Source organism: Enterococcus rivorum (assembly GCF_001742285.1).
Classification (GTDB): domain Bacteria; phylum Bacillota; class Bacilli; order Lactobacillales; family Enterococcaceae; genus Enterococcus_L; species Enterococcus_L rivorum.
This window is the reverse complement of record NZ_MIEK01000023.1, coordinates 1-175,590: the sequence shown is the minus strand read 5'-3', so window position 1 is coordinate 175,590 and position 175,590 is coordinate 1. Positions and strand designations below refer to the sequence as shown.

Sequence of the window (175,590 nt, the reverse complement as noted above, 5' to 3'; positions counted from 1 at the left end):
TTGCAGTCCTGTTCAATATCGTGAACGGACAACGACATAAAACTACCGACCAGATTTTTCCAGTCGGTATTTGGTCTAACTTTTGGGTCTCACTACAAAGAACACTACAGGCTCTTCTCTTCAAAATAGCTTCTATTTATTTTTCTAAATACAAGTGCTGCAGTAACTGAACATCTTGGCTGTTCACTTTCAACACTTCTTTAGTATAGTTTTGCACACCACCAAAATGTTGATTGATTAAATCATAGGAATAATCTAAATACTCTTTTTTTACTTCTAATGCTACTTTAGCGCCTGCTAATTGTACATCACTGAACCCACGAGAAGCTGCCTCTGCTAAAAACAGCTCATTTGGTTTTTTCCTTTGCCTATTGGTCGCTAAATAATCTTCATAAATTGTCATTTTTGGAACATCTAGCAGCTCTAGTGTCAACACTGCAGCAATTCCTGTACGGTCTTTCCCTGCAAAACAGTGGAATAACACCCCACCAGTTTCTGTAGAAAGTAATTCTTTAAAATATTTTTGATAGCCCTCTTGAGCACCTTCATTTAAAATGAGATTTTCATAAATCCCCATCATATGTCTATCAACTGCTTTAATGTCCGCCATATCCATCAAGTCTTCCATGCTGCCATTATCATGAACTTCCTTCATAATATCAATCCAATGGTAACTAACATCATTTATTTTATCATCAGGACGGCTAGAAATTTCTTTTTCACCACGCAAATCAATAATTTTCGTCAACTCATGATCATTCAAAGCTTCCACACTAGCTTCATTTAATTGATAAACTTCACCTGAACGCAGCAGACGCTTATTTTTTACTTTTTTTCCATTACTTGACTGATATCCACCAAGTTCTCTAAAATTTGCTAAATTCATAGTTCCTCCTTAAAATCCAAAATATTTTTTTGCTACTACTAAAAAATACTCTTTTTTTCCATTATATCATTAAAAAGAACTAGTCAACATTTTACTTTAAAATCCTTACTAAAAAAGCCAGTAGTAAAGTAATTGACTTACTCTACCACTGACTTCTATTTTATATTCTATAACTTACTAGCTGCCGCCTCATCAATAATCACTACAACATCATTATGATTTTGAAGTGCACTTGCAGGCAAGTCAATTGATACTGGTCCGTCAATCATCCCTTTAACAGCATCTGCTTTTGCTTCACCATACGCCATTAAAATCATTTTCTTCCCTTTCATAATAGAACCAATTCCCATTGAAACAGCCTCTGTTGGTACATCTTCAACTTTGTCAAAATTGCGCTTATTCGCATTAATTGTTGATTCAGTTAATTCCACAACATGGGTTAAACTATCTAAAGGTGTACCTGGCTCGTTAAATCCAATATGACCATTTTGGCCAATTCCTAAAACTTGAATATCAATTGGATGCCCATCAATAATTTCTTCATAGTGTTTACATTCTGCAGCTAAATCTTCTGCTTTCCCATTTGGAACAAAAGTTTCTTTAAATGGCTTTTGATTAAATAATTGGTCGTTCATAAAGTAACGATAACTTTGTTCATCTGTTCCACCTAAACCTACATATTCATCTAAGTTAACAGAAGTCATTTCAGTAAAATCTACTTCACTAGTAACCATTTCTTTATAAAGAGTTTCCGGTGTACTTCCTGTCGCAAGACCTAATACTTTTGCACCATTTTTCATACCTTCTTTAATCAATTCAAAAGCTTTTTTGCCGCCTTCTTCTGCATTTGCTACTTTAATAATTTCCAATTCAATCACTCCCGTTTTTTGGTATAGTCCAATTGTAACATCTATTATTCATTTTTTCTACAAAAAAAATGGCTGAAACAAAACTTTTTTGTTTTGCTCCAGTCTATTCAGTAAAGAAACTCTTAAGTAAATAACTAATAACCATTTGTCGTACTTGGATCAGAGTAACCGTTACTCGCATTCGGATCGACATAATACCCATTTTGATCGTAGTAACCCGATCCTGTTCCAGTATTATTGTTAGCTGTCCCATACCCGTTATTATTGTTTCCATAATTACTATAGTTACTGATATCTTGTGCTTGCATTTGCTCATTAGGCTCTAATCCTAATTGTCCACGTAACTTGGTTTGAACTTCATATAAGTTGGTTGGGTCTAGAATTTGATAATAAATACCATTGATTTCTTGCCCTTCTCCTTCTAATTGTAAAGAATCAACTTTCTTCAAAGAATTCATGTATTTCGACTGAATATCAATCATGTCATCCCAGCTTAAATCAGTTTTCACATTGTCCTTTACAGCATTTAAAATCTTTTGGTATTGACTAATACCACTAAAACTCATTACTTTTTGAAGAATTTTTTCAACAACTTCTCTCTGACGGCGTTGGCGGCCAATATCCCCTTCAGGATCTTCATGACGCATTCTCGCATAAGCTAGACCAACTTCACCATCTAGATGAATTTTTCCAGGAGGCACAATTGTTCCATCTAATTCAAACTCACCTATTGTGTTATTAACTTCAATCCCACCAACCGCATCTATCAAATCTTTAAGACCTTTCATATTAATAGAGACATAACTATCAATTGGAATATCTAATAGATTCTCAACAGTGTCTATAGCCATTGTAGCTCCACCATATGCATAGGCATGATTTAATTTATCTTCGCTGTCATTTCCCACAAGTTTGGTTAAAATATCTCTATCTAAACTAATCATAGTAGATTTTTTTTCTTTAGGATTGATTGTTACAACCATTGTTGTATCGGAACGTCCCTGCTCTGTTCTCCCTAAATCTCCTGTATCAATTCCCATTAACAGTACTGAAAAAGGCTCCTGGGCATCAATATTCACCGCGGTTTCTCTTTTCGAAGACTTACGATCAAGTCCAGCATACACGTCATTTAATGTTGTATTGGCATCAGAATAAATTTTAATTCCATAAGCACAGACACCTGCAACCATTATTAATATCAAACTTAGAACAGTAAGAACTAATTTTTTCCATAAATTCATAAGACACTTCCTCATTATGCAAGAATAAGATTCATTTTCTCCCATTCTCTCATAAAATTCGGCACGTATCAATAATTTCGAGAAAATGGCACGATATCTTAATGTAAATGTAAAATAATGAATACTTGTATTTTACGTAAAATCTAGTCTCTCCCAAACAAATCTCTCGTATAAACTTTTTCTTCTATGTCCTGCAATTCATTTTCAAATCGATTCGAAATAATGACATCGGAAATTTTTTTAAAGGTTTCCATGTCTTTTAATACTTTAGAATGATAAAACTCTTCTGCATCTAGAGTAGGTTCATATACAACTACTTCAATACCTTTCGCTTTCAATCGCTTCATTACACCTTGAATAGAAGAATACCTGAAATTATCGGAGTTCGATTTCATTGTTAACCGATACACTCCAACTACTTTTGGCTTTTTAGCTAAAATTTGCTCAGCAATAAAATCTTTTCTTGTGGTATTAGCATCAACAATTGCACTAATAATATTATTAGGCACTTGATCGAAGTTAGCTCTCAATTGCTTAGTATCTTTTGGCAAACAATATCCTCCATAACCAAAAGATGGATTATTATAGTGTGTTCCAATTCTTGGGTCTAGTCCCACACCCTCAATAATCTGCTTCGAATTTAAGCCACGTGATTCCGCATATGTATCCAATTCGTTAAAATAAGCTACTCGCAAAGCTAAATAAGTATTAGAAAAAAGTTTGATGGCTTCCGCCTCAGTAGAATATGCTAACAATGTAGCCGCATCTTTTTTCACAGTGCTTTCTAAAAACATATCAGCTAACTCTTGTCCCCTATCAGAACACTCTCCAACAATAATTCTTGAAGGATATAAGTTATCATGTAATGCACGCCCTTCACGTAAAAACTCTGGAGAAAAAATAATATTTTCAGTTTTATATTTTTCCTTCAATGATTCTGTATAACCTACTGGGACAGTTGACTTAATAACAAAGGTCGCATCTTTACGGATTTCCAATGCACGTTCAATAACATTTTCAACCGTTGATGTATTGAAATAATTCTTTTTTTCATCATAATCTGTTGGTGTTGCAATAATTAAGTAATCTCCAAATAGAACTGAGTCTTCAAAATCTTTCGTAAAAGTCACATTCAAATCAGTTCTTGACAGAAATTTATGAACTTCTTCGTCTTCTAAAGGAGAAAAACCTTTGTTTAGCATATCGATTTTTTTCTCTATTATATCATATGCTTTCACTTGTTCTTTTTGCGATAATAATAACGCATTAGCTAAGCCTACATAACCGAGGCCGAAGATTGAAATTTTCATATTTCCTCATCTTTCTTCAAGTTCTTATTACTAAAAAACTGATAGAAACTATTTTCATTAATTTTATTTTCTGAGAACTCATACAGAGAATCTAAATTTTCTAGAACATCCTTTTCATTGATAGTACTCCAGTCTATACATTCCAACTTCTTACACACATCATCACTAAACCTTTTTTTTATGACCTTATTTCCTACAAATATAGAATAAGGTGGAACGGATTCTCTTACAACACTTCCAGCTCCTATAATAGCTCCTTGCCTGACAGTAACGCCAGATAAAATTAAAACGTCCCTGCCAATCCAAACATCATCTTCTATTACTATAGGCCCCCTTGAAAAAGACTCAATCCCAACAAATTCCTCAGATAAAAAGCGTTTAAATGGATATGTTGATATCTTCTTGTAATCATGTTCACCGCCCATCAAAAATTTTACTCCTTTAGCAATTGAACAAAAATTTCCAATCTCCACTTTAGCATTCATTTCCTTAAAGTCAATAATTTCTAATGCACCATAGGTAAAATTACCCACTGAAACTAAACTGACATCAAAGACATTACTGGCAGTTGTATAATTATGTTCATTCATCTTTCGCCATATTCTTTTAAAAAAAAATAATTTTAATTTAACTATAAAATATTTTACAAGCATGGTGCCCCTCCAAACATATCTTATTTCCTCTTTATAGAAGGTAACAAAGAAAGGAAATATTTATTTTTACTTACTAATAATATTCCAGAGTAACCAATTAATGACAATATAACAGAAAATACTAGTTGAACTAGTACACTATCAAATTTTCTAGCAATGCCTACACAAATAATTCCAATTAAGATCGACCCGAAAAAGGAAATAATCATACTGGACTTAATATCAATTTTTGAAATATATTTTTTTGAGTAGGCATACGTAAGAACGAGAACGAGAAATTCTGCAATAAGAGTTGATAGTGCTGCTCCAACCTCCTCAATATAGGGAATTGTAATGAAATTCAAGATTATATTAACGATAGCACTTACTATTGTTGCAACAAGTACTTTTTTCTCTTGCTTATACGGTAATAAGACACCATATACAAAAAAAGCAGATAATAAACTAAATATACTTGTTATACTGAGTACAGCTAATGAATGCACACTCTGCTCATAACCAACTCCAGCAACTAAATTAACAATCTCTACACGTAAAAAAATAATCCCCAAAGACATAGGCAGAATAGCTAGTATAATCATATTTAATATTTTATTCAGTAAGATAGAATATTTTTTTATTTCTTTATGCATTACATAAAAAGATAATCTTGGAACTGCAACTAATAAAACTGAATTGGCCAGTTGTTTGAAAATAGTATAAATTTTTGTAGCTGTACTATATATTCCTACAAAATAATTCCCTTTAAGAATGCCTAAAATTGTAATATCCGAATTTAAATAAATCATACTTGCTAAAGAATTAAAGAAAAAAATAGTAAGCCTAGGTAAATGTTTTTTCCAATTTATTCTAAATGTAAACTTCAAATTCACATATTTTTTTGCATGATAATAATTAAATACACTTGAACCGCTGAACGAAAAAACGGTTATAAGAGCATATTTTAAGTAATCACTTGTTTCCTTTACAAATAAAAACATACAAAACAATGAAATAATTTGCACAGCTAAGCTTCGCAACGTAATGTATTGAAAATCTTCTTCTAATGTATATAACCATTCAACTGACAAAGTAGTCCCTAAAATATTAAGACTAAAAATCATTATTAGCAACTGATAATCTTCAAACAAGTTACCCACAAATATTAAAAAAAATATAAAGACATATGCTACAATGGTTGTCACAATATTTAGACTGAAAATTTCAGAACAAAAATGATCAAGTTCCTTTTTATTATCTCGTATACCACTACCTTCTCTTACTCCATATTGAGCAATGCCAAATCCAGCGATAAGAATAAAATAAGAGACGATTGACTTACTAAAATCATATTTCCCTATATTCTCTACATGTAGAACCCTAGCAATATAGGGATATGTTATTAAAGGAAATATTACATTTAGTAATGTTCTCAGTGTATTTAAAACAGCATTTTTTTTTATAGATATAGTTTTCATATTTTAGAGACGCCTCTTCTAAACAATTTTATCCGATAAATAATATATTTTTCAATCATTCCTAAAAAAGAGCAAAAATGATACACTATCCGTTGAATTAAACTTATTTCTAGATACTTATTTAAATAAACTTGTTCAGAATCTCTAACTATCTTTTGCTTTAGAAAAAAATTTTTTATCGTTTTATTTGTAGAACTACCTTGAAAATGAGTAATATAATGCTCACAAAGCACAATTTGTTTATAACCTAGATGTTTCAACTTGTAAAACAATATATTTTCTTCATTGTAAAGAAATGTATCCTCCTCAAAATAACCTGCTTGTTTAAAAGCATTTGCTTTTATAATAAAAAAACATCCCGATAAAACATCTACTACCTGTTTTTTTTTCAGATTATCTGTACTATAAAAACGTGATTTACCCATCTTTTTTAGTACTTTGGTTGTTATTATGGAAGTATTCTGTAGCATCATCACATAGTCTGGTAATCTCCAAGCAAAGTTAAATGCTATATTTCCATTTGTATCACAGATTACTCCTGTTGCTGCTGAAACTTTCTTATCCGCATCTAATTCCTCTAGAATACTTTTAATTGTGTTTTCCTTTACTTCTATATCAGGATTACTAATAATAATGTTTTTTACAGAAAAGTTATTTACTGCATATTTTATTCCAATATTATTTCCATGAGCATATCCCCTATTAACTTTAGCTTCTAAAAAAATTACTTTATCTGTATTTGGTAATTCCAAAAATTTCTGATATGAATTATCCGTTGAATGATTATCAACAACAATATATTTATCCACAGAAGAGAATGTTTCAATTTTACTAAGATAACTGATAGTATTGAAAGCATCGTTATAATTCAGAATTATCATGATATTCATTCCTAAACACCCCTTCAATAATCAAAATAGTTACCATCGTCCAAATTATAGATGGTGTTGTATAAAAAAAGATTTCAATCAACCCATGAGTAACCAATCCAAAATAAGATAAAAGTAATGCTAACTTTACCGGATTATATTCACTACGAAAAAGATTAAAAAAATGTCTTAAAGGATATAAAAAGATGAGAGTGGAAATCATTCCAAATAAGATCCCATAACTACGTAACCCTTCAACAATAAAATTATGTGGATTATCAATATTAGTATATCCAATTCCAAAAACATTGTTTTCAATAGTATTGAGAGCGCTCGAATATAGTATATCTCGTCCTGCTGAAAACCCACTATTTAAAGAATAATTTATCATTTGAATAGTTTGCTTCCCTAGTGAAGATGAAGTGAAAGCAATTATAAAAAGTAACCCTAATATAGTTATTGAAAAAAAATTCTTATATTTATTTTTATTTTTCTTACTTATCAACTCTACAAATATATATATAGCAATTACTGATACCAAAGCTAAGATAGCACCTTTAGACATTGTCAAAATAATTGATAATCCTGAAATAATCGTGAACGGGAACCAATACTTTACTTTAGCAATAATTTCAAATGTAAATATAAATGTCAAAAACATTGAAACATAGTTAGAGTCTCCTAATAAAGTTGAAGAGAATATTTTTATATTATAGTATGAGCCTATTGTGTTTGAAAATTGACCACTATTATAAAAATTAATTGTCAGCTGAATAGTTAAGCTCATTAAAAGAATACGATTAGCAATAATGTATTCTCTTAATTTAAAGTCATAAAAAAAGCTAAGTAACACAACAATAAATCCATAAATAAAAAATGTAACTCCGACTAGTGAAGTAATCCCAGATATCGACCAAAAATAACTAATCAAAGAATAAATTATCATTAAAAACAACAGAAAAAGGTAAATAGAATCATTTTTCTTCACTTTCGCTTGCCGATTTCTAATTAAAAATACTCTGAAAAATTGTATTACAAATATCAACAGCAAACCTATCTCTATGTAACTTAGCTGATAAGCACTATTACCCAACGGTACTAATACCATTACCCCAAAACTCATTAACAAAAAAAGAAGTTGTAACACGCCTGTCCACCTACTTCAACTTATAATTATTTAAACAATTAATAGCTCAAACTTTTTTTCCAAAAATCATACAAGAAAGAGCCTTAAACGCAGACATGTCCTCTTCATAAAGATTTCTATACTTAAATGTAAAACGTAAAATCGGAAAAAAATATAACTTAGGAAATAAAGCTTTAAAAAGAGTTCCTTTATCTTCAAAATATTTCTCATTATAACCATTAAACCAAGTAGAGCCATCATTATAAACATCGGCAATTACGTCTTGTACACTATAAACTTTCAGTCCACTTCTTAATACATCCGTAATAAACAATGTATCCTCTCCAGATCCATTTCCAGTTCCACCACCAAATAATAAAGAAAATGAAACTCTTTGCTCCAAAACGTTTTTTCTTCTGAATGAGAAGCACACTGTTCCGTACTTTAATGCATTCCATAAATGAACTCGGCCATTTTTTTTAACTTTCTCAATCGTTTTTCCATTTTGATGAATTCTGACATTAAAGACAATCATATCTGCATCAGGATAATTACTATATGCTCTTTTCACAATTGACTCATAGGAATCCACATAAACCATATCATCGTCTGCCATTAGACAGATATCACCATTAGCTCTCATTAAAGCCATATTTCTACTTAAACCTACACCTTTTTCACAAAAGGTCATTCCTTTTAAAACAGACTCTTTAATTTTCTCTTTTATTGTACCTAAATCATTATCCGACTGGTTTACAATAAATGCGTCAGTAGTTAAATTCATTTTTTTATAAAGTTCCTTATAAGAAGTGCATTTCATAGTTGACACTAATACTTCTAAAATCACTTACACCACAACTTTCATTACAAATTATTCATCCATTTAAAAGCTTTCCTTTTATTGTTTTAAATATCCAAAATCCCGTTAAATATAAAGAATACCAAAAACCTAGTTTTTCTAATCTATAATATATATACCAATGATACTTGACTAATTTTGATTTTTCAGTAGACAACGAATCTTGTCGCAAGCGATGACTAGATAAATTACTATCTAATCCATATAATACTTTTGATTTTTTAATAATCCCTAACCACATAAAGTAGTCATTTCTCTTTTTCAAGTTTATAATATAAAATTTTCCTAACTGATCAGCATTATAAATAATTGTTGAATTTCCTGGACAATATTTCAATAAACTTTTATAGTCTTGAATGGTTTTTGCTTTAATAATTTTATTTAAAGAATTACCATATTCATCAATTTTTGAATAACTAGTCGCAGTAAAATGATAGTTATTTTCTTTCATGAAACAAATTTGGGTTTGCAATTTTTCTTTTCCCCAAACATCATCACTATCTAAGAAAGCAATATACTTTCCTTGCGCCTTCTTAATCCCTTTATTTCTAGCAAGGGCCCCCCCTTGATTATTAGACAATTCAATAATACTAATTCTAGGTTCATTATCTGCAATACTCCTTGCTATTGCTAAAGTTTGGTCAGTTGAGTGATCATCTACAACAATCAATTCCCAAACAAGATATGTTTGATTAATAACACTTTGAATAGCTGTTTGAATATATTTTTCACAATTATAGGCCGGCATAATAATTGATACCAGCTCTTTTTTCTGATTAAGCATGATTCTTAGTTACCTCTTCTCATTGATTAAAAACAGCATTTATTCCTCATATCTATTTTAAATTTTTTTTCTCATACACCAAATTCCCAAAAGCCTTATTTGTCAACTTCCCAATCTTACCAGGAAGATACCCTAACAGTTTCACAGCCCAGTTCATCCAAGAAAATAGATATATCTTTTTTCCATGAGCCTCAGCTATCTCTCTAACCATATGGCTTGTTCTAACATACTCATCATTTTGCGGAAAAAACATTCCACCCTTCTCTGAATCTATCAACATATGCAAGAATTCTGTCAAATTATCAATAAACAACATCGATCGTTCATTTTTTATATTCGGAAAAATCGGAAGTTTAAGTGCCAGTTTTGTTAATTGTTGATAATTCCCTTTACTCCCCGGTCCGTAAATCATCGGCGGACGAATAATAGCTACTTTGAATACCTCATCTTCAAGTGGTTGAATACCTAACTCAGCCTTCAATTTACTATCACCATAAAAATTAGACGGGTTTGGGACAGTTTTTTTTGTGATCACTCTTTTCTTGTTTACACTTGTTTCTTCACCATAAACAATAATAGAGCTCATGAAAATAAACTGTTTTGCAGTTCCACTTGGACTTCTTTGGCTATCCAATTTAAACTTTTTAGCTGCTTCAATAGTCAAGTCCGTATTAACTTTATAGTAAAGTTTCTTTCCTTCTTCTGTTACTTTCCCAACATCTGCATGAGCTATTCCTGCAACATGAAAGACAACATCATAAACAGAGAAGTCTTGATTTCTCCAAGTCGGATTTTTCAAATCAAGTGTATCAATTTCATAACTCTCTCCATATTGTTCCATCGACTTCTCAAATGAAGTACCTATGTAACTATTCTTCCCTGTAATCAAAATTTTCTTCATTGCTATCCCTCAAACTCACTCTTCCTTTTTTTTAGAAATAACACCTGTTCCACCTTCAACAACACCTTCTGTTTTAAAAACAGAGACAATAGTTCCGACAAAGCATTCCAAATCCATTAAAAAGGATATATTTGCAATGTATTCACCATCAAGCTTCGCTTTAACTAAGATTTCTAGCTCATCTCGACCATTAATTTGGGCCCAACCAGTTAGTCCCGGTCGAACATCATTCACACCAAGTTTATCCCTTGCCTCTATCAAGTCATATTGATTCCACAAAGAAGGTCTGGGTCCTATAACCGCCATATCCCCTTTTAATATATTTATCAACTGAGGTAACTCATCTAAACTAGTTTTCCTTAAAAATTTTCCTATTTTCGTAATATATTGTTCTGGATTATCCAATAAATGCGTTGGCATCTCTTTTGGTGTGTCAATCCTCATCGTACGAAATTTATAGATAGTGAAATTTTTTTTGTTAATGCCAACACGTTTTTGCTTAAATAATATAGGACCTTTTGAATCTAATTTTATCGCAATAATAATCAGTAGAAAAAAGGGAGATAAAACAACTAACCCAATGAAAGATAAGAAAAAGTCAATCATTCTCTTCAAATAATTCTTATACATCGTATTTCTCCCTTGCATCATTTACTCGACTCATTCGCAAATCGAATCAATTCTCTACTCATTTTTTCTTGTTCTACGGGCAATGACGAAACAAATTCTGTCACTTCCTCTAAACAAAACCCTTTTATATTACCAATAAATATCTTTTCGAAAACTTGTCTGGAATTTTTCTCTTTACTTACTAGTAGCTCTTCATATAGTTTTTCGCCTGGCCGGATACCTGTTTCAACAATTTCAATTTGCTTTTCTTGGTAACCACTTAGTTTTATCATGTTTTTTGCCAAGTCAACAATTCTTACAGGTTCGCCCATATCTAGAATAAATATTTCTCCACCCGCTGCTAAAGAACCGGCTTGAATGACTAATCGACTCGCTTCTGGAATCGTCATAAAATAACGTGTCATTCTAAAATCTGTTATGGTAATCGGTCCACCTTTGCTAATCTGTTCTTTAAAAACAGGAATAACGCTCCCACGACTCCCTAAAACATTGCCAAAACGAACCGCACAAAACTTAGTTTTTCCTTTTTCATTCAAGCCAGTAACTATCATCTCTGCAATCCGTTTGGTGGCTCCCATTACATTAGGAGGATTAACTGCTTTATCTGTCGAAACCATTACAAAACTTTCAACTTTAAATGCTTTCGAAGCTTCAGCAACATTCTTAGTGCCAAACACATTATTTTTTAATGCCTCGCTAGGATTTAATTCCATCAAGGGCACATGCTTATGAGCTGCCGCATGATAAACAATATTAGGAGTGTGTTCTTCCATCACTTCAAAAATTCTTTTTCTATCTTGAATATCTGCAATCACAGGAATAATTTCAATTTTCTGACCATTTTGCTTCAATTCTTTCTCAATCAAATAGATCGAATTTTCTCCATGGCCAAGTAACACAATTTTCTTAGGACCGAAGTTCATTATCTGGCGACAAACTTCCGAACCTATCGATCCTCCTGCACCTGTTACTAAAACTGTTTTGTTCGCTAACTGTCCTCTAATTTGCAGCATATCTAGCTTTACTTCATCTCTTCCAAGAAGGTCAACCACATCAATCTCTCTAAGTCTAGAAATAGTGATATTCCCAGAAGCAACCTCTTCTAAAGCAGGCATTGAATTTATTGGTAAGCCTAAGGGGGTTATAATCGTAAGTATTTGCTGTAAATCTTCTGGGGATAACGAAGGAATTGCAATTGTAAGCATCTCAACATCAAACTCTTTAACTAATTGTGGAATTTTATTAGTCGAACCTAAAATTTTTACTCCAGCTAAGTATGTATGGAGCTTATCAGGTGAATCATCGATAAAACCAACCACTTGAATATCCCCATTTGTGGTTGAGCTACTCAAACTGTTCAATAAGATCCGACCAGCTTCACCGGCTCCAATAATCAACGTTTTCTTGGCATTAGGATTTACTATCTTGGTCTTGTTTAAAGATTCAATAATCAAGCGCCAAACTACTCGACTTAAAATAATGAAAAATGTTGAAAGTAAATAGGTTAAAATAACATAACGTCGACTATAAGATTCACCTGTAAGAAATAAAATCAGAAACTCTATTCCAGAACTGAGACTGGTTGCAGCAAAAACTGCTCCCATCTCTTTTATGTTTGTAAAACGATTAATTCTAGTAAAAACTTTTAATACAAATCCCCACACTATGTAAAGCCCCAATTGAATTAAAAAAACAGCTACAAAAAAAGTAGTCGTCACTTCTACATAGGGAAACATATATACATATGAAAAAAGATTTGCAATCAGAATGATTAGTGAATCTACTAGTAGTAGCACTAATATTTTTGCTCTTCTTGTCATACCAACAACCTGCACTTTCTAAAACAACTTAAATTTCATCCTTTTTATTTCGGTGTACTCTGGGACGACTACCTCATCGCCATTCAGTATATCCTTAACTGTTTGTTGCATAGCTATAACCTTCTCTGAACCTAAATCTTTTGCTATCTGTTCATAGGCCTCCTTCATAAAGAAACCACGTTTACCAGTATTATGAGCATCCGATGCTATGATATGGGCCATATTATTTTCAACCATTTGCTTAGCTATTTTTCCAATTTTCTTTCCAAATCCTCCCAAATAACTGGCAGCTGTTACTTGTGTCAAAACACCCATTTCTAGAAACGGAATCAAATCATTGGGCGTTTCCATTAGCTGGTAGTTTCTTTCTGGATGAACAATAATTGGTGTGTGTCCTTTTGTCAACAATTCAAAAAGCAGTTTATCTGCATACGACGGAATCTCTCTCGTCGGCAATTCAATCAAAATATATTTATTAGACAAATCAGCAAATAATATTTCTTTTTTTATAATTTCATCTACTAAAGAACCGCCAATCCGAACTTCCTGTCCTTCAAATAAAGTCAAAGGAATATCTCTCAAGTCCAACTCTTGCTGTAATTCCGAAACTTTAGAAATGACTTTCTTTGCTGGATTGCTATACCTTCCATTATTATGATGCGGTGTACATAAAATATGAGATATCCCTTGCTGTACAGCGCTCTCTGCCATCAAAATAGAATCTGCTAATGATTGTGCCCCATCATCTATTTTAGGTAAAATATGACAATGTAAATCAATCATCTTTAATCTCCTTTAACTATAACTACTTTCTAATTTCCATAATAATATCCTTGGTCTGAAGCATTTTTTGCCCCATTATAAATGACGCCTATAACATTCGCGTTAACCATTTGTAATAAAGTTTTGGCTTTTAACATAGAGTCTTTTTTTGACACATTTTCGCGAACAACTAGCATCGTTCCGTCTGCCTTTGATGCCACAATTTGTGCATCCGTTACAGTAACAACTGGTGGCATATCAAAAATCACTAAATCATACTCTCTTTTTAAGTCCTTAATTAATTGATTCATCTTGACTGATCCAAGTAACTCTGAAGGATTTGGTGGTTTCGGTCCACTCGTAATCACAGAGAGGTTATCAATTCCAACTGGCTGAACAACTTGTTCTAAACTTGTATTCCTATTACTTAGTAAGGAACTTAATCCTCTAGTATTGGATACTGCGAACGTTTTAGCAATGGTAGGTTTTCTCATATCAGCATCTACCAACAATACTTTTTGCCCGGCATTGGCAAAAACAATTGCTATATTTGCTGAAGAAGTGGATTTCCCTTCACCTGGTCCTGATGATGTCACCACCAACGTTTTCAACTCTCTATCAACCATAGCATATTGAATATTGGTACGAATTGTTCGATATTGTTCTGATACAGGAGAAGATTTATCGGCCATTGTAATTAAACTTACTGCTTTTGTTTCTTGTCTTTTAGGTTGTCTCAATTTTGACATCATTTATTCTCCTTTTTACAATCTTGAACGACTTCTGCGTGAAAATGTTTGATCGTCTTCATTCGTATCTGATTCTCTATCTTCTTTAAAGTCTTTTTTATCTAGGGGAATTTGCATTCCACTTTCATCAGAATTAGAACGAATGATTTTTGTGTTTAGTTCTTTGACAGTCATGTTAGGTACGACTCCTAGTATGGTTAAACCAAGCTCCTCTTCAACAAAACGAGCATCTTTAATTGTTTTATCAAACAACTCTAAAACAAACGAGATACCAATACCAATCATCGCTCCAAGTAACACACCAATCATTAAATTTAATTTATTATTTGGAGAAACTGGCGTTCCACTGGCAACTGCATCAGAAATAATCGTAATTTTGTCTACATTTAACATATCTTTAGCTTTTTCTTGGAAAACTAAAGCCGTTTGATTCGCGATATTCTGTGACACAATTCCATTCGTTCCTGTCGAAACAATCGAAAACATTTGTGAATTTTGAGATTGCTCTACCTCTATGCTTTCTCTTAAAGATGAAACTGTCATTTCCGTTTGAAATTCATTTTTCATTTTTTGTTGTACTTCACCCATTACAGAGTCACTTTTAATCAGATCCTTATATGTGGTAATCATTTGTAAATTCGCATTAATATCATTGACATTGGCTGTTTCTGTTTGAGGCAAACGAACGATCAGCTGCGCTTGTGAACTATATTTGGGCGTAATAACAAAAAAGGTAATTAAACCAGTCAAACCCAATCCTAAAAACATACTGATTAAAATTAGTCCTATACGTTTTTTTAATATTCCGAATATTTCTTGTAAACTAATCGTCTCTTCCATCTTTTCCTCCAATTATTTACTACTGAATGTTTCCTTTTAATCTTTCCAGATAAATTACCACTTAAAGGTGAACTCAAGTCTGGAAATACTTCATTCTATTTTTTGTTCAGTTGGATTTTCAACTCTGAACGAACTCTTGCTAATTCTGCATCACTTATTCCTTGATAAGAAATTCCATCCTGCATAAATCCTTCTCCTTGTAACTGATCCGATTGAATATTTCCAAAAGCAGAACTGTAATCTAGTGCAAGAGTTTTCATATCAGTCCAAGTTAAATCTGTTTTGATATTCGATTGAATAGCTTGTAAAATCGATTGATATTTTGTGACATTAGAAAAAGAGAGCGATTTATTAGCAATTGCCATCACTACTTTTCTTTGTCGTTCTTGTCTACCATAGTCCCCGTTAGGATCTTCATATCTCATTCTAGAATACGCTAATGCTTGCTCCCCGTTCAAATGAATGTTCCCTACAGAAAAATGCTGATTGTTCTGTGAAAAATCAAGAGTATTGTTTACCTCAATTCCATCTACTGCATCCACCAATTCCTTCAATCCCATCATATTAATTGAAACATAATAATCAATTGGAATATCCATTAATTGTTCGATTGAAGCTAATGTCATAGACGTTCCACCGAATGCGTAGGCGTGGTTAATTTTATCTTGCGTTCCTCGACCAACAATTTCAGTGTATGTATCCCTCGCAACACTCACGAGAGTTGTTTTGTTTTCATCAGGATTAATTGTCGCTACCATAATAGTATCTGATCGTCCTTGTTCTGTTCGGCCTAAATCACCACTATCTATTCCTAGTAAAAGAATTGAAAAAGGCTCTTTTTTAGACAAATTTACTTTCTCTTGTCTCTTTTGTCCAATATTTTTTGGCCTTTCTACTGATTCAAATGTACCTTCAGCCGTTTTGGAAATATCGTAATATAATTTTGCTCCTACTCCTAAAACAATTAAAACCAATGATAAAACAATTCCTAAAACAGCTAGAAAAATCTTTTTCTTTGTAGACATTTTTTCCCCATCCTAATTCTAAAATGTATTCTTCTCTTCTCTTTTCTCTCAAGTTGTAGTTACGTAAAACAAATCACTATTGCACAATAGGATTTCCAAACTCGTCTACAAAGTTTTGCTCTAGCCCCTGTTGCTGAACTGGAATGACAGGGTTTTCTTCAAGTTGCGGCTTCTGAGCAGACACTCCTAGTAATAGGGCAATTTTACTTAATTTCTCAGACAACTCTTGTCTCATTTTTTCATTTTTCAATAAAGTCAATTTGTTCGACTCTACTAAATACGTATCATAATTTGCTTTTTCAGTCAGAGTTTCCCCATCAAGCATTTCATTAATCGCTTTTTTCATTTGCTCATACTGTTCAATTTGTTCTTGTGCACTATTCAGATAGAGCATCATCGTTTTACGCCACTCATCATTATAAAGCCCTACTTCTTCTCTAACTTTATTGATTTCTCCGATAGTGGTTGTCTCTTCAATTGAGTGAGTCAAATTTTCTGAATTCCAACTATTGATTGATTCAGTAAATAAGCCATTAATTCGTACTTGTAGTCGATACTTACGCTGAGCATCAGTGACTTTTTGCGTTAATTCTTCTTTTTTCTTGATTAATGTCTCATCTACATCTATATCGGCTTCTTCTAACCCAAAATCTTCTGCAGTAGTTTTTAACGTTAAAAGAGTACTAGCAACTTGCGACACGGTCTCTTCTTTCAAGTCGTCTGCTAAAAATACTTGTTGCTTATCTTTAAATAGTCCATCAACAGCTGTAGTTAATTTATCTTTTTTTTGCTTTTCGCTTTTTAATGTTATTTCTGCATACTCTATTTTTTGTCTTTTTTGCTTATCCGCGCTTACTTTATATCCCAAAATACAAATCCCAATTGAAATTACTATTATCATGCTTGCAATTCCAATTTTAAAAAAATTCCTATTAAGCACGCTCCCACTCCTTAAAAACAGCCAATTGCACTTCATTTTTCATTTTATAAAGTAGAGATTCATATTCTTATATAAATCCTCTACTTTATAAAGGCTATCAGAACTAGCATCACTTTTCAATCGTTTTTTAATCATTTTGAAAATTATTTTTCTAAATTTAAAACAAAAAATAAAAGAAAATACTAGTTTTATTTCACTTTGATCCTATAAAGTCATTTTAAAAGCTTCAAGAATGCAGTGTAAGCTTCTTGTTCTCTCGTTTGAATTATATCGATTTTATCATAATTTTTATTTAAAAATTCTGAAAAAGTTCCTTCTATTTTATGAGTAACTGTTGCATTGCCTATTAATTCCATCCAATAACCACCATCATCATCTTCATGAACAACCGTTTTAACTATCCCTCCCATGTTTTTTACCGTTATCATTTCATAGAAGTGACCGTCTTTCAGTAATGTATACATTAAGCTACTAGCACACATCGCCGTTCCACAGGCACTAGTAAAACCAACTCCACGTTCATACGTTCGAACAAATAGTTCATTCTTTCCAAGCACTTCTACAAAACTAACATTAATACCATCAGGAAAAATAGGATTTTCTCTATTAACATAAGATGCAATCCGCTCAAATTCATCACTCACTAAAGTTTCATGATCCACAAAAGTTATTAGGTGGGGATTGGGAACAGCTACTACAGAAAATCTTAAGGTTTGTGACAACTCAGGTATGATTTTATTAATGAGGGTATTGTCGTTTATATTCATATGAATGGTTTCCGCTTCAAAGCTAACCGGAGAAATTTCAACCTGATAAGTTTCTACATTTTCTCCTAAAGGTTGAGCTTTCCGCACTTTCAAATCTGCAAACATAGTTTCAACAGTAAAATGTGGCATATTATATTTCTCGGCTAAATACCGCGCAACAGTCCTCAAACCATTTCCGCACATGCTTGCTTCGCTACCGTCACTATTGATAACTCGCATCTTCGCAACGGCTGTTCCATGTTCTGCTTTCTCTACCAATAAGATACCATCAGCACCGCCTAGTAGTCCGTTACTTCGATCGCATAAACTCACCCGTAATTCATCAATTTCAGTTTCTGTAAACATTCGTGGCAAAGTAGTCTCATCAATTAGGAAAAAATCATTCTCAGAGCCGTGGACCTTTTGAACTATCATCTTCATTGTACTAATTCCTCTTTTCTTATCTTTTTTATATCAAGTATGGCATAAATAGCGAGTTAAAACAATCAATCTTAGCCAACAAATATCGTCTCGTTAAGTAACACATTACACTTTGCTATGTTATTCCTTAATTGCTTTCCGCTGCTTTTTAAAAGCTAAAAATATTTAAATCTAAAACAGCAACAACACTAGAAGAATAAAAAACAGCAAATAAGAAATGTTCGTATAAAAATCACCAAAATTATTATTATTTTCATTCCAAAACATAATTTTTTTTATTTTCCCTTTAAATCATTTCAATTTGCTTCTTAAAATGAAGTAACGTACTTGATAAATGGATACTTTTCGCTTTCCATCTTTTATTTATAAGCAAAAAAAAGATGGAAAGCGATATTCTCTCCATCTTTTGTATTTCTATTTAGCTGCTGCAAAATGCTCGTTTACTTTATTCCAGTTAACAACATTCCAAAATGCTTCAATATAATCTGGACGAACATTTTTGTATTTCAAGTAATACGCATGTTCCCATACATCTAGTCCTAAAACAGGTGTTTTCCCTTCCATTAAAGGAGAATCTTGGTTGGCAGTTGATACTACTTCTAATTTGCCATCATTTACTACTAACCAAGCCCAGCCTGAACCAAAACGACCAGTAGCTGCGACTTTAAAAGCCTCTTTTAATTGTTCAAAACTTCCAAATGTAGCATCAATTGCTGCTTTGATATCGCCAGTAGGCGCACCACCAGCATTGGGTGCCATAATATTCCAGAAAAATGTATGGTTTGCATGTCCACCACCATTATTACGTACCGCTGTACGAATATCTTCTGGAATAGCATCCATATCAGAAATCAACTCTTCGACAGTTTTTGTTCCTAGTTCAGGGTGTTTCTCAATTGCCCCATTTAAATTTGTCACATACGTGTTATGATGCTTATCATGGTGTAAATGCATTGTTTCAACATCAATGTAAGGTTCTAACGCGTCATAAGCATAAGGTAAATCCGGTAAAATGTAAGTCATTTTAAAATCCTCCCAAAAATTAGTTAAAAGCTTTCATACAACTATAAGGATACCAGACTTGTCAAAAATCTCCAAAAAAACTGCTTACATTAATAGCTAGCAACTTGTTTTTCTCTCTTAACTCCTATAAAATGACCAGTGTATTCAATTTCAAGTTAGGAGACTATACAATGAATAATTTCACTCTATTTAAATCTTCAATCATTAATATCCCAGAGCTTAATCAGGGGAAAAAAATGTCTTTTTGGAAAGTCATTATATATATCTTTTTTTTAAGTGCCATTCTTGCAGTTCCAGTAACAAAGCAGGTGTTCACCATTGCTGAAGATATAAAACAAGATGGGCAAGAAATCGCAAAAAAATTACCTGAATTTGAAATCAAAGATGGAAAGTTAGTCACTTCAAAAAATGCAGAAGGGTTCATCTATCAAACCAATTCAATAATCTTCACATTTGATCCTCAAGGAAAACGTTCTGTTAACGATGTCCGCGGTGATTTAATCGGAAATGCTTTTGGCGTTGCTTTTTTGAAAGATGAATTCTTAATCGTCCTTAACAGTTCTAGTGCTGCTGATGCTGTTTTAGGCTCTGATCAATTTGAAATTCCATACTCAAATGAGATTTTAGATGGAATCAATCAACAATCCTTGAAAGATTTTCTAGATGAAACAGGGATCCCTTGGTGGAGTAAGCTGATTGTCTTTGCCATTTCTCTATATCCAGTTTTCTTAAGCTTAATTATAAACTTGCTTCTAATTGCTATAGGAGCTAGTTTTTACAGTAAAATGAAGTTTTATTCGCTACGTTTTCTAGATTGTCTCAAAATTGTCACGTATTGCACAACTTTACCTATCATCCTAAGTAGTACGATCCGTTGGTTTACCCCTTCTTTTGATGACAGTTTTTTAATTATTATGGTCAGCCTATTATTCTTTTTCTTAGCTACTCGAAATGAAGTACGACATCTACCAACTTTACCAAAGTAAATCTTAAGGTTTTTTTACTGATTTAAATCTGATTTATGTGCTAATATATAGGGAGTAACAGCGAATAAATAGAGTATCCTTTTACTTACACATCCTGTTGCGATTAGTAACTAACTATTTATTACTGTTGGCGAGAGCGGAATAAAATTTTAGTTTTTTTCCACTCCCAATGATAAATTAAAGGAGAGATCTAAATGGGAGAAATAACTCATCGTAAAAATACACAGCCTGTAAAAGTAGGTAACTTAGTTATCGGCGGCAAAAATGAGCTCTTTATCCAAAGTATGTGTACAACCAAAACCCATGATGTCGAAAGCACTGTTGCACAAATTAAACGCTTAGAAGATGCTGGTTGTCAAATTGTGCGTGTTGCGGTTCCAGATGAAGCTGCTGCTAATGCTCTTGGTGATATTAAACGCCAGATTTCTATTCCCTTAGTTGCTGATATTCATTTTGATTATCGTCTAGCTCTTAAAGCGATTGAACAAGGTGTTGACAAAATACGAATCAACCCAGGAAACATTGGTAGAAAAGACCGGGTTGAAAAAGTGGTTACAGCTTGTAAAGAGAAAAATATTCCTATTCGTATCGGTGTTAATGCTGGTTCTTTGGAAAAAAAACATTTACAAAAATACGGTTATCCAACTGCAGAAGCAATGGTTGCGAGTGCCGTCGATCATATTAAAATTTTAGAAGATTTAGATTTCCGCGATATTATTGTTTCTCTAAAAGCAAGTGATGTTTCATTAGCGATTGAGGCTTACACATTGGCAGCCCAAACATTCGATTATCCTTTACACTTAGGTATTACCGAAGCAGGAACTAAATTCTCTGGTGGGATTAAATCAGCAGCCGGGTTGGGAGCCTTGCTTTCAAGAGGTATTGGAAATACTTGCCGAGTTTCTTTATCAGCCGATCCTGTTGAGGAAATTAAAGTCGCAAAAGAAGTCTTAAAATCTTTCGGATTAGCTAGTAATGCAGCAACTCTTATTTCATGCCCAACATGTGGCAGAATTGAAATCGATCTAATTCCTATTGCAAACGAAATTGAAGAATATATAGACAAAATTAAAGCACCTATCAAAGTTGCGGTTCTCGGTTGTGCCGTAAATGGTCCCGGTGAAGCTCGCGAAGCAGATATTGGTATTGCAGGCGGAAACGGAAAAGGGATGCTCTTTAAAAAAGGTAAAATCATCCGGACTGTTCCTGAGGAAATAATGGTTGCAGAATTAAAAAAAGAAGTTGATTTATTAGCAGCAGCTTATGCTCGCGGTGAAGAAATCTAATTCACGAAGATTGAATCCTCAAGCAGTGATTCAATCTTTTTTTGTTAGCGTTCGTTTCTTTGCTACAATAATTATTAAGGAGGAATCATCATGACTAAACCAATCATTTATCTTCAAGAGCATCTAAATGCAGATCACATGAAAGAAATCCAGCGACTCGCCCCTGATTATCAAATTATCGATGGCAGAAACAATGAAACAACATTTGATGCAAACGCTATTCATATTATATTAGGATATGACAAATCCTTGATAGATGATTTACTTGCATCTTCAGCCAGTCAGTTACAATGGATTCAAGCCACTTCAGCTGGAATCGATTATTTTGACCTTAAGAAAATAAATAAAAAGCAGATTCTGCTTTCAAATGCTAGCGGCATTCATAGCACCTCCATAACCGAACACATATTAGGTGTCCTCTTAGCTGAATTTCGTGGTATCCGTTCCAGTATTCTTAATCAGGAGAAAAAAGAATGGCATCAAGTTGATACACCTTATTCCCAATTATCTGGCAAAAAAATGCTAATTGTCGGAACCGGAAAAATTGGACAACATCTAGGAAAAGCTTCCTCTGGGCTTGGTATTAAAGCATACGGCATCAATACCTCTGGACATGCTACCGAAGGATTTATAGAGTGTTACTCACAAAAAAATATGGTTAAAATCATTCCAGACATGGATATTATTGTCAATATTTTACCTTTAACAGATCAAACGTATCATTTGTTTAACCAGCAAATATTTTTAGCGTTTAAGCCACAATCTGTATTTATTAATGTTGGAAGAGGAGCTACTGTAAAGACTAATGATTTAATAGTCGCTCTAAAAAATGGTCATATTTCTTTCGCTGCTTTAGACGTATTTGAAGAAGAGCCTCTAGCAAAGAAGAGTCCTTTGTGGGAAATGCCTAATGTTTTAGTTACACCTCACCTTTCAGGATTAACGCCTCAATTCCGATCAAAATTAGCAACTATTTTTCTACCAAATTTAAAAAATTTTATTAGCGAGGGTACTTTAATAAAAAATCAAGTGTCATTAACTAAAGGATATTAATAATAAAGAGCACCTGAAAAAACTATTTTCAGGTACTCTTTATTTCTTATTTTTGATCGGCGTCTGTTTCTTTCACGATGTAGATTGGGCGTCTCTTGGTTTCCATAAATATTTTACCAATATATTTACCGATGATTCCTAAACATAATAACTGTAGCCCGCCTACAAAAAGAAAAATACAAACTAAAGAGGGCCAACCACTTGTTGGATCTCCTTTAACTAACGTTCTAAAAATGATCACTAGCATCGCAATAACTGAGCCTATACAAGAAAAAGCCCCTACGTAAGACGCAAAATTTAAAGGTGTTTCCGAAAAATTAACAATTCCATCTATTGAGTAGCTCAGCAAGCTCCAAAAGGACCATGACGTTTCTCCAGCAATTCGTTCCCTGTTCTCATAAGGTAAATACTCCGTTTTAAACCCTACCCAACTAAATATCCCTTTAGAGAAACGATTGTATTCTGACAATTCTAAGATAGCATCCACCATTTGTCGAGTCATCAGCCGAAAATCTCTTGCTCCATCAACCATTTCAGTTTCACCTATCCGGTTCACTAATTTGTAAAAGAGTCTTGCGAAGAAGCTTCGAATTGCTGGTTCTCCTTCTCGATCAACTCGCCTAGTTCCAACACAATCTAGATCACTCGTTTCTACCATTTCAATCATCTCAGGTAAAAGCTCTGGTGGGTCTTGCAAATCAACGTCCATAACCGTGATAAAATCGCCTTTGGCTTCTTTTAAACCTGCATATAGTCCCGCTTCTTTCCCAAAGTTTCGAGAAAAAGAAATATAGCGAACCTTTTCAGGATTTTCTTTATGTAACGCTCTTAATACATCTAACGTCTGATCTTTTGATCCATCATTAATAAATATGTACTCTACTCGTTGCTTTATTTGACCACTAATTTTTTCGACTTCCTTGAAAAATAACGGAATCGATTCCTCTTCATTATAACAAGGGACGACAATTGACAACATATATATATTCCTCCAAATTATTTCTTCTTTTAAGATTATATCATATTCTGATACTAGAGTATCAATATAAGATAAAAATCCCCTATTTCAATCTTCAAAAAAATAGACTAAGTCTATCAAACACTACCTGACAGGCCCAGTCTATCTTTATACAGTATTACTATTCTACCAAATCTTCTTGATTTCTTTCAAAAATATATTTAGGTTCCGAAGTTTTTTCATCATAATCTACAGTCAAATCATATCCTTTAAAAAACCAATCATCGGTCTCTTCAATAAAATAAGGAATCCCGTCTAGGACTTCTTTGATTAACGGATTGCTTGGCGACTCCACAGACATTCCGATTGAGAATCCATCGTGTACATCTGTTTTCCCATAGATTTTCCCATAAAAACGAATCCCATTCTCAGGTAATACGCCTACTTCTTCTTTAAACCATTGTTGTGCTTTAGATGTAATAATTAATTTCATTTGTATTCCTCCTACTCCATTTTTATTGTAGCATAGAGTAGAAATTTTATTGCATCTGGTGCTTACTCATTCATTTTCTCATCTAGTAAATCAACATCATCTGTTTCGCCAATTACTAACAGATTATCATTTTCTCTCACAATTTCTTCTGCTGCTGGAGAAGCAATAACTTCTGTTTTTGAACGTCGAATAGCAACGACTGTCAAACCATATTTTTGTCTGAAATTTAATTCTCCTAACGTTTTCCCATAAAACTTTGGATTTGACACGTGAACTTCAGCTAAAGAGAACTTATTGGATAATTCAATGTAATCTAAAATATTTCGTGAAACTAATTTATGGGCAATTCTAACGCCCATATCTCGTTCAGGATGAACGACTAAATCCGCACCAATTTTTTCTAACACTCTTGCATGGTATTCATTAACTGCTTTAGCTACAACATTTGGCACACCCATTTCTTTAACCATGAGAGTCACTAAAATACTCGCTTGGATATCCTCTCCAATTGCAATGACAACATGATCAAAATTTCGAATACCTAACGAACGTAGTGTCATTTCATCTTGAGCATTTGCTACAACCGCATGTGTTGCAATATTCATGTATTCATTTACTCGGTCTTCGCTGCTGTCAATTGCTAAAACCTCTTGTCCTGATTCCATTAATGTTTGACAAATACTTCCACCAAATCGTCCCAAACCAATAATTACAAAATTTTGCTTCATTTTCTTTTATAGTCTCCTGTCTTCATTTAGTAAAAGTATACCAAATATAGTTATGTATGCCTAGAAGCAGCTGATTTTCTTCAAGCTTTCTAAGGACTTCGTTTCCTATAAAAAAAGCAATCTCTGTTAAGTGATTGCTAAATAGCTTATTTGGCTAGTCCATGTTGAAAGGCGTAGATGGTTGCTTGTGTTCGATCTTCTACATCTAGCTTAGCAAGAATGTTAGAAACATGTGTTTTTACAGTTTTCAATGTGATAAATAATTCATCCGCAATTTCTTGATTACTTCTTCCTTGAGCAATCAGCATTAAAATTTCATGTTCACGATTTGTTAAGTCCTCATGTAATACAGGTTCTTGTTTCTTAGTTAAGCGCTCCATCATTTTAGTCGTTACTTCTGGTTCTAGCACTCGTTCGCCTTTATAAGTAGCTCGGATTGCATTAGCGATTTCATGAGCAGTAGATGTCTTTAATAAATACCCCGCTGCGCCAGCTTCAATTGCTGGATAAACTTTCTCATCATCGATAAAGCTTGTTACGATAATAATCCTTGCTTCTGGCCATTCTTTTAGAATTAATTTAGTTGATTCAATCCCATCCATCTCGTCCATGACTAAATCCATCAAAATAACATCTGGTCTTATTTCCAATGCTTTTTCGTACCCAATCCGACCATTTTCAGCTTCCCCTACTACCTCAATGTCATCTTGAATAGATAAATAAGATGAAACCCCTAACCGAACCATTTCATGATCATCCACTAAGATTACTTTGATCATCCACTAACTCCTCCTTTATCACAGGCACTTTAATTTCTACGCTCGTTCCTTGACCTTTAAAACTAATAATTTTGATCGTTCCACCCATTCCAGCAACACGTTCACGAATATTATTCAAGCCATAACTTCCAGCTTTATTTTCACTTTCCTTCATATCAAAACCAACACCATCATCGACTAAACGCATTAAAACGTTGTTATCTACCTGATGTAAATAGACCTCTAACTCCTTTGCTTTCGCATGTCTTAATGTGTTTGAAAGGAGCTCTTGAACAATTCTGAACAAATGATCTTCAATACTACTATTCAAATGAACATCTTCAACATCCCAAGTCAGCTCTATTTTGATTTTTGTTTGTAATTCTTTTAATAATTGTTCAATCCCCTTACGCAAGCTTTTTCCTTCCAGGCTTACAGGTCTTAAGTGTAACAATAATGCCCGCATTTCAGATTGTGATGCATTGATTATATCTGCAACCATTGCAAGCTGCTTCCGAAAAATTTCTGGTGTTTCCCCTTTTTGCGCTTGTTCATTCAAAGCAGAGAGCATCATCATTGCTGCAAAGAGCTGCTGACTAACGGAATCATGTAATTCTCTAGCCAAACGATGTCTTTCGCCCTCTAAAATCTCTTCTTTTGTTTCACCGTCCATTATTTGTGGGCGACTATTCAATAATTGAAGTTCTTTAGACATTTCTAATAATTTACGACTAATTGATACGATATCTTGGTCTACTTCACCGATGTATTGATCACTATTATTATAAAAAACAGCTTTTCTGATCGCTTGACTTTCATAATTCCCGGTAGCAAGTAAACGAAGTTTTTCTTCAATTTTACCATATTGTGATTTTTGTACAATAGAAAGCAAGATAAAGGTAAATATCCCAACAAAAAAAGAAATCACTAAAATATGGAAGATCAAAGGAATGTAAAATACTTTCCTTTGAATCAATTCCATAAGCCAGTTTTTTTGTTTAATTGAATAAAAGTAAGAAAATAAAGTAACAACCATTACAATAAAAGTAATTAATGATGCGTAAAGGGCAAGCATTTGACGAGATATTTTTCCAATCATACGCGAATCACCTCTACATCTCCAAGTAAAGAATTCGTGATAATTTTCAAACGACGATTGTTTGTATCAAAATCATTACTATAAAGTTTTAAAGATTCATTTTTCAAGTGATATTTTTCATCTTCAAAACGAACATTTCCATAAAAAGTGGAATGCTCTAAGACAACTGCAACGCCCATAGGAACTAAAACTCTCGTGCGACCGAAGCCTTTGCGAATGATAATGATACTATCATTTTTAGGAAGCAGGGTGTTTCCAAGGTCAATGATCGTATCCCCTGAAAGGATATCAATATTTATATCATCCCATTCATAAATATTACTTCCTATTCTTTCATTTGCAAACCAAGGACGTTTAAATCGACGGCCATTTTTTGGTTCTTTGTTACATGTTTCTACCATAATCATTTGCTTTTTACGCCACGGTGCTCGCTGTGTAATATCTACGCCAGATATCTCTACACCTTTGATACCAATAAACAATACCGCAAAAATCAACATAATCCATATAGCTGAGCTATTTATCACACTTACAACAATAAATATAACACCTAAAACCAATTGAAAATTGTTAAAGTTACTACGATGTACTTTTTTGCTTACGTATAGAGTACTAAGAATACCCACTACCAATAAAACTGCCAGGCCTGGGTTATGTAAAATCTGCCATAGTGCAAAAATAAATAGAATGGCTTCTACTACAATGAAAAACCTCCATGGATTATTCATCTCCATCCCCCTCTCTCTATCAACAAGTATACCTATGTTATATTCTTAATGTTAGTCTCTAAAGGCTCATTTTTCCATAGGACTTTAGCCCTAACTTTGAGTTTTACTAGCAAAACGAGGACGGGACAATCGTCCTATCCTCGCAAACACTCACAACAGTTTCAATATCATTCTAGATAATTTCTTAGCTAACTTTTGTAATCTTAACTTTCATATCTCCACCAGGAGTATTAATTGTTACTTCTTCTCCTAATTGTTTCCCAATAATCGCTTGGGCAATTGGTGAGTCATTAGATATTTTCCCTGAAAAGGGATCAGCTTCTGCACTCCCGACAATTGTGTACTCTTCTTCTTCACCATCTGGTAATTCTATAAAAGTTACTGTTTTACCAATTGAAACCTCATCTTTATCAACACCATCATTATCAATAATTTGGGCAAAACGAATCATATTTTCTAATGTTGTAATTCTACCTTCAACAAAAGCTTGTTCGTCCTTCGCAGATTCGTACTCTGAGTTTTCTGATAAATCGCCAAAACTCCTCGCAATTTTTATGCGTTCAACGATTTCTTTACGTTTCACTGTTTTTAATTCTTCTAGTTCTTGTTCTAATTTGTCTTTACCTTCGAGGGTCATCGGAAATACTTTTTCTACCATGTTAATTTCTCCTTTTAAATACTACAATTAATTTTTTTTATTTTCAAAATACGCTTTCAATCCAGAAAAGAGTACCACTCTTTAAGTGAATTGTAAATAAATTTCCCTTATTTTTTTTCTTTTTATAAAAATATGTAATACTTATCAGTTGGGGCAAAGCGTTTAACTCTGAAAAGTATGAAAAGCGAAACGAGCCTTGCCTAATTTAAGTAGGTTGGCTCGTGAACATATCGCTTAAAAAACTATTCAGATTTTTCTTTATTTACATATTTCTCTACCAATTCGTTATGCTCTTCATACGTTTCAGCAAAATAAACTTTTCCTGTTGAGATATCTGCAACAAAGTATTTGTAATTATTTGGCTCTGGATTTAAAACAGCATTGATAGATTGCTCACTCGGACTACAGAACGGTCCTGGACCATAGCCAGTATTTTTGTATAAATTATAAGGTGAATCTACTTCTAAATCTTTATACGTTACTAATTCTTTGTGCTCGCCTATTGCATATAAGATAGAAATATCTGATTGAAGAGGCATATTTTCTGCTATCCGATTAAAGAATACTTGAGCAATTTTTTTACGATCTTCTTCTTTAACTCCTTCTTTTTCAACTAAAGAAGCTAATGATAAAACTTGTTGATTCGTCATTCCTTTCGCGTGAATGATTGGAATGTATTGCTGCATCACATTATTCGTCTTTGCAATCATTTGTTCCACAAAATCTTCCAGTTTAATGCCTTTATAATAGTCATAAGTAGCTGGGAATAAGTAGCCTTCTAAACGGTAGCGGACTCCTTCAGCACTTGCTGCACTTCCTAATAAATCAGGGTATTTCTGGTTCATTGTATTAAAGAAAGCTTCATTTTTCATTAACTCTATAAACTGTTCTTTTTTTAACTCGGTATTTTTTTGGATAGCATCCCCGATTTTTTCAATATCAAAGCCTTCTGGGATTGTCAATTTAGCATCTGCCATTTGAGTTGGTTCAGCCGTTCCGCCTTCTCTCAATGTTGCGCCAATTTCATCTAGCGTCATACTTGGGGAGATTTGATAATAGCCAGCTTGAAAATCTGTCAGATTATTAAACTTTGCATAGTAATTGAAAACCATCCCACTCTTGATGACCTTACTTTCTTCTAAAATATTCGCAATTTTTTTGTTAGAAGAGCCTTCTGGAATGTGAACTTGAATATAGCCTTTCTCTTTTACATCCAAAGGTTTTAAACCTGCATTCACGTATCTGTAAAAAGTAAAACCAAAGATAAGCATAACTAAAACTAACACTGAAATAACTAAGATAACAATTCTGCTAACCATTCGATCTTCACGTTTTCTTTTTTGCTTTCGTTTACTTGCATCATCTTTAGCCGGTTCCTCAGTTACAGAAGGAACAGTCTGTTTCTTTGCAGTAGAACTATCAGTTACTCTACGTGAACCTACACTTTCTGATTCGGCATAGGAATTGGGCGTTACTGTTTTTTTCGTATATAATTGCTCATTATCAGGAGTGTCTGATAACCCACTCTGTTCTTTAGTATTCTCTGCCTCTAAATCATGGGATAAATTCTGATTTCTATTTTCTGAGGAAGCTGAATGACCCTCACCTATATCTTCTCCACGTAAAGAACGCAATACTTGTTCTTTAAAAGAAGATGAAGAGTGATCTTGATTATTTTGGTTTTCGTCTGCCAAAACAAATCCTCCTTACTTTCTTCAAGTATCATATATATAACTTTAACCATTATACATGAAAGCTTTTCAAATTTAAACTTTTTTAGAAAAAAGAAGATAACTTAAAGGATTCTTTTACATTTCATGCTCTATTTTGGCCTGAATCAGCTCTTTTAGTGTCATTCGAAACAACATCCTGTTTATAATTATTTTACAGAGCAAAAATAAGAAAGAGAGATTTCTCCTAATAAGTATAGAAGAAACCTCTAAATTATATTAAAATTTATTCTGCACTTAAAGCAGCCATTGTAATATAGTTATATGGTTGGTTAAAGTGTGGCAAGAAGAAAATATCCAATAATTTTAGTTTATCAATCGTTACTTTTTCTCCAATCGCTAATGAAAACATGTGAATCCCCATCGAAATGTCTTCATAGGATGCCATTTGCGCACCCACTACCCGACGAGAACCTTCTTCATAAACGATTCTGATTTTAACATTGTTATTTTCTTTCATAAAGCCAGGTCTTTGTAAATCTTCAAATTCTGTATGTTTTACTTTTAAACCAGCTTTCGTAGCTTCTTTAACTGTTAGTCCAGTTGAAACCATATGATAACCAAAAATAGAAATACCATTAGAGCCTTGAACACCAATTGATTCTAGTGGCGTTCCCCCTACGTTATGTGCTGCGACAATTCCTGAACGAACAGCATTCGTTGCTAAAGCAATATAGGTTGTTGCTTGTAATGCATTTGAATAAATCGTTGCACAATCACCAATCGCATAAACGTCAGGATCACTTGTTTGTTGATGACTATCAACTAGATACGCACCATTTCCAAACAATTTTAGATGGTCTTTCCCTAACTCATTATTAGGTCTGAAGCCAATTGCGTTTAAGACTAAATCAACTGGATACTCGCCTTTATTTGTTACTAAGGCTTCAACTTTGTCTGTTCCTTTATAGGCGGTAGCAGTTTCACCATAATGTAATTCCACCCCATTATCAGAAAGAACTCTGTCCATATCATCTGTGAACCATTTATCATAGTAATTTGGCAATGAATTTTCTGCCGCATCAAACAATAGGACATTTTTACCACGACGTTTAGCTGCTTCTGCAATTTCTACACCAATGTAACCCGCACCAATAACGGCAACATTTTGAACATCCTCTTGTGCCATTGAAGCATCAACAGATTGTCCATCTTGGAAAAGTTTCAAGAATTCAACATTTTTCAAATCTTTTCCAGGAATATTTGGAGCAATTGGCGCTGAACCTGTCGCCAAAATTAATTTATCATAGTTTTCAGTAAATTCTTCTCCGTTATTTTTCTTACAATAAATAACTTTTGCATTAAAGTCTATACGAACAACACTTGTTTCCATATAAATTTTTGCCCCTTTTGCTTCAAAGGCTTCCTTATTCGTATAGAAGAGATTCTCGTATGAATCAATTTGGCGCCCAATCCATAACGCTGTTCCACAACCTAAATAACTTAAATTTGTATTCCGATCAATCATTACCACTTCTTGGTTTGGATAAGTATCCAATAACGTATTTGCTGCTGCAATTCCCGCATGATTAGTTCCTACAATAACTGTTTTACTCATGTTAACGCTCCTTTGTGATTTATTTAACTATCATTATAACCTAAAGTAAGGGGTTTCTTTTCTCAATTTATCAATATAAACGGGAAAAAATTGAGAATTTATGATTATTCTTCTTTGGAATATTAAAATCATCAAAATTTTACTATTTTTTTCTAAAAATTGATTGCATTTCATTTTAAATAACGGGTAAAATAGATTAGTAACATTTAGGAGGAGAGAAGAAAATGAAATTTAAGAAGTTAGTTTTAGGAATCACTTTAAGTTTATTGGTATTTTCACTAGTAGCTTGTGGCTCTGACCCACGTAAAGAATTTGTTGAAGCGATGTATTCAACAGATATGTCAGATTATAATGCTGCTAAATTTGATATGAAAATTAAAGATTTAACTTATAATGGTGATCAAGGAAACGCTACAGTAAGAATGGTTGCGAATCAACTAAAAGATATGAAGATTAACGGAACCTATGCTTTTGATGAGAAGGCTGAAGCAGCAGAAATGGAAGTAAATCTTAATTTATTAGGTGAAAAAATTCCTTTACAGCTAGTTGGTAAAAAAGATACGTTTTATATGTCAACTAGCTTTGTATCAGGCCTGGCAGACCTGGCAACAGCCTTTGGCACACCGATTGAGCTTAATAAAAATGATTTAGCAAAGCTTAAGGATAAATACATTGATATTGCTGAAACGGGAAGCACTCTTTCATCTGAAAAATCTGATGCAGAAAAAAATTCTTTTAAAGAGGCTTTCTCAGTTGATACTATAAAGAACAAAAAATACAATGATGACCTGAAAAAGCTAGTTGAAAGTTTTGATAAAAATTCTTTCAAAAAGGATAAAGACACGTTAAGTCACACATTTACTAAAGAGGAATTTATTAAAATCATAGATTTCATGAACAAAAATCTAAAAGAGGATAAAAAAGCTAAAAAAGCGGGCTTGGATAAACAATTGACTGAAACTACCCAAGCACTCAAAAAAGATATTGATAAATTGGAAATGAACGTAAGCATTAACGAAAAAACGAAAAAAACAGACTTGGAAGTTACTTTCGGCATGAAAAACCCTGAGAACAAAAACAATAATATGTCGATCGTTTTGGCGCTATCAATGACCCCTCAAAAGAACAAGAATCAAATCAAATTACCTGATAAAAAAGATATTATTACCCAAAACGAATTAACAAAGATTATGAATGAAATTTCTGGTGCAACTACTTCTGACGTAAATGATACTAAGGAAACCAGTGAACTAGATTACAGTAATGATGAGGAAGTTCAAGCACTTATAGAGGAGCAACTAGATACAATCATCGAAGAGATTAATAACAATGCTGGAAACTTAGATGCAGCTAAAGCAGAACAAATTCGCAAAAACTTTGAACCAGTTTTAAACGCTGAACAAATGAAAAAAATAAATGAAGCTCTAGATAAAGCGTTAGTGAAATAGTGATAAAAAATGGAAGAGGATGGGACAAAACTAAAAATCAGTTTTGTTCCATCCTCTTCCATTTTATTATCGTTGTCCCTTTGCTACCTATATATTTCTTAATCATTATAGCTTTTGATATCTAGACAACCGTGGCACAGAGTTCTAATTGATCTGCAGCAATATTTTCTAGTCAGTATCCTCAGTCATTTTTTTATTGTCTCATCCGTCTTAGGTAAGACAAATCGGTAATAATTATCTATTTTTTGATTAATAACTTCTAAATTTTTTTCTAAGGCTGACAAGGTCATTTGAATGGTATCTCTTTCTTCTGTTAACAATTCTTTTCTTGTCTCAACGGTATTTTCACCTAATAGAGATAACTAAACGTACCAAGAACGTTAATATCAAAGCATTCTCTAGACTCTTGATCCGTTACTTCTTCAAGTGCCCCTGCCCTCATATACCCTGCATTGTTAACCAAAACGTCTATTTTCTGGAATTTATCAATCCCCATTGAAATCACTTTTTGAATTTCTTGTTCGATTGTTAATGATAAATGAACTGGCAAAAATTGATTACTTTCATTTCAAAACTGTTTGATTATTCTTTATTTATTTCTACTTGTCATAATCACATAATGTCCGTTCTCAAGTAAAGACTTGACCAGATTTGCGCCAATTCCTTTTGAGCTACCTATCACTAACCATACTGTTTTATTCATCCTTCTTTCCCTCTTCCTCTTTTTTAGGTACGAATTCAGTATAGACTATGAAGTTAGATATAATGCAACCCCTGTAGACCACATTTAAATTGTTCGGTTTTCAAAAAGACACTTTTAAAAAAAACTTCATCAAAAATGATTCTTTTCAGCCCTGCAATAATTCTGTTTTTCCCTTTTCTTTCAAGTAAAGATAAGGTACTTCACTGTAATCATGATAGGAGTAGTTCAATTTATTTCCAAGTTCAGGAACTACTTTTTCTACTAGTTGATTCATCTGTTTTAAGCTTGATATCATTTCGGTGACAGACAAGCCACTGTACGTGCTCATTAAAAGCTGTTTTTCTTCTTGATTTAATAAGGCAATTATCTGGTGGTGTTGCTTCCCATAACTGCGATTAAAACCATAGAATAAGGCCGTTTTCCAAGTAAGTAATCGAATTAACTCTTCTCGGCAACTCGTTAGATACGAAAATGCCAACGTTAATTCTTCTCGAGCCAAAGCCTTTAGTACGTTTAAATTTTGCCACCAAAATTCAGCTATGCTTGCTTGAAAAATGGTTTGTGTCGGTTTCTTTATCCAATGCGTTGAATCATCTAGCACGGGTTGCTTTTTCACTCGTTGGTCCTTATCAAGAATAATCTTTGTCAACGAGTCTTCCTTGATATAAGTTTCCAATTGATCTAAACATCTAAATTGAAAATCAATCCGATTACCATCCATGTATTGAACCAAGTAGATATACCCTTCCTCTGGTAAAAAAGAAGCAGGAAATAATCCATTTTCCGGTTCTGTTAAAAGTATAATCTCTCCAAATTCTCTTAAAAAACTAGTATTTTTTTGATATTTTTGTATATCATCGGTAAAGAAAACAACATCATAATCTTTAAAAGAGTCATTTGGTATTTTTGTGTTTACTCTGGAGCCATTCATCGAAAACAGACGAATATCTTGATTTTTATTTACAAATTCAATAAATAAATCCATCATTCGATTTTCATTTTTCATAAATAAACCACCTCTCTAAAAAAATATGCTTTATTGCAGCATTTTTTGTTCTATTTAAATTTTCATAGCAAAAAAACATTTGATCCCTTTCCGAATTTAAATGGATAATTATCAAATGTTCTAGCTTTTTTATGAAGTTGGATGAATCGTTCTTGAAGCTTTGTCATTTTTAGGAAGAGGCACCCGAGCTTGCGGCTGCTACTTCTTCTTGTTTTACAAAATCAATTGCTATTACCAAAGCAATAATTATATGTTCTAATTCCGCTTCATGAATATCGACTTCAAAAGTATCTCCCCAAGTAAACCACTTTTCATTTACTGCGGCAACGACTTTACCTTTCCTTGTGACTTCAAATTTTTTATCCCACCAGTCTCCACGAACCTCTAGCCCTGCCATATCAATCTGGTAGCGAGCTTTGAAAAAAGTAAAACTTTTACTAATGGTTAGAACTTCTTTTCCATCTACTTCTACAAAGAACTTCGGTAAAAAACTAAATATCTTTTTAGTGATTTTTCCAATGGCTTTCCCTTCAACATCCTTGATAGTAAATACTTTTGGGATTGCCATGAAACTACCCTCTATAAAATATTTATCTTTCTGTAACTCATCCTTGACTGTAAATTTTCCGCCTAGACTGAAGACCTTTTGTTTAATATAAAGCTTACTCATAGTTGCTCCCCCTTTATTATTTTCATTTTTGTACTACTTAACAATTTGTTGCACTTTATCCATTGAATAAATACTCTTATATTCATTCATGGAAACAATAAATCCTTAAAATCAACCCCCACTCTGACTTCTTCCCTTGGCATCTCTATAAACTTATTTTACCATAATTGTCCCGCTACCTTACAAGTTATTATTGACAACCCTCTTACTGTGTATTACACTATAGTCAAATCTCACTACTGTGTTGTACACAATAAAGGAGGAGAAAAATGGATATTGAAGACTGGAAATCACAGCTGAAACGAGGTTCTTTAGAATTATGTATTTTAACATTATTAAAAAATAGGCCTTACTATGGCTATGAATTAATTACTGTTCTTAGTAACTGGGAAATAGTCGCTGCGAAAGAAAACACCATCTACCCTTTATTGAGGAGATTAACTAAAGAAAACTTTTTAGAAAGCTATTGGGAAGATGCAGAGAATGGACCCCGCAGAAAATATTATTGCATCACTCCATTAGGAATAAAATACTTAGTTGAAATGACCACACAATGGACTTATTTGAAATTAGCGATTACAGATATTCAAAAATACGAGGAGGAATAAAAGATGGAATTAGAAGTAAAACAATATCTTTCAACGGTCTCAACAAATTTAAATTATCTTTCTGCTACTGAAAGACGTGAAATCTTGGAAGAAATTAATAGCCATATTGAGGAAAGTCTGGCCAATCATCAATCAGTTACCGAAATTCTTAAAAATTTAGGAGATCCGGTGGCATTAGCACAAGCTTTCGCCGGAAATAATCTTTCTACAAATCAATCCTTTAACATGAAACACTTACTAAAATTATTTTCTTTCTATACAAAGACTGGATTGTCAGGAATGATTGTTCTACCTTTTCTTTCAATCCTTTCAATCACTTTATACGCTTGCGCCTATTTTGTAGTTCTGATGGGATTGATTGTGACTATTGGAACAATCCTAGGATTTTCTTTCCCACCTGTCGTATTCAATTTAGGGTTTTGGGCAGCTCCAAATATCTTAGCTTTTCCAATCACAGCTATTTTTGGTTTTTTATTTTATAAACTTAGTAAGTACTTATGGCATCTCATGAAACAGTACATTTCTAAAGTTTCTTCTAGTCATCAACTATTACAAAAAAAATAATCTTATCCTAGAATAAAATGAATTTGAGACAGAAGTCTTTTTTGGGCGAGAAATTGGATTGAAAAGCGCACCATACACTTTATGTATTGAGTAATTTTCGGGAAATTTCCGAAACCCCAGACTTTTGACCCCCGTTTATTCGGATTTAGAGGATGAAACAAAACTGATTTTTAGTTTTGTCTCATCCTCATATTCTTATATATATATTTTTTTATTAGGCTGCTAACGAATCTATTACAAAACTTCACCATTTGTTTCAATGACTTTTTTGTACCAGTAAAATGAATCTTTCGGTTTTCTTTCGAGACTGCCAACACCTGCGTCATCTTGATCAACATAGATAAAACCGTAGCGTTTACTCATTTGTGAAGTGCCACAACTAATCAAATCTATACAACCCCAAGTCGTATACCCCATTAGTTCAACCCCATCTTTCACAGCTTCCTTCATTTCTAAAATGTGTTTTCTAATGTAATCAATACGGTAATCGTCATGAATTTCTCCTGTTTCTGAGACAATATCTTTTGCTCCTAATCCGTTTTCAGCAACAAACAGTGGCAGTTCATAACGGTCATACAGCTTCAATAACGAGATACGTAACCCAATTGGATCAATCGGCCAGTCCCATTGCGATAATTCTAAATATTCATTTTTCATTGGACTATCAAAGGTTCCAGCCAATCTTGAAGCATCTTTACGGGCTTCGGTAACATGAGACATATAGTAGCTAATAGAAACAAAGTCTACCGTACCTTCTTTAAGAATTTTTTCATCCCCATCGTGAATCTCAATGTGAATTCCTTCATCTTCAAAATAACGACTCATATAAGTCGGGTAGGTTCCTCTTACTTGTACATCAGGATAAAACATATTCAATTGATTAGATTTCAACGCTTGTAATTGATCTTCTGGCTTTGTGGTTTTAGCATAAGATTCAATTTGGTTAATCATACAACCTATTTTAGCATCCGGCATTATTTCCTTCGCTGCTTTCACTACCAGTGCACTTGCTAAAAATTGATGGTGTGACGCTTGATACGCTGCTTGTAATTTGTCTCCTACTAAATCTTCCAGTATTCCGGCTCCTGTATATAAACTATTTAAATTCATATTCATTTCATTAAAAGTAATCCAATATTTCACTTTGTTTTTGTACCGATTAAATAGTACTCGAGAGTACTTTTCAAACAAAGGGATTATCTCTCTGCTAATCCAGCCATTGTATTTTTCAGTTAAGGTGATTGGCATTTCATAATGAGAAATTGTTACTAAAGGTTCTATACCATATTTTGCGCATTCCTCAAAAACAGCATCATAAAATGCTAGACCAGCTTCATTGGGTTCATCTTCTAACCCTGTTGGAAAAATTCGTACCCAAGAGATTGAGAGTCTAAAAACTTTAAATCCCATTTCAGCAAACAAAGCAATATCTTCTTTATAACGATGATAAAAATCAATGCCCCAACGCTTTGGAAAAAGATATTTTTCTGGATTATTTAAATAGTCCTTTAATTCAGTAGAATTTACATTAAAGGTAAAATTGTTTACTACTCCTTCTGCATAGGGATCTTTATAAGCTGCCATGTCAGAGGTTGATAACCCTTTGCCGTCGACATCGAATGCTCCTTCTATTTGATTTGCAGCCGTTGCTCCTCCCCATAAAAATCCTTCTTGGAATCCTGTGTTTAGTTTATTCATCTTCTTCTTCCTTTCGTTCATATCTATTCTAATTTTCAGTGATAGAAAATAAGAGACTTAATTAATGACCATTAGTAAATTATCTTCGACAGCTGTCACTCCTTGTTCTGACGTGTGAATAACGTCTAAATATTCCGAAGAATTTGTAATAACAACTGGAGATAAGAGAGCGTAACCATTCTCTTTAATCAGATTTAAATCAACTGTCAGCAAAATATCGCCAGTTCTTATAGAATCACCCGTTTGTACATATAAGTTAAACCCCACGCCATTCAACTGAACTGTATCAATTCCAATATGAATTAACATTTCTACACCTGATTCAGAGGTTAATCCCAATGCGTGTTTCGTTGGGGCTATCATCGTAACGGTTCCTTCAAAAGGAGCTCTCACGAATCCATTCGTTAGTTCTATAGTTACTCCTCTTCCCATTAATCCCTCTGCGAAGGTTTTATCTGGCGTACGTTCTAGAGGTAGCACTTCTCCAGTTAACGGAGATAAAATATTGATGGGGCGATCTCTCTTCTCAAGCCCAACATTTCCTTTCTTAGCGATAGATGGTTCCTCAGTTAGTACCATTTCATCTTTTGTTAAAAGTATGCTTAATACTAAAGCAATTATGAAGCTCAATCCTATTCCTAACAAAGCAGACATAAAATTATTTGAACCTTTTTCGATATAAGAAGGCAACGCAGTAATTCCAGGTTGTGAAAAAGCAAATGTTTTTACGGAAAAAATCCCATAAATGGCTCCCCCGACAGCTCCGCCAATTAAACTTGCATAAAATGGTTTCTTTAACTTCATGGTCACACCATAAATAGCAGGCTCCGTAATCCCAAAAATAGCTGGTAATAACGTAGAAAAAGCTAGCTGCTTCATTTTTTCATCTTTCGTTTTGAATAGTACTCCTAAAACCGCACCAGACTGAGCAAAGTTAGCCACTAAATTCATAGGCAACAGAACTAGGTCATACCCAAACTTGTCGAAACTAGCAAATGTACTTGGGAAAAATGCATAGTGCATTCCTGTGATGACAATTAATGGCATTAATCCACCTAATAGTAGACCAGCAATTGGACCTGCTATTTCGAAGAGTGTGGTAAAAAATTGCTGCAAATAGACCCCAATATAATTCCCTAGAGGAGCAATAAACATCAGCATGATAGGTGCCGTAATTAATAAACTTAAAAGAGGAACAAAAATAATTTGTAAAGATTTTGGAATGATTTTCTTTACGCCTCTATAGATATAACTCAACAACCAAACCCCTAATATAATTGGTAAGACTGATGAGGCGTAATTATTCATTGGTACATTTAAACCAATAAATTTCAGATTAGTGATCTCACCCCCCGCGGCGTATTCGATAATTTTTGGATACATCAAGACACCCGCTAATGCTACCGACAATGAAGTATCTGTCCGAAACTTTTTAGCTGCTGAAAAAGCGATTAGAAATGGTAAAAAGTGAAACGGCGCATCTGATACGAAACTTAACAGTTCATAACTCGATCCTGTATCTGAGATTAGCTTTAAACTCACTAGTAATGCCAGCATACCTTTTAGTAGACCACCACCAACGATTGCTGGTAGGATAGGGGTAAAAATACCAGATACTGTATCAAAAATATGATCTAGGATATTGCCTTTTTCTCCTTTGTTCAGTGTCTCTGTTCCATCCGCTTCCTCTCCTAGCAATAAAGCTATTTCTGCAAATACATCCGCTACCTCACTACCAATAATCACTTGATATTGCCCACTTTGAAATTGCGCGCCCATTATGCCTTCTAATTTATTTAACATTCCCAACTGAACCTTGTCTTTATTTTTAACATTGAAACGCAAACGAGTAATGCAGTGCCAGCTTAGAACAATGTTCTCTTCGCCACCTAAACCTGTAACAATCTGTTTCGCCAATTCTTTCTTATTCATTTTTATGCTCCCTTCTTTCATTTTCAACAAATAGTTTATTCTGCCAAAATAATAGAAAAAACCTAAACAAAAATCTACTTCGCCAGACTAATTCTAGTAAGCTACTGTAAATCTTTGCTTAGGTTAATGCCTTTTCTAACAGTGACACGCCTATACAACTGATTATTTATTTTCTTTTATTAAACGTTCAATATGAACCACCAAATAAACTAGCTCATCCTCTGTGATGATCCAGTGAAACTCTCTTTTCAACATTTCTTTAATTAATAAACCACAAGCATAACTTTTCATATAACGTTCTTGAATTACTTCTTTCAAAGAAGTGTCCATCGCTACCTCGAGTTGGTCTGCGGATTCTTGTCGAGCAATAAAATAACGCAAATGAGTAGTAAATCGAGAATAATTTAGTGTTGTTTTGTCTAGTGTAATGCCAAATAGCGATTGAATAATTTTTACAATATTTTTCGTTAATTGAGTGATTTGGATTGTTTCTCCCATAGTCTGCCCGTCTACTTGTGCATTCACAAAATGCAAAGCAATAAATGAGGCTTCCATCATTGGCAATTGAATTTGTAGCTCATTTGTAATAATAGTAAGAGCTTCTTTTCCAACCTCATATTCACTAAAGTAGAGATGGGGAATTTCCCATTGTAAAGGATTATCATTTTCCAAGTTAGATTCACTTCTCTCAATGGCAAAACGAATATGGTCAGCTAAAGAAAAAAGAATACTTGGGCTTAACTTCTTTTTTAAACGATTTTCTCCTAATTGAATAATCTTTTCCGTAGTTACCAACAAATCAGAAGAAATATTCTCCAACAATACCTCTGCTGGACTATTTGGTTCTGATTTAAAAACCTTTGTCACTTGTTTCATATCAACAAGTTCACCTTTTTTTCGATTAAAACCAATCCCCGTGCCAAACACAACAATTTCTTCATTTTTTTCATTTTTTGCCAAGACAATATTATTGTTTAATGTTTTTATAAGCTGTAACATCGGGACCCACTCCTATAAAAAATGCATAAAAAAACACCAACATCAAAGATAACCTACAAAGTAAAAAAACAAAGCATACTTATTTTGGTATTCTTGAGTCTGGTGATGCCTGATCGTATCAGTAACACTCCATGTATCTGCTTACAATATAGCATAGAACCTTTATGCTGTCTATCTATTTTTTGTTTTTATTCCACACCTCTTCCTAAAAGAATGCTAGAATAAATGAATAGGGTTTATTTAGTAGGATGTTAGTTTTGCTCTGTTTGTATGGAGCGTTGCTGAAAAGGAGTTTTAAAATGGAAGGTATAATTAAACGTAAAGGTGTATTATTAGCAGGTTCTGCTGCGATGATGTGGGCGTTATCAGGGATTGTTGGTCAACTATTATTTCAATCTTTTGGGGTTTCCCCTGAATGGTTAGTGACTACTCGAATGTTGTTTTCTGGTGTTTTACTCTTACTATTTGCCTCTCAATATAAAAAAATAAATATTTTTAGTCTTTTTACGTCTAAAAAAAATCGAATAGATATTTTCTTATTTGCTACTGTAGGAATGTTTGGTGTTCAATATACTTTTTTTAAAACGATCGCTGCCAGTAGTGCTGCAATTGCTACGATTTTACAATTTACTGGCCCGATTTTCATTGCTCTTTATGTGGCTCTATTGACAGGGAAAATGCCTAGTTTAAAGGTCTTAGGATTATTATTGCTAACCTTTTTAGGTGTTTTCTTGATTGTGACTCACGGTCAGTTAAATAGTTTAGCTATTTCTCCAGAAGCTTTTTTTTGGGGTATTGCTTCTGCACTTACCTTAGCTTTTTATACGATCCAACCTAGAAGTTTGTTAAACAACTATGGAACTTTATTAACCGTAGGTTGGGGGATGACTATTGGAGGGATCCTAGCCAATTTTATTCATCCTATTTGGCGAATTGATTTTATTTTAGATACTCAAAGTCTTCTATTAATCACAACAGTGATTGTTGTCGGGACGATCTTTGCTTATCTATTTTATCTTTCAAGCCTTACTTATATTACTGTAACGCTCGCAAGTATTTTAACGGCTCTTGAACCTATTTTAGCGACTATTTTTTCTATCTTAATTTTTGGGCTTCAATTATCGTTGATTGATCTAATCGGAACATTTTTAGTCCTTGGTTCGATTTTGTTTTTACAAAAATTGCTGTCCTAGTATTCCAAACAAATTTTTTTAGCGGATAAAGCCTGTGATTTCAAGGATTTATTTACAAGAGGATTTTTCTCTTATTGCACTTACACATTATTATCTATACAATTAAGGAAACGCTTCAAAAGGAGTCGATAATGATATGATAGATGCAGCTTATAAAAAATTAACAGTACTAATTGATGAGATGGAAAAAGTTATTTTAGGAAAACGGGACGTTCTTCAGATGACCATAGCTGCTTTACTAGCAGGTGGTCATGTACTTTTTGAAGATATTCCTGGTGTGGGAAAAACGTTGATGGTGAAAACCTTGGCAAAAGCGACTCACGGAAAATATAATCGGATTCAATTTACACCAGACTTGTTGCCTAATGATGTTATGGGTATTTCTGTCTACAACATGGCAACTAAAGATTTTGAATTTCGACCTGGCCCACTTTTTACCACTGTTTTGTTAGCAGATGAAATCAATCGAACCACCCCTAGAACACAATCTGCTTTATTGGAAGCTTTGTCCGAAAAGCAAATCACTGTAGATAATCATACCTATCCCTTAAATGAACATTTCTTTGTATTAGCCACGCAAAATCCTATTGATTACGAAGGAACCTACCCTTTACCAGAAGCCCAATTAGATCGGTTTCTATTTTGTCTCCAAATTGGCTACCCTGAGTTTTCTGACGAATTAAAACTCATACTGGACCAAAATGAAGCTAGATTAGATACTGTTCCACAAGTTCTAAATGCTGAGGATATTAGTCATTTGAAAGAGTTAGTAAACAATGTTCACGTAAATCCACAAGTCGCTCGCTATGCCCTTCAACTGGTTCATGCGACTAGAACACATAAAGGGATTGCACTAGGAATCAGTCCACGTGGTTCGGTAGCTTTTGTCAAAGCAGCTAAAGCTTTTGCCTTAACAGAAGGAAGAAATTTTGTTACTCCCAGCGATTTGCAAAGAATCTTACCTGCAACTTTCGGTCATCGAATTATCTTAGAAAGTGGAGCAACAACCTCTAAAGAACAAATGAATAAAATTCTTGGACAAATTCTAAAACATGTGCCGGTTCCAGTGAGGAAATGAGATGAATAACTGGAATTTTATCAAATACATTTTGATCATTATGGGCGTTTCCTCTTTCTATTTAGCAACTTTTTTTTACGCTATTATATTCGATAACACCACAGGTTGGAGCTTTTTCTTCTTTCTATCATTTTTGCTTATTCTAGATTTGATTAGTTTCATGCCTTCTTTAAAAAAAATCGACTGCGAACTGATGGAATCAAAAAGCTATGAAATTGGAATGACTAGCGATTTACCAATAGAAATTTTTTGTTATCGTCCAACTTGGTTACCCATTCCACAGTTAACAGTATACTTAGCTGAAAAAAAAGAATTGGCTCAAGAGACTATTTTACTTTATTCTGGCGACAAAAAAGAGATCACTTTTCAATGGACACCCACAAAAAGAGGCGTTTCCCAACAATTATCTGTTTCTTTCTTAGCACAAGATTTGTTTGGCTTCCTTCAAAAAAAAGGAGCTTTGCCATTAAAAGGACCGTTTGTCATTCTACCTAAAAATCAGCTGTCACTAGCTGAAAACCTCTATCATCAGCTATCAAAAATACAACCTACATTTTCTAATACTTTTGGTCAACGAGGTTTTTCAATACGAAATTTTCGGAATTATCAATCTGGAGATGCTCTAGGATTAATTGATTGGAAGCAATCCGGGAAAAGAAATGAACTAATTGTAAAAGAATACGAAACGGAAGTAGAGACATTCACTCACTTAATTTTTTGTGGCTTTGATCATGAAAAATTTGAAGAAATACTTTCTACTTACTATTCATTTATTCAATTTATTGAGAAAAAAATTGACTTTAAACAAACAATTTTAGCGGACTCCATGGCCAATGTAGCTGGTGAAAAAATATTTGCAGCGCTGACACCTACAAAAGAAGAAATCATTCTACCTAATTTTTCTAGGAAGAAGCTTGTTATTTTCGCTCCCATTCAAACAAAAAGTTTGAACAAACAATTGACAGAGTTAAAACGAACAAATGAAGTGTTCTTTGTTAGCTTTAACAAGAAACATCTTTGCCTATACTGGAATGACCAAACCATCCCAATTTCTAGCGGAGGTGGCTCTCATGAAACATAGAGTACAACAAAAAGGAATATATGCCTTTCTTACTTTTTTGATCATAGCGGTTGCCAGTCAACCTTTTCTAATTGTCTATAAACTGCAGCCCTTTTATTTTTTTGCAGCAATGATTGCAGTCTTATGTCTGATTACTGTTTTAGTGAAAAACCAGCTACTTCGTGTACCACTGTATATTTTTGCCTATTTATTTACATTGCATTACTATTTTCCATTCAAAAAATCTTTTAGTTGGTCTTGGTTTATGCTTTTTCTGGAAAATTTATTGCGTTCTTATCAACAATTACGAAACGGCGAGTTAGGCTACTTTTCTGATATCTTGGCTTTATCGCTTATCTTACTCCTACTAATATTTATGATTGTTTTATTGATTGAGTATGAACGTTGGCTTTTCAATTCTCTTTTAATTGTAAGTTACCTCTTGTTACTAGTTATCGTTAACCATATTCACTTAGGTGGGCACATTATGATTATTACAGGTGCTTTTCTCCTTTATTATCAGGCAAAAAAAGCACCACAAACCGTTCCCTTACAGAAAAAGAGAAAAGTAATGCTTCTAACTATTGCTACTATCGTTTTTGCCAGCGTTACAGCGTATTATTTTCCTCAAGTGTTTCCTAAACCAAAAAACTTTTTATTAGCTCAAACAAGTAGTATTCGAGAGTCTCTGAATAAACAAGGATTCTACCAAAAAGTGAATGGCTACGGATTGCTTAATAAGTCTAAAACTGGCTTTAGCGAAAAAGATGAACAATTAGGTGGTCCTTTAATGGACGATCCAACAGTTCTTTTCACAGCTTTACAGACCAATAGACATTATTGGCATGTCGAAACGAAAGATCGTTACACTGGGAAGGGGTGGCGAAGTCTTTCTGACAAAGAGACCATTTTTGATCCACAAGAATCTGCGATACTAATAGACCCAAACTATCAAGGAACTTTTTTGGAAGAATCGATTATTGACTTGTCATTTAAAGACCAAAGCAATTATTTACCGCAACCTTATGGAAAATTAGTGGTTCCACTTGACAATAATAAGAAAACCAGTCTGATTCCACAAAAAAATCGAGTTAATTTTGAACAACGGCCAATAAACCTCTCTTTGATTTATCAAGCGCCTGTTTATACAGAAACAGAACTGAAACAAACACAAACGAACCATTTAGAAGAACAAGAAAATAAGCAAAATACTCAAATACCGATGACTATGCCTACCCGAATTAATGAGTTAGCTACAAAACTGACCAAGCAAGAAAAAAATCAATACGATAAAGTCAAAGCTATTGAAACCTACTTACGAACAACTGGTGGATACCGCTATTCAAAAATCGATACCCCTTACACGCCTGAAGATAAGGATTATGTTGATTATTTTCTATTTGAATCGAAAATTGGCTATTGTGATAACTATTCTAGTGCTATGGTGATCTTATTGCGAACACTTGATATTCCTAGCCGTTGGGTAAAAGGTTTTGCTCCTGGAGAACGCTCCTACGATAGTGCTGCCGCAACCAACAAGTATACGATACGCAACAGCGATGCTCACTCATGGCCAGAAGTTTATTTTGAAGGATATGGTTGGATTCCTTTTGAACCGACGCCGTCCTTTACTAATCCAATTCCTTCTGGAAAAGAAACTAACAAAGAAATAGATAGTACTAGTAAAGATTCTAGCGACACGAGCGACACTTCTACCCAGTCATCGTTGAAACAAAGCACGACCCCAAGCTCTAGTAACAAGGAAATAAAATCTAAAAATGAGCCTTTAACGAAATTACTACCGATATTTAAAACTATCGGCATTTCCTTACTCGTTCTTTTATTGACAACACTCGCCTTTTATCTAAAAAGGTACTTTTTCTTACTTTATTTCAAATTGTACCGACTTGTTTTTCCTAAAAAATTTACCGAATCTTATATCATTCTGCTGAATAAAGCAGAAAAATTATTTTATCGTTGGGAAAATGAACCGCTAAACCAATATGCTATTCGTTTTGAGAAAGAATACTAAGATTTTCATGGAGCGTTTATTCAATTGACTAGCTGTTATGAGAGCATCTTGTATAGCAATAATCAACAAAATAAATCAAACTATGTAGGTTTACTGGCCCATAATGCAACATTATTAGTAAAAATTAAAAAAACTTCACAGAAAATTTGACGTAGCAAAAAAAACGAGAGACTGTTAGACTCACTTTAGTATAAAAAGATAGTAATAACCTCTCACCAAAATTCATTTTGACATTTGGTGAGAGGTTCTATTCTTATAAAATAAATTCTATTTTTTCAATAAGAAACAGATTGTTTAGTATCTCATTTACTTTAGCTAACAGTTGTTCCATATCAGTAATTTTATTGATTGTCTCAATTGTTTGCTTTGGTGTGGAATAAGTTAATTGATTTACGCCTTCTTCTAAAGTAATCACTTGATTTTCTTTTTTATAAAGGATGGACTCCTCACCTAAGCCCATTACTAGCTCTTGTTTATAGCCTTTTCTTAGGGCAATGGCCATAACCATAGAGCTAACCGTTAAATCATCTATTGGCACCGCAACATCATTCATCGTTAAAGTGTAGATGGTGTCCTCTACCAAACCACATGCATTGCAACCACTGTCTGATAAATCAACAGTACTGGTAATTGTCACTTTTTCCATACTTATCTGCTCCCATATTCTCTATTTCTGTTGCAAATTTTGGTTCTCTTCATTTGATTGTAGCACTACCCTCTACCAGAGTAAAATGTTCTTTTCATTTATATAAAAAACCAGCAAAGAGGGAACCTCTTCACTGGTTATATTCGTTTATTTAGAAGCACGTTTCAAATAAGTGCCTTCTTGTGTATTGATTTCAAGTAATTCATCAATTTCGATGAAATCAGGTACGTTTACGACTAAACCAGTTTCCATTGTTGCCGGTTTGCCTGATCCAGAAACTGTTGCCCCTTTAATTGAAGGTGGTGTTTCAGCTACACGTAAAACAACGGTTGTTGGTAAAGTAATCCCAATGACTTCTGTTCCGTAAAATTGGATTTTTACTTCCATGTTTTCTAGCAAATATTTCAATTCATCTTCAATAACAGAAGTTGGAATTTCATATTGTTCATAGGTCTCTAAGTCCATAAAAATGGCCATGTCATCTTGGCTGTATAAATACTGAACAGGTTTGCTTTCGATGTAAGCTTTTTTGACTTTATCATCTGGACGCATTGTTGTATCTGTTGTCGCACCCGAACGAACATCTTTCAGCTTCATACGCATAACCGTATTTCCCTTACCTGGTTTATGGTGACTTGCTTCCATTACTTTAATTAGCTTACCATCTTGTTCAAAAGTCATTCCTGCTTTTAAATCGCTTATTGCTATCATTTGATAACTCTCCTTTTCTTCTTAATCCAGCTATTCTTCAACTTTTAAAGAGTAATACTACTTATTTTTAGAACATCGTCTATTTTGAATAAAATTCACCATAAATGATTGCCACTAAAACAGCAACTCTTTCTTTTTCAAAAAACAATTCTCAATTATTATAGCAAATTACGCGTCGTTAAGCTAGACAATATGCGTTTCTATGAGAATCAGTTAAAGGAGAGAACTTAGATTCAACATTTTTTACAGTTATTGTACTTCATAACCATTAATTACTCTTCTAAGTACATGTATTTATATTCAAAACGAGGACCAACACTATGAAAAATAACTTCTTTCAATTTTGGATTTCTCAAATAAGTAGGTGCACTAAAATAAATAGGGGTAATCCCTTGATCGTCCATTATCGTTTTTTCTGCTTGCAGCAAATCTTCCCAACGTTTTTCAGTGTTCAATACATCGGTTGTGTCCGCTTGTTTCAAAATATTATCATACGTTTCACTTTGGTATTTACCCCAGTTATAGGCTACATCTGATCGAAATAATTGTAACAAACTGCTAGGATCAGGATAATCAGCTCCCCAACTCACAAGATATAAATCAAATTCTTGATTAGAAGCATTTTTCATAAAAACAGAAACTGGATAGACTGAAGGCGTCAACTTAGCTCCTTTTAAATTGTCCGCTAACAGCCCCTGTAAATATTCTGATACTTTTCTCATATCTTCATTCTCAAAAGTAATCAATTGAATAGGCACTTCTGCTTCTTCTGCCAATCCCACTTCTTTTTTACCTTCAAGCCAAAGCTTCTTGGCTTTATCTACATCTGTCTTCAAATGATTACCGCTAGCTTTAGTAAAGTCTTCATTTGTTTCAGGGTTGGTATATAATCCATTAAAAATCAGTCCTGTTGCTGGCTTGATACCATTTCCTAAAACTTGTTCCGCAATTATTTCTCGATCAACTAATAAAGAGATTGCTTGTCTAATCTTTTTATTTTGGTAGAGTTTTTTTGTTTGGTTATAACCTAAAAAGATGGTTTGGGCAGGTTTTTCAGCAACAAAAGCTGGATCAGCTAGTTTATTTTTAGCATATTCTCCTGTAATACTGATTTCATCTGTTTCACCATTTTCAAATAAATTGACATTCGTCGCTGTTTCTTTAACAACTTCAACATTTAACGTTTCTATCTTTACTGCTTTTTGATCCCAGTATTCCCTATTTTTCTTGTACGTCCAATTACTGCCAATTCCAGGGCCTTTGAAGCCTGTCATAACAAACGGGCCATTGTAAATCGCTTGCTCACTATCCGAAGCAAATGAATCGCCAGCCTTCATAACAAAACTTTCTTTTAAAGGGAAAAATGCTGGGATTGCTAACATAGAAGTAAAGTAAGGGGTCGGTTTATTCAATTGAATCACTAATGTCTCATCATCTAATGCAGATACCCCTAACTCATTTGCTGATATTTTTCCTGATAAAATTTCATCTGCATTAAGAATGCTCGTATATAAATAACTATTTTCAGCAGCATTTTTGGCACCAATCGCTCGCTTCCACGCATAGACATAATCGGTAGCAATCACTGGTTCTCCATTTGACCATTTCGCTTCTTTTCTTAATTTGATCGTATAGCTCAAACCGTCTGAACTGATTTCAGGTAAGGCATCGGCGCCTGCTGGTATTGGCTGATTATACTTATCTAGCCGATATAACCCTTCATAAATATTATTTAACGCAATATTACTATTAGCATCCACTGTGTTGGCTGGATCAATCGAATTTAATTCTTGTGTGACATTGATTGTTGCTTCTTGTTTTGAGGCTAATTTCCCAATGTTTTTTGATTTATTTGAATTTGATTCTTTTTCACCAACAGAATTGCAAGCGCTTAAAAAACTTAGCGCAACAACAGTACATCCCATCAATACAATAAACTTCTTCATACAATATCCTCCTAAAAAATCTTGTTATTTTGCAACCTTACCTATTATTTTAACTACTCAAACCAATGATACTTACCAGTTAATGTTAGAAAAAATTGTGATGAAAATCACATATCCAGAAACAGCATTCCTTAAATTCTACTCACTGTTACTTCTTTATTTTATCATTCCTTGTGAGAAATAAGTGCAAAAAGTGAAGATTCCAGACTAATTATTTTTAAAATAGCCACATTTTAGGGAATGATTGTAAACTGATTTGCATAGGCTACACTTTTTCTTTTTTAGATAAGCAATTACCAGCTATTTTGTTTCCTTTTTTTACTTTACCCATATATTATAAACTTAATTAGATAATTTTCTGAGTACAAAAATATTCTTTTATTCCACCTAAAAAGTATTTTCCAAATTTATTCTACTAATTAGCTATCAATCTGAAAAAGTATTATATAATAGAAGCTAAGCACACTAGATAGAAAACGGAAAGTATAATTTCTTGCCTATACTCTTGTATTAATTCTTTAGAGTTCTTAACTATTACAGTAAACATCATCCCATTGTCATAGGAGGCAAAAAATGATAGAAATATTTTTAAAAAAACAAGAGTTTTCCAAACTTGAGATATTTAAGTATATTACATTTGAGAATGCTATTACTACGCAAGACTTAATGACTGAATTTAATTTACCTCGTTCAACAACTAAAAGATATATTGCAGATATCAATTCGTTACTTTCACAACACAAAAATACTGAGAGCTATCAGGTTTTACAAAATGAAGAGCATAAATACTATGTGACCAATATTGATAAAGCAGATAAAATTTATTTTTTTCATAAATTCCAAGAACTATTTTTACAAGAAAGCTTAACTTTCCGAGTCTTTTCAACGGTATTCATAGCAGATAACATAAACTTTTTTGATTTGGCGACAGAGCTGAATATAAGCTCAGGCTATTTGTATAAAATCCTAGCATTGCTCAATAAACAGTTAAAGCCTTATTCCATTCACTTTGAAAAAAATGAACAGACTATTTCAATAGACGGTAGTGAAAAAAATATCAGAGTATTTTATACCTACATTCTTTATTCCGTTCATCAAAATTTGTCATGGCCGTTTACAAAAAATCAAGAAACTGAGGTGAAACTAGATATTCTTTCGTGGAAGGACTCTAAAATAAAGAAAAAATCACTTTCTAAAAGAACAAGATTAAATTTCTTTCTAGCCATCATGGGGAAACGAATCAAAGATGATTGTATCGTCCATTCCTTGCCTCGTTATGTTGGTGAAACGATTGATGTTTTTATGAAGTTTAATGATGCAAAAGCACTAGTAAACACCCGTTCACAAATTTTAACACAAAATAAAATGACTACTGCAGAATACCAATTAATGAATTTGATATTACGAATGTACGATGGTGAGTTTGACACGAAAGTGGAAATGAAGCGTATCGGAGAAGCATTGAATCAGATTGATTCTCCCATTGTGAAGTTTTCTAAAGATTTGAGAAAAGCTTTTTTTAGTGAACTACCCGTTGAGAAAAATAAGAAAAATGAAGATTATTTCTTATATTACGCAGTTCTTCATAACACTTACTTGTTCTGTTTCGCTGACAGTTTAGACGCCGTTTATGAAACACAGTATTCTTATAATATGGAAAAAACCTATGCTAATTCTAACTTTAGGAACCCGATTAGAACCCTTTACAAAAAAACGTTGGAAAATAATTCTGTGAAAACACCTGAAAATCTTGTTGAAGTGGGCACTCGTTTTTTATTCACCTTATTCAATCTATATAAAATAACTACGTTAAAAATCTTCGTTCAACATGCTAGTAATTCTCTAGGAGAACCTTTAATTAAAAGTGAACTTCTGAAATTATTCAGCAGTGATTCCATTGAATTTGTTACCAATACTCAACTAGCAGATGTGATTATTTCCGATTGTGTGGAAGAAATTAATGACACCAGTACTTACTTTCTTTTAATTGACCTTTTCAATTTGAAAGCGTGGCGTGACTTAGCTGATTTTATCAAGGACAGACTATTTGAACTCTCTTTTTCTTAACTAAATAAATCCCTACTGAGAAGATAGCTTCTCGATAGGGATTTATTTTCTCATATTGATTTTTTTGGTTAGACATATTTGAGAAATTTAGAAAGAAAATATCGCTTATAGTTTACATAAGTACATATCATGCCATGATAAGCTAAATACTACTTTTAAAACTTGCCATCTCTAGCGATTTTCAGCTTGGCTTAAACGAAATTGTGAATCTATCGATAACCTCTTATCTATGAACGCCTGAATCTACTCAGGCTTTGATTCCTCAAATTCCCTGCCTTTTTCCTTAACATGTAATGTAAAGGAGGTTTTTGAACCAGATAAACGAGAATGCTCTTTATCTTGGGTGTATCCTAACATCTCTAAATTTATTTTATGCTCGCCGACAGCTAAATCCTTTGGCAATGACACTTCTGTGATTGCTTTCCCTGGTTGTACTAACCCAGACTCTAACAATGGCTTTTCTCTACCTTCAAGAGTCATAATAAATTGAATATCTGCTTTGTTAAATGAAGGGTTTAGTAGGGCAATATAGAGTTTATCCCCCCCTTCTTCGATGGTAATCGATTTAAATCCTGGAAAACTAATACTACCATCAGCAATACTCTCTGGCTTTTTCACCCGCGTTTCATAGCTTGTTGCCTGCTCATCATAGTCAATTGCACTTGTTTTCATGCCCTTGAGAAAGAAAGCTCCTCCAACAATAGCAATAACGAGAGTCATTACTATTGCGATTAATAGAACCGAACGCTGATTTTTTTTTATTTTCTTCATAACGATCCCTTCCTATTTTAGCGTTTTTACAGAACAAAGACTGCACTTCTGCTTCAAATCATCCAAATTGGTTTCTTATCAGACGACTATTACTAACTATTAGTCTGATAAAATTTCCTGCTTAACTATATGTATTTTACAAAGTAATGTCTTCCCCAAAAGGGCTCTAGTCCCATCGATAAGAGTAATGATACCGACAGGACTAGTAATAATACTTTATATAAGGGAAGAATAGTGGCTACTATTTTCACTAGGGAATCTCAAAGATTACTTTCATTTTCCCTTTGTATGCTGAGACTTTTTTGAATTTACTTTTATGAGTAATTAAATCAAAACTAAAACTTTTATTGGATTGATTTAACGTTGTTAAAAGCTCTCCGTCCTTTAAGGGTTTGTTAGATTTGTAAACATTCAAATCGACAATGTCATCCCCAAGATCATTGGTTAACTTGATAGTAGGGGCTGTCTTGACTGAAATGTTAACATCGCTAAAACCTCCGTACGTAACTTCTCCAGACCCTTTAACAACTTCTTTCTCTGGCTCAACCTCATTCAATTTAATCGTATCAGTAACAGAAACATAGGCTAAGGGAGCTTCCACGACTGTGACAGGCACTACAACCATGCCTTCCTTCCCTGTTTCTTGACTCTTGATGACTACAATAACGTATTGTGGACCACCCAATTTTGTAAACTCCGTCTTGGTACTAAATCGCTCTGCTGTAACGTTATCAAAAGGTAGGATACTCTCTAACTCTTTAACAAACGTACTGGCATCATAATCATCCGTACTCCGACCTCGTTCAACCTTCAAGTCAGAGACACCCAGACCTTTTGGCGCCAACATATGGACAGTAGCAACATCCTCATCTTTTTCTTGTTTTTGATTTTCGACTGCTATCGGAATCTTAAATTCCTGAGTAGTAGCGTTGTAGACATCCATTAATTTCTTATCCGAGGTCAACTGAGCATCTACCGCAATATCTAACACGGTATTCCCACTACCTTTTGCAATTTCTTGAAGAGTTTCTTTCGTCAATTTGACTTTAATACGTCCAGGACTTCCCGGTGATTCAACAAAGCTGGTACTAACTTTACTAGTATAATCTTTATTATCTGTAGTAGAAGTAACCTTCACGACTGTATTTCCTGCTGTTAAGGTATTAGCAAAATAATCACTAGTAATCGTATACTCAAGATCCGAATAATGCTCTGGGAGTGGTTGAATGGGTAGAAACTGCATAACTGACCCTTTGATTTTCCCTGTTGTTTTATCTTCATGCCCTTCAATCGCAGGGGGGTCATAAGGGATTGGTATATAAATCTGACTTTTATTGTAAAGCATTCGGAACTCTCTTTGCTGTAAAAGCATTTCAGCCACTCCCATACTGAGCGTTTGCGTCTTGCTGTATAGGAGATTAAAAGCCAAATCCTCTAGAGTATCATAGTATTTCAGATTGTAAGTCTTATCTGTTCTGGTTCTCAAACTTGTATTTGTATAAAGAGGATTGCCGGCAGGCACAAGAACATTTTGAAGATTTTCAAGTTGGTGCGTAATTTCATTATAATCTCGTGGACCATTAAGACCCGAAGCGAGCAAGACATTTGTTGCCGGGAAAGGCTGTCTATCTTTGTCCAAAATCTCTATTTCTAGTTTAAAGGGATAATGATAAGAAGTTCCTGTTCCTGTCCTAAATATTAGCGAAGATTTTTGTTCTGATGCCAGGATAACGGAACCTTTACCTCTATCAGTAAGAACTACTTGTATTTTAGCTTTCAGATACTGACCATTCTTATACGCTACTTTATCTACAATCAAATAGTCATTCTCGTATAATTTTTTCATAGTCCCATTCCATTTTTTTTCTTGCCCGCCATTTTCTGCAGCTATTGAAAGAATCACATCTTTTTTCCAATCAGAACCAAGATAGGCTAAAACTACGATATTTTTCAATAAATTCTCATCTACTTCTTTCCCCTCCACCTTTTTCCCAAATTTATCCACAAAAGTGGTCAAAGGATCTTTGAGAAAAGGTCGGTCAACTACCGCTTTTGGGTTAGGTTTAAAGGGAACTGGTGCATTTTGACGAACTGTTATGGGCACTTCAATTTTGTTGGTTAGATTTGTTTCCCGACTTTTGATTGTCACCGGTACAGTTGCTTCACCAGCCTTATCAAAGCTCTGCTGTTCTTCAATTCCAACAACTTCCACTTGGTCAAAATCAAAGGCTGGTTTTAACTCTTTAACTAAGTCTGCTGCCACTAAGCTATCACTAGAGCTACCTTCCATCACCGTTTGAGGTATCGCTTTTCCCGTTGGAAGTGCAATCGCTAAATCACAGGTTTTTTCAACATTTTCCTCATCAAGATTACTACTAGCTAGAAAGTTGAAGGTAATTTTGTCCCCATTAAGACTCTCCAATAAGGCTTTATCGTCCTTATTTAAAGTGAATTGGGTCTTAAACGTCAGTGAAGTAGTACCTTCCTTGATTAATTTTGTTACGACTTCTTTTGAAAGCTGAATCAACAGTTGCTGGGGATTCTCTTCATTGAATTTTTTCGAGATTCCCTTCTTTTTAAAGGAAAGTTCTTCGTTCCCTTTCATGATTTTTAGATTCTCCAAAAATTCAGCTTGATTGTATGCTTCAAGCCCTTTGATTTCAAGTGCTATTTCTAACTGGTTGGGCAACTCTTTGGGAACTAACCCTTCCAGTGAGTCAGTAACAACAACATTAAATTTTTCATTTTTATTTTCTACTTTTAAAGCCAACGTTGGACTGTCAGCGCTCGCCTGCACCACTGCCATACTCAATGATAATAAACTAAACATCAGAGTTCCTAAAAGAAAAACAAAAAGAAGGAGACTCTTTGGATTAAGTACGCTCATAATTTTTTTTGTATTCATTTCATGTATCTCCTTTTTTAGACCTAGATAGAGTGAGCAAAGAAATTTACTCGAAACCAGAACCAAACTCTATATAATTCTTGCACAACAAACAACATTTCTTTTATTTATCAGTAAAGGTGTAGGTTAATGTATCCTCAAATTCAACAATCTTATCTTTAGCAACCGCCGTCTGCCATAACGTAGCATCAACTCTCACCCTAGTCTTAGCTTTATTGAATACGCCAATCTCATTCCCAATACCTGATGAAATAGTCGTTCCGACACCAGCATCATTAAATTTTACCATGCTATATTTAATGTCCATAAAATCGTCGGTACTTCTTAAATTGTAATTATTTTTTGACTCAACGCTAACCTTAACTGATTTATCCCCCGTATAAAAATCACCATTGACATCATACATCGTTACTGAAGCATCCAACCGTTTATTTTTCTGCGTAAATGCCAATTTAGAAGGAATCGTCAGAATGTAATCTGCATTTGTAACTTCCTTAGCGTTATAATAGATGATACTAGCTTCTTTCTCCTTCTGCTCAGCTGAAGCTGTTACCCCCAGGGAAGATAAGGAAAGAACCACCAAAAACACAATAGGTAAACAGACTCTTTTTTTCATATCAGTTCTCCTTTTTTGTATATGTACTGCACTTTTTCTTGGTAAAACTAAGTAAACTTATTACTCTGAACTATATATAGTCTTGCTTATCTGCTTAACTCTACGTCAGAAGCCCATACTTTAAAAAGTACAGGCATATTATCAAACTTCTTTCTTCTTGTGAACAACTTACAACAATAACTCTCCCACACTTGATATCTATCCATTTTTAATAAGTACTAATTTTATTTCTTTAAGTATTGTTGATTAAGGAGTATCGTTCAATGACCAAATAACTTGGCCAGCAAATTCATGACCTGCAGCACCTGCATCATTTGCATTAGCAACAACTAATTTAACATCTTTAATTTTAGTGGCAAATCCACCTTTTGTCTGATTTTTGTCTCTTCCTAAGATATTAACAGCACTACCACCAGCTTCTAATTCAACTGGTTGATCAGTACCTGCAGCACCATCACCTAATTTAAAGTCAGCTAAATCTCCAGTAGGAGCAAAATCAGTAATATTTTTTTTCGTGCCATCAGGCTTATCAACTTCTGTAGGGTATGGAGCAATATAGTCTTGATCAGGTCCAAGAAGGTTACCAATAGCGTATGACTGCAAACCACCTAACGTCATAGTTAGCTTAGAAGGAAGTGTAACAGATGATCCTTCTTTTGTAGTTTTCATGTTAGTTAAACTAGCTTTCAAATCCCATTTACCTGTTCGTTTAGCATCTGGTCTGTCGTCATTTACAATGACAAATTGAGGATTATTTGCTGAATCACCAACTGTATTACTAAACACTTGAGAATAAGCTGCTGCTTTTTGTTGACCAAATTCAAAAGATGTTGGTTTCCAAACAACCGCTAAGTTATCTTTAAAGGGTTTGTTGTCACCAATTTCATTTACATCATTTGATTTGAAGCTTACGCCTACATCTGTTTTGTCAATTTTTTCAACTGCATCTGCTGATGTCGCAAATAGTGTAAGGGCTGTTGCTGATAATAGAGTTATCATAAGTGTTTTTTTCATTTTTATACCATCCTTTTTTTGTACCGGATAGACATCAAGGAGGACAGTTATTGTTATAAGTTGTTCACAGCGAAGTTTATTGTAGTAGTTCGATTTGGGTTTTCAAAAGACTAAATAGATAGACAATTGTGCCTAAACAGCCTAATGAGATAAACAGTAAGCTAAAATTCAAAGCTACTACTTGTTTCTTTTTTCTTAACTTTTTTATGAGGAAGGTATCTCTTGATAGTGTTACAAGAAAAAAGAATAACGCCAAAATAGAAATTCCTCCCAGGATAAACATCCATAAGTAATCAATCAATTATTTCACTCCCAAGCTAAATTTTGCATAATGTTTCTTAAACTAAAGACACCAACAACTACAATTAACATCGACAAGCCTAAAATAATCCAAATTAGTGAGGTAATTAATTCTCCTGTAGAAGGTAAGCGTCTTCCTGGTTTGGCTATTTCAGCAGTCGTTCCTAACAACGGTACATCGTCTTTAACAGGAGGCTTGGGTGCTGGTGGTGTCACAGTGTCATCTTTAACTAGCGTAATACCGACAGAGGTGGGATCATTAAGTGTTGTTAACGATTCTGTTGCTTCGACACTTACTGAACCGCCCACTGCAAAAATAATTACCAGAAAAAATAGTAGGGTAATGTATTTTTTCATTTTAATTCCCTTCTTTCTTTTTCTTCCTTTTCTTCCTTTTCTTTCTTCTTTTTTTCCACTCGGCTTCCATTTTTTTTCTTCTTGAGAAAATCAACACCACGATAATTCCTGTTAGAATTAGAGCAACAATGGCGCCAACTTTAATCCAAGTAGGAGTGATAATTTTAAAAGCTGACTCTTCATTCATTTTTCTGGCTTGAGTGCCACTGATAGTGAAATCCTTCTCAAATTTCCAGTCATTATATTCATTGGCAGCAGTTAAAGTTAAAGTATAAGCACCTGGATTGACTGCGGCTGTTCCCCAGTCAATTTCAAAATTAAAAGAACTATTAGGAGCCATAGAATAATTTTGTACAGCTTTTTTCTTCAGAACGGTTTGGCTGCCTTTGCTTTTCACCTCAGCTACCATCTCCATGTTAGCGAGAACTTTTGGCTCTGGATTTTGTAAATTGGCTAAAATCATTTTTTTCCCACGGACAATGGTTGATTTTGCTTCTAGTAAGTGTAATGTCTTAGAATCTAAATAATCATCCCCAGTTTCTGAAATCATTAGACCAACTCTATAAGCAAATTTGCTAGAAACCATCTCCTTACTATCACCATCATCTAGTTCAAAAACTAAAACACCCATCTTTACACCTGAATAGTTTTCAATTGGCGGTGTCAGCTTGATGATGGCTTCTTTTTCTTCAAAGTTTTCTACTGTAATACTTGGTGTTTCTATTTTCACCAGAGACGTAATAGGTTTTTCTAATGTAGCATCCAACAATTTTTTATCCTCAGTATATTCAATGGTTCCTCCAACTCCAGTGTAAGCATCCTCTGAGTATACCTTAATTTTAATCGGTTCTTTTTGTGTACTTTTCACTTTGACCTTTAATTCTTGTTCTTCTCCTGGAACAGTTTTTAGATAAAAATACGTTTTTTCTGGGTCGATTTGTTTGCCACTTCGAACGGTAGAAACCACATACCCTAAGCTTTCTGCACCTTCATCATCCTTCGCTAATGCAGTGCTAGGAAAAACCCCCAGAACCAGGAGAGCGCAAAGCATTATATGTATACAATATGTTTTTTTCATCTACGTTTTTGATGCTCCTTACTATAATAATGATGGTAGAACGATCTTGTGAAACTATTCCTTGTTGATTGCTTCAATGAAAATTTCAGTATAGTACTTGTCGTCTTTCTCGTCGATGTAGATCTCTGTCTTTAAAATGATACTTTCTTTCTCTGACCAATGAGCTAAAAATGACTCTGCTTCTTTTTGGGCAGTTGCTTCTGTTTCGAAAGGTCCTTTGACTTCAATGATATCTCCCTCTTCATAATCCAACTCTTCTTTTTGAGAGCCGGATAATGAGAGAATAAAAATGATGTAGACTAAGCTTGCTGCTAGAATGAATAGAATCAAAAAAATCAGTCCACAAACATTCAATAATAAGGGTAGGAAACATAGAAGATTTACTCCTATAATTAAAAGTATAGGTTTCATTGATTGCTGCTTCTTTTTGGTCATTAGGTAAACCAGTCCACTAGTAAATAGGGTAGCTGTCATTAAAAAAAAGCTAGTGATAAAGTAAAAGAAGATAGTTTTCCAATTATCATTTAGAAATGACAGCATTTGTACCAATAGTGATAAACGTTTGTCTACATAGAAATAGGTTTCTTTGTAAAAAGAATAGAAGTTCATTAAGTAAACAATCCAACCAATTGTTAGAATCCCTTCAATAATATAGAAATAACCGCGCTTGATTGGTTTTGCTTTTTTTATCGTAACTTCTTTATTCATTCGTTATACCAGTCCTTCTTGATTTATTCGTTTAACATGTACCCTCTCAATCTAATAGTTCTAATAATATTAGGGTTTACGTTAGATTTTTTTAATTTCTCTCGTACATGGAAAACAAGATTTGCTAGTCGATAAAAAGGATCAATTTTATCTGAATCTATCCAAAGTGATTCAATTAATTCATCATATAAAACGACTTGATTAGGATTTTTTGCTAGCTTGGCAAATAATTGATATTCCAATTTTGTTAAATGAACAATTTGGCCTTCTTTAAAATGAATGCTAAAATCTTGTTCATTGATTTTTACATTTTGAGTTCTATAGGTAAATTGCGAAGAATACACTTCATTTCTAGGTTCACTCTTAGAGTGAATCAATTTTAAAGTATTGCTTAAACTCAAGCTAAGGATTTCATTAAACTCGCCTTCCTTCTTAATCGCAAAAGCACCTAGTTTCAGAAAAATAAGTCGCTCTATACTAGATATTTCTTCTGAAATGACCCAAATAGGAATCGTAGAAATATTTTTTACGGTTACAAGATGTTCGTATATTTCAGTTTTTTCTGTCTCATCGCTATAATACATCACTAATCCATCAAGATTAGGCAGCTGTTCCTTTACATTGGCACTATTTAAGGGATGCACCTCACATTGCTGATAAAAAGATTGTTTCGTATCTGGGTTAAATTTGTTATAATTATCTAGTATTCCTACTTTAAACACATTGTTCACTCCTATATTTTGAGAAAGTTATAAGTTTGTATATTTCTTCACTTATACTAATTAATTAGCATATTTTTTCTCGGTTTTCGTAGAACCGAGAAATCGATGGATTTTAGTTGTCAAATCAAGGTATAGAAATATCTCTTGACGGATATCAGACGGCTAAAAAAGTGATATAAAAAAAAGAAACTCACCATAAGTAAGTTTCATTTTGAAGCAATCATTAAGTTGTCTATTGTTTCCATTGCGGATACTCTGTTTTCATAAAGAGAGTATGTATATGTATCAAGAGTCATCTTAATTGAACTATGTCCTAAAATTTTGCTTAGGCTTGCGACATCTACACCTTCTTCAATCGCTCTTGTCGCAAAAGTATGTCTAAGCATATGGAAATGAATATCTTTTAACCCAGCTTCATTTTGAATCGCTTTAAAGCGGTAGTTTATCAATCGTGGCTCCATTAAGTGACCTTTTCTAGAAAAAATGAACGTTGTGTCGGTTCTTTTGTCTTTAAGATAGGCTTTCAAATTACTTGCTAACGGAATTTTCCGATAGGAGGTACTAGTTTTTGGTTCATGAATAATCAGTTTTGTTTTCTTTTGCTCTCCATCAATACTGATTCTAGCAACTGTTTGCCGAACATAGATGATATCTTCCTGAAAGTCAACATCTTCCCAACGTAAGCCGCTGAGTTCGCCGATTCTCATCCCAGTATATAAAGCAACAATAATAGGTGAACATTCTTTTTCCTTTAAAGCAATGGCTTCTAATTGCTTCTGCTCGCCACAAGTTAAGGAACGGACATCTTTTTTTAATAATCGTGGTAAAAGGATTTCTTTGCAAGGATTTTTTTCAATCAAAGACTCCCTGACAGCAGTGTCTAATGCTTTCCTTAAAAGATTAAAAATATTACGAATACTCCCGGCACTTAAGCCTTTCGTAACCAGACTATTTAGAAAATGAATACATTGTGTTTCAGAAAGCTGATGTAAATAATTGTGATAAAAAAATGGTTCAATATGATTAGTAATAATCCGAGAGTACTTAGAGTATGTCGTTTCTTTTAAGTTTAATTTTCCAGAGGTAGTTAACCACAAGCGGATGAAATTAGGAACCGTGTCATAGTATTCTATTTTGGTAACTTGTCTCCCTTGATACTGCGCTTTTAGGATAATCAGCTTTTCTTTTGTATCTTTATATGTCTTGGCATAAACATACCCATATTTTATGGTACCATCCTGTTGTCTACTTTTTATATAACGGCCTTCCCAACGACCATCTTTTCGTTTATAAATATTTTCTCCTCGTTTTGCCATAAAAAATGAGCTCCCTTCTTGGTGAATGAAAATGATTTTTGACGGAATTTTTGACGGCTAAAAAGAAAAAGGCGTCTATTCAGCACTTTTAAAAATATTTTCCATGTTATACAACGATTTTTCTCTTTTTTTTATCGTTTTTCTTATAAAAAAGAGAAAAAAATGTATTGACAGAGTATAATAGACTAGATTATGCTTGTAATATAGGAAAAAAAGAAGATTTCTGGGTTCTACGAAAACCGAGAAATCTTTTTTCTGTTAATTTATTTCTTTTTCATTTCCGGCCTTTTTAAATTATAAAGGAAAAATACATTTATATTTTCATCAATTTCAGGAACCTCCTTACCACAATTGGATAATCCATTGCAGTAGCAGTGTTTTCAATATAAAAGAAAGAGACATTTATTAGATAATATCCTAATAAATATCTCTTTCTTTATTTTTCTTCATTTATATAATCGATTTTCATCCACTTTATAATAACTAAAAACGGTTCTTTCAATTTTAATGGCTCTTTCAGCATCTGCCAAAAGTTCTGTCACCAACTCGACATTTCCATAAATACTGTTCACTTGTTGACTTGTATTAATCCCCAGTTGACTTAAAGAATTATAATAACGATTCAGCCTCCCTTGCCCTTCACTGGAATTTAGTAAACTAGCTTTTACTGTCCCAAAGCTGGCAAGTTTGGTTGCTAAATGACGGATATTTTCTTCCGTTTTTATTTGTTCTTCACTTTGGTTGCCAGAAATCTCTATCTGTTGTTCAAACTCTCTTAGCAAGGAATACCCTTTAAGAATCGACTGCTTATCCCGAGAAGACAAATTGATTAAAGTCTGATAGTATAGATAACCCGTTCCCAGAGAAGCAATGGTACTAATAGAAAATAGAAAAACAAACCATTTCAAGGCTGTTTTTTTCGTAGCCAGTAATTTTTTCTTTCTTATAAAAAGTTTCTTTCTTTTTTTCTTGTTAGTGGTTCTTTTCATTTCCAGAAGCTTCACTTTTCTACCGATTTTAAATTGAAATGTTTTTAGTAGCAAAAAATTTGCTACTTCTAGACCTATTTACTCGTTCCCCCTCAAAGCTTTTTGCTATTTTACGACTGGTCTTCCTACCTGCAAAACGTTCATTTTCCCTAAAAATACTGTTTAGGGTAAAAAATATTCTTGACTATTTACAAGTATCTCGCTGTTTTTTATGTTGTAATGTATACTGTTTTGGCGTTTGTCCATAGCGTTGTTTAAAATTACGAGAAAAAGCAGCTGCATCACTAAAGCCAACTTGCTGACTTACCTCTTTGACGGTTTGATCTAATGTAATCAGTAAATTTTTCGCTAAAAGTAAACGAGCATCCAACAATATTTCTTTAAATCCTTGATTAAAAGCTTCTTCTAACAAGTCGTTGATTCTTTTTTCTGAGATATTCAATTCTTTCGAGGCCGTCTTCAACTGCAATTCTCTTTTATAATTTCTTTGAATATAGATGTAAATCTCCCATGCATCCATCCTTGTCTGAACAAAAGATTGTTGAATGCCATTCTTTCGATAAGCTAAGGGTGTAACACCTAAAAAACGTTTAAAAACTTTATAAAAATTAGCTTCTGTCGAATAGCCACAGATTTTACTAATTTGATTAATCGACAGTTCTTCAAATTGCATTAAAGCTACCGCGTTTCTCATTCTCACTCGATTCAAATTTTCAGTAAAACCAACGCCTGTTAATTGTCGTAATTCTTGTTGCACCTTTTTGGTAGAAAGATTCAGTTGTTCAGCTATTTGTTGAAGCGTTAACTGATTTTGATGCTGAAGTTGTAGTAATTCAAGAATCTCCCAACGAATATTTTTAGCATCCTCTTTTTCTATAATCTGATTTTTTTGTACAGTGTAAACTAATAATGAAATAAGCATCAAGTTTAATGCATCTGTATTTTCGCTTGAATGTTGCTTTTCCCAGTACACTTCTTCGCAACTAAAAGAGACTTGCTTTTTTTGACGCTCATTCAACATCATAATAGGAAGCTTTTGATATGTATGTTTCATTTCTTGCAAATACACTTTCCGATTAGTACTTGTTAATAACAATAATCCAATTGAAAAAGTAATGCGATAAATAGCCAAAACTTCTCCTTCACGTAAACGAAAGCCGTGAATATGATACGGCATTAACAGCAGTAAAGCTCCTTCTGAAAAAGAAAATACAGCCCCATTAATTAATAACTCTCCTTGCCCACCGTACACATAAATACACTCAATTTCATCTCTATGGATTAGTTTTTCTGATTTCCGGATCGTTTCTTTGACAATTTTTAGTTCATTTGGATGAAAATGTTCTGAATAATAATCGGTACTGACATAGGGAGGATTCGGTTCATAATTAGAAGGCACTCGTATCAATCCTTTCTTCGGCTATTTCAATATTTTTTAGTCCTTACTATATTTTTCTTGCTCTTATTTATAATCATACGCTAAAAAGTTAGTATTTGGGCAGTTTTAGTTGTTTTTTTATCATTTTTTTCAGTTTATACTTAATGTGAGTTGAATCACAAAGGAGAGATTTCTATGGCTAAAATTTTTGTATTAGGTGGTACTGGATTTTTAGGTTATTACACAACAAAAGAATTATTGTCTAGAGGGTACGAAGTTAAAACAATGGCTCTTCCTCCTCTTCCCACAAAGGATTTATTACCAGAAGAGGTAGAATGTACTTTAGGAAATATCAACGAATTAACAGATGATGAAATCAAGTATCTACTAAGTGACTGTGATGGTTTTATTTACGCTGCTGGTGCAGATGAACGTGTGGTTCCTAAAAAGCCAGCACTTAAATTTTTCTACGAAGCAAATGTATTACCAACACAACGGTTGGCTCATTTAGCGAACGAAGTTGGTGTAAAAAAATTTGTTATTTTCGGTTCATATTTTTCTGAATTTGCTGAAAGATGGCCTCAATATGAATTAAAAAATCAAGGGTATCCAAATACACGTCTTTTACAAGAGCAAGTTGCTTTCGCTGAAGGAGAAGGCAGTATGGATGTCATGTCTTTACGCTTACCTTATATTTTTGGCACCATGCCTGGCAGAGAACCTTTATGGAAAATGTTTACAGATCAGATAAAAGGACAACCTGTTTTTCCAGCACCTGAAGGGGGAACTGCCATGGTAACAGTGGAACAAGTAGCCGAAGCGGCAGTCGGGGCATTAGAGCATGGCAATCATCGTCACACTTATGCTATTTCAGCTTTGAACATGAAATTCCAAGTATTTTATGAAATGATGGCCGATGCATTAGGGCAAGCCGACACCACACAAATTCCTACTCTTCCTTATACACAAATGGAAGAAAACTTTAAAGGAATCGATCAACATGCTGAAGAGAATGGCTTAGAACATGGAATTCATATGACTATTAGCGGAAAATTACAAGGAGAAAACTTGTACATCGATCCTAAAGATACTGCTGTTTTAGGAATCAAAGAGCATGATGTCATTGCATCAATTAAAGAAACATTAGCTAAATGCGTAACTGAATAAGAATGTAAGATTTAGAATTTATTTTTCCTAGAGGATTCTTCCCCAGATATTTAATCGTTAGAGAAGAGGTTGTGACAGAAGTCGTTTTGGGGCGAGAGTTTGGACCGAGAAGTGCACAATACGCTTTATGTTGTATTAAGGCATTTTCGGGAAATTTACAAAGCCCAGACTTTTGACCACCGTTCATTCGAATTTAGAGGATGAAACAAAACTGATTTTTAGTTTGTCCCATCCTCTTCCGCTGATATTTTTAACGGGTCAAAGCAAAAAAGAAAAATAATTAGATAATGAAAATTTTTCCATAAATTTATCGCTATTCTTCTTTTTTGATACTATTATCGTTTGCTATTCACAAAAAATGGTAACGCTAACAATCAATAAATAATCTATACAAATTGAAAGGTGAGATAAGTATGAAGAAAAAACGCATTTTTGTCACAGGAACAACTGGAACGATGGGCGGCGAAACAATGAAACAATTGTTAGAACGTCCCGATACATTTACCGTAATTACATTAGCAAGAGATTCTGAAAAAAATCGGGTATTTATGGAACCATATCTCAGCAATCCGAATATAGAAATCTTTTGGGGAGATTTAACAAATTACGAGGACGTCCTTCGTTGTGTAACCAATGTAGATTACGTGGTTCATTGTGCAGCCTTCATTTCACCAGCCGCTGATCGCTACCCAAAAGAAGCCATGCAGATTAACTATGGCGGGACTTTAAATATTATCAAAGCGATTAAAGCACAGCCTAATCAAGATGAGATCAAGTTAATTAACATCGGAACTGTCGCTGAAACAGGAGACCGAATGGCACCCATTCATTGGGGGCGTGTAGGCGATCCTCTAAAACCTAGTATTCACGATTACTACGCTGTCTCAAAAATAGCAGCTGAGCGTGCTGTCATTGAATCTGGCCTTAAATATTGGGTATCTTTACGACAAACGGGTATTATGTCGATTAAAGAATTTAGCTTGAATGAAGGAATTGCATTTCATCAACCACTAAACAATGTTTTAGAATGGGTCACAGCAACTGACTCTGGTGTTTTATGCGCAAACGCTTGTGAAGAGTGGGTCGACGAAGGTTTTTGGGGTCACGTTTATAATATCGGTGGTGGCGAAAGTTGCCGGGTAACGAACTACGAACTAATGAGTAAAATGATGGCAAAAATTGGCATCTCTGATTTTAGAAAAGTTGCAGAGCCTAACTGGTATGCAACACACAATTTCCACGGACAGTGGTATCTTGATTCAGATAAATTAGACGATTTTTTACATTACAGAAGCCAATCTGTCGATGATTTTGTTGAATTTTATGGACAAGTAATGCAACAAGCAGCCAGTGAACAAGCAGATTCCATGCCTACTATAACTCCAGAACAAATTGTTCAAGGAATTCGTGAGAATAATGAAAGAACCGCTTTAACGGATACTGGAACTCTCCACTGGGTGATTAATAATGAAGACGAACAATTAGATGCCTTCTTTATTTCACGAAAAAAATGGGCAGAGATTCCTGGCTGGGATAAGTTTGTCCTTCATAGACCAGTAGGAACACCGGTTGTATTAGATCACGGATACGATGAAACAAAACCTGAATCCGAATTAACGATTGAGGATGTAAAAAAAGCTGCCCTTTTCCGTGGTGGCAAATGCTTATCTGATTCCATGACCGTTGGTAATTGGTCAGACAAATTAAATTTCCAATGTCATTGTGGCCATCACTTCTCCGCTAGCCCTCGACTTATTTTAGAAGCTGGACATTGGTGCGATGAATGCGAAAGAGAGAGTTGGAATTTTAACGAACAAGCAAAACACAGCCCCTTCTTCGCACAAGTATGGAATCCATTACATGATGAAGATGAATTAGCTAGATGTTATGTAAAAGAAGTGAAAGATACTGACATCATTTAATTACTAAAAACTTTCTACGAACAAACAGGATAAAATCAAACATACTAATGATATTTTTTTAATCTAAAATCCCCTAAACTAAGCCTTTTATAAGTACTTTAGTCTAGGGGATTTTTTCTGGTTTAGCTTGTTTTTTTAATTTCTCTTCCTACTCAAATAATATAAATAGAAAACAAAGCTTAGCAAGCTAATAACCATCATAACAAGTGCTAATTTTAGCCCCTCCGGAAAGAAGGTGAACACTATGTTATTTTCTCCTTTATTCAATTGAAGGGATAAAAAAGCATTCTCAAATGGTAAGATTTCGACTTTTTTTCCATTAACGTAAGCTTGCCAGCCTTTATCGTAGGGAATTGTTGTAAACAGGACTTGTTTTTCTCTAAGTAAAACTTCTGCCGTTGCTTTTCTACCCTCGGTTTTAAAATTGACCCCTTTTGATTTTATTTTTTCCACGGCAGTTGTAAATTGTCCTACGTCTAGTAAAGCAATATCAGGTTCAACCAATCGAACTAATCGTTTGCCACTTTTTTGAGTAAATGAAGCTTTGATAGTGACTACCGTGTCTTTAGGATAGTAGCCTACTGTATAATATTGTCCTGTTTCTACCACTGAATGTTTATACGTGTTACCATCGACTGTTATTTCAACATTGGAATACCTTAAGTCTTTATAATCTACAGGGTACAAGCTAAGATATGCTTGCTTATTTGCGGGAATCTTGACTTGCCAAGTAATTTCCATTGGCTTCTTTTTTTCATACGGTTTATAGGAAACAATCGTTGTATGATTGATTACTTCAGTTGTCTCTTGGAGATTTTCCTTCTGGATACTCTTCAAAGGGATAACCGTGAAAAAATCGTCATTCATTTCGGCTAGATGATTAAATAATGTCACTTGTGTTCCCGATGTTTTCTTAGAATAAACCTCTTTATCTGTCAAATATCCTAAAGGAAGAGCATAGTCATTTTTGTATAAAGTAAAATCCCCACTTTTTTCTATTGGTTCATAACCGTATTTCATAATTGGTTGGCGAGATAGATTATATTTTATTCCTAGTAGGCTATCCATTAATAACGTATTGTTAGCGTAACGTATATTTAGGTTCGTCCCTGCAGATCGAAACCCTAATTGATTTAGATAAGCAGCCGAACGACGATTACGGATTGAAGAAAACTGACTCACCCCACTATATCCATAGTTAAACGCATCATTAGCAGAAACGGGGGTCAAATTCTCCAATCTATAAAAGTTTTTGTTGCTTTGTTTAGTTTGATCCACTAGTTTTCTAATCGCTGGGTAATCTTTAGCATAATAACTTCTTGCTGGATAATTCCACTCAAGCAAGATTCCTCGAACCAACCCATACCCATTCAGACCCATTTCAATACCTATTAAACACACAAACAGACAAATTAACCAACTAAAATTCCATTTTTTCTTGAATAATAAAAAAGCGAATAAGAGATATATCAAAAGAAAAAGAACACTCCACACAAAACTCATTGTATAGAGATAATCATACTTCCCTTGATCCGTTATAAACTTCGTCCAGACGAAAATTCCTAAAAGAAAAAAAACAATTGAAACTATTTTACTATAATCTGTGGACTCTAGCTTTACCCACCCATAGCCTGCTAAGAGAATAAGCACGAAAGAGAATAGAAAACTAAACCGAAAAAGAAACATCGCTGGCGAATGCATCCCATGCCAAAATAGATTGAGGGGTTCTACATAAAAACTAACAATCAACAGAAAGAGTAGACTGCCATAGCCTATTTTTTCCTTAAGAGCTACTTTTTTTGTCATAAAGAAAAATAGGCAAAGGATTAGTGTCCAGAGTCCTACAAATATATAGGGAGTAGAGCCGAATTTGGTTGTATCATAAACGCCAATCATATTTTTAATCGCCAAATCCCAAGGTCCCGTGTCCGCTGTCTTGAACGTTGAAATAGCTGACCAAGCTTCCCCATTATTTTTAATATCTAAAAATGTCGGAAGTAACACCACCGATGAAACACCTAATGAACAAATCAGTGTTATTAGGTACTGAGCACTTTTCTTTAAGTAGTTTTCGGGTTTTAAAATCAGCTGAAGCAACAGATAAAAAACCGAAAATAAACCAATCATAAAAGCAATATAGAAATTAGATACAAACAATAGTGAGTAGCTAACAAATAAAAGTAATGGCTTTTTTCGATCAAAAATGCGATGAATTCCTAAGATGACCAATGGCAAGTAAATTAATGCATCTAGCCACATAATAATTTCAGAATAGGCTAGTACAAATGACATCAAACTATAGGATAGACTTAATACCAGATACTTCCAACGCGCTAACTTAAACATCTGACTTGAAAAAAAATAGAAGGAGCAGCCTAACAAGCCAATTTTTAATAAGGTCAGACCATAAATGAAATCAGTAATTTGAATTCCTTCAAAAAAGACTACTAAAGGAGTAAAAATCCCCCCTAAGTAGTAAGCCATAAAGGACCAGTAATTTAACCCTAATGAGCTATTCCATGTATAAAAAATAGATTGCTCTCCTGACAATACATGCTTAAACCCGGAAAAAAAGTTAGAAAACTGAGAAAATGAATCACTTGCCAAAATCGTTCTCTCTTGGCTACCTGGATAGATTCCAATCGAAAAATAAATTATTGACAAAATACCTAAAGGAATTAGAAAGCTTAGAATTAAGTATTTCCAATTTATTTTTAAATACTGTTTTACCATTTATTTATTGCTCCTTTATTCGTCTCAAACTACTTGGCCCCATCATTTTACTAACTTTTCTAAATCCTTTTGACTGACTCTAAAATGATCCAAGACTTTTTTTTGGTTTGTTTTCGTTTTTTGAATATCTTTTTGGTAATCTTCATAAATTTCTGGGTCTTTTAAATGATCGATTGATTGCGCTCCAATGTTCAACCCTAGCTCCTTCATATTACTATAGAGACGATTTAATAACTGTTGCTCTTCTGAACCTAACCTTCCATCGGCTCTTCGCGCTCCGTAACTCGCTAAGCGAGCCGCCAAATCATATATTACAGTCTGGACTTTCTCAGGTTTTTCTGTCTCTGGAACTTTAGCTACTTCCTTGCTTAATTCACTCAAAAGAACATACCCTTGAATAACTGCTTCTGAATCTTTCTCTTTAAGGTGGGTAGATTGGTAATACAATCCGTAGGTAGAACCTGCTCCACAAGCTAAACTAATTAGAAAACAACTAATAACTGTTACTCCTATCCTATTTTGTTTTTGGCTTAGTTTTTTCTTCTTTCGATTCCAACGTTGCCTCGCTTTTTTCTTCTTTTTAGGTGGTCTTTTCCCCTCCAAAAGACGAATTTTTTTTCTATTTGATAGGAAGTAACACAAAAAAATGAAGAAAAAGATAAAACCTAAAAAAGTGAGAGATAGGAGCGCTAATAAAATACCATCTAAAATCTCCATTCTCTATTTCCTTTCGTTTTTGTTCTTCCTTTTTTTATTTTGTTGTTTTTGACTCGTTCTTTTTTTCTTGTTCTTCATCCGAATCAGTAAAAATATCAATAAAGCGAGTAACAGAACAGTAGCAATAATCAAGCCCACTAACAACCAATTTACACCAGAATCTTGAGTCAAAGTTAAATCTTGTTCATTAAATTTTTCTGCTTCATCATTCGAAATGGTGAAGGTCTTTTCCCATTCCCACCGTCCACCAGAGAGTGTTGTGACTAGAATTTTTGCTTTATAATCCCCTGACATCATCTTTTCACCGTTCATAGGTACTGGAAAATTGATGGTTGTGTTAGGAGCCATCCGCATCTTTGTTTTTTTCGTTTCATAGATAACTGACTCTGAATTTTTCTTCATGATTGTTACTTCAGTTGTCATATCGTTAACATAAATTGGGGTGACATTAGAAAAATTTACAAATATCGCATTTCTGTAATTGCTTAATTCCGGATAGATTTTATTAAATTCCAGCTTAGGTTCAATATTTTTGGAGTCAGAATTACTCAACAACATACCTGTCAGATAGGCAAACTTATTTATAATCATCCCTTTATTCTCTTTTTTAATATCTTGGTCTTTCTCTTGTAATTGAATCCCACCTGAAATATAGCCTTCAAAAGCTTCCTCCGGCATTTTTATATTCAAATCTAGCATCGTTTCACTTTTAGGAGCCAATGTAACTTCTTTGGGTGCTTCTACAATAGTTGAAAAATCATACTTTAAAGAACTATCATTAGGAATATTATTGGGGCCATATTCAATCACTCCATTACTATTTGTTTTCGCACTATTCAATGCCACACCTAAAACAATTTGTTCTTCAGAAGTATTTTTTAATTTCATTTGTACCATTTGCTTTTGTCCAGGATTCAAATGTAAATCAAAATATCCTACTTCTTTGTTCTGTTGGTTTTCTGGTTGAATGACTTCAAAGGCAAATCCCTCCACTCCCAGTTTTTTTTCTGATTCAGCTTTTGCCTTAACAGAAAAAAATAGGCAAAACCCAACTATGTATACGATCATCATAAAATAAGCTATTCTTTTTTTATTCACTAGAATCCTTCTTTCTTTTTAAAGAATAAGGTCGAGATAAAAGCATTTAGCCTTGAAAGCTAAGTCCTTAAGTTCTTACTATTTTAGCATTTAGAGCTTGATAGGATTTGGAACAAAGTATAGGGGATGCTTTCTTCTCGCCGATTATTCAGATTTAAAGAGCGAAACAAAACTGATTTTTAGTTTTGTTCCACTCTCTGATACAACGAATCCTGAGAGAACTATTTTGCGTCAGCAATTGACCATGTAATCTCAGCCTGATATTCACCTGTTCTTAAAATCGTGCTTCCAGGAACTTCTAAAGAGACTCCTTTATACTTGCCTGCCGCTGCACTTGCATTTTCATTGGTATCAAACATTAATTCGAAAACACCAAAACCTTTTCCTACTTCTTTGTTCTCTACAAATGTTTGTTCCACATCAAACACTAACGGAGTTACAGCTTTTACTGTAGCTGCAGATGGTAAAGTTGACTTGTTTGTTCCTGTTACTAAAGAAATATTTTTGTAATCCAATGTAGCACCACTTAAAGTTGTGCCTTTTGTTGCATTTGAAAATTGTTTTGTCATTTTTGCAGAAATAGTAAAATAGTTGTTTGTCGTATCGGCGCGAACGTCTTGGAAACGAACAAAATGGGCAGTTTTCACGGGTTCTTTTTTATCGTCTTTGCCGGTAGTAGTTGCAAATGGTAAAGCTTCATATGATTTATTAGAATCATTTGAAATAATATTATGAGAATCAAAATCCATATCTGTGACAGATACAATTTTCAATGCTAAGGGATCTGTATTTTGTGATGGCTCATTTAATTCTGGCCCCGTTGATTCTCCTGGTTTGTTATTCGACGGATTTGTTGTTAAGTCTTGAGTAAATGTCACTTTTCCTTTTCCTGTTACGCTTGGTGCTGCTTTTGAAATACTCGGTAAGGCTAGACCTACTGCTGCTGTAGCTAATAAGGCAACTCCTACTAATTTTTGTGAATTTTTCATGTTTAATTCCTCCAATTTTTTTCATTCATTTATTTATGGTAGCTCGGATAATATCCAAGTTATCACCGTTTGATAGGTTACTAAATCTTTTTTTGTTGCTCCTGGAATCGATAAACTCAATGCTGTATTTTCATAGATTGGTTTATTTTCAAAATTACTATCGACGACGGGATTGCCTTTGCTATCCAATTTAGGGACTAGAGTATTTTTCATTTTTTGAGAGTTATCATTTGTAGCACCGAAAATAATTGCCCAAGTCCCCTCGCCTGTTCCTTTTTTAGCTTCAGCCAAATTATAAGTTTCTCCGATTCGGTTCATTTGAATCACTTCTTTTGAAACTAAAGGTGCTGTTGAAGAACTCGTAGAATTAGCCCACGACTTGTCTAACGATATAACCGCTCCTTTTAGTTCTTTGTTTATTGTGCCTTCATTTCTAAATTGTGTTTCTTGACGAACCTGTAAGGTCCAACCGCCTCCAGTCGCACGATAATCCGATAATTGAATATAATTCCCTCGCACTCCAGTATTTCCATGAAACAATTGAGCATTACCATAGTAAACTTGATCTGTTTTCACTCTCTTCACTTTCCAAAATTCGAATTTAGGAACATAATCTATTCTTAAATCGCCTGTCGTATAAGGACTTCCTCCTGGATCTGCACTTTCTCCTGGGTGTTCTGGATCGATTACCTGCCTAGGATAAGTACCTTGAAATTCAATTAATCCTTCCCCCGGTACTGAGGATGTCGCCTGTACAGAATCAGAAAATAGTATAGAAAATAATATGCAAACTCCAAAACTAACAGAAAGCAGTTGGACTTTTTTACTCATTTTTTTGATTCCTCCGTTTTCTATAAAAGAGGAATAACAACAGTAAAAGAATTAACACTCCAATTCCACCTAAACTGTTTCGAACAACTTCACCTGTTGCCGGTAATTTTCCTTTTGGCTTTTGGATAGTTGGTTCATTAGAAGTCTGTGTGGTTTTTTCCTCAAAAAAAGCAATCTCGCCATTTGTTTGAACCGCTCCACCATTTTCTTCCGCAAATGCGTAACATGATAAGGAGAAGGCACTATAAAGAAAACATAAAATAAGAACAATCCGTCTTTTTCTGTTTATTCCTTTCATAATCAACGCTCCTTTCATTAGGGGGTGAATCCTAGTTTCCATAAAATAGTCGCTTGATATTCACCAAGTTTTCGAATACTTCCCGCTGGAATATTTAATTGCAATCCCGATTTCCCGTTGTCCCAACTATCGCTTATGTTGTATGAGCCTGGGCTTTGATGCTGATGAACAACAATCGGCACTGCTTTCCCTTCCTCTAAAAGGAGCGTCTCCCCTCCATCTACTTTATACTGAAGCGCTTTTGGTAAAATTTTACTTGGATCTACTTGATTTTTAAAAGGATCTTCAACCGTTGCCGTCATCGTCCATTGACTAAGAGTTCCTCGGTTATCCCAAACTTTTAAAGGATTGTCATAGGTTGGCTTCTCTATTTTTTGGTCAAACAAACCAATTTTTTTAATTCCAAAATCGATTGAAGTTGGCGCTGACTCTAAAAACAGTGTCCCTTCAAATTTATATTGAACTGTCGTCCCTGCCGCTTCAACTAGAACAGCCTCTTCATCTGTTGGACGATGGTTAACCAGATACTTCTTATTAATTATTTCTGTGATAACATCCGTAATCGTTTTTTCTTTTGTTAAATCAACAGTTTTACCAATCATTCCTTCAATTAGAACGGGTTCATGTAAAGCTGTTCCTTTTTCATTTATGAATTGTACAGTTATATTAGCAAAACGGTTAATCACAGTGACTGAGATAGTTTTCACTAGGTCGTCTGCTAAACTAGAATCAGCTTTTTTCACTGTAAAAGTTACTTGATAGACACCTGCTGCAGAATTGATAGTCAATCCACCCAAATCTGTCAGCTGAATTTTATTAGTCAGTTCTGTGTAAACTCCATCAACAATTTTTTGAGCAGTTGGACTGCTTTGTTCAAAAATATACTCTTTTAATTTTTTTTCTGTCATGTTAGAAAGCACATCTGTTCCAATTTCAATATCTTTTCCGTCAATGCTATTCGTTGTTTCATGAACAATCAATTTCGATGTTATGGTTGTCTTATTTTTGGCATTATCAAATAAATCTACTTTTACTTCATGCTCACCAACTATATCCAACATTTTTTTTATGTCTTCTTGTGAATTCGCTGCTGCATAGGCATAAGTAAAATTTTGAGGAACTGGATTGGTATCTGTCGGGTTTTTTATGAATCCTTTGGGATCAGGAACAGCTGCTCCTTTCCCAGAGTGATAGTCCCTAGGTTCTCCTTTGGGTGGTGTAACATCTAATACGACTTGAGCTGCTAAGCCTGTTTTGCCATTTAAAAATGAGTAGGCTCGAATTTTTGTCCCAGCAGATAGTCGCCTTCCTGCTAGAAGTGTATAAGAATAGTTTCCAGATGAATCTGCTTTAATAGTAAAATTATCAGTGAATGCTGTCGAACTAGAAGAAGTTACTGGACTCTTCACTTTATTTTCACTTTGGGGAAGAACACTCTCTACAGAACTGTTGATTGGAACATCTGTTAGACGAACATATGCACCTGGATTCGTTGTTCCATAAATAGTCATTGAATTCGCTAATGTTACATCATCGGTTGCCGTACTTAAAATACTGATATTCACATCTGGTATATATTCAAAAAGGACTCGCTGAACATTTTTAGTAGTAAAGCTATTTCTAAAACTATCTACGTTGTCTTGGGTCAGCGATGAGGCTGATTCAATGGTTGGGGTTAGCCCAGCATATCTCAGTAAAATCCCATACATTGGTGTCCAGCTATAAAGAGGAGTCTTACCAAAATTATCTTTATTCCAAAGACTAACTTTTTGAATACTAATGTCTAGCTTTCCACCTGAACCAGCAATACTTACCAGTCCATTATTGATTGAAGAGCCACTAATAGCAGCAGTGCGCTGAAGATCCACTTGTTTTGCATCAGCAAATTGAAATACTGAACCTGAATTGTTAAAATCTAGTAGCGTTTGATTTATTGAACTACTATCACTTTTTATGTTCAGCGTGCCTTTTTTCCCAACAATAAAACTTGCAGTTCCAGCAACATAAACAATATCAGTGCTCGATGCACCCATGTTTGTTGCCGTTACATCTAAAACGCCTTCTTCATCTACAAAAAGTGACGAGTTCGCGTTCATATAGATAATATTTCTGTTATTCGCTGACCAACTACTTGTATGTCCATCAGAATGTACAAATAGCTTTGATCCTTTACCAATCACTAAATTACTATTATTCGCTGCTAAAGAAATCGCTGCATATTGAGGCTTGGGTGTTAAATTAACTTCAGCTCCATCTTCCAAAGTAATATTGCCACCAGCAATATAGAGGTTTGTTTGATTTGCATCAAACTCACCAGTTAAGTCATTTTGAGACGCATTAACTGTCATTTTTGAATTTTTTTTCATTACGAAGTTACCACCTGAAACAAGATGGATGTTTCCCCCCCTTAATGAACTCATACTAAAGGTTGCATCCTCAGCAACTGTTACATTGGACACATACAGATTAATTTGAGTGTCACCATCTGTATTCCATTGTCTAAAAGGCGAGGTATAAGTCGACACTTGTAATGTTGATGTTTTTCCTTCAATAAAAACATCTGTATAAGGCGAGTGAATCAATTGACTACCAGAATTAATTACGTTTTTATAAGTCATTTTTGATAATTGTTGATTTTTTTGGGACAAATCATTTAAAGTAGTAAAACCATAAATATTCCCATGAAAAATGGTTAAATTCTCCCAAGTAAGATCCCACCCCTCACTTGCTATATTTCTATCGTAATAGGTTATGCAGACTGCACCAAAATCCACTGTATTGCCGTTACCATTGATTACTACTTTTCGAGCAATTCCAGAAGGTTTCAGTCCAACATATCGGCTTGATCCAGAAACGTTAGTGGTGTCGCGATCCAGTTCATCAGTCAAATTAGCCCTAGGATTACTAGGCACTGCAAAGGATTGCGTAATATTGATTGTAGAAACAGTCGGATCTGCAAGTGCTTTAATAAATGTTTCCCAACTAAAAACATCTAGACTCCCACTTTTCGAAACAAACTGCCTTTTTTCCAGCTTAAAAGCTGGGATTTCTTTGTTTTCAACTTCAGAATCTATTGTAGAATCAATCGGTTGATCAGAAGCTCCTGTTATTTCTTCTGCATAACCAAATGAATTTATAGAAAATAGCACAGCTCCTATAAAGATGATTAAAAATAAACCTAGCAATAATTTACTTTTTTTCATTATTTTTCCCCCTTTCATTTATAAAGCATCACTATTCATATAGCATATAACCTCTAGAGCGGATCGTTTTGATGATCTCTGGATTTATTTGCTCTTTTCTCAATTTTTGCCTAACATGAAAAACTAAATTTGCTAGCCGATAAATCGTATCTTTTTGAACCGTTTCTGACCAAATCCGTTCTATTAAGTCAGCATATAAAACAGTCTGATTAGGCTCTTTTGCCAACTCTACAAACAAACGATATTCTAACCTCGTTAAATAGATTGTTCGTCCATCATCAAGACAAAAACTAAAATTCTGTTCATCTATTGTCATATTCTTAGTAATCTTTTTGGTTTTTTCAGCTTTCAATCTCTTGTTTGCTGCTTTTTGATTGGACAATAAATTCAGTGCATTACTCAAACTTAAACTCAGCTCTTCATCAAAAGCAAATTCCTTTACAATTACAAGGACTCCTAATTTCAAAAAGATCAGTCTCTCTGACGAAGACATCTCCTCTGCCATAACCCAAATCGGAATCTGAGAAATATTTCTAATGGTAACAATCTGTTCATATATTTTTGTTTTCTCTACATCATTTTTGTAGAACATAATCACTCCATCGGAAATAGAAAGTTGCTCTAATATACTTCTTTTATCAAAAAAAGAAAATTCAATTTGACGATCACAAAGCTGTTTAATGTCTGCTTTTTTTTTGGTATAATTATCAAGTACGGCTATTTTAAACACTATTTCCACTCCTGTAATTTAGTTTTAGTGACAAGACCTAATATTATCTAAAAAATGCGATCCTCTTTCTTGGTTTTAAGTAAAACAAGAAAGAACAAACGAAACGCTGATTCAACCTACTTGAAATAAAGCATTGACGGCGCCTATGACGGCGAACTAGTAATACTTTCCACCTTTATATTGGCCATTTAAATAACGTTTGTTATTTTTCGAAAAAAAAAAGGATGGAACAAAATTAAAATTCAGTTTTTTTCATCCTCCAAATCTGAAAAAACGGTGGTCAAAAGTCTGGGTCTTCAGAAATTTCCCGAAAATTACACAATCCATAAATCGTACTGTGCACTTTTCGTTCCAATTTCTCGCCCCAAAAAGACTTCTGTCTCAACCTCTTTAAAAATTTATAATAATTCTAGTTTTTGAATTGTCCTTTGCTGCTCTTCCAAAAAAGCATAAGTATAAGTATCTAAGGTCAATTTAATAGATGAATGTCCTAAAATAGCACTGATTGAAGCAATATTCCCACCTAATTCAACACAGCGAGTTGCAAAAGTATGGCGTAATGAATGAAAGGTCACGTTACTCAAACCTATAATTTGTTTAATTCTTCTAAAACGATAATTTATGGTTCTAGGCTCAACAGACCTTACACCAATAGAGATAACATAGTCACTTTTTGTTTTATTCTTCTCATTTTCAAGAAGTATTTTTATTTTTTTAGTAAGAGGAATCAACCGCACAGATGCCATTGTTTTAGGCGATGTCTCTACTAAAATGGTTCGTGAAGAAACATGCGGGTTACTAATACGTTGTTTTGTTCGACGAACATTAATCGTATTCAAAGTAAAATCAATATCTTCCCATTTTAATGCACAAATTTCGCCAATTCTCATACCCGTTTCCAAAGCTAAAAGAATCGGCAAATTTTTATCCGATTTGAGACAAACTTGCTCCACTGCTTTTTGTTCTTGCCGACTTAATGCACGTACTTTCGTCTTCTTCAAAACTGGAAGAATTGTTTGATCACATGGATTTGAATGGATGTAACCACGTTCTTTAGCAGTTTGAAAACAACTCTTGACTAAACGAAAGATAATATGAAGTGAACTTGTACTTATTTTTTCACCTAGCTCTTTTACAAAACAGTCAACATCTGAAGCTTCTATTTTCTCTAGTGGAGTATCACCTAGAACAGGAAGAATATGTTTGTGCAATTTGTTGCTATAGCTAGCATATGTACTAAGCTTTAGTTGTTCTTTTTTTATATGATTTAACCATAAGTCTGCCCAGTTCCCAAAAGTTCCAACAAAAAAGTGATTGTTTTTCTTATCAGAAAACAACCACTGCGCTTTCTGAATAATCAATTTTTCTTTTACTTCTCGATAGGTACGCGCATAGATATACCCATAGCAAAGGGCTCCATTTGTCTTTCTACCTTTTGGGTAACGTCCTTCCCAACGCCCATCCTTTCGTTTATAAATATTTTCTCCTTTAGCCAAATTAAATCAAATCCTTTCAATCATTTTGACGGCGAAATTGACGGCGAAAAAAAATGTAATAAAAAAGCTATTTAGTGTCAAATTAGAAATAAAAGTCTAAGAAATGTCTTTATTATCAAAATTTTACTATAAACCAAAAAAATCAGATAAAAAAAACAGATTTTATAGATAAAATACAGTTGTTTTTTAAAAAAAAATGGATTAAGATGGACTATATAGAATAAAAATAGAAAATATATCTTGTTTTACTTAAAAACAGGAAAGATAGATTATGCTTAATATGATGATTATCCCCCCCCTCTATCAACCTCACTGTCTTTTAAACCCCTGAACAACTCATTATTTTGACTTATACATTTAACTTTCAAAAATCATTCCTTTCCTTAATAAATAATTCCCAATGTAAAAAAAATTTTAATCAACAATATTATTATTTCTTTTTAGTTATTATATCATTTGACAAAATAAATATATGACTTAGTATATGTATATCGATAGACATATACTGAAAGGGAGATAATCATGAATAAAAATATTCTTTCAAGTTCTAAGCAAAAAGAACTACTAGTGCTCTATTCTATTATTCAAAAAAAACAAACCCTTTATTCCTTGTCAAGTGCACTAAAAACTCCTGAGCGTACGATAAAAAATTACATCCATAAGTTAAATATTGAACTTAACGAACTATTTCCAGCACATGTTTTTATTCAATCAAATACAATAGGGGAATATTCTGTAGATCCCCACTTTTCCAAAGAGAAGCTTTTAATCTTTCATCAATTGAAGTTAAAATACTTAAAGATGTCTTCTTACTTTCAATTGCTGATACTTTTAACTACAAATGTTCGATTTCCATATATAGAAGTCCTCGAAAAGTTATTTATTACTCCTTCCTATCTCAATCAAATGATACGAAGAATAAATAAATTTCTTCTTCCCTTTGAATTTCAAGTTACTAACTCAGAAGCTTGCTTAGCATTAAATGGAAAAGAACTATCAATCCGCCTGTTTAGTTTTGTCTTTTTAAACAACAATTTTAATTCTTTAGAATGGCCTTTTGAGCACCTCCCAAAAGAAGACCTATATGATTCTATTTCTCCAGAAACGCTGGATGTCATTTATGAAAAATCAAAAAGTAATATCACCTCGTTTTATTATTGGTTATCCATAACAATCATCCGTACGCAAAGTCAAAAATATTTATCTAAACCAAATGAAGAAATAGTGTCAATTATGAATCTTTTTGAAAAAAATTATGATTTCCCGAATATTACGAATTATCAATATATCTATCCTATTTCTGAAGCTGATGTTCAAAATGAGAATCTATACTTCAGTTTTTGCTTCGGTTTCTTTGTCTCCAATAGTGTCTCAGATGAAAAAAAACTAAAAATAGGGAAAATTTTACTTAAAAAACATTATTCAGCATCATACTTTTCCACCCAACTTCTCTCATCTTTAAGTAGCACTCTAGGAATTACACCTCCAGTAAATCTAAAATATCTATTTATTTATTATTTCACTGTGATTTATGTGCATTTCCAATTGTTAGGAGAAATAGTTCCCCATATTGTAAATTTGTACTTCCCAGAACCAAACTATTCAATACCAGAAAATAGACTAATCAAGTTAAAAATCATACATTTTTTTGATGATTTTTTAGCTAAATTTCTTCAAAAAAATCCTAAAATAGAAAAACAATTTTTATTTATAAAGAATTTGTACTTCAGTGAAATCTACTATAGTTTAATCTACAGATTATTATCCATGAGCAAAAAAATCCAAATTTCTATATATTTAGAAATAACAAGAGATGTCACTGGAAATTTTTATGTTGAACACCAACTAACAGACATTTTCAATACTGAGACGGTTATCATTACAAAAAACTTTCTAACTGCTGATCTAATTATTTCAGATACACTTGAACTTCCTCAAAAACATAAACAAATATTTATTTTGAGTTCTTTAAAAGATTATTATCAATGGGCAGAACTCACTCATATTATTCAAAAAATGGTGGTTAAAAAACTATTTTCTGAAGAAACTGCTTAACAATTAGTATTACAGTCCTTCATATATCTATTGACCTGTTTGCAATTACTTTTTTATATTTCTTAATAAAACTATAAACGTTAGTATTTATCTAGCAGTTTATGGTTTTTTTAGGTTCTAGAATAGAATTAACTTCCCTCAAAAAAACAAAAAGAAAGCGTTGTATTTTTCTTTTTCTTGATTTATAATGTAATTGTCAGATTGTTATAACAATAAATCATTTAAACGGAGAGTGAGAACAATGGCAATATCTTTTATCAGAATTGACGACAGAATTATTCATGGACAAGTAGTAACAAGATGGATGAGTGAACGGCCTTGCGATGGGGTTGTGGCAGTAGATGACCCTTCCGCAAATAACCCGATTTTATCCAAAGTATTAAAATCAGCAGTCCCGCAACCCTTGAAGGGTTTTGTCATGACAGTCGATAGAACGGCGTTAAAATGGAATGACATTGTTTCTAGCAAAAAAAATTATTTTCTAATTGTCAAATCACCAGAAACACTCGTTTCGCTTTACAAAGAAGGTGCTAATTTTATTTCTGAATATCCAAAATTGAACGTAGGTCCCATGAGCGCCCGAGACAATGCAAAAAAAGTTGGCCCAAATGTTGCTATCACAGAAAATGAAGCGGCTGCTTTTGATACCCTGTCACAACTTGGTATGACCATTGAATTCCAACTCGTTCCAGATTCAAAAAGCTATTCTTGGGAAAATGCAAAAATGAATTTTATTTCCTAATCCTTTTTTACTATTAGGAAGTATCAAAATAAATTTTAAGGAGAGAGTCGTATGAATGGAACGTTATTTTTACAAGCATCAGCCATCTCGCTATTGTGTTACCTTGGCGCACTCAGCACACCGTGGTTAATGGGCTTAACTGGAGGTTGGTACACACTAAGTAGACCCCTTGTCTCTGGATTCTTAATTGGAATCATTCTTGGCGATGTAACACAGGGAATCATTGTTGGAGTAGCTGTTCAAGCAGTTTATATTGCGATGGTTACACCAGGAGGACAGATGCCTGCCGATTTAAACTTCGTTGCGTATCCAGCAATTGCCTTAGCTTTATTATCAGATTCCTCAACTGAGGTAGCAGTCACCCTAGCTACAACAATCGGCGTTATTGGAACCATTGTTTTTAACTTTTATCAAGTGTCCAATTCTTTTTGGAATCACCGTGCAGTAAAAGCGATTAACGAAAACAACGACAAAGGGTTCTTTTTTAACACCGTTGTCGGGCCTCAATTAGTCAATTTTGCATTGCGCTTTATCCCTTCATTTTTAGTGATCTATTTTGGTTCTTCTTTTGCCAAACAACTACTGGATAGTATGCCTCAATATATTATGGATGTTATGGGTTACTTAGGGGGTGCGCTCCCTGCAATTGGAATTGTGATGTTGTTAACTGCAGTTGTCAAACAAAATATCATGATTTTATTTTTCCTATTCGGCTTTATATGTATCGTTTTCCTTAATTTGAATATGATTGCTTTAGCGATTGTTGCTGCTGTAGTGGCATTTATCTATTATAGTGCCGTTTCAAATGATGGTGGATCGAGTCACGGAACGCCTGCAACAATTGAGGGAGCTGTGGAAGAAGAGGAGGAGGAATTCTAATGGAAGAAAAAAAGACGTATCAATTATTAGATAAACCAACGTTAAAAAAAGCTTACAATCGCTGGATGATGCATAATTTAACGGCTATGAGTTTTGAATTTTTAGAAGCACTAGGTTTTGCCTACTCTATGCAGCCGATTGCGGATAAGTTATATAAAGAACAGCCAGATGAAAGAAAAGCTCTTTTGCAGCGTCATGCGATTTTCTATAATACAGAACCTCAGCTAGGAGCTTTAATCAATGGGATTGTTTGTGGCTTGGAAGAACAACGAGCATTAGGTCAACAAGAATTAGATGATGAATTTATCAACAGCTTGAAAGTCGGATTGATGGGCCCTGTTGCTGGAATTGGTGATTCTATGATTCCTGGAATGCTTATCCCAATTTTACTTTCTATCGGGATGGGACTTTCCGCAAATGGTAGTGTCCTAGGGCCTATTTTTTACATTCTCACTTACAATTTGATTATTTTAGCTGGTTCAAAATTTCTTTTCTTCAAGGGCTATGAATTAGGCGCTGAATCTGTTGATCTTTTTGTAGGAAAAAAAGCCCAAAAGATCACACAGGCTTTTGCTGTTTTAGGCGTAATCGTAATTGGTGGTGTCGCAGCTTCTTATGTCAATCTGTCCTTACCTGTCGTCTTAGACTTCGGTGAAGCAGTGATTGATGTACAAAAAATATTAGATGGAATTTTCCCGAAACTTTTACCATTAATGTTAGTGATTGTGTCATGGATCTTTATGTCTAAAAAAGGTGTTTCGCCACTAAAAATGATTGCTAGTTATTTTGTTTTAGCTTTTGGTGGGGTTGGAATCTCTTATCTTATTCAACTATTTTTTTAAAGGACGTGAATTATGAAAACAGGAATTTTATTAGTTAGCCATTCTAATTTAGCAAATGGAATGAAAACTGCCACAGAATTTGTCGCTGGAGAACAGAAACATTTTTATGCCATCGGGCTCGATAGCTCTGGAATTGAAACTTTTAAAAAAAACCTTCTATTAACTCTAAAACAATTAGAAAACGAGGTAACAAACTTAATTATTATTTGTGATATCCCTTCTGGTTCTCCTGGCGCAAATGCTCTTGTTCTTGCTAATGAAACCTCACTACCTACCAAAGTGATTTCTGGAATGAATTTAGCTTTGATTTTGGAACTTGTTTTAATGAGAGAACTTAAAGAACTCGACACACTCGTTGCTGATGCGATAAATAGCGCTATTGCCAGTATCTCTATTTTAAATCTGGAAGATGAACGAGAGAACGAAGACGACTGTTTCTAATTGTCATATCATTATACTTTCAAGGAGAGAATAACATGCCCACTTATGATTTAAAACCTGAAATTTCTATAAAAGACTATCAAGATGCTTGGAACGGTTATGAAAAAATCAAATCGATACTTCCCTTCACCGGAGAAAAAAAAGTGATTGCTATTGAGTGTTATCCTGGTGTTGATTTAGAAGAATTAGAAAACCAGCTTTTGGAAGCTCTTCCTCATGCATCGCTTGTTTGTTCTGATGATTACGCTTATGATGCAGAAACTGTAACCAAAAAAATTCAACGAACTTTAACAGATGATCGTGTATTCGGTGTAATGTCCCATTATACGTTAGACGAATTTTTCCCTAAAGCTGAATTGAAAAAAATTCAACAAAAAATTGCCCGGTTTGATGGAATGACAGTTATCTATGGTACTGGTGCTACAATTATTGCTTCAACGCCAGATGTCCTTATTTATGCTGACTTAACACGTTGGGAGATTCAGTGCCGTTTTAGAAGTGGACGTTCCAACTGGAAAGCGGACAACGCTTCTGAAGACGCGCTTCGAAAATTTAAACGGGGATATTTCTTTGAATGGCGGATGGCTGATCGCCTGAAACAAAACCTTTTCCCAAAAATCGATTATTTATTAGACACTAATATCCCAAATGAACCTACAATGATCAGTGGAGCAGACTATCGGAAAGCGTTAAAACATGTAACCGAGCAACCGTTCCGTTTGGTTCCTTATTTCGATGCTAGTGTTTGGGGCGGACAATGGATGAAAGAAAAATTCAATCTTGATCCTGAAAAAGAAAATTATGGCTGGGCTTTTGATGGTGTACCTGAAGAAAATAGCGTTCGACTGCGCTTTGGGGAAGTGGTTGTTGAAGTACCTTCCATTAACGTTGTGCACCAATTTCCAGTAGAATTATTAGGGGAAAAAGTCCACGCTCGCTTTGGCAAAGAGTTTCCGATTCGCTTCGATTATCTCGACACTGTTGGTGGCGGAAATCTAAGTATGCAAGTTCATCCCTATGTAGAATATATCCAAGATAAGTTTGGAATGACTTTTACTCAGAATGAAAGCTACTATATTTTAGAAGCAAATGAAAACTCCACAATTTACTTAGGCGTTAAAGATGGTGTAGATAAGGATGAAATGGTTGCTGATCTAAAAAAAGCTGAACAAGGTGATTATCGTTTCCCTGATGAAAAATACATCAATTGTTTTCCGGTAAAAAAACACGATCATTATTCCATTCCATCTGGAACTATTCATTGCGGCGGGCCTGATACTGTCGTACTAGAAATTAGTCAAACACCCTATATTTTCACCTTTAAATTATGGGATTGGGGTCGGGTTGGTTTAGATGGCGTGCCACGTCCAGTGCATATCGATCACGGTGCAGAAAATATCAACGTCGATTACAATACTACTTGGGTGAAAGAGCAACTCATCAATCCATTTAGGACCATTCAAGAAACAACGAATTACAAAGAGGAACATACTGGGCTCCATGAACTAGAGTTCATTGAAACTAGACGGCACTGGTTCGAAACAGAAGCCCTCGTTCAAAGTCATGATAGTGTCAATATGCTCAACCTTGTTGAAGGGGAAGAAATTACTGTTGAAAGTCTCGATAATCGATTTAAACCTTTTACTGTCCATTATGGCGAAACCTTTATTGTTCCTGAACAAATCAAAGAATACCGCTTAGTAAATCAAGGAAATTCAAAAGAAGTTGCTGTTATTCAAGCTTTTGTCAAAGTTTTATAGGAGGAAACAGAGTGGACTTTTATCCAGGATTTTTAATTGAGCCAGATCACGAAAACATGTTGTTTCATTACGGTAAAGATGTATTTGGCCCTAAAATAGCAGAGTGTAGAAGGTTGGAAGATATTCGAAAAAGTTTAAAAAATCCTAAAGCCTGTGGACCAGATATTCTTTATTCTATCGCGATGGATGTTGGACAGTTAAAGGATCGGGAAGACTTGGTACGTAGAAATTTACTTTACGGCGTTGTTCAATATGCAGCTGGGACCATTGGCGAAGAAACAATTAGAAGTCAGGGACATATCCATGCCATCTCCCCCTCTTGTAACTCATCAACGCCAGAAGTCTATGAAATCTGGGAAGGAACAGCGATTATTTATATGCAAGAATTTGCTGAAGATATTCCTGGGCGTTGTTTTGCGGTTACTGCCAAGGTTGGAGACGTTGTGATTGTTCCCCCTAATTGGGCACATTGTACTATTAATGGAGATTCTAAAAAATACATGTCGTTCGGTGCTTGGTGTATTAGAGATTATGGCTTTGATTATGCTGGCATACGTGCCCATAATGGCATTGCTCATTTCCCAATGATTAAACAACGAAATCAAGTGACGTGGCAATCAAATCCTGCGTATAAACAGTCAGAATTAATCTGCACATCTGCTCGGAGTTATCCTGAACTTGGGATTCGTAAAAATGTCCCTATCTATACTCAATATCAACAAAATCCTGAATTATTTGCATTTGTTACACACCCACAAATTGCAAAATCAATTTGGATAGATTTTGAACCTTAAAGGAGTGAAAACATGATTCTACCAGCGACTCTCTTTTTGAAGCAGCAGACTGCTTCTTTAGAAGGCACAAACGTGATTAGAAAGCAGACAACCTTACGTACGTTAAAGGGAATTTTTTCAGACTCTAAGGCATTTGAACAAGCAGATCCCAATACGGTTATTTATGAAGTTGAAATCCATGATAACAACCTTAAAGAGGGGCATTTAGGCGGTTTATTTTTCGGAATTTCTCATATTTATCCAGGGAAAATCGGCCAAGAATATTACATGACACGAGGGCATGTTCATCAAAAAATCGATACTGGTGAATACTATTGGGGAATTGACGGAACTGGCTTGCTGTTACTAACGACCCCTACAGGTGAAACCATTATCAAAGAAATGATCCCGGAGTCTGTTCATTATATTCCAGGAAAATATGCCCATCGACTGATTAATACTGGCAAAACAACGTTGTCTGTTGGCGCATGTTGGCTAACGGAATCTGGACATGATTATCGAAATAATGACTCGCTGTTTCATAAAAAAGTATTGGAAATTGACGGACAGCAAACAATAATAAATCAATAAAAAAGAATGAATTTTGAAAACATTGAAAATGTTCTACATCGTAACTCTAAGAAGAACGACTACATGGTCCATTCAAACTAATCAGTACTTCTCAACCTGTTATTCACTTTTCTTTTTATTTTTAAACGAAGCTGGTATGAACTCATTATTGAAATGAGCTCATGCCAGCTAATTTCATTTTTATCTGATGATGCTTATAGTAATTAATATAAACAGTAATCATTTATTCCAGTTTCTACAAGCTTATAAAAGAGTAATCGCTATATGTCTCTTATTTCGTCACACCAATTTTTTATTTGTGAATTGTCCAAGCAATTTCCTTACAGATTTACTTGTTTTTTACCTATACTAATTATTTTCCAACTATTTAATATAAGTTAGATGCAGGCAAAATATTTTATTGCATTGCTGTTTAGCCAAAAAAACTCTCGGTAAACTCTAATTCTTCCTCTAAATATCTCCACCTCAATTTGATTACTAAAATGAAAGAACCCTTATTTCAAAAGCATTTATCTTGTTATTTTTTTTGATTGTACTATTATATAATCAGCTACAATTAATTAGATTTCAAGGGGCTGATACTTATGAGAAAACTAATGACTAAACACATTCAACGACAATTATCGTTGCTTGAATTTATTCTTTCTACACCTGATTCTACAGCGACTAGCATTTGCAGAAATCTTGATTGTACACCAAGAACATTTGCAGGAGATGTAGTTGCAGTCAATAATCTAATTTCACCTGTTTCTATCATTCGAAATAATCGAGGGCATTATTCACTTGATTTTCCCGATAATTGCAATCTTGAATACGTTTACTCGTGTTTTTTAAAAAGTAGCTTAGAGTTTCAAATTCTAACAAGAATCATTTTACAAGAAAATTATAACTACAGCTCTTTAGCAGAAGATTTTTTTATTAGCGAATCAACAATAAGAAGAACTATTAAACGGATGAACAAGATTTTAGAAAAAAATGGCTTCAGCATTTCACCCCCACCGTTTTCATTAATTGGAGATGAAAAAAAGATACTTAATTTTTCGATTCACTTGCTTCAAGAAACTTTTCTGGATTCAAAACAGATACTTAACACAGAAGAATACACGTTTTTGAATGATTTATATGAGTGGTTGAAACCACTCATATCTGAAAAAATTAACTATCCTATTAACGAACGCTTTAATTTTTATATATATGCCAATATTCTTAGAATTAAACAAAATTTCTTTATTAAAGATTTAGATGAGATTTCGGAGAGTAATTTGATTTTTTCTGAGAAACAATACCAAAAACTCTATCAATTATTTAAATTGGATAGTTTTACAAAAATCTATTCCCAAGCCACCTTTATTTTTCTAAATCCATTTTATGCTAAAGATTTTCAAACACTTACGATTAAACAAAAAGAATCAAAAAAAATTGATGAATCTGTAAATATGATTAATAATATCATTTCTTCACTGTGTTCTTTTTTTGATATTCCTTCTGAGATAGATCAATCAGATCTTATTTTAAGACTTTATAACTTTACAACGCTAACTTACGGGAACAATTATATTATCTTTGATAAATACCATTTTTTTGTCGAAGCAGCCTATAAAAGACATCCCTTTATAAAAAAAATACTGCATGAAGTCCTCCAGCCATATGTTTCGTACACTACTTATGACAAAATGGCTGAATCCATCTATATTATACTGACTAATATGAAAGGATTAACCGAAGCACTTTATCGTTTCCAGCCAAAATTAAAAGTTCTATTGCTTTTCGATACAGAGATATCTCATCTAAAATTGATGAAACAAGAACTAGAATTCCTTCTACCTAGTATGCTAGATGTTCAATTACCTATTTTTATGGATTTAAAGACACTAAGCTCAAAAAAAGTTGATTGCGACGTAATCCTTACTAATAATCCTTTTCTTAAATTAAAGGAAATTCCATCTTACTGTTTTTCTATTTATCCAACAGCAGCAGATATAAAGAAATTAACTGAGTTTTACTCTGACTGGCTAAATGAAAAATTTTACTCGAACTCTGACTTCATTTAAGTGATTCCTGAATAGAATTAAGTGATTAATAATTCCGAAATTTCTAGCGTAGGCAAGACTCTTTGTCAACTGATGTAGGCAACATTTTTAAACATACTATAAAGTTAAATGAGGAGCCAGCAGAGCTAGAGACACACTGCAGGCTCCTCATTCTTGATTCAATCAAAAGAGTTACTCGTTTAGTATAATTCTTAATTTAAAATCAAGTTCGGAGGATAGTCTTTAGCTCTTAATAAAACAGCTACTATTGTCACACATTATACCACTATGCTTTTTCGTACCGCACAGTAAAATTAGAAGAGTGCGGGATCTTTATTTTTTTATCTTGCAACACAACTTGGCTACTAACGCTATTGTTTCCTAAATTGACAAAATATTTTATCTATTCATTTGGTGTCATTTCTAATACCCAAGTTAAACTACCAGTATAACTCCCGGTATGCATCCCATTATTTGGTGTTATATAAAAACCTGTTTCTCCAGTTTCATTAACTGATACTATTTCCTCTTTTTGAGACAAGTAATTCTTAATTAAGTATGTGAAAGAATCTTTCCCAATCAATAGATGCTCCTCATTATCTATATAACTAAAAAAATCTTCAGGTGCATACTTGTTAGATTCTTCATTATAAAAACCAGTAGTTGATATAACTGATAATGACCAAGGTGCAGGTTTGATTCGAGTATCGACTACTGCTATTTTTATAGGCATCGTTTTTTTTCTAGAACCACTTAGTTTCAAATCTACCTCATTAAAATTTCTAGGCGATTCTTGAAAAGAGAGCGTTCCTTCAATTGTTATTTTTTTAGAATAAGTAATGATGGGTGATTGATTGTCATTTTCATCGACTAAAAACCACTTAAACGTATAAATGCCAGAAGAAAAATCATCGGTCTTCAATTCATACATTTGGCTCACAGTAGTTGAAAAATCATTCCTATAATCTGCTACTTTTACAGCTTCTTTCTCATCAACTTGCATATATAAGCTGAGTTTTTCACTGTCTTTATCAGTAATATTGAAATTAAAGGGAATCTTATCGCCAACAAAGTAGCTATTTTCTTCGTTCTCAAGTACTTCTAGCTTTGGTTTACTTTGTTTCGAAAAGTTGAACGAGCGTGATACTACTTTTCCACTAATATTTTTCAATCGGTATTCTAACATATGTTTACCATATGAAAGCTTATTAAAGGAATCGAGGAAGTTAATTGAGTATACTTGCTCAACCAAATCTGAGGAGATTGTACTGTTTTGTAATACGTCTCCTTCATCAGTCAAAATAGATTGCTCAATATCCGTTTTAGAATTGTCGATAAATGTAATATCTATAGGAAACGCAGTGATATCATCAAAAAACACGCGGTTATCTTCTGGACTGACGATTTTGAAAGCCAAATCAGAAGGCGATGTCCTAAATGTAAACGCATCTGCGTCAACGATTGCATTTCTCCCTTCAAGCGTACCAGAAATACTACTTTCTCCAGTCATATCGTCTTTTACAATCGCTTCAAAAGTAATCGTTTGTTCATTATTCTCTATGGTGAAATCATTTAAACTCGCACGTGATAATACATTGCCTTCCCAATGAGAATCATCAATTTGGCTATCGTTTACTTTAGTCGTATTAGGAACGACAGATAAACTGTTTGGAACAGTCACTTTTCCATTGACAGCCTGCCAATTTTGACGGCCTGAAAGATACTGACCACCTAAAGTTACTTGAACTTTAGAGTTTGCTTTTAAGGTTGTTCCAGGTGCTACTTGATTCCCATTTTGATTCATCTTAATGTACGACTTTGCGGTAACTAACCCTGGGATTCTCGTAAAGATAACCTCTTGTTCTACACGATTGTATTGACCAGTCGATCCAGTAAATCCCCAGTATACTTTTGTATTTCCCTGTTTAATGGCCAACTCTGTGCGTATGGTATCTGGATTCATGTGCCTCCAACCGCTGTCGTAGTTTCTAGCCTCACTGCTTGTTCGATAAGATAACTGTGATGTTGCGGCAGTCCACCTGACTTCCAACTTCGTCCAATTGCCATCAGTCAACTTCAAATTGTCTTGCAGATTCCAATGTAATTGTTTTCTATATCGATTAGAACCAGAAGTAATAGTCTCGTAGTTAGCTAACATTCCTGGATATACATTAGCGATATGTTGCCCATTAATTCCTACATCAAAGCCATGTCCATTATTTACCGTACTATTATTACTGTACAAATCAAATTCAATCGCAAAGCTATAAGGAATTCCATCAATGGCATTCGCATAGCTTGTTGAAGCATACGCACCCAACGATGATAAGGGGTGCGTATACCATTTTTGACCAGTAGGTCTTTTGGCTTGCATAACGAACGCCAATCCATCTGAAGCATTGTCACTAGCTGCTTGACGTACATGCGTTTCTAATTGAAAATCCTTTGTTAAATCCATTACATTATTATCCGTGCTCCAAACTGCACTTGTTTGACCAAAATTATCTGTTAAAATCACTAATCCATCGTCTTCAACACTTAATTTCGCACTATTATTTAGTATCGCAGACCCTTGTGGAAAATCAAATATTTGATCGATTGACAAATGATTAGGTACAGAAGCTTCTGCTTCCATAGTTGTCAGTCCCATTCCTAAAATAGAAAAGACAATAAGGAATCCACTTTTCTTTCTATTTTTATAAAAAAGAAAAACTAAACTAAGAAAAAGAAAGATTCCGCCTAATAATTGAAACAGAAGATTTTCAGCTTCACCTGTCTTCGGAAGGTTATTACCATCCGATGTCACTTGCGTATCCAGATTTAAGCTGGAGTGCTCATTTTTGTCTGCCCCTACTATTTCAACTGTAGCTTTCGACTCTCCATTAGCAGCCTCAACACTTGTTGCACAAACAAGAAAAGACAATACAAGTGTGCTTATTAATAATAATATATATCTCATCCTTGTCTCCTTTCTTAATCAACAGGTGTTGCTAGCAATTGCCACAGAAACGTGCTTGTATACCGATCTGTCTTATTTCCTTCAAGAGGAACTTCCATGGTCACTAAACCTTTTTTTTCCTTCTCAAATTTTAAGGCCCAATTAAAAAGACCTTCTCCTTTATTCGCGATAATCAATGGCTGGCTCTGACTTTTTTCACCAATACTATAGATAATTTTTTTTTCAAAAACAGGTGATTTAGAAACGTTTGTTGCTTTTTTATCAAGAACTATTTGATGAAAGATAAGGGTTCCACTTGTTAACCTACTACCTTTTTCTCCTATAAATGGTTTAACCGTCAAATCAAGAGTCCAACCTCCACCTGTTCCTGAACGGTCACTTACTTGTAGAAAAGAAGCAGCTTTATCTTTCAATTGCATTTCGTAATAACCAATTCCATTTTCTATCCTGTTTAAAATAAAATTAAAATTTGGCACATAATCAATTGTTACATCACCTGTTTGCGAGGTAATCTCATCTTTTTCATGTTCAGTAATAATAATCCCTGGTGCAGCTTCATTTTTTCCTTTTTGCAAAGAAAGAGCAGCCTTGGATTGACCACTCATGCTTTGGTACGTTTCAGCAGAAACTTCAAGAGTAGAAAAGAGGGAGAATACCGTTAACAAATACAAAACTATAATCGATTTATCTCTACTCATTCTACAAAAACTCCTTTCACTCTATCGGTGTTGAAGAAAGTGTCCATGTAAATGTACTTGAATAATTTCCTAATACATTTCCTTCAGGTATATCCATTGAAGCATTTTGAAACTTCACTAACCAAGTACCCATCCCTTCATTTTTTCCTGCCATTGCAATATTTATTGGAGTAGAAACGTCAGAATTAACCATAATATTGCTATTTTCTTGCGTCGTGATTGCTTCAGAAGTATTTACTTGATTTCCTTTTTCCGCTGTACCAGGTAAAGTGATAGTTGCTCCTTTTATCACTTTGTCGCTATCTTTAAACGGCGTAATAGAAACATCTAAATTCCAACCAGAACCTGTTCCACGTTTATCTGTTACCTGTACGTTTTTAGTTTTAGTGTCAGAAAAGGTTCCTGATAATCCACCTTGCGCTTGAACAAAATTAAAATTAGGTACATAGTCAATTGTCAAAGATCCTGTCATTCCAGTAGTCGTACCATCATCTGGCTCTTCACCTGGCTCTACTGGTGGTGTTGCAGTCTCATCTGTAGTTAACAATATGTTTCCTTTTGACGTACTTTCTACTGCAAAGACACTTTGACTTCCAGATACTAACAGTGCACTGAGTAATGTGAATCCGATAATTGTTTTTTTCATAATAATTGATTCTCCTTGTGTGTGTTTTTTATATAAAAATCACATGCTGTGATCTCTATCTCTTTTTATGCTTTTTTCTTGTATAAATAATGATTGTCAAAAGGATGAACAGACCTAGAGTTAAAATAGTAATAATTAAAATATACAAACGGTTATATTCTTGTTTGTCAGAATTTAAAACATTGTCACTTGCGGCTAAAGACTCCGGCGTAGATACCTTAAAATTCTTTTGCAATGCATATGTTTTATCCTCTTTTTTAATCACAATCTTCAATTTATAGGTACCTTTAGGTAATTCAGATGGAGCAATTACTTCATGTAAATGAAAAATTGAATTGGGTGCCATCGAAAAATTTCGCTTTTCGAACAGCTTAATTTGCTTATCTTCTTGATATATCATCGTTTCCAATGTCATATTACTCATTATTTTCGGTGCATCATTAATCAGCTTAATTCCCAACGTGTGACGCTCATTCCATTTTTCAACTTTGATGGTACTTAATTTAAATTGTGGTTCAATCACCTCTTTTTTTTGAGCTAATTTTGCCCCCACAACAAAGGCATACTCATTATTTATGTTTACACCTTCTTGCGCTTTTTTAGAATCAGAAATATTGGTTTGCTTTACATAAAACCCACCTAAAATTGCTCCGTCAAAACTTTCTTTAGGCATCATCACTTTAAATAAAACTTCTTTCTTACCATTTGCAGGAACATTAACTTTCTGCTTCCCTGTAACTATTTTCTCAAAACTAATAGGTAATGTCGTCGATAGCTCTGCTTCTATTCCCGAATAATCAATTGTTCCTGAATCGGAAGTACGGGCTGTGTTTGGCGTAATATCTACAGTAATTTCTTTATCGCTATTATTTTTTACAAGTAATTTCAATTCCTCTTCTTGCCCGGGTTCTAGTATCATGTCAAAATATGAAGCAGCAGTATTTTCTTGAGTGCCAGATAGTATTGGAGTGATAGAATAAGGTATTGCCTGTTCCTCTCCGAACACTACAGTAGGTATAAAGAAAATCACAAGAAGTGTCATGCTCATTATTAATTTTAGTTTGCTTTTCATTGTATTCCTTCTTTCTAAAATTCAGAATCTTTTCCAGTGGTTCAACAGTCTAGTTCTTCTATTCTCAGACATAAAAAATATAACTTTTCAATTAATAACCATTCATAAAAAAATGACAAACTACTCGCCCTTCATTTTTTCATAAATTTTTGTAACTCTATTGCTTTTTTAACGAACAGTTTACTTCCACACACTATTCCATCCCCTTAGATACTTTTTTATTTATTTTATATTTAATTAATATGTATATTTTATTTATATATATCTCATTGTATATCATTTTAAAACAAAAAAAGTTTCAAAATGGACTAGCCTAATAGCAAAATTTGAAAATATTTTCTATTTTCAAATAGTTATGCAAGTAATAAATACTGCTAAATCAAGCTTCAGTGTCCAATTTATGGAAATTGAAAAGTAAGTGTTATATTAATTGAGAACACCGCATTTATAAATAAATTCATAAAAAAATGTTATATTCGCTTATAAAAAAAGCTTTAAGAACGGCTCACGTAGAGACATTCTAAAGCTTTTATAATGGAATAATTAAAAATCAGTTTTGTTCCATTCTATTCTATAATTACCAATAAAAGAGAGTAAAATAGTGGAAATGCTTGGAAATTGAAGAAGTGATCATAAAATATATACATGTTGCAACATCAAATAAAAGATGGATAGTATAGAAGTAGCTACCAAAAGCCTAGCTTCTAAAACGAGACGTCTCCAAATCATTGATTTTAACACTCTAAATAAAGCGTTATTTACTTTAGGAATATTCCCATCCGGCTAAATTAGAATTCAACGATTAAACGATTGTATTATCAGAGTGAACAAGGCGAAAACAAGCTAGTCATTCTGTCGATTATCGTACATTACTCTATACTTATCTAGTTAAGAGTATAGACAATTAACCTAATTAAACTAAAGAAAATCAGTTGTTGTCTTACTTACTTTTATTTTGTCCATACATTTTTTTACCCATTCATCTCGACATAGTAACGGTACTGATTACCAATGTAATAACATTCACTAAATTCATGAAAATTGCGTTCACTTTGAAATGTCATTCTAACTCGTTTTAAAATGGGGGTATATTCAGGGACCTTTAATATCTTTTGTAGTTCTTCGGTTGCAATTGTAGCCTCCACATATTCTTTAGATTCAGAAACTACAATGCCGAAGCTACGTAAATAATCATAAAACGACCCATAATAGTCTTCATTATCTAGTGAAAACTTTTCAATATATGGTATATGAGTAATGAAATAAGCGAATGGATGCCCCACTGTGCCACGAATTCTTCTTAGTTGCAAAACTTCAGAACCTTCTGGAATGTTTAGTTGCTTGGATACTCGCTTAGAAGCCTCAATTAACTTTACCGTGGCACTTAATGTCTCTGCTTTTTTTCCCAACTCCTCCATTTCTTTTGTAAAACTTCTAACCATTGTATAATGTTGCTTTTCATGTGAAAGAAACAAGTAATTTTAATCTTGATTCCTCTCCTAAAGCTAGTAACTCCTCAGTTACGTTCAAGTTATTCTTTTTATAATTAAAATTATCATTCATATAAAAATTTAAAAAACAACCGTTTTTAAAATATACTTCTAATTTGATCACAATCTTGAATTAGGTACTAGAGGAAGTCTATACAAGTCATAAATAATATAGTCTTGAACACTGATTTATCTTAGAATCAATCTTACAAAATAAATATCGAATCCTCTAAGATATAGATTCACGAAGTAGCCAGATCCATACTAAATTAGTATAAACATTCACATATTAATAAATAACCAATTGATACAATAAGATGTCCACTTTCAAAAACATATATTTTAAAATTACTATTATTTCATATAGAACTATTATATAATATAATTACAAAGGAATTTAAAGGGGTTGTTGAATATTGACTATCAGTAAAAGTTTACAATTTCATAGAAATTTGGTTGGTTTAACTCAACAGCAAGTTGCTCAGAAGCTAGGAATTACAAGACAGTCTATTTCAAAGTGGGAAAATAATAGAGGCTATCCAGACATTGAGAATCTAATTAGATTGAGTGAAGTATATCAAGTTTCTGTAGATAAATTATTGAAAGAAAAAGAATGGTAATGAAAACACCAAAAAATTAGTGGAAAAGTTACCTTATTTCTAAAACTCGTTTTAAGTTTTAGAAATAGGGTAATTTTATGTTCTATTTTTCTATAAACAAGCATAATCTTTTCTCTTATTTCATATTCTCATCTAACCATTTCTGTACAACAGGAATAGAAAGCCCTTTTTCCGGTGTCCATTCGGTTTTCGATAGCAGTTTTCCGTTAGAAAACTTTACTAATGTAGGTGTGTACTCTATACTATATTCTTTTTTCATATTTGCCCAAGCTTTTTCATTCTCTCGTATTCTCGCAACATTTAAATATTTAATTTTTTTATTTAGTTTGTTGGAATTGATTAGCTTAATGAGTTTTGGCTCAAATAAGTTACAATCTTCGCAGGTAGGTCTCCCCACATAAAAAATTAGTTCCTCCTGTCCTTGATGCACAAGATTGGTAAAACTTTCATATGTTACACTATCCAAAGAATCATATATTTTAGGATAACTACTCTCTAATTCGGCTTCTAGCCTAGTCAATTCTTGTTCATGATTTTCTTGCTTCTCTATAAAATAGATACATTGAAAAATAACAACTGTACTTAGAACTACTATAGTGCTTATACTAAAAGTTTTAGAAAGTTTCATCTTATTTCTCCTTTAAATTTGATAACCAACACATTAAATTAAATTCAAATTTCTAAATTGCTTTTTTATAAGTTTCTTATCTTTATTTTCACCAGCACTTCCTTCCATACGATGTACTACTTTTCCATTTTGAATAAATAATAACGTGGGGGTGGCAATAACTCCATAATCTGTTTTGATTGAATCATTATTAGAGCTTTGAATATTCATATAGTAGATGTTCTGCCTAACTTTATCTTGACTAGATATTTCGAGAAGTGTAGGCATTAAATCTTCACAAGCACCACATCCATCTTGACCCACAAACAACACAAAAGTATCTTTTTCTTCTTTTTTCACTTCAAATTCTTCAAACGTACTATAGTTCAATCGTTCGACAAGCTTATCATAATCAGCATCTTCTCGATGAGCGTGACTAGAAGAATTCATTATGAACAGAGCTGTCACTACTGCTACCAGCATAGAAGCATAAGCAATAAGCAATTTACTTTTCTTCATTTTCAATAACTCCTCCATCCATTATCAGTATTTCATCAGCATATTCATGAAAAAGACTGTCATGAGAAATAATTAAAATAATTTTCCCTTGTTTTTTTAGTTTTCTTAAATGATTATTAAGTTCTTTTCTAGCTTGTTCATCTAAATTGCTTGAAGGTTCATCTAATAAGAAAATAGAGCTTTCATTTTTATAAAAACATCTGTCTAGAAGCACCTTTTGTATCTGACCACTAGAGATGTTATCTCCCTTATCAAAAATGATCTTAGATGCGCTTAAATGATCTGAAAAAATCGAACGATATTCACATGAATCTACAGAATCATGGAAGACATCCATAGAAATATTTTTTTGCACAGTTCCATAAAATATGAACTCTTCAGAAGAATAATGAGAGATGACATCAAGAACTTGGGTATTTTTCATTCCATAATATTCTTGATTGTTTAGAAAAATAGAGCCCTTATTGGGTGCTATTTCACCTAGAAGCAGCTTGAAAAATGTTGTTTTTCCTACACCATTTTTCCCTTCTATCACATAAACTCTCCCTCCACAAAATGTATAATTCAAGTCTTTTAAAACGTCAATTCCCTCATTATAAAAAAAATTAATTCCTCGAATTTCCATACCACTCACTACCGATGGAACAGACAGCTTCTCTGTTTCTTCTAGAAGAGTGTCGAATGAAAAATTTTTAATTCCCTGAACATAATCTAATGATGTTAGGCTTAAGCGATAAGTTAAATAATCTCCTGCCATACTTTCCATTGAGTTTATTATAATAAAAAATACATACATTCCTGATGCCAAAGGATACAATACGTTGCCATAAAATTTATACGATACAAAAGTAATCGCTAAAACAGAAATAATTATTAAAAATGTTGACAAATTAGACAATAACGCCAACTTGTTCTGCAAAAGTTCTTCTAAATATTTTGCTTCAAAAAATTTTTTTGTTTGTTTTTCTAGATTATTTCGTGCTTGCATCTGCTTCTGGAATATTCTAATATCAAAAGCACCTGAAATAATTTTTTCAAAGCTACTTAAAATTTTATTGGATTGCAACGTTAGATTTTTTTGGAAGTTTGTTATATCATTAAGTGAATGAGAAACATAAGCAATATAAATTATCGTGACTGCCAAATAGATGATAGGGAATGAGTAATGCATACTGAATAGGAATAAAACTAAGCCAATAGTTATTAATGCATCAATTTTAAGAAAGAATTTACTACTTATGCCTGTCGAACTACCAATAAGTGTTGATAAGTACCCAATCATGTTATCTATATTTTCTGAATCAGCAGCTTCTGCCATACTAGATTCGTAAAAATCAAATATTACTTTCTCCTGAAGTTTGTTCTCAATTCTTAATTTAAGTTGCGCAAAACGAATTCCTACAAGGTACATTCCTATGAAAAAAGACAGATAGAATAGCCCGTAAACAATCATATTAGTTTTCGTGATATTGGCAAAATTTTCTTGCATTAGGCTTTGAAGCAATTCAAAAAAGAGTAGTGGCATAACAAATTTAGCACAAACTAACACACTTAGTTCAAGCTTCATTTTAACAGGGAGTTTAGCCATAACACTATCATAAATTTTTTTTGTTAAAGATTTGGTTTTATTTGCATCAATCTTTTTTTTCTCTACAGAGTTTGTAATTATCGCAACACCTGCAAAAGAGTCTGTAAACTCCTTTTTAGATAACTTGCTAATTATTGGTTTCGCAGGATCTGATACAAGCAATTCATTGTTCTTTTTGTCATGTTTGTGTATCACTATATAATGAAGTAAACCGTTCGCGTTTACTACAGTAATAAATGGATATTTTTGATCAAACAATTCTTCTACATCGTTTATTTCATAAACGGATGCCTCTGCACCATGCTGTATCAATATTTTTGAAACTTCAAATGTAGATAGCCCATGATAAGTTAGTTCAATATTATCAAAATATTTTTCTTTTCTTATAAGTTTGAACTGCTCTAACACTGTTTTTGCAACCGCAAGTCCACAATCACTTTGGAGACTCTGCATATTATGTGCATATTTCATTTGTTTTCCTCCCTTTTAACTTACTACCCAAAATTGAAAAAAAGATAAGAACACCTCCACCAATAAAGAAATACCTAAATAGATCATGAGATTCGAATGCTTTCTTTGTCGCCTCGCTAACCCGATTAAAATAGAATGGATTAATGTAAGAGTACGGAGCTGGTAAAAAAAACTCGTTTGTCAGTATGCTTGGGACACAGGTAACAACCAAAATAGAAAAAAATGACGTGCTCATCCCTTTAACAACTGTCGACACACGCCTTATTAAGTTTAACTCAAATAAGGTATACAGAGAAAACAGAACTAGATTCATTAAAAAATAAGAGCTGAAAGTCAAACTCGAAATTTTTTTTCCAGTAGTCAATACAATTGGATACTTAATTGAACCAAAGTTTTTCCAGTATATCGTTCCCACAAGTAAAGCTAAACTAATCAGTATAAAAACACTAGCTAGATAAACGAGAAATGATAGTGCCATTTTTGCCCTGAAAATTTTATTCCGTTCAATAGGAAGCGTATAAATCAACCGAATCGTATTGCTTTCATATTCTTGCCTATATAAATCAAAAAACAGTAAACAAAGGAAAATGAGTCCAAAAACAGAAAAAATATACTCTGAAACATAATTCAGATAACCAATACCAGAGTATCCGTAAATAGCAGAATTTGGTTTAATATTTTTGTCCAAAAAATATCTATCTTTTTCTATTTCAGTTGCTATATTTATATCGGAATATTTCACTGGAATAACTATCTCTAATAAAGTTAATTCTTGAAGTATCTTCAAATATTCTAAATGTGCTGTAACGATTTCTCGCCAATTATCACTAGATAAGCTAGCTAAGTAGCTATCAATTTTCTCCATCCCTGTATTACATAATTGCAATATTTCCTGAACTTCTATGGAACTAATTTTACTTCCCGAATAGATTTCTTCAAGAGCACGATATCCTTGTCCAACTTGAAAAAAGTCCAACTGAACAGTATATAACTGCATATACTCAGAAGTAAGCTCTTTTTTTAATTCATCTGTTTCTTTAGTTTGGATACTCCCAAGATAAAAAACACCTAAAATAGTTATAAAAAAAGCCAGTATTAAAATGACAATATTCTTTAAATTTTTACAAAATTTTGTTGCTTCAAAAGTAAAATAGTAACTCATAAAGTTTTTCCTCCAAATAATTCGTGATATACATCACTTAAGGAGTATCTAAGTAATTCAAAATCAAAAAAGCGAATCTCTTTTTCTGCACATTGCTTAAAAAACAACTTTTTGATTGATAATTTCATAGATAGTAAAAATTTGTACTTAGTCTTCCTCGTATAGTTAATATTATTGTACTCCAGAACAGTGATTAAATTTTCCGGACTATCAGTAATGCAGGAATACATCTCTGGTCTTTGACTCACCACTTCTTCTTCAGATAATAAACTCCCGTCTTTTAAGAAGATAATATCTGTTGTTAACTGCTCAATTTGATCTAGATTATGAGAAGATAACAAAATGGTTACTCCCTCTTTTTCAAACAAATCAAGTAATAACTGTCTTACTCTTTCAACACTTATAGGATCTAATCCATTGATAGGTTCATCAAGAATAAGAAGCCTTGGTTTTGGTAAAACTGCCATAGCAAAAAGTAAATGCTGCTTCATACCTAAAGAATAATCTCTCACTCTTTTATTCATGTAACTAGTCATCTTTAAATATTCCAATGTTTCAACTACCTGTTTCTGAGTTAGTTTATGAGCTCCTTTGATCAAATTTATATGATCCCAACCAGTTAAATTATTATATAAAACGGAGTTATCCTGCATATATGATAAACTCTTAAAGATTTCTGATTCCTTTGATTGATATCCAAAAACGGTAATCTCTCCTTCATCTATTGTTTCAAGATTACAAATGAGATTCATTAATGTCGATTTACCAGAACCATTTGGGGCCACAAGAGCAATCAATCTAGGGGTATCTATTCGAAAATTAATGTTTTTAAGTACCTTTACTTTACCAAAGCTTTTTGACAATCCACATATGTCTAATACCATTTGCCAGACTCCTTTAAAATTTTGTTCGTTTGATTAAAAAATTGTTGATAATAAATAGCCCTGAAAATGTCATAAATAAGGAGATACCTCCTTTAAAGACATCAATATTCTTATTTAACGCAACCAGTGTTAATCCACTGTAATAGTCTACATTGTTATAGGTCAACGAACTCGCATTAGCTTGAACTGTATCTATTACTTCATTACTTATTCCTACAAAAAGATCAAAAGGTGAAGTATAAGTAAACGGATTGTAGGAAGAAAACACTTCTCCTATAATTGTTGTTCTTTGGAAAAATATAGATATTAAAAGTACGCATAAACTGCTAACAAAAATAGCAAGAAAAGTCTTTTTAACCAAAAACATAGCCGTCACAGATAATTGAAACATTGCATTCAATACTAAAAGAAACAGAAAGCAAAGATACAGAACAACTTTGTATACAGGAATAAGAACAATTTTATCAGCATTTCTAACAATAATTGGATAATCAAAAGGAACTACTTCCCCGAAAATATAACCAAATAGATAACAAAAAATCAACATAAAACTGAGCATAAGCATAGAATGAAAAAAGAATAGAATAGTATCCCCTAGTAATATACTCGTTTTATTTATCGGCAAAGTCATAAGCATCTTTGATTGCTGCTCTTCGTACTTACCAAAATGAATAAACCCACAAACTATTAAAAAAAAGAATCCCCCAATTATAGAAGTTATGTATTTTAAAGAAGACAGAGTAAACAGCCAATTAGAAATCCCATATCTAGGTGTTTCTAACTTCAACCTCCTCTTTAGTAATTGATTATAAAGCTTATTTTGACCGTCAGCATATTGCATAAAAACAAAGGGTGAGTCATAAAATATTTCGGTTCCCTGATTAACATTGAGTAACTCATCTATGGCAAAAGTTTCGAGATTCTCCAATTGATATCTATAATAGGCTTGATAATCTTTATTAACAATTGAAGAAAATATCTTTAATCTGGTATCTGAAAATTGATAAGCCATTTTTTTATCTCTGTTATATTCTTCTTCAGTTAATTCTTGTTTCAAATATGATTCAAGCGATCCAATATCCATATTTCTATCAAAATCTTCTTGCGTAAAATGATACAACTTTTCAAAGTTTTGAACTTCCTCTGTCGCTTTTTGTCTATTGATTAAAAATAGAGTACCGATTATCGCTAAAATCGCCAGAAGAGTCAACTTTTGGAATGATTTTCTAATTACTTCTCTTTCGAATTTCAAATATGTAAACAATTATATAACTCCTAAAATATAAAATTATTTTTAATACATGTCATTCTAAGCTATAAATAAGGACCGAAACATCGTTGCTTCAGTCCCCTCAAACAAACATTAACACTTAAGGAGCACTTGTACATAGGTGCGTAATATACCAAGTTCCTCCACTCTTGTATACATTGTGTTGACGTCTTCCTTTCGAGCAATAATGGGCACAACTCTGACGTGTTCCATTTACGTAAAAAATATTTCCATCATAAACCAACCCAGCAACAACCGATGAACTTTGTTCTTCTGATAATTTTTTCATTACATTTCACCTCCTTCTTGACTTATGATTAATTATCCCATAACATTTCAAATATAAAAAGAACGTATCCGTTTACAATATTATTTTAAAAAACATTTTAATGTTTTTTCAACTCATGAACACTCTGAAGAAAGCTTGTTTTATAATTTTTACGAAATATAAAAAAATGATTAGAGTTTTTTCTCTAACCAATTTTTATTTTCTAAGGACTACCCATTCATCTCGACATAGTAACGGTACTGATTACCAATGTAATAACATTCACTAAATTCATGAAAATTGCGTTCACTTTGAAATGTCATTCTAACTCGTTTTAAAATGGGGGTATATTCAGGGACCTTTAATATCTTTTGTAGTTCTTCGGTTGCAATTGTAGCCTCCACATATTCTTTAGATTCAGAAACTACAATGCCGAAGCTACGTAAATAATCATAAAACGACCCATAATAGTCTTCATTATCTAGTGAAAACTTTTCAATATATGGTATATGAGTAATGAAATAAGCGAATGGATGCCCCACTGTGCCACGAATTCTTCTTAGTTGCAAAACTTCAGAACCTTCTGGAATGTTTAGTTGCTTGGATACTCGCTTAGAAGCCTCAATTAACTTTACCGTGGCGCTTAATGTCTCTGCTTTTTTTCCCAACTCCTCCATTTCTTTTGTAAAACTTCTAACCATTGTATAATGTTGCTTTTCATTCGTATCATCTAAAGAAAGGACAAATGTTCCTTTCGCTCTTTGTCTATAAAGATAGCCTTCTCTAACTAGCTCATCGATTGCTTTTCGTACAGTGATACGACTGACATTGTACAGCATACAAAGTTCAAGTTCAGGAGGAATTTTCTCACCTGTTGACCATTCATTAGCAACAATCTTGAATCTTAAATCATCGGCTATTTGATTATACAAAGGGGTCGCCCCAGGACTTTTTATTAACCTATTTTTCACTCTATAATCCTCTTTCCTACTTTTTAATTGTTATAACAATAGTATATCATAGGATTTTAGGAATGACTATTCTCAACTAAATTAACGTTTCCCTCATAAAAAACTAAAACTAATATCCTGAACACTTTGAAATTGAGTGATTCTTCAAGCCAAAAGGATAGGTAAGCAACAACGGAGCTACTAGCAGTTGGTTGCAGTAACCATAACTAGAGTCCAACGTGAATTACTCGGGCTTAATTTATTTAGCCTAAGTTTGAAGCTTGGAAGTTCTGAGACCTGACCTTTGGGCTCAAAGTGGTTCCACGGTTTTCCACTGGCAGTAATTGCTGATAGTGGAGCCTACTCTCCTTTTTTAATTGAAAGCTCAAAACAGTCTTCTCTACCTTATCCAACCCTAATAGTATTTGTTTTTATATGTGGTTTAGTATAGTGCTTCTTCTTTTCAAGAAAAAACGACTGATTAAACTTCTTTTCATCAGTTCAATCAATCGTCTGATATTTAGTTTTTCTCTACAACAAAAGCTACCTCATTTATCCAATGATCTGGGTTTGGGTCTTCCGCTGGAGAAACGTGAGAGATGTTCATCATTGGACCAGAAATTTTGTAGCCATTCGCATCAATCCATGTGGCTAACGCTTGGCTGACTAAAGACATCTGGTCAAAGCTGCCATGAAAGGTTACTGATGCAATTTCAACTGCTGGTGCTTCAAAGAATGTCGCTTCCTCGGTGTCTTTATATTTGCCTATCACTTCACTTTGCACTTCAACGTCAACGTTAGCCTCTTGGTATTCTTTGTCATGATAAATGCTAATGCCTGATGGTTGGTTTGAAAATTTTACTTGTTGCTTTTGTGCTTCTAGATATAATTTATTCCATAATTGTCCTTCATCGCTAAAGGATGGAATTACTTTTCGAATGCTCATCACATTTCTGACTGCTAATTGTTTTTTTACGACATTATATTTTTCCATGCTGACTCCTTCTTTCAATTGTTTTTTTAGTTCTTCCACTAACTGCTTTTTGGCATTTAATGTCTCAAGTTCTAAGTGGATTTCTTGTTCTCTTAATTCATAATAATAATTTAAAACGCTTAAATCCTGACTTCGTAAAATTTCTTTGATTGATTCTAGTGACAAGCCTACTTGTTGTAATAATTTAATTTGGTTTAGCACGCCTAGTTGCTCGGCTTTGTAATAACGATAACCCGATTGTTGATCTACTTTAGATGGTAGCAGCAGTCCTACTTTTTCATAGTGTCTTAACGTTCGGACGGTAATGTTGGAAACTTTTGAAAATTCTCCTATTTTGAACATGTTCAAGCTCCTTTTCTATTTTCTTCTAGCTAGCTATAATCATAGTTTAAACCCCGACCTAGGGAACGAGTCAAGAGAAAAACAATCCCTTTTATGTAAATTTTTCGGTAAAAAAAGAACAGTCAGCTATAATTCTTTTAGCCCACTATTCCTTCGCATTGTTTCATTTCTTTAACCAGATTGGATATAAATGAGATAACCATTCTGACTTGCCTCTTCTGTTTTCAAAACTTAGGTAGCCTTTGTACTTGTAAATGTACTCAATTTTCCATTGATTCTCAGCAATTTGCTTCTTATTGATTAACGTCATTAATTTTTCAACTTGATTATTTGTCGTCTTTTTCCCTTTTCCTACTATATAAACTAAATCTGTTGCAGTTAAAGCATAGCTTTGAGGAAAGGCGTTATCTGTGATGTATTTCGAAATTGGCGTTTCTTCAGACAGTCTAAGAAACATTTGGTGTTCCAACATATAGCCTAGCCCTTTTTCAATAAAGTTTTCTACTTCTGGATCACTATGATTGGTGTACTCCCCATACGTAATCAACGCTCGTACTGTTTTGCCAATGCCAATGTAGCAAGGAGTCTTATTTAAGCAACCACCATGTTTACAAATTCCTTTTTCTGTCCAGCTAGTCTTCAGATTTCTAGCAAAAAGTTGATAGTTCTTAATCCAATTCAAAGCTGCTTGAGCTTCCTTTGTTTCAGCCATACCTAATCTTACGTAGGCTTCTAACAACATGGCGTTATAACAAGGAACAATATCAGCAATCTTTCCAGTATAAGAAAATCCTGCTTCTGTTGCACAATTTTTGTTAATAAACTGAATCACTTTTTGCGTGTAAGGTAATCTTTCAATAAAAGGTATTTCTGATAAAGCCACTAACTTAAAAATATTGAATAGATATTTCGGTTCATACTCTTGGGTCAATTTCGACACTAACAAAGAATCAGCCAACATACGATCAATTTCAGCTTCGCTTATCCTTTCTTCCTTCTCAACTAGTAAACGCAACTGCAACGCTGCCTCCATTTGTATTCCCTCCGAATTATTCTCTATCTCCTTGCCTCTATTTTAATACTTTCAATACTTTGTATTCTTTAGCATCTGTTTCATGCTTTTTCTCATGGGGAACACTATCATCTGTATAAAAGATCGCAATTTCTTCTCCATTCGTATCTTTCGCTATAATCAAATCGCCACGTTTTTTCCTTTTAGCTTTCTCAATCTCAGCTTTTCTAGATAATTCATCGTAATCAAAACCAGAACTTACAGAATTCCCTCGATTAAACAGTATCGTTTCTTCCATGATAGTCACTCCTCCAATTTTTTGATTTCATGCTTTTATTTCTACAAAATGAAAGCCTAACCTATCTTAATTATAGCAAGGTAGAAACAAAAATACTAACGCTTTCAAAAAAATGAATCCTTAATACAAATCAAAGCTACCTTTACGTCGTAACTGTTTTTCACCATAATGCAAGGAAATGATAGTCAAAGCAATCAAAATCAGATTCAATAAAATGAATAGACCTCCATAAAAAACAATCTCTCCCTTCATTAACAGCAAACTTCTCAGTAAGAGGATAGTATAGGTTAAGGGAAAACAACTAGAGATTAATTGAATTGCAAAAGGGGTTACTTGGACTGGTACTTTGGCTCCTGAAAAAGCTTCTTGAGGACCTTCCAAAAGAATAAATAAAATGGTGCCGTCTCGTAACAAGATGAAAAAAGTCATAAGAAAGCTTCCCCAAATAGTGGCTCCTATAAACAATAAAAAACTAGCAAAAATAGTGATGGATAATGTGTAAAGAGAAAAAGAATGATACCAACTATTTACACCAATAAAGGCACATAAATAGAACCAACCATTCGTTAAAACAATCGCAATTGAGCGGCTATAAAGCCACAGCACTTTTGAAATTGGTGCCATAAAAATAGTACTTAAAGTTCCTTGAAATCGTTCAAATCCTATTCTCCAAGCACTTTGAACAACTGTTTGAAAAATAATAAAAGCAACATAACCAATAAACATGTAATAGAACAGGTCTTTTGGGTTATGGATTCCTAAAAAGCTTAATTTTTCTAATGGAAAAATTTGAAAATTGAATAGCAACTGAATAAAAGATATAATAGGCCAAATGATTATTGACATGAAATAAAAATAATTGATGCCTTCACTAAAAAAATGCCTTCGAGATTCTACCTGAATAAAATCAATCGCTTCTTTCATTATTTACAGACCTCCTTTAATTCGTTAGAAATATCTAAGAAACTCTAATCTCTTGTCATCACGATCTTTCCAAAATTCTCCGAGGATAGTTCTCTCCATTATTTAATCGCTCATTTTCCATTTAACCAAGTGGATTATGAGGCAAAAAATTAACTGGGTGTAAAAACACAGAAGAACTCCTAGTATCATGACAATGTTATACAGCAAAGGTTCAAAATCAAAGAGCAGACTGCTAGCACAAAAGCGAGTGCGTTCTTCGTGATTCACAGCACGGTCTACCTGTGACGAGTTGTCCTTTACGAGGAAACAATTTTTCTCTGCGACGAGCGCTTTTTGGGAGAAAGCAAATCCCCAGTTGTTTTAATAGCTATTTGTACTTGGTAGCGAAACTTCTCTGTTTGTTAGACGAAATTTTTCAAAAATAATGAACTTTCTCAAAAGTGACTTTAAATATTTGTAAATATACTAGTAGTGGAACGGATATAGCTTCCTAATTCTCTCTAGTTATTGTTTTCACCTTGATTAATGCATCCTCTAGCGTTGGACTAACTTGACTTACATGGACTATTTGGACATTGCTATCATTAAAATAGTTAATTCCTTGTTGTAAAGTTAATACGTTACTAAAAATAGTTACCATCACTTTTTCATCGTCACTTTCTACCGTATACAATTCTGTTATCCCTTCAAGTATCTCTTTTAAAAAGGGTTCACTTTCTGAATGAACATGTAGAACCAATTGCTTAGTCAAAGATAATTTTTCGAAGATGACTTCTTTAGTTCCTTCTAAAACAATTTTTCCTTCCTCAATAATATAAATATAATCACATAATTCTTCCGCTTCAGCCATATAGTGAGTGGTTAATAGAATCCCTTTATTTTCTTTTTCTGCCAACTCTTTAATACAAACCCGCAAATCCTTTGCAATTTGAACATCTAAACCTAATGTTGGTTCATCAAGAAATATGTATTCTGGATCATTGATTAAGCCTTTCGCAATTTGTAGTCTTTGTTTCATTCCCTTTGAAAATTGTTCCACAGGGATCGTTCTTTTTTCCCATAACCCAAATTGTTTTAATAGAATTTCAGACCGATTTTTAATTTCTTGCTTCGGTAACTTGTATAAGGAGCCAAAGTAGTGTAAATTCTCCAACGCATTTAAGCGCCAATAAATATTTCGTTCACCACCAGCAATCATGTTTAATTTTTTTCTTGTTTCACGAACATTTTGGTTAATATCTACTCCATCAATTACAATCTGTCCCTTATCTGGTAGTAAAAGAGTCGTTAACATTTTAATTAAGGTAGTCTTTCCAGCCCCATTTTCACCTAGTACACCAATGATTTTCCCTTTTGGCATCTTTAGTGAAATATTTTTGGCCGCATGTTTTTCTTGTTTTTCTATTTTGAACAGATTCTTTCTAATCCGGCTAAGGTAATATTTATGCAATCCTTTTGCTTCTAACATATTTTTTTGACCTCCTTATTCAAAAATGTAACTAATAATTTTTCGTTCTGTTTTTTTGTACCAAACTATTCCTAATAAAAAATAGAGACTTGCGCTTACCATTCCTGTTGCAATTAATTTAGGTAAGACTGAATGATTTCCTGGCATGAAGCACAATATGCGAAATACTTCTAGAGATTGGGTAACTGGAACAAATGCTCCTATAACTCTTAATCCAGAGGGTAAAATTTCTCTTGGAAAAGTAATTCCACATAAAAAACTGATAAAAATGAATAACGTATTCTGACTTATATACGTATCACGCATTTGAAGCATAATGTTCGCTAAAAAAATACTCATACAAAAACAAACGAATAAAGTAAAGCTAATCCCCAACAACCAATTTCCTACTGAAATATGCCAAAGTTCTGCGCCTAAAAACAAACTAACTATCAAGAGAATCAGAAATTCTAATAATGTCCGCCACACTTGTTCTACAAATACGCCAAAAAAGTAACTTAAAACATTATACGGTGTTAATAATAATGAGATGAGTGTTCCTTCTCGCACTTCTGTAATCAGTGCTCGTCCTACATTCATTAATGTCGCTACTGCTAAACTATAAAAAAGAATTCCTACAACAGCATAAGTAAAATACGTTGTATCACCGATAAAAGATGATTTAGAATATAAAATTTCTTCTTCAAATAGAAAAACTGCAATCAACCAAACACCAATTATTGTGTAGGTAGTACCTAAAATCCGGTTAAAAAATAAGCCAATTGGAAAATAACGTCGATACATACGCCAATTTCTTTGAATAATTGCTACCACTTTATTCCCTCCTTATATTAATATGAGATATTTAAGAAATTCTAATCTCTTGTCAGTACGATCTTTCCAAGGTTTTCCGAGGACAGCTCCTTCCATTATTTAATCGCTCATTTTCCATTTAACTAAGTGGATCATGAGGTAAAAAATTAACTGGGTGTAAAAACACAATGGAACTACTAGTAGTGGGTGCCAGTAACCGTGTTAAGAATCCAATGTGAATTACTTGGGCTTGCCATCTATTTTTAGCCCAAGTTTGAAGCTTGGAAGCTCTGAGACCTGATTTTCGGGCTCAGATCGGTTCCGCGGTTTTTCACTGGTACCAACTGCTAGTAGGGGAGCGGATATAATTTCCTAATTCTCTCTAATATATGCAAAATAATCCCTATTCTTAACGCTAAATGTCATTTTCATCCTTACAACAAGTAACACCAATAATTTCACCTGAAATAAATTAGCCATCCATCTAATTAGATGGTTGGCTAATTATATAATATATAAATAAAGCTTGTCAAGATGCTATAGTTTAGGCATTTTCATATTTTCCAAATAATCTTGTACTTGTCGTAATACTCGTTTATTAATACCGAACAATTTAATATTTCCTTCCCTGTATTCAAACAAAAGCCCTGCTTCTCTGACTTGCTGAATATGATGTGAAACTGTAGCGGGACGAATTTTTAATAAATCAGCTAGTTCTTTTCCGGTGTGAAGACGCGTTAATAGCAATTCAATCATTTCTAATCTAGTTTCATCAGCTAGTACTTTCAGCGTTTGAACGGCACGCTGCCTTGATATCGCTACTTCTTCTGCTTTAGCAAAAGTTACTGGAAAGAAAGTCAACTGCTTAGATAAATCTTCTGAAAAAACAATTACTGGAATATGATATAAAAATGAAGGAATAAAATAAGCATGCTGCGCCTCTTTAAATTTAGGCAGTGGCTTTCCTGTGATCACGCGCAATGTTTCAATATATTTTTTATTTTCTAGCAAATAGGAGATCCATTGTTTCGTTTCAGCCAAATCTGCCTCGTTGATTTTCACTTTCTTTTTCATTTTCGGTGTATCCAACGCTGTTAACAATTTTTTTGAGTCCTTAATCACAGATTGGGTATTTTCCAAAAAATAAACCAATGATTTCTCATTTTTAAACCCTACTGAATAATTCTTGATTATTTCACTAGCATTTTTTTCAACTAGTATGTCAGTCGAAATAGTAGGAAAAATTTTTGCTTGAATTTCTAAATCTGTAAGCTCCTCAAAAGAATCAAAGAAATCCGCAACACTAATTGTAGGCTCAATTTCTATAAAAAACTCAAGGAAAAATAGCATCGGATGGTAGGTTTGTTTCATCCAATCTAAAAAGGATTGCTGCTGTTTTTTTATCGCATTTAATTCTTTTTCCGAATAGATTTCATTGAGAGCCTCCGTTTTCCCCCGCACTAAACAAGATGCTGCAATCACTAATTCGTAAACATACGATTGTTCAATTTTAATTGGTTTCATCGCTTTTCTCCTTAAAATGTTCCTGTCGGTTTCATTATAACATGAAGGCTCATTTGGAGAGGTTTACAACCTTAGATTCTTTTTTTTCTAAAATAAGGAAAAATAATATGTAAAAAAAATTGAGCTTCAGATGGATAAGGAGTACAATTGAGCTATTATATAGGAGTAAAAACAAATAAATGTAAGGTAAGTGATAGAATGATTTTAAATAAGGAGTTTAACTTCTCTAGCTTTAGTAAAGCTTTTGGTTTTGGTTGTTTAAGTTTCTTTCTTAGTCAGATTGTTTTACGTCTTCCTTTGTTGTCAATGCTCTCAGAAAATAATGACTTTTTACTTTTCTCAGCTATTAATCCGATTGGCTATGGTCTCCTTTTAGCTTTTAGTGCCGGACTTTTTGAAGAAACAACCCGCTGGTTTCTTATAAAAAATGCATTAAAAAATGAAATGACTTGGATAAACGGCGTTTGGTTTGGATTAGGACACGGTCTATTGGAAGCGGTTTTATTTTTTTGTTTTGCCATTGCTTTTTCAAAGCGCAAACGTATCAAATGAGATGGTTTTTATTGGTGGTATTGAACGAATTTTTGCTATATTGCTCCATGTGGGGTTGTCGATTATTGTGATGTATGGTGTATTTTCTAGTAAAAGAGGTTATTATCTTTTAGCGTTAACGCTTCATTTTCTAGTGAATGCTTCTGCTGTGCTGGTTCCTGTCTGGTTTTCGGCCAATCACCTACTACTGATCGAATTATTTCTTATCGTTATTAGTTTGGGCTTATTTTTTTACTGTTTAAAATTAAAGAAAGTGTGGGGAATGTCATGAGAAAGAAGTGGAGGATTGTTGCTTTATTCATGGGATTATTTTTACTTGTAGCTTGTAGTGGTGGAGAGAAAGTAGATGAAAAAACTAGTCAGAAATACCAACAAAAAGCCGAAGAAGTAGTTGCTTACTTAAATGAGAAAAACTACGATCAACTGATTAGCCGTTTTAATAAAGAAATGACTAGCTCTTTATCAAAAGAACAATTAAAAGAAGTGGAACCGATTATCGTTGATTCAGGAGAGTTCAAAAAATTTGAAAAATCAACAGTCAAAAAAGTAGATAGCAATTATACAGTTGTTTTAGTGACTAAATACGAAAAAGAAAAGCGGGTTTATACGATTTCTTTTGATAAGAATGATGAAATATCTGGTCTATATGTAAAATAGAACTCCTGTTTTATTTGCGCTTGCTTGAATAAAGAGACACGATTTTGAATTCCCCTTCAAAATCGTGTCTCTTTATTCATAAAAATTTATTCGCTATTTTGTAAACGCCAATACTAGAAACGGTAAAAAATTATTTAAAAAATGGACTGCAATGGAGCATTCTAAGCTCTTGGTTAGCAAATAAACGGTACCCATAGTAGCTCCTAAAGTCACATACAAAAGGAAGCTAATAATGTCACTTGATAGATGGATTGAACCAAAAGCAATTGAGCTTACTACTAAACCAATTATTTCCATTTTTAAGGAAATCGGTTGATTGTCTTTTCTTCTAAACAACTCATTGATAATCACCCCACGAAAAATGATTTCCTCCATAACAGGTGCACCCACGCATAGTAATAGAAACAAATTAATTGTAGATATATTGGCAGTAAACTCTTGAATCACTTGATCATTTTTAGTTGTTTCTTGCATGATTAAAGTGAACACTACCGCTAAAATTCGCATTAAAATAAAACCAGCGAAAACAATGCCTATATTTCTCCCAGAAAATCTCTCTTCATTCTTAGAAAAATAACCTCTTTTCTTTGCTATAAAAATGAATAACCCTGTTACAACTATAAAAATCAATGCCGTCACTATATCACTAACTAGTGATTTTTTCATCATCAGCAAAAAAATTTGTGGTACTTGCGCAAGAACAAATAATCCTATAGCCATCAAGGTTCCCTTCGCCGCTCTCTTCACTTGTTCCATAAATACCTCCGTCATTTTTTATTCGTCTATTATTTCTTCTACTTCCTGTATCTTTTGTCGAACAGGTATAGAGTAATTTACTAGCAAAGCAATGCCCATTCCGATAAAGCTGTCTACCACTCTAGCAAAAGCATACCCGTAAGATTGATCAGATGGAATCATAAAAACAATCGTTAGTAATGTGGCACAAGCCCCAACTGTTCCTTCATAGTAGCCTAAATGAGCTAGAATTGCGATCATGAGAATAATGATGATAGGAATAAAAAATAGTTGGACAAGATCGGTTCTTCCTAATAAACTAAAGACTAAAATAACAACGATTGACGTTAACGCCCCCATTACGTTTCCAATCAACCGATGCTTACCATATCGAATCGTATTTTCCATGTCTTCTCTTAATGTAAATACCGCAGTAATAGTTGCTACTACATACGTATCTCGCTTCAATATCATGCTAATTAAAATACATAGAAAGACACATAATCCTGTTTTTAATGTTCGCATACCAATTTTAAACTTCACTCTTATTTTTTCCCCTTTTTTCACTTACTAAAAAATAAATCTTTTTGCCTGTTAGCTAACAAGCAATGCCAAACTTATTTTCTTTTCTCCTATTAGTTTATACTATTCAAACTGTTTTTTGTAGGATTTATGAAAAAACTCTTTTTGTTTTATTATTTTTTATTTGAAGTATACTTTTGTTAAATATTCTCTCCATCTAGAATAGGTTTTCCACCTGTAAGCGGGGACTTGCTAGTCATTTGTTTCACGGAAGAATCTGACTCACTATCCTCAATAAGTATATAGTTTCCTACTATTTCTAAGTCCTGGAATAGTTTCAATTCTTTCTTCGTTAATTCTACATCGTCTAAAATATCTTTTTTTTCTTTAAAATTCGTAGCTATTTGAAGTATTTGATCTGTTGACAGCATGCGAAACGCTGGCCAAAATGTTGTTTGCAACCATTCCTCAAAATGGATTTCTTGCCCTAGAACAGATTCTTTTCCTAAGCGAAAATGATAGGGATTACGTATAAACATTTCTTTTCCTATCAGTGAGAGTTCCCTTATAACTTTATTTGACATTAACTCTTGGGATTTTTCTGAAAGTTCCTGATCGAGCACACCATTATAGTAAATTTTGAAATGGGTATTTTTTCCATTTTCTCCCTCTTTATAGTCAATTAATTCGTAAACTGGTTGTTTTTCGTTGAATGTTTCAATTTTTTTTAGCCACGGAACTTCTTTATATCTTCTTGGAGCATATCCAAACTTTGGATTGCCTACTCCCTTTTGGAGAGCCATTTCTGTCAATCCTTCATTTAAAATGGCCAATAATCTTTTCACTTCTTCAAAATCATTGGCATGGGCTAATTCAAACTCTCGGTACTTTGTTAAAATTTCAACGCTCTTATGTAAACTATTCATTTGAAGGGTATTGATTTGCTGCAGAACTGGATTATCTAGAAGTTGAACGAAGGGAAATCCATTGAACTGTTGAAGCATCTCTTGCTTGCGTCTATTTAAGAGATTTAATCGGTCCTGTAACTCTTGAAGTTCCTCACTGTCTAAACGTTTGTCTACCGCCCCTACTTCTATTTCGAAGGAAGTGACATACTCGTTAAGTACTTTAATTAACGTTCCTAAACAATTCCAAACTCCTTGTATAACAGATGGATAGGCAGAGAAATATTGTTTCGTATTTTGCCAAGCTTGACCATCTAGTTCTTGAGCCTCTAATAATTCATCAACAACTTTTCCTGTGGTCATCAATAACGGTGCTAGTTCTGCTCTTAATTTTTTTAAAGAATTAAGCATTATCGATAGCTCGCTTGCATCAATTCTGGTCATTTTTCGACACCTCCCTTTTCCGGTTAGATATTTGTTCTTCAATCTCTTGTTTTTGAGATGTAATTTTTTTCTGATATTCAGCTAATTCTTCATAAAAGGACTCAAAGAGGTTGCTGGTACGATTATTTTCCGCTTCTTGGTTTACTAAAGCTAACGTTGCTTTCTGTTTTGAGGGAGTCCCTTCGCTAATATGGGCTATTTCCCCTAAAACATCCTGCTCTTCTCTGCAATAGTAGTGCCATTCTTCTATAAATTCCTCCATTTGTTTTTTAGCTTTTTCCACAAAATTTTGTTCCTCTTCAACTATTTCATATTGCCTTCTCAGCTCTTCAAGATTCTTTTGATTTTCTTTTTCCATCACAGATCACCTTTTTTTATTCTTTGATCTGCCTCTTCTAAAGCTGAGCCTATTTTTAATACATTTATACTATCAATCTTCATGTTCGAAGCCATTAAATCTATGACTTTTTGCATTTCATTAAGACACTCTTTTAATCCTAAAACAGCATTACTTGATGAATAATCTATCGTTGTATTTACATTGGGATTCATGGAACAGTTACTTAATAACTTTGAAGAAATGCGTTCTGCTTTATCTAAGTCATTTTTTATCATTCGTATTACCTCCCTTATATCTACTAGTTTAAAAAAGATTTCCATTGATTGCAAGGAACTACTAACATTCAATGGTAGAAAGTAGGTAGCGTTCTTTAGGAATTCACGTTTTAGTACTTTTATAAATAAAGACTATTTCTAGATGTATCACAATGAACTAGCTGAATCCATGACCAAAAAATAACTGAATTCTCTTCATATTTTCTGTTACCGATAAAAAATCAATATTCTTTACTGATGGGTTAACTTTGAATCAATTACTCTAAAAAAATAGCCCCTTATTGTTTTAGTCACAATAAGGAACTATTTCACTCCAAATTCAATTGAAAAGAAAACTTTTTGAATTGATCATTCTCTTGCTTTCTTCTTACACTCTTCCAAATTGTTATTCTGGGGCTGAAATGAGGCTCCAATTAACAGTTGCTTGATAGTTCCCTTTTGCCATTGCGTTATTTGGTCTAAAATAGAAGCCATTTTCCCCATCTTGGTTTAAAACCTGTTCCTCTAATGACCCTCCACCTGAACTCTTAAAAATGCTGATTGGTCCCTCTGCAATAGGTAGCTCTTTGGAGCCATTTTTATAGAAAAAGAAGGTCTTATTCGCTTTAAACTTCTTCTGACTTTTAGTTTCTGTCGCTGTAAAACGGCCTTCGACTAAACTAGCTGACAAAGACCACCCTCGTGTAATCAAGCGCTGATCTGTAACAGCAACTTTTCCAAAATCAGTTATTTTTACTGTTGGCCCTCCAATTTTCAACGCTTTTTGTTCAAAATTTGTAGGAACTGATGACAGCTTTAAGGAACCTTCAATTGCAATATTTTTCAGACTAGCTATCAATGACTGGTTGCCTTCGCTGTCAATCATATACGATTTAATCTCATGATAACCAGTCGTGAGATTTTCTGTTGGAAGATCATAATTTATTTGTGTAATCGTATCTGTTTTATTTTCAAACTTCCCAATCGGCTGAACGTCATTATTATCCACTTGAACAAACAAGGTCGCTTCTGTACTGTCTTTATCCTCCAAGTCAATTTCAAGCGGGATTTTTTCCCCTAGATTATAAGAAGGCTGCTTATTTTTTTCTTTCAAGGAAACTTTCGGTCTGTATTGTTTATAAAACACACGTTCTATATTTTCTTGCTCTTTGCTTGTTTGAACATTATAACTTACAATAAATTTTCCATATTTGAAGGAATTAAATACAGATGTAAAATCATAACTAAATATTCCCTTACCCGCAGACCCATCTTCAACTATCGGTTCATACAACATTCTAAAATCATCGTCTTGCAAAGCTACTAGCGTGTGCCCAATTTGTGTTTTAGATGGGTTTGACCACGTGAAATCAAAAATTAATGAGTCAACCTCGCCATCAATAAATACCGTCTTATCTTGATGAGAGATAAGTTCTAATTCAACAAATTGTTTTTCAACAGAAAATCCTAGATAATCAGTTTCATAAATCGCATTTCTGCCTGAGAAATTATTCTGAATAGTTTGATTGCTCTTTGTTTCATTCTCTACTTTTACATCAACGGAAATCGTTGCTTCCGTGCGAGTATTCCCTAGATGGGTGCCTATATCGGGAATATCTCCTAGTTTAGTTGACAACGTATGCCCACTCCAAACACTATCTGCAATGGGGATACCATCTATTTTTGTGGTATTCGGTAATACTTCTAAACTTTCTGGTAAGGTTGTTTTAGCTATGATACTTTGCCAACTCTGTTTTCCATATAACCATTTGGCTTTCATATCTACTCTTAACACAGAATAACCTTTCAGTTCGGCACCATTTGCAATGAGATTTCCTTCCAAATCCTTCATGGAAAGACTCGTCTCAGCTTCCACTAATCCTGGAACTTTTTCAAAGACGACTTGTTGTTTCGCTTTATATGTAGGACCTGTTGATCCTGTAAATCCCCAGTATGCACTAGAAACTGTCCCATTTTGAAAAACTTGAGATTTCAAATATTGGGGACTGATTTGTACAGGTACAGTATTATTTATCTGCATGGTTAAAATACCTTGTGTATAATCTGCTAAATTTGTTTCCCAATTCAACTCTAAGCGAGTCCAGTTCCCATTAGATAAGTTGACATCTTTTATTGTATTATTATGGTTCACATACCTTGATGAGCCTATCAAAGCCCAATTATCAGTATATCCTTCCTGTGTCCCGGGGTAAACAATCGCAATATGATTATTATTGTGCGGACTTGTGATGCCATAATCAAAGTAGCCATCTCCTGCTGAAGTATTTCCATACAAATCAAATTCTATCCCGATTGAGTTAGGAATTCCTAATGCCCCATTGTATTTATTTTCACCTAAAGTACCCAATGATGCACCATTATAGGTAAACCATTTCATCTGTTTACTGACTCCTTGAATAACAAAAACCATACCATCACCTGAAGCACTACCAGCATCTCCTTGATTCACATAAGCAATAGTATTAAAATCTTTAGTGAAGTCAAGTAGATTATTTGCAGTACTCCAAACCGCGCCAACTTGTTTAGCACTCCCATTGGTGACAATTGCAACACCATCTTGAGAACTTGCTGAGTTACCTACAACACCCAAATCTGTCGTAAAGACACCATCTAGAGAAATATGCTTCGGTGTTGGCTGAACTACTGCATTAGCTACTTCAGAAAACGCAAAAACACAGAAGAAGAGTAGAGCACTAACTATTGTCTTTTTAATGATGTACTCTCCTCCTTTGATACGTTCTAAATGCGACTATTGTTAAGAAAACAATGCTAATTCCTAGTATACTATTAATTATTTGTTCTCCTGTTTTCGGTAAACGAGTTAACTTTTTGACTGTTTTTTCTTTAACAGGTTGTTTCGTGCTGGGTTCTTTTATTTCCCTTTGAGTATCATTTGTTTCTTGGGTACTTGTTTCCGTTCCCGAAATTGTTACAGTGGCCGTTGATTTTGTTACTTGAGCATTTACTGAAGTCGGTTGACTTAATCCAAAAAGAAATAACACTAAGAGAATCGCTATACTTTTTCTCATTTTTGTTCCTTCTTTCTTTTCAATTACTCTGCAAAACTTATTTGCAATCTATCACTACCAAATGTTCTCGCATAGCAATAAATTTGCAAATAAGCATCCTGTTTGCCCCTTTAAACTACTCGCCTTCGCCAACTGGTGCTGAACCTAATGACCAAGTAAATGTGCTGAAATATTCACCTTTAGCATTTCCATCTGCAACATCCAATTTGGCATTTTCAAACTTAGCTATCCAAGTACCATAACCTTCATCTTTCATTGCTGCAACCATTTTACTAGCATCCAATCCTGCAACTGGATCAATCAAACCATTAACTTGGTTTACTTGAGAAGGTGCAATAGATTCGTTTTCTTTTCCTGCACTAATTGAAACTGGAATAGTAATTTTAGCTCCTTTAAGCGCAACCCCTTCTGTTGTCTTAAATGCAGAAATTTTTAGTCCTAATTCCCAACCAGCACCTGTTCCTCTTCGGTCAGTAACTTGTGCATTTCGTGTATGATTTTCTGGAGCAACATCGGTAAATGTTCCTTTTAATCCTGTTCCTTGGAAATCAAATTTAGGCACTGCATCAATTGTTAATAGTCCTGTTTGTCCAGTACCATTTGGATTCGTTGGGTCTGGATTTTCCGGAGTAATTGCTGGAGCATCTGGTGCTAAAGTTTCTAGTGTCGCCTTTCCTTCTGATGTTGGGTCCACTGCTGATACCTCTAAGCCCCCTAAGACTAATGAACCTAATAACGCTGAACATAATAACATTTTTTTCATTTGTAATTCCTCCAATATTTTTTTATGTTAAACTCTATCATTTTTTATGATAGAGTCTATCATCCATTTTTCTTTTTGATTAAAATAATAATAATTAGTAGCAATAACAACACGATTACACCAAGTCCAATGTACAGTGGCATATTTGGCTGCTGTTCTGTGATACTTTCTTTCATTACAGCATCTCGTTCTTTAGAAGTGACTGTAAATGACTTTGAAACGTCCCATGTTTTCTTCCCATTTTGAGAAGTGATAGTTAGCTTCATTTTATAATTCCCCGGCTTAAGAACATCTTTTTCTACTCGTTCTGGAAGTGAAAATAGGCTATTCGGTGCCATAGAAAATGTTTCTTTTGTAAACGTGTAAACACGTTTTCCTTTTTCATCACTAATCTCGCCGTCCATTGAGAAGGAAGAAACTAGCGCTGGAGCTTCATTGGTAATATCCGACACGACTGAAAAATAACCACCGTATGTATCTAGGTGAACATCACCTAATGTAAATTCTTTTTCTACTGGCTCATCTGTCATTTTTAACTGACAACCAATAATAAAAGAAAACTCATTTTTGATTGCCACATTGGCTTCTTCGTCACTCTGTTGTTCTTTTTCATCTTTTTCTTCTTGAATATAAAATCCTCCAAGTAAAATCCCTTTAAATTTTTGTTTTGGGATATCGATTGAAAAAGAAACCTTCTGGGAGCTTTTAGCTGGTATTTTAACTACCTGCTCTGGAGAAGTTATTTCTTCAAATGAAGCGACCAAATTTTTCGTATTTTTTAAATCCATACCTGAGTAATCAACAGTTCCATTAGAAGACGTTTTTGCTGTATTCGGTGTAATGCGAACGCTTATTTCCTTATCTGAATGGTTTGATACCTCAATCGCAACAGTTTCTTTTTCGCCTGGCTTAACTAATAAATCAAAGTAACCTACCGTCTTATTCATTTGATGATCGTTAAATATAGGGACAACACTGTATGGAATCTCTGAGTTCTCTTTGTTTCCAGTTGCTTCTGCTGGAATAAAACTACAACCTACATAAACCAGCAGAGAGCAAATAACTATTTTAAATAAATATTTCATAAAATCATCCTTATTTCTTACCTTTGTTTTCTAATGAAAACTGCAACAGACATTTGCCATAAACTAAACATCTAACAAATTAACTATTTGCTAACAGATATCCTTTACTTCTAATTGTTTTTATAATATTAGGGTTTGCGCCTCTTTTTTTAAGTTTTCTTCTTATATGAAAAACATGATTTGCTAATCGATATCTTCGTTCTTCACTATATTTTTCTTTCCAAATATGGAATACCATTTCCTCATAGCTCAACATCATTCCTTGATTTTTTGTTAATTCCGAAATGATCATGTACTCGATTCTTGTAAACTCTACTTCTTCCAAACCATTAACCTTCATGCTTAAATTGTGGGCATTTAATTGAATGTCAGAATTTTCAGCAACAATAAATTGCTTTTCATTGTTATGAGTAGGTTGTGGGACTTTTTCTATATGTTTCAGCATGTTCTCTAGCATTAGAAGTGATTCTTTAATTGGATACTTTTCATCAATAATTCCCACTACACCAAATTTCAACAATAGTAAGCGCTGAAAATATTCCTCTTCTAACGAGGTAATAATCCAAATTGGTTTATGGGCGGTCATTGTTAAATCCATTAACCAATCATAAATAACCGTGCTATTCTCTTTCAAACAATGATGAATTACAACTGCACTTACTTCAGATAAATCTTTTGCCAATGTTTCTGCATTTAGCTCATGAATTGAAAATAAGCAATTTTCCAATTCGTGAAGTTTTTTGTCACACTCTTCTCCTAATGAAATCCAACCTATTTTTCTCATCTTCCTACCTCCAATCTAAATTTTACAACCCACAAAAACTATCATGTTGAATGTTTGGTGTTTCTGCTCATACATCTTTTATCTGAGTAAATAATAGATAATATTTCTATTTCCTAAAAGGTAATTTGGAATAGCATCAAATTTTCCTTCTAAATCTTGGTCAAAAAATATTTACTTTGTAAACTACAACAACTAACCAAATGATTGATGCTCTATCGATAACATCTGTCCTTAAAGTCCATTCTCAGAGGAAAAACATAAGACAGATTCACTCGAAATATTTTCACCGCTTTTTTTACTTAGAGTCAATAAATAAACCATTATTACTATTTAACATTATTTATTTCTATTACGTATTCTTCAAAATACTCATGAGAAAGACATTACAAAATACCGCAACCAGTATAACCATTACTGTAAAGATTCAACCTCTTTGTAATATAAATATATTAAATAACATTCCTATTTCTTTAGCGGGCAATAATTTTTTTGCCAAAAAAACATCTATTAACTCTTCCTTTAACAAATCCAAGCAATTGTAACAATAAACTTACCCAAGTCTAATGATTTTAGCCTTATCTGTATACTATTTTTCTACGTTTCATAATAAAAAACCAAGATTTTATGCATTTATACATATTTGTTTTTGTTTTTTATCATTTTTTTATACCTATAAATCAATTTTATGAAAAAACTTTATTTTTTCATGAAATGACTATACATACGCGGAAAAGAGCTTATCTTTATGTATTTAGAACATTTATTTTAATAAGATCAGCCTTATCCTTACCAATATATTTTAAAAAATATGATATTTTTTTACATATTCCAAAGAATAGCGAAGGATATCACTTTGAATACTCTTAAATTTCATAACTAAAAATTAATATATATATATCAATTTTATAACAAAATGGCAAAAGGCTTTCATTATAACTTTCAGATGAATAAAAATATCGCTATCTCATTTTTTTTAGGTCTCTTTTTTTGTCAATAATGATGATTTATCAAGTGACTATTTGAACAAGAGAAAGAGATGTCAACTCCTCCTGTTAAGACAAAAAAACTTTCTGTTAATCCCTTTTATGAGAATTAACAAGAAAGTTTTCAATCTAGATACTTTTCTATTTTTTTAATTGTAACTGTCCTTTTTTAAGTAAATAATTCAGGGAAAAGTAATTTCAATACTTCCATCGTCAAATGGCGACCTGTTCCAGAATAAGGATATGCGTGCATATGCATAGCTGGATTGAAATTTGCTTCGATAATTCCATAGGTTTGACTGTCTTTCGTTCCTTTAATTGCTTTATCAGGAATAATTAGATCAATTCCACAAATTTGTGCGCCTAGAGATGCTACTGCCTCCACTGCAATCTGCTTGTAGCTGTCATCAAAATCATCTGTAACATCAATGGAATCTCCACCTGTACTAACATTAGAATTTTCACGAAGGTAGGCTGTTTGTCCTTTTTCAGGAATGGAATCAATCGTATAACCTTGTTCTTTCAACATCAATTTTTCAACATCGCCTAGTTGAATCCATTCAAGCGGAGCACGATGATCGCTCCCCCTTAAAGGATCTAAATTCTTTTCTGCTACTAGATCGGCTATTGTGCGTCGCCCATCTCCTACCACGTTAGCTGGTACTCGTAGCATAATCGCTTCTACCTTGTTGTTTATTACAAAGAAACGGTATTCTGTCCCTTCTAAAAATTCTTCAATTAGAACAGCGGAATCTTCTTTAAACGCTAATGTTAAAGCCTCGGTGTAATCTTCTATAGATGCCCCTTCTTTAAAAATGCTAATTCCTAAACCATAATTGGTTGATTTCGGTTTAATTACAAAAGCTTTATCTGCATATTTAAGATACGCAAGCAACCCTTGTTCCATTGTACTAAATTCATCTCCTGCCGGCACTCGAAAGCCTGCTTCATGAAGAATCTTTTTCGTAACAGTCTTATTTTCCATAATTAACGGAACAATATAGCTATCTTTACTAGTCATATTAGCATTTTTCACGTATTCAATATGATCTTGATAAGAAAGTTTCAAAAACTGCTCTTGTTCATCTAATATTTCCACTTGGATTCCTTTTTGAATCACATCAAATAGCAAAATTTGTGTAGATAGCTCCATATTTTCAAAACCTGCTAGTTGATAGCTTTTTTCATGAGCCATGGCTTGATACTCTTGCCCATAAATTATTCCCAACTCTTGATTAGAATTTTCATTAATAATGGTCCACATTTTCCCAGCAATCGTCGTCTCAGGTGCATAAAGTTGCTGTGAATAGCTTGCTACGAGTTCCTTTTCTTCTACCAACCCTAGCTGCTCTAACATTTCTAGCATGTCAGAAAAAATTCGTTCTCCTTCTGGAAGAATCGAAACTTTAGAATCTGGACGTCCTAAAGCCACTTGCTCATTCAACAGGTTCCCTGTCACTATCCATTCCTCTGCGGATTCTTTTTCATCTGTCCATAGTAAGTATAGTAAGAAGAGGTGAATAAACTGGAGTGCCTCTGATTCTACCCCTAGACGAGAAAAAGGATTTAAATCAAGGTTTCGTAATTCAACGTAACGAATCCCTGTTTTAGCCAAATCTGCAACTTGTTTCCCACCACGAGGTCTAACTGGCGCATAAAATTCTTTTTCTTCTGAAAGAAGACCAGTTTCAACCATTTCATGAATATCGTGAATATATTTCTCCAAAGACTCATAAGAAACTTTTATATTTTCATGATTTGTATAGCCAAAAGAACTATTTCGAATACTTCGAACAGGTTCTTTGGGTTGTTCTTCTCCTTCAACAAAATAGCCTTCTTCGCTAACTGGCGATGCACCAAATAAATAGGTAATTAGCCAACGGTAGCGTAAATAGTTTCGTGAGACTTTCATATATAAATCTGTTTTAAATGTCTCTAATGTAGCGTATTGATTTTGGGTAGAAAATAATTGTGCCACTAACTCTGAAGAAAATTCAAAATTAAAATGAATCCCACTGACCATTTGTTTTCTTTTTCCATATTCTTTTGCCAAATAACGACGATATAAAACCGCTTCAAATTGATCTAGCTTCGCGATTTTGATCTCTGTATCTTTTTCTGGCAATTGAGGTGGCATACTAAGAGGCCACAGCATCTCTTGTTTTGACATTGAACGAATTGCTACATCATGAATCGCCGAAAGTGAACGCATGACTCCTGTAATCGTATCAGAAACAGGCGTAATTAATTCCATCTGTGTTTCACTGAAATCGGTTTGTATATACGGATGGTAAGAACGATTGCCTAACACCTCTGGATGATCCGTTTGTGCTAATTGACCTGTTAGGGTACTTCTTTGACTTTCTTTTTCTAAACCAAAACGTGCTGATAATAAATAGGGCTGAACATTGCTTTTTTGTAACAACTTTTTTAAATTCATATTTTTGCCTTCCTCACATCATATTTCCAGTTACTTCATATTATATAGAAAAAGAAGTGTAAAAAGAATATTTCCGCTCAAAAATAAAAAAATAGGAATGAAAAATCGAAACATTCCTACTTTTTCTTTAAATCTGATTCAAAAAATTACTCTTCCATTTTCAGCAAGCCTTTAAATAGTCCCACTGCAAAATCATTTGCATCGAATGGTTCTAAGTCATCAATTCCTTCACCCAAACCAACTAGCTTCACAGGTAGATGAAGTTCGTTCCTAATGGCTAAAACGATTCCGCCTTTGGCTGTTCCATCTAACTTAGATAGAACCAACCCGGTAACATCCGTCGTTTCTTTAAATTGTTTGGCTTGACTCATCGCATTTTGGCCTGTCGTTGCATCAACAACTAATAGTACTTCATGAGGCGCATCCGGGATTTCTCGCTGAATCACTCGCTTGATTTTCTCAAGTTCCTTCATCAAATTAACCTTATTTTGTAAACGCCCCGCAGTGTCTACTAACAAAATATCAGCATTTTCAGTCTTCGCGCGTTCAACTGCATCAAAAACAACAGCTGCTGGATCGCCCCCAGCATTTCCACGAACCACTTCAACTCCTGCTCGTTCACCCCAAACCACTAATTGGTCAATTGCGCCCGCTCTAAAGGTATCCGCCGCTGCTAACAGTACTTTTTTACCATCTTGTTTAAATTCATGCGCCAGTTTACCGATACTTGTCGTTTTCCCAACACCATTGACTCCTACGAAAAGCATCACAGTCAGACCTTCTGGTTGAATGTTTAAAGCATTATTTTCGTCCACACCTTCTGCTTCATACAAATCAACCATTTTTTCAATAATTGTATTTTGGATAGCTGCAGGTTTCTTCGCATTTTTTAATTTCACTTCTTTGCGTAAAGCTTCGGTAATCTTGATAGCTGTGTCGAATCCAACATCCGCTCCAATTAATGTTTCTTCTAGCTCTTCAAAAAAGTCTTCATCCACAGAACGGAAATTCGCAAACAATTCATTCAAACGTTCTGAAAAAGTTTTACGGGTTTTTTCCAGTCCTTTTTCATACTTTTCTTGAACAATGATTTCTTCTTCTACTTCAGCAATTTTTTCAGGGGCTACTAGCTCTGCCACTTCTGTAGCTGAATTAACGACAGCCACTGAAGCATTCTCTGTTTCATCAGTGATTGTCTCTTCTGAATCCATATTTTTTTCTAATTCTTCTGGTTGCTGATTTAACTGCTCTTCAGTCGCTTCGTTTATTTCATGAGAGTCTACTGGTTGTTCCATAGAATCTTGATTCTTTTCTTCCAGCTCGTTTTCAGTTGGTTTTGTTTCCTTATCGCTCATAAAAGCTTTTTTAATTTTATCGAAAAACCCCATTTAATTGCCTCCTCCCAATGGTTCTAAAACAAATTTTTCTATTGCTTTTGCAACGCCATCATGATCGTTATCATCGGTAATAATTGCAGCCGCTTCTTTCACCATTGGAACCGCATTTGCCATTGCCACACCATACGCCGCATATTGAATCATTGGCAAGTCATTTTCTTCATCACCGATGGTCATCATTTCTTCTTGGGTAATTCCTAAATCTTTCCCCAATAAAGAGATGCCATAGGCTTTCGTGATTCCTTTTGGCATGAATTCCAATAAGTTGTTTCTTGTTTTAATAATTTCAAAGCGTTCATAAAATCCAGCTGGAATTTTAGTGATTTGTTCATCCAAATAATCAGCATCAATTGCTATTACTGCTTTATTAAAAATATGTTCTTTTTTCAGTTGAGACAATTCAAAAGACTTAAACGTTAATAAATTATTCAATTCGCCATAGAGAGAAAAATATTCTTCTGAAGTCGGTAATTGTCTGACTAAACCATCGGATAAAACATCTAAAGGCACGTTTAAATCCACTGCCAATTGGTGCAAATCATGCACATCCTCTAAGGGCATTAAGGCTTTTTCAATAATCTCACCTGAATTTGTCTTCTGAACTAAGCCACCATTGAAGGTAATACTATAGTCTCCTTCATCCAGCAAATTTAATTCTTCTAAATATTTTTCAATCGCCGTTAAAGGTCGTCCAGTACAAATGACAATTTTTACCCCAGCCGCTTTCGCTTTTTTCAATGCTTCTTTATTACGAACGGATATTTCTTTGTTACTATTTAATAAGGTACCATCTAAATCGATAGCGATCATTTTAATCAAAAGAGCTCCTCCAGTCCTGTCAAACTAGGATCCTGACAAAGTTATCATTCAGTAAAAGCTCAAAATCAAAGAACGAGCAACTTGAACTTGATAATGAAAATTTTCTGTTTCTTAAACAAAATCTGTAGAAAATAATGAATCATCTCAAAAATGATTGTAAACCTTGTCAAGATTCTATACTAAACCACGCCAATTTATAAATAGCTACGTAATTGTGACTCAAAAGATGTCTTATTTTAAGTCATGTCCTTATAATCAAGGATTTGTCCATTAGTGTTGCACACTCAAAAGAAACTAAACAGCGCTCACTGTGTTCAACTTGTACTGTCAATTGCAAAGTGATTGCCCTACTAATCAGTAGTTGCGGCAATCGAACCGCCTTCTTTTACATCTTCCAGACGAACCGAAACAATTTTAGATACGCCTGACTCTTGCATAGTCACACCATATAAAACATCTGCTGCTTCCATCGTTCCTTTACGGTGAGTAACGACAATAAATTGAGTATCATCTTCAAACTCACTTAAATAATGACCAAATCTTGATACATTCGCATCATCCAATGCCGCTTCCACTTCATCTAGCACACAGAAAGGTACCGGACGAACACGGATAATCGAGAATAGTAACGCAATCGCTGTTAATGCCCGTTCTCCACCAGATAGTAGGCTCAAGTTTTGTAGTCTTTTCCCTGGTGGCTGAGCTTCGATTTCAACCCCAGTATTTAATAGGTCCTCTGGGTTCGTTAAAATCAATTCGGCACGACCTCCACCAAACATATTTGGGAAAACTACTTTAAACTGTGCACGAATCGCTTCAAAAACTTCACTAAATCTTGCTTTCACTTCTTGATCCATCTCGTCCATGGTTTCAAATAGTTGATCTTTCGCATCCAGCAAGTCATCTCTTTGTGTTGCTAAAAATTCATGCCGCTCATTTACTTGCTCATATTGCTCAATAGCATTGATATTTACTGGTCCTAACCGTTCAATATCACGCTTCAATTTTTTTACTTCTATTTTTGCTTGTTCTTTTTCTAACGTTAATTGATAGTCCTGACTCGCACGTTCAAAGGTCATGCTATATTCTTCTTGTAAGTATTGTAGCGCATTATCTAAATTAATTTCAGAACGATTTTTTTCAACCTCTACTTGAGTTTGTTGCGATAACAACTGCTGCTGTTGCTTATTTTCTTCCGCTAAGTCACTATCGACTGTATCCACTTGTTGTTGCATTTGTGTTCGGTTTTCTTTAGCCTTTTGGATAGCTACTTGTAGTTCTGTTTTTTTCTCTGACAGTTGTTCTAATTGCAAGGCTAAACTTTCTTCAGTCATTTGATTATCACTGCTATGACTATCCAATTGTTGTAGTTGTTGTCGTAACGATACTTCTTTCGCTAAAAACTCATCTAATTGATGATGTTTCTCTGTTTTTTGCGTATCAAGATGGGCTAATTGCTCCATCACAACGGCTTGCTCAGCTTGCACTTTATTTAATGCTTCTAAAGCTGCTGCTTTGTAATTTTCCATCTGACTGGCTTCTTGATCCACTTGTTTCATTTCTTGATCCAGACGGTCTTTTTCTTTTTCCAAGGTTTCCTTTTGTTCTGTCAACGTTTCTTTTTTCCCTTGATATTCTGTTAAGAATTGGTGTAATTCTCTAGATTCAAATTCAAACAGACGTTGTTCCTTGGTTAGTCGTGTAATGGTTTCGTCTTGGTTCGTTAATTTATTTTGCAATTCTTGTTGTTTTAGTCGATTGGTTTCACCTATTGTCCGTAGTTGCTCCAATTGTTCCGTCACAATTTTCACTTCATTTGTTAGACCTTGTACTTCTTGTTCATTTACAACTAATTGCTTTTCTAAATGTTCCATTTGGTCTGTTAAAGTTTGCAGTTCTTGTGTTTGAGAAAAAAGGCTTCCTTGATTCCCCCGTTTAGTAGCACCACCAGTCATTGAACCTCCTGGATTCATCACGTCACCTTCTAAAGAAACGATCCGATATTGGTAATTGACTGCTTTTGCTAACTGATTGGCACTTTCCAAATTCTCTGCCAACAAAGTAACACCCAATAAATTTTGAACGACATATTCAACTTTTTCTGAATACTGCACAAGCTCACTAGCCACACCCACAAATCCCGAAACATGTTGAACTCGTTCTCTAATTCCTCCAGAAATGCTTCTAGGCTTAATCGTTGTTAGTGGTAAAAAGGTCGCTCTTCCGCCATGTTGTTGCTTCAAGAATGTGATTCCTGCCCGGCCATCTTTTTCCGCTTCCACGACGATATGCTGTGCTGCTCCACCTAATGCTGTTTCTATAGCCAAGGTGTATTCTTTAGGCACTTCAATCAATTCTGCCACAGCTCCGACGATTCCTGACAGTTGTTCTTTATGTTTTAGAACTAAACGAACCCCTTGATAGAAACCAGAATAGTTTTCTTGGATTTCTTGCAAGCTTTTTTGTCGTGCTTTGGCTTGCTGTACCTGATTCATGGATTGATACATTTGTTTTTGCTTGCCTGAAAGTTGGTTTTGTTTCGCGTCTAATTCCTTAGTCAAACGAGCATAGCTGTCTCGTTGCTGTTGCAAAGCTTCTTCCGAGGCAACTAACGCTTGTTCCAAGTTTTCTTTCGTGGCAAGAGACTCGTTCATTTGATTCTCTAGTGCCTCATGTTTTTCGATTGATTGCTGATTTTTAGCCGTTTCTTGTTGGTATTGACGTTCTAAGTACTTCAAATCATTGGTTGTATTGGCTTGTTGCTGCATTACTTCGACGTATTGGCTACGTAGCTCTTCCAGTAATTCTTTTGAGGATTTACTATATTTTTCTACTTCATGTTCTGCTTTTTGAAGAGCTTCTTTTAATGCTTGCTGTTGTTCTTTTTTTTCTAAAATTTTCGCTTGAAGTTCTTGCGTTTCTTCCCGGTAACGAGTAATTTTTTCGGCGTTTTCTTCTAAAGATTGTTGATATTCACTAGTAGTCCGCAGCGTATGCTTAGACCGCTCAATTAGAACATCTTTCTGTCCCTCTGTTTGTTTTAACGCTTCTGTAATTTGTAATAGTTGTTGTTGTTGCGTTTCGACCTGTTCATCCAGTTTGTTTCTTTGTCCACGCAATTGAAAAAGCTTTTCTTCTGATTCATGGATTTTTTTACTAGTAAACGATAATTTTTCTTCAATTTGAGTTAATTCAGCTGCTTTTACTTCCCAAATGTCTTTAGCCGACTCAATCTCTGAAACGGTCACACTGACATCGATTTCGGTTAAGGTTTCTTTAAGCTTTAAAAACTCCTTGGCTGCTTCGCTCTGTGCAGCAAGAGGAGTCAATTGGTCTTCTAATTCATAAATAATATCTTGCACACGATTCAAGTTATCTTCTGTCTCGAATAATTTTTGCTCTGCTTTCTTTTTCCGTTGCTTGTATTTCAAAACCCCAGCAGCTTCTTCAAAAATCCCACGACGGTCTTCTGGCTTACTATTAAAAATCGCTTCGACTTTCCCTTGAGAAATAATGGAAAACGATTCTTTTCCTAAACCAGAATCCATAAACAAATCTTGAATATCTTTTAGACGACAGGCCTGCTTATTAATGAAAAAGTCACTTTCACCCGAACGTTTATAACGGCGAGTGACACTAATATCGCTAAAATCTAACGGCAGATAATGATCCGTATTGTCTAGCACGACGGTCACTTCTGAGATATTTAAGGGTTTACGACCTTCAGAACCAGCAAAAATAATATCTGGCATCTTGCCACCACGAAGACTCTTAGCAGATTGTTCCCCCAAAACCCAACGGATTGCTTCAGTAATGTTACTTTTACCACTTCCGTTCGGTCCGACAACTGCGGTTACGCCATTTTCAAACTCTATAATAGTTCGATCAGCAAAAGACTTAAAGCCTGCGATCTCGATTCGTTTTAAATGCACGAATAATAAAACTCCTTTCTACTTGGAGGTCCGATGTCCTCTATCTCTATGTCAAGCTTCGCTTCCTAGAATAGTGGTGTTTCTTCTTTCCAAGCCTTACTTAGACAGTGCTTTTAGTGCTCGTTCAGCAGCATCTTGTTCAGCTAACTTCTTGGACTTTCCTTGTCCTGTTCCAATCAATTGTTCATTAACATATACTTCAATCGAAAAGATCCGATCATGCGCCGGTCCCTCTTCTTTTACCAAGCGATAATCAATCATGACATCTCCTTGGCGTTGCAACACTTCTTGTAAATGGGTTTTGTGATCCATCTCATGTGAAAAAGCACCCGCGTCTATTTTAGGGAAAATAACTTCAGCTACAAATTTCTTTGCTGCTGCTACTTTTTGATCTAAATACAAAGCACCTAAAAAAGCTTCAAATAGATCACATAATAGTGATGGACGATTACGACCACCAGAATTTTCTTCTCCCTTACCAAGTAAAATGTACTGATCAAAGTGACATTCCTTGGCAAATTTAGATAAACTGTCTTCACGAACGATTGCAGCACGCATCTTGGTTAATTTTCCTTCTGGCAAATCTGGAAATTTTTTATAAAGATATTGAGAAACCAATAACTCCAATACTGCGTCGCCTAAAAATTCAAGGCGTTCGTTGTCAGATAGTTTTAAATATCGATGCTCATTCACATAGGATGAATGGGTAAATGCTTGTTCTAATAAATTGACATCATGAAAAACAATCTCATATCGCTCTTTCAACTCATTGGTTAACTGACTGTCCATTCTCCACATTCCTTTAATTTTATTTAGAGCCTTCTCTATTATACTTTTTTTGTGTGAATATTTAAAGGTTAGTGGAGTAATTGCGCTAAAATCAACAAAAGATTCATCTGATTTAAAGAAATTCCTAATGATTTAGGCTTTCAACAGAATAATTTTTGCTGTAATCAACTAATAGTAACTCATTTTGTTAAGAAAAAAAGACTTTTTCAAAATTATCTTGTCCTATTCGTAAAAATAAAAAAAGCGTTCAAGATTAGACCACCTAAAAAAAGTCATTCAACATCGACTTTCAGAAAGAATCTGTATCTCTCAACACGCTTCAACTTTATTTTAATTTGTAAAAAATCGTTTAATTTCGAGTTCTGCTGCTTCTGGGGAATCAGATGCATGGATGATATTCTCAAACCCCGCCGCACCAAAATCTCCTCGAATTGTACCTGGTTCAGCTTCTAAACAATTAGTAGCCCCAATCATTTTTCTTACTGTCGTAATAACCTTCGGCCCTTCCAGAACTAAATAAACGACTTCTGATGATGTGATATATTGCATCATGTCTTCAAAAAAATCAAATTGTTTGATATGACCATAGTGCTCTTCTGCTAATTCACGAGACATTTTTCCGATTTTTATTTGACTAAGCTTCATTCGTTTCTTTTCAAATCGTTGGATAATTTCTCCAACTAACTTACGTTTTACACCATCTGGTTTAATAATGATTAGTGTCTGTTCCATGTTCCTACTCCTCCTTATATATGTCGCTCCCTATAAGAAAGCGCTTTTACAGAAGAATACCATTCCACAAAGAATTCGTCTAGTGCATAAATGACAAAAAAATAGGCCTCTCTATTCAAATAGATCAATGCTACTATTATTTTTGAATATTTGTTTTTGAATAACATCTCCCTATTATTTCCCACCACTATCCAGACAACGCGATTGAACTCACCAGGCTTTCTATGTGAGTGAAGTTATTTGCAGCAAAAGACACAGAAAAGGATCAAACAACTCTTGTCTGACCCTTTTCCACAGTTTTAGACTATTAACGTTTTTCTGCTGTTAATTCAATAGTATAGTAATCTCTTGTATCTTCGTAATTCCAAGTAAATGATTTTACGCGACTGCTAACTGGCATAATTTCATTACGGTATAACGTTGGAATCACCGGAGCTTCTTCAAACATATATTTTTGCCAAGCATAATAAGCTTCTTTACGCTTCGTATCATCAAATGATGCTTCTGAGTCAATTGCTTTTAATAGTTTGTCACTTTCATCTGTGGCAAAACGAGAATAGTTAAATGCTGCCTTACGACTATATATTCCAGCAGGTGAGGGTGCTGTATTAACACCCCATGCGGCTTGGAAAACATCTATTTCTGGGTCATCCGTTTTAATTTTTTCGTAAAAGGCTTGGAAATCGATTAAGCGTCCAGTGGCTAACTTCACATCTAAACCAATTTCTTTCCATTGTTGCACATAGTAATCCGCTAACGGTTGGGCTGTTTCGCCACCAGCCATTGAAGCAAAGTTAATGGTTAGTTTTTCCCCCTTAGGATTTTCTCTCAAGCCATCATCATCCGTATCTTTATAGCCTGCTTCATCTAATAATTTTTTTGCTTTTTCAAGATCATATTGGTAGCCTTTAATGTCGGAATCGTGAAGTGTTTTGAAAATAGGCGGAATTAACGTTGTTCCACTTGAACGTAAGCCATTATAAAATTTTTCACCTACTGCATTATTATCCAGCGCATAACCCATTGCTTGACGTAATTTCACATCAGCCATCTTAGCCTCTGGATTTGTTATCACTTCACCTTTTTCTTTGTCAAAGGTGCCTAATTTAAAACCAATATACGTATAGGCTAATTCTTCCCGACCTAACATTTGATACCCTTCTACATCCTTGTAGCTTGGATAAATATCTGTTGGCATTGCGTAAACCATATCATATTTTTTTGCTTTCAAAGCTTCAACGATTGAAGCAGTAGGTACATTGGTAAAGACAATTTTATCTAGTTTGGGTTTTCCTTTGTAGTAATGCTCATTAGGAAGATATTCCACTGATTCCCCAGTTACAACTTTGCTCATATAGTATGGTCCAAAGGTAATTGGATTTTTACGCACGGCATCACTTTTATTTTGATCTTTTATTGGGATATCTTTAAAAATATGTTTTGGCATTGCGTCTGTATTAACACCACCACTTAATTGTAACATCCCTGGGTTCATTTCTTTATAGGCAATCTCAATCGTTAAGTCATCCACTTTTTTTATTCCAGAAATAGTATCCGTCTTACCTTCGTGGTATTCTTCCATTCCCACAATGTTTATATATTTATCATCATAACGAATTCCTGTGTAGTCTTTGTGTCCAATCACTTCATATGGATAAATTAAGTCATCCGCAGTTACAGGTTCTCCATCTGACCATTTAATGTCTTTCTTAAGAGTAACAGTGGCTTTCTTACCTTTTACATCAATATCTAAGGTAGCTGCTCCCTCATCTGTAATAACAAAGTCTTTATCATGCGAGAACAATCCCTCTTCAGAAGGTCTCATGTAATAGTTATCATAGGTATCTTCATAATACGTTGGAGAAAAGACCCCTTTAAACGGCGTATCTGACGCGACCGCAACGTCTAACGTCCCACCTTTAATGGCTTTCTCCTCATTTTTAACTACCATTGAAAATTTGCTGATGTCTTCGGTTTCAACATTTTTGTTCCCTGAATCAGACTTCTTGCTGCCACCACATGCCGCCAATGTTACCAGAGCAACTGTAGCCAGTGTCATTAACCCTAAAATCTTTCTGCTTTTCATCCTTAATTCCTCCTAGTCTTTAGCCTAAACGTTGTCTTGCGTCTGCAGAACGCTTAAACGCTTGGCCTACATAATTTATACATAACATCATCACTAAAATCAGTGCGGATGCAGGTACCCAAATCCATGTTTTATTCGCTAGCACATCTCCATTACTAGCAAAACCAATTAAAGTTCCTAAACTTGGAACACTGGCCGGCAAACCAAATCCCAAGAAAGTCAACGTTGTTTCGATTCCAATATTTGCGGCAAAATTGATGGTTAGATTGGTAATAATCAAAGAACTCAAATTAGGCATAATTTCCGTAAACATAATCTTAAAATCACTGGAACCTAACGTTTTAGAAGCATTGACGTAATCACGTCTAACCTCCGACAACGTTTTACTTCTAAATAATCGAGCCTTGGCTACCCAGTAAAAAGCACTCATAATCCAAATAAAAGACCAGACATTATAATTTGGAATAATCGTTACAAAAACTATAATAATCATCATAATGGGCAAAATCATTATGAAATCAACAATCCGCATCACAAAATTATCAAATAATCCTCCATAATAACCAGAGATGATTCCAATCCCAACTCCAACGATTGAAGTAATAATGGTAATTGCAAAACCAATGACTACTGAGTTACGAGCACCAATAATTAACTGGCCAAAGACGTCTCGCCCACCTTCATCTGCGCCTAAAATGAAATTGCCTCCTGGTTCAGCATACTTATCTAATATGCTAACGGTCATTACTTTACTTTGATCTATTAATAAGGCACCTACAAACACAATCACTAATATCAGTACTAGCAATGACAATGAAAACATCGCTAATTTATCTTTTTTAAATTCTCTGGCAATCATTCGAAATCCCATGGGTGGAATATTTTCGGTAACGCTGACTGGATTCTTTTTTTCTTTATTCATTCGGTTTCTTCCTCTCCTTAAGTTGATTTTTTTACTGAATACGAATTCGTGGATCGACAATACTCATTACAATATCTGATATCAGATTTCCAATAAGTGTTGCAATTCCTAAAATCAAAACTAAGGTTGTAATGACTGCATAGTCTCGTTGTCCGATTGAATCAATAAATAATTTTCCAATCCCTGGATACCCAAAAATCTTTTCGATAACAACTGATCCGCTAATCAAGGCGGTTATTTCATAACTTAATTGTGAGACTATTGGCAATGAGGCATTTCTGAAAATGTGTCTTGAATAGACCTTATTGGTTGGTACTCCTTTTGAGCGAGCAGTCCGCACATAATCTAAAGATTGCGAATCGATCACCTCATTACGCAAGTATTGGATGGTAATCGCTGTTCCAAGCAATGCCTGTGTCAACGCCGGTAAAATCAGGTGATAAAAGCGATCCCAGATATACGCAGCCGTTCCCGGCTCAACACCACTCGAGACTGAGCCTGTTGTCGGAAACCAGTCTAAACGATAGCCGAAAACAAAAAGCATCACCAGAGCAAAAATAAATGGTGGCACCGCAAAACTAATAAAATTATAAATTACTACAAATTTGTCTAAGATTGAATTTTGATATCTGCCAGAGAGAACACCTAACGGCAATGCGATTGCATACATCAGCACAACAGTCAGTAAAGAGAGCATTAACGTATTGATTGCACGACTCCCGATTAATGTCGCTACTGGCAACTTGTAAATAAAACTTTCACCAAAATCTCCTTGAAAAGCATTCGTAATCCAGCGAATATACTGTGCGGGCCATGGATCATTTAGGCCTGCCGCTGCACGTAGCTTCTCAATCACTTCTGGACTGGTACTTGGATTGATTAGTCCAGTAAAAGGATCGCCTGGCATTAGCTTAGCTAATACGAAAATCAATATACTCAAAATAAATAATTGCGGAATCATGAATAGAACCCGACGTAAAATTGTTTTCCACATTACTCAACACCTCCATCTTTCATAGCCACTAAATGAGTTTGACTAAACCGGCGCAAGTCATAAACTCGCCCATTTTGGTCATAATAATTTTGTTGGTGTTGACTATACTCTTGCTCCACTCTACGTCGTTCTTCTTTATGCTTGTCTCGATTTGCGACGTCTATTTGAGGAATAGCAGATAATAAGCGTTTAGTGTAGATATGCTGAGGATCATTATAAATGTCTTCACGTGTCCCAATTTCGACAAAACGACCTTTATACATAATGGCGATATTATCACACATATGCTTCACCACACCTAAATCGTGGGAAATAAATAAGTAGCTTAACCCATACTCTTGCTGAATATTTTTCATAAAGTTTAAAACTTGTGCTTGTACTGATAAATCTAGGGCTGATACTGGTTCATCTGCTACAATTAATTTTGGGTTCGTTGCCACAGCTCGTGCAACCCCAATCCTTTGACGTTGTCCTCCTGAAAACTCATGAGGATATTTATAAATCGCATCTTCTGGCATCCCAACTATATCCAAAAGTTTTTTGACTTTTTGTTTTTCCTCCTGATCACTTAAACGTTCAAAATTCCGAATTGGTTCAGCAATAATATCCAGTACACGTTTTTTCGGGTTCAAACTAGACATTGAATCTTGAAAAATCATTTGTACATCTTTATTGTATTGGATTCCTTTACGAATTGATTTTTTCGTAATATTTTCCCCGTTGTAGATAATTTCTCCTGACGTGACTTTTTCTAATCCAACAATCGCTTTCCCAATTGTTGATTTTCCAGACCCTGACTCACCGACTAAACCATACGTTTTTCCTTGTTCAATCATAAAATCAACACCATCAACTGCTAAAACATGGTCAGTGATTCGGTTAAAAAAGCCACTGCGTATCGGGTAATGAACCTTTAATGATTTTATCTGAATGACTTCTGCCATTTATACTGCACTCCCTTCATCTCGAAAACGAAAATGCTCATAGCAAGTGCAACGAACAAAATGCTGTGGCGAGATTTCGTGTAATACTGGATTTTCTTCATGCTCATTCTCTGCCACCCAAGGAATTCTTGGTGCAAAGCGGCAACCTTTTCGTGGTAGTTTACTTAATGACGGCACTGTCCCTTCAATAACATGTAGCTCATCTGCTTCACTATTTTCTTGAGGAATTGATTGCAACAATGATCGTGTATAAGGGTGTTTAGGATTTGTAAAGAGTTCTTCTGCAGAAGCCACCTCCACAAATTGACCTGCATACATAACGGCTACTCGATCCGCCATTTCAGCTACCACTCCTAAATCATGAGTAATCAAAATGATACCGCTACCAGTTTTCTCTTGTAAATTTTTTAGCAAATCCAATATTTGTGCTTGAATGGTCACATCTAGCGCAGTAGTAGGCTCATCAGCAATCAGCACCTTAGGATCGCATGCAATTGCGATTGCAATAATTACTCTTTGACGCATACCACCTGAAAGTTCATGGGGATATTGTTTCCCTACGCGCTTTGGATTAGGGATTCCCACTTGTTCAAGTAATTCTAACGCTCTCACATTTCTAGCTGCTGCATCAAGCTCTGTATGATAGGAAAGGCTCTCTTCAATCTGAGTTTCAATTCGCATCAGCGGATTAAGTGCTGATAAAGGATCTTGAAAGATCATGCCAATATCATTTCCCCGAATCTTGTTATAGCTATTTTCATCAAATTTCGTGATATCTGTATCTTTATAAATAATTTCACCTGAAATACGTGTTTTATTTCTATCTAGTAACCCCATAATCGTAGTTGCTAAAGTACTTTTTCCGCAACCAGACTCACCAACTATAGCCAAAATTTCATTACTTGCTAAATCAAATGAAACATCGTCTACTGCGTTATAGTAATGATCGTTTAACTGAAACCCTGTTTGTAAATGTTTGATACTTAAAACTTTCTCTTCTTTCTTCACAACAGCACCCCTTTTATCCATTAGCTTCAACAAGAAAAAAACACTATCTCTTCACATTTTTTTCTAATCTTGTTTATTCATTTTATAAAATCATACGCCATAATGCAATAAAAAGAAACCCGTTAAATAGGATTAATTTAATAATTATTTTGAGAAACTTTTAAACACAATGGATAATCTATAAATAGGAAAAAAAAACTGAAACCTTATTAGGCTTCAGCTAAAGTATGTTTACTATCTACTTTATTTTCTTATAAATGATTATTAATATAATCTACAGCAGCACCAACGGTTTCAATTTTCTCTGCATCTTCATCAGAAATCTCTGTCCCGAATTCATCTTCTAATTCTAAAACAAATTCCATTACGCTGATAGAATCGGCGTTCAAGTCATCTTTAATGCTTAATTGCTCGTTCACATTCTCAGCTTCAATATCAAAGTGGTTTGAGATAATCTTCGCTACTTTTTCAAGTATTTCTTCACGAGTCAACTGTATTCACCTCCACAGCTTTTGAAAAGCGTCTTCTCTATAAGAATTAAACGCTATGATACATTGTACTCAGAAATAAGTGATTTGTCCATCTTTTTTTGCAATTCTATTACAAAACAGTTGCAATTTAATTTCAATGATGGTTATTCTTGGTTTTCATAATGTTCCACTAATTGTGAAACGACCTTTGTTTCTAGCATAGTATGAATTTGACGGATGGTATGTCTCACAGCGTCTGGACCCGTTGAGCCGTGGGTTTTAATGACTGGTGCTTTCAAACCAAACAGTACTGCGCCCCCATGTTTTGAATAATCTAACTCGTTTTTCATCCCACGAAGAGCATCTTTCAAGAGTAAGGCGCCCAATTTCCCTTTAAGTCCTTCGTCAAGAATAGACGTTTTCAGTAAACTCATCATGCTTAAAGCTGTTCCCTCAATTGATTTCAAGACCGCATTTCCTGTAAAACCATCTGTGACAACAACATCAGCCACACCACTTAATAAATCCCGTGCTTCCACATTGCCAATAAAGTTAATAGATGGCTCTTCAGAAAGTAGCTCAAACGCTTTTTTCGTTAACTCACTGCCTTTTGTTTCTTCGGTTCCATTGTTCAATAACCCTACACGTGGCTGTTTTATGTCTCGAACTTTTTCAGCATAAAAAGTTCCTAAAACAGCATATTGGACTAAATGTTCTGGTTTGTTCTCTGCATTAGCACCTAAATCCATCATATCAAAACCACCATCTGGTTGTCCGATAACCGGCATAGTAGACATTAAGCCTGGTCGTTCTATATTTTTAATTCGCCCAACTATAAATAATCCTGCTGCTAATAATGCACCCGTATTGCCTGCTGAAAAAATGGCATCTGCTTCCCCTTTTTTTACTGCTTGCGCTGCTAGGACCATGGAAGCTTCTTTTTTTCTACGAATCGCTTTGACCGGTTCATCATCACTACTAATTTTTTCATCTGTATGGATAATCGTTATATTTTTTTCGTCAGTTACGTATTTTTTAATTTCAGTTTCTTTTCCATATAATAAAAATTCAATCTCTGGAAAATCTTTTTTGGCCAGCATCACACCTTCAACAATTGCCTGTGGTGCGTTATCGCCGCCCATTGCATCAACTGCAATCTTCATAGAGTGTTCCCTCCTCGTTTTTGCTCATTCAATAGTATAGCATAATCATAGGAATTTGAGCTAGGACAGGGATCCGTTTTCTCTAATGAAACGGTCACAAAAAAACGAACGGCTCATTATTTTTCTAATCATTTATCCGCTAAAACAATAAATTTCAAGTAAAAAATGGTTCGAATTCCCCTTTTAGCGTTTACTTCACAGCTAGTTTATGATAGTATCTGTTTTAATTATTTTTATAAAAAAGCAAAGGATGAAATTTATGAAAAATCGCAACCAAAATACTTTCTAGGGGACGACGCCTGCTACTTGCAGACAGTGACTTTAGAATACACTTACTGCTGGGTGATGACTAAAATCGTGACACAGTGCATAGTACAATTTAAAACTATGAGAGGTTCGGATTGATGACTTAACATCATGAAGTTGGAAGCAGAAGTAATCGTACTGACGGTGAATGTGTCCCTATCTAAAGAAGCCTGTAATTAAAGAACGAACGGAACCCTTTTCTCTAAAAGAAAACATTCTTTTGGAGGAAAGTACATGAGAAGCGAAGAAAACTGTCATTTTATTTGTAACAAATGCGGAGCAGAAGTCCTAGCTCTAACGAACGGATCCTATAGAAATCATTGTCCATTTTGCTTACATTCTGTGCATGTGGATGTTAGTCCAGGAGACAGAACTAGTCATTGCCTAGGTTTAATGTCTCCGACAGAGTATCGATACCATACAAAAAAAGGCTATCAAATAAAACATGTATGCTCAGTTTGTGGCAAAGAGCAGTGGAATAAAATTGCGGAAAACACGCAACAAAACGATTTATTTATCGAATGGTTGGAACAAGACTATTCATCATAATTATAAAAGAGTTTGGAACAAAAATCCGAAGTGAATTCTGATTTTCATTCCAAGCTTCTTTTTTACCTTAATTGTTTTTCTAGCTCTATTACTTTTTCTCGATAACTTAAACTAGATTCATTAAATAGCGCTGATGTGCCTAGTACATATAAATCGACAAACTGGTCTTTAAACAAAGGAATAGTGTCTTTATTAATATTCCCGTCCACCTGAACTAGAGGTCGTTGCTCCACGTTTTCTAAAAGATGTGTCAGCTCTATTGATTTAGCCACGACATTTTGATTGAATTTTTGACCTGCAAACCCCGGATTAACTGTCATTAAAAGGAGTAAGTCAATTTGCGGAAGCCATTTTTCTACTACTGAAATAGGCGTTTCTGGACTAATTGCCACCCCAACTCGGATAGCATATTTTCGAATCAAATCGATAACTGCTTTTGGATTGTCGGTGGCTTCGATATGGAAGGTTAAATAATCTGGTTTTAAAGGGGCGAACATTTCGATATACTTCTCTGTTTTTTCGGTTGCAAGATGAATATCTAAAGTTAGTCCATTTATTTGCCTAAGGGCTTCAATTTGATAAGGTCCCATCGCAAGATTATTTACAAAAGAACCATCCATTACATCACAATGAAGCCAGTCAATCCCTGCTGACAAAAGTTCATTAATCTCCGTATTTAAGTGTAACTGATTGGCACACATAATTGATGCCGTTAATTTTTTCACTCTCTTCAACTCCTTACTTCAACGCAACGCTTGAATAGCAGATACTAAATTCTCACTTTGATAAACACTACTCCCAGCCACAACGACATCTACTTGGTGTTCTCGACAAATCCTTGCAGTTTTTGCATTTATGCCACCATCCACTTCAATCAAAAATTTCAACTTTTTAGTGTGTCGCAAGGTTACTAGTTGGTCAATTTTATCTAATGTTTCCATAATAAAAGCTTGTCCTCCAGCTCCAGGTATGACAGTCATCTGTATCACTAGATCAACCTCTGGCAAAACTGCTTCAATGAATGAAACAGGTGTTTCAGGGTTCAAAACAACGCCAGCTTTCACTCCAAAAGATTTAATTTTCTTGATTACTTCTGGAAGATTGGCACAAGCTTCAACATGCACACTAATTAAATCAGCTCCTGCCTCTACAAAATCTGCCAACCATTTTTCTGGCTCCGCCATCATCAAATGACAATCAAACAGCTTATCACTATGAGAACGTAAAGCTTTCACCATTCCCGGTCCAAAAGTAAGGGCTGGAACAAAATGACCATCCATAATATCTAAATGAATCAAATCGCAGCCCGCTTGATCTACTTGCTCTACTGCCTGACCTAAATTAGCAAAATCTGCCGCTAAGATAGATGGTGCTATTTTCATCATTTCCTCAACTCCTGTTTTTCAATCTCTGTTAGTTGATTTAACCGCTGCTGATGTTTCCCACCAATAAACTCAGCTTTCAACCATGTTTCGACAATCATCAAAGCCAGTCCTTCTCCTATCACCCGTTGCCCCAAACATAGAATATTACTATTATTATGCTCTTTCGTTGCTTTTGCTGAAAAAACATCATTCACAACTGCCGCTCGAACCCCCTGATACTTGTTAGCAACAATCGACATACCAATTCCTGTTCCACAAATTAAAAGACCTAAACTTCCTTGTTCCTGCTGTATCTTTTCCGCAACCATCCGCCCATAAGCTGGATAGTCTACTGCCTCATTCCCAGTACAACCTACATCAGTGACCTGATACTTTTTCGATTCTAAAAACTGTTTTATGCGTTCTTTTAAAATAAAGCCACCATGGTCCGCGCCGATAATTATTTTTTGTGCCATTTCTCTTCCTACTTTCATTGCTTTTTTTACGGTTTCCTCTTACAATAAAAGCAGACTAAGAGTGATTCTTAGCCTGCTTAAGGAGAACTATCGATGAATACAAATTGCTTGCCGGCTAATTGTATGAGATGGTTTTTCTTTTTTGCTTTTTCTCATCATCCTGTTGCCTCCTAAGATTCAATTAAGACCTTTATTTCATTTCCTGCCATCACTGCTTCAAAAGCTTCACGCCACTCATTCAATGGATAAATTTTACTTATTAGGCGCTCGCAATTAATTTTTTCTGCTGCTAATAGACTAAGAGAAGTCCGCCATGAACTAGGCTTTTGAGAACGGGAACCAATATAACTTATTTCTCTTTGGATAATCGATTCCGCATCTAGCTTAATCAGTGCCTCTGGGAAAAGTCCAACCTGAACAAAAATACCTTTTTTACAAAGGATTTTTAAACTCTGGTTTACCGCCTGAACAGAGCCTGAACAATCAAAAATTTTATCTACCCCACAGCCATTTGTTTCCGCTAAAATAAACCCTTCTAAGTCTTCTTTTTGCGTATCGATTACTCGATCTACGCCTAATTCTTTTCCTAAAAGCAAACGCTCTTGATCTTTCGTAATTCCTGCTAAATAGACGGTCGCCCCTTGCGCTTTAGCTACTTGGGCTGTCAGCAGGCCGATTGGACCTGGACCGACCACCAGCACAGTATCCTTTGGAGAAACAACTGTTTTTTCCATTACGGCATGAACACAACACGCTAAAGGTTCCGTTAAAGCAGCAGCTTGATAAGAAACATTTTCTGGAATCAAATGACAGCTTTCTTCTCGAGATAAAACATATTCACTCATGCTTCCATCTATTTGGGTTCCGATTCCTTTACGCTTTCCACATAAGTTATAATCCTTACTTTTACAATACTGACATTCTCCACAAGTGGTAAAAGTGGTTTCACTCGTTACTCGATCACCTATAGAAAATTTAGTGACATCTGCGCCTACTTCAATTACTTCCCCTGAAAATTCATGTCCCAAAGTAACTGGCGTTGTTGGATTTTTGTACTCCCCTTTGAAGGTATGGATATCAGAACCACAAATCCCTGTATACTTAACTTTAATTTTGACGAAATCTTTTGTAGCCTTAGGTTCAGTTCGTTCCAGAAACTGCATTTTGTCGTAACCTGCTGCTGTTTTCACTACAGCTTTCATTCGCAATGACCTCCTTTGGCAAAATCATCACTTTGTTGTAGCTTTCTTTGCGACTTAAAATCATTTCAAAAGCCTCTTTCACTTGCTGCAATGGATACCGATGTGAAATAAGCGAATTTAACTTGAATCGTCCTTGATTAATAAAATCAATGGCATTGGTCCACTCTTTTCCTGGGAATGGTGCTGAATAGGAATTCCAAAAACCTTGCAAGGTTAATTCTTTTCTAAAAATATTTTCAAAAGCTCGTTCTTTCAGTAAAACATCTGAATAAGCGATGCCTAAATAGCCAACCTTCCCTTGTTTTCTAGTCACTAACAGACATTGCTCCTGAGTTATTTTTGAGCCGGCACATTCTAATGCAAGATCTGCCCCCACTCCATCAGTGTAATTAAACACTCGTTCTTCCAAATTTTCCACTAGAGAATTCACTGTATAACGACAGCCTAACGCTTTTGCTTCTGCTAACTTATCATCGTTAATATCAACAGCGATAATATCCTTCACTCCTGCTAAAAAGAGACATTGAATCGTCAACAATCCAATCGTACCAACCCCAAAAACAACCGCCACATCTCCTATTTGAGGCCTGAGATTCATGACTCCATGAAGCGAAACAGCTAAAGGTTCAATCATCGCAGCTTCTTCAAAATCCATTTCCCCGATTGGCAATACATTTTTAGCAGGCAATACGACATTCTCTGCAAAAGCACCGTAATGATGCGTTCCAATCATTTGATAGTCAATGCACATACCAAACTGTCCTTTTTGACAATACTCACATTGATGACACGGAAGTAATGGAATCCCTACCACTGATTGTCCGACTGCTACATTCGTTACTTCCTGTCCAATTTCAACAACGACACCTGAAAACTCGTGCCCCATCACAGCCGGTAATGGGTACCGCCAGCCACTTTGAATTTTGTGAATATCTGAGCCGCAAATGCCTGCAGCATATACCTCGACTCGAACATCAGTGGACGCACATTTTCTATCAGTCACTTCTTTACATTCAAATTTTTGTTCTTCATTTAAAACAACTGCTTTCAAATAGTCTCACCTTCTTATCGGTTATTTAAAATACACTTTGAAATAGTTGAGAGGCTTTCAAAACTAACCATTTCAGGAAGTTTCCACCTGTATCTAACGAACTAATCGATTGTCCTAAATCTGAAAACTGGTCTAATCCTTGCATCATTTGCGTATGAACGGGCGCAAAATCTGTCGCCATCAATAATGCCAACGCAATAACAATTGTCCCTGTAATGACCGAATGTAGAATGTTTCCTTTTCTTGAAGCGACAATATAGGCAACATAAAATGGAATGGTTGCTAAATCACCAAAAGGCAATACTTTATTTCCCGGAATGATTACTGCTAAAAGTAATGTAATTGGTACTAAAATCAATCCAGTCGAAATGTTTGCTGGATGTCCAATGGATAGTGCCGCATCTAATCCTAAATACAGTTCACGATCTTTATAACGCTCTTTTAAAAATTCTCTGGCTGCTTCTGAAATGGGAATTAACCCTTCCATCAAAATCTTAACCATCCTAGGCATGAGAAGCATTACTGCTCCTAAAGAAATTCCTAGCTTAAATGTATCTCCAATGTCGTATCCTGCTAAAAGTCCCATGCCCATCCCAATGATTAACCCCATCATCATCGGTTCACCGAAAATCCCAAAGCGTTTTTGAATCGTTTCAGGAGAAATTTCAATGTCTTTAATCACAGGAATTTTACTAATGACCCAACCAATTGGCACACCAATTACTCCATAAGCTACTGTAGATCCTGTTGGCAAAGAGACTCCTTTTAAGCCATAGAACTCTTCCACCATCGGAGCCGCCATATCCGCTACTTTTAACACGACCATTTCAAAGACAATGGCACACCCTATCGCAAAGAACCAGTTTCCTTCCGTAACAATAAAACCAACAGCTCCTGCTGCGATAAAATGCCAATAATTCCAAATATCGATATCCAACGTCTTAGTAAATTTGAAGAAAATCAAAATGATATTGACAATTAAACAAATTGGAATCAGGACAGCAGCCACTGGTGAAGCCCACGCTGCCGCAGCGGCAGCCGGCCAACCAGCATCAACAACTGTTAGATTGAGTCCAAATCGCTCTACCATTTTTTGGGCTGCTACCCCTAAATTATCTGACAACAAGCTAATGACTAAGTTAACCCCAACGAAGCCTATTCCTACAGTGATTGCCGAACGCAGTGCTTTTGCTACCGGAACACGAAAAACAACTGCAATGGTAAAAATAGCTAATGGCAAAATAACTGTCGGTCCTAAATTTAAAATATACTGAACAACACCTAATAACGTCTCCATGTGAAGCCTCCTATCTTAAATAACTTAATATTTCTGCGTCTGTTTCTTCCATCCCAACACCCGTAATATAAGAAATCGCAACAATTGCAGGAATTTTGTAGCTTGTAGGTAAGATTGTCGTTGAAACAATTAAATCCGCCTCATCTTGTAAACTACTTGCTTCGACTATTTTTATTTGTTTTGCTTCTGCATCAATCTGATTTTCTTTTAATAGACGCTCAATCCGATCCATCACCACTGTTGAAGTCGCAATTCCTGCACCACATGCCACTAAAATTTTCTTAGTCATTGAATTCACCTCCTCTCAAATCCTCTTGATGAAATGTTGCCAACATTTCTTCGATTGTTTGTGTCGACAGCATTTTTTTAATCCGCTCCTTATCTTGAATAATCTTCATTAGTTCTTGCAAAACAGCTAATTGAGTGTGCGCTTCGGCTAATCCCAAAACAAAAACTAAGCGAACCTCTACTTCTTTGGTGTTATCATCCATCGCTTGAAAAATAACCGGTTTCTCTAATGTTAAAATCCCAATAAAGGGTTCTTTTACATAAACTGCATCTGTATGAGGAATTGCCACCCCATATTCAGCTAAAGCTAATCCTGTTGGAAACTCTTTTTCCCGTAACTCTAACTGGGTAGAAAAAGTCTCTTCTGTTAAATTTAAATGCTGAGCCCGCATACCAACTGCTTCAAACACCTCTAATCGATTTTCAAAGCAGGCATCTAACCAAACCATTTCTTTTTTTAGCAAACTAGTCATTTTCATTTATCTTCTTCATCCTCACCTAGAATGTATCTAAAAAATACAGCAATGAATATTTTCGTGAATCGTATGTAACCTATGTTCTTGTTAGATTGCCACACAATTCTCTGAAAATTTAGCTTTCACCATAGTTTTCAGACACATCCTACTATCAATTTTATTTTTGCATTGCTTTCTCCGAGAACTCTGTGATTGATTGCCGTAGCCTATTCACATCTTGAGTAATCATGCGCTTCACTAATTTCTCTGTTCCAGCTAACTCAACCAGCTCAAGCAATGCCTTAAAATGAGCCACCTTATCTACAGATGCCAGAACAACAATTAAATGAAATTTCGCCCCTTGATCGAATGAAATTCCTTCTTTAACTACTAATAAGCTCATCCCCAGTTGATTCACACCATATTGACTCTCCGCGTGAGGAATCGCCACTCGATTTCTTAAAATAATGTGCCTAGCAGGTTTTTGGTACTGTTTTTTTAGCTCTTCTAAGTAGCTCTTCTCAATCAGTTTATTTTCCAACAAAGGCTGACAAGCTAACTCTAGTCCATCTTGCCAGTTAGCCACTTTTTCAACAGTCTGAATATACTTTTCAGTAAGTAAGTCCGCCAATGTTTTTTTCTGTTCTTTCCGCTCTTCCTGTTGCTCTTTCCGTTGCTCATACAAAGGCTGTAGCAACAGCTGTGTTAGTTCTTTCGTTAACTGTTCTTCATTGTGAATGGAGCTGTTTTTAGCAATAATTCGGAGAATTTTCGTCATACTTAAGTTATTATTACCCATGTTAAAGATTTGGTTCATCACTCTTTGACGAAGTTTTTGACCACTTTTTTCGGTAATAATTTGATCCACCAAGAAAAAGCTTTTTTCCGTTTTTAATAAAATGGGCGCAAAAACTAAATCGTAAGGCAACGTAGTTCGTTCAAATTCTCTAACAGACATTCCTTTATAAAAAGAGACTTCAGGCAGTAAATTCCTTAGCTCCTGTTCCATCAAACGAGAAATCGATAACCCATTAGGACAAACCACAATTGCTTTAACCCGATTAAACCCAATATCTGCTACTTTAATAATATGAGCACTAATCAATAGTGTGAAAAAAATGCTTTCATGATCTGGCATTTTTTTGCCAATCAATTTTTCTAATGGTGCTACCGACTCTTTGACAAAACTATGTAAATAGTCAAAATCGTGGTCTATTTTTTCCAAAATGCGGTAATCAATCGTTAATCCATATTTAATGCGATAGTAGGCTGGTTTAAAATGATTGTAAAGCTTTTCTAATAACGTTTCTTTGTCCACTAACTGAATACAAGCAATTCCTTCAAAAAGGTTCAGAAAATCAATCAACGCATGTCTAAATCTGGGCTCTTCGACAATCGCTGTCCCTTCCTTTAACAAAACATTGCTGGTTAAAAGATGCAAGGCGATATATAATTTGTCTTCTTTGGGAATTCTTTCCGTCTCAGAAACCAACAAATTCGTTGCTTCAAACTCTTTTGTATCTGAAATCGCATCATACTCAATTAAAAATTTTTGATTCAACCGATGCCCAAACTGAATTCTACGAAACGTACTTTCAAAAATATACGGTAAGATACTGACTTGTTTATCAATGAATATCGACCCTGTTTTTAACTCAATCATTTGAAGTTTTTCCCTAAGTTCGTCAAGCTTAGTCGGCTCAATTTGCATAAAATGCTGCAATTCTTGTTCTCCATTAAACTCTGAAATCACTTCCTGAATCGCAAAAATCATGCTTGAACGGATACTCCACTCATCACCTGCTAAATAATACCCATGAATTCTTGAATATTTCAGTTCGACAAAAAACTTGGCTAAAACTTCTTGTGCATACTTCATATCTGTTAGTACCGTATTCTTACTAATTTCTAGTTCGTCCACAAATAGATTTAAGGAGAAATCTACATTGCGAGTAGCCAACATGACAATTAATAAATAGGCACGCTCTTTTTCAAATGGTACATACCAGCTTTCTTTTTTTAATTCTCTAGGCTTTTCTCCTTCAAATACTTGGTACAATTTTGGATCAATAATAAATCTCCCTTGACTTGACCTCAAAATTTTGGGGTAGTTATAGTCACTCAACCAACGATTTACTTTTTTTATACTATAGTCAATTTGACGACGTGATAATCGATATTGCTCTTGTAGATCTTTATTAGAGGACTCTGGTTGAGCAAGTATAGTGAATAGAATTTTTTTACTACGTTCGTCTATGTGCATGTCATTTCCTTCCTTTCTATGTTCAGTATAGCCAAGATAAGTTGTTAAGTGAATCCGTTTTCATCCCAAGAATTTGTGAAACTAATTGTCCAACATTGGGCTCGACTCTTACAGTGCAACTCTATAACCAGTATTTTATAGTCTCTTCCATTTCTATTTAACGGTTCGATTTCACATACTCACGTAGATTACTTCATAATAAAAAACGCCACAACACATAGCTATCAAGGTGATACGTCTAATGTATTATTGCGTTTTAAAATTAACTTTCTCTAGCCATCATGTCACTTTTTGATTTAAATGGTACAATTTTATTTTGCACACTAGAAAGTAAATCTTGTTAAATAGATATTTTTAATTAAGTAACCTTTGAATTTTTTTAGCCATCCCTTATTCCCTTCATTCATGTAACCGTTTCTCTATTTTATATTTTTCTGGAATATTTTTAATATCTGACATAGGATCATCAAGTCCTAATTCTTCTAATTCATTAAACCACTGATTTCTCTTAGATTCTGGTAATATTTTTCCGCAAAAAGGGCAGTGGTCTATTAATATATATGAATGGCCACCATCGTGCATAATTAATCCTTATTCATCAAATTTTTCACTATAATAGATTAGTTTGTTTGTATCCTGGAAATCCTCATCTTTATTTGTCGTAAAGCGTTCAAATTGTTAACAGTTATCATATTGGTTCATTTTGTCACTCCTTAATTTATATATCTATCGTTCAGCCTGGTACTGGCGGTTTAAACTGTCACTTTAAAAGATAAATTACGTATATTTTAATCGCTATTTTGCACTACTAATAGACAAGATAAACTTTATTTGACTTGCACGTGTTTTTAAGCAAATAGAATTATGTATTAGCCGACCTGTAATCGTTTATATGTTAGAACATAAATGGGAAGAATTAAGCCTTTCAATCATCATTCAAGATTTCTCGGATTATGAAGCCATTACGTCTATTATTAAGATAACAAATGGGGATTTCAGACTAATCCAATGCCTATTTTCTCGAATTGAACCTATTCTTAATATAAATAATTTAGCTGTGATTACGACAAATGTTGTACAAGTCGCTCGTGACAGTCTAGTAATAGGAATAAAATAAACAGACATCCGAATTAGGAAAAATAAGTCGGACGTTTGTTTAAAAGTGCAAAATAACGATTGAAGCATGTACAATTTATCTTTAAAGTGACAAGCGTCAAGCAAAAAAAATCATTATTATTAGTACATGGTTTTAACTAAAACCGTGTATGTGAAACCTAATGAAATAAAGGGTTTATTTTCCAACTCGTCACGAGTACATAGTTATGTTAAAATAGAAATAAAATAATGTACTGAAAAACATAAAAGACTGGAGCTTTTACTATGAGAAAAAAAGAGAATGTGGAGCCGCTACGAACTGAAACCGAGATTCAAGATTTCCTCTTTTGGTTGCGTCGATCTAAAAATTCTGATCGAGACGTTTTTTTATTTAAGCTTGGGATCAATACAGGTTTGCGAATGTCTGATCTCGTGAGTTTGAAAGTTTCGGACGTTGCTGCTTCCGTTAATCCAAAAATTAAGGAAAAGAAAACTGGAAAGACCAGGGTTCTATTTTTGCAAAACCTTCAGGAAGAAATTCAGGAATACACCGAAAATAAAAACCTTGACGACTGGTTATTTCCAAGTCGTCAAGGCAATCATGAACCGATTAAAGTGAATACGGTTTATCAGTTATATCAAAAAGTGGCCAACAATTTAAATCGTAAAGACATTGGTACGCACACCGTCCGCAAGACGTTTGGCTATCATTACTATCGTAACACGAAAGACATTGCGACACTCATGGAAATCTTTAATCACACGTCACAACAAATCACAAAGCGCTATATTGGTATTCGTGAGGAAGAGATCAGTGAGACGTTCAAAAATTTCAAAATAGGTTAGCTATTTATTCTTTACTAGTTAGACATTTCTCCTTATACTTTACATTAAGATAAAAAATATATTTAGGGGAGGTTTTTAAATGGATGATTTAAATATTCTGTCAATAATAACATCTTTCGGATCTTTAGGGGTCGCACTTTCCACTAAAGGCGACTATACACCAATCCACGCACTTAACGATATGTTCTATGTCCGTATAGGAAGAAAATTTTCTTTAGCCGCTGAAAAGGCTCGTATAGAAGATAATGCGTATTTAAAAAAATTTGAAGAAGATATGCAAAAGTCTTTAAAGTCAGTAAGCAAAGAGTGTCTTAAAATATCACCTGAAAATATACAGCATCCCCGAGAAAACATTGCTGGGCCTTCTATGTCTGCCTTAAATGACTATAGTGGTGAAAAGCATACTCGGGAAATGTTTGCTAAATTGATTGCAAGTTCTATGGATAAAACGAAAAATGAAATTGCTCAACAATCATTCGTTGAGATAGTAAAAAATATGTCTCCTATTGACGCTGCAATACTAAAAGAATTGTTCGAAGATAATGGTGGTATACCTATAGCAGAAATTAGAAGTATAAGAACTGACGAAGGGTACAATGTAGAATTTACTAATTTGTACTTATCTAAAAATCCAGAGTATAAGATTGCCACTATCGCAACATCATTAAATAATTTGGAAAGATTAGGATTAGTTGATTTATCATATACAAGGTTTAGAAAATCTTCTGATTATTCTATTTTCGAGAACATGGGTATATTTAAGGAAATCGTTAATAAGATTAATGAAGAAAACTCCCGCTATGAGGGGCTTATGGATTCTACATCAAGTACAGAACAACAAGATATGATTAAAACATTATTAAACAGAAGAGTCTCTCTTCAAAAAGGCATTGCAAGTCTAAAACCTTTCGGAGAAGCTTTTAGTAAAGTTTGCTTATCAAACTAACATGGGTATATTTCAAATTCTAGCACTTGTTTATTCAAAAATAGGTGCTTTTTTCTTTTGATAGTAATAAATGATAGTATATGAAAGCTAGTTTTAATGTATTGATTCAACGTATCGTTTCTTATAAGTATTGATAGCGAAAAAGACTGCTTCTAATCTTAAAATCAGAAACAATCCTTTTTAATTATTGTTTTTTCAAATTTTAAATACCGTAGTGAACGAGTACATTATTTTCCAACAGAGCCGTGTCACATAATTTGATTACACTTAGCAATTCTTTCAATATATTTTCTTTGAAAAAAGGTTCTTCTGGATAAATTGCTTTTTGCATTGTAAATTCATTCGGCGCATTTTTGAAAAGGGATACCCAACTCTCCAATATCGATTTTAAATGTGTTATTTCTTCTCCAACAAAAAAAGTAACCCCATAATAATTAATACCTATATTTTTTTTGAAAATATCATTCCAGCTAGATTCTACCCATTGTAAAGAATCTAGTAAATATAGAATCAGAGCATCGTCCACTGAAACTGCATCTTTCAACTCCACATCTTTATAAGTTAATTTTTCTGAATGTGGAACTATCGTAAAGTCATGTTTAGGCATGAATTTTCTCCTTTCTGTCTATTTTCCAAATGAAATTATTGAGCCATCTGGCGCTAAATCAATATATTTACCATTCTTTCGAAATCTTTTTACACCTGGTGTACTACCTGGAACATCCGTACCTTTAACACCTTTTTTTACTGTTCTTGCAAATTCTTGCGCTTTTCTTTGATATTGTTCAATATTTTCAGCGCCAACTTCTTTCCCATGCTTCTTGAAGTGAACCTCTAAAGAATCTTCTGGTGAATCAAAAGAGCCTGAACCCCATTCTCCATCTTGATTTCTATAAGAGCCGCCACCTGTCAAATCTCCCCAAGCACTAACAGCAATCGATCCAGCATGTCCCCATATTAAACCTGTTTGAGCTGCTGCACTTGGAACAAGGGTTAAGCTGACTCCTCCAGTTTCTGGTGCCGTTGCTGTTCCTGCAAAACCATTCGCAAGAAACCAAAGTCCACCGCCTAAAAACTCTGCACCACTTTGGACTAAACCGAAGAGATTCCCAACAAAACGTCCATTCTCATATCCCTTTGTTCCCAATAAACTAGGATCAACAAACCGTTCACCAAATAACTGATCTAACAACGCTTGGCCATTATTTTTTGACAGCTGGTCAAGAAACCCTGCACCAAATCCTTTGATTAGGTCAACATTTCTAGTCCGAACGGCTTCCTGAACGATATCAGTCGCTTCTCTATTAAATATACCATCCACATAAACCCCTGTCACATTTCCATAATCATCAAATGTGTAGGTCACTTCTTGATTGGCTAAATTATAAGCTTCAACTTTAGCTTTAATCTTTTTGGATCTTGTTTCCCATGCAGCTGCAATAGGCGTAATCCATTTTAAATTCATCTTGTTTAAATCAAACGTTCCTGTACTTGCATTCCAAGAAGACCCACCTTCTATTTCTGCTAGTGCCTGGTCTACTAATTGTTGTGCTGCTTCTACTTCTGAAAATATACTGGAAGATTGGGCGTTAAAAGCTCTTAGTTTGTCTAGCTTCTGTTGTAATTTCTGTACAACATCCTGCATTCTCATAATACTTTGTTCAAGAAATTGATTTGGCTCTTTCAATCGATCTAACACATTGCTTTGTTGGATAATAATGTTTCTTGCTCGTTGGATATCCTCAATCAATTCATCTTCTTGAACATCGCAGCTGGCCACTTGCGCTTCAAACTCTTCCGGAAACTTTCTGTGAGCTTCAGTTAATGACTCACAAAGCATTGTTACTGCATTTGCTAAAGGTGGGTAAACAGTGGAGAAGTAGCGTTTTGCTGAATCATAGGTCTTTCCTGACAAGGGGGCGTTCAAAAATTGATCAATGCTGCTTCTTATATGAATCATTCCATCAGAGTAGGCATTGGCCATCTGTGTAGCACTATTAGATTGAGATCTCACTTCCCCTAAAAACATATTAATCGACATGATTTGACTCCTCCTTTTTATCTGAAGGAGTTGCTAAAAAAGTGTGTAGCTCATTAGAAAACTGCTCTTCCTGATCCATTAACTGCCTTTTCTGGCTCACTAATTCGTCCATTTCGTCTGTTACCAAAGCTAAACTCTTTTGTTGACAGTAAATTAATTCATCCCTGGCTTCAGCAAGGTAACTGCCTAGTTCATGCTCCTGCCATTTGCCTTGTAATTCATTGAAAAATTGGTTTTGTTGCGTGTAGATCGATTCCAATTGAGTAATATTTTCTTCCTGAAGGCGAATGTTATAGCTATTTTCGTCTTGTGCTTCAGCGTTGTCCCAAAGTTTTCTTCTGATTAGTTGTTCTTCCACTACTATCCACGTCCCTTCAGACCAGAGAAAGGATCTAAAGCGGCCACTTTTTGTTGAATCACTTGATCGACACGTTCAAATTCTTTTGCTACTGTATGTACATTATCAATATCTTTGTTAAACGCTGCAACCAATCGTTTCACAGACTGGTTCGCTTTTTGAATAGAGTTTTTGGCATTTGTATTCCCATTAACGGTCGTTCCCCCTGCTTCGCTTGGTTGTGTATTGATTGCGGCCAACGTATTTGCTGCTTGACTCATTGAAGCAGAAACTTGACTAGCCACACTAGAATTACTGACTATCTTCCCCACAACAATCAACTCCTCATAAATTATAGGAACAAAACTATTTTCCTTATAATTAGAGTAACGAAGTTTGAACTGAAACACAATATTTTTACAAAAAAAGAGGGGAAAACTCACCTCTTTTTATTGAACCACTTTTAATAATTAAATTTCTTCATCTTCAAAAGGAGCTTTTCCTTTACGGACATTCTCCAGAGCTTCTGACAACATACTAATCGCATTTTCCATTGCTTTTCTGCAATCAGAAGCAATATTATTATGACCCTCTTCTTCAAATCTATTAAAAGTAAAAGGCTCTACTTTTACTTTTAAACTTTCCAGATCTTTGATAGTGCAATACAACTCAAATTCCAAGTCAGGAAAAGATAATTCGTATTGTTCTAACAGCTTCCTGAAGCCTAGAAGAGAATCATAACTGGCTTCAATTTCCTCTAATTCCTTTAGTGTGTCCGTTAAACTCATACTGCTGATCTTAGCGAGTGTTCGCAGTAACGCTACTGGATACTTATTTAACTCTTTATTGTTATAGTCAAACAACCTCCCTGTTGAGTAGCCACTAATATTAGATAACTGTTGTCTAGTTAAATTTCTTTTATTCAAAAATTTATCTAACAAATTCATTGTCTGCTTCCTTTCTATTTTCAAGTAATGTATAATAAATTTATTCATTCTCTTTAATTAGAGAATAAGGCAAGGAGTGCTATTCCTTGCCTTTTTTGTTCTAAATAGTTACATACGTATCAAAATTATTAATATCGTATACCTCATCATATGTGTTATTTTGCTCCCATTTTTCAATAGCTTTTTCTAGCAATTCTTTTGACACATCAGAAAAATGGTACTCTTTAGGATCTTCTTCTTCAATAACAATGACAATGTTTTCTTTCAGAAAACAAACTAGATAATCATATTTAATTTGATATTTAGATACAGTAGAGTTGAATTCTACTGGAGTAACTACACCAAGATTATCATTAATCACCGTCATTGCTAAGTCGCTGTATTTAATTCTATCATCCATCTCTTCGCATGTTACTTGGAATTTATTCAGCAAATTCTCTAATTGATCTGCTACTTTTTCATTTTCAGTTACATAATAAATCCCTGCTATTTCGTGTACATCCAGTCCGTTAATCTTATTCATTTTCATTTCATTCATCCTCTTTTAATTTATTTAAGATTAAGCGGAAGTGCTATTTCCTTATCCCAACCTTATAACACTATTATACTTCCGAAATCGGAAGAAATCAAGAGTTTCGCTCAATTTACTTCAATTTTTGGGGTCCACGTATCAGTGGAACGAAATTTTACGGTATATTTTCTTATATTTTTTTGAAAACTCTGTTAAATCAACGTTTTCAATTTTTATTATTATAATCTTCTCATTTAATAAGCGATTATCTCCAGATCAGTTGTACGAAATTTTACGGTATAGTCCTAAATACGAACATTAAGAAAAAACTACTCTTCTGATATTAGAAAAGTAGTTTCTATATTACTGACGTAAAGGCCGAAGTTCTCCGTCTTTTAACTGATCATTGTATTTGAAAGAGTATTTACCCATAAAATTAATATGTTCTGATACTAAAGGCGATAATAATCGTAATTTGTCTTCAGTTATTTCTCGTCCTGAGTCCAAATTTTGGAGTTGTGCGACAGCCTGTTCAATGTACAATGCGTTCCAATAGATAATTATGTTTGCTATAAGGCCTAAAGCATTCAGTTGGTTTTCCATACCGTCAAAATAACTTTGATAGATTCGCCCGTTTTTTCCGTAACATATTTTTCTATATAAGCTATGCTTAGATTCGCCTTTATTTAGTTGTTCTAGAATACCTCTTGCATATTCTTCATCAGACATGTATCTCAATTGGTGTTTAGTTTTGAATATCTTTCCAACTTCGATTATTGCTTTTCCTAAAGAAGTAGGATTTCCTTGATTCTGTAACGCTCTTATGAGATGACTTGCTTGTACTGTGCCAGATTTTAAAGAACCAGCAACGCGTAATATCTCATCCCATTCCCTTTCTATAAGATCTATATTGACATAATTTTTTGAATGATCTTTTAATAGGCCATAGTTTGCATTTTTATCTATTCTCCAAATTTTTGTTTCACTTGATTTTGCTATTCTTGGACTAAATTGAAACCCTAAAATTCCAAATAGTCCGAAAACAAGGTCACTGTAGCCTGCTGTATCACTCATAATCTGTCCAGGTGTTAATATACTTGTTTGATTTAATAACCCTTCTAATAAGTACACAGAGTCTCGTATAGTTCCTGGAATGACTATACCATGAAAACCTACATAAGAATCTGAAACAAAATTATAATACGTAATTCCTTTTCCCTTTCCAAAATATTTGGGATTGTGACCGGAATGAATCGATTTTTTTGGTGTTGTAAATCGAATGCCATCAGCTGAAGCTATTTCGCCATTTCCCCAAACATATGGCAAGGCCAGCTTTTGATATGCTTCCACTATCTTATTACTTGCAGCAGTTAATGTATCTATTCGGATATAATTTTGACTTACATAAGACAGACGATCATTCTTCAAACTTTCCATACTAGATTTTGAAACAGGAGATAGACCGATATTACAAGCTTCTGCTAACAAGACTGCTAGTATACTTATATCAAGATCTTCCATTCGGGATTTATTTTCAGTTAAATGTGAAAAACACTCCGTGAGGCCTAAACGTTGGTTGATTTCTAACAAACTTTCTGGAAGATCTATATTGGGCATTTGTTTATAAACACTTACGATAAAACTGCTAAGTTTATTGGGTATTTCTCTTCTTTTTATTGGAATAACGACAAGTTCAGAGCACCCGTTTTTTTCTTCTATTCTGGCCATGTTACTATCTTTCCAATTTCTTATTGTTTCATCGTAAGATAAGGCTAAGCTAGTTTTAAACGCGTCTACTGCTTGTGCACCTTTTTCTGCAACACCTAATTGGCTAACAAAAGATTTTCTTTGTTCTTCCCACAATTTCTTTGGAATCAAATGTTGTAGTGGATCATTGTAACGATGACTATAGGGTAGATAAACAACATGCGCTTTTAACCCTTTAATAAATAATTCTATTGCTGCAATTACAATGCCTTTATCAGTCTGATCAAGATTCAATTCTATAAAATTTTGCCATTTTTGGGGAAGGAACTTCTGTATGCTCTTATAATCTTCTACACTAATTTTCTGATATCCTTTTTCCTTTAATAGATTCCATACTCCAGCTATTTTGCTTTCTGGAGCATTTACCAAAAAAGGAATATAAGTAAGAATATCAGGAAGCAATCGCTTAAATTTTGAATAGGAATTCAATAATTCTTTGATTGCTATGGGGTCTTTATCGCTACGAACAATACGATTTACTTTTGATACAGCTTCTACTACCTCTTGTTTTTCACGTAAGGTTTGAATATACGTTACAAGATTTTCAGAAGATATTTGGTTATCTATAAGATTTCCAACAACAAAAGAAAGCATGGTTGCTGCATTATCCAAGTCTTTTAATGAGCGTAAACGTTCTTTTTGCTCTTTTTTCTTTGCTAAATTAATAATTCCAGTAAAATATTTTTCTAATGTTAACAGCAACTCATCCATTGCTACGACTCTGTACTCTGATATAAATGAAATAAGGTGCGCTAAACGCTTGTTTTGAGGCATACGTTGAATATTTTGAATTTTCGTTTTCGCTGTATACTCGGCAAATAATTTTACTTTTCCTTTAGGAACAGAAGATAAATCCCATGAGTCAACTGCAAACAAGTTGAACTCTTTTACTCGTTCAAACCCCCGTTTAATCTCAAAATACGATACATCCTTGAGTGGTTCTTTCAAAACATCCAATTTTATAGAGAAAGCAGTGGAACTTGAAAGAAACAGTGTAGTTAATTGATCGATTCGCTCAAGTTCTTTTTCATCAGGAACATTGATAAGTGTTTCTTCGATATCTTTTGAAACTTCCTCTATGATACGAGATACGAACCGTTCAAATGTAGTCAATCCTGGAAGTAGAATCTTTTCATTTATACATTTGTTCAAGAATCGATCTGTAAGCAATGATTCCTGTTCTGTAGAGTACCAAGCCCCTTCGTAAACCCACTTTTCTAGATACTCTAAAACCGATTTATCATTAAATTGACGATAGGAGTATAGTTTTTGGATCATTAAAGCATGTTCCTTAATTGTGGGAATTCGTGTATACAAACCAAAGTAACTACTATCAATAGACAGCTGGTCAGCAATATAATCTATTACTTCCACAGGAATTGTAGTAAACTCCGACAAAAAGGTTCCTAAAAACCTTACAGAACCTAACTGGACTGCGAATCCTAAACGTGTGCTCTCAGTACGTAAAGATTGAATAACTGATTTATCATAGTCATCTAAATGAAAGTATTTGACTAATTGTTCATCAGAAGGAATCCCTGCATATATGCCAAAAAATTGTCTTTGTTCGTTACTCATTATTTTCATTGGCATTTCCATCCTTTAATTCTAGCTCTTTAACTCGACGATAAAATGTGCTTGGCGATAATTTTAAATGATTGATTGTTTCAGTTGCCGTTTGTTTCCCTTCTTTCCAACGAAAATATTCTGTTCTAAATTCTTCAGTTATTGGCAATTTTGGTCGGCCAAAAACTGTTCCAGCAGTCTTTGCAACTTCAATTCCTTCAATCTGTCTTTGTTTATTCTTTTTACGTTCCTGATCAGCTACATAAGAAAGCATGCTAAGAAACTGATCTTCCAACAAAAGCCCGATATCTCCCATAGTTTTAAATTTTCTGCTATCAAATAACTCAGAATTTTCGAGAACAATAATATCTGCTTTAATCTTTCTTGTTATATACTTCCATTCTTCAATTACTCCGGAGTAATTTCTCCCTAAACGGTCTAAAGAGTCCAAATAAATTAAATCACCTGAACGTAGCATGTGAAGTAATAATTGATACTGTGGACGATTAAACTCAGCACCTGATTGTTTATCAACAAATATACAACGAGATTCAATACCTAGATCATTGAACTTCTGTATTTGTCGATCTAAATTTTGTTCTTTAGTGGAAACTCTAGCATAGCCAAAAATCATGTTTATTTTCTCCTTTCATATATCAAAATGTCATTAATAATTATGACACATATCAAAAGTGAAAAACATAGGTTTTGACACATGCTTTTGTATAAAAAAAGACTTTATCAAAAAGTATACCTTTTGACAGACCAAATTTAGAAAAACAAACATTATTATAGAGAAAAACTAAAACATTCGACTTTATACCGTAAAATTTCGTTCCACTGATACGTGGACCCCTATTATAGGATCCATCATCTAATTAAGATAAAATTGCAAAAGAAGTCAGAACAAAAAATAGTACTTCTTGTTCTGAACTTACTTCAATTTAACCCATCAGTCCTAGTTGACAAAGAGCCTTTATTTCTTTACTTAGGGAACTAACAGAGTCATTAAAAAAGCCAGAACAAAAATGGTACTTTTTGTTCTGGCCTTACTTCAAGTTAACTTATCAGTCCTGTTTGTCAAAAAACTTCAACTCCATTATTTAACAACTTGGTTTTGATTTTGGTTTTGATTTTTTTTTATTTCTTTTTACATCGTTCTTTCGTTCATGATTTTTTTTCTTAAACTCCATCTTTTTTGTTTGTTTCTTTTTCTTAAAATACTTAATTAAACATATTAGAATAATCAATAAAACACAAATTACTATACTACCATAAATAATATAAATGGAATAATCCTTTTCTAAGTCTACAGCACTAGTATTTAACTGCTTCGCTTCTTCTGAACTTATCGTGAAATCCTGATCGAAAACCCATTCTTCTTGATTCTTGATAGATTTCACTTTCAAATGTAACGAATATTCTCCCGCTTTGAACGGTTGGTTATCCCAACTAATAGGAAATGAGTATGAAGTATTTGGTGCTACTCGATAGTTTTCTACTTCTTGTTTATGTAATACTGCATCATTATTTTTTTTTGTAACAGAAGATTCGTAACAAACATCATCAATAATCGTTGGCGTCGGATTTTGTAATTGTGCTTTAACTACATTTTTCCCAGCAATCTGACTTGCAGTAACTTTTTTTAAAATCAAATTTGATTTTGGCATATTTTCTTCTTCTCTTAATTGAATTGCTACAGAATAAGCTAATTTATTGTTAATAGAGAATCCCTCTTGTTGATTGTTCTTTTTTTCTTCAGTATCAATATCAGCGTTAGTCACCCTAATTGCTCCCAATATTAACCCTTTGAATGGATCCTTAGGAATACTTAATTTAATTGGTAAAATAACTTCACTTTCTGCTGGAATACTGACAACTTTATCAGTCTGAGCAATATCTGATAACGAGAATTCCATACTCTCATCTTTTTGGCTCGCATCCTGAGTATAAAGAAATGAGCCATTTTCGCTTGTGTATGCTGGATTAATACTAACATTAACTGTTTCAACCTGCTTACTTCGATTAAAGACTTTAAAATTCAAAGTTTGTTCTTGACCAGGAGTCACTTTTAAATCATAATAACCTGCATCTTTTATAATTTGATTTTCAGGTAGCATTGCTTGAACAGATATTCCAGATTCCTTTGCTTGAGCATTACTTGGAATACTAAAAAAACATAGTATTCCAAGTAAAGTCAAAAGTAATTTATTGTATTTCTCTAATTTACGATTCATCTAACGTACTTTCCTCTCTTAAAGATAAATATTTTAATATTTATGGTTCTATTGTTAGATCCCAATTTAATGTTGTTTTGTAAACTTTAGCTTGAACTCCATCACTTTTAGGAACAGATAAAAAAACATCATCATTACGATCTATTAAATGTGGAGAATTTTCCTTCCCATAATCTGATTCTTTATAAGCATCTTTTAATACAACACTACTAATTGTTCCATTAGTTGTTGTATTATCAGTTTCCCCACCCTTAGATGTTATAACTGAAAGTGCACCACTGTCTTTATCCTTAATAGGGATAGTTATCGAATCTGTTTCAGTCAATGCAATACCTGAAATCAAATTAGACACATTGGTTTGGTTAACATTATTTATTAAAGTCTGGTTATTAATTTTAATTCGACTATTTTTTAATTTGTGTCCTCCGGATTCAGTGAATAAATCAGCTTGTTCAACTGTTACTTTCCACTTTGTACCTTGTTTACCTGACATATCTGCAACTTGGATAAATTGAGGAATCGTATAAATATCTTCCGATCCTATTTTTTTATATTGTTCATACAATACATTATAGTCCTTAGACATCACACTTGTTTCATTTTTGCCAAATTTAAAATCTGGAACATGTAATAAATGTACATCACTTACTGTTACTGTGTTATTAGAACTACCTTGTATAGTAATTGTATCATCTGTTCCTGGTTTAATAGTCGAAATTACATCCTGTGTTGGAACAAAAGTTGCCTCCCCATCTGATGTAATAGCTGTCGCTTTTACAATTTCTGTTGGAATAATTGCTAAACTAAATACTCCAATCATTGCTAATTTTTTCATTCTTTTCATTTTATTGCAACTCCTAACTCTTTATTTTATTACTACTGCTAATATTTTATGGTTCTATTGTTAAGGTCCATACTAAATTTGCTTGATAGTTTTTTAATTGAACTTTATCATTTGACGGAACATTTAATCGGACACCTTCATAACGAGATTCCTTTGGTGTTTTAGTTTCATCATAATCACTTTCTTTATAGTCTGATGAAAAAACAGAAGATGTATACGAATTTAAAGTAAAACCTTCTGTTTTACTATTTAATATGGTTAATGAACTTTTATCACTTGCTAACGGAATTTGTGCATAGGTTCCAAACTTATCTTTTTGTTCCATATTTACTCCATCAATTTTTCCAGATAGATCCTCTGTTTTATATGAAGAATTGGTTAACGTATTTCCATAAAGACGAATTCTACTGTCCGTTAACTGTAGTTTATTATCTGACGTTTTAAAAACATCCTCTTGTTGTACACTGACAGACCATTTTGAATCTCCTTTACCAGATAAGTCTGCTACTTGAATAGAGTGAGGCATATAAAAACCGATTTTCCCTTCATTTTTTGTCCGCTTTTCCATTACTGCTCCATACTCAGATGTCTCTACTTTTGTTTTATTAGAGCCAAATGAAATTGTTGGTAAATGAGTCACATAAACATTTCCTGATTCTGGTAATGGTTTAGGTTTAGTTGGATCTTCTGGATCTACATCTGGATCTAAAGTGCTAGGATCTTTAGGACCTTCTTCTGGTTTTCCTGGTGATGGACGGTCTCCTGCTTCAAATGCTGCATCTGATTTTGTTTGTCCATTGCTTTCTGTTGCATAAACTTCAAGTGAACTTAACCTCATACTTAATAATAAAACTCCACATAATCCACTCACTAATAAATATTTTTTCATTTAAATTTTCTCCCTTTCATTCTGCTATTTTTTATTAAAAATTAATCTATGTTTTTTTAAAATCCATATAGTACTTATGACAACAATTAATGTACCAATGATTATTCCAAATTTCAGCCTATTTTCACCTGTCATAGGTAATTTTTGAGGTTTCGAAGTTGGTTTAGTATTTGGTAAAAGAGCAGGTGGTTCTTCTTCTCCTGTTGTAAAAGTAACCGTTGCTTCTGTTTTTGCATCTTTTGCATTTGCTAACTTCGGTGTGCATGCCATGAAGAAACAAAAAATGATTAGAAAATAAACGATAGCTAGTTGTTTTCGTTTCATTTGATACTCCTCCTTCTATGGACCTTCTGCTAATTCCCAAGTTATTTCTGCCGTATAGGTACCTTTTTCAACTAAACTTCCTTTTGGTACAAAAAATCTTAGCCCTTTATTTCCAGTTTTTTTGTCGTCTAATAGAATATTATAATTTGTAGCTTCATTACTTTTTTTATTTTCATAAATTATTGTCCCTAGTTCATTGATTTCATGAGAATCTTTCCCATCTTCATAGATCAATAATGAACCATTCAATTTTTTTTCATTTTTATTTGAGAAAACTCTACTTAAACTTGCTTGAACACTAATTTGGCCTCTCTTCTTCCCTTCACCCTGATTTTTTTGTCCTCTTTGATCAACAACTGATAATTGGAAGTTTTCTGTACCATTATATTTCAAGGTTTGATCAAACGGTGTAATTTCCCCTTGAGAAAATCCCATTTTATCCGTCACTGTTTTTAACCAAACTAGACCTTTAAACACATACTTAACCGATGTCCCATCTTCTTCGATTAATATTTCACTTTCATGTTCTGGTCGTTGTACTAACTCAAATCCTTTATCTAAAACTGTTTGAATTGTATTTTTGATTTCCTCTTCTTTCGTTAAATCTATATTCGTAAATATATTTCCTGAGAGAAGAACTTTTTGTGCTTGTTCAACACCATCTTCATCTTGAAAAGAAACAACAACATCTGCTATTGAAACTGTTAAGTCAACAACTATTGCATGTGCTACAGATCCGAAATCATCACTATAAATAAACGTAAGTGGAAGATTATTTGACTTCTTTTCATTTTGTATTGCAGATAACTCTTTACTTGAAACACTTAATCCTTTAGAGTTTAAACTATTTGCTAATAATTTACCGTATCTCAAACTATAAACTTCAATGTTACTATGTTGATAACTAAGTTCAACAGTTTCATTTTTTGATTCTTTTGGAACAGTCAAATTGTAATTCTTCCCATAAATCACTTTGTCTTTCTTATCATCAACAGTAGTTTGATCATCTGTAACGAATACCCAGAGTGTTTTATTTATTTTGGCACTTTTATAGGTGATATCTATCGGATATGGCTTTGCTTCGGTTGCATTTCTTAAAGTAGTAACTTGATCAGTATTAGTGAATAGTATCTCTTCGTCATTGAAATGACTACTCACAGCATCTTCATCTATTTCGTGATTTGTCATATTCCAAGCTAATATTTTCCCTATTTTTCTAATATCGTGATTAGTAGATAATGCCCCACTTTGGATATCTTTCAATGATATTGTGAAATTGTGTGCGTCAAAAGCATAGTCATCTGATTTTATAGTTGTATCATTAACTTTATTAGTCCATCTTGACGTAACACTCGCTTGTTTTTGAGAATCTGTTACAAAATATGTTACTAATTGTGGTCCAGGTTTGGTCTGGTCAAATCCCAATGAAAACCAATCAATAGATAATTTTTGATCATTTGGGTTACGATTAATTCGTTTATTTAACCAATTTTGACGTTCCTCTTTTGTTAGCCCAATACTTTCATTAGTTAAGTCTATTGTATCAGTTACTTTTAGTGCATTATCATCAGATAATTTTCCATTTTTTGTCCCTGTAATTAACCAATTGGAAAGACAATTCCAACCCATTTCATTAACAGACACTCTATCATTTAAACTCTTATCAGAAATATCAATTTCCATGTCAGTCACTTTTGAAATTGCGGGTGAAAAGTCTTCATTTTTTTCTATTTCTCCAAAAAACAGATCATTTGGAACTGCTATATGTGGTAGTTTATTTATCCATCCTGTTGTAGGTGGATTAGCAAATGATTTACTCGTAGTCACACCTGAAATGAAATACTTATTCGTATCTTTAATGGGTAATAAATTACTTACGCTTATACGAGCATCGGCTTGTATCGAATTTATACTAGAAATCGCAAAATCTTCATTCATACTTCCCAATACTAAACCTGGTTTACCAATAAAACCATTAAATTCACCAGATAATTCTTCAACGTAACCGTAAAAATCATAAAATGTCCCAAAATCGTTGTTTTTATTTTTAATAATATCTATTTTGGTATTTATAGGATATTCTTTTATCATTGATGTTTTGCCATTAGCCATGTCAAAATTGATTAATTGGCTCGTTTGATTATCCTTAGTTTCTAAAACGGTCAATATCTTTTTATCACTGATATCTAATTGTAAATTGTAGCGTCCTAAAGTTGTCTTAAACCACTGAATATCTCCTGTTGGAGAAAATTTAAATAGATGTTCCATTCTTCTGACAGGAGAATTTACAACTGGGTTACTTGTAAAACCACTAACTAAGTAACCACCATCCGATGTAGATATAATATTTGTTAGTGTAAGACACGCTAGACTTTCTATTGCTTTACTAGCATCTGGATTAATCGTGCCCATGATTGGAAAATGGAACGTAACAATTAGGTTTTCCGTATTAGTTGCAAAATCTATACTTTTAATAGGGAAATCAAAAGGTGTTGTATCAGCGATTTTAGGATCCATCATATAAACGCCTAACTTAACAAGTTTATCGTCATTTATCAAGTTTGTAACTAGATTTGATTCTATTCCAGATTCTGATAATAAATTAAATTTTCCATAAGAAATATTCTCTAAAAAATCATCGAAATAGACAACTCTTTTCTGAACTTCTTTTGAATCTGGTGTGAAACCATCATAGACAATAAACTTTTTACCTTTACTATCTCGAAAAATTTCACTCATGTTACGTGCGAACAATCCATCTGTTTTACTATTTTCTGTTACAGACATTGAATTTCCACCATTAGCCACATTATAACTTTTCAATATTTTTCCACTTGGGGAACTCTTAATGAGATAAATTTGGTCTGTCGTTATACCTGTTACCCACTCATTTGTACCATTTGTCTGAAGAATAACGGATAGATAATTCCCATCTGATCCTAAAATAGCTTTTTTTGTTTGAGAATCTCCATTGCTACTAAGACTTTCTAAATTTTTTTTCTCTATATTCCCTTTTTTTGAAATATTTTGGACATAGTTAGAAAATATTGGCGAAAGGGTTGGTTCGATTATTTTTTTCCCATCATAAGGAACAGGGTATTCTGATTTAGATTCTTTATTAATGATTAGAGGGTTACCGTCATCTGGTTTTGCCAAAATTGGTTCACTAAGATTAAGATAGAACCATCCCGATATTCCTCCTATTAAAAAAATAGTAAATAGATAGAAAAATAATTTTACATTCCATTTTTTTATCATATTTTTATATAATACATCCTGATAATTTCCAAATATATAAGTTTAACTTAATTTAAATAGTATCGGCCCAGATTACCAGTAGATATAAATCCTACTGACATTGGATTCAGAATATATATCCTCCTCTAACTTTTGATTTTTGTAACTCATTCAATCATTTTTCTATTTAAAACATGTTACCTCACCTCCCTACATCTCTTCGATGTTATTATTATACCAATATAAACATATGAATTTTTGTCCGATATTGGGTCTACATTAGACATAAATTCGAAAGGTGATACCTCGTTTACACAAAATATTTTACGCTATCCTGTATATGATATCCTCTAGGTCTACTTTCATTATCGATTGAAATAGTACCATTAGCCCAGAACTCAAGCAAGGATATGGTGTCTACCAAGATTTTCTAGCAGCGGTTCGGACGAAAGATTCTCACTGGTTTCAAGAGCTTTTAAAACAAAACTATTCTCATCTACCAGAGAAATATGCGACAACCATTAAGACGTTTAAACAGTATCAAGAAGGTATTTTAAACGCACTTGAACAGCCATATTCTAACGGTTCCTTAGAGTGTTTGAACAACCACATAAAAGTATTGAAACGAAATGCGTATGGCTTTAGAAGCTTCTATAACTTCAAGCTGAGAATTCTATTAACTTTAGGAACCACCCTATTTCACCCAATGAAAAAGAAAAAGTCAGCAGAGAAATAATTCCTCTACTTCATTTTTCTTCCGTGGCATTATTCTACTGACTTTTCTCTACCAACACTAGTTGACAATGAGCCTTATTTAAATTGAAATTCATTTAAATAAAAGTCCCTTAGAGCCTGTATAAGCGGTGTGAAAGCAAGTCGACACTTAATATGAATGTGAAGAATACTTTCCAGAAATCACTTCGTATTTCTCAGAGTACAGTACTTGTTCCACTCTCAATTTTTAACCATTTAATGATTGAGAGTTTTTTTCAGATTGATCCAATGCTTTATTTATTACTACCTCTACACCAGCTGCGTCTTTTTGTTCGTCCACTTGCTGTGCAAATTTTTGTTTTTCTTCGTTACTTAATGACGTAAAAGTATTAATTTGTTCTTTTATAAATTTTTTCATTTGACTTAATTGTTTTTGATTGTTCGTAGCTGTCAAAGCATCATGATGTGTATCAAATGCTTTATTTACAATTAACTGGATTCCCTCTGTCGTTTGTTGCTCTGCCATTTGACGTAAGAAACCCTTCTTTTCCTCATCACTTAATGAAGTAAATGATTCGATTTGCTTTTTTGCACTCTCTTTTGCAACAATTAATTCTTTTTGATTATTCTGAATAGCTTCATTTTTTGAAAACTGTTCGTATGCTTTATCAACAATTTCATAAATTCCTTTTACCGTTGTTTGTTCATCTACTTTACGTAAAAAGTTCATTCTTTCTTCATTACTTAATGACGTAAATGAATTAATTTGTTGTTTTGCACTTTCTTTTTTAGATGCTAGTTCTTTTTGGGTATTCTGAAAACCTTTATTTTCTTGTTCCTGCATAAATGCTTGTTCCAAAATTTTGTAAACTTCATCTACTATCGTTTGCACTTCTATTTGACGGATAAAATCTGCTTTTTCTCCGCTGCTTAATGCAGATAGAGAATTAATTTGTTGTTTCGCATCGCTTTTCACAGTGTTTAATTCAGTAGGATTACTTTGTTGCGCTTCCTTATTTTTTTGATCTTGCTTCACTGCTATTTCTAACGTGACAGAAACAGACTCTTTCGATATTTGTTCTTCAACTTGACGCACAAAATCTGCTTTTTCTTCATTACTTAATGAAGATAAGAAACCAATTTGTTGTTTTGCAAACTCTTTTGCTTCGGTTAATTCTTTTTGATTACTTTGGACTGATTCATTTTTTAAAGCTTGTGCGCGAGCTTTGTCAATGATTGTATAAATATCTTTTACTAATTTTTGTTCTTGAATTCGATTCAAAAATTCTTCTTTCTCTTTATCGCTTAGTCCAGATAAGAAATTGATTTGTTGTTTCGCATATGTTTTTGCTTCGTTTAATTCATTTTCATCACTTTGAGCTACTCCATTTTTTATAGATTGCTCATATGCTTTTTGAAAAATATTTCCCATCGCCTCAGAGCTTACTTGCTCATCAATTTGGCGGATAAATTCTTCTTTTTCCTCATTACTTAATGTTGTAAATTCATTTATTTGGCCTTTGTAGAATTTTCTTTCCATTCCCAAATCGTTTGTTTTTTGAGCCTTCTTTACGACTTCTTGCAAACCTAAGACTGATTTTTGTGAATCAATTTGTTGTTTAAATTCATTCTTTTCTTGATCAGTTAATGTTTCTAACAAATCAATTTTTTGTTTTTCTTTTATTTTTAACTGCGGAAGCTCTCCTCTTGTTATACTTTCTGCTTGAGCTTTTGACAAAATACTATAAACACCATTCATAGTTGTTTGTACGTCTATTTGTTTTTTAAATTCTTCTTTTTCTTCTTGACTTAGTAATGGTAAGGAATCAATCTCTTTTTGAGCAGCTATTTTTTCTTGTCTTATTCTATTTTCTAAAATAGCATTATTTCTGATCGTATCAACAGCACGAATTGTAGTTTGTTCATCCACTTGCTTTTTGAACGTTTCCTTTTCTTCTTTGCTTAATAATGGTAGACTATCAATTTCTTTTTTAGCAGTTACTTTTCCTTGTCTCATTCTATTTTCTAACGTAGCTTTCTTTAAAACATCTTCAATACCCTTAACTGTGGTTTGTGCATCCACTTGTTTCTTAAATTCAGTTTTTTCTTGTTCATTCAGCAATGAGAAAGAGTCAATTTTTTCTTTTGACGTTACTTTTTTACCCTTAAAATCGTTTAACTCTTTAGCTTGTTTAAACATAGATTTTGTATCTGCCAATGTCGTTTTTTCTTCGATGTTTTTTTGAAAAGTTTCTTTATCTGTTACTGACAAATACTTAAAATCGGCGATTTGATTTTTTAAATTTACTTTTGCATTCACTAATCCCTGTGTTGTTTTTTTCGCCTCTTCAGAAGCAGTTCTTATATTTACAAACAGAAGGACAACATCACGTGTATTGGTCTGCTCATTTATTTTTTGAATAAAATCACTTTTTTCTGTTTTACTAAATACAATACAAGCTGTTACATAGTCAATTGCTGCTTGTTTTTCTAAGTCTGTTTCTCTCTGTTGGTTCAATTGATCCGCAAGACGTAGTATCTTTAAGATACCATCCAAAGTTGTCTGCTTCTCTACTTGGCTACAAAACTCTTGTTTTTCTTCTTCAGTCAAGTGTTCTAGTGATCTAATATAATCTCTCACTTCTTTTTTTGTTGGTTTTGAATCAATAATTTTTTGACTACTCGTTGGTCCATTTTTTGTTTCTGACGCATACGTTGTAGAGCCTGAAACCATTAATCCTAATCCAACCATTGCTCCTAACACGACAGTTGAGGTTACTTTACTTTTCCTTCTTTTTTTCATACATACAGCCTCTTTTCTTTTTTATTTTTTTAATCAGCTTAAGGTAGCCTATCCAAGGCGATTCTTTATTAATAAATTATTTCTACATACTCATATACGATGTATTATTTAATCGGAAATTTCATTCCATAAAACTAAATGATCCTATACATTTTTAGTGTTTATTATTTTCGATTGTTTGTTGATAGGCTATGCTTAGTACGCTATACACACTCCTAACAGCTATTTGTTCGTTCACTTGACGTATAAAATCTTATTTTTCTTCTTTACTTAAAGAGGCATACGTATTAATCTGTCCAATAGCAATGGCTTTAGCATCTGAAGGATTAGTCTGATTATTTATTTGATTGACCAACTGCTGTTTCCCTTCATTACTTAATGCTTTGAAAAAATTAATCTGTTCAATGCATATTTTTTTTGGTTGTTTAAATAGTCTTCCCCACTATTTTTTCCCATTGCAATAGATGTCTTTTGACTTGATGCATGAACAGGTCGGCCTTCACAAACGACCATTCCCAGCATAAAAACAGCTCCTAAAACAATTGTATATTTCAATTTTTTTCCATACTTTTCCATGAATAGCCTCATTTTTTGAGCCTTGGATAGACTACGCTAAGCTGAATAAATTTAGTCGATTTGGTAGGGTACTTCTTTTTCTTTTTGAGTCAGTCCAGGTAAAACCAGTTGGAGTGCCTTGTTAAGATAAATTGGTTTTCTATCGTAAATATCGGACAAAATAATTTTTCCATTATGATCCGTTCTCGGTTCCAATGTATTTTTTTCATTCACCTTGTTTGAATCCGATGAACCAAAGACAATCTCCCAAGTTCCATGTCCAGTGCCTTTTTTCGCTTCAGCTAAATTATATGTCTCCCCAATATTGCGTACACGAACCACATCTTTAGAAACCTTTGGACCATATTTTAAATCTTTAGTTGAATTTACCCAAGAATCATCCAGTTGTAACGCTGCCCCACGCAATTCCTTTTCTTCTTCACTTTGAAACTGATATTCTTGACGCATTTGTAACAACCAACCTGACTTTTCATCGCGCTCATCTGTTATTTGAATATAGTTTCCCCTAGGTGGGGTGGGGCCATGGAATGATTGTGCATTCCCGTAAATAATTTCTGTTTCAGAGGAGACTTTATTTACCCAAAAATCAAAGGTTGGAACAAAATCAATACGTAAATCTCCAGTAGTACTTGGACTAGGACCTGGATCTATCTTTATTTCAGGATGTTCAGGGTCATATAGTCCTTGATCTTTTTCAACATCAAACCTAGTTGATTTGCTTCTATAGGTTGCGGAAAAAAGATTCCGATTGATAGAACCACGATAAATTTTTAAAAAAAGCCTCTTTTATGGTAATTCATTTGTCATCTCCTTCAAACATCTCTACTTTTCTTACTATAGATATGAATAAACCTAGAAATAGTAGAACAATTCCACCCACGAAAAATCCTCTTGATATCTTTTCACCTGTTGATGGTAACTCTTTTAATTTCCCCTCTGGTTTTTTGATACTCTGAAGTGTACTTGTCTCTGTACTCTGTGAAGTACTTGTCTTCGTTTCATTATCATAAAATATTACTTTACCTGTTGTCTCAACTGCTTCCCCTCTGAAGCACAAATGGCTTTCTCTATTATTTGTTTACTACTTTTAAGCTTGAGTAATTGACTTTTGATTAAATAGCTCTGCTTTGTTTGTTTAAAATTTCGGTATCTAGCATGTAACCAACGGATCTTATTGTCCTTATAAAATCCGGATTAACATTGTTCTTTCTCAATTTTTGTCTAATATGAAATACAACATTAGTAACTTTATTCTCTCGAGAAGTTTTCTGTTCATATTCCCAAAGTGTCCTTCCCAATTCATCATATGTTGCAGTTGAATTTTCCCTTTCTACTAGGACATTGAATAGCTGGCACTCTAATTTAGTTAAGTATATCTCTGGAAAATCCTTAAATACTATACTAAGACTACTTAAATTTAATTGGATGTCTGAACTATTAGGTAACCTCAATTCAACACTTATTGGATGATTTTCACTCTTTTTTTTTGTTCCAACTAATCTTAATGTATTCATTATGTTTAAACTTAGTTCTTGTTTACTCAACGTTTTTTCTACAAATACTCCCAATTTTAGCAATACTAACTTTTCTTCATCCGTCATAATTGTTGATACTACCCATATTGGTAAACGACATACACTTTGTATCGTTATAATTTGTTCATAAGTCATTGCTTTTTCATTCTCATTTTCGTAATATAAAGTAATTCCATCTAAAGTAAGTAAATCTATTTGGAATTTCTCTTTTTTTAAAAAAATAAATTCACAACTATTGAAGCTACTGTTCTCTTCCTCTTCCTTGAAAAAATTATCGAATAGCCCTATTTTATACATATTTCTTCGACTCCCTCAATTTGATTAATTTCAAAAAAATATTCTCTTTAACCAGATCATTTTTGTATCCAATTAGGACTTTTAATACTATAATAGGATAGTGATTCTTCTAGTGAGTATTTACTTTAATTACCTAGGCTTTCCTTTGTTACTGTTAATAGAGCATTCATATATTTTTTTGTATACTATCTCAGTTTTTACAAAACTGAGATAGGAACTTATTATTGTTGTTACATAGAGATTTACAGAGACAAGCTGACTAACCTTAGACGGCTATAAAATTTAAATTAAAAATGACCCTCACATTGTGAAGGTCATTTCTCTTCTATTTCGTTGCTTCAGTTTGTTTGATTGAAATCATTAATTGATCAATTTTGTCCATTGCAGTAACTCTATTGTCATAGATGGAGTATGCATATGTATCTAAAGTCATTTTAGTCGAACTATGTCCCAATATTTTACTTAAAGTGACTATGTCTATGCCTGTTTCAATCGCTCTTGTTGCAAATGAATGTCGAAGCATATGGAAGTGAATCCCTTCTAAAGACGCTTTCTTGAGAATCGCTTTAAAACGATAATTGATTAATCGAGGTTCCATTATTTGACCTTTGTATGAAAAAACAAAAGCACTTGTAGAATTACTTTTTTTCTCTATTAGGTACTGTTTTAAATTTTCAGCTAAAGGTATTTTCCGATAAGAAGTAGCTGTTTTGGGCTTGGTTATGAGGATCTTCGTCTTCTTTTCCAAGTCATTCACACTAATTCTGGTGACTGTCTGACGAACAGATAGTGTATTTTCTTCAAAATCTATATCTGTCCAACGCAAACCACTGAGCTCCCCTATCCTCATCCCAGTGTATAAGGCAACAATAATCGGAGAGCACTCTTTTTCTGATAGGGCAATCGTTTCAATTTCTAAATGCTCTTTTCGAGATAAGGCACGCACTTCTTTCTTTAACAACTTGGGTAAGATAATATTTTTGCATGGATTATTTTCAATATATCCTTCACGTACTGCAGCATTTAGAGCCTTACGAAGTAGGTTAAATATATTTCTAATACTACCAGCGCTCATCCCTTTTTCTAATAATAAGTGTAAAAAATCAGTACAGTGACGTTCTGATAATTTATAGAGTGGACAATTATAGAAATAAGGTGCAATGTGATTTCTTATGATACGATAATATTTGGAATATGTCGTTTCTTTCAAATACAATTTGCCCGAAGTATTTAACCAAAATTCCATGTAATTCGGAAGGTTATCATAATAAGTAATCGTTTTTTGTTGATAGGTTTGAAATTTAGCTTTTAATATGTTTAATTTTTCTTTCGTTTCTTTGTAAGTCTTAGAATAGACATAGCCATATTGAATTGCTCCGTTTACTTGTCTATTTTTGATGTAACGTCCTTCCCAACGACCATCTTTTCTTTTGTAAATATTTTCCCCACGTTTTGGCATAATGCATTATTCCTTTCCTGTAAAATGACGGCTATCTTGACGGCGTAAAATCAGGTGTAATTTCAGCCTTTTTTTCAAGATAATATGTTTTTTTGGTATATAAAACATATTTAAGCCCTTTATTTAGTATAAATTTTAAATATATCTTGACTGATAAACATATTTCAGGTTAAGATGTGTATACAAGTTGATTTTTTATGTCTAAAATATGTTTAAAATAAAAAAATAAGAAGGATATCTCAGTTTTGTAAAAACTGAGATA

At 34.0% G+C, this 175,590-nt stretch carries 160 protein-coding genes and 3 pseudogenes; 31 read left to right on the top strand and 132 right to left on the bottom strand.

From position 1 onward, the window contains the following. Positions 1-136: 136 nt before the first annotated feature. From BCR26_RS09405 to BCR26_RS09310, 20 genes are all read right to left on the bottom strand, one after another. Positions 137-886, bottom strand: a complete 750-nt coding sequence (locus tag BCR26_RS09405) for a tyrosine-protein phosphatase (protein ID WP_069698727.1) — start codon at positions 884-886, stop codon at positions 137-139. Between the two features lie 167 nt (positions 887-1,053). Beyond that, on the bottom strand, positions 1,054-1,755 hold the full coding sequence (gene nagB / locus BCR26_RS09400; RefSeq protein ID WP_069698726.1) for a glucosamine-6-phosphate deaminase: 702 nt from the start codon (positions 1,753-1,755) through the stop codon (positions 1,054-1,056). A 134-nt stretch (positions 1,756-1,889) separates the two neighbouring features. Further along, a complete protein-coding gene (locus BCR26_RS09395) occupies positions 1,890-2,996 on the bottom strand; it encodes an LCP family glycopolymer transferase (RefSeq protein ID WP_069698725.1) in 1,107 nt (368 codons plus the stop codon). Between the two features lie 143 nt (positions 2,997-3,139). Further along, the gene (locus BCR26_RS09390) at positions 3,140-4,306 is read right to left on the bottom strand and encodes a nucleotide sugar dehydrogenase (protein WP_069698724.1); all 1,167 of its coding nucleotides are present in this window, start codon (positions 4,304-4,306) and stop codon (positions 3,140-3,142) included. Further along, entirely contained in the window at positions 4,303-4,959 is a 657-nt protein-coding gene (locus tag BCR26_RS09385; protein ID WP_069698723.1) for a CatB-related O-acetyltransferase, read from the bottom strand. The genes BCR26_RS09390 and BCR26_RS09385 overlap by 4 nt, the downstream gene beginning before the upstream one ends. A gap of 20 nt (positions 4,960-4,979) precedes the next feature. Then, positions 4,980-6,416: a flippase gene (locus BCR26_RS09380; RefSeq protein ID WP_069698722.1), complete on the bottom strand. Its 1,437-nt coding sequence runs from the start codon at positions 6,414-6,416 to the stop codon at positions 4,980-4,982. Beyond that, a complete protein-coding gene (locus BCR26_RS09375; RefSeq protein ID WP_069698721.1) occupies positions 6,413-7,306 on the bottom strand; it encodes a glycosyltransferase in 894 nt (297 codons plus the stop codon). The genes BCR26_RS09380 and BCR26_RS09375 overlap by 4 nt, the downstream gene beginning before the upstream one ends. Continuing rightward, on the bottom strand, positions 7,278-8,432 hold the full coding sequence (locus tag BCR26_RS09370) for an O-antigen ligase family protein (protein ID WP_069698720.1): 1,155 nt from the start codon (positions 8,430-8,432) through the stop codon (positions 7,278-7,280). Before BCR26_RS09370 ends, BCR26_RS09375 begins: the two co-directional genes overlap by 29 nt. Before the next feature lie 46 nt (positions 8,433-8,478). Further along, entirely contained in the window at positions 8,479-9,258 is a 780-nt protein-coding gene (locus BCR26_RS09365) for a glycosyltransferase family A protein (RefSeq protein ID WP_139124920.1), read from the bottom strand. Between the two features lie 28 nt (positions 9,259-9,286). Continuing rightward, positions 9,287-10,054: a glycosyltransferase family 2 protein gene (locus BCR26_RS09360; protein ID WP_069698718.1), complete on the bottom strand. Its 768-nt coding sequence runs from the start codon at positions 10,052-10,054 to the stop codon at positions 9,287-9,289. A 52-nt stretch (positions 10,055-10,106) separates the two neighbouring features. Then, positions 10,107-10,955, bottom strand: a complete 849-nt coding sequence (locus BCR26_RS09355) for an NAD-dependent epimerase/dehydratase family protein (RefSeq protein WP_069698717.1) — start codon at positions 10,953-10,955, stop codon at positions 10,107-10,109. A 15-nt stretch (positions 10,956-10,970) separates the two neighbouring features. Continuing rightward, complete coding sequence (locus tag BCR26_RS09350; RefSeq protein ID WP_069698736.1) at positions 10,971-11,585, bottom strand: sugar transferase; 615 nt, start codon at positions 11,583-11,585, stop codon at positions 10,971-10,973. Between the two features lie 17 nt (positions 11,586-11,602). After that, a complete protein-coding gene (locus BCR26_RS09345) occupies positions 11,603-13,405 on the bottom strand; it encodes a polysaccharide biosynthesis protein (RefSeq protein WP_069698735.1) in 1,803 nt (600 codons plus the stop codon). Between the two features lie 18 nt (positions 13,406-13,423). Further along, entirely contained in the window at positions 13,424-14,188 is a 765-nt protein-coding gene (locus BCR26_RS09340; RefSeq protein ID WP_069698716.1) for a tyrosine-protein phosphatase, read from the bottom strand. A gap of 29 nt (positions 14,189-14,217) precedes the next feature. Then, the gene (locus BCR26_RS09335; RefSeq protein ID WP_084387096.1) at positions 14,218-14,919 is read right to left on the bottom strand and encodes a CpsD/CapB family tyrosine-protein kinase; all 702 of its coding nucleotides are present in this window, start codon (positions 14,917-14,919) and stop codon (positions 14,218-14,220) included. Between the two features lie 12 nt (positions 14,920-14,931). Further along, entirely contained in the window at positions 14,932-15,756 is an 825-nt protein-coding gene (locus BCR26_RS09330) for a YveK family protein (RefSeq protein WP_069698714.1), read from the bottom strand. Between the two features lie 95 nt (positions 15,757-15,851). Continuing rightward, the gene (locus BCR26_RS09325) at positions 15,852-16,781 is read right to left on the bottom strand and encodes an LCP family glycopolymer transferase (RefSeq protein ID WP_069698713.1); all 930 of its coding nucleotides are present in this window, start codon (positions 16,779-16,781) and stop codon (positions 15,852-15,854) included. Positions 16,782-16,857: 76 nt separating this feature from the next. Beyond that, the gene (locus BCR26_RS09320; RefSeq protein WP_139124919.1) at positions 16,858-17,682 is read right to left on the bottom strand and encodes a hypothetical protein; all 825 of its coding nucleotides are present in this window, start codon (positions 17,680-17,682) and stop codon (positions 16,858-16,860) included. A 251-nt stretch (positions 17,683-17,933) separates the two neighbouring features. Then, the gene (gene dapF, locus BCR26_RS09315; protein WP_209591788.1) at positions 17,934-18,902 is read right to left on the bottom strand and encodes a diaminopimelate epimerase; all 969 of its coding nucleotides are present in this window, start codon (positions 18,900-18,902) and stop codon (positions 17,934-17,936) included. Positions 18,903-19,322: 420 nt separating this feature from the next. Next, a complete protein-coding gene (locus tag BCR26_RS09310) occupies positions 19,323-19,931 on the bottom strand; it encodes a superoxide dismutase (RefSeq protein ID WP_069698710.1) in 609 nt (202 codons plus the stop codon). Positions 19,932-20,101: 170 nt separating this feature from the next. Between BCR26_RS09310 and BCR26_RS09305 the strand changes: the two genes are divergently transcribed. From BCR26_RS09305 to BCR26_RS09295, 3 genes are all read left to right on the top strand, one after another. After that, complete coding sequence (locus tag BCR26_RS09305; RefSeq protein ID WP_069698709.1) at positions 20,102-20,917, top strand: DUF1189 domain-containing protein; 816 nt, start codon at positions 20,102-20,104, stop codon at positions 20,915-20,917. A 194-nt stretch (positions 20,918-21,111) separates the two neighbouring features. Continuing rightward, positions 21,112-22,203, top strand: coding sequence for a flavodoxin-dependent (E)-4-hydroxy-3-methylbut-2-enyl-diphosphate synthase (gene ispG / locus BCR26_RS09300; RefSeq protein WP_069698708.1), 1,092 nt, complete (start codon positions 21,112-21,114; stop codon positions 22,201-22,203). A 90-nt stretch (positions 22,204-22,293) separates the two neighbouring features. After that, on the top strand, positions 22,294-23,256 hold the full coding sequence (locus BCR26_RS09295) for a phosphoglycerate dehydrogenase (RefSeq protein ID WP_069698707.1): 963 nt from the start codon (positions 22,294-22,296) through the stop codon (positions 23,254-23,256). A 46-nt stretch (positions 23,257-23,302) separates the two neighbouring features. Here the strand turns inward: BCR26_RS09295 and BCR26_RS09290 are convergent, their stop codons facing one another. The 9 genes from BCR26_RS09290 to nox form a co-directional block, all read right to left on the bottom strand. Continuing rightward, entirely contained in the window at positions 23,303-24,235 is a 933-nt protein-coding gene (locus BCR26_RS09290; protein ID WP_069698706.1) for a glycosyltransferase family 2 protein, read from the bottom strand. A gap of 160 nt (positions 24,236-24,395) precedes the next feature. Further along, positions 24,396-24,707, bottom strand: a complete 312-nt coding sequence (locus BCR26_RS09285) for a HesB/YadR/YfhF family protein (RefSeq protein ID WP_069698705.1) — start codon at positions 24,705-24,707, stop codon at positions 24,396-24,398. Between the two features lie 62 nt (positions 24,708-24,769). After that, on the bottom strand, positions 24,770-25,435 hold the full coding sequence (locus tag BCR26_RS09280) for a potassium channel family protein (protein WP_069698704.1): 666 nt from the start codon (positions 25,433-25,435) through the stop codon (positions 24,770-24,772). Positions 25,436-25,581: 146 nt separating this feature from the next. Next, positions 25,582-26,214, bottom strand: coding sequence for a response regulator (locus tag BCR26_RS09275; RefSeq protein WP_069698703.1), 633 nt, complete (start codon positions 26,212-26,214; stop codon positions 25,582-25,584). Next, positions 26,189-27,292 (bottom strand): sensor histidine kinase, encoded by a 1,104-nt coding sequence (locus BCR26_RS09270; RefSeq protein WP_069698702.1) that lies wholly within the window; start codon positions 27,290-27,292, stop codon positions 26,189-26,191. The genes BCR26_RS09275 and BCR26_RS09270 overlap by 26 nt, the downstream gene beginning before the upstream one ends. Then, entirely contained in the window at positions 27,289-28,020 is a 732-nt protein-coding gene (gene liaF / locus BCR26_RS09265) for a cell wall-active antibiotics response protein LiaF (RefSeq protein WP_069698701.1), read from the bottom strand. Before liaF ends, BCR26_RS09270 begins: the two co-directional genes overlap by 4 nt. A 184-nt stretch (positions 28,021-28,204) precedes the next feature. Continuing rightward, the gene (gene greA / locus BCR26_RS09260; RefSeq protein ID WP_069698700.1) at positions 28,205-28,678 is read right to left on the bottom strand and encodes a transcription elongation factor GreA; all 474 of its coding nucleotides are present in this window, start codon (positions 28,676-28,678) and stop codon (positions 28,205-28,207) included. A gap of 242 nt (positions 28,679-28,920) precedes the next feature. Further along, the gene (gene mltG / locus BCR26_RS09255; protein WP_069698699.1) at positions 28,921-30,372 is read right to left on the bottom strand and encodes an endolytic transglycosylase MltG; all 1,452 of its coding nucleotides are present in this window, start codon (positions 30,370-30,372) and stop codon (positions 28,921-28,923) included. A gap of 262 nt (positions 30,373-30,634) precedes the next feature. Further along, the gene (nox, locus tag BCR26_RS09250) at positions 30,635-31,966 is read right to left on the bottom strand and encodes a H2O-forming NADH oxidase (RefSeq protein WP_069698698.1); all 1,332 of its coding nucleotides are present in this window, start codon (positions 31,964-31,966) and stop codon (positions 30,635-30,637) included. 224 nt (positions 31,967-32,190) lie between these two features. Here nox and BCR26_RS09245 point away from each other — a divergent pair, with 224 nt between their 5' ends. Further along, positions 32,191-33,414 (top strand): hypothetical protein, encoded by a 1,224-nt coding sequence (locus tag BCR26_RS09245; protein WP_069698697.1) that lies wholly within the window; start codon positions 32,191-32,193, stop codon positions 33,412-33,414. Between the two features lie 185 nt (positions 33,415-33,599). Here the strand turns inward: BCR26_RS09245 and BCR26_RS19115 are convergent, their stop codons facing one another. The 4 genes and pseudogenes from BCR26_RS19115 to BCR26_RS09230 form a co-directional block, all read right to left on the bottom strand. Further along, positions 33,600-33,734 carry a hypothetical protein gene (locus BCR26_RS19115; protein WP_281186470.1) on the bottom strand — a complete coding sequence of 45 codons (135 nt, stop codon included), beginning with the start codon at positions 33,732-33,734 and terminating at the stop codon, positions 33,600-33,602. A gap of 29 nt (positions 33,735-33,763) precedes the next feature. Next, positions 33,764-33,967, bottom strand: a pseudogene (locus tag BCR26_RS09240) (SDR family NAD(P)-dependent oxidoreductase); the annotation flags it as partial. A gap of 295 nt (positions 33,968-34,262) precedes the next feature. After that, the gene (locus BCR26_RS09235) at positions 34,263-35,123 is read right to left on the bottom strand and encodes an aminoglycoside 6-adenylyltransferase (RefSeq protein WP_069698695.1); all 861 of its coding nucleotides are present in this window, start codon (positions 35,121-35,123) and stop codon (positions 34,263-34,265) included. Positions 35,124-35,292: 169 nt separating this feature from the next. Further along, positions 35,293-35,793 (bottom strand): LURP-one-related/scramblase family protein, encoded by a 501-nt coding sequence (locus BCR26_RS09230; protein WP_069698694.1) that lies wholly within the window; start codon positions 35,791-35,793, stop codon positions 35,293-35,295. A gap of 269 nt (positions 35,794-36,062) precedes the next feature. Between BCR26_RS09230 and BCR26_RS09225 the strand changes: the two genes are divergently transcribed. Further along, entirely contained in the window at positions 36,063-36,401 is a 339-nt protein-coding gene (locus BCR26_RS09225; RefSeq protein WP_069698693.1) for a PadR family transcriptional regulator, read from the top strand. Positions 36,402-36,404: 3 nt separating this feature from the next. After that, positions 36,405-36,965, top strand: a complete 561-nt coding sequence (locus tag BCR26_RS09220; RefSeq protein WP_069698692.1) for a DUF1700 domain-containing protein — start codon at positions 36,405-36,407, stop codon at positions 36,963-36,965. Between the two features lie 234 nt (positions 36,966-37,199). Here BCR26_RS09220 and BCR26_RS09215 read toward each other — a convergent pair whose 3' ends face one another. The 3 genes from BCR26_RS09215 to BCR26_RS09205 form a co-directional block, all read right to left on the bottom strand. Then, positions 37,200-38,663, bottom strand: a complete 1,464-nt coding sequence (locus BCR26_RS09215; protein WP_069698691.1) for a glycoside hydrolase family 1 protein — start codon at positions 38,661-38,663, stop codon at positions 37,200-37,202. Between the two features lie 57 nt (positions 38,664-38,720). After that, positions 38,721-40,595 (bottom strand): beta-glucoside-specific PTS transporter subunit IIABC, encoded by a 1,875-nt coding sequence (locus tag BCR26_RS09210; RefSeq protein WP_069698690.1) that lies wholly within the window; start codon positions 40,593-40,595, stop codon positions 38,721-38,723. 162 nt (positions 40,596-40,757) lie between these two features. Then, a complete protein-coding gene (locus BCR26_RS09205; protein ID WP_069698689.1) occupies positions 40,758-41,594 on the bottom strand; it encodes a PRD domain-containing protein in 837 nt (278 codons plus the stop codon). Positions 41,595-41,893: 299 nt separating this feature from the next. Between BCR26_RS09205 and BCR26_RS09200 the strand changes: the two genes are divergently transcribed. The 4 genes from BCR26_RS09200 (at position 41,894) to BCR26_RS09185 (ending at position 46,957) form a co-directional block, all read left to right on the top strand. Then, positions 41,894-42,787, top strand: coding sequence for a DMT family transporter (locus tag BCR26_RS09200; RefSeq protein ID WP_069698688.1), 894 nt, complete (start codon positions 41,894-41,896; stop codon positions 42,785-42,787). A 136-nt stretch (positions 42,788-42,923) separates the two neighbouring features. Next, positions 42,924-43,865, top strand: coding sequence for an AAA family ATPase (locus BCR26_RS09195; RefSeq protein WP_069698687.1), 942 nt, complete (start codon positions 42,924-42,926; stop codon positions 43,863-43,865). A 1-nt stretch (position 43,866) separates the two neighbouring features. Continuing rightward, complete coding sequence (locus tag BCR26_RS09190; RefSeq protein ID WP_069698686.1) at positions 43,867-44,946, top strand: DUF58 domain-containing protein; 1,080 nt, start codon at positions 43,867-43,869, stop codon at positions 44,944-44,946. Continuing rightward, complete coding sequence (locus tag BCR26_RS09185) at positions 44,936-46,957, top strand: transglutaminase-like domain-containing protein (RefSeq protein ID WP_069698685.1); 2,022 nt, start codon at positions 44,936-44,938, stop codon at positions 46,955-46,957. Before BCR26_RS09190 ends, BCR26_RS09185 begins: the two co-directional genes overlap by 11 nt. Positions 46,958-47,210: 253 nt before the next feature. On the opposite strand, the gene BCR26_RS09180 is transcribed toward BCR26_RS09185, so the two are convergent. The 3 genes from BCR26_RS09180 to BCR26_RS09170 all read right to left on the bottom strand — a co-directional run bounded on the left by BCR26_RS09180 (position 47,211) and on the right by BCR26_RS09170 (position 50,260). Continuing rightward, complete coding sequence (locus tag BCR26_RS09180) at positions 47,211-47,603, bottom strand: DUF4809 family protein (RefSeq protein ID WP_069698684.1); 393 nt, start codon at positions 47,601-47,603, stop codon at positions 47,211-47,213. 147 nt (positions 47,604-47,750) lie between these two features. Next, positions 47,751-48,314, bottom strand: a complete 564-nt coding sequence (gene efp / locus BCR26_RS09175; RefSeq protein WP_069698683.1) for an elongation factor P — start codon at positions 48,312-48,314, stop codon at positions 47,751-47,753. A 272-nt stretch (positions 48,315-48,586) separates the two neighbouring features. Then, positions 48,587-50,260: a peptide ABC transporter substrate-binding protein gene (locus tag BCR26_RS09170; RefSeq protein WP_069698682.1), complete on the bottom strand. Its 1,674-nt coding sequence runs from the start codon at positions 50,258-50,260 to the stop codon at positions 48,587-48,589. A 573-nt stretch (positions 50,261-50,833) separates the two neighbouring features. On the opposite strand from BCR26_RS09170, the gene BCR26_RS09165 reads away from it, so the two are divergent. Beyond that, positions 50,834-52,327 (top strand): helix-turn-helix domain-containing protein, encoded by a 1,494-nt coding sequence (locus tag BCR26_RS09165; RefSeq protein WP_069698681.1) that lies wholly within the window; start codon positions 50,834-50,836, stop codon positions 52,325-52,327. A gap of 243 nt (positions 52,328-52,570) precedes the next feature. On the opposite strand, the gene BCR26_RS09160 is transcribed toward BCR26_RS09165, so the two are convergent. The 12 genes from BCR26_RS09160 to BCR26_RS09105 form a co-directional block, all read right to left on the bottom strand. Then, positions 52,571-53,098, bottom strand: a complete 528-nt coding sequence (locus BCR26_RS09160; RefSeq protein WP_069698680.1) for a hypothetical protein — start codon at positions 53,096-53,098, stop codon at positions 52,571-52,573. Between the two features lie 250 nt (positions 53,099-53,348). Then, a complete protein-coding gene (locus tag BCR26_RS09155; protein ID WP_069698679.1) occupies positions 53,349-56,003 on the bottom strand; it encodes a hypothetical protein in 2,655 nt (884 codons plus the stop codon). Between the two features lie 103 nt (positions 56,004-56,106). Continuing rightward, complete coding sequence (locus BCR26_RS09150; protein WP_211272296.1) at positions 56,107-56,583, bottom strand: hypothetical protein; 477 nt, start codon at positions 56,581-56,583, stop codon at positions 56,107-56,109. Positions 56,584-56,865: 282 nt separating this feature from the next. Then, the gene (locus BCR26_RS09145; RefSeq protein ID WP_069698677.1) at positions 56,866-57,633 is read right to left on the bottom strand and encodes a hypothetical protein; all 768 of its coding nucleotides are present in this window, start codon (positions 57,631-57,633) and stop codon (positions 56,866-56,868) included. A gap of 76 nt (positions 57,634-57,709) precedes the next feature. After that, complete coding sequence (locus BCR26_RS09140; protein WP_069698676.1) at positions 57,710-57,934, bottom strand: hypothetical protein; 225 nt, start codon at positions 57,932-57,934, stop codon at positions 57,710-57,712. Positions 57,935-57,939: 5 nt separating this feature from the next. Beyond that, on the bottom strand, positions 57,940-58,290 hold the full coding sequence (locus BCR26_RS09135) for a hypothetical protein (protein ID WP_069698675.1): 351 nt from the start codon (positions 58,288-58,290) through the stop codon (positions 57,940-57,942). Position 58,291: 1 nt separating this feature from the next. Continuing rightward, complete coding sequence (locus BCR26_RS09130) at positions 58,292-59,341, bottom strand: WxLIP family cell surface protein (protein WP_342669758.1); 1,050 nt, start codon at positions 59,339-59,341, stop codon at positions 58,292-58,294. A gap of 81 nt (positions 59,342-59,422) precedes the next feature. Continuing rightward, positions 59,423-60,076: a hypothetical protein gene (locus BCR26_RS09125; RefSeq protein ID WP_069698673.1), complete on the bottom strand. Its 654-nt coding sequence runs from the start codon at positions 60,074-60,076 to the stop codon at positions 59,423-59,425. 23 nt (positions 60,077-60,099) lie between these two features. Then, entirely contained in the window at positions 60,100-60,798 is a 699-nt protein-coding gene (locus BCR26_RS09120; protein ID WP_069698672.1) for a DNA-binding response regulator, read from the bottom strand. Between the two features lie 206 nt (positions 60,799-61,004). After that, positions 61,005-62,114: a site-specific integrase gene (locus tag BCR26_RS09115; RefSeq protein WP_069698671.1), complete on the bottom strand. Its 1,110-nt coding sequence runs from the start codon at positions 62,112-62,114 to the stop codon at positions 61,005-61,007. Between the two features lie 446 nt (positions 62,115-62,560). Next, positions 62,561-63,103, bottom strand: coding sequence for a hypothetical protein (locus BCR26_RS09110; protein WP_139124918.1), 543 nt, complete (start codon positions 63,101-63,103; stop codon positions 62,561-62,563). Positions 63,104-63,287: 184 nt separating this feature from the next. Beyond that, positions 63,288-64,502 carry an AraC family transcriptional regulator gene (locus BCR26_RS09105; RefSeq protein ID WP_069698669.1) on the bottom strand — a complete coding sequence of 405 codons (1,215 nt, stop codon included), beginning with the start codon at positions 64,500-64,502 and terminating at the stop codon, positions 63,288-63,290. 174 nt (positions 64,503-64,676) lie between these two features. On the opposite strand from BCR26_RS09105, the gene BCR26_RS09100 reads away from it, so the two are divergent. Together BCR26_RS09100 and BCR26_RS09095 are read left to right on the top strand one after the other, a co-directional pair. After that, entirely contained in the window at positions 64,677-65,648 is a 972-nt protein-coding gene (locus tag BCR26_RS09100) for an NAD-dependent epimerase/dehydratase family protein (RefSeq protein ID WP_069698668.1), read from the top strand. Between the two features lie 413 nt (positions 65,649-66,061). After that, a complete protein-coding gene (locus BCR26_RS09095; RefSeq protein ID WP_069698667.1) occupies positions 66,062-67,570 on the top strand; it encodes an NAD-dependent epimerase/dehydratase family protein in 1,509 nt (502 codons plus the stop codon). A 135-nt stretch (positions 67,571-67,705) separates the two neighbouring features. On the opposite strand, the gene BCR26_RS09090 is transcribed toward BCR26_RS09095, so the two are convergent. The 9 genes from BCR26_RS09090 to BCR26_RS09050 all read right to left on the bottom strand — a co-directional run bounded on the left by BCR26_RS09090 (position 67,706) and on the right by BCR26_RS09050 (position 79,665). Next, positions 67,706-70,303 carry a YfhO family protein gene (locus BCR26_RS09090; protein WP_069698666.1) on the bottom strand — a complete coding sequence of 866 codons (2,598 nt, stop codon included), beginning with the start codon at positions 70,301-70,303 and terminating at the stop codon, positions 67,706-67,708. 42 nt (positions 70,304-70,345) lie between these two features. Further along, positions 70,346-70,906: a tellurite resistance TerB family protein gene (locus tag BCR26_RS09085; protein WP_211272295.1), complete on the bottom strand. Its 561-nt coding sequence runs from the start codon at positions 70,904-70,906 to the stop codon at positions 70,346-70,348. Positions 70,907-71,023: 117 nt separating this feature from the next. Further along, positions 71,024-72,091, bottom strand: a complete 1,068-nt coding sequence (locus BCR26_RS09080) for a WxLIP family cell surface protein (protein WP_245341781.1) — start codon at positions 72,089-72,091, stop codon at positions 71,024-71,026. A 248-nt stretch (positions 72,092-72,339) separates the two neighbouring features. Then, positions 72,340-73,107: a WxL domain-containing protein gene (locus tag BCR26_RS09075; RefSeq protein ID WP_069698663.1), complete on the bottom strand. Its 768-nt coding sequence runs from the start codon at positions 73,105-73,107 to the stop codon at positions 72,340-72,342. 33 nt (positions 73,108-73,140) lie between these two features. After that, the gene (locus BCR26_RS09070) at positions 73,141-73,938 is read right to left on the bottom strand and encodes a WxL domain-containing protein (RefSeq protein WP_069698662.1); all 798 of its coding nucleotides are present in this window, start codon (positions 73,936-73,938) and stop codon (positions 73,141-73,143) included. Further along, positions 73,931-74,236: an EF2685/EF0750 family sortase-dependent surface protein gene (locus BCR26_RS09065; protein WP_069698734.1), complete on the bottom strand. Its 306-nt coding sequence runs from the start codon at positions 74,234-74,236 to the stop codon at positions 73,931-73,933. The genes BCR26_RS09070 and BCR26_RS09065 overlap by 8 nt, the downstream gene beginning before the upstream one ends. A gap of 17 nt (positions 74,237-74,253) precedes the next feature. Beyond that, a complete protein-coding gene (locus BCR26_RS09060) occupies positions 74,254-77,439 on the bottom strand; it encodes a pectate lyase-like adhesive domain-containing protein (protein ID WP_069698661.1) in 3,186 nt (1,061 codons plus the stop codon). Between the two features lie 31 nt (positions 77,440-77,470). Further along, positions 77,471-78,169: a winged helix-turn-helix domain-containing protein gene (locus tag BCR26_RS09055; RefSeq protein ID WP_069698660.1), complete on the bottom strand. Its 699-nt coding sequence runs from the start codon at positions 78,167-78,169 to the stop codon at positions 77,471-77,473. Positions 78,170-78,567: 398 nt separating this feature from the next. After that, entirely contained in the window at positions 78,568-79,665 is a 1,098-nt protein-coding gene (locus BCR26_RS09050; protein WP_069698659.1) for a tyrosine-type recombinase/integrase, read from the bottom strand. A gap of 522 nt (positions 79,666-80,187) precedes the next feature. Between BCR26_RS09050 and BCR26_RS09045 the strand changes: the two genes are divergently transcribed. The 9 genes from BCR26_RS09045 (at position 80,188) to BCR26_RS09005 (ending at position 89,799) form a co-directional block, all read left to right on the top strand. Further along, the gene (locus BCR26_RS09045) at positions 80,188-81,720 is read left to right on the top strand and encodes a helix-turn-helix domain-containing protein (RefSeq protein ID WP_069698658.1); all 1,533 of its coding nucleotides are present in this window, start codon (positions 80,188-80,190) and stop codon (positions 81,718-81,720) included. A 241-nt stretch (positions 81,721-81,961) separates the two neighbouring features. Next, positions 81,962-82,462 carry a PTS sugar transporter subunit IIB gene (locus BCR26_RS09040; protein ID WP_069698657.1) on the top strand — a complete coding sequence of 167 codons (501 nt, stop codon included), beginning with the start codon at positions 81,962-81,964 and terminating at the stop codon, positions 82,460-82,462. Between the two features lie 51 nt (positions 82,463-82,513). Continuing rightward, positions 82,514-83,341 (top strand): PTS mannose/fructose/sorbose/N-acetylgalactosamine transporter subunit IIC, encoded by an 828-nt coding sequence (locus BCR26_RS09035; protein WP_069698656.1) that lies wholly within the window; start codon positions 82,514-82,516, stop codon positions 83,339-83,341. Beyond that, positions 83,341-84,183 carry a PTS system mannose/fructose/sorbose family transporter subunit IID gene (locus BCR26_RS09030; protein WP_069698655.1) on the top strand — a complete coding sequence of 281 codons (843 nt, stop codon included), beginning with the start codon at positions 83,341-83,343 and terminating at the stop codon, positions 84,181-84,183. The genes BCR26_RS09035 and BCR26_RS09030 overlap by 1 nt, the downstream gene beginning before the upstream one ends. Positions 84,184-84,195: 12 nt before the next feature. Further along, positions 84,196-84,624, top strand: coding sequence for a PTS sugar transporter subunit IIA (locus BCR26_RS09025; RefSeq protein WP_069698654.1), 429 nt, complete (start codon positions 84,196-84,198; stop codon positions 84,622-84,624). Between the two features lie 35 nt (positions 84,625-84,659). Further along, positions 84,660-86,384, top strand: a complete 1,725-nt coding sequence (locus tag BCR26_RS09020; protein ID WP_069698653.1) for a class I mannose-6-phosphate isomerase — start codon at positions 84,660-84,662, stop codon at positions 86,382-86,384. Positions 86,385-86,395: 11 nt separating this feature from the next. Continuing rightward, the gene (locus BCR26_RS09015) at positions 86,396-87,178 is read left to right on the top strand and encodes a glucose-6-phosphate isomerase family protein (RefSeq protein WP_069698652.1); all 783 of its coding nucleotides are present in this window, start codon (positions 86,396-86,398) and stop codon (positions 87,176-87,178) included. Between the two features lie 12 nt (positions 87,179-87,190). Beyond that, complete coding sequence (locus BCR26_RS09010; RefSeq protein ID WP_069698651.1) at positions 87,191-87,748, top strand: glucose-6-phosphate isomerase family protein; 558 nt, start codon at positions 87,191-87,193, stop codon at positions 87,746-87,748. A 584-nt stretch (positions 87,749-88,332) separates the two neighbouring features. Continuing rightward, positions 88,333-89,799 carry an AcpB/EbpR/MafR family transcriptional regulator gene (locus BCR26_RS09005; protein WP_069698650.1) on the top strand — a complete coding sequence of 489 codons (1,467 nt, stop codon included), beginning with the start codon at positions 88,333-88,335 and terminating at the stop codon, positions 89,797-89,799. A 382-nt stretch (positions 89,800-90,181) separates the two neighbouring features. Here the strand turns inward: BCR26_RS09005 and BCR26_RS09000 are convergent, their stop codons facing one another. The 5 genes from BCR26_RS09000 to BCR26_RS08980 all read right to left on the bottom strand — a co-directional run bounded on the left by BCR26_RS09000 (position 90,182) and on the right by BCR26_RS08980 (position 96,595). Next, on the bottom strand, positions 90,182-92,737 hold the full coding sequence (locus tag BCR26_RS09000; RefSeq protein ID WP_069698649.1) for an LPXTG cell wall anchor domain-containing protein: 2,556 nt from the start codon (positions 92,735-92,737) through the stop codon (positions 90,182-90,184). A gap of 14 nt (positions 92,738-92,751) precedes the next feature. Then, complete coding sequence (locus tag BCR26_RS08995; protein WP_069698648.1) at positions 92,752-93,435, bottom strand: WxL domain-containing protein; 684 nt, start codon at positions 93,433-93,435, stop codon at positions 92,752-92,754. A gap of 16 nt (positions 93,436-93,451) precedes the next feature. Further along, positions 93,452-94,081 (bottom strand): WxL domain-containing protein, encoded by a 630-nt coding sequence (locus BCR26_RS08990; protein ID WP_084387092.1) that lies wholly within the window; start codon positions 94,079-94,081, stop codon positions 93,452-93,454. 55 nt (positions 94,082-94,136) lie between these two features. Further along, positions 94,137-95,153: a DUF916 domain-containing protein gene (locus BCR26_RS08985; protein ID WP_069698646.1), complete on the bottom strand. Its 1,017-nt coding sequence runs from the start codon at positions 95,151-95,153 to the stop codon at positions 94,137-94,139. Positions 95,154-96,124: 971 nt separating this feature from the next. After that, positions 96,125-96,595, bottom strand: a complete 471-nt coding sequence (locus tag BCR26_RS08980; RefSeq protein WP_084387097.1) for a GntR family transcriptional regulator — start codon at positions 96,593-96,595, stop codon at positions 96,125-96,127. Positions 96,596-97,059: 464 nt separating this feature from the next. On the opposite strand from BCR26_RS08980, the pseudogene BCR26_RS08975 reads away from it, so the two are divergent. Continuing rightward, a pseudogene (locus BCR26_RS08975) lies at positions 97,060-97,257 on the top strand (helix-turn-helix domain-containing protein); the annotation flags it as partial. Between the two features lie 121 nt (positions 97,258-97,378). Here the strand turns inward: BCR26_RS08975 and BCR26_RS08970 are convergent. The 15 genes from BCR26_RS08970 to BCR26_RS08900 all read right to left on the bottom strand — a co-directional run bounded on the left by BCR26_RS08970 (position 97,379) and on the right by BCR26_RS08900 (position 112,336). Next, positions 97,379-97,891 (bottom strand): thioredoxin family protein, encoded by a 513-nt coding sequence (locus tag BCR26_RS08970; RefSeq protein ID WP_069698643.1) that lies wholly within the window; start codon positions 97,889-97,891, stop codon positions 97,379-97,381. 33 nt (positions 97,892-97,924) lie between these two features. After that, on the bottom strand, positions 97,925-98,389 hold the full coding sequence (locus tag BCR26_RS08965) for a thioredoxin family protein (protein ID WP_069698642.1): 465 nt from the start codon (positions 98,387-98,389) through the stop codon (positions 97,925-97,927). After that, positions 98,376-100,448, bottom strand: coding sequence for an ATP-binding cassette domain-containing protein (locus tag BCR26_RS08960; protein WP_069698641.1), 2,073 nt, complete (start codon positions 100,446-100,448; stop codon positions 98,376-98,378). The genes BCR26_RS08965 and BCR26_RS08960 overlap by 14 nt, the downstream gene beginning before the upstream one ends. Then, complete coding sequence (locus tag BCR26_RS08955; protein WP_069698640.1) at positions 100,432-101,610, bottom strand: ABC transporter permease subunit; 1,179 nt, start codon at positions 101,608-101,610, stop codon at positions 100,432-100,434. The genes BCR26_RS08960 and BCR26_RS08955 overlap by 17 nt, the downstream gene beginning before the upstream one ends. After that, entirely contained in the window at positions 101,607-102,494 is an 888-nt protein-coding gene (locus BCR26_RS08950; RefSeq protein ID WP_069698639.1) for an ABC transporter ATP-binding protein, read from the bottom strand. Before BCR26_RS08950 ends, BCR26_RS08955 begins: the two co-directional genes overlap by 4 nt. A gap of 13 nt (positions 102,495-102,507) precedes the next feature. Continuing rightward, on the bottom strand, positions 102,508-103,758 hold the full coding sequence (locus BCR26_RS08945; RefSeq protein ID WP_069698638.1) for a hypothetical protein: 1,251 nt from the start codon (positions 103,756-103,758) through the stop codon (positions 102,508-102,510). Between the two features lie 106 nt (positions 103,759-103,864). After that, on the bottom strand, positions 103,865-104,053 hold the full coding sequence (locus BCR26_RS08940; protein ID WP_069698637.1) for a hypothetical protein: 189 nt from the start codon (positions 104,051-104,053) through the stop codon (positions 103,865-103,867). A gap of 209 nt (positions 104,054-104,262) precedes the next feature. Beyond that, on the bottom strand, positions 104,263-105,003 hold the full coding sequence (locus BCR26_RS08935; RefSeq protein WP_069698636.1) for a GntR family transcriptional regulator: 741 nt from the start codon (positions 105,001-105,003) through the stop codon (positions 104,263-104,265). Between the two features lie 499 nt (positions 105,004-105,502). Then, positions 105,503-106,318, bottom strand: coding sequence for a MerR family transcriptional regulator (locus BCR26_RS08930; RefSeq protein WP_069698635.1), 816 nt, complete (start codon positions 106,316-106,318; stop codon positions 105,503-105,505). Between the two features lie 163 nt (positions 106,319-106,481). Further along, positions 106,482-107,351, bottom strand: a complete 870-nt coding sequence (locus tag BCR26_RS08925) for a hypothetical protein (protein ID WP_069698634.1) — start codon at positions 107,349-107,351, stop codon at positions 106,482-106,484. A gap of 37 nt (positions 107,352-107,388) precedes the next feature. Next, positions 107,389-107,628: a hypothetical protein gene (locus tag BCR26_RS08920; RefSeq protein WP_069698633.1), complete on the bottom strand. Its 240-nt coding sequence runs from the start codon at positions 107,626-107,628 to the stop codon at positions 107,389-107,391. A 120-nt stretch (positions 107,629-107,748) separates the two neighbouring features. Then, the gene (locus BCR26_RS08915; RefSeq protein WP_069698632.1) at positions 107,749-108,552 is read right to left on the bottom strand and encodes a hypothetical protein; all 804 of its coding nucleotides are present in this window, start codon (positions 108,550-108,552) and stop codon (positions 107,749-107,751) included. Positions 108,553-109,042: 490 nt separating this feature from the next. Then, the gene (locus BCR26_RS08910; protein ID WP_069698631.1) at positions 109,043-110,020 is read right to left on the bottom strand and encodes an ABC transporter ATP-binding protein; all 978 of its coding nucleotides are present in this window, start codon (positions 110,018-110,020) and stop codon (positions 109,043-109,045) included. Between the two features lie 15 nt (positions 110,021-110,035). Next, positions 110,036-110,833 carry an ABC transporter permease gene (locus tag BCR26_RS08905; protein WP_084387089.1) on the bottom strand — a complete coding sequence of 266 codons (798 nt, stop codon included), beginning with the start codon at positions 110,831-110,833 and terminating at the stop codon, positions 110,036-110,038. Between the two features lie 516 nt (positions 110,834-111,349). Continuing rightward, entirely contained in the window at positions 111,350-112,336 is a 987-nt protein-coding gene (locus BCR26_RS08900; protein ID WP_069698630.1) for an ArsR/SmtB family transcription factor, read from the bottom strand. Between the two features lie 198 nt (positions 112,337-112,534). Here BCR26_RS08900 and BCR26_RS19110 point away from each other — a divergent pair, with 198 nt between their 5' ends. Genes BCR26_RS19110 through BCR26_RS08885 form a run of 3 tightly spaced genes read left to right on the top strand, consistent with a single transcriptional unit; the run spans position 112,535 to position 113,545 of the window. Further along, positions 112,535-112,888 (top strand): YhfC family glutamic-type intramembrane protease, encoded by a 354-nt coding sequence (locus BCR26_RS19110; protein WP_069698629.1) that lies wholly within the window; start codon positions 112,535-112,537, stop codon positions 112,886-112,888. Between the two features lies 1 nt (position 112,889). Then, positions 112,890-113,159: a YhfC family glutamic-type intramembrane protease gene (locus BCR26_RS19105; protein WP_139124916.1), complete on the top strand. Its 270-nt coding sequence runs from the start codon at positions 112,890-112,892 to the stop codon at positions 113,157-113,159. Beyond that, the gene (locus BCR26_RS08885) at positions 113,156-113,545 is read left to right on the top strand and encodes a DUF3887 domain-containing protein (RefSeq protein WP_069698627.1); all 390 of its coding nucleotides are present in this window, start codon (positions 113,156-113,158) and stop codon (positions 113,543-113,545) included. Before BCR26_RS19105 ends, BCR26_RS08885 begins: the two co-directional genes overlap by 4 nt. Before the next feature lie 93 nt (positions 113,546-113,638). Here the strand turns inward: BCR26_RS08885 and BCR26_RS08880 are convergent, their stop codons facing one another. The 23 genes from BCR26_RS08880 to plsX form a co-directional block, all read right to left on the bottom strand. Next, complete coding sequence (locus BCR26_RS08880; RefSeq protein WP_069698626.1) at positions 113,639-114,301, bottom strand: CPBP family intramembrane glutamic endopeptidase; 663 nt, start codon at positions 114,299-114,301, stop codon at positions 113,639-113,641. Between the two features lie 18 nt (positions 114,302-114,319). Continuing rightward, positions 114,320-114,805, bottom strand: a complete 486-nt coding sequence (locus BCR26_RS08875; RefSeq protein WP_069698732.1) for an FUSC family protein — start codon at positions 114,803-114,805, stop codon at positions 114,320-114,322. A 197-nt stretch (positions 114,806-115,002) separates the two neighbouring features. Beyond that, on the bottom strand, positions 115,003-116,151 hold the full coding sequence (locus BCR26_RS08870; RefSeq protein ID WP_069698625.1) for a T7SS effector LXG polymorphic toxin: 1,149 nt from the start codon (positions 116,149-116,151) through the stop codon (positions 115,003-115,005). Further along, positions 116,138-116,509 carry a hypothetical protein gene (locus BCR26_RS08865; RefSeq protein ID WP_069698624.1) on the bottom strand — a complete coding sequence of 124 codons (372 nt, stop codon included), beginning with the start codon at positions 116,507-116,509 and terminating at the stop codon, positions 116,138-116,140. The genes BCR26_RS08870 and BCR26_RS08865 overlap by 14 nt, the downstream gene beginning before the upstream one ends. After that, positions 116,509-116,766 carry a DUF3130 family protein gene (locus BCR26_RS08860; protein ID WP_069698623.1) on the bottom strand — a complete coding sequence of 86 codons (258 nt, stop codon included), beginning with the start codon at positions 116,764-116,766 and terminating at the stop codon, positions 116,509-116,511. Before BCR26_RS08860 ends, BCR26_RS08865 begins: the two co-directional genes overlap by 1 nt. 385 nt (positions 116,767-117,151) lie before the next feature. Next, complete coding sequence (locus BCR26_RS08855; protein WP_084387085.1) at positions 117,152-119,356, bottom strand: L-type lectin-domain containing protein; 2,205 nt, start codon at positions 119,354-119,356, stop codon at positions 117,152-117,154. Between the two features lie 118 nt (positions 119,357-119,474). Then, positions 119,475-119,795 carry an EF2685/EF0750 family sortase-dependent surface protein gene (locus BCR26_RS08850; protein ID WP_069698621.1) on the bottom strand — a complete coding sequence of 107 codons (321 nt, stop codon included), beginning with the start codon at positions 119,793-119,795 and terminating at the stop codon, positions 119,475-119,477. A 115-nt stretch (positions 119,796-119,910) separates the two neighbouring features. Further along, positions 119,911-120,558, bottom strand: a complete 648-nt coding sequence (locus BCR26_RS08845; protein WP_069698620.1) for a WxL domain-containing protein — start codon at positions 120,556-120,558, stop codon at positions 119,911-119,913. A gap of 59 nt (positions 120,559-120,617) precedes the next feature. Next, on the bottom strand, positions 120,618-121,643 hold the full coding sequence (locus tag BCR26_RS08840; protein ID WP_069698619.1) for a WxLIP family cell surface protein: 1,026 nt from the start codon (positions 121,641-121,643) through the stop codon (positions 120,618-120,620). A gap of 79 nt (positions 121,644-121,722) precedes the next feature. Next, positions 121,723-122,427 carry a winged helix-turn-helix domain-containing protein gene (locus BCR26_RS08835; RefSeq protein WP_069698618.1) on the bottom strand — a complete coding sequence of 235 codons (705 nt, stop codon included), beginning with the start codon at positions 122,425-122,427 and terminating at the stop codon, positions 121,723-121,725. A gap of 1,152 nt (positions 122,428-123,579) precedes the next feature. Beyond that, positions 123,580-125,850: a bifunctional glutamate--cysteine ligase GshA/glutathione synthetase GshB gene (gene gshAB / locus BCR26_RS08830; RefSeq protein WP_069698617.1), complete on the bottom strand. Its 2,271-nt coding sequence runs from the start codon at positions 125,848-125,850 to the stop codon at positions 123,580-123,582. A 146-nt stretch (positions 125,851-125,996) separates the two neighbouring features. Beyond that, on the bottom strand, positions 125,997-127,061 hold the full coding sequence (gene ftsY / locus BCR26_RS08825; RefSeq protein WP_379962738.1) for a signal recognition particle-docking protein FtsY: 1,065 nt from the start codon (positions 127,059-127,061) through the stop codon (positions 125,997-125,999). Positions 127,062-127,238: 177 nt separating this feature from the next. After that, positions 127,239-128,066 carry a Cof-type HAD-IIB family hydrolase gene (locus BCR26_RS08820; protein WP_069698615.1) on the bottom strand — a complete coding sequence of 276 codons (828 nt, stop codon included), beginning with the start codon at positions 128,064-128,066 and terminating at the stop codon, positions 127,239-127,241. A gap of 350 nt (positions 128,067-128,416) precedes the next feature. Next, positions 128,417-131,998: a chromosome segregation protein SMC gene (gene smc, locus BCR26_RS08815; RefSeq protein ID WP_069698614.1), complete on the bottom strand. Its 3,582-nt coding sequence runs from the start codon at positions 131,996-131,998 to the stop codon at positions 128,417-128,419. A 96-nt stretch (positions 131,999-132,094) separates the two neighbouring features. Next, the gene (gene rnc / locus BCR26_RS08810; protein WP_069698613.1) at positions 132,095-132,787 is read right to left on the bottom strand and encodes a ribonuclease III; all 693 of its coding nucleotides are present in this window, start codon (positions 132,785-132,787) and stop codon (positions 132,095-132,097) included. A gap of 330 nt (positions 132,788-133,117) precedes the next feature. After that, on the bottom strand, positions 133,118-133,519 hold the full coding sequence (gene ndk / locus BCR26_RS08805; protein WP_069698612.1) for a nucleoside-diphosphate kinase: 402 nt from the start codon (positions 133,517-133,519) through the stop codon (positions 133,118-133,120). A gap of 307 nt (positions 133,520-133,826) precedes the next feature. Beyond that, positions 133,827-135,605, bottom strand: a complete 1,779-nt coding sequence (locus BCR26_RS08800; protein WP_069698611.1) for an oligopeptide ABC transporter substrate-binding protein — start codon at positions 135,603-135,605, stop codon at positions 133,827-133,829. Between the two features lie 19 nt (positions 135,606-135,624). After that, on the bottom strand, positions 135,625-136,527 hold the full coding sequence (locus tag BCR26_RS08795; protein ID WP_069698610.1) for an ABC transporter permease: 903 nt from the start codon (positions 136,525-136,527) through the stop codon (positions 135,625-135,627). Positions 136,528-136,558: 31 nt separating this feature from the next. After that, positions 136,559-137,521, bottom strand: coding sequence for an oligopeptide ABC transporter permease (gene opp4B, locus BCR26_RS08790; protein ID WP_069698609.1), 963 nt, complete (start codon positions 137,519-137,521; stop codon positions 136,559-136,561). Further along, entirely contained in the window at positions 137,521-138,465 is a 945-nt protein-coding gene (locus tag BCR26_RS08785) for an ABC transporter ATP-binding protein (RefSeq protein ID WP_069698608.1), read from the bottom strand. The genes opp4B and BCR26_RS08785 overlap by 1 nt, the downstream gene beginning before the upstream one ends. Then, positions 138,466-139,494, bottom strand: a complete 1,029-nt coding sequence (locus tag BCR26_RS08780; protein ID WP_069698731.1) for an ABC transporter ATP-binding protein — start codon at positions 139,492-139,494, stop codon at positions 138,466-138,468. It lies immediately after the preceding gene. 230 nt (positions 139,495-139,724) lie between these two features. After that, the gene (gene acpP, locus BCR26_RS08775; RefSeq protein WP_069698607.1) at positions 139,725-139,964 is read right to left on the bottom strand and encodes an acyl carrier protein; all 240 of its coding nucleotides are present in this window, start codon (positions 139,962-139,964) and stop codon (positions 139,725-139,727) included. Between the two features lie 143 nt (positions 139,965-140,107). After that, positions 140,108-141,106: a phosphate acyltransferase PlsX gene (gene plsX / locus BCR26_RS08770; RefSeq protein ID WP_069698606.1), complete on the bottom strand. Its 999-nt coding sequence runs from the start codon at positions 141,104-141,106 to the stop codon at positions 140,108-140,110. A gap of 540 nt (positions 141,107-141,646) precedes the next feature. On the opposite strand from plsX, the gene BCR26_RS08765 reads away from it, so the two are divergent. Next, complete coding sequence (locus BCR26_RS08765) at positions 141,647-141,961, top strand: RNHCP domain-containing protein (protein WP_069698605.1); 315 nt, start codon at positions 141,647-141,649, stop codon at positions 141,959-141,961. Positions 141,962-142,023: 62 nt separating this feature from the next. Here BCR26_RS08765 and BCR26_RS08760 read toward each other — a convergent pair whose 3' ends face one another. The 10 genes from BCR26_RS08760 to BCR26_RS08715 form a co-directional block, all read right to left on the bottom strand. After that, positions 142,024-142,686, bottom strand: a complete 663-nt coding sequence (locus BCR26_RS08760; protein ID WP_069698604.1) for a ribulose-phosphate 3-epimerase — start codon at positions 142,684-142,686, stop codon at positions 142,024-142,026. A gap of 18 nt (positions 142,687-142,704) precedes the next feature. Further along, positions 142,705-143,343, bottom strand: a complete 639-nt coding sequence (rpe, locus tag BCR26_RS08755) for a ribulose-phosphate 3-epimerase (RefSeq protein ID WP_209591789.1) — start codon at positions 143,341-143,343, stop codon at positions 142,705-142,707. After that, on the bottom strand, positions 143,343-143,819 hold the full coding sequence (rpiB, locus tag BCR26_RS08750; protein ID WP_245676955.1) for a ribose 5-phosphate isomerase B: 477 nt from the start codon (positions 143,817-143,819) through the stop codon (positions 143,343-143,345). The genes rpe and rpiB overlap by 1 nt, the downstream gene beginning before the upstream one ends. A gap of 152 nt (positions 143,820-143,971) precedes the next feature. Then, positions 143,972-145,003 (bottom strand): zinc-binding dehydrogenase, encoded by a 1,032-nt coding sequence (locus tag BCR26_RS08745; protein ID WP_069698602.1) that lies wholly within the window; start codon positions 145,001-145,003, stop codon positions 143,972-143,974. Further along, positions 144,942-146,054 carry a galactitol-1-phosphate 5-dehydrogenase gene (locus BCR26_RS08740; RefSeq protein ID WP_069698601.1) on the bottom strand — a complete coding sequence of 371 codons (1,113 nt, stop codon included), beginning with the start codon at positions 146,052-146,054 and terminating at the stop codon, positions 144,942-144,944. The genes BCR26_RS08745 and BCR26_RS08740 overlap by 62 nt, the downstream gene beginning before the upstream one ends. Positions 146,055-146,079: 25 nt before the next feature. Then, entirely contained in the window at positions 146,080-147,351 is a 1,272-nt protein-coding gene (locus tag BCR26_RS08735; protein WP_069698600.1) for a PTS galactitol transporter subunit IIC, read from the bottom strand. 10 nt (positions 147,352-147,361) lie between these two features. Continuing rightward, positions 147,362-147,640: a PTS sugar transporter subunit IIB gene (locus tag BCR26_RS08730; protein ID WP_069698599.1), complete on the bottom strand. Its 279-nt coding sequence runs from the start codon at positions 147,638-147,640 to the stop codon at positions 147,362-147,364. After that, positions 147,633-148,118 carry a PTS sugar transporter subunit IIA gene (locus BCR26_RS08725; RefSeq protein ID WP_069698598.1) on the bottom strand — a complete coding sequence of 162 codons (486 nt, stop codon included), beginning with the start codon at positions 148,116-148,118 and terminating at the stop codon, positions 147,633-147,635. Before BCR26_RS08725 ends, BCR26_RS08730 begins: the two co-directional genes overlap by 8 nt. Before the next feature lie 154 nt (positions 148,119-148,272). Continuing rightward, positions 148,273-150,357 carry a BglG family transcription antiterminator gene (locus tag BCR26_RS08720; protein WP_069698597.1) on the bottom strand — a complete coding sequence of 695 codons (2,085 nt, stop codon included), beginning with the start codon at positions 150,355-150,357 and terminating at the stop codon, positions 148,273-148,275. A 399-nt stretch (positions 150,358-150,756) separates the two neighbouring features. After that, a complete protein-coding gene (locus BCR26_RS08715) occupies positions 150,757-150,939 on the bottom strand; it encodes a DUF6980 family protein (RefSeq protein ID WP_084387084.1) in 183 nt (60 codons plus the stop codon). Between the two features lie 310 nt (positions 150,940-151,249). Between BCR26_RS08715 and BCR26_RS18295 the strand changes: the two genes are divergently transcribed. The 3 genes from BCR26_RS18295 to BCR26_RS08705 all read left to right on the top strand — a co-directional run bounded on the left by BCR26_RS18295 (position 151,250) and on the right by BCR26_RS08705 (position 153,244). Then, positions 151,250-151,474 (top strand): TniB family NTP-binding protein, encoded by a 225-nt coding sequence (locus BCR26_RS18295; RefSeq protein WP_209591785.1) that lies wholly within the window; start codon positions 151,250-151,252, stop codon positions 151,472-151,474. 263 nt (positions 151,475-151,737) lie between these two features. Beyond that, the gene (locus tag BCR26_RS08710) at positions 151,738-152,298 is read left to right on the top strand and encodes a tyrosine-type recombinase/integrase (RefSeq protein WP_069698596.1); all 561 of its coding nucleotides are present in this window, start codon (positions 151,738-151,740) and stop codon (positions 152,296-152,298) included. Between the two features lie 79 nt (positions 152,299-152,377). Continuing rightward, positions 152,378-153,244, top strand: a complete 867-nt coding sequence (locus tag BCR26_RS08705) for a DUF4393 domain-containing protein (protein WP_069698595.1) — start codon at positions 152,378-152,380, stop codon at positions 153,242-153,244. 202 nt (positions 153,245-153,446) lie between these two features. Here BCR26_RS08705 and BCR26_RS08700 read toward each other — a convergent pair whose 3' ends face one another. From BCR26_RS08700 to BCR26_RS08640, 13 genes are all read right to left on the bottom strand, one after another. Next, positions 153,447-153,851, bottom strand: a complete 405-nt coding sequence (locus tag BCR26_RS08700) for a hypothetical protein (RefSeq protein WP_069698594.1) — start codon at positions 153,849-153,851, stop codon at positions 153,447-153,449. A gap of 18 nt (positions 153,852-153,869) precedes the next feature. Then, positions 153,870-155,285: a T7SS effector LXG polymorphic toxin gene (locus tag BCR26_RS08695; RefSeq protein ID WP_069698593.1), complete on the bottom strand. Its 1,416-nt coding sequence runs from the start codon at positions 155,283-155,285 to the stop codon at positions 153,870-153,872. Beyond that, positions 155,275-155,643: a DUF3958 family protein gene (locus tag BCR26_RS08690; protein WP_069698592.1), complete on the bottom strand. Its 369-nt coding sequence runs from the start codon at positions 155,641-155,643 to the stop codon at positions 155,275-155,277. The genes BCR26_RS08695 and BCR26_RS08690 overlap by 11 nt, the downstream gene beginning before the upstream one ends. A 2-nt stretch (positions 155,644-155,645) precedes the next feature. After that, a complete protein-coding gene (locus tag BCR26_RS08685; protein WP_084387083.1) occupies positions 155,646-156,032 on the bottom strand; it encodes a TIGR04197 family type VII secretion effector in 387 nt (128 codons plus the stop codon). 60 nt (positions 156,033-156,092) lie between these two features. Further along, positions 156,093-156,548, bottom strand: coding sequence for a hypothetical protein (locus BCR26_RS08680; RefSeq protein ID WP_245676954.1), 456 nt, complete (start codon positions 156,546-156,548; stop codon positions 156,093-156,095). Between the two features lie 121 nt (positions 156,549-156,669). Then, a complete protein-coding gene (locus BCR26_RS08675; protein ID WP_069698590.1) occupies positions 156,670-157,098 on the bottom strand; it encodes a hypothetical protein in 429 nt (142 codons plus the stop codon). A gap of 345 nt (positions 157,099-157,443) precedes the next feature. Continuing rightward, positions 157,444-160,434 carry a Tn3 family transposase gene (locus BCR26_RS08670; protein ID WP_245341777.1) on the bottom strand — a complete coding sequence of 997 codons (2,991 nt, stop codon included), beginning with the start codon at positions 160,432-160,434 and terminating at the stop codon, positions 157,444-157,446. Then, the gene (locus BCR26_RS08665) at positions 160,418-161,047 is read right to left on the bottom strand and encodes a recombinase family protein (protein WP_069698589.1); all 630 of its coding nucleotides are present in this window, start codon (positions 161,045-161,047) and stop codon (positions 160,418-160,420) included. The genes BCR26_RS08670 and BCR26_RS08665 overlap by 17 nt, the downstream gene beginning before the upstream one ends. A 469-nt stretch (positions 161,048-161,516) precedes the next feature. After that, positions 161,517-162,650 carry a WxLIP family cell surface protein gene (locus BCR26_RS08660; RefSeq protein ID WP_069698588.1) on the bottom strand — a complete coding sequence of 378 codons (1,134 nt, stop codon included), beginning with the start codon at positions 162,648-162,650 and terminating at the stop codon, positions 161,517-161,519. Positions 162,651-162,690: 40 nt separating this feature from the next. After that, positions 162,691-163,494: a WxL domain-containing protein gene (locus tag BCR26_RS08655; RefSeq protein WP_069698587.1), complete on the bottom strand. Its 804-nt coding sequence runs from the start codon at positions 163,492-163,494 to the stop codon at positions 162,691-162,693. Positions 163,495-163,540: 46 nt separating this feature from the next. Next, positions 163,541-164,383: a WxL domain-containing protein gene (locus BCR26_RS08650; protein ID WP_069698586.1), complete on the bottom strand. Its 843-nt coding sequence runs from the start codon at positions 164,381-164,383 to the stop codon at positions 163,541-163,543. Between the two features lie 24 nt (positions 164,384-164,407). After that, the gene (locus BCR26_RS08645) at positions 164,408-164,707 is read right to left on the bottom strand and encodes an LPXTG cell wall anchor domain-containing protein (protein ID WP_069698585.1); all 300 of its coding nucleotides are present in this window, start codon (positions 164,705-164,707) and stop codon (positions 164,408-164,410) included. Positions 164,708-164,722: 15 nt separating this feature from the next. Further along, positions 164,723-167,965, bottom strand: coding sequence for a hypothetical protein (locus tag BCR26_RS08640; protein ID WP_069698584.1), 3,243 nt, complete (start codon positions 167,963-167,965; stop codon positions 164,723-164,725). A 370-nt stretch (positions 167,966-168,335) separates the two neighbouring features. Here BCR26_RS08640 and BCR26_RS18010 point away from each other — a divergent pair. Continuing rightward, positions 168,336-168,680: pseudogene (locus BCR26_RS18010) on the top strand (transposase); the annotation flags it as partial. Positions 168,681-168,905: 225 nt separating this feature from the next. Here the strand turns inward: BCR26_RS18010 and BCR26_RS08635 are convergent. From BCR26_RS08635 to BCR26_RS08610, 6 genes are all read right to left on the bottom strand, one after another. Then, positions 168,906-171,461 carry a GA module-containing protein gene (locus BCR26_RS08635; protein WP_069698583.1) on the bottom strand — a complete coding sequence of 852 codons (2,556 nt, stop codon included), beginning with the start codon at positions 171,459-171,461 and terminating at the stop codon, positions 168,906-168,908. A 375-nt stretch (positions 171,462-171,836) separates the two neighbouring features. Beyond that, on the bottom strand, positions 171,837-172,037 hold the full coding sequence (locus tag BCR26_RS08630) for a hypothetical protein (RefSeq protein ID WP_069698582.1): 201 nt from the start codon (positions 172,035-172,037) through the stop codon (positions 171,837-171,839). Between the two features lie 51 nt (positions 172,038-172,088). Then, positions 172,089-172,790: a WxL domain-containing protein gene (locus BCR26_RS18005; protein ID WP_281186473.1), complete on the bottom strand. Its 702-nt coding sequence runs from the start codon at positions 172,788-172,790 to the stop codon at positions 172,089-172,091. A gap of 43 nt (positions 172,791-172,833) precedes the next feature. Beyond that, the gene (locus BCR26_RS08620; RefSeq protein ID WP_069698580.1) at positions 172,834-173,094 is read right to left on the bottom strand and encodes an LPXTG cell wall anchor domain-containing protein; all 261 of its coding nucleotides are present in this window, start codon (positions 173,092-173,094) and stop codon (positions 172,834-172,836) included. Between the two features lie 55 nt (positions 173,095-173,149). After that, complete coding sequence (locus tag BCR26_RS08615) at positions 173,150-173,869, bottom strand: winged helix-turn-helix domain-containing protein (protein ID WP_069698579.1); 720 nt, start codon at positions 173,867-173,869, stop codon at positions 173,150-173,152. Between the two features lie 325 nt (positions 173,870-174,194). Continuing rightward, positions 174,195-175,328, bottom strand: coding sequence for a tyrosine-type recombinase/integrase (locus BCR26_RS08610; protein ID WP_069698578.1), 1,134 nt, complete (start codon positions 175,326-175,328; stop codon positions 174,195-174,197). Positions 175,329-175,590 lie beyond the last annotated feature (262 nt).

Bases quoted from the DNA above. Each gene is read 5' to 3' on its own strand.
- BCR26_RS09090 (WP_069698666.1), bottom strand. From the start codon at position 70,303: ATGGTAAAACAGTATTTAAAAATAAATTGGAAATACTTAATTCTAAGC.
- BCR26_RS09320 (WP_139124919.1), bottom strand. From the start codon at position 17,682: ATGATAATAGTAATTTCAATTGGGATTTGTATTTTGGGATATAAAGTA.
- BCR26_RS09095 (WP_069698667.1), top strand. From the start codon at position 66,062: ATGAAGAAAAAACGCATTTTTGTCACAGGAACAACTGGAACGATGGGC.
- plsX (WP_069698606.1), bottom strand. From the start codon at position 141,106: ATGAAGATTGCAGTTGATGCAATGGGCGGCGATAACGCACCACAGGCA.
- BCR26_RS09075 (WP_069698663.1), bottom strand. From the start codon at position 73,107: ATGAAAAATTCACAAAAATTAGTAGGAGTTGCCTTATTAGCTACAGCA.
- BCR26_RS09025 (WP_069698654.1), top strand. From the start codon at position 84,196: ATGAAAACAGGAATTTTATTAGTTAGCCATTCTAATTTAGCAAATGGA.
- BCR26_RS09210 (WP_069698690.1), bottom strand. From the start codon at position 40,595: ATGAATAAGAAAGAATTGGCGAAACAGATTGTTACAGGTTTAGGTGGC.
- BCR26_RS09190 (WP_069698686.1), top strand. From the start codon at position 43,867: ATGAATAACTGGAATTTTATCAAATACATTTTGATCATTATGGGCGTT.
- BCR26_RS09045 (WP_069698658.1), top strand. From the start codon at position 80,188: ATGAATAAAAATATTCTTTCAAGTTCTAAGCAAAAAGAACTACTAGTG.
- BCR26_RS08615 (WP_069698579.1), bottom strand. From the start codon at position 173,869: ATGTATAAAATAGGGCTATTCGATAATTTTTTCAAGGAAGAGGAAGAG.
- efp (WP_069698683.1), bottom strand. From the start codon at position 48,314: ATGATAGCAATAAGCGATTTAAAAGCAGGAATGACTTTTGAACAAGAT.
- BCR26_RS09215 (WP_069698691.1), bottom strand. From the start codon at position 38,663: ATGAATAAACTAAACACAGGATTCCAAGAAGGATTTTTATGGGGAGGA.
- BCR26_RS09245 (WP_069698697.1), top strand. From the start codon at position 32,191: ATGAAATTTAAGAAGTTAGTTTTAGGAATCACTTTAAGTTTATTGGTA.
- BCR26_RS08655 (WP_069698587.1), bottom strand. From the start codon at position 163,494: ATGAAAAGAATGAAAAAATTAGCAATGATTGGAGTATTTAGTTTAGCA.
- BCR26_RS09065 (WP_069698734.1), bottom strand. From the start codon at position 74,236: ATGAAAGGAATAAACAGAAAAAGACGGATTGTTCTTATTTTATGTTTT.
- BCR26_RS09110 (WP_139124918.1), bottom strand. From the start codon at position 63,103: ATGAAAAGAACCACTAACAAGAAAAAAAGAAAGAAACTTTTTATAAGA.
- BCR26_RS08885 (WP_069698627.1), top strand. From the start codon at position 113,156: ATGAGAAAGAAGTGGAGGATTGTTGCTTTATTCATGGGATTATTTTTA.
- BCR26_RS09390 (WP_069698724.1), bottom strand. From the start codon at position 4,306: ATGAAAATTTCAATCTTCGGCCTCGGTTATGTAGGCTTAGCTAATGCG.
- BCR26_RS08955 (WP_069698640.1), bottom strand. From the start codon at position 101,610: ATGAGTTACTATTTTACTTTTGAAGCAACAAAATTTTGTAAAAATTTA.
- BCR26_RS08660 (WP_069698588.1), bottom strand. From the start codon at position 162,650: ATGAATCGTAAATTAGAGAAATACAATAAATTACTTTTGACTTTACTT.
- BCR26_RS08695 (WP_069698593.1), bottom strand. From the start codon at position 155,285: ATGTCGATTAATATGTTTTTAGGGGAAGTGAGATCTCAATCTAATAGT.
- BCR26_RS09275 (WP_069698703.1), bottom strand. From the start codon at position 26,214: ATGATCAAAGTAATCTTAGTGGATGATCATGAAATGGTTCGGTTAGGG.
- BCR26_RS08995 (WP_069698648.1), bottom strand. From the start codon at position 93,435: ATGAGTAGAGATAAATCGATTATAGTTTTGTATTTGTTAACGGTATTC.
- BCR26_RS08675 (WP_069698590.1), bottom strand. From the start codon at position 157,098: ATGAAAATGAATAAGATTAACGGACTGGATGTACACGAAATAGCAGGG.
- BCR26_RS09385 (WP_069698723.1), bottom strand. From the start codon at position 4,959: ATGCTTGTAAAATATTTTATAGTTAAATTAAAATTATTTTTTTTTAAA.
- dapF (WP_209591788.1), bottom strand. From the start codon at position 18,902: ATGATAGTTCAAAAGGTCCACGGCTCTGAGAATGATTTTTTCCTAATT.
- BCR26_RS09000 (WP_069698649.1), bottom strand. From the start codon at position 92,737: ATGAGATATATATTATTATTAATAAGCACACTTGTATTGTCTTTTCTT.
- BCR26_RS09185 (WP_069698685.1), top strand. From the start codon at position 44,936: ATGAAACATAGAGTACAACAAAAAGGAATATATGCCTTTCTTACTTTT.
- BCR26_RS09070 (WP_069698662.1), bottom strand. From the start codon at position 73,938: ATGAGTAAAAAAGTCCAACTGCTTTCTGTTAGTTTTGGAGTTTGCATA.
- BCR26_RS08715 (WP_084387084.1), bottom strand. From the start codon at position 150,939: ATGCACGATGGTGGCCATTCATATATATTAATAGACCACTGCCCTTTT.
- BCR26_RS09280 (WP_069698704.1), bottom strand. From the start codon at position 25,435: ATGAAGCAAAATTTTGTAATTATTGGTTTGGGACGATTTGGTGGAAGT.
- BCR26_RS09180 (WP_069698684.1), bottom strand. From the start codon at position 47,603: ATGGAAAAAGTGACAATTACCAGTACTGTTGATTTATCAGACAGTGGT.
- BCR26_RS08725 (WP_069698598.1), bottom strand. From the start codon at position 148,118: ATGAAAATGACTAGTTTGCTAAAAAAAGAAATGGTTTGGTTAGATGCC.
- BCR26_RS09355 (WP_069698717.1), bottom strand. From the start codon at position 10,955: ATGAAGAAAATTTTGATTACAGGGAAGAATAGTTACATAGGTACTTCA.
- BCR26_RS09285 (WP_069698705.1), bottom strand. From the start codon at position 24,707: ATGAAATTAATTATTACATCTAAAGCACAACAATGGTTTAAAGAAGAA.
- BCR26_RS09405 (WP_069698727.1), bottom strand. From the start codon at position 886: ATGAATTTAGCAAATTTTAGAGAACTTGGTGGATATCAGTCAAGTAAT.
- BCR26_RS08730 (WP_069698599.1), bottom strand. From the start codon at position 147,640: ATGACTAAGAAAATTTTAGTGGCATGTGGTGCAGGAATTGCGACTTCA.
- BCR26_RS09020 (WP_069698653.1), top strand. From the start codon at position 84,660: ATGCCCACTTATGATTTAAAACCTGAAATTTCTATAAAAGACTATCAA.
- BCR26_RS08635 (WP_069698583.1), bottom strand. From the start codon at position 171,461: ATGAAAAAAAGAAGGAAAAGTAAAGTAACCTCAACTGTCGTGTTAGGA.
- BCR26_RS09340 (WP_069698716.1), bottom strand. From the start codon at position 14,188: ATGATTGATTTACATTGTCATATTTTACCTAAAATAGATGATGGGGCA.
- BCR26_RS19105 (WP_139124916.1), top strand. From the start codon at position 112,890: ATGGTTTTTATTGGTGGTATTGAACGAATTTTTGCTATATTGCTCCAT.
- BCR26_RS08920 (WP_069698633.1), bottom strand. From the start codon at position 107,628: ATGGAAGAAACGATACTGTTTAATCGAGGGAATTCTGTAAGTTCTGGT.
- BCR26_RS09380 (WP_069698722.1), bottom strand. From the start codon at position 6,416: ATGAAAACTATATCTATAAAAAAAAATGCTGTTTTAAATACACTGAGA.
- BCR26_RS08700 (WP_069698594.1), bottom strand. From the start codon at position 153,851: ATGCCTAAACATGACTTTACGATAGTTCCACATTCAGAAAAATTAACT.
- BCR26_RS08930 (WP_069698635.1), bottom strand. From the start codon at position 106,318: ATGTTCAAAATAGGAGAATTTTCAAAAGTTTCCAACATTACCGTCCGA.
- BCR26_RS08870 (WP_069698625.1), bottom strand. From the start codon at position 116,151: ATGACCAGAATTGATGCAAGCGAGCTATCGATAATGCTTAATTCTTTA.
- greA (WP_069698700.1), bottom strand. From the start codon at position 28,678: ATGGTAGAAAAAGTATTTCCGATGACCCTCGAAGGTAAAGACAAATTA.
- BCR26_RS09270 (WP_069698702.1), bottom strand. From the start codon at position 27,292: ATGATTGGAAAAATATCTCGTCAAATGCTTGCCCTTTACGCATCATTA.
- BCR26_RS09170 (WP_069698682.1), bottom strand. From the start codon at position 50,260: ATGAAGAAGTTTATTGTATTGATGGGATGTACTGTTGTTGCGCTAAGT.
- BCR26_RS08860 (WP_069698623.1), bottom strand. From the start codon at position 116,766: ATGATAAAAAATGACTTAGATAAAGCAGAACGCATTTCTTCAAAGTTA.
- BCR26_RS09005 (WP_069698650.1), top strand. From the start codon at position 88,333: ATGAGAAAACTAATGACTAAACACATTCAACGACAATTATCGTTGCTT.
- BCR26_RS08880 (WP_069698626.1), bottom strand. From the start codon at position 114,301: ATGGAACAAGTGAAGAGAGCGGCGAAGGGAACCTTGATGGCTATAGGA.
- BCR26_RS08950 (WP_069698639.1), bottom strand. From the start codon at position 102,494: ATGGTATTAGACATATGTGGATTGTCAAAAAGCTTTGGTAAAGTAAAG.
- BCR26_RS08665 (WP_069698589.1), bottom strand. From the start codon at position 161,047: ATGATTTTTGGCTATGCTAGAGTTTCCACTAAAGAACAAAATTTAGAT.
- BCR26_RS08960 (WP_069698641.1), bottom strand. From the start codon at position 100,448: ATGAAATATGCACATAATATGCAGAGTCTCCAAAGTGATTGTGGACTT.
- BCR26_RS09395 (WP_069698725.1), bottom strand. From the start codon at position 2,996: ATGAATTTATGGAAAAAATTAGTTCTTACTGTTCTAAGTTTGATATTA.
- BCR26_RS08940 (WP_069698637.1), bottom strand. From the start codon at position 104,053: ATGAAAAAATTATCAGAAGAACAAAGTTCATCGGTTGTTGCTGGGTTG.
- BCR26_RS08735 (WP_069698600.1), bottom strand. From the start codon at position 147,351: ATGGAGACGTTATTAGGTGTTGTTCAGTATATTTTAAATTTAGGACCG.
- BCR26_RS08835 (WP_069698618.1), bottom strand. From the start codon at position 122,427: ATGAGAAAAATAGGTTGGATTTCATTAGGAGAAGAGTGTGACAAAAAA.
- BCR26_RS08610 (WP_069698578.1), bottom strand. From the start codon at position 175,328: ATGCCAAAACGTGGGGAAAATATTTACAAAAGAAAAGATGGTCGTTGG.
- BCR26_RS08875 (WP_069698732.1), bottom strand. From the start codon at position 114,805: ATGCGAACATTAAAAACAGGATTATGTGTCTTTCTATGTATTTTAATT.
- BCR26_RS08925 (WP_069698634.1), bottom strand. From the start codon at position 107,351: ATGGAGGCAGCGTTGCAGTTGCGTTTACTAGTTGAGAAGGAAGAAAGG.
- ndk (WP_069698612.1), bottom strand. From the start codon at position 133,519: ATGGAACAGACACTAATCATTATTAAACCAGATGGTGTAAAACGTAAG.
- BCR26_RS09080 (WP_245341781.1), bottom strand. From the start codon at position 72,091: ATGATGATCGTATACATAGTTGGGTTTTGCCTATTTTTTTCTGTTAAG.
- BCR26_RS08850 (WP_069698621.1), bottom strand. From the start codon at position 119,795: ATGAGAAAAAGTATAGCGATTCTCTTAGTGTTATTTCTTTTTGGATTA.
- BCR26_RS08765 (WP_069698605.1), top strand. From the start codon at position 141,647: ATGAGAAGCGAAGAAAACTGTCATTTTATTTGTAACAAATGCGGAGCA.
- BCR26_RS09360 (WP_069698718.1), bottom strand. From the start codon at position 10,054: ATGCTTAATCAGAAAAAAGAGCTGGTATCAATTATTATGCCGGCCTAT.
- BCR26_RS09350 (WP_069698736.1), bottom strand. From the start codon at position 11,585: ATGTATAAGAATTATTTGAAGAGAATGATTGACTTTTTCTTATCTTTC.
- BCR26_RS09125 (WP_069698673.1), bottom strand. From the start codon at position 60,076: ATGAATAAAGAAGTTACGATAAAAAAAGCAAAACCAATCAAGCGCGGT.
- BCR26_RS09375 (WP_069698721.1), bottom strand. From the start codon at position 7,306: ATGAATATCATGATAATTCTGAATTATAACGATGCTTTCAATACTATC.
- BCR26_RS09305 (WP_069698709.1), top strand. From the start codon at position 20,102: ATGAATAATTTCACTCTATTTAAATCTTCAATCATTAATATCCCAGAG.
- nox (WP_069698698.1), bottom strand. From the start codon at position 31,966: ATGAGTAAAACAGTTATTGTAGGAACTAATCATGCGGGAATTGCAGCA.
- BCR26_RS09135 (WP_069698675.1), bottom strand. From the start codon at position 58,290: ATGAAAAAATACATTACCCTACTATTTTTTCTGGTAATTATTTTTGCA.
- ispG (WP_069698708.1), top strand. From the start codon at position 21,112: ATGGGAGAAATAACTCATCGTAAAAATACACAGCCTGTAAAAGTAGGT.
- BCR26_RS08840 (WP_069698619.1), bottom strand. From the start codon at position 121,643: ATGAAATATTTATTTAAAATAGTTATTTGCTCTCTGCTGGTTTATGTA.
- BCR26_RS08630 (WP_069698582.1), bottom strand. From the start codon at position 172,037: ATGGAAAAGTATGGAAAAAAATTGAAATATACAATTGTTTTAGGAGCT.
- BCR26_RS09145 (WP_069698677.1), bottom strand. From the start codon at position 57,633: ATGAAAAAAACACTTATGATAACTCTATTATCAGCAACAGCCCTTACA.
- BCR26_RS09345 (WP_069698735.1), bottom strand. From the start codon at position 13,405: ATGACAAGAAGAGCAAAAATATTAGTGCTACTACTAGTAGATTCACTA.
- BCR26_RS09335 (WP_084387096.1), bottom strand. From the start codon at position 14,919: ATGATGTCAAAATTGAGACAACCTAAAAGACAAGAAACAAAAGCAGTA.
- BCR26_RS08900 (WP_069698630.1), bottom strand. From the start codon at position 112,336: ATGAAACCAATTAAAATTGAACAATCGTATGTTTACGAATTAGTGATT.
- BCR26_RS08800 (WP_069698611.1), bottom strand. From the start codon at position 135,605: ATGAAAAGCAGAAAGATTTTAGGGTTAATGACACTGGCTACAGTTGCT.
- BCR26_RS08980 (WP_084387097.1), bottom strand. From the start codon at position 96,595: ATGGTTAGAAGTTTTACAAAAGAAATGGAGGAGTTGGGAAAAAAAGCA.
- BCR26_RS09115 (WP_069698671.1), bottom strand. From the start codon at position 62,114: ATGGCAAAACGAGGAGAAAATATTTATAAACGAAAAGATGGTCGTTGG.
- BCR26_RS08645 (WP_069698585.1), bottom strand. From the start codon at position 164,707: ATGAAACGAAAACAACTAGCTATCGTTTATTTTCTAATCATTTTTTGT.
- BCR26_RS08910 (WP_069698631.1), bottom strand. From the start codon at position 110,020: ATGTTAGAAGCAAAAGGATTGCATAAATATTACCTTAGCCGGATTAGA.
- BCR26_RS09010 (WP_069698651.1), top strand. From the start codon at position 87,191: ATGATTCTACCAGCGACTCTCTTTTTGAAGCAGCAGACTGCTTCTTTA.
- BCR26_RS09225 (WP_069698693.1), top strand. From the start codon at position 36,063: ATGGATATTGAAGACTGGAAATCACAGCTGAAACGAGGTTCTTTAGAA.
- BCR26_RS08670 (WP_245341777.1), bottom strand. From the start codon at position 160,434: ATGAAAATAATGAGTAACGAACAAAGACAATTTTTTGGCATATATGCA.
- BCR26_RS08640 (WP_069698584.1), bottom strand. From the start codon at position 167,965: ATGATAAAAAAATGGAATGTAAAATTATTTTTCTATCTATTTACTATT.
- gshAB (WP_069698617.1), bottom strand. From the start codon at position 125,850: ATGAATTTAAAAAAGTTGTTACAAAAAAGCAATGTTCAGCCCTATTTA.
- BCR26_RS09220 (WP_069698692.1), top strand. From the start codon at position 36,405: ATGGAATTAGAAGTAAAACAATATCTTTCAACGGTCTCAACAAATTTA.
- BCR26_RS09130 (WP_342669758.1), bottom strand. From the start codon at position 59,341: ATGCTTTGCGCTCTCCTGGTTCTGGGGGTTTTTCCTAGCACTGCATTA.
- BCR26_RS09205 (WP_069698689.1), bottom strand. From the start codon at position 41,594: ATGTTACAGCTTATAAAAACATTAAACAATAATATTGTCTTGGCAAAA.
- BCR26_RS09290 (WP_069698706.1), bottom strand. From the start codon at position 24,235: ATGTTGTCAATTGTCGTCCCTTGTTATAATGAAGAGGAATCGATTCCG.
- BCR26_RS09100 (WP_069698668.1), top strand. From the start codon at position 64,677: ATGGCTAAAATTTTTGTATTAGGTGGTACTGGATTTTTAGGTTATTAC.
- BCR26_RS09235 (WP_069698695.1), bottom strand. From the start codon at position 35,123: ATGAAAAATGAAAATCGAATGATGGATTTATTTATTGAATTTGTAAAT.
- BCR26_RS09330 (WP_069698714.1), bottom strand. From the start codon at position 15,756: ATGGAAGAGACGATTAGTTTACAAGAAATATTCGGAATATTAAAAAAA.
- BCR26_RS08745 (WP_069698602.1), bottom strand. From the start codon at position 145,003: ATGAAAGCTGTAGTGAAAACAGCAGCAGGTTACGACAAAATGCAGTTT.
- rnc (WP_069698613.1), bottom strand. From the start codon at position 132,787: ATGGACAGTCAGTTAACCAATGAGTTGAAAGAGCGATATGAGATTGTT.
- BCR26_RS08985 (WP_069698646.1), bottom strand. From the start codon at position 95,153: ATGAAAAGCAAACTAAAATTAATAATGAGCATGACACTTCTTGTGATT.
- liaF (WP_069698701.1), bottom strand. From the start codon at position 28,020: ATGAATAATCCATGGAGGTTTTTCATTGTAGTAGAAGCCATTCTATTT.
- BCR26_RS09060 (WP_069698661.1), bottom strand. From the start codon at position 77,439: ATGAAAAAAAGTAAATTATTGCTAGGTTTATTTTTAATCATCTTTATA.
- BCR26_RS09200 (WP_069698688.1), top strand. From the start codon at position 41,894: ATGGAAGGTATAATTAAACGTAAAGGTGTATTATTAGCAGGTTCTGCT.
- BCR26_RS09325 (WP_069698713.1), bottom strand. From the start codon at position 16,781: ATGTCTACAAAGAAAAAGATTTTTCTAGCTGTTTTAGGAATTGTTTTA.
- BCR26_RS09310 (WP_069698710.1), bottom strand. From the start codon at position 19,931: ATGACTTACATTTTACCGGATTTACCTTATGCTTATGACGCGTTAGAA.
- BCR26_RS08780 (WP_069698731.1), bottom strand. From the start codon at position 139,494: ATGGATAAAAGGGGTGCTGTTGTGAAGAAAGAAGAGAAAGTTTTAAGT.
- BCR26_RS09155 (WP_069698679.1), bottom strand. From the start codon at position 56,003: ATGAATACAAAAAAAATTATGAGCGTACTTAATCCAAAGAGTCTCCTT.
- BCR26_RS09040 (WP_069698657.1), top strand. From the start codon at position 81,962: ATGGCAATATCTTTTATCAGAATTGACGACAGAATTATTCATGGACAA.
- BCR26_RS08720 (WP_069698597.1), bottom strand. From the start codon at position 150,357: ATGCACATAGACGAACGTAGTAAAAAAATTCTATTCACTATACTTGCT.
- BCR26_RS08705 (WP_069698595.1), top strand. From the start codon at position 152,378: ATGGATGATTTAAATATTCTGTCAATAATAACATCTTTCGGATCTTTA.
- BCR26_RS08970 (WP_069698643.1), bottom strand. From the start codon at position 97,891: ATGAAACTTTCTAAAACTTTTAGTATAAGCACTATAGTAGTTCTAAGT.
- BCR26_RS08915 (WP_069698632.1), bottom strand. From the start codon at position 108,552: ATGAAAGAAGCGATTGATTTTATTCAGGTAGAATCTCGAAGGCATTTT.
- BCR26_RS08990 (WP_084387092.1), bottom strand. From the start codon at position 94,081: ATGAAAAAAACAATTATCGGATTCACATTACTCAGTGCACTGTTAGTA.
- BCR26_RS09030 (WP_069698655.1), top strand. From the start codon at position 83,341: ATGGAAGAAAAAAAGACGTATCAATTATTAGATAAACCAACGTTAAAA.
- BCR26_RS08650 (WP_069698586.1), bottom strand. From the start codon at position 164,383: ATGAAAAAATATTTATTAGTGAGTGGATTATGTGGAGTTTTATTATTA.
- BCR26_RS09230 (WP_069698694.1), bottom strand. From the start codon at position 35,793: ATGAGTAAGCTTTATATTAAACAAAAGGTCTTCAGTCTAGGCGGAAAA.
- BCR26_RS08865 (WP_069698624.1), bottom strand. From the start codon at position 116,509: ATGGAAAAAGAAAATCAAAAGAATCTTGAAGAGCTGAGAAGGCAATAT.
- BCR26_RS09165 (WP_069698681.1), top strand. From the start codon at position 50,834: ATGATAGAAATATTTTTAAAAAAACAAGAGTTTTCCAAACTTGAGATA.
- BCR26_RS18295 (WP_209591785.1), top strand. From the start codon at position 151,250: ATGTTAGAACATAAATGGGAAGAATTAAGCCTTTCAATCATCATTCAA.
- BCR26_RS09160 (WP_069698680.1), bottom strand. From the start codon at position 53,098: ATGAAGAAAATAAAAAAAAATCAGCGTTCGGTTCTATTAATCGCAATA.
- BCR26_RS08845 (WP_069698620.1), bottom strand. From the start codon at position 120,558: ATGAAAAAAATGTTATTATGTTCAGCGTTATTAGGTTCATTAGTCTTA.
- BCR26_RS08785 (WP_069698608.1), bottom strand. From the start codon at position 138,465: ATGGCAGAAGTCATTCAGATAAAATCATTAAAGGTTCATTACCCGATA.
- rpiB (WP_245676955.1), bottom strand. From the start codon at position 143,819: ATGAAAGTAGGAAGAGAAATGGCACAAAAAATAATTATCGGCGCGGAC.
- BCR26_RS09195 (WP_069698687.1), top strand. From the start codon at position 42,924: ATGATAGATGCAGCTTATAAAAAATTAACAGTACTAATTGATGAGATG.
- BCR26_RS08965 (WP_069698642.1), bottom strand. From the start codon at position 98,389: ATGAAGAAAAGTAAATTGCTTATTGCTTATGCTTCTATGCTGGTAGCA.
- rpe (WP_209591789.1), bottom strand. From the start codon at position 143,343: ATGAAAATAGCACCATCTATCTTAGCGGCAGATTTTGCTAATTTAGGT.
- opp4B (WP_069698609.1), bottom strand. From the start codon at position 137,521: ATGTGGAAAACAATTTTACGTCGGGTTCTATTCATGATTCCGCAATTA.
- ftsY (WP_379962738.1), bottom strand. From the start codon at position 127,061: ATGGATTCAGAAGAGACAATCACTGATGAAACAGAGAATGCTTCAGTG.
- BCR26_RS08795 (WP_069698610.1), bottom strand. From the start codon at position 136,527: ATGAATAAAGAAAAAAAGAATCCAGTCAGCGTTACCGAAAATATTCCA.
- BCR26_RS08710 (WP_069698596.1), top strand. From the start codon at position 151,738: ATGAGAAAAAAAGAGAATGTGGAGCCGCTACGAACTGAAACCGAGATT.
- BCR26_RS19110 (WP_069698629.1), top strand. From the start codon at position 112,535: ATGATTTTAAATAAGGAGTTTAACTTCTCTAGCTTTAGTAAAGCTTTT.
- BCR26_RS09295 (WP_069698707.1), top strand. From the start codon at position 22,294: ATGACTAAACCAATCATTTATCTTCAAGAGCATCTAAATGCAGATCAC.
- BCR26_RS09035 (WP_069698656.1), top strand. From the start codon at position 82,514: ATGAATGGAACGTTATTTTTACAAGCATCAGCCATCTCGCTATTGTGT.